At 72.6% G+C, this 224,237-nt stretch carries 212 protein-coding genes, 2 pseudogenes and 2 riboswitches (2 of these 216 cut by a window edge); of the genes and pseudogenes, 100 read left to right on the forward strand and 114 right to left on the reverse strand.

Features of this window, described 5'->3' with window-relative positions:
* Nucleotides 1–735 carry the 3' portion of an MFS transporter gene (locus tag ACGFI7_RS25605; protein WP_393409019.1) on the forward strand. Its footprint begins 567 nt before the window's first position, so only the last 735 of its 1,302 coding nucleotides appear in the window; the start codon falls outside the window, past its left edge; the stop codon is at nucleotides 733–735.
* Nucleotides 732–1,112, forward strand: coding sequence for a metalloregulator ArsR/SmtB family transcription factor (locus tag ACGFI7_RS25610; protein WP_393409022.1), 381 nt, complete (start codon nucleotides 732–734; stop codon nucleotides 1,110–1,112). Before ACGFI7_RS25605 ends, ACGFI7_RS25610 begins: the two co-directional genes overlap by 4 nt.
* 245 nt (nucleotides 1,113–1,357) lie before the next feature.
* On the opposite strand, the gene ACGFI7_RS25615 is transcribed toward ACGFI7_RS25610, so the two are convergent.
* Both ACGFI7_RS25615 and ACGFI7_RS25620 read right to left on the reverse strand, forming a co-directional pair.
* Nucleotides 1,358–2,587, reverse strand: coding sequence for a GNAT family N-acetyltransferase (locus ACGFI7_RS25615; RefSeq protein WP_393409025.1), 1,230 nt, complete (start codon nucleotides 2,585–2,587; stop codon nucleotides 1,358–1,360).
* Nucleotides 2,588–2,599: 12 nt separating this feature from the next.
* Nucleotides 2,600–2,935 (reverse strand): ArsR/SmtB family transcription factor, encoded by a 336-nt coding sequence (locus ACGFI7_RS25620; RefSeq protein WP_393409027.1) that lies wholly within the window; start codon nucleotides 2,933–2,935, stop codon nucleotides 2,600–2,602.
* A 108-nt stretch (nucleotides 2,936–3,043) separates the two neighbouring features.
* On the opposite strand from ACGFI7_RS25620, the gene ACGFI7_RS25625 reads away from it, so the two are divergent.
* Nucleotides 3,044–3,496 carry an SRPBCC family protein gene (locus tag ACGFI7_RS25625; protein ID WP_393409029.1) on the forward strand — a complete coding sequence of 151 codons (453 nt, stop codon included), beginning with the start codon at nucleotides 3,044–3,046 and terminating at the stop codon, nucleotides 3,494–3,496.
* Here the strand turns inward: ACGFI7_RS25625 and ACGFI7_RS25630 are convergent.
* Both ACGFI7_RS25630 and ACGFI7_RS25635 read right to left on the reverse strand, forming a co-directional pair.
* Nucleotides 3,456–4,022, reverse strand: coding sequence for an NADPH-dependent F420 reductase (locus tag ACGFI7_RS25630; RefSeq protein WP_393409032.1), 567 nt, complete (start codon nucleotides 4,020–4,022; stop codon nucleotides 3,456–3,458). The genes ACGFI7_RS25625 and ACGFI7_RS25630 overlap by 41 nt on opposite strands.
* Nucleotides 4,022–4,234 (reverse strand): winged helix-turn-helix transcriptional regulator, encoded by a 213-nt coding sequence (locus ACGFI7_RS25635; protein WP_393409034.1) that lies wholly within the window; start codon nucleotides 4,232–4,234, stop codon nucleotides 4,022–4,024. Before ACGFI7_RS25635 ends, ACGFI7_RS25630 begins: the two co-directional genes overlap by 1 nt.
* A gap of 208 nt (nucleotides 4,235–4,442) precedes the next feature.
* On the opposite strand from ACGFI7_RS25635, the gene ACGFI7_RS25640 reads away from it, so the two are divergent.
* Nucleotides 4,443–5,117: a phosphatase PAP2 family protein gene (locus ACGFI7_RS25640; RefSeq protein WP_393409037.1), complete on the forward strand. Its 675-nt coding sequence runs from the start codon at nucleotides 4,443–4,445 to the stop codon at nucleotides 5,115–5,117.
* 114 nt (nucleotides 5,118–5,231) lie between these two features.
* Here ACGFI7_RS25640 and ACGFI7_RS25645 read toward each other — a convergent pair whose 3' ends face one another.
* From ACGFI7_RS25645 to ACGFI7_RS25665, 5 genes are all read right to left on the reverse strand, one after another.
* On the reverse strand, nucleotides 5,232–5,636 hold the full coding sequence (locus ACGFI7_RS25645) for a helix-turn-helix domain-containing protein (RefSeq protein ID WP_393409040.1): 405 nt from the start codon (nucleotides 5,634–5,636) through the stop codon (nucleotides 5,232–5,234).
* Nucleotides 5,637–5,824: 188 nt separating this feature from the next.
* A complete protein-coding gene (locus tag ACGFI7_RS25650; protein WP_393409043.1) occupies nucleotides 5,825–6,391 on the reverse strand; it encodes a dihydrofolate reductase family protein in 567 nt (188 codons plus the stop codon).
* A 133-nt stretch (nucleotides 6,392–6,524) separates the two neighbouring features.
* The gene (locus ACGFI7_RS25655; RefSeq protein WP_393409046.1) at nucleotides 6,525–6,974 is read right to left on the reverse strand and encodes a VOC family protein; all 450 of its coding nucleotides are present in this window, start codon (nucleotides 6,972–6,974) and stop codon (nucleotides 6,525–6,527) included.
* Nucleotides 6,975–7,092: 118 nt separating this feature from the next.
* Nucleotides 7,093–7,557: a hypothetical protein gene (locus tag ACGFI7_RS25660; RefSeq protein ID WP_393409048.1), complete on the reverse strand. Its 465-nt coding sequence runs from the start codon at nucleotides 7,555–7,557 to the stop codon at nucleotides 7,093–7,095.
* Nucleotides 7,558–7,623: 66 nt separating this feature from the next.
* The gene (locus ACGFI7_RS25665; protein ID WP_393409050.1) at nucleotides 7,624–8,139 is read right to left on the reverse strand and encodes a hypothetical protein; all 516 of its coding nucleotides are present in this window, start codon (nucleotides 8,137–8,139) and stop codon (nucleotides 7,624–7,626) included.
* 251 nt (nucleotides 8,140–8,390) lie between these two features.
* On the opposite strand from ACGFI7_RS25665, the gene ACGFI7_RS25670 reads away from it, so the two are divergent.
* Nucleotides 8,391–10,301: a BTAD domain-containing putative transcriptional regulator gene (locus ACGFI7_RS25670; RefSeq protein WP_393409051.1), complete on the forward strand. Its 1,911-nt coding sequence runs from the start codon at nucleotides 8,391–8,393 to the stop codon at nucleotides 10,299–10,301.
* Here the strand turns inward: ACGFI7_RS25670 and ACGFI7_RS25675 are convergent.
* Complete coding sequence (locus tag ACGFI7_RS25675; protein WP_393409052.1) at nucleotides 10,276–10,764, reverse strand: S26 family signal peptidase; 489 nt, start codon at nucleotides 10,762–10,764, stop codon at nucleotides 10,276–10,278. The two genes, ACGFI7_RS25670 and ACGFI7_RS25675, sit on opposite strands and share 26 nt — an antisense overlap.
* Nucleotides 10,765–10,866: 102 nt before the next feature.
* On the opposite strand from ACGFI7_RS25675, the gene ACGFI7_RS25680 reads away from it, so the two are divergent.
* Complete coding sequence (locus tag ACGFI7_RS25680) at nucleotides 10,867–11,085, forward strand: hypothetical protein (protein ID WP_393409054.1); 219 nt, start codon at nucleotides 10,867–10,869, stop codon at nucleotides 11,083–11,085.
* 491 nt (nucleotides 11,086–11,576) lie between these two features.
* Here the strand turns inward: ACGFI7_RS25680 and ACGFI7_RS25685 are convergent, their stop codons facing one another.
* The 5 genes from ACGFI7_RS25685 to ACGFI7_RS25705 form a co-directional block, all read right to left on the reverse strand.
* Entirely contained in the window at nucleotides 11,577–11,822 is a 246-nt protein-coding gene (locus tag ACGFI7_RS25685) for a hypothetical protein (RefSeq protein ID WP_393409056.1), read from the reverse strand.
* A 112-nt stretch (nucleotides 11,823–11,934) separates the two neighbouring features.
* Nucleotides 11,935–12,180, reverse strand: a complete 246-nt coding sequence (locus ACGFI7_RS25690) for a hypothetical protein (protein WP_393409057.1) — start codon at nucleotides 12,178–12,180, stop codon at nucleotides 11,935–11,937.
* A gap of 930 nt (nucleotides 12,181–13,110) precedes the next feature.
* Nucleotides 13,111–13,416 carry a DUF952 domain-containing protein gene (locus ACGFI7_RS25695; protein ID WP_393409058.1) on the reverse strand — a complete coding sequence of 102 codons (306 nt, stop codon included), beginning with the start codon at nucleotides 13,414–13,416 and terminating at the stop codon, nucleotides 13,111–13,113.
* Nucleotides 13,404–13,958 carry a GNAT family N-acetyltransferase gene (locus ACGFI7_RS25700; RefSeq protein ID WP_393409059.1) on the reverse strand — a complete coding sequence of 185 codons (555 nt, stop codon included), beginning with the start codon at nucleotides 13,956–13,958 and terminating at the stop codon, nucleotides 13,404–13,406. Before ACGFI7_RS25700 ends, ACGFI7_RS25695 begins: the two co-directional genes overlap by 13 nt.
* 74 nt (nucleotides 13,959–14,032) lie before the next feature.
* Nucleotides 14,033–14,356 (reverse strand): DMT family transporter, encoded by a 324-nt coding sequence (locus ACGFI7_RS25705; protein WP_393409060.1) that lies wholly within the window; start codon nucleotides 14,354–14,356, stop codon nucleotides 14,033–14,035.
* 111 nt (nucleotides 14,357–14,467) lie between these two features.
* Between ACGFI7_RS25705 and ACGFI7_RS25710 the strand changes: the two genes are divergently transcribed.
* Nucleotides 14,468–15,421 (forward strand): radical SAM protein, encoded by a 954-nt coding sequence (locus ACGFI7_RS25710; protein ID WP_393409061.1) that lies wholly within the window; start codon nucleotides 14,468–14,470, stop codon nucleotides 15,419–15,421.
* 66 nt (nucleotides 15,422–15,487) lie between these two features.
* Here ACGFI7_RS25710 and ACGFI7_RS25715 read toward each other — a convergent pair whose 3' ends face one another.
* Both ACGFI7_RS25715 and ACGFI7_RS25720 read right to left on the reverse strand, forming a co-directional pair.
* Entirely contained in the window at nucleotides 15,488–16,675 is a 1,188-nt protein-coding gene (locus ACGFI7_RS25715) for an Ig-like domain-containing protein (RefSeq protein WP_393409063.1), read from the reverse strand.
* A gap of 170 nt (nucleotides 16,676–16,845) precedes the next feature.
* Entirely contained in the window at nucleotides 16,846–19,065 is a 2,220-nt protein-coding gene (locus ACGFI7_RS25720; RefSeq protein ID WP_393409065.1) for an ATP-dependent RecD-like DNA helicase, read from the reverse strand.
* 151 nt (nucleotides 19,066–19,216) lie between these two features.
* Nucleotides 19,217–19,274, forward strand: a riboswitch (guanidine-III (ykkC-III) riboswitch).
* A 36-nt stretch (nucleotides 19,275–19,310) separates the two neighbouring features.
* On the opposite strand from ACGFI7_RS25720, the gene ACGFI7_RS25725 reads away from it, so the two are divergent.
* The 5 genes from ACGFI7_RS25725 to ACGFI7_RS25745 all read left to right on the forward strand — a co-directional run bounded on the left by ACGFI7_RS25725 (nucleotide 19,311) and on the right by ACGFI7_RS25745 (nucleotide 23,612).
* Nucleotides 19,311–19,625, forward strand: coding sequence for a DMT family transporter (locus ACGFI7_RS25725; RefSeq protein ID WP_393409067.1), 315 nt, complete (start codon nucleotides 19,311–19,313; stop codon nucleotides 19,623–19,625).
* Nucleotides 19,626–19,722: 97 nt separating this feature from the next.
* On the forward strand, nucleotides 19,723–20,694 hold the full coding sequence (locus tag ACGFI7_RS25730; protein ID WP_393409068.1) for an alpha/beta hydrolase family esterase: 972 nt from the start codon (nucleotides 19,723–19,725) through the stop codon (nucleotides 20,692–20,694).
* Nucleotides 20,695–20,736: 42 nt separating this feature from the next.
* A complete protein-coding gene (locus ACGFI7_RS25735) occupies nucleotides 20,737–22,113 on the forward strand; it encodes a serine hydrolase domain-containing protein (protein WP_393409069.1) in 1,377 nt (458 codons plus the stop codon).
* Between the two features lie 52 nt (nucleotides 22,114–22,165).
* Entirely contained in the window at nucleotides 22,166–22,693 is a 528-nt protein-coding gene (locus tag ACGFI7_RS25740) for a hypothetical protein (RefSeq protein WP_393409071.1), read from the forward strand.
* 7 nt (nucleotides 22,694–22,700) lie between these two features.
* Nucleotides 22,701–23,612 carry an alpha/beta fold hydrolase gene (locus tag ACGFI7_RS25745; protein ID WP_393409073.1) on the forward strand — a complete coding sequence of 304 codons (912 nt, stop codon included), beginning with the start codon at nucleotides 22,701–22,703 and terminating at the stop codon, nucleotides 23,610–23,612.
* Between the two features lie 38 nt (nucleotides 23,613–23,650).
* Here ACGFI7_RS25745 and ACGFI7_RS25750 read toward each other — a convergent pair whose 3' ends face one another.
* The gene (locus tag ACGFI7_RS25750) at nucleotides 23,651–24,106 is read right to left on the reverse strand and encodes a pyridoxamine 5'-phosphate oxidase family protein (protein ID WP_393409075.1); all 456 of its coding nucleotides are present in this window, start codon (nucleotides 24,104–24,106) and stop codon (nucleotides 23,651–23,653) included.
* A 213-nt stretch (nucleotides 24,107–24,319) separates the two neighbouring features.
* Between ACGFI7_RS25750 and ACGFI7_RS25755 the strand changes: the two genes are divergently transcribed.
* From ACGFI7_RS25755 to ACGFI7_RS25765, 3 genes are all read left to right on the forward strand, one after another.
* Nucleotides 24,320–26,101, forward strand: a complete 1,782-nt coding sequence (locus ACGFI7_RS25755) for an enoyl-CoA hydratase-related protein (RefSeq protein WP_393409076.1) — start codon at nucleotides 24,320–24,322, stop codon at nucleotides 26,099–26,101.
* Between the two features lie 16 nt (nucleotides 26,102–26,117).
* Nucleotides 26,118–27,647, forward strand: coding sequence for a helix-turn-helix domain-containing protein (locus ACGFI7_RS25760; protein WP_393409077.1), 1,530 nt, complete (start codon nucleotides 26,118–26,120; stop codon nucleotides 27,645–27,647).
* 63 nt (nucleotides 27,648–27,710) lie between these two features.
* Nucleotides 27,711–28,745 (forward strand): tyrosine-type recombinase/integrase, encoded by a 1,035-nt coding sequence (locus tag ACGFI7_RS25765; protein ID WP_393409079.1) that lies wholly within the window; start codon nucleotides 27,711–27,713, stop codon nucleotides 28,743–28,745.
* 17 nt (nucleotides 28,746–28,762) lie between these two features.
* Here the strand turns inward: ACGFI7_RS25765 and ACGFI7_RS25770 are convergent, their stop codons facing one another.
* Complete coding sequence (locus tag ACGFI7_RS25770; RefSeq protein WP_393409081.1) at nucleotides 28,763–29,017, reverse strand: helix-turn-helix domain-containing protein; 255 nt, start codon at nucleotides 29,015–29,017, stop codon at nucleotides 28,763–28,765.
* Between the two features lie 44 nt (nucleotides 29,018–29,061).
* Between ACGFI7_RS25770 and map the strand changes: the two genes are divergently transcribed.
* Nucleotides 29,062–29,832, forward strand: coding sequence for a type I methionyl aminopeptidase (gene map, locus ACGFI7_RS25775; protein WP_393409082.1), 771 nt, complete (start codon nucleotides 29,062–29,064; stop codon nucleotides 29,830–29,832).
* A 42-nt stretch (nucleotides 29,833–29,874) separates the two neighbouring features.
* Here the strand turns inward: map and ACGFI7_RS25780 are convergent, their stop codons facing one another.
* Entirely contained in the window at nucleotides 29,875–30,651 is a 777-nt protein-coding gene (locus ACGFI7_RS25780) for a GyrI-like domain-containing protein (RefSeq protein ID WP_393409084.1), read from the reverse strand.
* An 81-nt stretch (nucleotides 30,652–30,732) separates the two neighbouring features.
* Here ACGFI7_RS25780 and ACGFI7_RS25785 point away from each other — a divergent pair, with 81 nt between their 5' ends.
* On the forward strand, nucleotides 30,733–31,497 hold the full coding sequence (locus ACGFI7_RS25785; RefSeq protein WP_393409086.1) for a MerR family transcriptional regulator: 765 nt from the start codon (nucleotides 30,733–30,735) through the stop codon (nucleotides 31,495–31,497).
* 442 nt (nucleotides 31,498–31,939) lie between these two features.
* Here ACGFI7_RS25785 and ACGFI7_RS25790 read toward each other — a convergent pair whose 3' ends face one another.
* On the reverse strand, nucleotides 31,940–32,302 hold the full coding sequence (locus tag ACGFI7_RS25790; protein ID WP_393409087.1) for a VOC family protein: 363 nt from the start codon (nucleotides 32,300–32,302) through the stop codon (nucleotides 31,940–31,942).
* Between the two features lie 426 nt (nucleotides 32,303–32,728).
* Here ACGFI7_RS25790 and ACGFI7_RS25795 point away from each other — a divergent pair, with 426 nt between their 5' ends.
* Both ACGFI7_RS25795 and ACGFI7_RS25800 read left to right on the forward strand, forming a co-directional pair.
* The gene (locus ACGFI7_RS25795; RefSeq protein ID WP_393409088.1) at nucleotides 32,729–33,064 is read left to right on the forward strand and encodes an ArsR/SmtB family transcription factor; all 336 of its coding nucleotides are present in this window, start codon (nucleotides 32,729–32,731) and stop codon (nucleotides 33,062–33,064) included.
* A complete protein-coding gene (locus ACGFI7_RS25800) occupies nucleotides 33,061–33,846 on the forward strand; it encodes an SRPBCC family protein (RefSeq protein ID WP_393409090.1) in 786 nt (261 codons plus the stop codon). The genes ACGFI7_RS25795 and ACGFI7_RS25800 overlap by 4 nt, the downstream gene beginning before the upstream one ends.
* On the opposite strand, the gene ACGFI7_RS25805 is transcribed toward ACGFI7_RS25800, so the two are convergent.
* Nucleotides 33,840–34,052 carry a hypothetical protein gene (locus tag ACGFI7_RS25805; RefSeq protein WP_393409092.1) on the reverse strand — a complete coding sequence of 71 codons (213 nt, stop codon included), beginning with the start codon at nucleotides 34,050–34,052 and terminating at the stop codon, nucleotides 33,840–33,842. The genes ACGFI7_RS25800 and ACGFI7_RS25805 overlap by 7 nt on opposite strands.
* A 61-nt stretch (nucleotides 34,053–34,113) precedes the next feature.
* On the opposite strand from ACGFI7_RS25805, the gene ACGFI7_RS25810 reads away from it, so the two are divergent.
* Nucleotides 34,114–34,572, forward strand: coding sequence for a MarR family winged helix-turn-helix transcriptional regulator (locus tag ACGFI7_RS25810; protein ID WP_393409561.1), 459 nt, complete (start codon nucleotides 34,114–34,116; stop codon nucleotides 34,570–34,572).
* On the opposite strand, the gene ACGFI7_RS25815 is transcribed toward ACGFI7_RS25810, so the two are convergent.
* Complete coding sequence (locus ACGFI7_RS25815) at nucleotides 34,520–35,788, reverse strand: MFS transporter (protein ID WP_393409093.1); 1,269 nt, start codon at nucleotides 35,786–35,788, stop codon at nucleotides 34,520–34,522. The two genes, ACGFI7_RS25810 and ACGFI7_RS25815, sit on opposite strands and share 53 nt — an antisense overlap.
* Before the next feature lie 126 nt (nucleotides 35,789–35,914).
* Between ACGFI7_RS25815 and ACGFI7_RS25820 the strand changes: the two genes are divergently transcribed.
* Nucleotides 35,915–36,850, forward strand: coding sequence for a LysR family transcriptional regulator (locus ACGFI7_RS25820; protein ID WP_393409094.1), 936 nt, complete (start codon nucleotides 35,915–35,917; stop codon nucleotides 36,848–36,850).
* A gap of 118 nt (nucleotides 36,851–36,968) precedes the next feature.
* Here the strand turns inward: ACGFI7_RS25820 and ACGFI7_RS25825 are convergent, their stop codons facing one another.
* The 3 genes and pseudogenes from ACGFI7_RS25825 to ACGFI7_RS25835 all read right to left on the reverse strand — a co-directional run.
* Nucleotides 36,969–38,036 carry a DUF4037 domain-containing protein gene (locus ACGFI7_RS25825; RefSeq protein ID WP_393409096.1) on the reverse strand — a complete coding sequence of 356 codons (1,068 nt, stop codon included), beginning with the start codon at nucleotides 38,034–38,036 and terminating at the stop codon, nucleotides 36,969–36,971.
* A gap of 111 nt (nucleotides 38,037–38,147) precedes the next feature.
* Nucleotides 38,148–39,611, reverse strand: a complete 1,464-nt coding sequence (locus tag ACGFI7_RS25830) for a benzaldehyde dehydrogenase (RefSeq protein ID WP_393409098.1) — start codon at nucleotides 39,609–39,611, stop codon at nucleotides 38,148–38,150.
* A gap of 232 nt (nucleotides 39,612–39,843) precedes the next feature.
* Nucleotides 39,844–40,041, reverse strand: a pseudogene (locus tag ACGFI7_RS25835) (branched-chain amino acid ABC transporter permease); the annotation flags it as partial.
* Between ACGFI7_RS25835 and ACGFI7_RS25840 the strand changes: the two are divergent.
* The 3 genes from ACGFI7_RS25840 (at nucleotide 40,040) to ACGFI7_RS25850 (ending at nucleotide 41,617) form a co-directional block, all read left to right on the forward strand.
* Nucleotides 40,040–40,219, forward strand: a complete 180-nt coding sequence (locus ACGFI7_RS25840) for a hypothetical protein (RefSeq protein ID WP_393409100.1) — start codon at nucleotides 40,040–40,042, stop codon at nucleotides 40,217–40,219. The pseudogene ACGFI7_RS25835 and the gene ACGFI7_RS25840 overlap by 2 nt on opposite strands.
* 85 nt (nucleotides 40,220–40,304) lie before the next feature.
* The gene (locus ACGFI7_RS25845) at nucleotides 40,305–40,874 is read left to right on the forward strand and encodes a PadR family transcriptional regulator (protein WP_393409102.1); all 570 of its coding nucleotides are present in this window, start codon (nucleotides 40,305–40,307) and stop codon (nucleotides 40,872–40,874) included.
* Between the two features lie 20 nt (nucleotides 40,875–40,894).
* Nucleotides 40,895–41,617: a VOC family protein gene (locus ACGFI7_RS25850; protein ID WP_393409104.1), complete on the forward strand. Its 723-nt coding sequence runs from the start codon at nucleotides 40,895–40,897 to the stop codon at nucleotides 41,615–41,617.
* Nucleotides 41,618–41,645: 28 nt separating this feature from the next.
* On the opposite strand, the gene ACGFI7_RS25855 is transcribed toward ACGFI7_RS25850, so the two are convergent.
* Nucleotides 41,646–42,419: a GNAT family N-acetyltransferase gene (locus ACGFI7_RS25855; protein ID WP_393409105.1), complete on the reverse strand. Its 774-nt coding sequence runs from the start codon at nucleotides 42,417–42,419 to the stop codon at nucleotides 41,646–41,648.
* Nucleotides 42,416–43,846, reverse strand: a complete 1,431-nt coding sequence (purB, locus tag ACGFI7_RS25860; RefSeq protein ID WP_393409106.1) for an adenylosuccinate lyase — start codon at nucleotides 43,844–43,846, stop codon at nucleotides 42,416–42,418. The genes ACGFI7_RS25855 and purB overlap by 4 nt, the downstream gene beginning before the upstream one ends.
* Nucleotides 43,847–43,986: 140 nt before the next feature.
* On the opposite strand from purB, the gene ACGFI7_RS25865 reads away from it, so the two are divergent.
* The gene (locus ACGFI7_RS25865; RefSeq protein WP_393409108.1) at nucleotides 43,987–44,982 is read left to right on the forward strand and encodes an aldo/keto reductase; all 996 of its coding nucleotides are present in this window, start codon (nucleotides 43,987–43,989) and stop codon (nucleotides 44,980–44,982) included.
* A gap of 46 nt (nucleotides 44,983–45,028) precedes the next feature.
* Entirely contained in the window at nucleotides 45,029–45,721 is a 693-nt protein-coding gene (locus ACGFI7_RS25870; RefSeq protein WP_393409109.1) for a TetR/AcrR family transcriptional regulator, read from the forward strand.
* 35 nt (nucleotides 45,722–45,756) lie between these two features.
* On the opposite strand, the gene ACGFI7_RS25875 is transcribed toward ACGFI7_RS25870, so the two are convergent.
* Entirely contained in the window at nucleotides 45,757–49,011 is a 3,255-nt protein-coding gene (locus ACGFI7_RS25875) for an efflux RND transporter permease subunit (protein WP_393409110.1), read from the reverse strand.
* Between the two features lie 108 nt (nucleotides 49,012–49,119).
* On the opposite strand from ACGFI7_RS25875, the gene ACGFI7_RS25880 reads away from it, so the two are divergent.
* Complete coding sequence (locus ACGFI7_RS25880; protein ID WP_393409111.1) at nucleotides 49,120–49,566, forward strand: MarR family winged helix-turn-helix transcriptional regulator; 447 nt, start codon at nucleotides 49,120–49,122, stop codon at nucleotides 49,564–49,566.
* A gap of 47 nt (nucleotides 49,567–49,613) precedes the next feature.
* On the opposite strand, the gene ACGFI7_RS25885 is transcribed toward ACGFI7_RS25880, so the two are convergent.
* Nucleotides 49,614–51,908 (reverse strand): HelD family protein, encoded by a 2,295-nt coding sequence (locus ACGFI7_RS25885; RefSeq protein WP_393409112.1) that lies wholly within the window; start codon nucleotides 51,906–51,908, stop codon nucleotides 49,614–49,616.
* A 128-nt stretch (nucleotides 51,909–52,036) separates the two neighbouring features.
* Between ACGFI7_RS25885 and ACGFI7_RS25890 the strand changes: the two genes are divergently transcribed.
* Together ACGFI7_RS25890 and ACGFI7_RS25895 are read left to right on the forward strand one after the other, a co-directional pair.
* A complete protein-coding gene (locus ACGFI7_RS25890) occupies nucleotides 52,037–52,798 on the forward strand; it encodes an SDR family NAD(P)-dependent oxidoreductase (protein ID WP_393409114.1) in 762 nt (253 codons plus the stop codon).
* Between the two features lie 72 nt (nucleotides 52,799–52,870).
* Complete coding sequence (locus tag ACGFI7_RS25895) at nucleotides 52,871–53,677, forward strand: alpha/beta fold hydrolase (RefSeq protein WP_393409115.1); 807 nt, start codon at nucleotides 52,871–52,873, stop codon at nucleotides 53,675–53,677.
* Here the strand turns inward: ACGFI7_RS25895 and ACGFI7_RS25900 are convergent.
* The 4 genes from ACGFI7_RS25900 to ACGFI7_RS25915 all read right to left on the reverse strand — a co-directional run bounded on the left by ACGFI7_RS25900 (nucleotide 53,617) and on the right by ACGFI7_RS25915 (nucleotide 58,627).
* Nucleotides 53,617–54,477: an FRG domain-containing protein gene (locus ACGFI7_RS25900; protein WP_393409117.1), complete on the reverse strand. Its 861-nt coding sequence runs from the start codon at nucleotides 54,475–54,477 to the stop codon at nucleotides 53,617–53,619. The genes ACGFI7_RS25895 and ACGFI7_RS25900 overlap by 61 nt on opposite strands.
* Before the next feature lie 123 nt (nucleotides 54,478–54,600).
* Nucleotides 54,601–55,836: a PP2C family protein-serine/threonine phosphatase gene (locus ACGFI7_RS25905; RefSeq protein ID WP_393409118.1), complete on the reverse strand. Its 1,236-nt coding sequence runs from the start codon at nucleotides 55,834–55,836 to the stop codon at nucleotides 54,601–54,603.
* A gap of 141 nt (nucleotides 55,837–55,977) precedes the next feature.
* A complete protein-coding gene (secD, locus tag ACGFI7_RS25910) occupies nucleotides 55,978–58,236 on the reverse strand; it encodes a protein translocase subunit SecD (protein ID WP_393409119.1) in 2,259 nt (752 codons plus the stop codon).
* Between the two features lie 43 nt (nucleotides 58,237–58,279).
* A complete protein-coding gene (locus tag ACGFI7_RS25915; RefSeq protein ID WP_393409120.1) occupies nucleotides 58,280–58,627 on the reverse strand; it encodes a hypothetical protein in 348 nt (115 codons plus the stop codon).
* Nucleotides 58,628–58,943: 316 nt separating this feature from the next.
* Between ACGFI7_RS25915 and ACGFI7_RS25920 the strand changes: the two genes are divergently transcribed.
* The 5 genes from ACGFI7_RS25920 (at nucleotide 58,944) to ACGFI7_RS25940 (ending at nucleotide 62,295) form a co-directional block, all read left to right on the forward strand.
* Nucleotides 58,944–59,303, forward strand: a complete 360-nt coding sequence (locus tag ACGFI7_RS25920) for a hypothetical protein (protein ID WP_393409122.1) — start codon at nucleotides 58,944–58,946, stop codon at nucleotides 59,301–59,303.
* A gap of 81 nt (nucleotides 59,304–59,384) precedes the next feature.
* Complete coding sequence (locus tag ACGFI7_RS25925; protein ID WP_393409124.1) at nucleotides 59,385–59,831, forward strand: TraR/DksA family transcriptional regulator; 447 nt, start codon at nucleotides 59,385–59,387, stop codon at nucleotides 59,829–59,831.
* Nucleotides 59,828–60,616 (forward strand): rod shape-determining protein, encoded by a 789-nt coding sequence (locus tag ACGFI7_RS25930; RefSeq protein WP_393409125.1) that lies wholly within the window; start codon nucleotides 59,828–59,830, stop codon nucleotides 60,614–60,616. The genes ACGFI7_RS25925 and ACGFI7_RS25930 overlap by 4 nt, the downstream gene beginning before the upstream one ends.
* 54 nt (nucleotides 60,617–60,670) lie before the next feature.
* Nucleotides 60,671–61,015 (forward strand): TraR/DksA family transcriptional regulator, encoded by a 345-nt coding sequence (locus ACGFI7_RS25935; RefSeq protein WP_393409127.1) that lies wholly within the window; start codon nucleotides 60,671–60,673, stop codon nucleotides 61,013–61,015.
* Nucleotides 61,016–61,257: 242 nt separating this feature from the next.
* Entirely contained in the window at nucleotides 61,258–62,295 is a 1,038-nt protein-coding gene (locus tag ACGFI7_RS25940; RefSeq protein WP_393409128.1) for a PP2C family protein-serine/threonine phosphatase, read from the forward strand.
* 7 nt (nucleotides 62,296–62,302) lie between these two features.
* Here the strand turns inward: ACGFI7_RS25940 and ACGFI7_RS25945 are convergent, their stop codons facing one another.
* On the reverse strand, nucleotides 62,303–63,094 hold the full coding sequence (locus ACGFI7_RS25945) for a hypothetical protein (RefSeq protein ID WP_393409130.1): 792 nt from the start codon (nucleotides 63,092–63,094) through the stop codon (nucleotides 62,303–62,305).
* Nucleotides 63,095–63,216: 122 nt separating this feature from the next.
* Between ACGFI7_RS25945 and ACGFI7_RS25950 the strand changes: the two genes are divergently transcribed.
* Nucleotides 63,217–65,343: an alpha-galactosidase gene (locus tag ACGFI7_RS25950; protein WP_393409132.1), complete on the forward strand. Its 2,127-nt coding sequence runs from the start codon at nucleotides 63,217–63,219 to the stop codon at nucleotides 65,341–65,343.
* 94 nt (nucleotides 65,344–65,437) lie between these two features.
* Here ACGFI7_RS25950 and manA read toward each other — a convergent pair whose 3' ends face one another.
* The 5 genes from manA to ACGFI7_RS25975 form a co-directional block, all read right to left on the reverse strand.
* Entirely contained in the window at nucleotides 65,438–66,607 is a 1,170-nt protein-coding gene (manA, locus tag ACGFI7_RS25955) for a mannose-6-phosphate isomerase, class I (protein WP_393409133.1), read from the reverse strand.
* 56 nt (nucleotides 66,608–66,663) lie between these two features.
* Entirely contained in the window at nucleotides 66,664–67,185 is a 522-nt protein-coding gene (locus tag ACGFI7_RS25960; protein WP_393409134.1) for a snapalysin family zinc-dependent metalloprotease, read from the reverse strand.
* Between the two features lie 92 nt (nucleotides 67,186–67,277).
* Nucleotides 67,278–69,308, reverse strand: a complete 2,031-nt coding sequence (locus ACGFI7_RS25965) for a M14 family metallopeptidase (protein WP_393409135.1) — start codon at nucleotides 69,306–69,308, stop codon at nucleotides 67,278–67,280.
* A gap of 267 nt (nucleotides 69,309–69,575) precedes the next feature.
* Nucleotides 69,576–70,583 carry a LacI family DNA-binding transcriptional regulator gene (locus ACGFI7_RS25970; RefSeq protein WP_393409136.1) on the reverse strand — a complete coding sequence of 336 codons (1,008 nt, stop codon included), beginning with the start codon at nucleotides 70,581–70,583 and terminating at the stop codon, nucleotides 69,576–69,578.
* 2 nt (nucleotides 70,584–70,585) lie between these two features.
* Nucleotides 70,586–73,018, reverse strand: coding sequence for a glycoside hydrolase family 3 N-terminal domain-containing protein (locus tag ACGFI7_RS25975; protein ID WP_393409137.1), 2,433 nt, complete (start codon nucleotides 73,016–73,018; stop codon nucleotides 70,586–70,588).
* Between the two features lie 324 nt (nucleotides 73,019–73,342).
* Between ACGFI7_RS25975 and ACGFI7_RS25980 the strand changes: the two genes are divergently transcribed.
* From ACGFI7_RS25980 to ACGFI7_RS25995, 4 genes are read left to right on the forward strand one after another with little or no spacing between them, the layout of a single operon-like run.
* Nucleotides 73,343–74,650, forward strand: coding sequence for an extracellular solute-binding protein (locus ACGFI7_RS25980; protein WP_393409139.1), 1,308 nt, complete (start codon nucleotides 73,343–73,345; stop codon nucleotides 74,648–74,650).
* Entirely contained in the window at nucleotides 74,647–75,576 is a 930-nt protein-coding gene (locus tag ACGFI7_RS25985; RefSeq protein WP_393409140.1) for a carbohydrate ABC transporter permease, read from the forward strand. Before ACGFI7_RS25980 ends, ACGFI7_RS25985 begins: the two co-directional genes overlap by 4 nt.
* Nucleotide 75,577: 1 nt before the next feature.
* Entirely contained in the window at nucleotides 75,578–76,474 is an 897-nt protein-coding gene (locus tag ACGFI7_RS25990) for a carbohydrate ABC transporter permease (protein WP_393409142.1), read from the forward strand.
* A gap of 32 nt (nucleotides 76,475–76,506) precedes the next feature.
* The gene (locus ACGFI7_RS25995) at nucleotides 76,507–77,655 is read left to right on the forward strand and encodes an NAD(P)/FAD-dependent oxidoreductase (protein WP_393409144.1); all 1,149 of its coding nucleotides are present in this window, start codon (nucleotides 76,507–76,509) and stop codon (nucleotides 77,653–77,655) included.
* Between the two features lie 13 nt (nucleotides 77,656–77,668).
* On the opposite strand, the gene ACGFI7_RS26000 is transcribed toward ACGFI7_RS25995, so the two are convergent.
* Nucleotides 77,669–78,520: a UbiA family prenyltransferase gene (locus ACGFI7_RS26000; RefSeq protein ID WP_393409146.1), complete on the reverse strand. Its 852-nt coding sequence runs from the start codon at nucleotides 78,518–78,520 to the stop codon at nucleotides 77,669–77,671.
* A 158-nt stretch (nucleotides 78,521–78,678) separates the two neighbouring features.
* Here ACGFI7_RS26000 and ACGFI7_RS26005 point away from each other — a divergent pair, with 158 nt between their 5' ends.
* The 4 genes from ACGFI7_RS26005 (at nucleotide 78,679) to ACGFI7_RS26020 (ending at nucleotide 81,653) form a co-directional block, all read left to right on the forward strand.
* Complete coding sequence (locus ACGFI7_RS26005) at nucleotides 78,679–79,731, forward strand: type III polyketide synthase (protein ID WP_393409148.1); 1,053 nt, start codon at nucleotides 78,679–78,681, stop codon at nucleotides 79,729–79,731.
* A gap of 3 nt (nucleotides 79,732–79,734) precedes the next feature.
* Nucleotides 79,735–80,262: an isoprenylcysteine carboxyl methyltransferase family protein gene (locus ACGFI7_RS26010; protein ID WP_393409150.1), complete on the forward strand. Its 528-nt coding sequence runs from the start codon at nucleotides 79,735–79,737 to the stop codon at nucleotides 80,260–80,262.
* Nucleotides 80,259–81,275, forward strand: a complete 1,017-nt coding sequence (locus ACGFI7_RS26015) for an NAD(P)/FAD-dependent oxidoreductase (RefSeq protein WP_393409151.1) — start codon at nucleotides 80,259–80,261, stop codon at nucleotides 81,273–81,275. The genes ACGFI7_RS26010 and ACGFI7_RS26015 overlap by 4 nt, the downstream gene beginning before the upstream one ends.
* A gap of 195 nt (nucleotides 81,276–81,470) precedes the next feature.
* A complete protein-coding gene (locus ACGFI7_RS26020; RefSeq protein ID WP_393409152.1) occupies nucleotides 81,471–81,653 on the forward strand; it encodes a hypothetical protein in 183 nt (60 codons plus the stop codon).
* A gap of 26 nt (nucleotides 81,654–81,679) precedes the next feature.
* Here the strand turns inward: ACGFI7_RS26020 and tnpA are convergent.
* Nucleotides 81,680–82,113 (reverse strand): annotated as a pseudogene (gene tnpA / locus ACGFI7_RS26025) (IS200/IS605 family transposase).
* A 381-nt stretch (nucleotides 82,114–82,494) separates the two neighbouring features.
* On the opposite strand from tnpA, the gene ACGFI7_RS26030 reads away from it, so the two are divergent.
* Nucleotides 82,495–83,439, forward strand: coding sequence for an RNA-guided endonuclease InsQ/TnpB family protein (locus tag ACGFI7_RS26030; RefSeq protein ID WP_393409153.1), 945 nt, complete (start codon nucleotides 82,495–82,497; stop codon nucleotides 83,437–83,439).
* Between the two features lie 81 nt (nucleotides 83,440–83,520).
* Here the strand turns inward: ACGFI7_RS26030 and ACGFI7_RS26035 are convergent, their stop codons facing one another.
* The gene (locus ACGFI7_RS26035; protein WP_393409155.1) at nucleotides 83,521–85,842 is read right to left on the reverse strand and encodes a rhamnogalacturonan lyase; all 2,322 of its coding nucleotides are present in this window, start codon (nucleotides 85,840–85,842) and stop codon (nucleotides 83,521–83,523) included.
* 118 nt (nucleotides 85,843–85,960) lie between these two features.
* Here ACGFI7_RS26035 and ACGFI7_RS26040 point away from each other — a divergent pair, with 118 nt between their 5' ends.
* Genes ACGFI7_RS26040 through ACGFI7_RS26060 form a run of 5 tightly spaced genes read left to right on the forward strand, consistent with a single transcriptional unit; the run spans nucleotide 85,961 to nucleotide 92,869 of the window.
* Nucleotides 85,961–86,647, forward strand: a complete 687-nt coding sequence (locus tag ACGFI7_RS26040; RefSeq protein ID WP_393409156.1) for an ATP-binding cassette domain-containing protein — start codon at nucleotides 85,961–85,963, stop codon at nucleotides 86,645–86,647.
* Complete coding sequence (locus ACGFI7_RS26045; RefSeq protein WP_393409158.1) at nucleotides 86,634–87,872, forward strand: hypothetical protein; 1,239 nt, start codon at nucleotides 86,634–86,636, stop codon at nucleotides 87,870–87,872. The genes ACGFI7_RS26040 and ACGFI7_RS26045 overlap by 14 nt, the downstream gene beginning before the upstream one ends.
* Nucleotides 87,869–89,566, forward strand: coding sequence for an ABC transporter permease subunit (locus ACGFI7_RS26050; RefSeq protein ID WP_393409160.1), 1,698 nt, complete (start codon nucleotides 87,869–87,871; stop codon nucleotides 89,564–89,566). Before ACGFI7_RS26045 ends, ACGFI7_RS26050 begins: the two co-directional genes overlap by 4 nt.
* Nucleotides 89,563–91,860, forward strand: a complete 2,298-nt coding sequence (locus tag ACGFI7_RS26055) for a hypothetical protein (protein ID WP_393409162.1) — start codon at nucleotides 89,563–89,565, stop codon at nucleotides 91,858–91,860. Before ACGFI7_RS26050 ends, ACGFI7_RS26055 begins: the two co-directional genes overlap by 4 nt.
* Nucleotides 91,861–91,876: 16 nt before the next feature.
* Nucleotides 91,877–92,869, forward strand: a complete 993-nt coding sequence (locus ACGFI7_RS26060; RefSeq protein ID WP_393409164.1) for a helix-turn-helix domain-containing protein — start codon at nucleotides 91,877–91,879, stop codon at nucleotides 92,867–92,869.
* Here ACGFI7_RS26060 and ACGFI7_RS26065 read toward each other — a convergent pair.
* The 6 genes from ACGFI7_RS26065 to ACGFI7_RS26090 form a co-directional block, all read right to left on the reverse strand.
* Nucleotides 92,866–93,252 (reverse strand): RrF2 family transcriptional regulator, encoded by a 387-nt coding sequence (locus ACGFI7_RS26065; protein WP_393409165.1) that lies wholly within the window; start codon nucleotides 93,250–93,252, stop codon nucleotides 92,866–92,868. The genes ACGFI7_RS26060 and ACGFI7_RS26065 overlap by 4 nt on opposite strands.
* A 73-nt stretch (nucleotides 93,253–93,325) precedes the next feature.
* A complete protein-coding gene (locus tag ACGFI7_RS26070; RefSeq protein ID WP_393409166.1) occupies nucleotides 93,326–94,255 on the reverse strand; it encodes a sulfite exporter TauE/SafE family protein in 930 nt (309 codons plus the stop codon).
* A gap of 74 nt (nucleotides 94,256–94,329) precedes the next feature.
* A complete protein-coding gene (locus tag ACGFI7_RS26075) occupies nucleotides 94,330–94,848 on the reverse strand; it encodes an NAD(P)H-dependent oxidoreductase (protein WP_393409167.1) in 519 nt (172 codons plus the stop codon).
* On the reverse strand, nucleotides 94,845–94,994 hold the full coding sequence (locus tag ACGFI7_RS26080; protein WP_393409168.1) for a hypothetical protein: 150 nt from the start codon (nucleotides 94,992–94,994) through the stop codon (nucleotides 94,845–94,847). Before ACGFI7_RS26080 ends, ACGFI7_RS26075 begins: the two co-directional genes overlap by 4 nt.
* 58 nt (nucleotides 94,995–95,052) lie before the next feature.
* Nucleotides 95,053–96,414: a lanthionine synthetase LanC family protein gene (locus ACGFI7_RS26085; RefSeq protein WP_393409169.1), complete on the reverse strand. Its 1,362-nt coding sequence runs from the start codon at nucleotides 96,412–96,414 to the stop codon at nucleotides 95,053–95,055.
* Between the two features lie 46 nt (nucleotides 96,415–96,460).
* Entirely contained in the window at nucleotides 96,461–97,114 is a 654-nt protein-coding gene (locus ACGFI7_RS26090; RefSeq protein ID WP_393409171.1) for a nitroreductase family protein, read from the reverse strand.
* A 181-nt stretch (nucleotides 97,115–97,295) separates the two neighbouring features.
* On the opposite strand from ACGFI7_RS26090, the gene ACGFI7_RS26095 reads away from it, so the two are divergent.
* The 3 genes from ACGFI7_RS26095 (at nucleotide 97,296) to ACGFI7_RS26105 (ending at nucleotide 101,765) form a co-directional block, all read left to right on the forward strand.
* Complete coding sequence (locus ACGFI7_RS26095) at nucleotides 97,296–97,859, forward strand: hypothetical protein (RefSeq protein ID WP_393409172.1); 564 nt, start codon at nucleotides 97,296–97,298, stop codon at nucleotides 97,857–97,859.
* A 620-nt stretch (nucleotides 97,860–98,479) separates the two neighbouring features.
* The gene (locus ACGFI7_RS26100; RefSeq protein ID WP_393409173.1) at nucleotides 98,480–100,582 is read left to right on the forward strand and encodes a bifunctional polysaccharide deacetylase/glycosyltransferase family 2 protein; all 2,103 of its coding nucleotides are present in this window, start codon (nucleotides 98,480–98,482) and stop codon (nucleotides 100,580–100,582) included.
* Between the two features lie 255 nt (nucleotides 100,583–100,837).
* Nucleotides 100,838–100,972: riboswitch (cyclic di-AMP (ydaO/yuaA leader) on the forward strand.
* Between the two features lie 10 nt (nucleotides 100,973–100,982).
* Nucleotides 100,983–101,765: a glycoside hydrolase family 25 protein gene (locus ACGFI7_RS26105; protein WP_393409174.1), complete on the forward strand. Its 783-nt coding sequence runs from the start codon at nucleotides 100,983–100,985 to the stop codon at nucleotides 101,763–101,765.
* Nucleotides 101,766–101,789: 24 nt separating this feature from the next.
* Here ACGFI7_RS26105 and ACGFI7_RS26110 read toward each other — a convergent pair whose 3' ends face one another.
* Complete coding sequence (locus ACGFI7_RS26110) at nucleotides 101,790–102,176, reverse strand: hypothetical protein (protein ID WP_393409175.1); 387 nt, start codon at nucleotides 102,174–102,176, stop codon at nucleotides 101,790–101,792.
* Between the two features lie 70 nt (nucleotides 102,177–102,246).
* Between ACGFI7_RS26110 and ACGFI7_RS26115 the strand changes: the two genes are divergently transcribed.
* Nucleotides 102,247–102,624: a MerR family transcriptional regulator gene (locus tag ACGFI7_RS26115; RefSeq protein WP_393409176.1), complete on the forward strand. Its 378-nt coding sequence runs from the start codon at nucleotides 102,247–102,249 to the stop codon at nucleotides 102,622–102,624.
* Between the two features lie 17 nt (nucleotides 102,625–102,641).
* Here ACGFI7_RS26115 and ACGFI7_RS26120 read toward each other — a convergent pair whose 3' ends face one another.
* From ACGFI7_RS26120 to ACGFI7_RS26130, 3 genes are all read right to left on the reverse strand, one after another.
* Complete coding sequence (locus tag ACGFI7_RS26120) at nucleotides 102,642–103,064, reverse strand: DUF4396 domain-containing protein (RefSeq protein ID WP_393409178.1); 423 nt, start codon at nucleotides 103,062–103,064, stop codon at nucleotides 102,642–102,644.
* A 78-nt stretch (nucleotides 103,065–103,142) separates the two neighbouring features.
* Nucleotides 103,143–103,508 (reverse strand): cupin domain-containing protein, encoded by a 366-nt coding sequence (locus ACGFI7_RS26125; protein WP_393409179.1) that lies wholly within the window; start codon nucleotides 103,506–103,508, stop codon nucleotides 103,143–103,145.
* 132 nt (nucleotides 103,509–103,640) lie between these two features.
* Nucleotides 103,641–106,007 carry a family 20 glycosylhydrolase gene (locus ACGFI7_RS26130; protein WP_393409180.1) on the reverse strand — a complete coding sequence of 789 codons (2,367 nt, stop codon included), beginning with the start codon at nucleotides 106,005–106,007 and terminating at the stop codon, nucleotides 103,641–103,643.
* A 169-nt stretch (nucleotides 106,008–106,176) separates the two neighbouring features.
* Between ACGFI7_RS26130 and ACGFI7_RS26135 the strand changes: the two genes are divergently transcribed.
* The 5 genes from ACGFI7_RS26135 to ACGFI7_RS26155 all read left to right on the forward strand — a co-directional run bounded on the left by ACGFI7_RS26135 (nucleotide 106,177) and on the right by ACGFI7_RS26155 (nucleotide 111,744).
* A complete protein-coding gene (locus ACGFI7_RS26135) occupies nucleotides 106,177–107,664 on the forward strand; it encodes a sulfatase-like hydrolase/transferase (RefSeq protein WP_393409181.1) in 1,488 nt (495 codons plus the stop codon).
* A gap of 43 nt (nucleotides 107,665–107,707) precedes the next feature.
* Nucleotides 107,708–108,721 carry an aliphatic sulfonate ABC transporter substrate-binding protein gene (locus ACGFI7_RS26140; RefSeq protein WP_393409182.1) on the forward strand — a complete coding sequence of 338 codons (1,014 nt, stop codon included), beginning with the start codon at nucleotides 107,708–107,710 and terminating at the stop codon, nucleotides 108,719–108,721.
* Nucleotides 108,722–108,769: 48 nt separating this feature from the next.
* Nucleotides 108,770–110,083: an ROK family protein gene (locus ACGFI7_RS26145; protein ID WP_393409183.1), complete on the forward strand. Its 1,314-nt coding sequence runs from the start codon at nucleotides 108,770–108,772 to the stop codon at nucleotides 110,081–110,083.
* 99 nt (nucleotides 110,084–110,182) lie between these two features.
* A complete protein-coding gene (locus ACGFI7_RS26150) occupies nucleotides 110,183–110,977 on the forward strand; it encodes an ABC transporter permease (protein WP_393409184.1) in 795 nt (264 codons plus the stop codon).
* The gene (locus ACGFI7_RS26155) at nucleotides 110,974–111,744 is read left to right on the forward strand and encodes an ABC transporter ATP-binding protein (RefSeq protein ID WP_393409185.1); all 771 of its coding nucleotides are present in this window, start codon (nucleotides 110,974–110,976) and stop codon (nucleotides 111,742–111,744) included. Before ACGFI7_RS26150 ends, ACGFI7_RS26155 begins: the two co-directional genes overlap by 4 nt.
* Nucleotides 111,745–111,795: 51 nt before the next feature.
* Here ACGFI7_RS26155 and ACGFI7_RS26160 read toward each other — a convergent pair whose 3' ends face one another.
* From ACGFI7_RS26160 to ACGFI7_RS26170, 3 genes are read right to left on the reverse strand one after another with little or no spacing between them, the layout of a single operon-like run.
* A complete protein-coding gene (locus tag ACGFI7_RS26160; protein WP_393409186.1) occupies nucleotides 111,796–112,389 on the reverse strand; it encodes a TetR/AcrR family transcriptional regulator in 594 nt (197 codons plus the stop codon).
* Between the two features lie 24 nt (nucleotides 112,390–112,413).
* Nucleotides 112,414–113,139 (reverse strand): ABC transporter ATP-binding protein, encoded by a 726-nt coding sequence (locus ACGFI7_RS26165; RefSeq protein ID WP_393409187.1) that lies wholly within the window; start codon nucleotides 113,137–113,139, stop codon nucleotides 112,414–112,416.
* Nucleotides 113,136–114,278, reverse strand: coding sequence for an FtsX-like permease family protein (locus ACGFI7_RS26170; protein WP_393409188.1), 1,143 nt, complete (start codon nucleotides 114,276–114,278; stop codon nucleotides 113,136–113,138). Before ACGFI7_RS26170 ends, ACGFI7_RS26165 begins: the two co-directional genes overlap by 4 nt.
* Before the next feature lie 214 nt (nucleotides 114,279–114,492).
* Here ACGFI7_RS26170 and ACGFI7_RS26175 point away from each other — a divergent pair, with 214 nt between their 5' ends.
* Nucleotides 114,493–115,281 carry a sigma 54 modulation/S30EA ribosomal C-terminal domain-containing protein gene (locus tag ACGFI7_RS26175; protein ID WP_393409190.1) on the forward strand — a complete coding sequence of 263 codons (789 nt, stop codon included), beginning with the start codon at nucleotides 114,493–114,495 and terminating at the stop codon, nucleotides 115,279–115,281.
* A gap of 195 nt (nucleotides 115,282–115,476) precedes the next feature.
* The gene (locus tag ACGFI7_RS26180; protein ID WP_393409191.1) at nucleotides 115,477–116,244 is read left to right on the forward strand and encodes an SAM-dependent methyltransferase; all 768 of its coding nucleotides are present in this window, start codon (nucleotides 115,477–115,479) and stop codon (nucleotides 116,242–116,244) included.
* Nucleotides 116,245–116,293: 49 nt separating this feature from the next.
* Here ACGFI7_RS26180 and ACGFI7_RS26185 read toward each other — a convergent pair whose 3' ends face one another.
* From ACGFI7_RS26185 to ACGFI7_RS26215, 7 genes are all read right to left on the reverse strand, one after another.
* Nucleotides 116,294–116,506 (reverse strand): hypothetical protein, encoded by a 213-nt coding sequence (locus tag ACGFI7_RS26185; protein ID WP_393409193.1) that lies wholly within the window; start codon nucleotides 116,504–116,506, stop codon nucleotides 116,294–116,296.
* 3 nt (nucleotides 116,507–116,509) lie between these two features.
* Complete coding sequence (locus ACGFI7_RS26190; RefSeq protein ID WP_393409194.1) at nucleotides 116,510–117,238, reverse strand: alpha/beta fold hydrolase; 729 nt, start codon at nucleotides 117,236–117,238, stop codon at nucleotides 116,510–116,512.
* Nucleotides 117,235–117,858, reverse strand: coding sequence for a LysE family translocator (locus ACGFI7_RS26195; protein ID WP_393409195.1), 624 nt, complete (start codon nucleotides 117,856–117,858; stop codon nucleotides 117,235–117,237). Before ACGFI7_RS26195 ends, ACGFI7_RS26190 begins: the two co-directional genes overlap by 4 nt.
* A 30-nt stretch (nucleotides 117,859–117,888) precedes the next feature.
* Nucleotides 117,889–118,860: a helix-turn-helix transcriptional regulator gene (locus ACGFI7_RS26200; RefSeq protein WP_393409196.1), complete on the reverse strand. Its 972-nt coding sequence runs from the start codon at nucleotides 118,858–118,860 to the stop codon at nucleotides 117,889–117,891.
* 73 nt (nucleotides 118,861–118,933) lie between these two features.
* Nucleotides 118,934–119,695: a TSUP family transporter gene (locus ACGFI7_RS26205; protein ID WP_393409197.1), complete on the reverse strand. Its 762-nt coding sequence runs from the start codon at nucleotides 119,693–119,695 to the stop codon at nucleotides 118,934–118,936.
* A 550-nt stretch (nucleotides 119,696–120,245) separates the two neighbouring features.
* Entirely contained in the window at nucleotides 120,246–120,863 is a 618-nt protein-coding gene (locus tag ACGFI7_RS26210; protein ID WP_393409198.1) for an ATP-dependent Clp protease proteolytic subunit, read from the reverse strand.
* Nucleotide 120,864: 1 nt separating this feature from the next.
* The gene (locus ACGFI7_RS26215) at nucleotides 120,865–121,428 is read right to left on the reverse strand and encodes a ClpP family protease (RefSeq protein WP_393409200.1); all 564 of its coding nucleotides are present in this window, start codon (nucleotides 121,426–121,428) and stop codon (nucleotides 120,865–120,867) included.
* A gap of 147 nt (nucleotides 121,429–121,575) precedes the next feature.
* Between ACGFI7_RS26215 and ACGFI7_RS26220 the strand changes: the two genes are divergently transcribed.
* Both ACGFI7_RS26220 and ACGFI7_RS26225 read left to right on the forward strand, forming a co-directional pair.
* Nucleotides 121,576–122,940 carry a sensor histidine kinase gene (locus ACGFI7_RS26220; RefSeq protein WP_393409202.1) on the forward strand — a complete coding sequence of 455 codons (1,365 nt, stop codon included), beginning with the start codon at nucleotides 121,576–121,578 and terminating at the stop codon, nucleotides 122,938–122,940.
* Nucleotides 122,937–123,575: a response regulator gene (locus ACGFI7_RS26225; protein ID WP_393409203.1), complete on the forward strand. Its 639-nt coding sequence runs from the start codon at nucleotides 122,937–122,939 to the stop codon at nucleotides 123,573–123,575. The genes ACGFI7_RS26220 and ACGFI7_RS26225 overlap by 4 nt, the downstream gene beginning before the upstream one ends.
* On the opposite strand, the gene ACGFI7_RS26230 is transcribed toward ACGFI7_RS26225, so the two are convergent.
* Nucleotides 123,545–124,423, reverse strand: a complete 879-nt coding sequence (locus tag ACGFI7_RS26230; protein ID WP_393409204.1) for a DUF2268 domain-containing protein — start codon at nucleotides 124,421–124,423, stop codon at nucleotides 123,545–123,547. The two genes, ACGFI7_RS26225 and ACGFI7_RS26230, sit on opposite strands and share 31 nt — an antisense overlap.
* A gap of 34 nt (nucleotides 124,424–124,457) precedes the next feature.
* Nucleotides 124,458–125,234: a hypothetical protein gene (locus tag ACGFI7_RS26235; protein ID WP_393409205.1), complete on the reverse strand. Its 777-nt coding sequence runs from the start codon at nucleotides 125,232–125,234 to the stop codon at nucleotides 124,458–124,460.
* Nucleotides 125,235–125,289: 55 nt separating this feature from the next.
* On the opposite strand from ACGFI7_RS26235, the gene ACGFI7_RS26240 reads away from it, so the two are divergent.
* The 8 genes from ACGFI7_RS26240 (at nucleotide 125,290) to ACGFI7_RS26275 (ending at nucleotide 132,082) form a co-directional block, all read left to right on the forward strand.
* On the forward strand, nucleotides 125,290–126,291 hold the full coding sequence (locus ACGFI7_RS26240; RefSeq protein ID WP_393409206.1) for an AAA family ATPase: 1,002 nt from the start codon (nucleotides 125,290–125,292) through the stop codon (nucleotides 126,289–126,291).
* Nucleotides 126,273–127,223 (forward strand): DUF58 domain-containing protein, encoded by a 951-nt coding sequence (locus ACGFI7_RS26245; RefSeq protein WP_393409563.1) that lies wholly within the window; start codon nucleotides 126,273–126,275, stop codon nucleotides 127,221–127,223. The genes ACGFI7_RS26240 and ACGFI7_RS26245 overlap by 19 nt, the downstream gene beginning before the upstream one ends.
* The gene (locus ACGFI7_RS26250; RefSeq protein ID WP_393409207.1) at nucleotides 127,220–128,167 is read left to right on the forward strand and encodes a VWA domain-containing protein; all 948 of its coding nucleotides are present in this window, start codon (nucleotides 127,220–127,222) and stop codon (nucleotides 128,165–128,167) included. The genes ACGFI7_RS26245 and ACGFI7_RS26250 overlap by 4 nt, the downstream gene beginning before the upstream one ends.
* 11 nt (nucleotides 128,168–128,178) lie before the next feature.
* Nucleotides 128,179–128,769 (forward strand): class I SAM-dependent methyltransferase, encoded by a 591-nt coding sequence (locus ACGFI7_RS26255; RefSeq protein WP_393409208.1) that lies wholly within the window; start codon nucleotides 128,179–128,181, stop codon nucleotides 128,767–128,769.
* Nucleotides 128,766–129,305, forward strand: coding sequence for a TrmH family RNA methyltransferase (locus ACGFI7_RS26260; protein ID WP_393409210.1), 540 nt, complete (start codon nucleotides 128,766–128,768; stop codon nucleotides 129,303–129,305). Before ACGFI7_RS26255 ends, ACGFI7_RS26260 begins: the two co-directional genes overlap by 4 nt.
* A 36-nt stretch (nucleotides 129,306–129,341) precedes the next feature.
* Nucleotides 129,342–130,142, forward strand: a complete 801-nt coding sequence (locus tag ACGFI7_RS26265) for a glycerophosphodiester phosphodiesterase family protein (protein ID WP_393409211.1) — start codon at nucleotides 129,342–129,344, stop codon at nucleotides 130,140–130,142.
* Between the two features lie 15 nt (nucleotides 130,143–130,157).
* A complete protein-coding gene (locus tag ACGFI7_RS26270) occupies nucleotides 130,158–131,597 on the forward strand; it encodes an MFS transporter (protein ID WP_393409213.1) in 1,440 nt (479 codons plus the stop codon).
* Between the two features lie 140 nt (nucleotides 131,598–131,737).
* A complete protein-coding gene (locus ACGFI7_RS26275) occupies nucleotides 131,738–132,082 on the forward strand; it encodes an RNA polymerase-binding protein RbpA (protein WP_043625492.1) in 345 nt (114 codons plus the stop codon).
* Between the two features lie 77 nt (nucleotides 132,083–132,159).
* Here the strand turns inward: ACGFI7_RS26275 and ACGFI7_RS26280 are convergent, their stop codons facing one another.
* The 4 genes from ACGFI7_RS26280 to ACGFI7_RS26295 all read right to left on the reverse strand — a co-directional run bounded on the left by ACGFI7_RS26280 (nucleotide 132,160) and on the right by ACGFI7_RS26295 (nucleotide 138,006).
* Nucleotides 132,160–132,657 carry an FxsA family protein gene (locus ACGFI7_RS26280; RefSeq protein ID WP_393409214.1) on the reverse strand — a complete coding sequence of 166 codons (498 nt, stop codon included), beginning with the start codon at nucleotides 132,655–132,657 and terminating at the stop codon, nucleotides 132,160–132,162.
* 75 nt (nucleotides 132,658–132,732) lie between these two features.
* The gene (locus ACGFI7_RS26285) at nucleotides 132,733–133,476 is read right to left on the reverse strand and encodes a polyprenol monophosphomannose synthase (protein ID WP_393409215.1); all 744 of its coding nucleotides are present in this window, start codon (nucleotides 133,474–133,476) and stop codon (nucleotides 132,733–132,735) included.
* A gap of 2 nt (nucleotides 133,477–133,478) precedes the next feature.
* A complete protein-coding gene (lnt, locus tag ACGFI7_RS26290; RefSeq protein WP_393409216.1) occupies nucleotides 133,479–135,308 on the reverse strand; it encodes an apolipoprotein N-acyltransferase in 1,830 nt (609 codons plus the stop codon).
* Nucleotides 135,309–135,756: 448 nt separating this feature from the next.
* A complete protein-coding gene (locus ACGFI7_RS26295) occupies nucleotides 135,757–138,006 on the reverse strand; it encodes a HelD family protein (RefSeq protein ID WP_393409564.1) in 2,250 nt (749 codons plus the stop codon).
* Nucleotides 138,007–138,377: 371 nt separating this feature from the next.
* Between ACGFI7_RS26295 and ACGFI7_RS26300 the strand changes: the two genes are divergently transcribed.
* Nucleotides 138,378–139,544, forward strand: coding sequence for an ROK family protein (locus ACGFI7_RS26300; RefSeq protein ID WP_393409217.1), 1,167 nt, complete (start codon nucleotides 138,378–138,380; stop codon nucleotides 139,542–139,544).
* Nucleotides 139,545–139,659: 115 nt separating this feature from the next.
* Nucleotides 139,660–141,873 carry a hypothetical protein gene (locus tag ACGFI7_RS26305; RefSeq protein WP_393409219.1) on the forward strand — a complete coding sequence of 738 codons (2,214 nt, stop codon included), beginning with the start codon at nucleotides 139,660–139,662 and terminating at the stop codon, nucleotides 141,871–141,873.
* Here ACGFI7_RS26305 and ACGFI7_RS26310 read toward each other — a convergent pair.
* The 6 genes from ACGFI7_RS26310 to ACGFI7_RS26335 all read right to left on the reverse strand — a co-directional run bounded on the left by ACGFI7_RS26310 (nucleotide 141,870) and on the right by ACGFI7_RS26335 (nucleotide 148,710).
* The gene (locus ACGFI7_RS26310) at nucleotides 141,870–142,049 is read right to left on the reverse strand and encodes a hypothetical protein (RefSeq protein ID WP_393409221.1); all 180 of its coding nucleotides are present in this window, start codon (nucleotides 142,047–142,049) and stop codon (nucleotides 141,870–141,872) included. The genes ACGFI7_RS26305 and ACGFI7_RS26310 overlap by 4 nt on opposite strands.
* A 118-nt stretch (nucleotides 142,050–142,167) precedes the next feature.
* Nucleotides 142,168–143,730 (reverse strand): glycerol-3-phosphate dehydrogenase/oxidase, encoded by a 1,563-nt coding sequence (locus tag ACGFI7_RS26315; RefSeq protein WP_393409222.1) that lies wholly within the window; start codon nucleotides 143,728–143,730, stop codon nucleotides 142,168–142,170.
* 49 nt (nucleotides 143,731–143,779) lie between these two features.
* Nucleotides 143,780–144,250, reverse strand: coding sequence for an Lrp/AsnC family transcriptional regulator (locus tag ACGFI7_RS26320; RefSeq protein ID WP_393409223.1), 471 nt, complete (start codon nucleotides 144,248–144,250; stop codon nucleotides 143,780–143,782).
* Between the two features lie 34 nt (nucleotides 144,251–144,284).
* Nucleotides 144,285–144,878 (reverse strand): ATP/GTP-binding protein, encoded by a 594-nt coding sequence (locus ACGFI7_RS26325; RefSeq protein WP_393409224.1) that lies wholly within the window; start codon nucleotides 144,876–144,878, stop codon nucleotides 144,285–144,287.
* Between the two features lie 241 nt (nucleotides 144,879–145,119).
* Nucleotides 145,120–146,010: a hypothetical protein gene (locus ACGFI7_RS26330; protein ID WP_393409226.1), complete on the reverse strand. Its 891-nt coding sequence runs from the start codon at nucleotides 146,008–146,010 to the stop codon at nucleotides 145,120–145,122.
* Between the two features lie 117 nt (nucleotides 146,011–146,127).
* Complete coding sequence (locus ACGFI7_RS26335; RefSeq protein WP_393409228.1) at nucleotides 146,128–148,710, reverse strand: CHAT domain-containing protein; 2,583 nt, start codon at nucleotides 148,708–148,710, stop codon at nucleotides 146,128–146,130.
* Nucleotides 148,711–148,856: 146 nt separating this feature from the next.
* Between ACGFI7_RS26335 and ACGFI7_RS26340 the strand changes: the two genes are divergently transcribed.
* The 3 genes from ACGFI7_RS26340 (at nucleotide 148,857) to ACGFI7_RS26350 (ending at nucleotide 151,323) form a co-directional block, all read left to right on the forward strand.
* Nucleotides 148,857–150,200: a S8/S53 family peptidase gene (locus ACGFI7_RS26340; RefSeq protein ID WP_393409229.1), complete on the forward strand. Its 1,344-nt coding sequence runs from the start codon at nucleotides 148,857–148,859 to the stop codon at nucleotides 150,198–150,200.
* Nucleotides 150,201–150,271: 71 nt separating this feature from the next.
* On the forward strand, nucleotides 150,272–150,880 hold the full coding sequence (locus ACGFI7_RS26345; RefSeq protein WP_393409231.1) for an RNA polymerase sigma factor: 609 nt from the start codon (nucleotides 150,272–150,274) through the stop codon (nucleotides 150,878–150,880).
* Between the two features lie 5 nt (nucleotides 150,881–150,885).
* A complete protein-coding gene (locus tag ACGFI7_RS26350) occupies nucleotides 150,886–151,323 on the forward strand; it encodes a hypothetical protein (RefSeq protein WP_393409233.1) in 438 nt (145 codons plus the stop codon).
* A gap of 205 nt (nucleotides 151,324–151,528) precedes the next feature.
* Here ACGFI7_RS26350 and ACGFI7_RS26355 read toward each other — a convergent pair whose 3' ends face one another.
* On the reverse strand, nucleotides 151,529–154,762 hold the full coding sequence (locus tag ACGFI7_RS26355; protein ID WP_393409234.1) for an AAA family ATPase: 3,234 nt from the start codon (nucleotides 154,760–154,762) through the stop codon (nucleotides 151,529–151,531).
* A 130-nt stretch (nucleotides 154,763–154,892) separates the two neighbouring features.
* On the opposite strand from ACGFI7_RS26355, the gene ACGFI7_RS26360 reads away from it, so the two are divergent.
* A complete protein-coding gene (locus ACGFI7_RS26360; protein WP_393409235.1) occupies nucleotides 154,893–155,894 on the forward strand; it encodes a magnesium and cobalt transport protein CorA in 1,002 nt (333 codons plus the stop codon).
* A gap of 3 nt (nucleotides 155,895–155,897) precedes the next feature.
* Here ACGFI7_RS26360 and ACGFI7_RS26365 read toward each other — a convergent pair whose 3' ends face one another.
* Together ACGFI7_RS26365 and ACGFI7_RS26370 are read right to left on the reverse strand one after the other, a co-directional pair.
* A complete protein-coding gene (locus ACGFI7_RS26365; protein ID WP_393409236.1) occupies nucleotides 155,898–158,684 on the reverse strand; it encodes a hypothetical protein in 2,787 nt (928 codons plus the stop codon).
* Between the two features lie 123 nt (nucleotides 158,685–158,807).
* Nucleotides 158,808–159,902, reverse strand: a complete 1,095-nt coding sequence (locus ACGFI7_RS26370) for a M24 family metallopeptidase (RefSeq protein ID WP_393409565.1) — start codon at nucleotides 159,900–159,902, stop codon at nucleotides 158,808–158,810.
* A gap of 127 nt (nucleotides 159,903–160,029) precedes the next feature.
* Here ACGFI7_RS26370 and ACGFI7_RS26375 point away from each other — a divergent pair, with 127 nt between their 5' ends.
* Together ACGFI7_RS26375 and ACGFI7_RS26380 are read left to right on the forward strand one after the other, a co-directional pair.
* Nucleotides 160,030–161,220, forward strand: coding sequence for a PP2C family protein-serine/threonine phosphatase (locus ACGFI7_RS26375; protein WP_393409238.1), 1,191 nt, complete (start codon nucleotides 160,030–160,032; stop codon nucleotides 161,218–161,220).
* On the forward strand, nucleotides 161,220–162,113 hold the full coding sequence (locus ACGFI7_RS26380; RefSeq protein WP_393409566.1) for a 5'-3' exonuclease H3TH domain-containing protein: 894 nt from the start codon (nucleotides 161,220–161,222) through the stop codon (nucleotides 162,111–162,113). Before ACGFI7_RS26375 ends, ACGFI7_RS26380 begins: the two co-directional genes overlap by 1 nt.
* A 3-nt stretch (nucleotides 162,114–162,116) precedes the next feature.
* Here the strand turns inward: ACGFI7_RS26380 and ACGFI7_RS26385 are convergent, their stop codons facing one another.
* Nucleotides 162,117–162,950, reverse strand: a complete 834-nt coding sequence (locus ACGFI7_RS26385) for an aminoglycoside adenylyltransferase domain-containing protein (RefSeq protein ID WP_393409239.1) — start codon at nucleotides 162,948–162,950, stop codon at nucleotides 162,117–162,119.
* Between the two features lie 87 nt (nucleotides 162,951–163,037).
* Here ACGFI7_RS26385 and ACGFI7_RS26390 point away from each other — a divergent pair, with 87 nt between their 5' ends.
* Nucleotides 163,038–164,468: an RNB domain-containing ribonuclease gene (locus ACGFI7_RS26390; RefSeq protein ID WP_393409240.1), complete on the forward strand. Its 1,431-nt coding sequence runs from the start codon at nucleotides 163,038–163,040 to the stop codon at nucleotides 164,466–164,468.
* A 45-nt stretch (nucleotides 164,469–164,513) separates the two neighbouring features.
* Here the strand turns inward: ACGFI7_RS26390 and ACGFI7_RS26395 are convergent, their stop codons facing one another.
* From ACGFI7_RS26395 to ACGFI7_RS26425, 7 genes are all read right to left on the reverse strand, one after another.
* The gene (locus tag ACGFI7_RS26395; protein ID WP_393409241.1) at nucleotides 164,514–167,249 is read right to left on the reverse strand and encodes a DEAD/DEAH box helicase; all 2,736 of its coding nucleotides are present in this window, start codon (nucleotides 167,247–167,249) and stop codon (nucleotides 164,514–164,516) included.
* Nucleotides 167,250–167,328: 79 nt separating this feature from the next.
* On the reverse strand, nucleotides 167,329–168,216 hold the full coding sequence (locus ACGFI7_RS26400) for a diacylglycerol/lipid kinase family protein (protein WP_393409242.1): 888 nt from the start codon (nucleotides 168,214–168,216) through the stop codon (nucleotides 167,329–167,331).
* 17 nt (nucleotides 168,217–168,233) lie between these two features.
* Nucleotides 168,234–169,106 carry a twin-arginine translocase subunit TatC gene (gene tatC, locus ACGFI7_RS26405; RefSeq protein ID WP_393409243.1) on the reverse strand — a complete coding sequence of 291 codons (873 nt, stop codon included), beginning with the start codon at nucleotides 169,104–169,106 and terminating at the stop codon, nucleotides 168,234–168,236.
* A gap of 29 nt (nucleotides 169,107–169,135) precedes the next feature.
* Complete coding sequence (gene tatA, locus ACGFI7_RS26410; RefSeq protein ID WP_393409244.1) at nucleotides 169,136–169,459, reverse strand: Sec-independent protein translocase subunit TatA; 324 nt, start codon at nucleotides 169,457–169,459, stop codon at nucleotides 169,136–169,138.
* 69 nt (nucleotides 169,460–169,528) lie between these two features.
* A complete protein-coding gene (locus ACGFI7_RS26415) occupies nucleotides 169,529–169,684 on the reverse strand; it encodes a hypothetical protein (protein WP_393409246.1) in 156 nt (51 codons plus the stop codon).
* On the reverse strand, nucleotides 169,681–170,646 hold the full coding sequence (locus ACGFI7_RS26420; protein ID WP_393409247.1) for a helix-turn-helix transcriptional regulator: 966 nt from the start codon (nucleotides 170,644–170,646) through the stop codon (nucleotides 169,681–169,683). Before ACGFI7_RS26420 ends, ACGFI7_RS26415 begins: the two co-directional genes overlap by 4 nt.
* The gene (locus ACGFI7_RS26425; protein WP_393409249.1) at nucleotides 170,643–171,629 is read right to left on the reverse strand and encodes a helix-turn-helix transcriptional regulator; all 987 of its coding nucleotides are present in this window, start codon (nucleotides 171,627–171,629) and stop codon (nucleotides 170,643–170,645) included. Before ACGFI7_RS26425 ends, ACGFI7_RS26420 begins: the two co-directional genes overlap by 4 nt.
* Before the next feature lie 37 nt (nucleotides 171,630–171,666).
* Here ACGFI7_RS26425 and ACGFI7_RS26430 point away from each other — a divergent pair, with 37 nt between their 5' ends.
* The gene (locus ACGFI7_RS26430; RefSeq protein WP_393409250.1) at nucleotides 171,667–172,767 is read left to right on the forward strand and encodes a DUF3866 family protein; all 1,101 of its coding nucleotides are present in this window, start codon (nucleotides 171,667–171,669) and stop codon (nucleotides 172,765–172,767) included.
* On the opposite strand, the gene ACGFI7_RS26435 is transcribed toward ACGFI7_RS26430, so the two are convergent.
* The 8 genes from ACGFI7_RS26435 to prcB form a co-directional block, all read right to left on the reverse strand.
* Entirely contained in the window at nucleotides 172,713–173,192 is a 480-nt protein-coding gene (locus ACGFI7_RS26435; protein ID WP_393409251.1) for a DUF3291 domain-containing protein, read from the reverse strand. The genes ACGFI7_RS26430 and ACGFI7_RS26435 overlap by 55 nt on opposite strands.
* Before the next feature lie 33 nt (nucleotides 173,193–173,225).
* Nucleotides 173,226–173,870, reverse strand: coding sequence for a helix-turn-helix transcriptional regulator (locus tag ACGFI7_RS26440; RefSeq protein ID WP_393409252.1), 645 nt, complete (start codon nucleotides 173,868–173,870; stop codon nucleotides 173,226–173,228).
* Nucleotides 173,871–173,959: 89 nt separating this feature from the next.
* The gene (locus ACGFI7_RS26445; RefSeq protein ID WP_393409253.1) at nucleotides 173,960–174,889 is read right to left on the reverse strand and encodes an FKBP-type peptidyl-prolyl cis-trans isomerase; all 930 of its coding nucleotides are present in this window, start codon (nucleotides 174,887–174,889) and stop codon (nucleotides 173,960–173,962) included.
* A 431-nt stretch (nucleotides 174,890–175,320) separates the two neighbouring features.
* Nucleotides 175,321–176,238, reverse strand: a complete 918-nt coding sequence (locus tag ACGFI7_RS26450) for an FKBP-type peptidyl-prolyl cis-trans isomerase (protein ID WP_393409254.1) — start codon at nucleotides 176,236–176,238, stop codon at nucleotides 175,321–175,323.
* Between the two features lie 92 nt (nucleotides 176,239–176,330).
* Nucleotides 176,331–177,689 (reverse strand): Pup--protein ligase, encoded by a 1,359-nt coding sequence (gene pafA, locus ACGFI7_RS26455; RefSeq protein WP_148031426.1) that lies wholly within the window; start codon nucleotides 177,687–177,689, stop codon nucleotides 176,331–176,333.
* Between the two features lie 62 nt (nucleotides 177,690–177,751).
* Nucleotides 177,752–178,267, reverse strand: coding sequence for a hypothetical protein (locus ACGFI7_RS26460; RefSeq protein ID WP_393409567.1), 516 nt, complete (start codon nucleotides 178,265–178,267; stop codon nucleotides 177,752–177,754).
* A gap of 98 nt (nucleotides 178,268–178,365) precedes the next feature.
* Nucleotides 178,366–179,190, reverse strand: a complete 825-nt coding sequence (prcA, locus tag ACGFI7_RS26465; protein ID WP_393409255.1) for a proteasome subunit alpha — start codon at nucleotides 179,188–179,190, stop codon at nucleotides 178,366–178,368.
* Nucleotides 179,191–179,211: 21 nt separating this feature from the next.
* On the reverse strand, nucleotides 179,212–180,057 hold the full coding sequence (prcB, locus tag ACGFI7_RS26470) for a proteasome subunit beta (protein WP_393409257.1): 846 nt from the start codon (nucleotides 180,055–180,057) through the stop codon (nucleotides 179,212–179,214).
* Nucleotides 180,058–180,227: 170 nt separating this feature from the next.
* On the opposite strand from prcB, the gene ACGFI7_RS26475 reads away from it, so the two are divergent.
* Together ACGFI7_RS26475 and ACGFI7_RS26480 are read left to right on the forward strand one after the other, a co-directional pair.
* Nucleotides 180,228–181,592 (forward strand): extracellular solute-binding protein, encoded by a 1,365-nt coding sequence (locus ACGFI7_RS26475; protein WP_393409259.1) that lies wholly within the window; start codon nucleotides 180,228–180,230, stop codon nucleotides 181,590–181,592.
* Between the two features lie 55 nt (nucleotides 181,593–181,647).
* Entirely contained in the window at nucleotides 181,648–182,703 is a 1,056-nt protein-coding gene (locus ACGFI7_RS26480) for a DNA polymerase IV (protein WP_393409260.1), read from the forward strand.
* A gap of 304 nt (nucleotides 182,704–183,007) precedes the next feature.
* Here the strand turns inward: ACGFI7_RS26480 and ACGFI7_RS26485 are convergent, their stop codons facing one another.
* Nucleotides 183,008–183,217: a ubiquitin-like protein Pup gene (locus ACGFI7_RS26485; RefSeq protein ID WP_148432818.1), complete on the reverse strand. Its 210-nt coding sequence runs from the start codon at nucleotides 183,215–183,217 to the stop codon at nucleotides 183,008–183,010.
* A gap of 152 nt (nucleotides 183,218–183,369) precedes the next feature.
* Here ACGFI7_RS26485 and ACGFI7_RS26490 point away from each other — a divergent pair, with 152 nt between their 5' ends.
* Nucleotides 183,370–183,774 (forward strand): hypothetical protein, encoded by a 405-nt coding sequence (locus ACGFI7_RS26490; RefSeq protein WP_393409262.1) that lies wholly within the window; start codon nucleotides 183,370–183,372, stop codon nucleotides 183,772–183,774.
* Between the two features lie 15 nt (nucleotides 183,775–183,789).
* On the opposite strand, the gene dop is transcribed toward ACGFI7_RS26490, so the two are convergent.
* Together dop and ACGFI7_RS26500 are read right to left on the reverse strand one after the other, a co-directional pair.
* Complete coding sequence (gene dop, locus ACGFI7_RS26495) at nucleotides 183,790–185,304, reverse strand: depupylase/deamidase Dop (protein WP_393409264.1); 1,515 nt, start codon at nucleotides 185,302–185,304, stop codon at nucleotides 183,790–183,792.
* 85 nt (nucleotides 185,305–185,389) lie between these two features.
* Entirely contained in the window at nucleotides 185,390–186,514 is a 1,125-nt protein-coding gene (locus ACGFI7_RS26500) for an acyltransferase family protein (RefSeq protein ID WP_393409266.1), read from the reverse strand.
* A gap of 1,078 nt (nucleotides 186,515–187,592) precedes the next feature.
* Here ACGFI7_RS26500 and ACGFI7_RS26505 point away from each other — a divergent pair.
* On the forward strand, nucleotides 187,593–188,315 hold the full coding sequence (locus ACGFI7_RS26505; RefSeq protein WP_393409569.1) for a serine hydrolase: 723 nt from the start codon (nucleotides 187,593–187,595) through the stop codon (nucleotides 188,313–188,315).
* Between the two features lie 152 nt (nucleotides 188,316–188,467).
* Here the strand turns inward: ACGFI7_RS26505 and arc are convergent, their stop codons facing one another.
* Together arc and ACGFI7_RS26515 are read right to left on the reverse strand one after the other, a co-directional pair.
* Nucleotides 188,468–190,231 carry a proteasome ATPase gene (gene arc / locus ACGFI7_RS26510; RefSeq protein WP_393409267.1) on the reverse strand — a complete coding sequence of 588 codons (1,764 nt, stop codon included), beginning with the start codon at nucleotides 190,229–190,231 and terminating at the stop codon, nucleotides 188,468–188,470.
* 204 nt (nucleotides 190,232–190,435) lie between these two features.
* On the reverse strand, nucleotides 190,436–191,287 hold the full coding sequence (locus tag ACGFI7_RS26515) for a tRNA (adenine-N1)-methyltransferase (RefSeq protein WP_393409268.1): 852 nt from the start codon (nucleotides 191,285–191,287) through the stop codon (nucleotides 190,436–190,438).
* A gap of 55 nt (nucleotides 191,288–191,342) precedes the next feature.
* Here ACGFI7_RS26515 and ACGFI7_RS26520 point away from each other — a divergent pair, with 55 nt between their 5' ends.
* The gene (locus ACGFI7_RS26520) at nucleotides 191,343–192,458 is read left to right on the forward strand and encodes a GNAT family N-acetyltransferase (protein ID WP_393409270.1); all 1,116 of its coding nucleotides are present in this window, start codon (nucleotides 191,343–191,345) and stop codon (nucleotides 192,456–192,458) included.
* Between the two features lie 103 nt (nucleotides 192,459–192,561).
* Entirely contained in the window at nucleotides 192,562–193,068 is a 507-nt protein-coding gene (locus ACGFI7_RS26525) for a hypothetical protein (protein ID WP_393409271.1), read from the forward strand.
* A 48-nt stretch (nucleotides 193,069–193,116) separates the two neighbouring features.
* Here ACGFI7_RS26525 and ACGFI7_RS26530 read toward each other — a convergent pair whose 3' ends face one another.
* On the reverse strand, nucleotides 193,117–194,583 hold the full coding sequence (locus ACGFI7_RS26530; protein ID WP_393409273.1) for an FHA domain-containing protein: 1,467 nt from the start codon (nucleotides 194,581–194,583) through the stop codon (nucleotides 193,117–193,119).
* Between the two features lie 294 nt (nucleotides 194,584–194,877).
* Complete coding sequence (locus ACGFI7_RS26535; RefSeq protein ID WP_393409275.1) at nucleotides 194,878–196,014, reverse strand: site-2 protease family protein; 1,137 nt, start codon at nucleotides 196,012–196,014, stop codon at nucleotides 194,878–194,880.
* A gap of 150 nt (nucleotides 196,015–196,164) precedes the next feature.
* Here ACGFI7_RS26535 and ACGFI7_RS26540 point away from each other — a divergent pair, with 150 nt between their 5' ends.
* Genes ACGFI7_RS26540 through ACGFI7_RS26550 form a run of 3 tightly spaced genes read left to right on the forward strand, consistent with a single transcriptional unit; the run spans nucleotide 196,165 to nucleotide 198,949 of the window.
* A complete protein-coding gene (locus ACGFI7_RS26540; RefSeq protein ID WP_393409276.1) occupies nucleotides 196,165–197,025 on the forward strand; it encodes a RecB family exonuclease in 861 nt (286 codons plus the stop codon).
* A gap of 59 nt (nucleotides 197,026–197,084) precedes the next feature.
* A complete protein-coding gene (locus ACGFI7_RS26545) occupies nucleotides 197,085–198,260 on the forward strand; it encodes a histidine kinase (protein ID WP_393409277.1) in 1,176 nt (391 codons plus the stop codon).
* Nucleotides 198,257–198,949 (forward strand): response regulator, encoded by a 693-nt coding sequence (locus tag ACGFI7_RS26550; RefSeq protein ID WP_393409279.1) that lies wholly within the window; start codon nucleotides 198,257–198,259, stop codon nucleotides 198,947–198,949. Before ACGFI7_RS26545 ends, ACGFI7_RS26550 begins: the two co-directional genes overlap by 4 nt.
* 19 nt (nucleotides 198,950–198,968) lie before the next feature.
* Here ACGFI7_RS26550 and ACGFI7_RS26555 read toward each other — a convergent pair whose 3' ends face one another.
* From ACGFI7_RS26555 to metH, 8 genes are all read right to left on the reverse strand, one after another.
* Complete coding sequence (locus ACGFI7_RS26555) at nucleotides 198,969–199,967, reverse strand: ABC transporter ATP-binding protein (RefSeq protein WP_393409570.1); 999 nt, start codon at nucleotides 199,965–199,967, stop codon at nucleotides 198,969–198,971.
* Between the two features lie 32 nt (nucleotides 199,968–199,999).
* On the reverse strand, nucleotides 200,000–201,025 hold the full coding sequence (locus ACGFI7_RS26560; RefSeq protein WP_393409281.1) for an ABC transporter ATP-binding protein: 1,026 nt from the start codon (nucleotides 201,023–201,025) through the stop codon (nucleotides 200,000–200,002).
* Nucleotides 201,022–202,035 (reverse strand): ABC transporter permease, encoded by a 1,014-nt coding sequence (locus tag ACGFI7_RS26565; protein WP_393409283.1) that lies wholly within the window; start codon nucleotides 202,033–202,035, stop codon nucleotides 201,022–201,024. Before ACGFI7_RS26565 ends, ACGFI7_RS26560 begins: the two co-directional genes overlap by 4 nt.
* A gap of 84 nt (nucleotides 202,036–202,119) precedes the next feature.
* The gene (locus ACGFI7_RS26570; RefSeq protein WP_393409284.1) at nucleotides 202,120–203,889 is read right to left on the reverse strand and encodes an ABC transporter substrate-binding protein; all 1,770 of its coding nucleotides are present in this window, start codon (nucleotides 203,887–203,889) and stop codon (nucleotides 202,120–202,122) included.
* A gap of 45 nt (nucleotides 203,890–203,934) precedes the next feature.
* A complete protein-coding gene (locus ACGFI7_RS26575; protein ID WP_393409285.1) occupies nucleotides 203,935–204,927 on the reverse strand; it encodes an ABC transporter permease in 993 nt (330 codons plus the stop codon).
* Between the two features lie 227 nt (nucleotides 204,928–205,154).
* The gene (locus tag ACGFI7_RS26580; RefSeq protein WP_393409286.1) at nucleotides 205,155–205,664 is read right to left on the reverse strand and encodes a cellulose synthase; all 510 of its coding nucleotides are present in this window, start codon (nucleotides 205,662–205,664) and stop codon (nucleotides 205,155–205,157) included.
* 116 nt (nucleotides 205,665–205,780) lie between these two features.
* Nucleotides 205,781–206,425: an HAD family hydrolase gene (locus ACGFI7_RS26585; RefSeq protein ID WP_393409288.1), complete on the reverse strand. Its 645-nt coding sequence runs from the start codon at nucleotides 206,423–206,425 to the stop codon at nucleotides 205,781–205,783.
* Nucleotides 206,426–206,452: 27 nt separating this feature from the next.
* Nucleotides 206,453–209,917, reverse strand: coding sequence for a methionine synthase (gene metH / locus ACGFI7_RS26590; RefSeq protein ID WP_393409290.1), 3,465 nt, complete (start codon nucleotides 209,915–209,917; stop codon nucleotides 206,453–206,455).
* Between the two features lie 286 nt (nucleotides 209,918–210,203).
* On the opposite strand from metH, the gene ACGFI7_RS26595 reads away from it, so the two are divergent.
* Entirely contained in the window at nucleotides 210,204–211,058 is an 855-nt protein-coding gene (locus tag ACGFI7_RS26595; RefSeq protein ID WP_393409291.1) for a PAC2 family protein, read from the forward strand.
* A gap of 230 nt (nucleotides 211,059–211,288) precedes the next feature.
* Nucleotides 211,289–211,810: a hypothetical protein gene (locus tag ACGFI7_RS26600; RefSeq protein WP_393409292.1), complete on the forward strand. Its 522-nt coding sequence runs from the start codon at nucleotides 211,289–211,291 to the stop codon at nucleotides 211,808–211,810.
* Between the two features lie 213 nt (nucleotides 211,811–212,023).
* On the opposite strand, the gene ACGFI7_RS26605 is transcribed toward ACGFI7_RS26600, so the two are convergent.
* Together ACGFI7_RS26605 and ACGFI7_RS26610 are read right to left on the reverse strand one after the other, a co-directional pair.
* Nucleotides 212,024–212,725, reverse strand: coding sequence for a sirohydrochlorin chelatase (locus tag ACGFI7_RS26605; protein WP_393409293.1), 702 nt, complete (start codon nucleotides 212,723–212,725; stop codon nucleotides 212,024–212,026).
* A complete protein-coding gene (locus tag ACGFI7_RS26610; RefSeq protein ID WP_393409294.1) occupies nucleotides 212,722–213,891 on the reverse strand; it encodes a uroporphyrinogen-III synthase in 1,170 nt (389 codons plus the stop codon). Before ACGFI7_RS26610 ends, ACGFI7_RS26605 begins: the two co-directional genes overlap by 4 nt.
* A 229-nt stretch (nucleotides 213,892–214,120) precedes the next feature.
* Here ACGFI7_RS26610 and def point away from each other — a divergent pair, with 229 nt between their 5' ends.
* Entirely contained in the window at nucleotides 214,121–214,606 is a 486-nt protein-coding gene (def, locus tag ACGFI7_RS26615) for a peptide deformylase (protein WP_393409296.1), read from the forward strand.
* Here def and ACGFI7_RS26620 read toward each other — a convergent pair.
* From ACGFI7_RS26620 to ACGFI7_RS26630, 3 genes are read right to left on the reverse strand one after another with little or no spacing between them, the layout of a single operon-like run.
* Nucleotides 214,542–214,832, reverse strand: coding sequence for a WhiB family transcriptional regulator (locus ACGFI7_RS26620; RefSeq protein ID WP_393409297.1), 291 nt, complete (start codon nucleotides 214,830–214,832; stop codon nucleotides 214,542–214,544). The genes def and ACGFI7_RS26620 overlap by 65 nt on opposite strands.
* Before the next feature lie 24 nt (nucleotides 214,833–214,856).
* The gene (locus ACGFI7_RS26625) at nucleotides 214,857–215,777 is read right to left on the reverse strand and encodes a glycosyltransferase (protein ID WP_393409298.1); all 921 of its coding nucleotides are present in this window, start codon (nucleotides 215,775–215,777) and stop codon (nucleotides 214,857–214,859) included.
* A complete protein-coding gene (locus ACGFI7_RS26630) occupies nucleotides 215,774–216,376 on the reverse strand; it encodes a D-glycero-alpha-D-manno-heptose-1,7-bisphosphate 7-phosphatase (protein ID WP_393409300.1) in 603 nt (200 codons plus the stop codon). Before ACGFI7_RS26630 ends, ACGFI7_RS26625 begins: the two co-directional genes overlap by 4 nt.
* Before the next feature lie 169 nt (nucleotides 216,377–216,545).
* On the opposite strand from ACGFI7_RS26630, the gene ACGFI7_RS26635 reads away from it, so the two are divergent.
* The 8 genes in view from ACGFI7_RS26635 to ACGFI7_RS26670 are tightly spaced (each overlapping or abutting the next) and all read left to right on the forward strand, a layout consistent with a single transcriptional unit that may run on beyond the window.
* Nucleotides 216,546–218,177 (forward strand): carbamoyltransferase, encoded by a 1,632-nt coding sequence (locus tag ACGFI7_RS26635; RefSeq protein ID WP_393409302.1) that lies wholly within the window; start codon nucleotides 216,546–216,548, stop codon nucleotides 218,175–218,177.
* A complete protein-coding gene (locus tag ACGFI7_RS26640; RefSeq protein ID WP_393409303.1) occupies nucleotides 218,174–219,115 on the forward strand; it encodes a glycosyltransferase family 2 protein in 942 nt (313 codons plus the stop codon). Before ACGFI7_RS26635 ends, ACGFI7_RS26640 begins: the two co-directional genes overlap by 4 nt.
* The gene (locus ACGFI7_RS26645) at nucleotides 219,112–220,146 is read left to right on the forward strand and encodes a glycosyltransferase family 9 protein (protein WP_393409305.1); all 1,035 of its coding nucleotides are present in this window, start codon (nucleotides 219,112–219,114) and stop codon (nucleotides 220,144–220,146) included. Before ACGFI7_RS26640 ends, ACGFI7_RS26645 begins: the two co-directional genes overlap by 4 nt.
* Nucleotides 220,143–221,330 (forward strand): glycosyltransferase, encoded by a 1,188-nt coding sequence (locus ACGFI7_RS26650; protein WP_393409307.1) that lies wholly within the window; start codon nucleotides 220,143–220,145, stop codon nucleotides 221,328–221,330. The genes ACGFI7_RS26645 and ACGFI7_RS26650 overlap by 4 nt, the downstream gene beginning before the upstream one ends.
* Nucleotides 221,331–221,879 (forward strand): SIS domain-containing protein, encoded by a 549-nt coding sequence (locus tag ACGFI7_RS26655; protein ID WP_393409308.1) that lies wholly within the window; start codon nucleotides 221,331–221,333, stop codon nucleotides 221,877–221,879. It abuts the gene before it with no gap.
* Nucleotides 221,876–223,255 carry a PfkB family carbohydrate kinase gene (locus ACGFI7_RS26660; protein WP_393409309.1) on the forward strand — a complete coding sequence of 460 codons (1,380 nt, stop codon included), beginning with the start codon at nucleotides 221,876–221,878 and terminating at the stop codon, nucleotides 223,253–223,255. Before ACGFI7_RS26655 ends, ACGFI7_RS26660 begins: the two co-directional genes overlap by 4 nt.
* A complete protein-coding gene (locus tag ACGFI7_RS26665; protein WP_393409310.1) occupies nucleotides 223,252–223,926 on the forward strand; it encodes an SDR family oxidoreductase in 675 nt (224 codons plus the stop codon). Before ACGFI7_RS26660 ends, ACGFI7_RS26665 begins: the two co-directional genes overlap by 4 nt.
* A protein-coding gene (locus tag ACGFI7_RS26670) for a glycosyltransferase family 9 protein (protein ID WP_393409312.1) crosses the window boundary here: on the forward strand, nucleotides 223,917–224,237 show its 5' portion. 552 nt of this gene lie beyond the right edge of the window; the window shows 321 of its 873 coding nt (coding positions 1–321); its start codon is at nucleotides 223,917–223,919; its stop codon lies beyond the right edge, outside the window. The genes ACGFI7_RS26665 and ACGFI7_RS26670 overlap by 10 nt, the downstream gene beginning before the upstream one ends.

Genomic DNA, 224,237 nt, shown 5'->3' on the forward strand with positions numbered 1-224,237 from the left:
GTCGTCCTCGCCCTGGCGTACGGCGCGGCGGCCATCCCGCTGCACGCCCTGGCCGTCCGCCGGCCCCGCACCGGGCCAAGGATCGCACCCGCGGCCCGGAGCGGGGCGGGCGAACGGGCGGCGCTGGTGCGCGCCGCCACCCGCCAGCCGGCCTTCCTGCTCCTGGCCGCCGCCTTCACCCTGCACAGCACCGGCGTCTCCACCATCTCGGTGCTGCTCATCACCTACCTGATCCACCTCGGCCACCCGCCGCTGCTGGCCGCGAGCGTGGCCGGGCTGCTCGGCGTGCTGTCAGTCACAGGCCGGCTGATCACCACCGGGCTGCAGCGCCGCCTGCCCGCCGCGCTGATCGCCGCCGCCGTCTTCGCCCTGCAGGCCGCGGCCGCCGCCGCGCTGCCGCTGATCGGCGCCGCCACCAGCGGGGCGATCGCCGCGGTGCTGCTGTTCGGGCTCGGCTTCGGCGTGAGCACCATCACCAAGCCGCACCTGCTGACCGAACGCTACGGCACCACCGCCTACGCCAGCCTGTCCGGCCGCCTGGCCCTGCCCGCCACGCTGGCCAAAGCCGTCAGCCCGGCAGCCGCCCTGGCCGTCGCGCACACGGCCGGGTACGGCTGGGTCATGGCCGGCGTCGCCCTGTCCTGCCTGATCGCCTCCGCCGCGCTGGCCGGCTACCACCGCCTATCATTTAGACGAACGTCGAACCACCTGTCAGGTCCGGAGGCTCCCGCATGACCGCCACCCTGCCCCTCATCCAGACCGGCCAGGACGCGCGGGACGGGGCGTGCTGCGCGCCGATCGCCCGCCAGCCGCTCAGCGAAGGCGACGCCGCCGAACTGGCCGCGCTGCTGAAGGCGGTGGCCGACCCGGTCCGCCTGCGCCTGCTGTCCATGATCGGCTCCCACGCCGGGGGCGAGGCGTGCGTGTGCGACCTGACCGACGCCTTCGACCTGACCGCGCCCACCATCAGCCACCACCTGAAGGTGCTGCGCACCGCCGGGCTCATCGGCAGCGAGCGGCGCGGCACCTGGGTCTACTACTGGATCATCCCCGGCCAGGTCGCCCGGCTGGGCGCCCTGTTCACCCCCATGGCCGAGCCGCTCCCCAGGTGAGCCCGCAGACGGTGGCATGACGAAGGCCCCGGCCGTCGGGAAAGACGTGCCGGGGCCTTCAACGTGTGCGTACCGGTGTGCGTGTCGCCTCTCGGCGAAAGGCGCAACGCGGCTCCAGCCGAACGGTAGTCCGCGAAGGCGAAAGGTGAGGCCCGGGGACACTGGGCACACCGGCCACGCATCATGGAACAACCGGCCGGCCTCCGATGTTCCCGCCGTTGTTCCCGCCGACGTTCCCGTACGGCTCAGATCCCGGCCACGGCGCTGCGGCGTTCGATCATCAGCACGTCCCGCCAGACGCCGTGATGACACCCGACGCGTCGCCGGACGCCGACCACCCGGAACCCGAGCGCCTGGTGCAGGGCCAGGCTGGCGGCGTTCTCGGTGAAGACGCCGGACTGGATCGTCCACACGCCGGCGTCCTCGCTGGCGGCGACGAACGCCGACAGCAGCGCCCGGCCGATACCGTGGGCCTGGCAGCCCGGGTGGACGTAGACGCTGTGCTCGACGACCCCGGCGTAGACCGGCCGGGCCGAGACCGCCGCGGCGGCCACCCAGCCGAGCACCCCTCCCGCGCCGGGATCGCAGGCCACGTAGCGCAGGTGCGGCAGCCTGGCGGCGGTGAAGTCCTCCCAGCCGGGAGCGAGGGTCTCGAAGCTGGCCTGGCCGGTGTCGAGCCCGGCCTGGTAGATGGCCAGCACCTGGCCGGCGTCCTCCTCGCGCATGGGCCGGATCTCCACGCCCGGCCCGGCGCCCGGCTTGACCGCTTGCACGATCGCCGAGTGCACGCCGTCGCCGTGGCCGGCGGTCAGCGTGACCCGCACGCCGGTGAACCCGGCCGCGGCCAGCAGCCGCCGGTATGCGGCCACCGTCAGCGCCCCGGCCGCGCAGCCGGAGCGCCGCCCGGCCGCCAGGCGTTCCCGGCCGGACGCGCCGTCCTCGGCCACCAGGTCGCTGACGCCGAACCGGCCGCCCGGCCGCAGCACCCGGAACGCCTCGGCCAGCACCGCCGCCTTGTCGCCGGACAGGGTGACGACGCAGTTGGAGATGACCACGTCCACCGACCGGTCGGGCAGCGGCACGTGCTCGATCGTGCCGTGCAGGAACTCGGCGTTGCGCACGCCTGCCTGCTCGGCGTTGCGCCGGGCCAGGGTGAGCATGTCGGTGCTGGCGTCCAGCCCGTACGCCCTGCCGTGCGGGCCCACCCGGCGGGCCGACAGCAGCACGTCGATGCCGCCGCCCGAGCCGAGGTCGAGCACCACCTCGCCCTCGCGCAGCTCGGCGACGGCCACCGGATCGCCGCAGCCCAGACTCGCCCGCACCGCCGCCTCGGGCAGCGTCCCGAGCTCGTCGTAGCGGGCCGCGCCGAAGCGGCCCCGCTCGAACGCGTCCTGCCCGCAGCCGGCGACGGTCCGGCCCGCGGCCGCCTGCCTGGCCAGGGCGGAGTAGTGGTCGACGATCTCGTCGTGCGCCATGGCGTCGCTCCTTCACTCGCAGGTGGGCGGGGCCGGGACGGGATTGCCCATGACCACGTCGGCGGCGGTCGGGAAACAGCTCACGCAGGTGTCGTTGATCCGGTACAGGCTGGCGGTGCCCTGCCGCTCGACCAGGACGAACCGCACCTCGGCCAGGATCTTCAGGTGGTGCGACACGGTGGACTGGCCCACCCCGGACGCGGCCACGATCTCGCCCACGCTCATCGGCGTGCGCCGCCGGGCCAGCAGCGACACGATCTGGATGCGGGTGGCGTCGGCCAGGGCCTTGAACCAGCTCGCGTACTCTTCCGCCTCCGCGCGCGGCAGCGGCTCCCTCGACTCGTTCATCGTCAATCGACGATAATAGATAAAAGTGGGGAGCGGAACCCCGGCCGGTAGGTTCAGGGTGGTCGCGGCCGGGCAGGCGGCGATGAACGCAGGGGAGAGGCGGGCCAGATGACCGGTCACGTGTACGCGGCCGCGCAAGTGCGCGTGCCGGCGCCGCCCGAGCAGGTGTTCGCGCTGGTGACCGACTGGCCACGGCACCGCGAGTGGATGGTGCTCACAACGGCCCGGCAAGCCGGCGACCGGATCGAGGCGTACACCGGCGTGTGGCCGCTGGGGTTCCTCGACGTGATGACGATCAGCCGGTGGGAGCCGCCCCACCTGGTCGTCATGCGGCACGTGGGCCGGCTGGTGCGCGGCGACGGGGTGATCCGGGTGCAGCCGTACGAGGGCGGCAGCCGGGTGATCTGGGCCGAGCGGCTGCGGCCCCCGCTGGGCCCGGCGGGACGGCTGCTGTGGCCGCTGGCCCGGCCGGTGGTCAACGCGCTGGCCAGGCTCTCCCTGCGCAGGCTGGCCCGGCTGCTCACCCGCCCGCAGACACCTCCGCGCGGCCGACCAGGTTGAAGACCGTGTGCGGATCACGGCCCCCGAACAGCAGCGAGATCACGATCGCGGCCATCGCCTCAAGATGATGGGCGTGCCGCAGATCGCCGACCGGCAGCGGATCGCCGCCGACATCGGCGATCAGCCGCCGCGCGACCTCCAGCGCGGCCGGGTCGTCACCGCAGTACGGCACCACCAGGCGGCGGCCGTCGAACACCGGCGGGTCCATCCGCCACACCCGCTCATGGCACAGGTTGAACGCCTTGACGACGTGCCCGCCGGTCACCCGCCCGATCTCCTCGGCCATCGACGTACCGGGCGGGGTGACCAGGGTGAACCCCTCGACCTCGACCGGGTTGGCGCAGTCGACGATCACCTTGCCGCGCAGCGCGCCGCCGATCCGGACCAGCGTGGACGCCATCCCCTGATACAGCACCGCGATCAGGGCGGCCTCCGCGAACGCGGCCACCTCCTCGAAGCCGCCGTACCGGGCCCCCAACCTCCCGGCCAGAGCCCGCGCCTTGCCCTCCGTACGACCAGTGATCATCAACTCGTGGCCCGCGGCGGCCCACCGGGCGCCGAGCGCCTCAGCTGCGTGAGCATCTTGTTGCTGATCCCGCCGATCCGGTCACGCAGGTCGCTGTAGCGCTGCGGGCCGCGCCCCAGCCCGAACACCACCACCACCGACCACGTGTCGGCGATCAGATCCAGCGTGCTGCGGGCGGGACAGTCGGCGAGGAACACATCGAAGTCACTCACCCGGCCAGTCCACCACACGACACCACACCGCCGGCAGGTTGAGACCAGACGCCGCAACCCCCAAGATCCTGTCATGGCCTCCGACGCCGACCCCTCCGGCCGGTCCCACCCAACCGCCCGCCTTACCGCCCGCCTGTGGTCAGCCGTACGCGCCGGCAGGACGGGGGAGAGGCCCGCACCACTCGCCGAGGCGGCCCTCCTGCTCTTGGTGATCCTGATCTTCGCCCGGCTGCACGCGGCCGCCGGCAAGGACGTGGCCGCCGCCACCGCCAACGCCTCCGCCCTGCAGACCGCCGAACGCGCCCTGCGCCTCGACCTCACGGCGGCGGCCAACCGATGGCTGGTCGAACATCCGGCCCTGATCCAGCCGGCCGTGCTCTACTACCGCCTGTACTACCTCGTACTCCTCGGCACCCTGATCTGGGTCTTCGTCCGCCGCCCCGGCGTCTACCTCACCGTCCGCCGCACCCTCATCGCGATGGCCCTGCTCGCGCTGCCGGTCTTCTGGGCGCTGCCAATGTCGCCACCCCGGTTCGCCCTGCCCGGCGTCGTCGACATCGTCGCCACGTACGACCTCTTCGGCGGCGACGCCACCCGCGAGCTTCAGACCGGCGCCAACCTGTACTCGGCGATGCCCAGCATGCACGTGGCCTGGTCACTGTGGTGCGGCTACGCCCTGTGGCGCGCCCTGCGCGCCTCCCCGCAACGGCCGGCACGCCTGACAGCGTGGCTGCCGTGGCTGTTCCCGCTGGGCATGATGGCCGTCGTCCTCGCCACGGGCAACCACTACGTCCTCGACATCGCCGGCAGCCTCGCCCTGCTCGCCGTCTCCGTCGCCGCCGCGGCCGCCTGGAGCCGCCTCACCGCCCGCGCCGACGCCTGACACCCCCGCGCCGAGAAGCCCTCCCCACGTGCGGTCACCGTCCTGATGCCCGCCCGCCGTCATCGCCTGAACCACCTGCGCCCACCCAGGGGACGCTGGTGGCCCGCGCACGCCTCACCCGGCCTCGTCCGGGAAACCCTCCCGCGCCGGCGCGGGAGCATCCGCGATGAGCACCCGCAACGCCCTGCGCCCGTCCCGGCACGCATGCTCGGCCTGGACGAGCGCGTCATGCGCACGCGCCAGACCATCACGCGTCTCCGGCCCGAGGACCCGGCCCGAACCACGCGCGAGCGCCGCGATCCTCGCCCGCTCCGCGCGATCCAGGCCGAGCGCCTCACCCAGCAGCCGTAACGACGTGCTGCGGGCACGCGGCAGCCCGTCCCTCTCCAGCCGCCGGACCGTCCGGACACTCAGCCCGGAACGCTCGGCCACATCCTCCTGCGTGAGCAGGGCCCGCTCCCGCCAGCGCCGCAGCAACGCGCCCGACGCCCGCCGGTCTTCCTCTGTCCCTCCTGACATCGCGTTCCCGCCCCTCGACCTGGTCCGCCCGGCCCCGCGGGCCTCCTGCGACCACTCTCCTCAACCGGCCCGCGGCACACATCCGCTGCCTGGCCGACCCTGGAGTACTCCACCCGGTGTAGGCGAGGGACGACACCAGGGACGGCACTGAGGACGGCACTGAGGACGGCACTGAGGACGGCACGCCCCTACTTCTCGAGCGCGTACCGCAGCAGCACCACGCCGTTGTCGAACCCGGCCGCCTCGATCAGCCTCAGATCCTGCCGGGCCTCGAACACCGGCACGCCCCGGCCCCGCGTCGTCGGGCAGACCAGCAGCGTGACCTCGTCCACGAGCCCGGCCTCCAGCAGGGACCGCATGAGCGTCAGACTGCCCCACAGCCAGATGTCCTTCCCGTCCTGCTCCTTGAGCTCGCGGACGGTCGCGGCCGGGTCACGCGTCACGGTCGCGGCGGGAAAATCCCCCCATGGCGCCTTCTCCAGCTTCGAGGAGGCGACGTACTTGGTGAGCTTGTTGAGCTTCTCGCCGTACTCGCCCTGCTCGGCGGCATACGGCCAGTATCCGGCGCTCTGCGCGTAGGTGTTCGCGCCGAGGACCAGCGTGTCCACCGCGTCGACGAGCCCCATCACCCTCGTCTTGAACGCGCTCTCGACATCCGCCGAGAACGGCTCTCCCGACACGTAACCGAGCCCCCCGTCCTCCTCGGCGGCGAGGTTGTCGACGGTGACCCACTGCTGAACGATGAGCTTTCGCATTCCTGTCGCGCCTTTCACATGCCTGTCGTACGGAGCCTTTCCCCGGGGACGGAACCGCGCCCGGATTCTCGACACGTCCGCGCCGACTTTTTCACCGGCCTTTCCGCAGCCGCCGCGACCGGGACGGCGAACCTCAGCCGAGCTCCTCGGCCAGGCCGACGACGATCCCCTCAGGGCCCCGGACGTAACACAGCCGGTACGTGTCCCCGTACTGCTCGACCGTGCCCACCAGCTCAGCCCCGTACGGCCGCAAGCGGGCGACCACGTCGTCGAGATCCTCCACGGTGAACATGACCCGCCGGATGCCGAGCGTGTTCGCCGGCGGATCCTCCGGCTCGGGCCTGACCGCCACCGGCGCGTGGAACATCGCCAGCTCGATCCCGCCCACACCGCCCGGGATCCGCAGCATCGCGACCTCCTGCCGGATCCCCTCCAGGCCGACCACCCGCTCCGCCTGCCGCGCCCACGGCCCCTCGATCGCCCCCCTGCCCTCCAGCTCCATCCCGAGCTCCACGAAGAACGCGATCACAACGTCGAGGTCCTCCACGACGATGAGAACATTGTCCATCCGCCGGATCGCCATGCCAGGTCTCCTTCGTCACGCGGCCCGCAGACGGCCGCTGGTGACCCTGGGACGGAGCCGGCCCCGCATTCTCGACATCAGATCCCGGAGAATCTCGGGAAACCCGGCCGGGACACGATCAGGTGGCCTCCTCCAGCCGTTCGGCCAGCCGCTCCAGACCACCCCTGATGAGCCGCCCGTACCCGTCGTCACCCAGCGCGCCGATCCCGGCCCGCGCCCGCTCCAAATGCTCACGGGCGCGGCCCGGATCACCCAGCCGGCGATAACAATCGCCCACGTTCAGATGCAACGACGGATACAGGCCCGCCACCGACAGCGGCACCCCGGCCTGAGCCACCCGCTCATCGGTGATCGCACCGGCGGCGGCGAGCGCCCGCAGATCCCACGTCAACTCCTCGCCGACGTCGTCCTGCACATCAGCCATCGAGTGAGCCAGCACGCACACATGCAGCGGGTCACCCTCCGCGCCGCCGATGTCCTCCCAAATCCGCGCGAACATCTCACGCGCCGCCTCACGCCGGCCCTGCTGGTGATGGAACTCCAGCGCCTCACCGATCCGGGCCATCGTCGGGTCGGTGGTCATCGGCAGCCCCTTCACCGTCGCGAGAAGATCACCGCAAGCCTACTCGCGCGACCCACGCGAACCGCGTCACCTTCCGGAGTACGGGAAATACCCCAGAACGAATTCCGCATTGACCTTCGACGTCGGCGGCTTCGACTCACAGTCGGAACGGACCGACACGAAATGGCTCTTCGTATGCGGGACATAGCACCGATAAAGCGCCCGCCTGCCCGGCCCCGGAGTCTTGTACAAGAACCCCTCCCGCCGCAGCAACGTATTGCCCTTCGCCCCGCTGACGCTGTTCTCACAGCCGGCGTCCGCGCTCAGGAACTGATCACGCGGAGCATGCCCCGCCAGACACCCGTAGATCGCCCTCGTCCCCGGAACCGGGCTAGTCAAAATCGGGACCCGCCCCTCCTCCCGATACTTCACGCCCGGCCGCGCACCACTCGTCACATAGTGCTTCAGCCCGTCGAAGTACCGCACCAGAGGAACCGTCCGCGGGGCCGACTGAACAGCTTCCGCCTGAGCCGCGGCAATCCCCGACCCGGAAGTGACCAGACCCGCCGCCAGCACACCGAGAACAGCGAATTTCGCCTTCATGCAGGAAATGCCTTTCCTTCGATTTCGCGTCCGAGACACAAGAACCCCCGCACAAAGCACGGGGGATATGCCGGGCAGTCACTCTAGCCCCACCCGTTTCCCATCGATCCGCGAAATCCGCCGAATGCCCTCCCACTGACCCGTGAATGTCCGCCACATGCCCGGCCGCACCACCCATGAAGCCACCGTGAACCCCATCTGAAGCACCCCCTTGCTTGCATGGCACCCTCCACACCCCGGGGGAGCCGCACATGGGGGAGCCGCACATGGGGGAGCCGCACATGGGGGAGCCGCACATGGGGGAGCCGCACCGCCTCACCGTCAACGTGCTCGGGCCACTCGAAATCTCGGTCGACGGACACCCCGTCCACCTGACCGCCAACCGGCTCAGAACACTCCTCACAGCCCTCGCCATGTCCGCGGGCACCACCGTGTCCATGGAACGACTCGCCGACACCGTCTGGTCCGACCGACTGCCCGCCAACTGCCGCCGCAGCCTCCAGAACTACGCCGCACGCCTGCGCACCACACTCGGCAGCCGATGGATCCACACCCAGCCCGGGGGAGTCCTCCTACGAGCCCACCCCGACGACGTCGACGCACTCCGCTTCGCACGCATCCTCGACCAGGCCGCGCGAACCCAGGACCCCCACCAGGAACGCCACCTGCTCGACCAGGCACTCACCCTCACAAGAGGCGAACCGTTCGAAGACGTGCCATCCCGGCGACTACGGGAAACAGAAGCCCCACGCCTGACCGAACGCCACCTCCTGGCCCTCGAACGACGCATCGACCTCGACCTCGACCTCGAACTCGCCACCGGCCCGTCCGGCCACCACGCCCTCCTCGCCGAACTGAAACGCTGGACCACCCGCTGCCCCCTGCGCGAATCACTGTGGCTACGCCTGCTCAAAGTCCTCGACCGGCAAGGCCGCCGCGCCGAGGCCCTCGAACGGTACGAGCAACTCCGCACCCACCTCGCCGACGACCTCGGCATCAACCCCGGACCCGAACTCCAACGCCTCTACGCCCACCTCCTCGTCGACCAGCCCCCCGCACCACCCACCAGACCGGCCCCCACCCCGCACCCCACCCCGCACCCCACCCGGTACCCCACGCCACCCCCCACGCCGCGCCAGCTACCCCCCGACCTCGCCGACTTCACCGGCCGCACCCGCGAACTCACCCTCACCGACACCCTCACCCACGGCCCCCAAACCGTCTGCGTCATCGAAGGAATGGCCGGAACCGGCAAAACAGCACTCACCCTGCACGCCGCCCACCGGCTCGCCCACCGCTTCCCCGACGGCCAACTCTTCGTCCACCTCCACGGCCACAGCCCCGGCCGAACCCCGCTACACCCCCACCAAGCACTCCGCCTCATGCTCACCGCACTCGGCACACCCCGCCACCACATCCCACCCCACACCGACGACCGAGCCGGACTCCTGCGCACCCTCCTCGCCGACCGCGCCACCCTCATCGTGCTGGACGACGCCACAGACGCGACACAAATCCTGCCCCTGCTCCCCGGCAACCCCCACTGCCGCGTCCTCATCACCAGCCGACGCCGCCTGACCCCACTCGACGCCACCCGCACCATCACCCTCCACGACCTGCCACCGACAGACGCCACCACCCTCTTCACCCGCGCCGCCGCACCCCACCCGCCCTCCGCCACCCCCGCACAACTCCACCGCACCGTCACCCGCTGCGCCCTGCTGCCCCTAGCCATCCGCCTCGCAGCCACCCGCCTGCGCACCCACCCCACCTGGGACATCAGCCACCTCCTGGCCCGGCTCACCCCGCCCCACCACAGACTGGACGAACTCACCGACGGCCACCGCAGCGTCGAAACCGCCCTCGACCAGTCCTACCGCCAACTCCCCGAAGACCAGCGACGCGCCTACCGGCTACTCGCCACCCTCCCCAACCGCGACATCCCGGCCACCACCGCCGCCACACTCCTCGGCACCGACCCACCCACAGCCGAAACCCTCCTCGACCAACTCGCCGACACCCACCTGCTCTCCGAACCCGCCCCAGGCCTGTGGCGCATGCACGACCTCGCCCACGACCACGCCCACCGACTCGCGGCCCGGCTCGCTACCCGCCAGAACGGCACCACCAGCCACCTCATCGCCCTGACCCCGCACCACTGATGAACCGCACACCCCCACCGGCACCCGCACGGAACACGACCACCCCCACCACACCACCCGCCGGATACGGCCCCCACACCCGCGAATCCAGCCCCACCGCCCGATTGTCACTGACCACCAGCACCGTCCCCGCCGGCACCCGATCAGACCCCACCACCCCCCGCAACTCCGCCGGAACAACCTGACCAGGCAGCCCCACCACCCGCTTCACCTGCAACCCCGCCACCGGCGAACGCACCACCCCACCCACCTCCACCACCGCCCCAGGCGGACCCAGCACCACCACATCAGCCGGCCTCAACCCGCCCACCCCACGCCGCCACACCACCACCCGATCCCCATGCCGCAACGCCGGCTCCATGCTGCGCCCCTCCACCGTGACCAGCACCACCGCACGCCGCACCCACCCCAGCACCCCAAGCACTCCCAGCACCACGCCGACCAGCGACAGCACACGGCTCACGACACCCTCCCGGCCGAGCACAGCGGACCACGATGAGGCAGATCTGACGCAACGCCTGCGTACTTTGTCGACCGTCGCAGTCGACCACGAACAGGAGCCACCATGAAGAAGATCATCGACCTTGCCACCCAAGCCGGGGACAAACTCCTCACCCGACTCGTCCCCGACGCCGGCACCGCCCAGGCAGCCGACTGCTGGACCGAACGCCGCTGCGACCGCGACCAGTTCGGCTCATACCTGTACATGCGCACCTGCTGCCGCTGGCAAACGGGCAAGGTCACCTGCGGCGCCTGGCAGTACCAGTGCTTCCAGTGCTGCTGACCCCGCCGGACTGACACCGGACTGACACGGGACGACACTGGACGACACTGGGCGACACCGGGCGGGGGAGGGCGCGAACCGCCACCCTCGCCCACCGCCGGCTGATCATGACGTCCTCCCGCTCCCGTGGCCGACACCCCCGGAGGAAGTGGCCGAGCACCGGGGGAGACCGCCTGGCAGTCTGCAAGGCCCCCGCCTCAGATCCGCCTCATCCCTTGCCCGGGCAGTGTGGTCGGGGGAGGAGACCGAACATTTCGGGCAAATCACCCAAAGGGTCAGTCAGTCAAGATCGGCACAGGCGGCATGAGCCTCCGTCTCGCACACGGCGAGGGCGGACTCCCGCTCCGACGGGGAGTCACGATCCGAGCAGGGGACAGCCGCGACGTACCGGCGGCACCGCCCAGCCTTTCCCGGGCCGACGGCGTCCTCGCGACCGTGCGCTATACCGGACAGAATCCAGCTTCTGTCCGGTATCGCATCTTTTGTCCGGGTTAGAGGCGGTTGACGAGGCGCGTGGCCGCCCGGTGGCTCATGCCGGTCTCGCCGCGTACGAGGAAGACGGCTTCCTGGATCTGGCCCAGCGCCTTCAGCTCGCGGGCCTGGTCGATGATGTCCTGCCGGGGGGACGGCCGGTTGCGCGGCGCCTTGGTGAGGCGGACGGCCAGGATGATCAGGTAGATGATCGCGACGGTGACGACGAAGGTCAGGGCGATCAAACCCCCGGTGGAGATGGACATGTGTCGATCGTACGTAAAGAGATCGCCGTGCGGGAGTAAGAGAGTGTCGGCGGCGTTCGTGGCGTCTTGCGTCAGGCCTCCGCCCGCTTCTCTGGTTGCTTGATAATGAACATTATGTCAAGTAGTTCTGGTCAGGGCCGCTCCTCCGATACTGCTTGTCGAGGTAGGCGATGAGCCGGGCCTCGCTGCGTTCGAGGCGTTCTCGCTGTTCGGGTGGCAGTGAGGCGAGGGCGTCGGCGAGGGTGGTCGCGCGGGGTACGTGGACCATGGCGCCGGAGTAGATGCGGCAGCTGGAGCACCAGGTGAGGGCGATGCACCGCTCGTACATGGTGGATTCGGGCGGATAGTAGCGGTACATGTAGGTGCGGGCGGGTGTTCCGCAGGTGGCGCAGATGTGGCGGTCGCCGTCGGGGGTCGTCCAGCCGGATGTGACCTTGTGCCAGTGCCATCGGTCGCGGGGTGCTCTTCATGTCGTCATGGGGTCATTCTGCGTCCGCCGGTGGTGAGCCGTGCCGGGTGGTGGTGCGTATCTCTAAGGGGCGGGCTTCTCCCCCGGTCAGATATGGCGTTTTCGGTGGTGCCGGATTTCGGTGGTGTGAGATGTGTTACGTGACGCTGGGTGATGCCGGTGTGGCGGTTGGTTGTTACCGGGATGTGATGTGATCTTGTTGTTGCGGGTGTTGTAGCTGGTCGTGGTGGGTGGTGAGGTGGGTGTGGGTCCTCTCCCCCGCTGGGTGCTGGTGGGGGCGTCGGGTGCGGTGCGTGGTTGACTGGGGTGTTGACTTGTCGTTGATTCCTCGTCCTCGGGTGGGTGTGGCCTTTAGGGTGGTCTTCTGCTATCGCGCCGCGAGAGGAGCAGCACGTGGGGAACGAGTCTGTGTTATGTCCGGTGTGCCAGGGGGTTCTTCCTGCTGATGGGCGCGAGGCGTATACGCCGCTTCGTGGGCGGTTGATCCTCACGAACGGTTACTGTGCGGGTGGGTGCGCCGAGCGGCGTGCCGCGCATGTGGAGCAGATGCGGCAGCGGGCGCCTCAGGGTGTTCCGCAGGGGATGCCGCAGCCTGTGGGTCAGCAGGGTCAGCAGCAGGTGGGTCAGCCGGTGGCTGGGCCTGGTGCTTCTTATGAGCCGATGGTGGGGCCCGGGGTGCGGGTCTCGCGCTGATCGTTGGTGGTGCGCTGCCGGCCTGGGTGCCGGTGGTGGTGTGTACGGCGAGTCCATGGATCTGAGGCGGGCTGGGTGGCCTGTCGTGGGTGCTGGGCTCGCCGTTTTCGTGTGTGTGGGCGGGTGTCAGGGGCGCTGGTAGGGGCGGGTGCGGGTGACGGCGGTGGTGGGGAGCGGTCCGTACAGGTGGGGGTAGCCGTTTTCGTGGCGGATGTCGAGTCCGGTGGGGTCGATGTCGAGGATGAGGAGGGGTTGGGTGATGTGGCTGTAGTAGGTGGTGTGGACGGTGTGGAGTTGGTCGAGGTCGCGGCTGCAGTGGATGAAGCCTTCTTGGTCGAGGGTGCGGCCGAGGGTGGAGATGCGGTACTCCCCTGTCGTCTGGGCGTGGGTCCAGTCGGTGGCGAGGGCGAGGTGGTGGATCATGGGGTCCATTCGTGGTCGAGCATGGCGTAGATGGTTTCTGAGGTCCATTCGCCTTTGACGTGTTCGTTGTCGATGAGGTGGGCTTCGCGGCGCATGCCGAGTTTTTCGAGGACGCGGGCGCTGGCGGTGTTGCGGGCGTCGAGGCGGCCGGTGATGCGGTGGAGGCGGAGGCCGTCGAAGCCGAGGCGGAGCATTTCGCGGGCGGCTTCGGTGGCGTAGCCGTGGCCGTGCTGGTCGGGGTGGAGTACGTACCCGATTTCGCCTTGGCGGTGGGTTTTGCTGGTCCAGATGAGCAGGCAGTTGCCGATGAGCGTGCCGGTGGTGCGGTGGGTGACGGCGAGGTCGATGGCGTCGCCTTCGTCGAGGAGTGCGGTGCGGCTGATCTTCTTGTCGAGGAAGGTGCGGACGGCGTCGCGGTCGCGGGGTTCCCAGTAGAGGTAGCGGGCGACGTCGGGGCGGGATTCGTAGGCGTGGAGGGCGTCGAGGTCGGCGGGGGTGAAGGGCCGCAGGGTGAGGCGGGGGGTGGTGATGGGGTATCGGGGTTTGAGCACGGGGGCAGTTTATGGCGGTTGGGGGCGGTGCGTGGTCATCCCGGGGCGGCTCTGGGGGTAGCTCAGTGGGCGGCTCAGTGGGCGGCGGAGAGGTTGAGGATGACGACGCCGCCGATGATGAGGAGGATGCCGCTGATTTTGAGCGGGGTGAGGGTTTCGCCCATGAAGGCGGCGCCGATGAGGGCGATGGCGGCGGTGCCGGCGCCGGCCCAGACGGCGTAGGCGGTGCCCATCTCGAGGTGGAGTTTGAGTGCTTGGGCGAGGAGGGCGAAGGAGGCGATGTAGCCGACGGCGGTGATGACGGTCCAGCCGGGGTGGGCGAAGCCGTTGCTGAGTTTGAGTGCGGAGGTGGCGGTGACCTCGCAGGCGATGGCGAGGGCGAGCAGGAGCCAGGCCATGGTGGTTCTCCCCGGAAGTGGTACGGGTGTCCGAGTTTACGGGTGGGTGGCCGGCTGGGGTGTTGGGGGTTCGGGTTGAAAAGGGTGTCGAATACGTGTTCCACTTGGGTGGTGGGTTGGGATGCGCAGCCTCTGGTGGAGGCGGCCGCTGAGCGGCCGCTGATCGAGCGGCGTGCCGTGCTGCGCGGGGATTTCTACGAGACGCAGGCCAGGGTGCTGATCGAGCGGGTGCCGCGGAGTGCGGGGGTCGCGCAGCGGTGGGCGGTGTCGCCGTATCGGGGGTGCGCGCACGCGTGTCTGGGGTGCGGGGCTCGCGGGGGTCATCGCCGGTTGGGGCTGGACGCGGGGCGTGATTTCGACACGCGGATCGTGGTGAAGCCGAACGCGGTGGCGCGGTTGCGGGCGGAGCTGGCGCGGTGGGGTGGTGAGCCGCTGGCGGTGGGGGTCAGTGGTGACTGTTATCAGCCGGCGGAGGAGACGTACCGGTTGATGCCGGGGATCGTGACGGCGCTGGCGGAGGCGGGGGTGCCGGCGACGGTCTACACCAAGAGCCCGCTGGTGTTGCGTGACGCGGCGTTGCTGGCGGGGTCCGGGGTGCGGGTGGCGGTGTCGATCGCGTTCGTGGACGAGCGGATCCGGCGGGCGGTGGAGCCGGGGGCGGTGGGCGCGCAGGCGCGGCTGGAGCTGGCGGCGTCGCTGGTGGAGGCGGGGGTGGATTGCCGGGTGCTGATGGGGCCGGTGCTGCCGTTGCTGAGTGACGGTTCCGATCAGCTGGCGGCGACGGTGCGGCGGATCGCGCAGGCGGGGGTGGGCGCGGTGGAGCCGGTGGTGTTGCGGTTGCCGCCGGCTACGCGGGCGTGGTTCGGGGCGTGGCTGGAGCGTGCGCATCCGGGGCTGGTGGCGCGTTATGAGGAGTTGTACGGGGGTGACGGGCTGCCCTCCCCCGCTTATGAGGAGCGGATTCTGGGGCAGATCGCGCAGTTGTGCCGGGTGTACGGGATGCGGTGCGGTCCGGGTGAGGCGGAGCCGCGGGAGCCGAGGTTCGGGCAGCTGGCGCTGGTGTGAGGGGCCCGGCGGTGCTTGGCGGGTGGTGCCCGCCAAGAGCACTGCCGGGCTTGCGCGCTGTGGGGGTCAGCTGTCGTTCTTGAGGGCGCTGCCCTTCTTCCATTCCTTGAAGGACATCTGCCAGAAGCCCCAGCCGTTGTTCCATTCGAGTTCGCGGTCGGTGCCGGTGATCTCGACGACGTCGCCGCGCTGGAAGTTGTCGTAGAACCATTTGGCCTGGTCGGGGCGGGCGTTGACGCAGCCGTGGCTGACGTTCTGGCGGCCTTGGGCCCAGACGTTGTTCTTGGCGTGGACGTACTCGCCGCTGTTGGAGATGCGGACGGCGTGGTTGACGATGACGTCGTAGTAGCCGGGGTCGCCCTTCTTGCGGCCGGGCGAGATCATGCGGACGGGGTTCGCGCGTTCCATGGTGAGGTGGACGCCGCTGGTGGTGGTGTATTCGCGGGTGGTGGCCTTGCCGGCGCTGATGGCCATGGTCTGGACGCGTTTGCCGTTGCGGTAGACGTACATCATGTGGCGGGCGGCGTTGACCTTGCTGACGACCTTGTCGCCGATGGTGATGTCGTAGTCGTAGTTCTTCATGCCCCACAGGTCCTTGCCGGCCTTGACGCCGTCGAGGGCGGCGTTGAAGGAGACGGTCTGGTCGGGGGCCCAGTATTTGGCGGGGCGGTAGATGGCGTAGGAGTCGTCGATCCAGCGCCAGGCGCCGTCGGCGGGCTTTTCGGCTTCGACCTGGAGGGCGCGTTCGACGGCGGCCTTGTTGGCGACGGGCTGGTTGAACCGCACCATGATCGGCATGCCGACGCCGACTTTCTCGCCCTTGATGTTGGGGGTGACGTCGATGATCTGCAGGACGCGTCCGGGTTTGCGGGTGGTGAAGGCGCTGGCGGCGGTGGCGGCGCCGGCGGTGGCCGAGACGTTGTAGTCGGTGGCGGGCTTCAGCGCGGTCTTGGAGACCCATTTGGTGCGGTCGGTGTTGAAGGTGCCTTCGATCTGGCCGTCGTCGTCCTGGACGGTGACTTCGTCGAGGGCGCCGCCTTCGGCGGTGACGACGATCCGCTTGCCGGGGTTGACCTTGGTGCTGCCCTGGGCGGGGGTGATGGTGATGGTGGGGGGTTCAGGTGTGGCGGAGGTGGTGGCTTCTGACGCGCCGGGGCCGGTGCCGCCGGGCGCGGAGCATGACGCGGTGAGGGTCGCGGCGGCGAGCAGGGCGACCCCGGTGGCGGTCTTCCTCCAAGGTGTGGTGATGGTCAACTGAACCTCTCCCCAGTTACATGCGACGCACTAAAAGACCTTAATGCTCCTGCATGTATGACGAGCATAGGTTTGGGAGAGTTCAGTCACATTTCGATCACTTCTTGCGGTCGCCGCGCAGGTCAGGGCCGGTCAGGCCGCGCCAAATCGGTGCGCAGACGGCATGGGGGTCACCCGGTGCGGGTGAGACGGCCGGTGAGGCGGCCGGTGAGACGGTGGGTGAGACCGGTGTGGCGGCGGCCGGCGCCGCGGGTGCGGACCGCCTGGGCCAGGGCGCGGCGGGAGCCGACGATGACGACGAGTTTCTTGGCGCGGGTGATGGCGGTGTAGAGGAGGTTGCGCTGCAGCATCATCCAGGCGCTGGTGGCCAGCGGGATGACCACGGCGGGGTACTCGCTGCCCTGGGATCGGTGGATGGACACGGCGTAGGCGTGCGTGAGCTCGTCGAGTTCGTCGAAGGCGTAGTCGACGCGCTCGTCCTCGTCGGTGAGGACGGTCAGGGCGTGGTCGTCGGGCCGGATGTCGGCGACGACGCCGACGGTGCCGTTGAACACTCCGGCGGCGCCCTTGTCGTAGTTGTTGCGCAGCTGGGTGACCTTGTCGCCGACGCGGAAGACGCGGCCGCCGTGGCGGCGTTCGGGCAGGCCCTCGCGGGCGGGGGTGAGCGCTTCCTGCAGGGCGGCGTTGAGCGCGCCGGCGCCGGCCGCGCCGCGGTGCATCGGGGCCAGGACCTGCACGTCGCGGCGCGGGTCGAGGCCGAAGCGGCGCGGGATGCGGCGGGCGGCCACGTCGACGGCCAGGGCGGCGATCTCCTCGGGCTCCTCGCTGGGGAACAGGAAGAAGTCGTCCAGGCCGGCCAGCTGCGGCTGCAGGCCGGAGTTGACGCGGTGGGCGTTGACGACGACGCCGGACTCGGCGGCCTGCCGGAACACCTGGGTGAGCCGTACCCGGGGCAGGTCGGCGGCGGCGAGCAGGTCCTTGAGCACCTCGCCGGCGCCGACGGACGGCAGCTGGTCGACGTCGCCGACGAACAGCAGGTGGGCGCCGGGGGCGACGGCCTTGACCAGCCGGTTGGCCAGCAGCACGTCCAGCATGGACGCCTCGTCGACGACGACGAGGTCGGCGTCGAGGGGGTTGTCGCGGTCGAAGACGGCGTCGCCGCCGGGGCGCAGCTGCAGCAGCCGGTGGACGGTGGTGGCCTCGTGGCCGGTCAGCTCGGCCAGCCGTTTGGCGGCGCGTCCGGTGGGGGCGGCGAGGATGACCTTGGCGCGTTTGGCGCGGGCCAGGGTGACGATGGAGCGGACGGTGAAGCTCTTGCCGCAGCCGGGGCCGCCGGTGAGCACCGCCACCTTGTGGGTGAGGGCCAGGCGGACGGCCTGGCGTTGCTCGCCGGCCAGGTCGGCGCCGGTGCGTTCGCGCAGCCACGTCTCGGCCTTGGCCCAGTCGACGTCGGCGAACGCCTTGAGCCGGTCGTGGCCGTGGTGCAGCAGGGTGAGCAGGGAGCCGGCGAGCGACTGCTCGGCCCGGTGGAACGGCGGCAGGTAGACGGCCGGGACCTCGTTGTCGCCGGCGGGCACCTGCTCGCGCACCACTCCCCCGTTGCCGTCCCGCTCCTCGGCGGCGAGCTCTTCCAGGCAGGAGGCGGCGAGCGGGGCGGGCACGTCGAGGATCTTGACGGCGTCGGCGATGAGGTTGGGGGCGGGCAGGTAGCAGTGGCCGTCGTCGGCGGCCTGGGACAGGGTGTAGCGCAGGCCGGCCTTGACGCGTTCGGGGCTGTCGTGCGGGATGCCGACGGCCTGGGCGATGGTGTCGGCGGTCTTGAAGCCGATCCCCCACACGTCGTCGGCGAGCCGGTACGGCTGGGTGCGGACGACCTCGACGCTGCGCTCGCCGTACTGCTTGAAGATGCGCACCGCGATGGAGGTGGAGACGCCGACGCCCTGCAGGAACACCATCACCTCTTTGATGATCTTCTGTTCTTCCCAGGCGTCGGCGATCATGCGGGTGCGTTTGGGGCCCAGGCCGGGCACCTCGGTGAGGCGGGCGGGTTCGTGCTCGATGACGTCGAGGGTGTCGGTGCCGAAGTGGTCGACGATCCGTTCGGCCATCTTGGGGCCGATGCCTTTGATGAGGCCGGAGCCGAGGTAGCGGCGGATGCCCTGGACGGTGGCGGGCAGCACGGTGGTGTAGGACCAGACCTCGAACTGGCGGCCGTAGCGGGGGTGGGTGGTCCAGCGTCCGGTCAGCCGCAGCGACTCGCCCACCTGGGCGCCGAGCAGCGGGCCGACGACGGTGAGCAGCTCGGAGCCGGAGCGGCCGGTGGCCACGCGGGCGATGGTGTAGCCGCTGTCCTCGTCCGCGTAGGTGATGCGTTCGAGGACCGCGTCCAAGCTGGCACCGAGATTCTTGGAGCTGTCGTCCCGGCTCCCCTGAGGCCTCCCCACACGCAGGAGACTAGGGCAGATCTCCGGGACCGCGACACCTCCCCCGGGCCGCCGGCCGCGGACCGGGTGGTAGCGTCGGAGGTGGCTGCCGCCGCGAAGAGGGCGGGCACGCCCCGGACGAGCGCGTCGTACCCGGCATGACAAGACGACGCGGGCCCAAGGTCGGTTCTCTTTCGGAGGTGCGTGTCGCCGTGGCGTGGATCATTCTGGTCGTCTCGGGTCTGCTGGAAGCGGTGTGGGCGGCGGCGTTGTCCGCCTCGCAAGGCCTGTCCCGGCTGCGTCCCGCTCTGCTGTTCGCCGTCTCGCTGACGGCGAGCATGGCGGGGCTGGGGTACGCGCTGCGGACGATCCCGGTCGGCACCGGGTACGCGGTGTGGGTGGGGATCGGCGCGGTCTGCACCGCCGTGTACGGGATGGTGGTGCTGGGTGAGCCGGCCACGGCCGCCCGGCTGGTGTGCCTGGCTTTGATCGTGGGCGGTGTGGTGGGGCTGAAGTTCCTCCCCTGAGGTCTCGCTCGTGGTCCTTCTGTGCGGCGCGGCGGTGGCGGGGGACACTGGAGCCAGTCGGCCCGCCGGGTGGGCGGGCCGGGCGGCGGGAGGTGTCATGGCCGGTCGGGCGCTGAGCGTGATCGTGGCGGCGCTGGTGACCGTGACGGTGGCGGCCGCCGACTGCTCGGGGCGGCCGCCCGTGCCGGCCCGGCCGTCGGCCGCGCCCACCGCGGCGCCGCCGCCGGGTGGCTGCGCCGGCGGGCCCCGGCTGGAGGAGGGGCGGCACACGATCGAGTTCGCCGGGCTGAAGCGGGTGTTCCTGCTGGCGCTGCCCGACGGTGACGGGCCGCACCCGGTGCTGCTCAACCTGCACGGGCTCGGCTCCAACGCCCGCGAGCAGGCCGCCTACAGCCGGCTGCCGCGGGTGGGCGCCGGGCGGGGCTACATCGTGGCGACCCCGCAGGTGGCGAAGGACCGGTTCGCCTGGACGCTGCCGAACGGGCTGGGCCCCGACGACACCGGGTTCCTGGGGGCGCTGCTGGATCGGCTGGAGCAGCGGCTGTGCGTGGACCGGCGGCGGGAGTTCGCGGCCGGGCTGTCGTACGGGGGCGGGATGGCGGCGGCGCTGGCGTGCGGGCTGGAGGGGCGGCTGGCCGGGGTGGCCGTCGTGGGCGGGCTCAGTCTGGTGACCCCGTGCCCGGATCCGCCGCCGGTGACGCTGGTGGCCTTCCACGGCACCGCCGACCGGGCGGTGCCGTACGGGGGCGGGCATCCGCTGCGCGACTCGACCGGTGACCTGCGCAAGCTGGCCGACATGGTGACGTTGCCGCCGGTGCCGCGGACCGCCGAGGGGTGGGCGGCCGCGCTCGGCTGCCCGCAGCCGGTCGTCAGTTCTCCCGTACGGTCGGTGCGGCTGCGTGCGTGGGACGGCTGCGAGCAGGGGGCGGCGGTGCGGCTCTACACGATCGACGGGGGCGGTCACACGTGGCCGGGCCCGATCGAGGTGCCCCGGCTGGGCGCCACGGTGCGCGGGCTGGACGCGACCGCGCTGATCCTGGACGCCTTCGACTCCGCTCAACCCCGCTGACCGGCCTTTCGGGCGGGGGCCGAGCCCGTACGCTTGAGACCCATGACACAGGTGGGACAGGTGACGGCTCGCGCGCTGCTGCGCCGGCTGGCCGTCGAGCAGAGCGGGTCGCGTATCCCGTCGATCGTGGCGGCGGTCGTCCGTGACGGGCAGGTCGTCTGGCGGGCCGGTCGCGGCGCCACGACCGGCCCGGAGGGGCCGGGGGCCGGGCGGGTGCCCGAGGGGGGCGAGCCGACGCCGGCGACGCAGTACCGGCTGGGGTCGATCACCAAGAGCATGGTCGCCGTGGTAGTCATGCGGCTGCGTGACGAGGGGCTGCTGGACCTGGCCGACCCGGTCGGCAAGCATCTGCCGGGGGCGCGCGCGGGTGAGGCGACGATCGCGCAGCTGCTGTCGCACACGGGCGGGCTGACGGCCGAGCCGCCGACCGACTGGTGGGAGCGCACGCCGGGGGTGGAGGCGGGTGAGCTGCTGGGCCGGCTCGGGCCGGGGCAGGTCAGGCATCGGCCGGGGCGGCGCTACCACTACTCCAACCTGGGTTTCGGGCTGCTGGGCGAGGTGGTGGCGCGGCTGCGCGGGGTGCCGTGGCTGGAGGCGGTGCGGGCGGAGGTGCTGGAGCCGCTCGGCATGCGTGACACCACGGCGCGGCCGAGGCCGCCGCACGCGACGGGTTACGCGGTCCATCCGTACGCCGACGTGCTGCTGACCGAGCCCGAGCACGACCATGGGGCGATGGCGCCGGCCGGGCAGCTGTGGTCGACGGCCGACGACCTGGCGCGGTGGGCGGTGTTCGTGGCCGGTGACACCGGCGGCGTGCTGGGGGCGCAGACGCTGGCGGAGATGCGTGAGCCGGCCACGGTCGACGACGGTGACGCCTGGACGGGCGGTTACGGGCTCGGGTTCCAGCTGGCCCGGCATCGGGGGCGGCGGCTGGCGGGCCACACCGGGTCGATGCCGGGGTTCCTGGCCACGGTGTGGGCCGACCCGGCGGACGCGACGGGGGTGCTGTTCCTGGCCAACACGACCTCGGGGGTGGGGCGGGGGCTGCTGTTCGACCTGCTCGACATCGTGGAGGAGCACGAGCCGCGGCTGCCGGCGGAGTGGCGGCCGGGCGTCGCGGATCCGGATCTGCTGGCGCTGACGGGGTTGTGGCATTGGGGTCCGGCGCCGTTCACGCTGCGGCTGCTGCCGGATCGGGGGCTGTCGCTGGCGCCGGTGTCCGGGGGCGGGCGGGCGTCGCGGTTCGTGCCGCAGGACGACGGCACGTGGCTGGGGCTGGACGGCTACTACGCGGGCGAGACGCTGCGGGTGGGGCCGGACCATCTGGATCTCAACACGTTCGTGTTCACCCGGGAGCCGTACGAGCCGGGGACGCCGGTTCCGGGGGGTGTCGGGGAGTGGCACACCCCGACTACTTGACGTCATACGTCAAGTACTTGCTATCGTACGTCAAGTAGTGGCGGGAGGCGGCGTGACCGGCGAACTGCGGGATGAGCACAGCGCTCTCGAACAGGACATCCTCCGGCTGGTCGGCAGCAGGCTGCTCGACCCGCTGGAGATCCTGCTCGGCGACGGCGCGCACGGTGCCCACGGTGCGCAGGGTGCCCATGGTGCTCTGCGTGAGCTGCGCGACCAGGCGCGGCATGACGCGGCCACGTGGGCGGCCGACCTGCTCGGGCCCGACCGGCGGCGCGCCGTCCACACCGGCGCGCGGCTGGTCGCGGTCCTCTACCCCGGCGACGCCGCCTTCGACCCGCCTCCCGAGTGGTGGCGTACTCCCCTGGGCCGGGCGATCGCCCGGCGCGTCGGCCATCCCGCCGCCGACCGCGTCCCGTACGCGGTCGCCGGCGCGATGCTCGGCATCACCCGTCAGGGCGTGCACGACCTGGTGCGGCGCGGCAAGCTGCGGCAGCACCCTGACGGGGGTGTCACCACCCGCTCGGTCCGCGAACGACTCGACCCCGGAGGGGCGCATGCAGACCAGCCCGAAGAGCAGTAGCGAGACGATGGTTGACGGTGACGTCCCCCTCGCGGTGCACGACCACGGCGGCGGCGGGACCCCGCTGCTGCTGCTCCACGGAGCGGGCGGCAACCTGCTCAACTGGGCGCAAGTCCTCCCCCATCTGAGCGGGGTGCGGCCGGTGACGGTCGACCTGCGGGGGCACGGCCGTTCCGGCGACGGGCCGTGGACGTGGCAGGCCGTCCTGGACGATCTCGAACGCGTCGCCGCCGCGCTCGGCCTGGGCGAGCCCGCCGTCGCCGGTCACAGCATCGGCGGCGTGATCGCCGGGATGTGGGCCGCCCGGCATCCCGCCTGCCCGGCCGCCGTGAGCCTCGACGGGCACCGCGCCGCCGAGACCCACCCCGCCAACTACGCCGGCCTCGACCCCGAGCGGGTGGAGCGCGACCTGGACACCTTGCACGAGATGTTCACCCAGCAGGTCGCCCTGATGGCCCGGCCGATGACCGCCGGCCAGGCCCAGTCCTTCCTCGACGGCCAGCGCGCCTTCGCCGCCGCCCAGGACGCCGACCCTGACGCCTGGGTGGAGTCGCTGCGGCGCAACCTGCGCCCGCACGAGGACGGCTTCCTGCTGCGGCCCGGCCCCGACGTCACCGCCGCGCTTCGTGAGCTGCCCGAGCTGGCCGACGCGCTGCCCGCCTTCCGCGGCGTCTCCGGCCCGTTCCTCATCGTGAACGCCACCCGCAACCCGCCCGTCCCGCCGCCCCTGGTCCCGCTGATGGACGCCTACCGGGCCGGGCTCCGCCGCGACCTGGCGGCCCTGGCCGCCGAACGGCCCGGAATCGAGATCCGCGAGATCGACGCCGGGCACGGCATGGTGGCCGAGCGGCCGGCCGAGGTCGCCGCCCTCATCTCCGATTTCGTCCACCGCCACACCGCGCCGGGCGGCACTGTGTAGGCGCTGTGTAGGCGCTGTGTTGGCGGGGCCGGACGAGGTCAGGCGCGTTCGGTCCGGCGCAGGCCGTGTGCGGGCGTCCACCATTCGACGACGAGCATCGTGGCCTTGTCGTCGAGGTGGGTGTGGACGACCTCGGTGATGTCGGCGTGGAAGCGGTCGCCGTCCTGGCCCTGGGCGACGGGGCCGGCGGCGACGGCGCGGCCGGAGATCTTCGCCTCGCCCGGCCATTGCGCCTCGGCGCCCTCGACGGGGTCGACGGTGGCGCTGTGCAGGGCGAAGCGGGGGTCGCGGCGGAGGTCGTCGCCCTTGCGCGCGCGGGGCATCGAGCCGAAGACGAGCTCGCCGTTCTCGAAGGCCGCCTCGATGCCGGAGATGCGCGGGGATCCGTCGGCCCGCAGGGTGGCGATGGTCTTGTGCCGGTGGGCGTCGAACAGTGCGCGCACGCGCCGCGCGAACTCGGGTGCCGCCAGTTCGATGTCGTGCCACGCTGTCATGGCCCCAGCATGGCATCACCGGCCTGGCTGCCGGGGGTGGCGTGACAGGTGAGAAAATTCGGACTCTTCCGTACGAATGACGTTGATTGTGGTTGGTTTGCTGCGATGTGTCATCGAGGCTTGCCTGATCGTGTCAGCATCTTGCCTGTACGGGCCGGACGGGACCGCCGTCACCCTCCGGCAGGCACGATCCCCGGTGAGGAAGATCCCCCAGTGCGTATCCTGCTTGTCTGCTCCTCCTTCGACGCTCTCACCCAGCGCACCTGGCTGGCGCTGCGGCGGGCGGGGCACGAGGTCAGCGTGGAACTGGCCCTGTCGGAGCAGCTGATGCTCGAGGCCGTCCAGCTGGCCAAGCCGGACCTGGTGATCTGCCCGTGCCTGGCGGAACGGACGCCGCCACCGGTGTGGCAGGGCGTGCGCACGATCGTGTTCCACCCCGGCCCGCCCGGCGACCGCGGCCCCGCCCCGCTGGACCGGGCCATCGCCGGCGGCGAACGCGAGTGGGGCGTCACCGCGCTGCAGGCCGCGCGGGAGATGGACGCCGCCCCCGTCTGGGCGTACCGCACCTTCCCCATCCCGCCGGAGCCGCCGCGCAAGTCCGCCCTGTACAACGGGCCGGTGGCCGAGGCGGCGGCCGAGCTGGCCCTGGAGGTGGCGGCCAGGGCAGCCGACCCCGCGTTCACGCCTCCCCCGCCACCCGCCGACCCCGCCAGTCCCACAGGTCCCAGCCGTCCCGCCCGTCCCGCGACCGCCGCCTCCCCGGACCCGGGACGGGCGCTGGCGTGGGAGCAGCCGACGGAGGCGGTGCTGCGGTGCGTGCGCGCGGCCGACGGCGAGCCCGGCGGCCGGGCCGAGCTGTGCGGAATGCCGGTACGGGTGTTCGACGTGTACCGCGGCCCGGCGCTGCGGGGCACGCCGGGCACCGTGGCGGGACGGCGGGAGGGCGCGGTGCTCGTGCACACCGGCGACGGCACCGTCTGGGTCGGCCAGCTGCGCGCCGAGGAGCCCGGCGCGGTCAAGCTGCCCGCGGCGCTGGTCCTCGGCGAGCGGCTCGCCGGAGCCGGCGACCAGCCCGGCTACAGCGAGGTCACCTACGACCGCGGCGACGGCGTCGGGGTGGTCGCGTTCGACTTCTACGACGGCGCCATGTCGACCGGCCAGTGCCGGCGGCTGGTGTCGGTGCTGCGGTACGCGGCCGCCCAGGACACCCGGGTGCTGGTGGTGCGCGGCGGCGAGGTGTTCTCCCGCGGCATCCACCTCAACGTGATCGAGGCGGCCCCGCACCCGGAACTGGAGGCGTGGATGAACCTCGACGCGCTCGGCCGCGCCTGCCGCGAGCTGCTCGCCTGCACAGGCCAGCTCGTGGTGACGTCGCTCGGCGGCGACGCCGGCGCGGGCGGCATGATGCTGGCGCTCGGCGGCGACCGGGTGATGATCCGCTCGGGCGTGGTGCTCCACCCCAACCACCGCGCGATGGGCCTGTCCGGCGGAGAGCTGTGGACGTACGCCCTGCCCCGCAGGGTGGGCACCGCGCAGGCCCGCAGACTGCTGCGGCGGGCGCTGCCCGTCGGCGCCCAGGAGGCGGTGGAACTGGGCCTGGCCGACCGGGTGGTGCCCGGGTCACGGCTGGAGTTCGAGCGGACGGTGCTGGAGTACGCCGAGAAGCTCGCCGCCAGCCCGGGATACGACCGGCTGCTGGCGGTCAAGAAGGAAGCCCGGGACGCCGACGAACGGCACAAGCCGCTGGACGTCTACCGGGCCGAGGAGCTCGCGGAGCTGAGCCGGGACGTGTTCGCCGACCGGCGCGGCTTCCGGGCCGCCAGAAGGGCGTTCGTGCACGGCCGCCGGCCGGCCCGCACACCCACGCGCCTCGCGGTCCACCGAGAAGTCTCCCGAGAAGTCCACCGAGAAGGACAGGCAGCGGCCCAGACAGCGGCCCAGACGGAGTCGTCCGGCGCGTCGCCCCCGTCCGATGCGAGAGCATCTCATATGTGAGATAGGTTGAGGTGTTGTGGCAGATGACTACCTTGTGCGGATCGGCCGGCTCATCCGCGATGCGCGGCAGCACCGCGGATGGACCCAGCTCCAGCTGGCGGACGCGCTGGCGACCAGCCAGAGCGCGATCAATCGGATCGAGCGCGGCAACCAGAACATCAGCCTTGAGATGATCGCCCGCATCGGCGAGGCACTCGACAGCGAGATCGTCTCCCTCGGCTACGCCGGACCCATGCACCTGCGCGTCGTGGGCGGACGCCGCCTGTCGGGCAGCATCGAGGTCAAGACCTCCAAGAACGCGTGCGTCGCACTGCTGTGCGCCACGCTCCTGAACTCCGGGCGCACCATCCTGCGCAAGGTGGCGCGGATCGAGGAGGTCTACCGCATCCTGGAAGTGCTGGCCTCCATCGGGGTCAGGGCCCGCTGGATCAACGAGGGCAACGACCTGGAGATCGTCCCGCCCGCCCGGCTGGAGCTGGAGTCGATGGACACCGACGCCGCCCGCCGCACCCGCAGCGTCATCATGTTCCTCGGCCCGCTGATGCACCGCACCGACGAGTTCCGCATCCCGTACGCGGGCGGCTGCGACCTCGGCACCCGCACCGTGCAGCCGCACATGTCGGCGCTGCAGCACTTCGGCCTGCACATCAACGCCACCGGCGGCTTCTACAACGCCCAGGTCGAGCGCGGGGTGTCACCCAAGCGCGCCATCGTCCTCACCGAACGCGGCGACACCGTGACGGAGAACGCCCTGCTGGCCGCGGCCCGCCACGACGGCGTCACGGTCATCCGCAACGCCTCCTCCAACTACATGGTGCAGGACCTGTGCTTCTTCCTGGAGGAGCTCGGCGTCCGCGTCGAAGGCGTCGGCACCACCACGCTGACCGTGCACGGCGTCCCCCAGATCGAACGCGACGTCGACTACTCCCCCTCCGAGGACCCGGTCGAGGCCATGAGCCTGCTGGCCGCCGCCGTCGTCACCTCCTCAGAACTGACCATCTGCCGGGTGCCGGTCGAGTTCCTGGAGATCGAGCTCGCCGTCCTGGAGGAGATGGGCCTCGACCACGACCGCGGCGAGGAGTACGCCGCCGCCAACGGCCGCACCCGCCTGGTCGACCTGACCGTCCGGCCCTCGAAGCTCATCTCCCCCATCGACAAGATCCACCCGATGCCGTTCCCCGGCCTCAACATCGACAACGTGCCGTTCTTCGCGGCCATCGCCGCCTCGGCCGAAGGCTCCACGCTCATCCACGACTGGGTGTACGACAACCGGGCCATCTACCTGACGGAGCTGACCCGGCTCGGCGCCTCGGTCAAACTGCTGGACCCGCACCGCGTGCTCGTCGAAGGCCCGACACGGTGGCGCTCGGCGGAGATGATGTGCCCGCCGGCGCTGCGGCCCGCCGTGGTCGTGCTGCTGGCCATGATGGCCGCCGAGGGCACCTCGGTGCTGCGCAACGTGTACGTGATCAACCGCGGGTACGAGGACCTCGCCGAGCGGCTCAACGCGCTGGGGGCGAGGATCGAGACCTTCCGCGACATCTGAAAGTGTCGGTGCGGGCCGCTACCGTTACCTTCCGCTGGATCTTGACGGAAGAGGGGGGACGCGGTGCGGCCTGCGGAGCTCGACCGGGTGTCGGTGGCGGAGGCGGCGGACCGCTACGTGGAGCTGGTGCGGGCCAGAGTCTCCACCGGGGCCCTGTCGTCGGCCACCGCCGAGGTCTACGCCCGTGACGTCGCCACCCTGGTCGAGCTGGCCGGCCCCGACCGCGTCCTCGACGACCTGACGGGGGAGGACGTCGACGCGGTCCTGCTGGCCTTCGCCCGCAAACCCGACGGCCGCCGCGCCGGCCAGGACCCGAACGAGGGCAGGCAGTCCGCCTCGTCACAGGCGCGGTTCCGGCGGTCGATCTCCGCACTGTTCAAACACGCCACCCTCGCCGGCTGGGTGCAGGTCAACCCCATGACGGCCGCCACCATCACCGCCCGCGAACGCGGCGGGCTGCGCCCCGAACGGCGAGCCCTCACCCGCGAGCAGGCCCAGGGCCTGGTCGGGGCGGCACGGCAGATCGGCGAGCAACCGGCCGGCCCCGGCCAGGAGGCCGGGCGCCGCCGCGACCAGCGCACCGAGCTGCGCGACGCGCTCATCGTGCTGCTGCTGGCCACCCTCGGCCCGCGCGTGTCGGAGCTCGTACGCGCCAACGTCGAAGACTTCTTCACCAACGACGGCGTCCGCTACTGGCGCATCTTCGGCAAGGGCGGCCGCACCCGCGACGTGCCGCTCCCGCCGGACGTGGCACGGGTCCTGCAGGCCTACCTGGAGCACGGCCGGCCCGCCACCGCCGACAAGGCGCTGCTGCTGTCGTGGCGCGGCCGACGGCTGGCCCGCGGCGACGTGCAGGCGGTGATCGACCGGGTGCAACGGCAGGTCGACCCGGAGCGGCGCCGCACCGTCACCCCCCACGGCCTGCGCCACACCACGGCCACCCACCTGCTGGCCGACGCGGTCGACATGGACGCCGTGCGCCGCGTCCTGGGCCACAGCGACCTGTCGACGCTCGGCCGCTACCGCGACGAGCTGCCGGGCGAGCTGGAGGTGGCGATGCGCGCCCACCCGCTGCTCAAACGCCCACGCACCGAATAAGACACCCTGGCGGGACCTCAGGTGGGGACGGCGGGAGTGGTGCGGACGGCGAGATGATCCAGCGAGACGCCGAGCACGTCGGCCAGGGCCGCGATGGTGAAGAACGCCGGGGTGGCGATCCGGCCCGTCTCGATCTTGCGGAGGGTCTCGGCCGACATGCCGGCCGCGGCGGCGACCTCGGCGATGCTACGGCCGGCTCTGGCCTCACGCAGGAGCAGGCCGAGGTGCTCGCCGCGCAGGCGCTCTTCGGGGGTCAGCGGGGGACGCACCATGCACACCAGTCTACCCCAATAGAAATACCGGTATAGTTATCGCCATGGTCGAGATCAAAACCACCGGCGAACTCCAAGCCATGCGCGAAGCCGGCCGCGTCGTCGCCCGCACCCTCCAAGCCCTCCACACCCACGCCACCCCCGGCACCCCCATCACCGAACTCGACGACCTCGCCACCACCACCATCCGCGAAGCCGGCGCCACCTCCTCCTTCCTCGACTACCAACCCCCCTTCGCCCCCACCCCCTACCCCGCCGTCATCTGCGTCTCCGTCAACGACGCCATCGTCCACGGCATCCCCGGCCAAGGCCGCCTGCGCGACGGCGACCTCGTCAGCATCGACTGCGGCGCCTACCTCGACGGCTGGGCCGGCGACGCCGCCATCAGCTTCACCGTCGGCACCACCCACCCCACCGACCGCCACCTCATCGACACCACCCGCCAAGCACTCACCGCCGGCATCGCCGCCGCACTCCCCGGCAACCGCCTCGGCGACATCGGCCACGCCATCCACACCACCGCCACCCACGCCGGCTACACCGACGCCGTCGCCTCAGACTTCGGCGGCCACGGCATCGGCCGCCGCATGCACGAAGACCCCCACGTCCCCAACCACGGCCGCCCCGGACGCGGCATGACCCTCCGCCCCGGCATGACCCTCGCCATCGAACCCATGCTCACCGCGGGCAACGGCCGCTACCGCACCGCCCCCGACGGATGGACCCTGCGCACCACCGACGGCAGCCGCGCCGCCCACACCGAACACACCATCGCCATCACCGACGACGGCCCCCTCATCCTCACCCAACCCTGACCACCCAACCCTGACCACCCAACCCTGACCACCCACGCCTGATCACTCCAACCGCACCAGCACATCCGTCACCAACGCCTCCGCCGCCGTCACCGCCGGATCAGACACATACACCTCACGCACCTCCGAAACAGCCAACCCCCGCTCACCACACCACGCCAGCACCGCACTCACCGTCAACGAAATCTGGTCATACGGACCCACATGACGAGCAGCCGCGAACCGCCCCCCTTCCAGCACCTCAGCCCGCACCCCCACGCCATCACGCCACCCCTCCCCCTCGACCACCCGCGCCACCGCCACCTCCATCACCTCCTCCATATCCACCGGAAACACCCCGACCAGCCGCACCGGCCCACCACCCCCAACCCCCACCAGCCGCGCCACCGCCGCCGACGTCGCCCGCCCCACCCCCTCCGGACCACCCGCAACCTCCCGCGCCACCAACACCCGCCACGCCGGCTCCGACACCACCGACACCACCGCCGACGGCAACCCCTCCACCAGCACCCGCTCCAACGACGCCAACGTCCGACGCCGCCGCGCCACCTCCGCCTCCAACCCGTCCCGAACCCCCGCCAACACCTCCCACTCCCCCGCCAGCACCCGCCCCACCAGCGACAACGGCACATCCAACGACCGCAACAACCCGATCGCCAACGCCACCCGCGCCTGCGACGCCCGATAAAACCGATAACCCGTCACCGGATCCACCCACGCCGGCACCAGCAACCCCAACGCGTCGTAATGCCGCAACTGCTTCACACTCAACCGGCCCAACCGCGCGAACCGCCCGATCGGCAACAGATCATCATCCACACCCCCAGCATGCGCCCACCCGCCCACGAAAACCCCACCGGGGTTGCACCTCACCCAACGTGAGACCCCAAGCTGGACCCCATGAGCCTCACCGTCGGACACGTGGCCCACCTGGCCGGCATCACCGTGCGCACCCTGCACCACTACGACGAGATCGGCCTGCTCACCCCCCACGAACGCACCCACACCGGATACCGCCGCTACACCGACGACGACCTCACCCGACTCCAGCAAATCCTCCTCTACCGCGAACTCGGCTTCCCCCTCGACGAGATCGCCGCCATCCTCGACGACCCCACCACCGACGAACTCACCCAGCTACGCCGCCAGCACGACCTGCTCACCCGCAAATCCGAACGCCTCAAAGAGATCATCACCGCAGTGGAACGCACGATCGAAGCCCGCACCCGCGGCATCGCCCTCACCCCAGAAGAACGCCTCGAACTCTTCGGCACCTTCACCCCCGAAGACCACGAACCCGAGGCCGAACAACGCTGGGGCGCCCACCCCGCCTACGCCCAGAGCCGCCGCCGCGTCGCCTCCTACACCAAAGCCGACTGGCTGGAACTCTCCGCCGAAGCCGACGCCATCCACCAGGACCTGGCCGCCGCCTGCAAAGCCGGCCTGCCGGCCGACAGCCAAGCCGCCATGGACCTCGCCGAACGGCACCGCGGCCACATCACCCGCTGGTTCTACACCTGCACGTACGAGATCCACCGCGGGCTCGGCGAGCTGTACGTGTCAGATCCGCGCTTCACGGCCACCTACGAGGCGATAGCCCCCGGCCTGGCCGCCTACCTGCGCCTTGCCATCGTTGCGAATGCTGATTGTCGTGAAGAGAGTTGACTGTCCGAATCCACCGGCTTTACTTTGTAGATTCATAAGGTGACAGGCGGCCTAGATCATCGGGCGTGGACTCGGCGTCGGCATCCCGCGCTCCCACCCAGCGGCCACGGCGCCCGGCTTGTGCTTGCCTGGCCCGGCGACGCCGCCGGCGCCCCCCTCACCCCACCCCCGCCCGCCTGCTGCCCGGCACCGCGTTCAGGTCGTGACGGAAGCTTCCCAGTCGATCCGGTACTCGTTCTGCCAGGCCATCTTCGAAGGCAGACGGTCCGCTCCGGGCGCGCGCCGTTGCGGGTGGTCTCCCGCTCGGTGATGAAACCGGCCTTGGCGAGCTGCTGGACCACCATGCAGAGCGAGCCGTGGGTGAAACTCCCGTACCAGGGCATGACGACGGCCACCGCGTGGCGGGAGGCCACGACGGCGGCGGGCGGCTTTCACGGAAGCGCTACTTCTGGTGGATCTGGATCTCGTGGTTGTCGGGCCCGGTGACCTTGGCGTAGGTGCCCCACGGTTCCTCGACCGGGTCGGTGACCTCGGCGCCTCGCGCGCGGAGCTCGGCCACCGTCGCGGCGAGGTCGTCGCAGGCGTAGGTGAGATACGCGCCCTCGCCCGGCTGCTTGCCGAACGTCGCCGCGTCGTGGACGGCGATCGTGGTCTGACCGTTCGGCGGCGTCACCTCGATCCACCGGACGCCGGGCATCATCTCGGCGTCCGTGGTCTTGGCGAACCCGAACGTGTTGACGAAGAAGTCGACGGTCTCCTGCTGGTCGCCGACGTACAGCATGGCCACACCGACATGACTGATCACGAAACCCTCCGCTCCTTCGGGTGACGCCCAGCACCCCGGCCGGACAGGCACCGAGCATAGGGTCCGGCACTGACGGTTCGGCGGTGAACGAGCGGGCCCCTCGCGCGAGACCACCCTCGGAAAACGCCCGGCGAAGAACGTACGCACCGAGCCGGTCAGTTCGCCGAGCCGATCCCCGTCCTGCCCACGGCCTCGTCGTTCACCCGGCCGCCGGCTCACCTGGGACGCCGCGCCCGGCCCTGACCACCCGCGACGTCACATGCCCGATGTGGACCGCGCCGGCTCGGGTAGCCGACGGGCTCGCTCCCCGTCGGTTGTGGTCCCGGCATGGCCGAGGGGGCGCGAGCCGGGTATCCGCCGCCCCGGCGGCACCGGCCGACGTTTATACCGTTGCCGGAATATAACTCATCGAGTATATTCATCGGTATGCGGTTCGACGTGCTGGCCGATCCCGCCCGGCGGCGGATCCTCGATCTGTTGCTGGAGCGGCCCCGTCTGGTCGGGGAGCTCACCGCCGAGCTCGGCCTGTCGCAGCCCGGCACCTCCAAGCACCTGCGGGTGCTGCGCGAGGCGGGCCTCGTCACCGTACGCAAGGACGCCCAGCGCCGCTGGTATGAGCTGAGCCCGCGGCCCCTGGCCGAGATCGACGCCTGGCTCGCCCCGTACCGCGCTCTGTGGACCACCGGCCTGGACCGGCTGGAGCGGCACCTGGAGGCCATGCCCGCGGAGCCGGCGCCCGTTCACCCGACGGAGGACGAATGAACGACCATCTGCTGATCCGTCCCGACGGCCGCACCGAGCTGGTGATGCGGCGCCGCCTGCCGCACCCGCCGGAGAAGGTGTGGCGGGCCGTCACCGAGCCCGAGCACGTCAAGCAGTGGTTCCCGGCCGAGCTCAGCATCGACGGCGACCGCGTCCGCTACGGGTTCGGCCCCGACGGCAGGGTGCTGGAGATCGACCCGCCCCGGCTGTTCGCCCACACCTGGGGCGACGACGAGCTGCGCTGGGAGATCCGCGCCGACGGCGACGGCAGCCTGCTGACCCTGACCCATGTCTTCGGCGACCGGTTCGGCGCGGCCAGCTTCGCCTCCGGCTGGCACACCTGCGTCGCCGCGCTCGCGGCCCTGCTCGACGGCCGCCCGCTGCCCGCCGAGGGCGACATGGCACGGCTGCACGAAGATTACGTGGCCATCCTCGGCCTGACCTCCGGTGAGCTCGCCGGTGGCGGCGTGCGGCTGGAACGGCAGCTCGTCCGCCCCGCCGCCGAGGTCTGGCGGGCTCTCGGCGGTGACGGCGCCGAGGCCGGTTCGCCGCCGCCCGAGCCGTTCACCGTCGCGGGGATGCCGGCGGGGCCGGTCTCGCGCGCCGAACCGGGCAAGATCCTCGAGTACGCGAGCGGGGACGGGACGGTCCGGTGGGAGCTGGGCGAGGGCACCGGTCACGGCGCCCGGCTCGTGCTCACCTGCCCCGGCGACGCCGCCGCCCTGTCGGCCTGCCGGGCCCGGGTCGAACGGCTCGCCGCGGACCTGCTCGCCGATCAGTAGAAGTGCATGACGACCGCCAGGCCGACGAAGTGCATGAGCGCCACCGCGACGAGCAGCGCGACGAAGATGAACTTGGCGGGGCCGTGCTCGAAGTGCTTGCCCTCCTTCAGCGGGGGGAGCTTGGCCTGGCGCTCGGCGATGCGCTCCTCCAGTGACTTGCGGTGAAACACGTGGCTCCCCAGTTTGCGCGGCAGCTTTTTGTACACTAATAGTTAGTGTACAAACCAATCTACCAGGAGCCGCCGGAGGTGGGCACGCGTGAAGCCTGTGACGGAGGCGACAGACCTCCTCGCCCTCGACCGGCAGGTGTGCTTCGCACTCAGCGTCGCCTCCCGCAGCGTGATCAGCCTCTACCGGCCGCTGCTGCAGCCTCTCGGCCTCACCCATCCGCAGTATCTCGCCATGCTCGCCCTGTGGGAGCACGAGCCCCTGTCGGTCAAGGAGCTCGGCGAGCTGCTCCAGCTCGACGCCGGCACCCTGTCGCCCCTGCTCAAACGGCTCCAGGCGCTCGGCTACATCCACCGCGAGCGCAGCAGCGCCGACGAGCGCGCCCTGGTGCTGACCCTCACCCCCGAAGGCCGCCGGCTGCGCGAGCAGGCCGAGAAGATCCCGCCGGCCATCATCGCCCGCCTCGGCATGAGCCTCGACGAGCTGCAGGACCTGCACCAGTCTCTCAGCCGCGTGATCGAGGCCGCCCGCCGCGCCCACCAGGCAGAACGGCCCTGACCCCGGTCAGGCCGCCCGCGCGCCGAGGCAGCAGCAGCGGGGTCGCCAGCAGCAGCACACCGGCCAGTCCGATGGCCGTGCGCGGGCCGAGCAGGCTGCCCAGCACGCCCCAGAGGGCCGTCAGCAGCGCGGTCGCGGTCCTGGTCGTCACCGTCCAGGCCGTCAGCGTGCGGGCGACCCGGCCGGGGGCGGTGCGTTCGAGTCGGCAGGTGGCGTAGACGGGGTTGAAGACCCCGCAGCAGAAGATCAGCCCGAGCTCGACGCCCATCACCAGCAGCAGCCCTCCGGTGCCCGGCTCCAGGAAGGCCAGCCCGACGGGCCAGATCGCGCGCAGCGTCCCGGCCACGACCAGCACCCGATGCCGCCCGTACCGCGCGACGAGCGGCCGGGCCACCCGCGCGCCGGCCAGGCCGCCGATCGCCGGTGCGGCGAAAGCGAGACCGTACTGCCACGGCGCGAACCCCAGCTGCCCGAGCATCAGCACGGCCAGCAGCGCGTCCGTGGCCATCACCAGGCCGTTGAACACGGCGGTGTTGAAGAACAGCGGGCGCAGCGTCGCGTCGGCGAGGATGAACCGCCAGCCGTCGAACAGGTCCCCGGCCCGCGGCCGGGCGGCCTCCCGGCGCTCGGGCAGGGGCTCCCTGCCGCCCATTGCGCCGACGCCCAGGGCCGAGAGCAGGTAACTGACGGCGTCGGCCAGCACCGTCACCACCGGGCCGAGGAGCCCGATGGCCGCGCCGCCCAGCGGCGGCCCGATGATCGTGGTCGTCCAGGTCGTGGACTCGAACCGGGCGTTGGCGACGAGCAGATGCCCGGCCGGCAGCAGCGTCTTCAGGTACGCGCCGGAGGCGGCGCGGAAGGTGATGTCGGCCGCCGCGACGACCACCGACACCAGCAGGAGCTGCACGAAGGAGAGCACACCGAGCGCGAACGCGGCGGGGACCGTCAGCAGCGCCGCGAACCGCACCAGGTCCGCCCCGATCAGCACCGGCCGCTTGCGGCGGACCTCCACCCGCGGGCCGAGCGGCACCGCCAAGGCCGCGCCTGCCAGGGCTCCCACCGAGGACAACGCCGCCACCTGCGCCGGACCGGCGTGCAGCACCTGGATGGCGATCAGCGGGAACGCCCCGAAGGCGAGCCAGGTGCCGAGCGCGCTGGTCCCGTACGCGGCCCACAGCCACCCGAACGGCCGCCCCAGCCGGTGCCCTCCCCCCATGCCCCACGCTCCCTCACACAACCGATCAGCGATCGGAAGCATCCAAGCGTGCGACGGAGCAGGAGATCAAACAACCGTCGGGCTACCCGGCCACAACCGGCCGTTGTACCTCTAGAGTGTGTCCGCATGGACCTCGACACCGTCAGGACCTTCGTCGCCGCCGCCGACGCGGGGCGGTTCCAGGACGCCGCCGCCGAGCTGGCGATCACCCAGCAGGCCGTCTCCAAGCGCATCGCCGCGCTGGAACGCACCCTCGGCGCGCGGCTGTTCACCCGCACCCCGCGCGGCGCCGAGCTGACCATCGACGGGCAGGCGTTCCTGCCCCACGCCCGCGAACTGCTACGGGTCGCCGAGCGCGCGGTCGCCTCCGTCCGCGCCGGCAGCCGCGCGCTGCGCGTCGACGTGATCGCCTCCCGCGGCGCGGCCTCAGGCCTGCTGCGCGGCTTCCACCGGGCGCATCCCGAGATCGACCTCGACGTGGTGATGCTGTTCGACATCGAGACGGCCGTCGCCGCCATCCGGGCGGGCACGATCGACGCGTCCTTCCGCGCCGTCACCGCGCCCGGCCGGCCCCTGCCCGAAGACATCGAGTCCGTACGGGTGCTCGACGAGCCGCTCCAGCTCCTCACCGGACCCGCCCACGCGCTGGCGTCGGCCCGGTCGGTGACCCTGGCCCAGCTCACCGGGCACCGGATCTGGATGCCCGGCATCGTCCCCGGCACCGAGTGGGCCGCCTACTACGACGACCTCGTCGCCGAGTTCGGCCTCACCATCGAGGCGACCGGCCCCAACTTCGGCTCCGACGCGCTCCTGGACACCGTCGCCGACACCCCGGCCCTGGCCACCTTCATGGGCGGGCACACCCGTCTCGTCTGGCCCGCCGGGCACGGCCTGCGCCGCATCCCGGTGACCGGCCCGACGCCCGTCTACCCGCACTCGCTCCTGTGGCGCCGCGACAACCCCCACCCGGCGCTGGCCACCCTGCGCGCCCACCTGGCCGCCGCGTCCCCCGGCCACGGCGCCGCCGGCACCTGGACCCCGTCCTGGGTCAACCCGCGGTAAGCCGGCGGGAGCGTCCGCAAGGGTGGGTGGTGCTGCCGTTGTGCCCGGGGAACTCGGCCGGCCCGGCGCGCATCCGACTCCCCAGGCACTCTCAGCCGGATCAGGCCGTACGGGACTCTCAGGCGGTCAGGCCGAGGGCGGCGGCGGTGGCGGCGCGAGCCCGGGGCGGCGACGTCAGCAGATCGGTCGAATCCGACAACTGGTCCACGCAGCCCGCCACCGGCAGGCCCCGCACCCGCGGATCCGACACCTCCCCCAGCAGCGCCGCAGCGAACCGCTCCCCGCCGATCACCTCGAACGGCCGGTCGTGGAACCCGCGCACCCCCTCGTCCAGCCGGATCGCCAGCCCCACCCGGTTCTGCAGCGCGGCCAGCCGCCGGTAGGCCGCCGACAACCCCTCCTGGCGCTGCCGCCACGACCGGGCCGCCAGCGCCATGCCCAGCGCCTCCCCCAGCTCCGCCGAGCCCGGCATCCTGGCCAGCGCGCTGCCGAGCCACTTGGCGTACGGCGGGTAGCGCCGCCGCAGCAGCAGCGCCAGCCGCATCACCTCCCGCACCAGCCGCGCCCCCTCCACCGCCGACCCGAGCTCGTCGCCCACCTCGCCGCACCGGCCGACGAACGCCTCCTCCTCGGCGATCCGCCGCCACTGGCAGGCCAGGACGTACCGCCACACGTCCTCCGGATACCAGCGCAGCAGCCGCCGCGCCGCCTCCAGCCCTCCCGTCCCCGGCCCGCCCTCGCTCGCGGGCGACGGCAGCCCGTCGTGGAACACCTCTCCCTGGGTCACCTCGGCCAGGCGCTGCCACGGCACCGCCAGCCAGTCCAGCAGCGTCACCCCGCGCCGCGGGTCGAACCCGAGCCGGCCGGACAGCCACGCCCCCAGCTCGGTCACCACCACCCCGGGCCGCCGCTCCCCCCAATAGTCGAACACCGTCGGATGGCCCCGGAACCGTTCCGGCAGCCCGGCGGCCACCCGCGCCTCCACCTCGGCCACCAGCCCCTCGGGCACGAACACCAGCACGCGCGGCCCCCAGTCGTGGTCGGCGGAACGACTGGTGTCGAACGCCAGCACCTCCGACCCGGGGCCGATCAGCGCGGCACTATGCGGAACACCGGCGACGAGCGGCGCCACGACCTCACCGTAGAAGGCGCGGGACAACTCGATACCAGGCACGAAATCGGACATCACGCCGTCCACTGTGCCTGACCTTCCGGCCAACCTCATCCGAATTAACCGCCGTACGAAAGCAGGTACGAGGGCAGGTACGAGGCAGGTACGAGGGCAGGCCGGCAGGGGTCAGAACGGGTAGCGGGGCGGCTCGCCGCGCATGGTGATCCACCGGGTCTCAGTGAAGGCCTCGATGTTGGCCGCCGCGCCGCCGAACCGCGCCCCGGTGCCGGACGCCCGCACGCCGCCGAAGGGCGCGTTGGCCTCGTCGTTCACCGTCTGGTCGTTGATGTGCACGATGCCGGTCGGGATCTGCTCGGCCACGGCCAGGCCGCGCATCACGTCCCGGGTGACGATGCCCAGCGACAGGCCGTACTCGCCGGCGGCGGCCAGCTTGACCGCCTCCTCCACCGAGGAGACGGGCGTCACCGGCGCGACCGGGCCGAAGACCTCCTCGGCGAACGCGGGCGCGGTCAGCGGCACGTCGGCCAGCACGGTCGGCCGGTAGAACAGCCGGTCGTAGGTGCCGCCCGAGGCCAGCCGCGCCCCCTGCTCCACGCTGGCGGTGACCATGCCGTGGATCTTGTCGCGCTGCCCGGCGTCGATCACCGGGCCCAGCGCCACCTCGCCCGCGGCAGGGTCGCCGACCGGCAGCGCGCCGGCCTTGGCGGCCAGGCCCTCCACGAACGCGTCGTACAGGCGGCCGGAGACCAGGTGGCGGCCGGTGGTCATGCAGATCTGCCCCTGGTGGAAGAAGGAGCCCCAGGCGGCCAGGTTCACCGCGGCGTCCACGTCGGCGTCGTCCAGCACCAGTAGCGCGGAGTTGCCGCCGAGCTCCAGGTGGGCACGCTTGAGGTGCTTGCCGGCCAGCTCGCCGATGCGCCGGCCCACGGCGGTGGAGCCGGTGAAGGAGATCACCCGCACGTGCGGGTCGGCGATCAGCGCCTCGCCCACGTCCGGGCCGCCCGGCAGCATCTGCAGCACGCCCGGCGGCAGCCCCGCCTCCTCGAACACGCGGGCCATCAGCGTGCCGCCGGTGACGGCGGTGCGCGGGTCGGGCTTGAGGATGACCGCGTTGCCCAGCGCCAGCGCCGGGGCCACGGACCGGATACCGAGGATGATCGGCACGTTGAACGGCGCGATCACCGCCACCACCCCGGCCGGCAGGCGGCGGGCCATGGACAGGCGCGGCTGCTCCGACGGCAGCACCTCGCCGATCGCCCGGCCGGGCAGCGTGGCCGCCTCGTAGCACTCCTCGGCCGCCACGTGCAGCGCGAACCCGGCCATGCCGGGCACCGCGCCGACCTCGCGGACGTTCCAGCCGCTGATCTCCTCGCCGTGCGCCTGCCACAGGTCCCCGGCCTTGCGCAGGACGGCGGCGCGGGCGGTGTGCGGCAGCGCGGCCCACTCCGCCTGCGCGGCGGCGGCGCTCGCGGCGGCCTCGGCGACGTCCTCGGGGGCGGCCCGCCCCATCCGGCCGAGCTCGCCGCCGGTGGCGGGCTCGACGACCGCGTAGTCGCCGCCGCGCCCGGACGTCCACGCGCCGTTCTTGAAGATGTTCCCCTGCCAGTCGACGGTCTCGAGCAGTGCCACGGGCCCTTCCCCTTTCTCCATGTCGTCTCGCTCTCGGATGGTGTGTCAGTGGTTCATGCCCGTATGCCCGGCCGAGATGACCGGGCGGGGCAGCGGCGGGGTCAGCCGTTCGACCAGGCGCGCCGCGGCCCGACAGCCCCGTCAGGCCCTTGCCGCTCGCCCCGCCCAGGCTGCCGACCCGCACCACCAGCAGCCGGTACACCTCCGCGATCACCCACGTGCCCACCGCGAAGTAGTCGCCGCGCAGCCGGAAGGCCGGCCACGAGGTCGGCAGCGCGAACACCACGCAGGTGAGCGCGGCCAGCGGCACCGCCAGATGGGGCTGCACACCCAGTTCCGCCAGCGCGACCAGACTGTACGCGCCGATCCCGATGTAAGTCTGCCGCCCCACCGACACCAGGCCGCCGAACCCCGCCAGCAGGTTCCACATGCCGGCCAGCGCGACCAGCACGAACAGGTTGATCAGGGTGTCGGTGACCGTGCTGAACACCAGGAACGGCAGCGCCGCCGGCACTGCCGCCGAGGCCGCCGGCACCAGCGCCGACACCTGCGAAGTCCAGTGGATCACCGTCCGCGACGAACCCCGGCCGTACTCCTTCCGAAGCTAGCCACATTTGGCTAGCGCCTCGTATCAAGGTACGCTCCTCACACCCCGACTGACCAAATTTGGCTAGCTGAGCCCGCGGGAGCGCCATGAAATCGGTACGGCTACTGGTCCTGGGCGCACTGCGCAGGCGCGGACGCGCCCACGGCTACCAGATTCGCGCCGACCTCGAGTCCTGGGGCGCCCACGAATGGTCCACCGCCACCTCAGGCTCGGTCTACCACGCACTCAAGAGCATGGCCCGCCGCGGCCTCCTCCTGACCCACGAAACCGTCCCCTCCGAAGCCGGCGGCCCACCCCGCATCGAATACGAACTGACCGGCGAAGGCGAACAGGAATACCTCACCCTCCTGAGCCAGGCACTCGCCGACCGCGAACCCAGCCTCGACGTCCTGTGCGCCGCCGTCGGCCTCATCGAGGACCTCCCCCGCGACCACGCCCTGCGCATGCTGCGCCGACGCGCCCAGGCCATGCACGAATGGCGCACCAGCATCACCGCACACCTGCCCGCCGACGCCGACCTGGACGCCTGGGGCCCGGTCGGCGAGGTCCTCGCCCTCTGGCTCACCACCGCCGACACCGGCGCCCAATGGACCCACCGGCTCATCAGCCGCCTGGAAGACGGCGCCTTCACCATGGCCGGTGAAGACCCCCCGTAACGACCGGAACGGAGACACCCATGGCCGGCGAGATCGCCATCCCGCTCCTCCCCTGCCGCGACATCGACGAGATCGCCGCGTTCTACACCATGCTCGGCTTCACCCAGATCTACCGCCAGATCCGCCCCAACCCGTACATCTCATTCCAACGCGAAGACCTCCGACTGGGCTTCTTCGGCATGCCCGAGTTCAAACCCGAGGACTCCTACGGAACCTGCCTGGTCGTCGTGCCCGACCCCGGCGAACTCTTCGAAGCCTTCGCCGCCGGCATGCGCCAGGCCCACGGCAAACTCCTCGTCTCCGGGATCCCCCGGATCACCCGCCCCCGCAAACGCAAGAACGCCGACAACCACTCCGGCTTCTCCGTCATCGACCCCGGCGGCAATTGGATCAGGATCATGGCCGCCAAACCCGCCCCCGAGGCGAAGGAAGAACCCTCCGGCAAGCTCACCAAGAGCCTGAACAGCGCCGTCGTGATGGGCGACTCCAAGGGCGACCACGTACGGGCGGCCCAGATCCTCGACGGCGCACTCGAACGCGATCAGAACTCCGCGACGACCGGCGAGCTCCTCCGCGCGCTGACCTACCGCACCGAACTCGCCCTGCGCGCCGACGATCCCGCCGCCGCCCGCGACGCCCTCACCCGCGCCCGCGCGCTCACCCTCTCCCAGACCCAGCGCGACGAACTCGCCGACTCTCTCGCTGTTCTTGAGGATTCTGAGAATGGCTTACGTGGGTTGTGACACCCCACGCCCTTTACATTGTAGATTTCTAAGTGCTCACGTACGAGGCCAGCACCGGCCGCAGCCGATACCCGAGGCGCTCGTACACGGCGATGGCCGCGGCGTTGTCGTCGTCCACCATCAGCGACGCGCGCCCGTACGACGCCACCAGCTCCCCCGTGACCCATCGGCACACCCGCTCGGCCAGCCCTCTCCCCCGGAACGCGGCCGCCGTCGCCACCCCCGCCAGCAGCCCCACCGACGGAGCCGGCCACGCGTCGGCCGCCACCGACGCCAGCACGCCGCCCACCCGCAGCCCCGCCCACCGGCGCACACCCGCGAACCCGGGCGCCGCGTACGAGTCGGGAGCGTCGGCCGCCAGCAACCCGGCCACCTCCCCCTCGGCCTCAGGAGACAGCCACCCCACATCGCAGTCCCCCACTCCGGGCCGCTCCCCCGCGGGGGCCTGGGCCTTCTCGGCGGGCAGGTTCATCCAGGAGAACTCGCCCGCCACGTGCAGCCCGTCCACTTTCGCCGTCACCCACGCCAGCAGCTCCCGGTCGCCCCACGGCCGGTAGGCGGGCCCCAGCTCGGCCAGCGCGTGCCGGACCAGCTCCACCGCGTCGGCGGCGTCCCCCCACACCGCCAGCCGGTCACGCCGCGACACCGCCGGCGCGGCGGTCACCACCGCGCCGCCCGACGCCCACGCCCGCGCCCGAGCCGGCCCCGCCGGCGACCCGAGGTCCTGGGCGTTCCAGACCATCAGGTCGTCGTCGCCGCACGCGGACCGCAGCTCGGCGAGCGAGACCAGCTCGTGGATCACAGAATCGCGCCCGGGCGGTAGGCCGCCGCCTCCGGGTGCTCGGCCGCCACGCGGCCCACCTGCTCCGCCACGGACCGCACCTGGCCCGCGGCGGCGCCGGTGAACGACACGCGGTCGGCCAGCAGCGCGTCGAGCGCCGGCCGGTCCAGCGGGAAGCGCTCGTCACCGGCCAGCCGGTCGAGCAGCTCGTTGGCGGCGCCGCTCTGCCGCATCGCCAGCGCCGCCGCCACCGCGTGCTCCTTGATCAGCTCATGGGCGCGCTCGCGCCCCATCCCGGCGCGGACCGCGGCCATCAGCATCTTGGTCGTGGCCAGGAACGGCAGGTAGCGGTCGAGCTCGGCGGAGATGACGGCCGGGAAGGCGCCGAACTCGTCGAGCACCGTCAGCATGGTCTCGACCAGGCCGTCGAAGGCGAAGAACGCGTCGGGCAGCGCCACCCGGCGCACCACCGAGCAGGACACGTCGCCCTCGTTCCACTGGTCGCCGGCCAGCTCCCCCACCATGGAGGCGTAGCCGCGCAGCACCACGGCCAGGCCGTTGACCCGCTCGCAGGACCGGGTGTTCATCTTGTGGGGCATGGCCGACGAGCCGACCTGGCCCTCCTTGAAGCCCTCGGTGACCAGCTCGTGGCCGGCCATCAGCCGGATCGTCCTGGCCAGCGACGACGGGGCGGCGGCGAGCTGCACCAGCGCGGTGACGACCTCGAAGTCGAGCGAGCGCGGGTAGACCTGGCCGACGCTGGTCAGCCGGCGCTCGAACCCGAGGTGGGCCGAGACGCGCTCCTCCAGCTCGGCCAGCTTGGCGTCGTCGCCGCCGAGCAGGTCGAGCATGTCCTGGGCGGTGCCGACGGGGCCCTTGATGCCGCGCAGCGGGTAGCGGGCGATCAGCTCGTCCAGCCGCCGGTAGGCCACCAGCAGCTCGTCGGCGGCGCCGGCGAAGCGCTTGCCGAGGGTGGTGGCCTGGGCGGCGACGTTGTGGGAGCGGCCGGCCATCACGGTCGCCTCGTGGCGGGCGGCGAGCTCGGCCAGACGGGCCAGCAGCGCCACCACGCGGTCGCGGACCAGCAGGAGGCTGTCGCGGATCTGGAGCTGCTCGACGTTCTCGGTCAGGTCGCGCGAGGTCATGCCCTTGTGCACCTGCTCGTGCCCGGCCAGCGCGTTGAACTCCTCGATGCGCGCCTTGACGTCGTGCCGGCTCACCCGCTCCCGCGCGGCGATCGACTCCAGGTCGACCTGGCCGACGACCTTCTCGTAGTCGCCGATCGCGCCCTCCGGCACCGTCACGCCCAGCTCGGCCTGGGCGCGCAGCACGGCCAGCCACAGCCGCCGCTCGGCGATCACCTTGTGCTCGGGGGACCACAGGCGGGCCAGCTCCGCGGAGGCGTATCGAGCGGCCAGGACGTCGGGGATGCGCGGCTTGGAAGTCACGTTGGACAAGTGTATGGGCAGGTGCGCGGCCTGCACCGCACAGGGTGGTATCAGTGCTACCACTCTTGGCGTGACAGCGATATCGAATCAGTGTTATCGTCGAAACTGTTAGCACTGGAACACCGGGAAAGGACCCTTCCATGAACACACGCGTCCTGGGCACCACCGGCCCTGCCGTCTCCGAGCTCGGCCTCGGCCTGATGGGCATGTCCGACCTGTACGGGCCGGCCGACGAGAAGGAGTCGGTGGCCACGATCCACGCCGCCCTGGAGGCGGGCATCACCCTGCTCGACACCGGCGACTTCTACGGCATGGGCCACAACGAGCTGCTGCTGCGCGACGCGCTGCGCGGCGCCGACCGCGACCGGGTCGTGATCAGCGTCAAGTTCGGCGCGCTGCGCGGCCCCGACGGCGCCTGGCTCGGCTACGACGCCGGCCCGGCGGCGGTCAAGACCTTCCTCGCCTACAGCCTGCGCCGGCTCGGCACCGACCACATCGACATCTACCGGCCCGCCAGGCTCGACCCCGACGTGCCGATCGAGGAGACCGTCGGCGCGCTGGCCGAGCTGGTCCAGGCCGGCTACGTCCGGCACATCGGCCTGTCCGAGGTCGGCGCCGAGACGCTGCGCAGGGCCGCCGCCGTGCACCCGATCAGCGACCTGCAGATCGAGTACTCCCTGCTGTCACGCGGCGTCGAGGCCGAGATCCTGCCCACGGCCCGCGAGCTCGGCATCGGCGTCACCGCCTACGGCGTGCTCTCGCGCGGGCTGCTCAGCGGCCACTGGACCCCCGGCCGCGACCTCACCGCCGGCGACTTCCGCGCCCACAGCCCGCGCTTCCAGGGCGGCAACCTGGAGCGCAACCTGGCGCTGGCCGAGGCGCTGCGCGGCGTCGCCGAGCGCAAGGGCGTGACCGCGGCCCAGGCCGCGATCGCCTGGGTGGCCGGCCGGGGCGACGACATCGTGCCGCTCGTCGGCGCCCGCACCCGGGCCCGGCTCGCCGAGTCGCTCGCCGCCACCGAGGTCCGCCTCACCGAGGAGGACCTCGCCGCCGTCGAGCGGGCCGTGCCGGCCGGCGCCGCCGCGGGCGACCGCTACGCCGCCCCGGCGATGGCCCACCTCGACAGCGAGCGCTGAGCCCGCGCGACCCAACCGTTAACACATCGCTGTTACCGTTGGAACCATGGCGAAGACCCACCGCGACCGCATCATCGAAGCCGCGACCGCGCTGCTCACCGAGGGCGGGCGCGACGCGGTCTCGACCCGCGCCGTGAGCGCCGCGGCCGGGGTGCAGGCCCCGGCGATCTACCGCGTCTTCGGCGACAAGCAGGGCCTGCTGGACGCCGTGGCCGCCACCGGGTTCGACGGCTACCTGCGCGACAAGAAGGACAACCCCATCACCGACGACCCGGTCGCCGACCTGCGCCGGGGCTGGGACCTGCACGTCGGCTTCGGCCTGGCGCACCCGGCCCTCTACAGCCTCGTCTACGGCGAGCCGCGCCCCGGCGACGAGTCACCGGCCGCCCGCCAGGCGGCCGAGATCCTCGCGGGCATCATCCGCCGCATCGCCGAGGCCGGCCGGCTGGCCGTGCCCGAGGAGCGCGCCGCACTCCTCGTGCACGCCGCGGGCCGGGGCATGACCCTGACCCTCATCTCACTGCCGGAGGACCAGCGCGACCCGGCCCTGTCGGAGACGGCCCGCGAGTCGGTGATCGCCGCGATCACCACCGACCCCCCGCCCGCGGCCCCGGCGCACGACGGGCCGGTCGCCGCCGCGGTGGCCCTGCGCGCCGCGCTCCCCCGTACCACCGCGCTCAACGCGCCCGAGCGCGTCCTGCTCGCCGACTGGTTGGACCGCATCGCCACCAGCGGCTGACCGTCCGCCCGCCGGGCGGACGGTCAGCCGGCCGGTCACGGCGCGGCGGTCTCCAGCACCTTCGGCTCCGGCTTCGGCTCGGCCGGCTTGCGCCGCATCCGCTCCTTGGCCCGCTCGACCATCGTGTACAGCGTCGGCACCAGCACCAGCGTCAGCAGCGTCGAGGTGATCAGGCCGCCGATGACCACGATCGCCAGCGGCTGCGAGATGAACCCGCCATGACCCGTCACGCCCAGCGCCATCGGCATCAGCGCGCAGATCGTCGCCACCGCCGTCATGAGGATCGGCCGCAACCTGCGCCGGCCGCCCTCGATGACCGCCTCCACGACGCCCATGCCCTGCGCGCGGTACTGGTTGATCAGGTCGATCAGCACGATCGCGTTGGTCACCACGATGCCGATGAGCATCAGCATGCCGATCAGCGCCGGCACGCCCATCGCCGTGTCCGTCGCCACCAGCAGCCCCACCGCGCCGGTCGCCGCGAACGGGATCGACACCAGCAGGATCAGCGGCTGCACGAAGCTCCGGAACGTCGCCACCATGATCATGAAGACGATGGCGATCGCCGCCAGCATCGCCAGCCCCAGATCGGAGAAGGCCTCCTCCTGGTCCGCCGACGCGCCGCCGATCTCGTACGCCGCGCCCGCCGACAGGCCCAGCCCGTCCAGCTCGCGCGTCAGCTCCTGAGTGACGCTGCCCAGGTCGGCGGCCGTGGCCTTGGCCGACACCGTGGCCGAGCGCTCACCGTCGATCCGGGTGATCTGCGTCGGGCCTTCCACCCGCTCGACCTCTGCCACCGACGACAGCTTCACCAGCCCGGACGCGGTCGGCAGCCGCAGGTCGCGCACCGCCTTCATGTCGTCGGGAGCGTCGCCGACCCGCAGCACCAGGTCGCTGGGACGGCCGTCGAGCGTGACCTGGCCGAGCGGGGCGCCGCGGAACGCCTGCGCCACCGTCTGCCCGATCTGCGCCTCGCTCAGGCCGCGCGCGGCGGCCTTCTCCCGGTCCACCCGCACCTCGACGCGCGGCGCGCTGGTCTCCAGGTTGGAGGTCACGTCCCGCAACCCCTCCACCCGGCCCATGACGCCGGCCACCGCGTCGGCCGCCGAGCGCAGCGCGCTCGGGTCGGGGGCGCGGACGATCACCTCGACGCTGTCGGAGGAGAACCCGGCGGCCGACGCGCCGCCCACCGTCACCTCGCCGATGCCCGAGACCTCGGCCAGCCGGTCACGCAGCTCCTGCTCCACCGCCGGGGTGTCGCTGCCGTCCTTGATGGTGATCGAGTAGGAGGCGCGGTCGGCGCCGCCGCCGGTGCCGCCCATCATCGCGTTCCCGCCGCCCACGTTCACCTGGTACGACTCGATCGCGTCGACCTGCTCCAGCACGCTCTCGACCTTGGCGGCGGCCTCGTCGGTGGTCTTCAGGTCGGTGCCCACCGGCATCCGCTGGCTCATCGAGATCGTGTCCTGGCCCGAGGAGTCCAGGAAGTTCGTCTGCAGGCTGCCCGCCAGCCCCATCGTGCCGGCGAACACCGCCACCCCGATCAGCAGGGTGACCAGCTTGAAGCGGGTGGCGAAGCGCAGCACCGGCAGGTAGGCGCGCTGCAGCGGCGAACGCAGCTCCTTGGCCTCGGCCTTCTCCCGCTGCGCCCTGGCCTCCTCCGGCGTCAGCTGCGGCGCCTTGAGGAACCAGAAGGCCAGCACCGGCACCACCGTCAGCGACACCACCAGCGAGGCCAGCAGCGCCACCGTCACCGTGATCGCGAACGGCGCGAACAGCTCGCCCACCATGCCGCCGACGATCGCGATCGGCGCGAACACCGCCACCGTGGTCAGCGTCGACGCCGTCACCGCGCCGGCGACCTCCCGCACGCCGGTCAGGATCGCCGGCCGCTTGGCCTCGCCGTAGCCGAGATGCCGCTTGATGTTCTCCAGTACCACGATCGAGTCGTCCACCACGCGGCCGATCGCGATCGTCAGCGCGCCCAGCGTCAGCATGTTGAGCGAGTAGTCGCCCAGGTAGAGCGCCAGCAGCGCGATGACCACCGACAGCGGGATCGACACCGCCGTCACCAGCGTGGACCGGAGCGACAGCAGGAACACCAGGATGACCAGCACCGCGAACACCAGGCCGAGGATGCCCTCGGTGGTGAGGTTCTCGATCGACTCCTCCACGTACGGGGCCTGGTCGAAGACCACCTCGATCGCGGTGTCGGAGCCGTCGCCGAGCGCCTGGGTCAATTCCGGCAGCTTGTCCTGCACCTCGTGGGAGATCGCCACCGCGTTGCCGTCGGGCACCATGGTGATGGCCACGCCCAGGCTGGTGTTGCCGTTGGTGCGGGTGATCGTGGCGGCCTCGGCCAGGCCGCGCTCCACGGTGGCCACGTCACCGAGCCGCACCGGCTTCGGCGCCCGCTGCTGGACGGCCTGCTGCGGGGCCTGCCCCTGCCGGGCCTGCTGCGGGTTCTGCGCCTGACCCGTCTGCGGTTGACCGGTCTGGGGCTGGCCGGTCTGCGGCTGGCCGGGCTGGGCCTGGCCCGTCTGCGGCTGGGCGGGGGCCAGGTAGAGGTTCTCGATGTCCTTCAGCGAGTCGACCCGCGTGCCGACCTGGACGGTCAGCGACGTGCCGTCCTCCACCACCGACCCGGCCGGGATGGGCGTGCCGTTGGCGCGCAGCACCTCGGGGATCTGCGCCGCCGACACCCCGGCCAGCGCCATCCGGCCGAGATCCGGCGTGATCGTCACCACCTCGTCGCGGGTGCCGGTCACCTGCGCCTCGCGCACGCCCTCGATGGCCCGCAGCTCCGGCAGCACGATGCCGCGCAGCTTCTCGGCCATCTCGCGCGGGTCGCCGCCGTCGCCCACGGCCAGCACCAGCACCGGGATGTCGTCGGTGCTGCCCGCCACCACCTGCGGCTCGACGTTGGCCGGCAGCTGGGTGCCGATCCGGTTGACCGCCTGCTGCATCCGGCTGATCGCCGCGTCGATGTCGGTGCCGTACTCGAAGGCGATCTGGATCTGCGCCAGGCCCTCCTTCGACGTGGAGGTCATCGACTCCATGCCCGCCAGCCCCTGGAAGGAGTCCTCCAGCGGCTCGGTGACCTGCTCCTCGACGATGTCGGGCGACGCGCCCGGATAGGCCGCCACCACGAAGGCGCCGGGAAAGCTCAGCGACGGCAGCAACTGCTGCTTCAGCTGCGGGATCGTGAACAGGCCGAAGGCGCTGAGCACGAGCGCCAGCAAGATCACAAGACTGCGGTTGGCCAAGCTCAACCGGGCGAATGCGGTCATGGAGGGTTTCCCTTCAAGATTTCAGCCCAACCCTAACACTTCGCCTTGGACCAATATTTAACGTAATCCAACGTTCCTGATAACCTTCTCAGGAATCGAGAGGTGCACGTGAACGACGAACGCGACGACCTGATCCACGCGATCATCCAGATCCAGCGCGACATCGGCCGGGCCCTCGCCCGGCAGTCGCCGCTGTTCGCCTCCAACCTCACGATGCGCCAGCTCAAGGTCATCATGCTGGTCGCCGCCAACGGCTCGGCCACCGGTCAGGACCTCGCCCACGACCTCGGCGTCACCCTCGGCACCGTCACCGGCCTCGTCGACCGCCTGGTCGCCCACGGCCTGGTCAGCCGGCACGAAGACCCCCAGGACCGGCGCGTGCGCCGGGTCGAGCTCACCACCGCCGGCCGCGACCTCATCGAGGAGATCACCAACGCCGGCCTCCAGGAATACCGCCGGATGATGGACCACCTCGACACCGAGACGCTCCGCTGCCTCCACCACGTCACCGTCCGCCTGCACGAGGTCGCCGCGGCGCTGCACCAGGCGTCGTAGCGGGTGGTCTCGTACGAGGAAGCCCGGCGATCACACGCCCGGCGCCTTTACATTGTAGATTTCTTAGGCGGGTCCAGGCGGGACAGCACGGGAGGCAAATCGCCCTCGCAGGCCACCGTCAGGCGGCGGGTCGCCCGCGTGATCGCCACGTACAGATCCTGCGCCCCTCGCGGCGACTGCCCCAGGATCGCGCCCGGATCCAGCACGATCACCGCGTCGAACTCCAGCCCCTTGGCCTGCGTCACGGTCAGCACCGCCACCGGCGCGTCCAGGTCCTGACCCGGTAACAGCGTGGCCGCGCGCGCCCGCAGCGCGTCCGGGACCAGCACGCCCACCCGGCCCTCGCCGATCGCCGCCAGCTCCGCGCGGGCCAGCTCCGGCAGCTCCGCCAGGCCCGCGCGCACCGCCCGCGGCGGCGCGTCGCCGTCACGCACCGAACGCGGCGGGGTCAGCGACGGGTCGATCGCCGCCAGCACGTCCGCGGCCACCTCCATGATGCCGGCCGGGGTCCGGTAATTGACCTCCAGGCGCTCCTCGCGCCAGCGGCCCTCCAGGTACGGGTCCAGCACCTCACCCCAGGAACGCGCCCCGGCCGCGGAGCCCGTCTGCGCGATGTCGCCGACCACCGTGAGCGACTTGGCCGGCACCCGGCGCATCACCAGCCGCCAGGCCATCGCCGACAGCTCCTGCGCCTCGTCCACGATCACGTGCCCGTACGCCCAGGTGCGGTCCGCCGCCGCCCGGTCGGCCGTGGTCAGCTCGGCCCCGTCGTCGGCGTGCCGCTCGGCCAGCACGTCGGCCCGCTCGAAGACTCCCTCCTCCAGGACGCCGGTGGTCTGCAGCACCTCCTGGGCGAAGAGCCGCCGCTCCCGCCCATCCTCCTCGGCCCGGCGGCCGGCCGCCCGCGCCGCCGAGTCGTCCTCGCCCAGCAGCTCGGCCGCCTCGTCGAGCAGCGGCACGTCGCCGACGGTCCATCCGGCGTCCGCGGGCCGGACCAGCGCCCGCCAGTCCAGGCCGGGCGGGGACGACGACTCCAGGGTCTCCGGCGAGGACAGCAGCTCGGAGACCAGCCGCCGCGCCGTCAGGTCCGGCCACAGCGCGTCGATCGCCTCCCGGATCTCCGGCTGCGCCCACAGCCGCTCCGCCGCCACCGCCAGGTCGACCTCGTCCAGGTCGTCCTCCAGGTGCAGCGGCCCGGCCAGGTCCTGGTCCTCCGGGGCGAGGTCCATCTCCGCCAGCCGCAGCCCCTCCTCCAGCGCGCGGGCCTCGGCCCTGGCCAGCTCCTTGAGCATCTCCGTCACGTACAGCTTGCGCGCCATGTTGTGCCGCAGCCGCACCGCGCGCGCCCGGTCCCGGTGCCGGGCACAAGTGTCGTGCGGCACCCGCAGCCGCAGCCCGTCGAGCTCCACCACCAGCTCGCCGTCCGGCACCCGCTGCCGGTCGCGCACCGCGGCGGCCACCAGCCCGGCCATCCGGAGGTCGCCCTTGACGACCGCGACCGCCGGGGGGTCGTCGGCGGTCGCCCGCACGCCGGGGAACAGCTCGCCGAGCGTCGCCATCACCACCTGCGTCTCCCCCAGCGCCGGCAGCACCTGGCCGATGTAGCGCAGGAACATCGCGTTCGGGCCCACCACCAGCACGCCGCGCCGCTCCAGCGTGTCGCGGTGGGTGTAGAGCAGGTAGGCGGCCCGGTGCAGCGCCGCCACCGTCTTGCCGGTGCCCGGACCGCCCTGCACCACCAGCGCGCCCTGCAGCGAGGCGCGGATCACCCGGTCCTGCTCGGTCTGGATGGTCGCCACCACGTCGCCCATCCGGCCGGTGCGGCCCCGGCGCAGCGCGGCCAGCAGCGCCGCCTCCCCCACCAGCGCACGGCGCTCGCCGTCGCTCATCCCCTCCAGGTCGAACACCTCGTCGTCCAGCCCTGTCACCGTGCGGCCCCGCAGGTGGAGGTGGCGGCGGCGCACCAGCGTGCCGGGGTCGGTGGCGGTGGCCACGTAGAACGGGCGCGCGGCCGGGGCCCGCCAGTCGATGAGCACCGACGTGCCCTCCTCGTCGCGCAGGCCGATCCTGCCGATGTAGACGGTGGCGCCGTCGCGGTCGTCGACGCGGCCGAAGCAGAGCCCGCGCTCCACCCCGTTGAGCTGCGCCAGCCGGCGGGCCTGCGCCGCGGCCAGCGCCTCGCGCTCGACCATGGCCTGGCGGGTGCCGCCGCCGTGGCCGTGCACGGTGCGCAGCGTGGATTCGGCCCGTTCGCGGGCCGTGTCGAGCCTGCCGTAGAGGGCGGACACGACCCGCTGTTCGGTGTCAAGGGCTTCGGCGCGAGCATCTTGACGATTAGCCATCGAGTGGTATACTCCTATCGGGAGAGTTGTGAGACTGCCGTAAGGATGAGCAGTCGAGCGTACCGTGTGCCCGCCTGCGCGGCAATCCCCCGATCGGCGCTCCGCGCCCGCGTGCTAGCTTGCCGATCATGCCTGACTACCTGCACAGCCTGTTCTCCCTCGCCGGGCGGCGCGCGCTGGTCACCGGCGGCAGCTCCGGCATCGGCTACACCATCGCGGAGGCCCTCGGCCGCGCCGGGGCCGAGGTGGTCATCGTCGGCCGCGGCAAGGCCCGGCTCGACCAGGCCGCCGAACGGCTGCGCGAGCACGGCGTCACCGCGGCCACGATCGTGGCCGACCTCGGCGACCGCGAGGGCGTGCGCCATGTGTGCGAACAGGCCGGCCGTGTCGACATCCTGGTCAACGACGCCGCCAACAACATCCGCAAGCCCATGGCGGAGCTCACCGAGGACGACTACGAGGAGACGATCGCGGTCAACCTGACCGCCCCCTACCTGCTCGGACAGCACTTCGGACCGCTCATGGCCGGCCGCGGCTGGGGACGCATCGTCAACATCGGATCGCAGCAGAGCGTGCGGGCCTTCGGCGACAGCGGCGTCTACGGCGTCGCCAAGGCCGCGCTCGCCGGACTCACCCGCTCGCAGGCCGAGGCGTGGTCCGGCCGGGGCGTGTCCGTCAACACGATCATCCCCGGGTTCGTCCTCACCCCGCTCACCGAGCCCGCCCAGGCCATCCCCGGCCGGGTCGAGCAGATGGCCGCCCGCCACATGGCCGGCCGCAACGGCGTTCCTGAGGACTTCGCCGGGGCGGCGGTGTTCCTGGCGAGCGACGCGGCCGCCTTCGTCACCGGCCACCTGCTCTACGTCGACGGAGGCTTCTCCGTGCACTGAGCCGGACGCTTTACAATGTAGATCACAAGGCGCCCGGGTTTGAAGAGGCCCGGTCAAGGTAGGGCCTCGCGCGTGAGCGTATTGCGAGTGCGTGAGCGCTGGGACGAGATCGGCGGCCGCCGGGTGCGCAGCCTGGAGACAGGGCGCGGCGGCGAGACCGTCGTGCTGCTGCCCGGCCTGGGCGCCGTCGGCTACATGAAGGACACGCTGGCCGGCTGTGCCTCGTGGGCGCGCTCGTTCCTGCTGGACGTGCCCGGCTTCGGGCACCGGCCGCCCCGGCCGTGCCCCGCCGAGGTGCCGGCCGCCGCGGACCTGGTCGGCGAGTGGCTGGAGACCGTGCCGGACGGCCCGGTGGTGCTCGCGGGCCACTCCAGCGGAGCCCAGATCGCGCTGCGGGCCGCCGCCGCGCACCCCGCGCGGGTGCGGGCGCTCGTGCTGCTCGGGCTGACGTTCCCGCCGCGCCAGCGGACACTGCGGCGGGCGGCCCTGCCGTTCCTGCGTACGGTGGTGCGCGAGTCGCCGAGCGTGCTGCCCGCCACGGTGCCGTACTTCCTGCGGGGCGGACCGGCCGCGGTGCTGCGGTGCATCCGCACGGCGCAGGCCGACACGCCGGAGTACCTGATCGGCAAGATCGCCTGCCCTGTGCTGGTGGTCAGGGGCACGCGCGACGGCATGTGCCCGCGGGCGTGGGCCGATGGCCTGGCCATCACCGCCCCGCTGGGGCGCTCGGTGACGGTGCCGGGAGCGCACACGTTCCCGTTCCAGAACGGCGGCCTGACGGCGGCGCTGATCGCCGAGGCGGCCAGGACGGCCGGCCCTCACCCGCCCATGCGGCCCTCCTCCTGGCGCCCGGAGTCGCCGGCCATCGTGCTGCCGTAGTCCTCCACCACGCCCTGACCGGCCGCCCCGGGCGTGTAGTAGCGGCGCAGCCAGGCGGCCAGCCCGTCCAGTCCGGGCAGCAGCACCCGCTCGGTGACGCCGGCCTGGTCCAGCCGGTCCCTGATCTGTGCCTTGATCTTGGCCGGCAGCAGCCAGCCCCGCCACAGCTCCGGATGCCCGGCCAGCCACTCCTGCACCTGGTAGGCCGGGGACGAGGTGACCGACAGCACCGACGACTGGTTGACCACCCGCTCGTCCAGCGACGGCGGCTCGAAGAACGCCAGGAACGGCCGGTCCCCGCCCAGTTCGTCGAACCCCGTCAGGTCGTGGGCGGCGCTGGCGAGCATCTCGGTGGTGAACACCAGCGCGCCCTCCCGGTCCAGTTCCTCGCGGAGCGGGCCGGGCAGCAGCCGGTGCGCGCGCTCGCAGTCGACGGCCAGCAGCGCCCCGTCGTCCTCCGGCCAGGACGCGGTGGCGAAGTGCAGCGCCACCAGCGGCGAGAACGTCCAGTCCAGCAGCCGGGTGGGCAGCCCGTGGTGCTGGCCGAGCGCCAGCCAGTCCCAGACGGTCTCCCCCGGCGTGGCGCGGTGGGCGTACTTGCGGAAGTTGCGCACCAGATGCCGTTCCAGCGCGGCGTAGTCGCCGCGCAGCCGCGACAGGCTGGACACGTGCGAGTAGGCGCTGCGGGCCAGCCCGCGGAAGACCAGCGTGGAATGCGCGTGGCCCGGACTGCGCGGCCGGCTGACCTCACAGATCGCGTCGTCCAGCTCCCGCCACGACGACACCTCGTGCAACCTCATCCCCGCCCCGCTGCCCCGAGGCACCCCGTTCACACCGATGACCTGGGACGATGACCGGCGCTGGGTCATGGGTTCCCTCCGTACGGCGGATCAGGACTTCTCCGCTGCCACGGCGGGGAGCGCTCAAACCGGGGCGGCGCGGCCGTGCCACTCGGTCAGCAGCACCGTGGCGTCGTCCTGGAGATGGCCGTCGTGGTGGTCCAGGACGTCCTTGATGAGCCGGCGCAGCGTCTCGGGCACGGGCAGGTCGGCACACGAATGCCGCAGGATGAAGTCCACGAACCGGACGATCCCGAACTCCTCGCCGCGGTGACGGCCCGCCTCGACGATGCCGTCGGTGTAGAGGAGCAGCCGGTCGCCCGGTTCGAGCTGCTCCTCGCAGATGTCCGCCGGCAGGTCCAGGCCGAGCCCGAGCGGCGGCGACGGCGGGCACTCCAGCATGGTGACCCACCGGCCGCCCCTGATGAGCACGGGCGGGTGGTGGCCGCGGTTCACCCACGACAGCCTGCCGGTGCGCAGGTCGAAGTCGGCCATGACGGCCGTGACGAACCGGGCCGTCTCCCCGAACTCGCGCAGCAGCAGGTTCTCGATGGACGCGCAGGCGGAGGCCAGGTCGGCGCCCTGGCGGCGCAGGTTGCGGCTGGCGGCCATGACCAGGTTGGCGGCCAGGCCGGCGGCCACGTCGTGGCCCATCGCGTCGAAGATGGCCAGGTGGACGGTCTCGTCGCCGAGCGCGTAGTCGAAGGCGTCGCCGCCGATCTCGTAGGCGGGTTCCAGCACGCCGGCGACGGTGACCTCGGCGTTGGCGAAGGTGAGCGGCGGCATCAGGTGCCAGAGCATCTCGGCGGCGACGTTCATCCGCCGGGAACGCACCAGGTGCGTGTACGAGTCGCTGAAGGAGCGCTTGCTGCTCACCAGGAGCGCCAGCAGCCCGGCCAGGCACTGCGCGTCCTCCTCCGCCAGGGCGTCCGGCCCCTCGACGAGGAGACGGAGCACGCCGAGCCGCTCGGCGCCGTTGCGCAGCGGCACCCACCAGCACTCCATGCCGTCCTGCGCGGGCTTGCGCAGGATGCGCACCTCCTGGAAGGCGCGGCCCGCGAAGGTGACGTCGATCCGCAGTTCGCCGGGCGGCTTGTCCTCCAGGTCGTCCGGCGCACCGGTGTGCCCGGCCGGCCCGTCGTGCTCGGCGAGCAGCCGCAGCGTGGTCTGCTGCAGGTCGGTCAGGTAGATCAGGCACTGCCGGATCCCGGCGTCCGGCGCGTGCCGGGCGGCCAGCCGCGGCAGTTCCTCCAGCGAGATCTGCTGGCCGTCGTGCAGCAATCCGCTCAGTGCTCTGTGGACATCCCGAGGGCTGCTCATCGCGGTTCGCCCCCCATTTCACCTTCGTGGATGCTGGCCATTATTCGTCGTCACCGCGGCCGGCCGGTCCAAGGCCACGCCAAACATCGGCAAACGCGGGACGCGCCGGCGTCCCGCGTTCGCCTGATGGCCGCTACCGCGTCACAGGACGGCGCCCGTGCCCTCCCGGGCCCGCTTGACCTTGGGCTGCGGCGGCTCCGGCGGCGGCTGCCGGTCGAACCGGCCGAGCGTGATGGCCAGCGGACCGGCCACGAACGACGACGACAGCGTGCCCACCACGATGCCGGTGACCAGGGCGATGGCGAAGTCGCGCAGCGTGTCGCCGCCGAACACCGCCAGCGCCATCAGGATGAACAGCGCGCCCAGGCCGGTGTTGATCGTCCGCGGCATCGTCTGCAGGATCGCGCCGTTCACCGCCTTGGCCAGGGGTTCCTTGCGGTGGATGGCCCACAGCTCCCGGACCCGGTCGAAGACCACCACCTTGTCGTTGACCGAGTAGCCCACGACGGTGAGCATCGCGGCCAGGAACACCCCGTCGATCGGCTTGCCCAGCCAGGCGAACAGCCCGATGACCACCGACACGTCCACCACCAGCGCGGAGACCGCGGCCGTGCCGAACGTCCAGCGGAACCGGAACGCCAGGTAGGCGAGCTGGGCGGCGATCGCCACGCCGAGCGCGATCAGCGCGTTGCGGCGCAGCTCCTCGCCGAGGCTGGGGCCGATGAACTCGTCACGGCTCTTGCTCACCTCGCCGCCGACCTCGCCCAGCGCCTGCTGGATCCGGTTGACGTCGGCGATCTCCAGGCCGCTCGCCCGTACGGAGACGTCCTCCCCGGACGCCTGCACCACCGCGGTCGGGAAGCCCGCGTCCGCCACCGCCTGCCGGGCCGTCTCGGCCGGGACCGGGCGGGACGTGGCGAACTCGACCAGCCGGCCGCCGGTGAACTCGACGCCGAAGTTGAGCCCGCGCGCGAAGAGCCCGGCAAGGGCGACCACGGTCAGCACCCCGGCCAGCGCCAGCCAGAGCTTGCGGTGGGCCATGACCTGCGGGTCGCGCTCGGTCAGCCAGGTCCTGACCCGCCCGACCGAGCCGAGGCCGGACACGCGCGGGCTCACCCGGTCGATGACCAGCGAGGTGAACACGCGGGTGATGAGCATGGCCGACACGAGCGAGGCCAGCACGCCGATGCCGAGCGTGACGCCGAAGCCCTTGACCGGCCCGGACGCCAGCCAGAACAGCAGCCCGGCGGCGATCAGGGTGGTGATGTTGGAGTCGGCGATGGCGCTCCAGGCGTTCTTGAAACCGCGATCCAGCGCCTGGCGCAGGCCCCGTTTGGGCGCGCCCGCATACTCCTCCCTGGCCCGTTCGAATACGAGCACGTTGGCGTCCACGGCCATGCCGATGGCCAGCACGAAGCCGGCCAGGCCGGGCAAGGTCAGGGTGGCCCCCATCGCCACCAGCGCCGCGTACGAGATGAGCCCGTAACAGGCCAGCGCGAGCGCGGCGAGCAGGCCGACCAAGCGGTAGATCACGACGATGAACAGCGTGGTCAGGATCAGGCCGGCCACGGCGGCCTTGGCGCTGGCCTCGATGGCGTCGGAGCCCAGGGTGGGGCCGACCGTGCGCTGCTCGACCATCTCCAGCGGCACGGGCAGCGCGCCGCCCTTGATCAGCACGGCCAGCTCGCGCGCCTCGTCGAGGGTGAAGTCGCCGGTGATGTCGGTGCCGCCGCCGGGGATGCCGGCCCGGCACGCGATGGACGGGTCGAGCTGCGGCGAGGAGATGATCTCGTTGTCGAGCACGATGGCGAGCCGCCTGCGCGGGTCGCCCGCCTGGTAGCAGGCGACGTCGCCGGTGAGCTTGCGCCAGGCGTCGGCGTCGCGGAACTGGACGCTCACCCACCAGCCGGGGCCCTGCTGGGGGTCGCTGCGCTCGGCCGCGTCCTGGACGCCGTCGCCGCTGATGGCGGACGGGCCGAGCTTGAGTCGCTGCCCGCTCTCGTCGGGCAGGATCTTGACGTCCTTGGAGTCCTTCTCGCCCTCCTCGGCCACGCCCTGGACGGCGTGGAAGGACAGCTGGGCGGTCTTGCCGATGGTGTCGGCCGCCTGCTGCGGGTCGAGCACACCGGGCAGCTCGACGATGATCCGCCGCTCGCCGGAGCGGACCAGGGTGGGGTCGACGACCCCGAGCGCGTCCGCCCGCCGGCGGAGCACGTCCAGGGCGCGGTCGGTGGACTCGGAGTCGGCCTTGACCGTGGGCGAGTCGCGGGTCTCGAACACGAGCTGGGTGCCGCCGCGCAGGTCGAGGCCGAGGCGCGGCGCCATGGTGAACGCGAGGACCAATGAGGTCGCGATGACGGCGAACGCCGCCAGAGCGCGCCAGAGCGGCGCACGTGACATGGAAGCCTCCACGGCTTTCAGGAAGAAGACTGATCAGGTGATCTCAGAGCGCCGTGGAGGACGGTGGCGCGCGGGCGGGAGTGGTCTCGTGGCAGGCGGCGGCGAAGCCGAGGCCGCCGTGCGGGCGCGTGGCGGCGGCCCGGGGCAGCGACGGGCGCGGCACGCCGGGCGGGAGCAGGGCGGTGCCGCCGGTCGTCTCGTGGGAGAACGTCAGCGCGTGCGCGGTCGACGGCGGGAGCGGCGACTTGCGCGCGCCCGGATGCTGGCCGCCCGGCTGGCCCTGCGGGTTCGCCTCGTGGGCGGTGACGGCGTGCAGGACCTGCGCGTGCCCGGCGGCGGGCAGGAACCACGCCAGCACGAGGAGCAGCGCGGCGGGCACCCTGGTGCGCACGGCTCCTCCTCGTCGTCGCTGCGGTGGGACCGCGGTGTCAGCATGGCACGGTGGCCGCTGGGTCGGCGCGGTTCGGGCGCGCTGGGCGCGCGGTGTCGACCCCCTCACCGTAGCCTGCCGGGGATCCGCCCGGAGCCCTCCTTTGACGGCCGCTTCCCCGTCCCGGCCCGGGATTTGGCCCGCCACCCCGATCAAGCCGCCTCGGCAGGTGCCTCCCCGCCCCGATCGAGCCGCCCCGCCCGGGACTTCACGCGCCACCCTGATCAGGCCGCTTCGGCCGGTGCTTCCACCAGGAAAGTGAGCTATGGTCGGCCTCATGGCGACCCGGAGCTTCACGCGTGGCTCCACCCCGTTTCTCGCGGTGGTGGGCCTGCTGCTGCTTGCCCTGGTCATGGTCGCCTCCACGCCCCGCTGGGCCGGCGTTCCCGCGGTGCAGCAGCGCTCCCAGACGGTCGGCGTGATGACGCCAGGGTCGGAGGTGTCGACGGTGTCGACGCTGCCGTCCCTGCAAGTGAGGGCCGAGCACCTGCCCCGTCTGTGGCCGGCCCGCCAGCGCGCCGAGGCCGTGCCCGCCAGGCCCGCCCTGGCCTGGCCGGAAGCGGGGTCGGCCGCCATCCGCGGCCCTCAGCAGCCCGGTCATCGCGCGGCGGGGTCGCGCAGTCCCCCGCTCGCCTAGAGATCCTCCCTCCCCGTGCCGTCGCGGCGCGGGGCCTCCCCGGTGTCCCCGCCGGATCTCTCAGGCTAGGAGCGATGCCTCATGGCTTCATTGCAGACACTCATGCAGGACTATGACCAGCACCTGGCGCGGCTCGAGGAGCTGCGCGGCCTGCTGGAGGAGCGGCTCGCCGCCGCCGGCGCCGACCTGGCGGCCGCGGTCGCCGCGGGGTCCGCGACGCTGGCCGCGCTCGCGCACCGGCAGAGCACCGCGATCGAGGCGGCGCTCGCCCGGATGGATCGCGGCCTGTACGGCACCTGCCTGCGCTGCGGCGCCTTCATCCCGTACGGGGTGCTGCTGCGCGTCCCTCACCAGCAGCTCTGTCCGGGGTGCCAGCACACCGGTGAGATCCCGGCGCCACGGACCACCCCTCAGACGACCCCCCAGACGCAGCGCACGACGCCCGCGGGAGTCGCCGCGACGGACCGGCCCGAGGCGGCCGTCCCGCCGGGGCGCGGTGAAGGGATCGAGGCGGGGAACGTGCCGTGACCGCGAACGGCCGCGTCCCCTGGCTTGACGGCAGGGCCGCGGTCGATCTCGGCACCGCCCGGGTCCGCCTCATCGGGCTGGGTCATCCGTCGATCGTCGACGAGCCCTCCGCCGTGCCCGGCGGCGCCCGGCCGGTCAGGCACGGCCTGGTCGCCGACGCCGCCGCCTGCGCGCGGCTGGTGAGCCGGATGCTGGGCGCCGCCCCGCCAGGCGGCGCGGCGGCGACCGGCCAGGTGCTCGTGGGCGTCCCGGTGAGCGCCTCGGCCGCCGAGCGGGCCACGGTCCGCGGCATCGTGCAGCGGGCGGCCGGCTGCCCGGCGTCCGTGGTGGAGGAGCCGCTGGCCGCGGCGCTCGGCAGCGGGCTCGACATCACCGACCCGCGCCCGCAGCTCCTGGTGGACGTCGGCGCGGGCATCGTCGAGGCCGTGGTCATCAGGGACGCCGCCGTCACCGACGCCGTCGCCGTGCAACTGCCCGAAAGCGAACCCGGCGGCGGGCCCCACGGTGGGCCCGGTGCGCTGCCCGGGCATGTGCGCGACCGCGTCGCCGACATGACGGCGGAGCTCCTGGGCCGCCTGCCGGCCCCGCTGCGCCCCGCCGCGCGCGAGCGCGGGCTGGTGCTCACCGGCGGCGGCGCGGCGGAGCCCGGGCTGGCCGGGCTGCTGTGCTCCCGGCTCGGGCTGACGGTGACCTGCGCGACCGAGCCGGCGCACGCGACCGTGCGCGGGCTGGCACGGCTGTGCCTGCCGCCGCTGGCGGCGCTGCTCGCCCTTCCGACGGCCTGACGCCGTCCCCCTCCCCCAGCGACAGACCATTCTTCTCTTCTTAAGGACGTATCCATGACTCAGCACGACGAGCGGGTAAGGCTCAGCGAGATCCAGGTCCAGACCATCACCGAGAACCTGCAGGGCCAGCTCATGTGGCGCGCCTCGAGGCTGGACGAGCTCCGGGCGCTGGTGGAGGGAGGCGGCGGCACGGACGACGGCTCCAAGCAGAGCGTGCTCGCCGACCTGGCCGCCACCGAGCGGACCATCGCCGAGATCCGCGGCAGCCTGGACCGGCTGGCGGACGGCAGCTACGGCTACTGCGTCGACTGCGGCACCGCCGTCCCGTTCGAGCGGTTGAAGATCAGGCCGCTGACCCGGCACTGCGTGCCGTGCCTCCAGCGTCACGAGGCCCGCTGATGCCTTGCGTGCGGGGCTGAGAAGCTCCCGCCGCGTGCCCTGGCCGCGCGCCCTTGCCCGGGCACGCGGCCAGGAAGGCTTACGATGGGGGAAACGCATGGCCATGCGATCGCCGGGCGATCGGCCGTGCTTGCCATGCCACGACACCGGTGTTTCCATGGCCGGGTAGATCACGCACGCTCGGGGAGGACTGTGCTGGGAGCGCGAGTCGAGACTGCGCGGCGGCTGGGCGAGGGTCTCCGGTGAGATCGCAGGTGGTGCTGCGCTACCTGCCGTTCGCCGTCCTGCTCGCGGTGTCGGTGACCGACCTGCTCGCCGGCCCCGACCTGGGTTTTCTCCCGCTGCTCACGCTCGGCCCGACGTTCGCCTCGGTGTACGGGAGCGTGCGCAGGACCGCGTTCGTGGGCGTGGCCGCGCTGGCGCTCTGCGTGCCGCTCGCTCAATACCAGGGCGTGCTGCTGACCCGCCAGCACAACATCACCATCGCCACGATCGCGGGCATCACCGCGGCCAGCATGATCGTCAGCGGGCTGCGGCTGCGCCGCGAGCGCGAGCTGGCCAACGTGCGGCTGGTGGCCGAGGCCGCCCAGCGGGTGCTGCTGCGGCCGGTGCCGCGCCGGGCCGCCGACCTGCGGATCGCGCTGTCGTACACGTCGGCGGCGGCGGAGGCGCAGATCGGCGGTGACCTGTACGAGGTGGTCACGACGCCCCACGGGGTGCGGCTGCTGATCGGCGACGTGCAGGGCAAAGGGCTGACCGCGGTGGAGACGGCCGCGTGGGTGCTGGGCGCCTTCCGTGAGGCCGCGTACGACATGAGCGAGCTGAGCGAGGTGGGCGAGCGGCTGGAGGCCAGCCTGAGCCGCCACCTGAGCGGGGAGACGTTCGTGACGGCGATCCTGGCCGAGGTGCACGACGAGGAGATCTCGCTGCTCAACTTCGGCCACCCGGCGCCGCTGCTGATCCGCACCGAGGGCAAGATCTTCCCGGTCGAGCCGCCGGAGGAGAGCCTGCCGCTGGGGCTGGCCTCGCTGGCGGCCGACCGGCCCAAGCCGCACCGGGTGGCGTTCGGGGTGGGCGACCAGATCCTGCTGTTCACCGACGGGGTGATCGAGGCGCGCGACCACGGCGGCGCTTTCTACCCCCTGACCGACCGCACCGAGCTGCTGCAGACCGGTGACCCGCAGGAGGCCCTCGACGCGCTGCGGGCCGACCTGATCACGCATGTCGGCGGCCCGCTGCCCGACGACGCCGCGATGCTCCTGCTGCGCCGCTACCTGTGAGAGCCGGTCAGCCCTTCGCCTCGGCCACCTGGCTCTTGGGCGGAGCGGTGATGCGCACCTTGCTGCCCCAGCCGGTGTAGCGGGTCTCGACGCTGATCTTGTCGTCGCCGACCAGGCTCTCCACCCAGTGCTCCGAGGCGAGGTGGGTGGCGACGAGCTTCTGGGGGAGGTTGTTCGCGCCCAGCGTGAGCCGGTACTCCAGGGTGGCCGGCTTCTTCGGCGCGACCAGCGTGTTGAGCCGGAACCAGGGAGAGATCTTCCACAGCTTGCTCTCGCTGATCTTGCCGGTGTAGGTGCGTCCCGACTTCTTGCCGGAGGAGATCAGCGCCTTGAGCGTGGCCGGCTCGGCGGCGTTGATCGTCTGAGCGTAGGAGCCGGTCATCCCGAAGAAGGGCGTGCGGCGGAGTCCCATCCACGTCTTGCCGCCCTTGAGCGTCCACCGGTCGCTCTTGAGGTAGACCTTCTTGCCGACGTAGATGACGCGCTCCTCGCCCAGCTGATGAGAGAGGCTGTTGAAGACGCTGCCCTGGTGGTCGGTGTAGGAGGCGCTCAGGTCGGCGGCGGCGACGCCCTTCTTGTCCAGGAGCAGCTTCCCGCTGCGGCGCAGAAACGTCGTCTTTCCTGACATGTCAATGTACGAGGTGGCGTCGGTGAACTTCAGCCCCGTGCCCTTGGCCAGCCTCTTCTGCAGGACCTTGACCGGGTCGGCGGGGGCGGACGCGTGAGCGGGGGCGGCGGTCAGGAGGGCGGCTGCCATGAGGGCGACAGGGCCCGCCAGCGCGGCGATGACACGCTTCATCGGAATCCTTCATGATCGGTAAGAGATCCCGGCATCGTCGCAGACGATCATCACGGGGACGTCTCGGATCTGTGTGAAACGATCGGCTGAGCGTTGTCCCCTCCCACCCAAGAAAGACGCGCATGGAGCCTGCCATCCACCACTTCAGGGCCGCCGGGGTCTCCGTGGTGATCGAGTGTCCCGCCGACGCCCTGCCCGCGATCCTGCACTGGGGTCCCGACCTGGGCCCGCTCGACGACCGGGCGCTGGCCGCGCTCGCCGCCTCGCTGCGCCCCCGTCTCGACATGACCTCCGACGTCCCCGTCCGCACCGGCCTGGTCCCCGAGGCGCGCACCGGCTGGACCGGCCTGCCCGGCCTGCAGGGCCACCATGCCGGGCGCGACTGGTCGCCCGCGTTCACCGACGTCACGTACGAGCTGCGGCAGGACGGCGACGTGCGGGCGCTCACCGCGCGGGCCGCCGACCCGCGGGCCCGGCTCGCGCTGTCGCTCACCGTGGAGCTGCACCCGTCGGGGCTGCTGCGCGCCCGCGCCGGGCTGCGCAACGACCATGACGTCCCGTACACGCTGGAGGCTCTTCAGCTGGCGCTGCCGGTGCCCGGCGTCGCCACCGACCTGCTGGACCTGGCCGGGCGCTGGTCCAAGGAACGCGTCCCGCAGCGGCGGCCGATCACCGTCGGCACCCATCTGCGCGAGGGCCGCCACGGCCGCACCGGCGCCGACGCCGCGACCGTGCTGTTCGCCACCACCTCTGATGTGGGCTTCGGGCGCGGTGAGGCGTGGGGCGTGCACGTGGCGCACAGCGGCAACCACCGCGCCTACGCCGAACGCGTCCACACCGGCCGCACCCACCTGGGCGGCGGCGAACTGCTGCTGCCCGGCGAGGTCACGCTCACCGAGGGCGAGGCGTACGAGGGGCCGTGGGTGTACGCCGCGTACGGGCGCGGGCTCGACGAGGCCGCGCACCGCTTCCACGCGTTCCTGCGGGCCCGGCCGTCCCACCCGCGGACCCCGCGGCCGGTGGTGCTCAACACCTGGGAGGCCGTCTACTTCGACCACGACCTGGGCCGGCTGCTGGAGCTGGCCGACCGGGCGGCCCGGGCCGGGGTGGAGCGGTTCGTGCTGGACGACGGCTGGTTCCGTGGCCGGCGCGACGACCGGGCCGGGCTCGGCGACTGGTACGTCGACCCGGAGGTGTGGCCGCGCGGGCTCAAGCCGCTGGTGGAGCGAGTGCGGGCGCACGGCATGCAGTTCGGGCTCTGGTTCGAGCCGGAGATGGTCAACCCGGACTCCGACCTCGCCCGCGCCCACCCCGAGTGGATCATGGGGGCCGGTGACCGGCTGCCGCCGACCACCCGTCACCAGCAGGTGCTCAACATCGCGCACCCGGACGCGTACGCCTACGTCAAGGAGCGGCTGCTGGCCCTGATCGGCGAGTACGACATCGACTACGTCAAATGGGACCACAACCGCGACCTGGTCGACGCGGGCTGGGCCGCCACCGGCAGGGCGGCGGTGCACGAGCAGACCCGGGCCCTCTACCGGCTGCTGGCCGAGATCCGGGCCGCGCGCCCCGGGCTGGAGATCGAGTCCTGCTCGTCCGGCGGCGCCCGGGTCGACCTGGGCATCCTGGAGCACACCGACCGGGTGTGGGCGAGCGACTGCATCGACTCGGTGGAGCGGCAGCAGATCATGCGCTGGACCGGGCAGCTGCTGCCGCCCGAGCTGATCGGCAGCCACGTCGGCGCGCCCCGGTCGCACACCACCGGCCGCGTGCACCGCCTGCGGTTCCGCGCGGTCACCGCGTTCTTCGGCCATTTCGGGCTGGAGTGGGACCTCACCGGGCTGACCGAGGCGGAGCTGGAGGACGTGGCCGGCTGGATCGCGCTGCACAAGCGGCACCGGGCGCTGCTGCACGGCGGGACGACGGTGCGCCTCGACGACGTGCCCGAGGGGTTCCAGGCGCACGGCGTGGTGGCCGCCGACCGCTCCGAGGCGATCTTCGCCGTCGCCCTGCTGGAACGGCCGGTCACCTGGCCGCCCGGCCTGCTGCGGCTGCCGGGTCTCGACCCGGACGCCTCCTACCTCGTCCGCCCGCTGACGCCGGTGCGCTCTCGGCACCGGGACGGCGAACCGGCCTGGGTGACCGGCGACCACGTGCTCACCGGGCGGACGCTGGCCGTCTCCGGGATCGGGATCCCGGCGCTGTCGCCGGACGACGCGGTGCTGGCGCACCTCACCCGGGCGTGAGCGGGCCGGTCGCTCACCTGAACGGTAGGGGTTGGCTGCTAGGCGGGTGTGAGCGGGCCGTCCTCCAGCGAGGAGGCAAGTAGGACTTCCCCGGTCAGCCGGGCAGCGCGCGGAACACGGTCCCGGCGCCCGACAGCGTGATCTCCGGGACGCTCGCGGGGACGAACGCCGACTCCCCGGGGTCCAGGGCGAGCCCGTCCGCCTCCACGTGGCCGCCGGTGCACAGCAGGATCTGCGGCACCCCGCCCGGCGCCGTGTGGACGGCGCCCTCGGCGAGGTCGTGGCGGGCCAGGGCGAACTCGGTGACCGGCGGGCGGTAATCGTGCCGTCCGCCCTCGCCGGAGGGCAGCACGCGGTGCGGAGGGGCCGGGGTGAAGTCGACGACCCGCATCAGCTCGGGCACGTCGCGGTGCTTGCCGGTCAGGCCGCAGCGCAGGACGTTGTCGGAGTTGACCATGATCTCGACGGCGACGCCGCCGAGGTAGGCGTGCGGCACCCCCGCGCCGAGGAACACCGCCTCGCCGGGCTGGAGCCGTACGTCATTGAGCAGGAGCGCGGCGGTCACCCCTGGATCCCCGGGGAAGGCCCGCGCCAGACCGGCGTGGACGCCGAGCACCCGGGCGGTGTCCGGCGGATCCCCCGCCCCCGATTCGGGGCTGTGTGACTTGAGGAGGGCGCGTTCGACGGCCTCGCGGGTGGCCTTGGCGGCGTCGCCGAGCATGTCGCTGAACACCTCGCGCAGCGCCTCCCCCGCCGGTCGGGTGCGCAGCGTCTCGACCCAGCCCCCCGCCTCGGCGACGCCCAGGCTCTCCAGCAGGCCGGCGGCCTCGCCCGGCGCGCGGAAGCCGCACAGACCGTGGAACGGCGTGAGCGCGCACACCATCTCCGGCTTGGGGAACGGGTCGCGGTAGGTGCGCGCCGGGTCGTCGACCGGCACCCCGGCGGCCTCCTCGCGGGCGAAGCCGGCCCGCGCCTGCTCCGCCGTCGGATGCACCTGCAGCGAGAGCGGCCCCGCCACGGCCAGCACCTTGAGCAGATAAGGCAGGCCGGGCCCGGACGCCCCGAGCATGCCCTCGGGGTCGCGGGCGATCAGCTCGGTGAGCGGGACGCCGCCGGCCGTGGCGGGCGCGGCCGGGTGGGCGCCCATCCACATCTCGGCCTGCGGCGCGCCCGTCGCGGGGGTGCCGAACAACTCGGGGAAGGCGGTCGGCGACCCCCACGCGTAGGACTGGATGACCGGCGTAAGCCGCATCGGTGCCGTCACGGCTTGAGCTCCTCGAAGTCGGGGCCGTCGAGACGCCACCAGTGTAGGGATGATCGTCAGCGGTCCACGTGCAGCCTGCCGAACTCCACCAGCGGTGCGCTGCCGGCGAAGTTCCGGTCCACCTCGGCCCGCTCGGCCGCGCTCGGGTACGCGTTCGTGCAGCTCGTCGGGGCGCTGGAGCCGGACATCAGGTCGGTGCAGCGGCCGGTGCGCCGGTCGGGCAGGCCGAGGATGTGGCCGATCTCGTGGGCGGCGATGCGGACCGGGTGGTAGCCCTGGTTCACGGCCTGCCGGCCCATCCAGATGCGGCCGCGGCCCAGGCTGGTGGGCAGGGCGCGGGGCCAGCCGTCGTCGGCGACGACGACGAAGTCGGCGGGCGTGCCCGCGACCAGCCGGACGTTCACCACGCTGGCGTTCCAGATCTGCGCGGCCTGGTCGACCGCGCCGCGGAACTCCGCGGCCCGGCCGGCGTCGTACCGCAGGACCCTGACCAGGGCGGTGGCCTGCGCCGGTGCGGTGGCCAGCAGGAAGGCCAGGGTGAGGACGAGAGAGAGCGCGAGACGGAGGGGTCGGGGCATCGTGTCTCCTCGGACAGTGGGGGGTGCTGTCACGGTAGGCGCGACAGCCCTGTCCGGGTATAAGGCACTTTGCCCCTATTACAGCGGTATGGTCAGCGGTCACCCCGGTAGTCGGCGGCGACGCCGATGAGCGAGATCAGACCGGAGGCGAACTCCATGGCCTCCGCGTGCCCCTCGGGGAACGGCGGCTGGAAGCCGACGCCCTCCCAGGCCCCGGTCTGCGGGTTCCACAGGTCGCTGCCGACCTCGAAGTCCCACCCGTAGACGCCGTAGTCGTACCAGAGCTCGTCGGCGGAGTTGCCCGCGGCCGAATAGAGCACGTCGGTGACCGGCCCGGTCTGCTGCGGCCAGGTGACGGTGCCCCGCTCGGCGGCGATCCCCTCCAGGATGGTGCGGGCCGAGCGCAGGAAGTACGCCTCCTCCTGGCGGCTGGGCCTGGGCAGCGTCACACGGCCGTCGAGCTTGTACGCGCCGGGCGGCCACATGAAGTAGCCGCCGTAGCTGTGCACGTTGAGCGCGAACCGGATGTTCGGGTACGTCTGAGCCAGCCAGATCACGTTGCGGCTCTCCGGCTCGGAATGCTCGGCCGGTCCGGCGAAGGTGCCGCTCTGGCAGTTGGCCGAGGCGCCGAAGTAGCCGTCGAACAGCGAGCCGACCGCGTAGTTGCGGTTCACGTCCACGCCCCAGGTGTTGCGCAGCGCCGGGTCGGCCTGCTGGGCCGGACAGTGGTTCGTCATGTTCTTGCGCTGGGCGTTGAAGTCGTAGAAGGAGTAGTTGGCGCCGTCCGGGTTCACCGTCGGGACGATGAAGATGTCCGTACGCTCCAGCAGCTTCCTGGTGGCCGGGTCGCGCGGGTAGTTGCGCAGCAGCCGCTCGGCCGCCTCGATCGTGACCAGCGGCGTCACCCACTCCCTGGCGTGCTCCTGGGCGTAGGCGAGCACCCCGGTGCGCGAGCCGTCCCGGCGCGTGCCGATGCGCAGCGCCAGCACCCGCCACGGCTGCCGCGACACGTCCGCGGGCGCGCTCAGGAAGTCGTCGAGCTGGGTGAGCGGCGCCGGGGCCATGACGCCGGCGCCCGGGTCGCCCCGGTACGTGGCCGCGGTCACCGGGCTGCCGGGCGCCGCCGTGAGCGCGGCGGCGACCTGGGCGGCGGTGCTCGACAGCGCGCCGGAGCCGTCGGTGGCCAGGCTCACCCTGATCTGCTTGCCGTCCACGACCACCTCGAGCGGCCGGTCCGCCGCTCCCGGATCGACCAGCTCGACGGCCAGGTCCTCGCCGCCTTCCGACCCGTACGCGCGCGACGTCACCACGACGGCCGCGCCGGGCGGGGCGCCGACGACGGCCTGGGCGTGCCGCCGGTAGCCGTTGGTCAGGTTGGGCAGCTCGATGACGTCGGTGAGGCGGGGGAAGCGCCGGTGCAGGTCCCTGACCCGCTCGTTGAGCTGCGTGGGCGGCATGTACTGGGTGACGAAGTCCTTCTGGTACCCCGGCCGGTTGCGGTCGGGCCGCTCCCCGTCGGGCCACTCCGCGACCTTCGCCTCCGCCTTGCCGCCGGCCGCCGAGGTGATGGTGATCCGCTGCGGCCGCTCACCGGTGGGCGCCGGGGTGCTGAACTGGTGGCCCAGGTAGGCGCCGGCGTCCACGTACGGGACCATCTGGACCTGGCCGGTGACGCCGCCCCTGCCCCGCCAGGTGACGGTGAGCGCGGCGTCGGGGCCCGCGCTGCTGGACGCCTCGACCGACAGGAAGTAGCCGTCGCGGGACTCGAACCACACCGCCCGCTCGACCACGATGCGATCCTTGACGCCGCCGCCCTTGCGCGCGGGCGCCGGGGTGCCGGTGGCCGGGGTCGCGCCCAGCGAGCGCAGCTCGGCCAGCCTGCTGGCGGTCACCACGGCGTCGACGTGGATGCTGCCGTCGGCCTGCGGCCGCACCCGGCCGGTCAGGTCGGCGCCGGAACCCACCAGCCGCTCCAACCCGGCCCGGTCGGGCACCGACAACGTCACCAGCGAGGCCGGCTCGGGATCGGTGGGCCCGGCCACGGCCGGGATCGACGGTTCGGCGGCCACGAAGGTCGTGAGCACCATCACCAGGACAACTGCGGACGCCCGCAAGGCACGCATCGGCTCCTCCGGATGGTCGCCGTATGGCCGCCATTGAAGGCCGAACCGCCGGCCCCGACAAGACCCAAGCTTCGGCGGTGCGCACAGGTCCACCGACCTGGACGCGGGCCGGCGGGTCGGCCGGTGGTGAAAGACGCCTCACAGCCCGTCCAGCGTCCCGGTGTCCTGCGGCGCCGCAGGCACTCCCGCGCGGCGCCGTTCCCATCGGATGAACCGTGAGGATGCCGGCCTGTTCAACGCCACGGCCGCGTTCGCCGCGAGAGAGGGTCAGCCGGCGGCCGGGGCGGTGGAGCCGCGGACGACGAGTTCGGTGGCGAGTTCGATGTGGTGGGAGTCGATGCGTTCGCCGGCGGCCAGGCGGAGGGCGCGGCGCAGGGCGACGCCGCCCATCTCGCGGAGCGGCTGCCGGACGGTGGTCAGGGGCGGTGAGGCCATCCGGGCGATCTGGGTGTCGTCGAAGCCGACGACGCTGAGGTCCTCGGGGACGCGCAGCCCGCGCGCCCGCGCGGCCTCCATCACGCCGAACGCGGTCTCGTCGCAGCCGGCGAAGACGGCGGTCGGCGGTTCGGGCAGGGCGAGGAAGCAGGCCCCGGCCTCGACGCCGTCGCCGTAGCGGAACCGGCGGTGCTGGATGTACTCCTGCCGCACCGGCGCTCCCTCGGCCTCCATGGCGGCGCGGTAGCCGTGCAGCCGCGCCTGGTTGCACGCCGCCGTGGCGGGGCCGCCCAGATAGGCGATGCGCCGGTGGCCGAGGGAGAGCAGGTGCTGGGTGGCGGCCAGCCCGCCGGCGAAGTTGGTCGACCCGACGCTGGTCACGCGGGTGCGCGGCAGGTTGAGCGGGTCGATCACCACCAGGGGCAGCCCGGCCTCGGCCAGGGCGGCGAGCTGGGCGGCGGTCAGCTCGCTGGTGACGGCGACCAGCGCGCGCCGGCCGGTGGCCACGAGATCCCTGGCCCACTTGCTGGTGCGCTCCGAGCCCTTGCGGATGCTGATCACGACCGAGACGCCCAGTTCGCCGCCGGCCCGCACCGCACCCTGGATGATCTCACTGGAGTACGCGTTCAGGTCGGCGTCGAACTGCAGCTCGACGGTGCTCGCCGCCTCGGGTCGCCGGGGCGGCGGGGCCACGTAGTCGTGCTGCCGCAGCGCCGACAGCACGAGGGAGCGGGTCGCCGGGGCGACGTCGCTGCGGCCGTTGAGCACCTTCGAGACGGTCGCCACCGACACGCCGGCGGCGGCCGCGATGGTGGCCAGCGTGGCGCGCTTGGCCGGCATGGCTAGACGCGCTCCGCCGCCGGGTGCACGTCCACCGGTGTGTGCAGCCGCCGATCGTGGCCGACGACCCGCAGCGGCCCGGTGAGCCGGACGGTGCCGGCGCACGGCAGGTCGCGTGCGGAGGTGCCGACGAGCACCTCGATGTCGCCGGGTTCGACGATCCGCTTCAGGTCGCGGCCGGTGAACGCGGTGCGGTCGGCGTGTACCTGGAAGCGCACGTCGGCGGCCTCGCCCGGCTCCAGGCTGACCCTGGCGAACCCGGCGAGCTGCCGCACCGGCCGGGTGACCTGGGCGAGCACGTCGTGCAGGTAGAGCTGGACGACCTCGTCGCCGGCGCGCTCGCCGGTGTTGCGGACCCGGACCGTCACGGTGAACTCCCCGTCGGTGGGCACCTCGGTGTCGCTGATGTGGAAGTCTCCGAGCTCGAAGGAGGTGTACGAGGTCCCGTACCCGAAGGGGAAGAGCGGGGTCGGGTCGAGGTTGCTGATGCCGTCGCTGTCGGCGCCGAGCGGCGGTTGCAGGTAGGTGTGCGGCTGGCCGCCGGGGGTGCGCGGGATCTGCACCGGGAGCCTGCCGCCGGGCTGGACGCGGCCGGACAGCACGCCGGCGATGGCCGCGCCGCCCTGCTCGCCGGGCATGAACGCCTGGACGAGCCCGGCCGCTCTGGGCTGGACCTCGCCGAGCGCGTACGGGCGGCCGGAGACGACGACCACCACGACCGGGGTGCCGGTGGCGGCGAGCTCGGCCACCAGGTCCTCCTGGACGCCGGGCAGGCGCAGGTCGTCGGCGTCGCAGCCCTCGCCGGACGTGCCCTGGCCGAACATGCCGGCCAGGTCGCCGACGACGGCCACGCACAGGTCGGCGGCGCGGGCGGCGTCGGCGGCGGCGGCGAACCCGGAGCGGTCCTGCTCGCGCACGTCGCAGCCGCGCTCGTAGGCGATCTCGGCGCCGGGCAGCTCGGCGCGGAGCGCGTCGAGCACGCTCGGCGCGTCGACGCCCAGCCCGAGGCCGGGGTAGCGGGGCAGCACGTGGTTGGGGAAGGCGTAGCAGCCCATGAACGTGCGCGGGTCGTCGGCGCACGGCCCGACGACGGCGATCCGGCCCGGCGCGGCGCGGTCCTCGCCGAGCAGGGGCAGCGCGCTGCCGGCGTCCAGCAGGATGACGGACCGCTCGGCCAGTTCGCGGGCCAGCTCCCGATTGGCCTGCGAGTCCAGCTCGACGGTGGCGGCACCGGCCACGGAGGATTCGGGGGTCCAGCCGGGGTCGAAGAGGCCCAGCTGCACCTTCTGGGTGAGCAGGCGGCGCGCCGCCCGGTCGATCAGCTCCTCGGGCAGCTCGCCGCGGCGCACCCGTTCGGCCAGGTGCTGGCCGAAGCCGAGCGTGTCGGGCAGCTCGACGTCGAGGCCGGCCGTGAGCGCCTGGACTCCCGCCTCCCCGGCGTCGGCGGCGACGAGGTGCATGGTGGCCAGGAACGGGATCGACCAGTAGTCGGAGACGACGGTGCCGGTGAAGCCCCAGTCGCCGCGGAGCACCTCGGTCAGCAACCACGGGTCGGTGGCGGCGGGGACACCGTCGACGTCGGAGTAGGAGTTCATCACCGAGCGGGCGCCGCCCAGCTCGATGGCCGTCTCGAACGGCGGCAGGATCATGTCCATCAGCTCGCGCCGGCCCATCGGCACCGGGCCGTGGTTGCGCGCCGCCCGCGAGGCGGAGTAGCCGGCGAAGTGCTTGAGCGTGGCGATGACGCCCGCGTCCTCCAGGCCGCGCACGTACGCCGAGCCGATCATCGAGACGAGGTACGGGTCCTCGCCCATGGTCTCCTCGACCCGGCCCCAGCGGTAGTCGCGCACCACGTCCAGCACCGGCGCCAGGCCCTGGTGCACGCCGACGGCCCGCATGTCGCCGCCGATCGCGGCGCCCATCCGGGCCACCAGGGCGGGGTCGAACGTGGCGGCCCAGGCGATCGCCGCCGGGTAGACGGTCGCGCCGTAAGTGGTGAAACCGGTCAGGCATTCCTCGTGGACGAGGGCCGGGATGCCGAGCCTGGACTGCTCGATCACCTCACGCTGCAACCGGACCACCTCGGCGGCGCCCTCCGCGGGGGTCACCGGCCGGCTGCCGTGCACCCGGGTCAGGTGCCCGATGCCGCGGCTGACCGCCTCCCGGAACGAGGAGCTGTTCGCGGCGGCGAAGGCGTCCTGCAGCGGGGCCACGTTGCCGGTGCCCCCTTCGTCGGCGTCTCCCCTGTCGGGATCGGGGGCGGGGAGGGGCTCGCCCATGGTGTTGCCCTCCCACCGGCTGCCCAGCTGGGCCACCTTCTCCTCCACCGTCATCTCCGCCAGCAGGGCGTCCACCCGCGCTGCCACCGGAAGCGCCGGATCCTGCCACGCGCGCAGGGCTTGGCCCGCCGCGGACGTCCGATCGAGAGCCGTCATTCAGGTCTCCTTAGAGGCGGCTCTTGCCGCAAAGTTTCGAAACATTTCGGATGCCTGCGGAGGTGGTCTCGTGGGAGCGCTCTCGTCTCCAGATCACCCAGCGTGGCGCCCGTGCGAGCGTATCTCACTCGTTACGCTCTTGCCGAGGGGGAGTTTTCGTGCTGGGAGAGGTTGACACCCCTGCGGCCGAAATCTAGATTGGCGTGCCACGCGGTCGTTTCGAAAATGTTTCGACACTGTGGAGCCGCGGCCCCATCCCCCCGGCGTTCGAGTACGGAGATCAGCGTGGAGTCCAGGACAACGTCTCGCCGCACCTTCCTAGCCATGTCGATGGGCCTGCCCCTGGGGGCCGCGCTCGCCGCCTGCGGCACCTCCGGCCCCGGCAGCACCGGTGGCGGCGGTGCCAGCGGTGGCGGTGGCGCGAAGGCCAGCTACTGGTTCTTGTCGACCGAGCCGCAGGAGGGGGTGCGCCGGCGCACCGCCGAACGGTTCAACCAGGCCAACCCGAACGGCCAGCTCGAGTTCACCACCTTCCAGAACGACGCGTTCAAGACGAAGATCAAGACCGCGATCGGCGCGGGCGAGGCGCCCACCATCATCTGGGGCTGGGGCGGCGGCGGCCTGCGCAGCTACGTGCAGGCGGGCCAGGTCGAGGACCTCACCTCGTGGTTCGACGAGAACGCGGCCGTCAAGGACAAGCTGTTCCCCTCGTCCTTCGGCGCCGCGACGGTCGACGGCAAGGTCTACGCGATGCCCTGCGAGACGATGCAGCCGATCGTCCTGTACTACGACAAGCGGGCCTTCGAGAAGATCGGCGCCGAGCCGCCCCAGTCGTGGGGCGACATCATGGACCTGGTGCCCAAGTTCAACGCCAAGGGCATCGCGCCGTTCTCGCTGGGCGGGCAGTCGCGCTGGACCAACATGATGTGGCTGGAGTTCCTCTTCGACCGCATGGGCGGCCCCGAGGTGTTCCAGGCCGTGTTCGACGCCGAGAAGGACGCCTGGAACAACCCCGTCGCCATCGACGCGCTGACCAAGATGCAGGACCTGATCAAGGCCGACGGCTTCATCAAGGGCTTCTCCTCGATCACCGCCGACTCCAACGCCGACCAGGCGCTGCTCTACACCGGCAAGGCCGCGATGATGCTCCACGGCGGCTGGACCTACGGCAGCATGAAGCAGGACGGTGGCGACTTCGTCTCCGGCGGTAACCTCGGCTACATGAACTTCCCGCCCATCGACGGCGGCAAGGGCGACCCCGGCAACACCGTCGGCAACCCCGGCCAGTACATGTCGATCTCCTCCAAGGCCACGGCCGAGCAGAAGGAGATCGCCAAGAAGTTCTTCTCCACCGAGCTCATCAGCGACAAGTCGGCCGAGGAGTGGGTGTCGACCGGCGCGGTCCCCGTCATCAAGGGCTCGGAGAAGTTCTTCACCAACTCCGAGGACGCCGACTTCCTCAACTTCGTCGTCGGCATCGCCAACAACGCCAAGGTGTTCCAGCAGTCGTGGGACCAGGCGCTCAGCCCGACCGCCGCCGAGGTGCTGCTCGACAACATCGCCAAGCTGTTCCAGCTGTCGATCGGGCCGCAGGAGTTCGCCACCAACATGAACGCGGTCATCGGCAAGTGAGCACGATCGTCACCGTTCCACCCGCAGGGAAACCGTCTGCCGCCACCCGCGTGCGCGGCAGCGGTGCCCTCGCGTGGCTGGCGGTCCCCGCCCTGCTCGTCTTCGTGGGCTTCGGCGTGATCCCCCTGCTCGGGGTGCTGGCGTTGAGCTTCACCACGTGGGACGGCCTCAGCCCGGAGATCTCCTTCAGCGGGCTGACGAGCTGGAGCGCGGTGCTGAGCGATCCGGGGCTGCCGCACGCCCTGTGGGTGACGTTCCTGATCATGGCCCTGTCGTGGCTGGTCCAGACGCCGGCCAGCATCCTCATCGGGGTCTTCCTGGCCGGGCAGCAGCGCTACCGCGCGCTGCTCGCGGTGCTCTACTTCATCCCGCTGCTGCTCAGCTCGGCCGCGATCGCGATCACGTACAAGGCGCTGCTCGACCCGAACTTCGGTCTCGGCGCCGGTCTCGGCCTGGAGTTCCTGACGCAGGACTGGCTCGGCGAGGGCACGCTCGCCGTCGGGGTCGTGATCTTCATCGTGTCCTGGCAGTTCATCCCGTTCCACTCGCTGCTCTACCAGGGCGGGGTGCGGCAGATCCCGCGCTCCATGTACGAGGCGGCGGAGCTCGACGGCGCGGGGCGGGTGCGGAAGTTCTTCAGCATCACCCTGCCGCAGCTGAAGTACACGATCATCACGTCCTCCACGCTCATGGTGGTCGGCTCGCTGACGCTCTTCGACCTGATCTTCGTGCTGACGGCGGGCGGGCCCGGCGACGCCACCCGCGTGCTGGCGCTCGACATGTACAAGCGGGGCTACCAGGCCAACCTCATGGGCCCGGCCAGCGCCATCGCCGTGATCCTCGTCCTCGTCGGCCTCGCCCTGGCGCTGCTCCTGCGCCGGCTCGGCGGCCGTGACGCCAGCGCCAGCCAGCTCGAGGGGGCCTGACATGGCGACGACGATGACCGACAAGCCCGAACACCTGCTGGCAGGGCCCTCCGGGCGGCGCCGCCGCAGGAGCAGGCCGCGCGAGTCGAAGAACTGGCTCGGCGGCACCATCTCGTGGATCTGGCTGGCGATCGTGATCGTCCCGATCTACTGGGTGATCGTCACCAGCTTCAAGTCGCAGAGCCACTACTACCTGTCGAACCCGATGGCCCCGCCGACCGAGCCGACGCTCGACAACTACCGGCTGGTCATCGAGTCCGACTTCCCGCTCTACTTCCTCAACAGCCTGATCGTCGCCGTCGGCTCGGTGGTCCCGGCGGTGCTGTTCTCGTTCATGGCCGCCTACGCGATCGTGCGGGCCAGCCAGAACCGCTTCCTGAAGTCGGTCAACTGGCTCTTCCTCATGGGACTGGCCATCCCGCTCCAGGCGACGGTCATCCCGATCTACCTGATCATCATCAGGCTCCACCTGTACGACAGCCTGCTGGCGCTGATCCTGCCGTCGATCGCGTTCGCGATCCCGCTGTCGGTGCTGGTGCTGGCCAACTTCATCCGGGACGTGCCGAAGGAGCTGTTCGAGTCGATGCGGCTCGACGGGGCGAGCGAGCAGACCACGCTCTGGCGCCTGGCCTTCCCGCTGACCCGGCCGGCCGTCGTGACGGTGTCGATCTACAACGCGCTGCAGATCTGGAACGGGTTCCTGCTGCCGGTGATCCTGACGCAGAGCCCCGACAAGCGCACGCTGCCGCTGGCGCTCTGGACGTTCCAGGGGCAGTACAGCGTGAACGTGCCCGCGGTGCTCGCCTCCGTGGTGCTGACCACGCTGCCGATCCTGGTCCTGTACGTGGTGGGCCGCCGCCAGCTGCTGAGCGGCCTGACGGCCGGCTTCGGCAAGTGATCTGAGTCCCGTACAGGGGCACAAGTCCTCCCATGGAGGGCGTGTGGGATCTCGTGATCGTGGGCGCCGGGCCCGCCGGTTCAGCGGCGGCGCTCGGCGCCCTGCGGCGGCGGCCCGGCATCCGGGTGCTGGTGCTGGACAAGGCGGGCTTCCCCCGCGACAAGGCATGCGGCGACGGCATCGCCGCCCACGGCCGGGACGAGCTGGCCAGGCTGGGGGTGCCGGGGCTCATCGACGACTACCGGCCGACGCCCCGCCTGACCGTGGTCTCCCCCGGCGGGACCCGGGTGTCGGCGACGGCGGCGCGGCCCAATCACGTGGTGCCGCGCCGGGTGTTCGACGCCCGCCTGGTCGAGGCCGTCCGCGCGGCGGGGGCCGAGGTGCGGCTGCACCGGGTCAGGGAGCTGACGGGCTCGGGGCCGGTGGTCGTGGTCGACGGCCGGATCCGGGCGCGGGTCGTGGTCGCCGCCGACGGGGCCAACTCGGCGGTCCGGCGGCTGATCGGGCTGCCGGTCTCGCCCGACCGGCACACGGCCATCGCGGTGCGCGGGTACGCGGACGTGCCGGACGAGGACGACGTCCAGCTCATCGCCATGCAGCGGGCCGGCTGGCCGGCGTACGCGTGGTCGTTCCCGGTCGGCGACGGCACCGCGAACGTCGGGTTCGGGATGCTGCTGCCCCGGCTGCACGCGACCGGGCTGCCGGGGCGGCGGGTGCTGCACGGCAGGCTCGCGGAGCTGCTGCCCGACCGGCCCGCCCGTGACCTGCGCGCCCACCATCTGCCGCTGTCCACCGGCCGGCCGGCGCCAGGGGCCGGGCGGGTGCTGCTGGCCGGGGACGCGGCCAGCCTGATCAACCCGCTGACCGGCGAGGGGATCTACTACGCGCTGCTGTCGGGGCGGCTGGCCGGGGAGGCGGCCGTCGCCGCGCCCGGCGACCCGCTGCCCGTCTACCGGAAGGCGCTGCGCGGGGCGCTGGGCCGGCATCTGCGGACGACAGACGTGCTGGCCAGGCTGGCGCAGTCGCCGGGGTTCATCGACGCCGCCATCGCCACCGCCGCCCACCGCAAGGAGGTGTTCGACCTGCTGGTGGAGGTGGGACTGGGGGCGGGGACGGTGCCGGCGCCGCTGGCGTACGCGGTGGCCTCACGCTGGCTGCGCGACTCCGTACGCCGGCGCTGAGGACCGGTCGCCGTCAGGACGTGAGGGAGCCGCCTTCGGCCAGCAGGAGGGCGACGTCGACGCCCGCCACGGCGATGGCCGCCAGGAAGGGCAGGCGCGGGCGCCGCCGGGCCGGCAGGATGCCGGCGGCGGCGAGCACCGCGGCCGTGGCCAGCGCCGCCCAGCCCAGCGGGCTCGTACGGGCGAGCGCGGGGAAGACCGGCCCGAAGGCGAGCAGGCAGGTGGCGGCCAGGAGCGGGAGCGGCAGGAGGGCGCGCAGGCGGGCCGGTCCGAGCCGCTGCGGCCAGCCGCGCACGCCCGTCGCCAGGTCGTCGGCCAGGTCCGGCAGCACGTTGGCCAGGTGGGCGCCCACGCCGAGCAGGGCGGCCGCGGCCGTCGCCCACCAGGCGGGCCACGGCTCCCCCGGCAGCCCCAGCGTCACGAACGCGGGCAGCACCCCGAACCCGACCGCGTACGGCGCCCACGACAGCGCGGTCGCCTTCACCCCCAGGTCGTAGGCCCACGCGGCGAGCACCCCGGCGAGATGCGCGGACCCGGCGAGCAGCCCCGAGGCGAGCGAGAGCGGCACACAGCAGACCAGCGCCACCACCGCAGCGACCCGGAGGGCCCTGGGCGTGATCGTGCCGTCGACCACGGGCTTGTCCGTGCGGCCCGCGGCCAGGTCACGGCCGGCGTCGGCCGCGTCGTTGCACCAGCCGATCGACAACTGGCCCGACAGCACCGCGAGCCCCACCAGCAGGCACCCGGCGGCGTCGTGCCCGGCCGCCGCCGCGAGCGCGGTCACCAGAGCGGTGACCGCCACGGTCGGGCCGGGATGGCAGCCGCGCGCCAGCCCCGCGATCATCCGGCGCCGGCCCTCCGTCATGGCCCGATGCTACTCGCGGCCCCGGCGACACGGGCGAATTGACCCGCCTTGACCAGCCGTTCCTCGGGGAAGACGATCCCCCGTGGCTTAGGCGATCATCCTGAGGGGAACCGTGGCATCGACGAGAGTTTTCGGCCGCCCGCCCAGGGGAGCCCTCATTGACCCATATCGCCGCAGTACGCTGCGCCTTCCCTCCGCATCGATACCCTCAGGCCGAGCTGACCGACATGGCGGCCCGGGTCTGCCTGCCGGAGAACGCCGACCGCCGCCTGCTCGACCGGCTGCACCGCAGCGCCCGCGTCGAGCACCGCAACCTGGCCCTGCCGATCGAGGAGTACGAGAAGCTCGACGGCTTCGGCGCCGCCAATGACGCCTACGTGACCACGGCGGTCGAGCTGGGGCTGGAGAGCGTCCGCGCGGCGCTGGACGGCGCCGGTCTGAGCCCGGCGGACGTCGACATGATCATGTTCACGTCGGTGACCGGCATCGCCGTGCCGTCGATCGACGCCCGGCTGGCGGGCGCGCTGGGCCTGCGGCCGGACGTCAAGCGGCTGCCGGTCTTCGGGCTGGGCTGCGTCGCGGGCGCGGCCGGGGTGGCCCGGCTGCACGACTACCTGCGCGGCTGGCCGGACCACGTGGCGGTGCTGCTGTCGGTGGAGCTGTGCTCGCTCACCGTGCAGCGCGGCGACGGCTCGCCCGCCGGGCTGGTCGCGAGCGCGCTCTTCGGCGACGGCGCCGCGGCCGTGGTCGCCTGCGGTGACGGCCGTACGACGAGCGGCCCCACGGTGGTGGCCAGCCGGAGCCATCTCTATCCGGATTCCGAGCACGTCATGGGCTGGCAGGTGAGCGCCGGCGGGCTGCGGGTGGTGCTGGACGCCGGGGTGCCCGAGGTGGTGCGCCGCTACCTGGCCGACGACGTGCACGCCTTCCTCGCCGACCACGGGGTGACGGCGGACGAGGTGTCGGCGTGGGTGTGCCATCCGGGCGGCCCGAAGGTGCTGGAGGCCGTGGCGGAGACGCTCGGCCTGCCGGCCGGCGCGCTCGACGTCACCTGGCGCTCGCTGGCGGCCAACGGCAACCTGTCGTCGGCCTCGGTGCTGCACGTGCTGGGCGAGACGCTCGCGACGCGGCGGCCCGAGCCCGGCACGTGGGGGGTGCTCATCGCGATGGGCCCCGGTTTCTGTTCGGAACTCGTCCTGCTGCGCTGGTGACCCATGGTCTGGTATCTGGTTCTCATCCTGCTGGTCGGCCTGGAGCGGCTGGCCGAACTGGTCGTCTCCAAGCGCAACGCCGCCTGGAGCCTGGCCCGCGGCGGCGTGGAGCACGGCCGCGGCCACTACCCGTGGATGGTGCTGCTGCACACCGCGCTGCTGGCCGGCGCGCCGCTGGAGGTGTGGCTGGCCGGGCGGCCGTTCCTGCCTCTGCTCGGCTGGCCGATGCTCGCCCTCGTGCTGGCCGCCCAGGGGCTGCGCTGGTGGTGCATCACCGCGCTCGGGCCGCGCTGGAACACGAAGGTGATCGTGATACCGGGGCTGCCGCTGGTGACGCGCGGCCCGTACCGGCTTTCCTGGCTGCGTCACCCGAACTACGTGGCGGTGGTCGTGGAGGGGTTCGCGCTGCCGCTGGTGCACACGGCGTGGGTGACGGCGCTGGTGTTCACCGTGCTGAACGCGGCGCTGCTGTCGGTGCGCATCCGCACCGAGAACGCGGCACTCGCCCTGGCCGGGCGGCCCGCCACGTGATCGACGTGCTGGTCGCCGGCGGCGGGCCGGCGGGCCTGGCGACGGCCGTCCACGCGGCGCTGCTCGGCATGGAGGCGGTCGTGGTCGAGCCGCGCACCGGCCCGGTCGACAAGGCGTGCGGCGAGGGCATCATGCCCGGCGGCGTGGCGGCGCTGGCCGCGATGGGGGTGACGGTGCCGGGACGCCCGCTGCGCGGCATCCACTACCTCGACGACCGGCGGACGGTCCGCGCGACGTTCGGGCCCGCGACGGGGCTGGGCGCGCGGCGGGTCGCCCTGCACGACGCGCTGGCCCGGCGGGCCGCCGAGCTCGGCGTGAAGACGGTCACCGGCCGCATCACCCATGTGGTCCAGGACCGCGACGGGGTGGAGGCCGCCGGGCTGCGGGCGCGCTGGCTGGTGGCTGCGGACGGGCTGCACTCGCCGCTCCGCCGCCACCTGGGGCTGGACGCGCCCGCGGGCGGGGTGCGCCGGTACGGGCTGCGCCGGCACTACCGGGTGGCGCCGTGGACCGACTTCGTGGAGGTGCACTGGTCGAGGGGCGGGGGCGAGGCGTACGTCACCCCGGTGGGCGACGAGCTGGTGGGCGTGGCGATCCTCAGCTCGGCGCGGCGGCCGTACGAGGAGCAGCTGGCGGGGTTCGGCGGTCTGGCGGGGCGGCTGCGCGGGCCGGCCGTGACGCCGGTGCGCGGCGCCGGGCCGTTCCGTCAGCGGGCGCGGGCGCGGCGCGCCGGGCGGGTCCTGCTGGTGGGCGACGCGGCCGGTTACGTGGACGCGCTCACCGGCGAGGGCGTGTCGCTGGCCGTGCGCTCGGCGGAGATCCTGGCGCGCTGCCTGGCGGAGGACCGGCCGCAGGACTACGAGCGCGGGTGGCGGCGGCTGTCGCGCACCCACCGGCTGCTCACGGGCGCGCTGGTGCAGGTCGCGCGGCGGCCGGGCACGGCACGGCTGGTGGTGCCCGCGGCCCGGGGCCTGCCGGGGGTGTTCACGTCGATCGTCCGCCTGCTGGCCTGAGCCGCCGGCTCCGATGGGATCCAAGCCCGCTGCAAGTTGAGCGATCTACGGTGATCCGCCATGAGACGCGTGGCGCCGCTGGGCGCGCTGCTGGTTTGCCTGAGTGGTTGTGTGATCACCCCGATGGGTCCGATAGCCGAGGAGTCGCAGGTGAGAGGCCGGACGGAAAGTGCTGTGGAGCAGGAGGGGAACACCGTGGGAGTCGAGCCAGGAGTGCTCAAGGGCCGGGTGGTCGGCACCGACGGCAAGCCCGTCCAGGGCGCCCAGATCGTGGCCGACAACCAGCTGCTCTACCGAACTGTGGGCCAGTGCTCCGGCGTTCACGCCGGGGGTGAAGGCCCACGCGGGAGTGCCCGCCAGGGCGCGAGTGTGCTCTGACCTGTCAGCGTGTCCGTGGTCCAACCTCAGACGGGTCGTTTCTGCTGCTCGATGTACTGCTTGAGCACGGTGAGCGGTGCGCCGCCGACGCTCCCGGCGAAGGAGGAGCCGGACCGGAAATGACCGCCCTGCACAATGCCTCCTGACGTGGGGTGCGTATTCCTTGCGCAGCATCCGCGCCGAGACTCCCTTGAGACTGTTGACCAGCTTGGACACAGCGATCTTGGGCGGATAGTGAACCAGCGGGCAGACGCGGCCCGTGTCCGCCGTTGAACTCGCGAAGCCCGACCTCGAAACCGGCGCAGACCTGGCGCATGAGTTCCTCGCAACGGACCAGCATCTCGTCAGTGAACACCCCGCGGCGGCACTTCATGACGAACACCAAATAAGCGTGCAGATGGTAGACAACCTGCCGGCCGGTACGGACATCAGGATTCGGCTGCCGTCGCGGTGACCTCAACCAAAGGATACGATCAGCGGGTGGAGCGGGTGGAGCAGACGCGGGCACACGTGGCGCGACTCGACCTCAGCGCAGCCCAGGCCGCCGTGATCGACGGTCAAGCCCATGCCGCTCGCGCCCTGTGGAACCTGCTGCACGAGTACTTCACCTTCCGCCAAGGCCGCTTCGCCTCGCTGAAGGAATGCGACACCGCGATACGCCAAGCCCGCCACGAGATCGACTGGCTGGCCCGGCTCCCCGCCCAAGCAGCGCAAGCGGTGCTGAAGACCTACCGCCAAGCGTGGGCGAACTTCTTCAACCCCGGCCACCCGGCCCGGCGCCCGACGTTCAAGGGCCGGTCCCATACCCGGATGGCGCAGTGCAGTCCCGCAAGCCCGCGACTTGCAGGTCCAGCGGATCAACCGGCGCTGGGGCGAGGTGAACCTCCCCAAAATAGGCCGCGTCCGGTTCCGCTGGACCAAGGACCTGCCGGGCGTCACCCGGGGCGGCCCGCAAGGACGCATCACCGGAGCCAGGCTGGTCAAGAACGCGTTCGGCTGGTCCATCGTGTTCCGCACCGAAACCCTGCTCCCCGCCCTCCGGCAGGCGCATCCGGGTCCGGCGGTGGGAATCGACCGGGGCGTCACTGTCGCTCTGGCATTGTCGGACGGCACCACACGCGAGCACCAGCCCTGGCTGAGCCGGGGCGAACGCGAGCACCTGCGCCGCCTGGAGAAGAAATCAGCCCGGCAGCGGGCCACCCGAGCGCAGGGCCGGCCGCAGGGCCGGCCGCAGGGCCGGCCGCAGGGCCGGCCGGTCTCGCATCGGCTGGCCCGCACCTACGCCCAGATCGGCAGGGTACGCGCGATAGCCAAGCGTCGCGCCCTCGACTGGCAGCATCAGACCACCACCGAACTCGCTGACACCTTCAGCCTGATCGTGGTGGAGGATTTGAAGATCCCCGGCATGGTCCGCTCGGCGAAGGGCACGATCGAAGCCCCCGGAAGAAATGTTGCGCAAAAGGCCGGGCTGAACCGGTCGATCAGCGGCGAGGCGTGGGGCCGGGGGGTCACCTTGATGGAGTACAAGAGCGCCGGCCGGGGCGGGAAGGTGGTCAAAGTGCCCGCGGCGGGCACGTCGCAGACCTGCCACCGGTGCGGGCATCGCGACCCGGCAGCACGTCAGGGCATCCGTTTCGCTTGCACCGACCCCGGCTGCGGCTGGGCCGGCCACGCCGATATCAACGCCGCGATCAATATCGAGCACGCCGCAGGGACTGCGGTGTCAGGACGTGGAGACCTCACCGTTGGGCGGTCTGCGAAGCGTCAACCCCCGCACGCCGCTTAACCACGGTGTGACGGGAGAGTCTCCGGCCTTCAGGCCGGAGAGGAGTTCAATGGATCCAGCTGGAGCTGAAGCTGTAGGCGGCTAGCGGCGGGGCGTGCGGATGCGCGGGATCGGCACCTTCGACCAGTCGATGTCCGAGGCCAGGTAGAAGCTCGGGTAGGCGGGCTGGTTGTAGGTGGTCTGCTGGCGCGCGATCTCGGCCCGGTACTGCGGGTCGTGCATCAGCGTGTAGAGCTTGCGGTCGGTGACCTCGGTGCTCACGTAGATCCGGACGGCGGTGCTGTCGGTGGTGCGCACCAGCAGTTCCTCGCGCCAGTCGCCGAACACGTCGGCGACCAGGCCGGGGTTGCCCTTGGTCCAGTTGTTGGTGAGCGTGCCCTCGGCGGTGAGCAGGGTGCCGCGCCGGTGGTCGTCGACGGTCGGCGTCTGCAGCACGGTGGTGGCGGTGCCGTTGATCATCTGGGTGGTCATGTCGGCCGCCCAGCGGATGCTCATGTTGGTGCCGGGCACGTTCCGGCCGAGGTAGTCGCCGCGGGCCGACCAGAGGCCGGCGTCGACGGCCTGGTCGGGCGGCATGGACGACCAGGCTTCCATGCCCCGGACGGCCGGGTCGACGTCGCCGGTCATGCCGCGGCCGGTGTCGACGCCGCTGTAGCCGCCGAACAGCACCTCGCCGGTGGCGGCGGCGCGCATGGCCCAGCCGTACGGCGCCCACCGGCCGCCCTCGTGCACGGTCCAGATCTCCAGGCCCTCGTGGTCGGGGTCGAGGTCGGCGACGTGCATGGCGTCGCCGTGGCCGAGCCGCACGTTCTGGCCGGGCACCGCGCTGCCGGGCGGGCCCTCGGCGAACGAGGAGTACAGCAGGTCGCCGTCGTCGTCGATGGTCGCGGCGCCGTACACGATCTCCTGCTTGCCGTCGCCGTCCACGTCGGCGGCGCTCAGGGAGTGGAAGCCCTGGGTGGTGAGTGTGGCGTACTCGGGGTCGGTGCCGTCGACGCCGTGCGGGGAGGCGTTGAACGGGTTGTCCATCGGCACGTGGCCGCTGTCGACGTACCAGACCTCCTTGAGCCGCCTGCCGTTCCAGTCGTAGGCGACCAGGGTGGAGCGGGTGTAGTAGCCGCGGGCGAAGACCGCCGACGGGCGCCGGCCGTCGAGGTAGGCGACGGCCGACAGGAACCGGTCGACGCGGTTGCCCGGCTCGACCCTGGCCATGGCGTAGTCGCCCCACAGGAGGCCGTCGTCGCCTCGTCCGGGCTTGTACGGGATCGTCTGCAGTTCCTTGCCGGTGGCGCCGTCGAGCACGGAGAGATATTCGGGACCGGTGAGGATATATCCGGCGAATTCCCGCAACCGGTTGTTGCCACTGCGGGCCGGGGCGTACACGTCGACGAAGTAGTTCGCCAGATCCGTGGCCGCCTCGCGGGACAGCGGGTAGGCGTGCCTGGGCTCGATCCCGAAGGCCTGCTCCAGCGTGGCGGGCCAGCGCCCGGCGACCACCTCGGGGTGCTCGTGCCAGCCCTGGAACAGGCCGACCAGGTGCTCGAAGTAGTCCTCGGCGCTCTTGCGGTAGTCGTCGGCGTGCGAGTATCCGGCCCTGACGTCCTTGGCGGGCATCGTGACGTGGCGCTCCGACAGCACCCGGCCGTCCCGGGCGTAGCGGGTGATCTTCGTGCCGGGGGCGGTCTTGAGCATGGTCTCCGAGCGGCCGTCGCCGTCGAAGTCGTAGACCAGGAACTGGGTGTAGTGGGCCCCGGAGCGGATGTTGACGCCCAGGTCGAGCCGCCACAGCAGGGTGCCGTCCAGCTCGTAGGTGTCGAGGTAGGTGTTGCCGGTGTAGCCGCGCTGGGAGACGTCCTTGGAGTTGGACGGGTCCCACTTGACGACGTACTCGTACTGCCCGTCCCCGTCGACGTCCCCGACGCTCAGGTCGTTGGCCGAGTAGGTGTAGGCCTCGCCGGCCGGGGTGACGCCGTCGGCGGGCTTCTTCAGCGGAAGATCGTGAAACGATTCAACCCAAGGCGTCACAGCAGGACCGCGTTTCCCCTCGCGCCCCCGTTCGATCGGGGCGACGCGGTAGGAGGACGTGGCGGTGCCGGCCCGGTCCAGATGGTTCGTGCTGCCCGTGACGGTGGCGATCGGCCGGCCGTCGCGGTAGACGCGGAAGTCGGTGCCCGTCATGCCGCGCGGGCCGTGCCCGGTGACCTCGTCGCCGAGGAGTCGCCAGCTCAGGAACACGCCTTCGCCGGTGGGGACCGCGACGAGCCCGCGGTCGAGGTGTTCGAGCTGGACGCCGCCGGGGTGGCGGTCGTGGCCCGCCTGGACGGGCGGGGCGGCGAGGGCCAGGGAGAGCAGGGCCGCGGAGGCGGCCGCCAGTAAGCGGCGTGTGCTGCTAGGGGGAAGCATGCCCGGATTGAATCGATATAACAACCGTTTGTCAAGAGGCTATTTCCGGCCCAAGACATTTGTGCTGGAATCGCCATTGGGGTTCCTCGCAGCATTTCCATCGGGTAAATGTCAATTGGTGGACGGGGTAAAGACCGGTGGCCGGGAGCCTCTCGTACGGGTGGACGGGCTGCGCTGGGAGAGCGGGGGCAGGCGGCGCGGCGTGACGCCCGACCCGCTGGCCGTGCGTTCCGGCCAGACGGCGGTGCTGGTCGCGGGTGACGCGGTCGAGGCCGACCTGGTCGCCGACTTCCTGGTCGGGCTGTCCTGGCGGCACGACGGCGTGATCGCCATCGGCGGCCAGCGCGTCACCCAGGAGACCTGGGAGCGCGAGATCGGCCTGGTGCCCGCCGGTGCCGGGCTGCTCCCCCACCTCACCGTCGAGAAGAACCTCGTGCTCACCGCCGTCGACCGGCGCGCCCGTGCCAGCGTCCGGGGCCGCGTCGCGTACATGGCCCGCCGGATGCAGATCGAGGGCTTCCTGCGCGCGCGCCCGCACGAGCTGGCGCACGACGAGCGGCTGGCCGTCGCGCTGACCCGGGTGCTGTGCCGGCACCGGCCGGTCAAGCTGGTCGTCGTCGAGGACCGCGCCGGATACGGCCCGTGCCACGCGGCCGTCAGCGCGGCGCTGAGCGCCGACCCCGACCTGGCCGTCCTGGTGATCACCGACGACCGCACGCGGGTGGCCAGCCTGGCGCCGCCCGAGCTGTTCTGGCGGGCGGCCGACCGGCAGGAGCCGGAGGGGGCGGCCGATGCTGAGTCGTAGGCGGTTCCTGACGGCGCTCCCCGCCGCCGGGCTGGCCGCCGCCGGACTGGCCGGCTGCTCGGGAGACCGGCCGCTGCGGGTGGCGGTGGTGTGGAGCGGCGACGAGTTACGCCGGTTCCTCGCCGTGACCCGCGACTACCCGCGCCCGGTGACGGTCTACTCGGCCGGCGACAACATCGCCGCCCTGCTGCGCGGCCCGTCGGTCGAGGTCTCCCCGGACGTGGCCGTCATCCCCCGGCTCGGCCTGCTGCACGACCCGGCGATCACGGGCGGGATCGAGCCGCTGGCGGACCCGCCGCCGCAGCCGGAGTTCTGGCGGGAGCTGGTGTCGGCGGACGGCCGGGTGCTCGGCGCCTGGTTCAAGATCGCGCACAAGTCGCTGGTCTGGCACCGCGCCGACGACGGCCCGCCGCCGCCGCGGACCCTCGACGCCTGGACGACCCACCCCGGCAGATTGTCGGTCGGCGCGGCCGACGGCTGGATGCTCAGCGACTGGTTCGAGAACGTGCTGCTGGCCCGGAGCCCCTCCACCTACCGCGGGCTCTTCTCGCAGGCCGAGCTCTGGGCCTCCGGCGAGGTGGCGCAGGCGCTGGAGCTGCTGGCGGCCATCTGGCAGCGGGGGCTGACGCCCGAGCGCGGCAGGCGGGCACTGACCCTGCAGTTCCACGACTCCATCCTGGACGTGTTCACCTACCGCACCGCCGACCTGGTGGCGGCCCCCGACTTCGCCTGGCCCGTCATCGCCCGCTATGGCGCGGCGGGCGTGACGGCGGCGCACGCCCGCTTCCCCGCCGTGGCGGGGGCCGCCGCGCCGCCGCTGGTCGTGGGCGGCGACGTGGCGCTGGCGCTGAACGCCGGCCGGCCGGGCGACCCGGACGCCGCCGCCTTCGTCACCTGGCTGACCGGGCCGGACCGGGCCGCGGGCCGGCCCGATCCGCTGGCGGCGTGGGCCGGCGAGGGCGGTTTCCTCGCTCCGTACCTTCCCCCGGAGCTGTCGCCGCCGCCGCTGCGGGAGCCGGCGGGCGAGGTGGCCCGGGGCCGCAACGCGCAGTACGACCTGTCCGACCGGCTGATCGGCCCGCTCGCCGGAGGCGACGGGCGCGGGCTGTGGCGCGTGCTGACGGAGCTGTTCACGGCCGCGACCGTCGCGCGGGAGCGGCCCGCCGCGGCCGCCGCCGCGGCGGCCGACCGGCTGGCGGAGACCGCGCGCAAGGGGGCGAGATGAGCAGGGAGGCGTACCTGTTCGAGGTGGCGCCGCACCACGACACCCGGATGCCGGCCGCCCCGCACGGGATCGGCCGCCGCCGGGCGGCCGGCTACCTGCTGCTGGCCGTGCTGCTGGCGGTGGGGGTGCTGCTCGCGCCGCTGGCCGCCACGGTGCTGATCAGCCTGTCCGACGGGTTCGGCCACTACCGCGTGCTCGGCGACGGCGAGGTGCTGCAGGCGCTCGGCAACTCGCTGGTGTGGCTGGGGCTGGCCGTGCTGGTGTGCGCGACCGGGTTCGGGCTGGCGTGGCTGGCCCGCGACGTGGGCCCGGCCTTCGGCGGGGTGCTCCGCGTCATCCTGGTGCTGCCCGCGGTGGTGTCGCCGCTCACCACCGGCGCGATCTTCCGGGTGCTGTTCGACACCAATCCGCAGCGCGGCGCGGTCAACGCCGTGCTGGGGGCGTTCGACGCCGGGGTGGCCTTCCTCGGGCCGGGCTGGATCTGGCTGGTGCTGGGGCTGGCGTTCGTCTGGCAGTGGTCGGGGGTGGCGTTCCTGGTCTTCCACGAGGCGCTGGCCAGGCCGCCGGCGGGTCTGCGGCGGATGGCCAGGGCGTTCTCGGTGGAGCGGCGCCGCCAGATCTGGTCGATCGTGCTGCCGGCGCTGGCCGGGGCGGCGGCGCTGGCGTACCTGCTGGCGCTGGTGGCCGCGGCCCGCGTGTTCGACCTGGTGCTGATGGGCGCGCCGGGCTCGATGCAGGCGGAGGTGGAGAGCGGCGGGCTGTTCTGGTGGCGGCACAACAGCGACCTGGGTCCCGGGCCCGCCGCCGCGCTGGCGGTGGCGCTGTCGGTGCTGGTCGGGCTGCTCGCGCTGCCCGCGCTGGCGGGGCTGCGCGGCCAGGTGGTCTGGCCGGAGCAGCCGGCGGCCCGGCCGGAGCGGCCCGCGCGCCGCCGGCTGCTCATGGCGCCGGTGGCGGTGGTCTGGCTGCTGCCGTTCGCCGTGCTGGTGCTCACCTCGCTGCGGGCGCCGGAGGCGGCGGCGGTGTCGGGGTGGTGGCATCTCGAAGGCGATCTTCGCTCGTACGGGGACGCGCTGGGCGACAGCGGGTTCACCGGCGCGCTGCTGACGACGCTGGTCCGGACCGTGGTGGTGGTCGCGCTGGTGCTGCTGGCCGCGGTGCCGGCCGCGTACGTGCTGGCCCAGGGGCACCTGATGCCCCGGCGGGCCTGGCGGCCGGTGCTGCTGGTGGCGGTGGCGCTGGCGGCGCTGCCGCCCCAGGCGTTCGCGGTGCCGCTGCAGGAGTCGGTCAGCCCGGTGGCGGGCTCCGCGCTGGCGCTGATCATCGTGCACGCGGCCCTGGTGATCCCGCTGGCCGTGCTGGTGCTGCACCGGGGGTTCGCCCGGGTGCGGGCCCCGGTGGTGGCCCGGCACCGGTGGGCGCTCGTGCACGTGGTGCGCGAGGGGTCGCCGTCGGTGGTGCTGGCCGCTGTGCTGGCGTTCGTGCTGGTGTGGAACGACACCGTGGTCGGGCTGCTGCTCAACTGGCCGGCGGGCGACCATCTGCCGCTGATCCTGCTGGAGCAGCACCGCCACTTCATGAGCGCGATCGGCACGCTGTCGGCCCAGGCGGTGATCGCGACCGCGGTGCCGGTGGCGCTGGTGATCGTCACCGGCCGGCGGCTGTACCGGGGGCTGACGGGCGGGGTGCGCGGATGACCGGGATGTCGCGCAGGGAGCGGCTGCGTTTCTGGCTCGACCGCACCTACCGGCAGGCGCGGGCGCATCTGCCCGAGCTGGGCCTGTCGGGGCTGGTGACGGCCGGCGAGCTGGTCGTGCTGCTCCAGGACGAGCTGCGCCAGCACGCCATGGACGCCCTGCTGGCGGTGCTCCCCCACCCGCTGCTCGCCCTCCCGCTCGCGCTGCTGGTGCCCGTGCTGGCGGGGCTCGGCGTGCACGCCACCCGCGGCCGTGCCCGTCCCGAGGCGCCGCCACCGCCCGTCGGCGGGCACGCGCCGCTGCCCGAGCGGGTGGAGCCGCTCATCGGGCGGGCGGACAAGGTGCGCGAGGCGGTGGAGCGGGCGCACGAGGGCGGCTTCGTGGTGGTGCAGGGCGCGACCGGTGCCGGGACGTCCGCGCTGGCCGTGCAGGCCGCCTGGGAGCTGGCGCCGGAGGAAAGCAGGCAGCGGTACGTGGACGTGCGCGGCCCCGACCGGGACCAGCCCGAACCCCCGCTGAGCGTGGCCCAGCGGGTGCTGCGCGCGCTCGGCCGGCGGCCCGGCTCGATCCTGGACCCGATGGACGCCGCGCCGCTGGTCGCCGAGGCGCTCACCCGCAAGCGCCGGGTGCTCCTGGTCGACAACGTGAGCCATTGGGGCCAGGTCTCCTGGCTGCCCCGGGTTCCCGGCTCGTACGTGCTGGTGGCGGGGGAGCTGACCGGCGAGCCGCCGCAACACGTCAAGCCCGTCCAGGTCGGGCCGCTCTCCCCGGGGGACGCGGAGACGCTGCTGGCCGCGCACATCCGCGACGGGCGGGCGGAACGGGAGCCGCAGGCGCTGCGGCCGCTCGCCGAGGCGTGCGTGTGCGGCCCGGCGGAGATCGTCAGGCTCGGCCGGTGGCTGGCGCGCAACCCCGGCGTGCCGCTGGCCGCCCTGGTCGACGACCTGAACCGGCTGCCGGTGCCCGAGAAGCTCGGCTTCGTGCTCCAGCACAGCGTGCAGGGACTGGGCCCGGCGGCCAAGCGGCTGTTCGTGCTGCTGGCCGGCCTGCCGATCGCCGAGGTCGACCACCGGGCGGCCGCCGCGCTGCTCGGCGTGCCGGCCGCGGACGACGCGATCGGCGAGCTGGCCGAGCGTGGCCTGGTGGAGAACGTGCGCATGACGCGGGTCCGGGTGACCGGCGCGTTCCGCGACAGCGGCGCGGCCGACGTCACGGCCTGGCGGCGGCTGGTCGAGCACTTCGCCGTCCAGGCCGGGACGTACGCCGCAGGGCTGCCGGACGCCCCGGGCGCAGCGGCCTGGTTCGCCGCCGAGGACCGGGTGCTGCTGCAGGTGCTGGCGCGCGAGCAACCCGTGCGCAAGACCGCACGCGCGCTCGGCCGCATCGGCGAGGCGCTGGAGACGTGGTTCGCGCTGGAGCAGCGGCACGAGGACCGGCTGCGCGCCGCCGACCTGCTCGCCAGGGCGGCCGGGGAGCTGCGCGACGAGCGCGTGCTGGCGGCGGCCGAGCTTCGCCAGGCCACGATCCTGCTCACGCTCGGCGACCCGGAGCGGGCGCGCCGGCACTTCAACCGGGCCGCCGCGGCCTCGGGCAAGGTGGAGGCGTGGCCGCCCGAGCTGCACCTGGCGCACGCGACGATCTTGCTGGCGTCCGGTGACGAGTACACCGCGGTGGAGTCGGCGCTGGTCCAGTACGGGCAGGCGCTGCCGCACGGCGATCTCACCGGCCACGCGATCCGGCTGATCCACGTGGGCGCGCTGCACATGCGCCGTGCCCAGCCGCTGGACGGCGGCCAGGCGCGGCGGCTGTACGCGGACGCGCGGGCGGTGCTGTACGAGGCTCAGGACCTGGCCGCACGGAGCGGCGACGAGCGGGCACGGGCCCACGCCGAGGAGCTGCTGGGCCTGGCCCACTGGCACCTGGACCACCCGTTCGAGGCCGAGGAGCACTGGAAGGAGTCCGAGCGCCTGTACCGGCGCTCGGCCGACGACCTCGGCCGGGCCAGGTGCCAGGTGCAGCGGGCCACGGCGCGGGTCGCCGAGGCGGCCGCGGCGCCGGAGCGGGCGGCCGAGCTGGAGCGGGAGGCCGCGGCGCTGCTGCGCGAGGCCGAGCCGCGGCTGCCGCAGGTGGGGCTCACCTCGGCGCTGGCCCGGCTGCACCTGGCCGGGGTCTGCCGCGAGGAGGCGGCCGAGCACCGGGAGGCGGGGCTGGCGGCGCTCGCGCCGTGGGACGGGATCGCCGAGCCGCGCCAGGTGGCCGAGATCCGTGAGCGCCTGGAGGCGCTGAAGACGTGAGGAGATGGGATCGGGCGTGCTGATCACGACCGACGACGTGCCGCGGGGTGAGCGGCACGACTACTGGCAGCAGGTGATGCGCGAGAGGTTCGCCGTCGAGTACCGCTTCCCGTTCGGCAGGCATGACTGGTTCGCCGCCTGCTGCGCGACGGCGCAGGTGGGGACGATGACGGCGGCGGCCATGGAGTACGCGGGCGGCGCCGCACCCAGCGCGGGCGCCTGCCACCGCACCTCCCGGATGGTGCGGCGGGCGTCGCAGGACGCGTACCAGGTCAAGCTGTTCCTCGGGGGCGAGAAGTGCGTCGTCGAGCAGGACGGCAGGCAGGCGGACCTGCTTCCCGGCGACTTCGCGCTGGTCGACCTGACCCGGCCGATGTCCACGTCGGGGGCCGGCCGCTCGGCCAACCGGATGCTGTCGGTGGTGCTGCCGCGTCCGCTGCTGCCGCTGCCGCCGGGGCGGGTGGCCGAGGTGACGGGCCGGCGGCTGCCGGGGCACGAGGGGCCGGGCGCGCTGCTCTCGGCGGTGCTCGGGCGGATGGCGGGCGAGCTGGACGCGTACCGCCCCGCCGCGGCGACGCGGATCTCGACGGCGGTGCTCGACCTGATGACCGCCGTGCTGGCGGCCCGCCTGGAGCTGACGCCGCCGCCGGAGCGGGGGCGCGGGGCGCTGCTGCGGCAGGTGTACGCGTACATCGAGCGGCGCCTGGACGACCCGGGGCTGTCGCCCCCGGCGATCGCGGCGGCGCATCACGTGTCGGTGCGCCACCTGCACAAGGTGTTCCAGGCGGAGGAGCGTTCTGTCGCGCGCTGGATCCGGCACCGGCGGCTGGACCGCTGCCGGCGCGACCTGGCCGACCCCGCCCTGGCGGACCGGCCGGTCGCGGCCATCGCGGCCCGCTGGGGGTTCCCCGATCCTGCGGCCTTCAGCCGGGCCTTCCGGCGTGTGCACGGCCTGCCGCCCGGCGAGTACCGCGCCCTGTCGCTCGCGTGCGGTTCCGCCGAGTTCTAGGAAGGCGCGGACCTGGCCATGACGTCCGCGAGGGTGACCTCGCTGAGCAGGGTGTTCTCGTGGTCGCGCAGGCAGGCCCAGATCGCGTCCAGGGGCGCGGCGGCCCGGGGGAACTGGCGGGTGGCCTGCTCGACGCCCTCGGTCACGCGGATGACGTCGGCCAGGGAGATCTCGGCGGCGGGACGGGCGAGCCAGTAGCCGCCGTCGGGCCCGCGCTGACTGTGCAGGAGCCCGGCGCGGCGGAGCTGGAGCAGGATGTTGTCGCAGAACCTGCGCGGGATCTCCTGCGATTCGGCCACCTTCTCGGCGTGCACGGGGCCCCCGGCCTCGGCGAGGGCGAGCATGGCGGCGAGGGCGTACTGGGTGCGTGCGGAAATTCTCATGGATTCCCGTGATGGTCGGAAAGGGCCCGGCTCCCCTGAGCGGGGGCCGGGCCCTTCGGGGTGGTCCTGGACGTCAGGAGGAGGCGGTGGGCTCCTCCTTACGGAGCTCTTCCTCGTACGCCTCGACCGTCTCCTCGTCCTTGTGCTTGCGGTACTCGCGCACCGAGTAGGTGATCGCGCCGGCCCAGATGATCGCGATGGCCAGGTAGGCGACGGTCTGCACGCCGCCGGAGGCGTCGATCCAGTCGCTGCGCAGCAGCGTGCGCACGTTGGTCAGGACGATGAGGCCGCCCACCGCGGACCCCAGGATGCGCGGCGGGATGTGGCGCACCAGCCAGGCGGCGATCGGGGCGGCGATGACGCCGCCGATCAGCAGCACGGCCACCCAGGAGAAGTCGATGTTCTCCGAGCCGAGGCCGACGAAGAAGCCCACGCTGGCCGCGATCGCGACCAGGAACTCGGAGGCGTCGATCGAGCCGATCACCTTGCGCGGCGCCAGCCGGCCGCTGGCCAGGATGGCGGGGGTGCCCACCGGACCCCAGCCGCCGCCACCGGTCGAGTCCACGAATCCGGCGAACAGGCCCAGCGGGGCCAGGAAGCGCTTGCGGAGCGGCTTGCCCAGGTTGCCGCGCGGCAGGCCGTAGGCGGTGAACCGGATCAGGATGTAGACGCCCAGCGTCAGCAGGATCAGCGACATGACCGGGGCGGCCACCTCGGTCGACAGGCTGGACAGGAAGGTGGCGCCGGCGAACGCGCCGACGGCGCCCGGGACGCCGATCTTGCCGACGACCTTCCAGTCGACGTTGCCGAAGCGCCAGTGGGAGATGCCCGAGGCCAGCGTGGTGCCGATCTCGGCCAGGTGGACGGTGGCCGAGGCCGCGGCCGGGTTGGTGCCGATCGCCAGGAGCAAGGTGGTTGAGGTGACGCCATAGGCCATGCCCAGGCTTCCGTCGACGAGCTGGGCCGCGAAACCGACCAGCCCGAGCAGGAGGAGTGCTCGCACGATCGACCCTTTCCGATTAATCCTACTTAACTTGTAGGGTTAATGATGAATCAGGCCGCCGACCCCGTCAAGGCCTAGATTCCTACTTTTTTAGAAGGGATATTCACCTGCGGCGCGACCCGGTCCGCCCAGGCCGCCAGGACCCCCGGCAGATCGGGGAGCTGGGACTCCAGCACGGCCAGGCCGGGCGTGGGCACCGTGGCGCCGAGCTCCACCAGCAGCGGCCGCAGGTGCACCTCGACCGCCAGCGAGTGGGCCGGGTCCCCCATGACCAGCAGCGGCAACGCCGCCGCGCCGGCCAGCGCCTGGGGCCGCAAACGGTCCAGGAACGCCTTGAGCAGGCCGGTGTAGGTGCCCTTGTAGGTGGGGCTGGCCACCACCAGGACCCTTGCCTCGGCCACCAGTTCCAGCGCGACCTCCACGTCGGCCGAGGGCACCGGCGACAACAGGTGCGGGCCGAGGCCCGCCAGGTCGATGACGTCGTGCGGCGGCAGCAGCCCGAGCCGCTCCCCCAGCGCCCCTGCGGCCTCGACGGCCACGGTGCGGGTACGGGAGTTCTCACGGGGGTTGCCGACCAGGGCGACGAGGCTCATGCGGTTCTCCAGGGGAAGAAGGGGATCAAACGGCGCAGCCGGTTCGCCGGCACGACGGCTTCCTCGACGTCGGCCTCGTCGTCCGGCAGGTCGTACCAGTAGACGTCGCCAGGGTACTCGGGCTCGCCGTGGTTGATCATTCCCATTTTCCTATCTGACATGCATGAATGCGGCATGGCTGCCTCCACTTCCTGGACGGCCGGATCAGCCGAGCTCGTGCGGCGGGACCGGGATGGCGGGGAACGGGTTGTCGGGCAGGAGGATGAGCCGGCGCTCGTGGTCGACGGCGTCAAGATGGAGCAGCGCGGCCCCGATGCCGGCCGCGCCGACCATGTAGCCGGTGTCGGCCGTCACCTCGCCCGGCCGCAGCCGCCGGTACGCCTGATACCAGCGGTAGCCCCGCGCGTCGTGGTCGGTGGCCCGGCCGATCAGGTCGTCGGCCAGCGAGCGGGCGAAGGTCAGATGCGCGCGCCGCCCGGTCGCGGCCCACAGCCCCACGAACAGCTCCAGCAGGCCCGCGGTGCCGCAGCACTGGCAGGCCACGTTCCAGTAGCCGTCGGTGCGCTGCCGGGGCGCGCCGCTGCGCACGATGCCGTTCGCGAGCCGCTCCACCCACTCCAGGTCGCCCGGGTCGCCACCCACCCGGTGCAGCTCGTAGAACATCCTGGCCACGCCCGCCGACCCGGAGCAGAAGCCGAGGTAGTGGAGCCTGCGGGCCTGCGGCACGTGGTGCGGCACGACCGCGCAGCGATCGTTCACGATGCTCAGCTCCCGGACGAACCCGGCGCCGCGCCGGGCCGCCCGCAGGAAGACCTCCTCCCCCGTCACCCCGTACAGCCGGGCGAGCAGGAAGGCGGTGCCGGCGGTGCCGGCCAGGAACCCGGGCGTGACCGCGTCCAGCGGCAGGTCGGCGCAGTTCCCGAACCGGTGGCCCGGCACGGGCAGCGCGGCGATGCGCAGCCCGGCCTCGACCGCCGCCTCCTCGTACGCGGGCGCGCCGAAGTGGGCGGCGGCACGGAGCAGGGCGAGGACGATGCCGCCGTCGCCACGCTGGGCGGGCTCCCGCGACCAGCCGACGCCGCCGTCGCCGCGCTGGGCGGGCTCCCCCGACCAGCCGACGCCGTCGTCGGCCTCGCGGCCCCGGGCGACCAGGTGGTCGGCGACGGCCGCGGCCTCCGACTCGAACAACTCGTCGCCGAGCGCCCACCCGGCCTCCATCAGCGCCACCATGGTGCCGGCCAGCCCGTGGTACAGCGTGAGGTCACGCTGCTCGCGCCAGGTGACGGCGAGCCGGCGGGCGCCGGCCCGGGCGTCGTCGAGGTAGGCCTCGTGGCCGGTGGCGGCGGCCAGCTCCAGGAAGAACAGCACGATGCCGGCCGCCCCCGAGTAGAGCGACGACGGCTCGGCGGTGACCGCGGACCTGCCGCGCGGGTCGGGGTTGGCCAGCCAGTGCCTGCCGTGCGCGTCGTCGACGGCGGCGGAGCGGATCCAGCGCCCGGCCATGATGGCGGCGCTGAGCGGCGAGTCGGCTCGGGCACTCTGGGGGCGGATCTTGTCCAGGCTCACCGGACCATTATCCCACACATTTGGTAGGAAAATAAGGGTTGAAGACTCAGGCCCAGCCGTCGACGTGGAGAACCCGGTCGAGCGGGACCCGGGAGGCGGGCTTGAAGGTGTCGCCGGTGTAGTAGGCGGTCGGGACGAGGGCGCCCTGCCGGACCTCGGCGGGGATGCCGAGCAGCTCCGCCACCTCCGCCTCGTACGCGAGATGAAGAGTGGTCCAGGCCGTGCCGAGACCGCGCGCCCGCGCCGCCAGCATGTAGCTCCACACGGCCGGGAGCAGCGACCCCCACAGCCCCGCCTGGCTCCCCGCCGGGAACCGGCCGCCGGGCAGCTCGATGCACGGGATGACCAGCACCGGCACCTCCCCCATGTGCTCGCCCAGATAGGCGGCGCTGTCGGAGACGCGCCGCTGCGTCGCCGCCCGTTCCGGGTCGTCCTGGAACAGGCGCCCGGCGGACACCCCCGACGCGTGATAGGCGTGCACGGCACGCCGGTAGTAGTCGCCGATGCGGGCGCGCAGGTCGGCGTCGGTCACGACGATCCAGTGCCAGCCCTGGCTGTTGCTGCCGCTGGGCGCCTGGAGGGCGATCTCCAGGCACTCCCGTACGAGGTCCGGGGGAACGGGACGGGTCAGATCGAGGCGCTTGCGGACGCTGCGGGTGGTGGTCAGCAGCTCGTCGGGGCTCAGCGGCGGAGTCGTCATGATCTCATCCTGTCAGGGATGGGTCCGCTGCGCCGCGCACGACCTCGTACGCCCTAGACGAACAAGTGTTCGATGGCGCACTTGACGGGGCATGATCGTGCCTGCATGATCAGCTCCGTCAACCCCCCAGTTCACCCAGAAGCAGGCCATGTCCCCCCTCTCTCCTGCCCGAGAACAACCCGTGCCGCCGGACGGCGCGGTCTTCGTCGACCACAGCGGCCGGCGGAGGAGGTGGTTCACGGTGGGCGCGGTCGTGGTCAGCACGCTCGTCCTGGCGCTGACGGCGACGCTCGTCGGCGCGGTGCTCGCGGACACGCCGCTGTCCGTCGACGGCTGGCCGGGGCGGCACGCGAGCCCGCCGACCGGCGGCACCGACGACGCCGTCCCTTCCGGCGACCCGGCCGAGCCGTCCGCCACGCCGTCCAGGACCCGGCGGGCGCCGTCCCGGTCGGCCTCCTGGCGCGACCCCGGCCGCCGCACGTCGGCCGCGCCCTCCCGGACGCGCTCCAGCCGCCCGTCGGCCCGGCCATCCTCCACGTCCGCACGGCCGTCCCGTACGTCCGAGCCGCCGGAGACCGAGCCCGCCACGCGCCATGAGACCGGGCGGGCCGTGGAGCCCGAGCCCAGCTCGGCCCGCGACACCCTGCCGCCCCGCTCCCCGGAGGCGACCGCGACCCAGGAGCCCGACCCGACCGGCCAGCCCTCCCCGACCCAGGACCCGACGGCCACGGGAGCCCCGGCGTGACCCCCTCCCGGCGCCGCCGCCGTCCCACCCCGGAGCCGGACCTACCGTCCGTCCCGGGGACGCCGTCCCAACACCTGGATCATGGGTCAACGCCCGCTCCCCCATGGCTTGCCGGCCGAGACCCTGATCACGGGTCGACGCCCGCCCCCTCACGCGCCTCCGGACACGGCCCGGCACCCGTGCCCCCGCGGCCCTCCGGCCGAGACCCCGAACACGGCCCGGCACCCGCGCTCCCACGGACCCCCGGCCCGGACGCTGAACGAGCGTCGACGCCCGCCCACCCATGGGTTGCCGGTCGCGACGCCGAACCCGGCCCAGCGCCCGCGCACCCATGGAGCTCCGGCCGCGCCCCGGATCGCGGCCCGGCACCCGTGCCCCCTCGAACCCCCGGCCGGGACCCTGAACGCGGCCCGGCAGCCGTACCGTCTGGGAACTCCGGGCGCGGGCCTGCGCCTGTGCCTCCGCGTGCCGCCGGTCGAGGCTCGGATCGGGGGCGGGCGTCCGTGCATCCGGGGGATTCCGGGCACAGCACGTCGTTCGGGCCCAGTGGTGGTGGCGCGGTGCGGGGGCCCGGCTCCCGCCGTGACGCGGATCCTCGGGGGGAGGGTGGGCGGCGGCGGGTGAGGCGGCGGGCGGTGCGGGGCGCCGAGCCGTCGGGGCACTGGCTGATGCTGCTGGCCGGGGTGGCGCTGGTGGGGTGCGCGCTGACGCTCGACGGCTTCGTGAAGAACGTCGTCGGGGAGACCGGCCCGGCGCCCGGCGGCGGTGACCCGGCGGCCTGGCTGGAGCCGCTGCGCCAGGGCGGCCCGGTGCTCAACCTGACCCGCGACAGACCGTCCAGCGCCCGCCCGCGGCCCCGGACGGTGGCGCTGACGTTCGACGACGGGCCGGATCCCGCGTGGACGCCGCGCCTGCTCGACGTGCTGAAGGAGCACGACGCGAAGGCGACGTTCTTCGCGGTCGGCTCGAAGATCGCCGCCGACCCGGAGCTGACCCGCCGGATCGTGGCCGAGGGACACGAGCTCGGCAACCACACCTACACCCATCCCGACCTGGCCGCGGTCCCCGCCTGGCGGGCCGAGCTGGAGCTGAACCTCACCCAGAAGGCGCTGGCCGGGGCCACGGGCCTGCACACCACGCTGGCCCGCCCGCCCTACTCCTCCACCCCCGCCACCATCACCGGCGAGCAGTGGGACAGCCTCAGAATGCTCGGCCGCGAGGGCTACCTGGTCGCGCTGGCCGATCTCGACACGAAGGACTGGCGCAGGCCGGGCGCCGACGGCATCGTCCGGGCCGCGCTCCCGTCGGGGGGACGCGGGGCGGTGGTGATGATGCACGACTCCGGCGGCGACCGTGCCCAGACGGTCGAGGCCGTCGACCGGCTGCTCGATCGGCTGGACCGGGCGGGCTACCGTGCCGAGACGCTGACGTCCGCGCTCGGCATGCCGTCGGCGCACCGCCCGGCCGGGCAGTCGGAGCGGATCGCCGGCGCCGCGCTCGGCCTGGCGCAGCGGGGGGCGAACGCGTTCACGGCCGCGCTGTGGTGGGTGCTGCTCGCCACCGGGGTGCTGACGCTGGCCAGGCTGCTGCTCCTGGTGGTGCTGGCCCGGGTGCACGCCCGCCGCTCCCGGGGCGTCGGCCGCGACGGGTGGCAGGACCGGCCGCCCGGGGTGAGTGTGATCGTGCCCGCGTACAACGAGGAGGCGGGCATCGCGGCGACCGTGCGCTCGCTCGTGTCGACCGCCTACCCCGGCCCGGTGGAGGTGCTGGTGGTGGACGACGGGTCCACCGACCGCACCGCCGAGGCCGCCGCCGCGCCCCGGCTGCCGGGCGTACGGGTGATCAGGCAGGCCAACGGCGGCAAGGCGGCCGCGCTGAACACCGGCATCCGGCACGCCCGCCACGAGATCCTCGTCATGGTCGACGGCGACACGGTGTTCGAGCCCGGCACGATCGGGCATCTGGTGCGCCGGCTCGCCGATCCCCGGGTGGGCGCGGTGAGCGGCAACACCAAGGTGGGCAACCGGCGCGGGCTCATCGGCCGCTGGCAGCACATCGAGTACGTGATCGGCTTCAACCTGGACCGGCGCGCGTTCGAGCTGCTCGACTGCATGCCGACGGTGCCGGGGGCGGTGGGCGCGTTCCGGCGGGCCGCGCTGGTCGCGCTCGGCGGGGTGAGCACCGACACGCTGGCCGAGGACACGGACCTGACGATGGCGCTGTGCCGGGCGGGCTGGCGGGTGGTGTACGAGGAGCGCGCGCTGGCGTGGACGGAGGCGCCCGCGAGCCTGGGTCAGCTCTGGCGGCAGCGTTACCGCTGGTGCTACGGCACGATGCAGGCGATGTGGAAGCACCGCCGCGCCGTGGTCGAGCCCGGCCCGTTCGGCCGTCGCTGCCTGGGTTATCTGGCGCTGTTCCAGGTGCTGCTGCCGCTGCTGGCGCCGGTGGTCGACCTGATGGCCGTCTACCACTCGGTGGTCGGCGACCCGCTGCCCGCGGTGGCGGTGTGGGCGGGGTTCGTGCTGGTGCAGGCGGCGGCCGGCTGGTACGCGCTGCGCCTGGACGGGGAGCGGGTGGCGGCGCTGTGGGTGCTGCCGCTGCAGCAGTTCGTGTACCGGCAGCTCATGTATCTGGTGGTGTTCCAGTCAGTGGCGACGGCTCTGCTGGGGGTGCGGCTGGGCTGGCACACGGTGCGCAGGCAGGGCATCTTCGCGGCCCGCTGACAGGCCGCGAACCCGGCGGGACCGGGCGTGATAGGGCATGGGCGGCAGATTTTACTCAGACCCGCGCATCCCCATGCCCACAGGGGATCCAGCGTGCCCAACCCCCACCAAGCCAGGCAAAATCCGATATGTCATACTTGCAATATTTTTATCCACATATATACCTTTTGGGCATTCGCGGTGACTGCCACATCGTCGCCGCTTCGATTGACCGGACCGTGCGTTCGTCCTGACGGATCCCCCTCCCGCCAGGGCGGCGCACGGCCGCCGAGTCCGCGACACGCGGAGCCGGGGACCCACTTCTCTGGGGTGAATCGGACGCCAAAGTCCGTAGGGGACTTCCAACCCCGAACCCGTCAGCTAACCCGGTAGGCGGCATGGAAGCAAGGAGTCATCCCGTATGCCCAAGCCTCGGCTTGCCGCAGCTCTGCGGTACCGTCCCAGCAACCGCCTCGCCTACGCCGCCGCCGCCGCGCTGCTGGCCGGCACCACCGCCGTCGCCAGCGTGACCGGCACCGCCATCGCGGCCACGTCCGGCCACGCCGGCTACGCCGCCTCCCCCGTCGACCCGAACCCGGCCGCCGCCCCGCAGGGGGCCGCGACGCTCACGTACGGCCAGGACGTCTCCAACTACCAGCCGAACCACGACTGGGCGACGAGCCCGGCGGAGTTCGGCATCATCAAGGCCACCGAGGGCACGAGCTTCCGCGACCGGGCCTTCGCCCGGCACTGGCAGGAGCTCGACAAGAAGGGCATCGTACGCGGCGCGTACCACTACGGGCACCCGCGCAACAACCCGATCGCCGAGGCCGAGCACTTCCTGTCGGCCGTCGACTCCCAGCCCGGCAAGCCCGGTGACCTGCTGGTGCTCGACCTGGAGACGACCGACGGCCGGTCCGTCGCCGAGGTGAACGCCTGGGCCAAGGCCTGGCTGTCGCACGTCGAGAAGAAGACGGGGGTCAAGCCGATGTTCTACAGCGGCTGGCACTTCGCCGACACCTACGGCGCGGGGCTGGCGGAGTACCCGCTCTGGGTGGCCCACTACAGCAAGCCCCAGGGCCAGGTCACCCCGCCGGCCGACTGGAAGTCCTGGACCATCCACCAGTACTCCGACTCGCCCATCGACCAGAACGTCTCCGCGCTGACGCCCGACCAGCTCCGCGCCCTGGGCCGCCCGGTCTGACCCCCGCGGGCCACCCGGCGGGGGTCAGGACCCGTGGAACCGGAGTCCCCGGTCCTCCAGCCGCCGGCGCAGGCCGTCCGGGTCGGTCACGGAGGTCTCCGGCAGCAGGTAGAACTCCTCCAGGATCGCCCGGGCGGCCTCGTCGTCGGGCACGGCCGCGTCCCAGACGACCTCGTCCCCCGTCGCGGTGACCTCGAAGGAGAAGAACGCGCAGCACGCCTTCTCCCGGGCGGCGAGGTCCCGTACCCATTCCTCCAGCCCGTCCTCGGCGCGCAGCCGGAACCGGATGCCCTCCCCGGTCCGCTCCCTGCCGGTGAGCGCCCGGCCGAACAGCCGCCCGTACTCGGCGAGCCGCTCCTCGGGGGTGTCGCGGGCGGTGGTCATGTCGCACACGATCAGTGGATCGTCCATGATGTGCTCTCCTTCCGTCTCTCCCGGAGCGTAAAGTCTGGACTTAGGTCCAGAGTCAAGGGAGAGCGGCGTGAAGATCGGCGAGGTGGCCCGCGCGGCCGGGGTCAGCGTGGACACGGTCCGCTTCTACGAGCGCCGCGGCGTGCTGCCCGAGGCCGGGCGCAGGCCGTCGGGCTACCGCGAGTTCGACGAGTCCGCGGTCGCCAGGATCCGCGCGGCCAAGGCCCTGCGGGAGCTGGGCTTCACGCTGGACGAGGTGGCCGGGGCCCTGCGCTCCCACGACGCGGGCGGCGCGACGTGCGCGAGCGAGCGGTGGCGGCTGGAGGCGGTGGTGGGCCGCCTCGACGCCAAGATCGCCGAGCTGGCCCGGGCCCGCGACCTCGCCGCCCGCAGCCTCACCGACTGCCGATCCGGCGACTGCCGCTTCCCCACCGGGCTGTCCCTGTAGTTCCCGGGCCGGCGTCGTCAGTGGTGGTACTCGTGGATCACGGCGTGACCGCCGCCGCGGCCGATGAGCCACTTGTTGACCGGCGTCGTCACCAGGAAGGCCACGAGGAACGCCACGGCCAGCGACCCCCAGAACAGTCCCGAGGTGAGTCCGGCCTCCATCGCGCCGGGGATGACCACGATGACGGCGTTGTCGACGATCTCCATCACGATGATCGACACGGTGTCGGCGGCGAGCGCCAGCTTGACGGCCCTGCCCCAGTTCACCCCGGCCCGGCGCAGCGGCAGCAGGGTCAGCAGGTAGCCGAAGAAGAACGCCAGCACGATGGCCAGCGCGATGGACGGCATGACGGCCCAGCCCAGCGCGGTGGCGATCACCAGGCCGAGCACCTCGCCGATGGCGCAGCCGGTGAGGCAGTGCAGCGTCGCCGAGACGGCCATCCCCCAGGTCGCCCCCTGGCGGGTCCCGTGGCCGCCTGGTTCCGAAGGGTGTGAGTGGTGCGCGGACACGTGCCCGCCCTACTGCTCGACCCGATCGGCCTCGTCCTTGGTCTTGTGGACGGCGCCGTCGGCGTGCTCGGGCGGACCGTACACCGTGTAGAGGACAAGCGGGTCCGGGCCGGTGGCGACGAAGTTGTGCAGGGCGCCCGCGGGAACGGCGACGAGGTCTCCCGGCTTCACCGGACGGGTCTCGCCGGCGACCCGGGCTTCTCCGGCGCCCGAGACGAACACGAGCAGCTGGTCGGTGTCCTCGTGCACCTCCTCGCCGATCTCCCCGCCCGGCGGGATCGTCATGGTGACGACCTGCGTCTTCGTTCCGGTCCACAGCACCCGGCGGAAGTCGTCGCTCTCCTCGGCCTCGGTCGCGATCGCGAAATGGTGCACGGTCGGCTCCTGTATCTCGCGGTTCAGGCTGCGTATGACTCTTGCCAGGACGAACGCTGACATAAACCTCAAAGTCGGCCCGGCGGCTCGCGCTACCCGCTCCGCGAGCCGCCGGGCCTTCCACGACGGGCCTCAGCCCCTGACGGTGACCGTCAGGTCACCGGTGACGGGCGCACCTCCCTGCGTGCGCACCGTCAGCGTGCCGGTGTACGTGCCGGGCCGGCTGAACGTCCTGGCCGAGGTCACGGTGAACGCGGCGTTGATCCGCATGCCGGGGATGCTTCCCTCCCTGGCGGTGGCCGGGGTCACCGGTTCCTCGGTGCCGTCGCTCCAGGTGACGACCGCCTCGAGGCCGGCGGCGGTGTGGCCGGGCGCGGTGAGGGTCCACGACGCGCCGGTAGGCATGCCGGCCCGGGCGTTCACCGAAGTGCCGAGGATCTCCAGCCGCCAGGGCACGTCGGCGGTCGGGAAGAAGTTCGTGCCCTGCACGGTCAGCCTGCCGCCGATCGCCGACAGGCGGTTCTTGAAGTCGGCGTAGTCCCGCTGGTCCTGAGGCGTCCATCCGACCTCGGCGGTGGCGATCAGCCGCGGGTAGGCGTAGTACTGCGCCTGCTCGACGCGGCGGATGAACTCGCCCCACACCGCCGCCTCCACGCCGAGCACGCTGCTCTCCTGGATGCCGGGGATGTACGTGCCGGGGTTCCAGTTGTAGTGACGGTCCAGGCCGCACGGCCCGCCGCACGCCCACGTGCCGCCGTCGGGCTGGCGCGAGTCCTGCTTCTGCGGCGCGTACGCGTGCGGGGCCGGGGAGAGGACGACGTCGGCGCCGCGGCCGTTCACGGCGGCGGCCACGGCGTTGCGGTCACCGTTCCAGAACTGCACCACCGCGTTGTCCCGCGGCAGCGCGGTGCCGGCGTACTCGTTCCAGCCGACGACGGTCTTGCCCAGGGCGCGCACGTCCTCGGTGAAGGCGTCGACCATCTTGACGTAGTCCTGGTGGCTGGTCACGAACGCCTCGTCGCCGCCGATGTGCAGGTAGGGGCCCGGGGTCATGGCGGCGATCTCGGTCAGCACGTGCCGGGCGAACTCGTACGTGGTCGTGCTGTGCGCGTCCAGCGAGGAGTAGCCGACCGAGCCGGTGCCATTGTGCGGGACGGTGGTCTCGCCCGGCTTGAGCTGCGGCCGCGCGCCCGGGGTGTTGAGCTGCGGGATGGAGTGCAGCGCCGAGTTGACGTGGCCGGGCAGGTCGATCTCGGGGATGACGGTCATCCCGTTCTCGCCCGCGTACCGGACGATCTCGGCGTAGTCGGCCTTGGTGTAGAAGCCGGTGATGCCGGGCTCGGTGCCCCGCTCGGTCATCGCGGTGCCGCCGCCGACCGCGGTGAGCAGGCCGTAGTCGATGCCGGACGGGTTGGCCGCCGGGTCGTCCACGGCGATGCGCCAGCCCTGGTCGTCGGTGAGGTGCAGGTGCAGCCGGTTGATCTTGAACTGGGCGGCGGCGTCGATGTAGGCCTTGACCTCGTCCACCGGGTAGAAGCTGCGGGCGACGTCGAGCATCATGCCGCGGTGCGCGAAGCGCGGGTAGTCGGTGATCTCCACGGCGGGCACCGTCCACCTGGCGTCGACGACCTCGCGCGCCTCGACCCACTGCGGGAAGAGCTGGCGGAGCGTCCGGACGCCGTTCAGCGCGCCGTTCGGGGTGGCGGCGCGGACGCGCACCTCTGCGGCGGTGACCGACAGCGTGTAGCCCTCGGCCTCGTGGCCTTCGGGTCCCTTGCCCGTACCGACCTCGATGACGATCGGCGCCGGGCCGCTGCCCTGGGCCGCGACCGTCAGCCGGTGGCCGGTGGCCTGGCGCAGCAGGCGGGCCAGCTGCTCCGCGGGCGCCTGGGCGCCGTCGCCGGTGGCCAGGATGCGGGTGTTGCGGTGCAGGGTGAACGGGGCGCCGCCGGTCTCGGTGAGCGACACCGGCTTGGGCACCAGGCCGAGCGTGGGCTCGGGGGCGGCGGGCGGCCCGTCCCAGATCTCGAACTCCGAGATCGAGTAGCCGTAGGCCGCCCAGCGCTGGCGTCCCTGCATCCGTACGTACGAGACCGGCCCGGCGGAGCGGACGTCGATCACGTCGGTGCGGGGGCAGGTGTCGCGCTGGAGGGACGCGACGTCCGTCCAGGCCTGACCATCGGCCGAGGTCTGCAGGACGAAGTCGCGGGCGCAGGCGTTCGGCCAGGTGAGGGTCACGTGGTCGACCTTCGCCGGGGCGGCGAGCTGGACCTGGACCCAGTTGTCGTCCTGGTACTTCGACGACCAGCGGGTGGCGGTGTCGCCGTCGTTGACGTGCGCGGCCACGAAATCGGCGCGGTCCAGCTCGACGCTGGAGGCGGTGGCGGTGCCGGCGAGCGCGAGGTTGACGGGCCCGGCGGCGGCCTGGGCCGGCGCGGGGGCGGTGAGTGCGGGGCTGAGGAGCGCGGCGGTCACTAAGGCCACGAGGGAGCGGCGCATGGGACTCCTTATGGAGGCGCGGTGGTCATCGCACAGTGTGTTCATCCTGTTGAATAACGTCAAGACAACGGATAAAATTAACGCCAACTTGCAGGTCATCCCTCTTGCGGTTGCCGATGACCGCCCTTTAACGTAAACCCCCAGGAAAAAATGAGCGATCGGAGTACGGGTGACCAGTCCACGCAACGTCCTGTTCCTGATGACGGACCAGCATCGGGTGGACACGCTCGGCTGCTACGGCAACCCGGAGGTCCGCACGCCCGCGCTGGACGGCCTGGCGGCGGAGGGCACGCGCTTCGACCGGTTCTACACGCCGACCGCCATCTGCACCCCGGCCCGGGCCTCGCTCTTCACCGGCCTGCACCCGTTCCGGCACGGCCTGCTCGTCAACCCCGAGCGCAACGGCGGCGGACGTGACGAGGTCGCCGCCGGTCAGCCGGTCATGGCCGAGCCGCTGCTGGCCGCCGGCTACAACATGGGCCACGTCGGCAAGTGGCACATCGGCCGCGAACGCGGCCCCGAGTTCTACGGCATGGACGGCGAGCACCTGCCGGGCGCGCTGAACCCGTTCCACCACCCCTCCTACCAGAACTGGCTGAAGGAGCACGGCCATCCCCCGTTCGCGGTGGAGCGGCCCGTCTTCGGCGCGGCCCAGAACGGCACCGGCCGCGGCCACCTGATCGCCGGCCGGCTCAAGCAGCCCGCGGCGGCCACGGTCGAGTCCTTCCTCGCCGAGCGCACGCTGGAGCTGCTGGAGCGCTACGCCGGCGACTTCCACCGCGCCGGCAGGCCGTTCGTGCTGTCCTGTCACTGGTACGGGCCGCATTTGCCCTACCTGATCCCGGACGAGTACTACGACATGTACGACCCGGCGCGGGTGCCGCTGCCGGAGTCCATGGCCGAGACCTTCGACGGCAAGCCCGAGGTGCAGCGCCGCTACTCCGAGTACTGGTCGGCCGACCACTTCGACGCCGACGCCTGGCGCGGGCTGATCGCCGCCTACTGGGGCTACGTGTCGCTGATCGACGCCCAGGTCGGACGCCTGCTGACCGCCCTGCGCGAGCTGGGCCTGTGGGACGACACGGCGGTGATCTTCACGGCCGACCACGGCGAGTTCACCGGCGCGCACCGGCTCAACGACAAGGGCCCCGCCATGTACGAGGACATCTACCGCATCCCGGGCATTGTCCGGGTGCCGGGCGCACGGGCGCGGACCGTGGACGCCTTCGCCACCCTGATCGACCTCAACCCCACGATCCTCGACCTCGCCGGGCTGCCGCCCCAGGAGCCGTGCGACGGCGAGAGCCTGCTCCCGCTGATCGACGGCGAGCCGTCCGAGGGCCGCGACTCGGTGGTCGCCGAGTTCCACGGCCACCACTTCCCCTACTCCCAGCGCATGATCCGGGACCACCGCCACAAGCTGGTGTTCAACCCCGAAGGCGTGCATGAGCTGTACGACCTGGACAGCGACCCGCACGAGCTGCGCAACGTCTACGCCGTGCCCGCCTACGCGGCGGTCCGGCGTGACATGACCGTGCGGCTCTACCGCGAACTGCTGCGTCGCGGCGATCCCGCGTACACCTGGATGAGCTATATGGCCGACATCGGCGACGGCCGGGCCCCCGACGTCGACGGCGTCGCTGACGAGGTGGCCTGATGCCGCCTCGTCCCCCACTCGTGAACCCAGAAAGGACCTCCCGATGAGGCGTCCTCGCATATTGGCCGCCGCTCTCGCGGCCATGGCCATCCTGCTGCCCGTCACCGCGTGCGGCTCCTCCTCCTCTTCCTCGGAGGAGGGCGGCGCCGAGCCCACGAAGGTGCGCTTCGGCTACATCGCCGACTTCGCCGGCGCGGCGGTGCTCGCCGCCGCCGACAAGCAAGGCCTGTGGGCCAAGCAGGGCCTGGAGCCCGAGCTGAAGGTGTTCACCAACGGCCCGCTGCAGATCCAGGCGCTCGGCTCCGGCGACATCGACTTCGGCTACATCGGCTCCGGCGCCACCTGGCTGCCCGCCAGCGGCAAGGCCAAGATCATCGCGCCGAACATGCTGGGCATGGCCGACCGCGTGATCGTCCACCCGGACTCCGGCATCTCCTCGGTCGCCGACCTCAAGGGCAAGAAGATCGGCGTGCCCGAGGGCACCTCCGGCGACATGATCCTCGAACTGGCGCTGAAGCAGGCCGGGCTGACCGGCAAGGACGTGCAGAAGGTCAACATGGACCCGAGCACGGTCGTGACCGCCTTCAGCGGCAAGCAGATCGAGGCGGCGGCCATCTGGTACCCGCTGATCGACACCATCAAGAAGAACGTGCCCGACCTGGTGGAGCTGACCAAGAGCGAGGACTACTACCCCGCGCTCAGCTTCCCCAGCTCCTTCGTGGCCCGCAACGAGCTGGTCGCCGAGGACGCCGCGACCGTCACCAAGGTGCTCAAGGTGCTGCAGGAGGGCAACGACTGGGTCGCGAACAACACGGCCGAGGCCGAGACGCTGACGGCCACGTTCCTCAAGGCGCCCGAGGAGCAGTTCAAGGGCGCCTCGGCGGTGACGAAGATCGTGCCGACGGCTGAGCTGCGGAAGCTGGCCGAGGACGGCTCGGTGGCCGGGTGGTACAAGGGCCTGGCCGACATCTTCGTCACGATGGGCAAGCTGACCGAGTCACCCGACCCCGCCACGTACTTCACCGCCGACCTGTACAAGTCGGCCGCGGCGGGCTGATTTTCCGCGAGAAGATGACAGATATCCGTCGCCCACCATCATGGTGCCATGTCGACCCCCACTGACGCGCTGCAGCGGCTGCGGCGGGTGCACGAGGACGCCGTGCTGTCCGCGCTGCGCTCGGCGGGCGCCCTGAGCCGCGCCCAGCTCACCGAGCGCACCGGCCTGTCCCGCACGACCTTGTTCGCCATCATCTCCGACCTCATGGAACGGGACGCGGTGATCGAGACCGAGGCGGTGCCGGCCGAGCCGCGCGGCCGCGGCAGACCCGCCGCGCTGGTCTCGCTCAACCCGGCCGCCGGCCTGCTCCTGGGCCTCGACCTGGGGCGGGGCCGGGTACGGCTGGCCGTGGCCAACGCCGCGCACCAGGTCGTGGTCACCGCCTCGGCCGGGCTCCGCGAGGACGCCGCCCCGGCGGAACAGGCGGAGGCGGCGGTGCGGCTGGTCCGCGAGGTCGCCGCGGAGCGCGGGATCGGCCTGGGCGCCCTGGAAGCGGTCGGGCTGGGCCTGGTCGGCGTGCTCGACGAGCACGTCCCCACCGGCCCCACCGACCCCACCGGCCCGGCCGGATCCGCCGACACACCACCCTGGCCGGCCGGATCCGCGGACGCGCTGACCGACCCCGCGGACGGGCTGTTCGCGGGGCCCGGTGGGCGGGCCGGGCTGCCGGAGGGCGTGCCCGCGCGCTACCTGCCGCTCGCCCTGCGCGTCGCCGAGGAGTTCGGCGTGCGGGTGGCGGTCGACAACAACGCCAGGCTGGCGGCCCTGGCCGAGGCCACCTGGGGTGTCGCCAGGCAGGTCCGGGACATGGTGTACGTGCGCTGGTCCGTCGGCGTGGGCGGCGGGTTCCTCGCCGGCGGCAGGCTGCTGCGCGGCGCGCACGGCGCGGGCGGCGAGCTGGGACACGTCTCGCTCGACCCCGAGGGCCCGCCCTGCCACTGCGGCGGCCGCGGCTGCCTGGAGGGCCGCATCGGTGGTCAGCGCCTGCTGGCCGCCTGCGCCGAGGAGGGCGTGCCGCTGGCGGGCCTGGACGAGCTCGTCACCGCCGCCCAGGACCGGGTGCCCGCGGTGTGCGAGGTGGTCGCCTCGGCCGCGTCCGACCTGGGCCGGGTGCTGGCCGGCACGGTCACCCAGCTCGACCCTGCCTTGGTCGTGGTGGGCGGCGAGCTGGCGGCGCTGGGCAGCCTGGTCCTCGACCCGATCCGGGAGGCGATCTCCGGGCACGCGCTGCCCCGGTCGCACCGGCAGATCGAGGTCACCCAGGCCGATCTCGGCGTGAACGCCTCGGCGATGGGCGCGATCGCGCTCCTGCTGCACGAGGAGCCGTCGATCCCGGCCCATCTCCGTCCCGCACTACGGTAATTTGTCCGAAACCTCACCATAAAGCCCAATTTTTCAGGACACTGCGGGCTGGTGCGCCATCGAAGAGGATCTCCACTGAGCCATGAAGAGACCCAGAACATGACCGCCGTGAGCGTGACCGAGTCTCCCCCCGGCCGGCGCATCCGGCGACCGGGCCGTACCCTCGTCCTGAACGTGGCCGCCGTCCTGGCGGGCCTGGGTGCGTGGACGGCGCTGTCGATGTCCGGCATCACGGGCCTGACCGGCCCCGTCGAGGTGGCCGCGCGCGGGTTCGACCTGATCGCCGACGGCACCCTGACCGGCGACATGCTGGCCAGCCTGCGCCGCGTGTTCACCGGCTTCGCGCTGGGCACCCTGCTCGCCATCCCGGTCGGCTTCCTGATGGGCTGGTACGCGACCGCGCGCGCCCTGATCGAGCCGTACGTGCAGTTCTTCCGTACGATCCCGCCCCTGGCGATCATCCCGCTGGCCATCCTGCTGATGGGCATCGGCGAGACGCCGAAGGTGTTCGTCATCTTCCTGGCGGCGTTCCTGTCGAGCGTGGTCTCGACCTTCCAGGGCGTGCTGGACGTGGACAAGACGCTCATCAACGCGGCCCGGGTGCTCGGCGCGTCGGACCGGACCATCTTCCTGAAGGTCGTGGTGCCGGCCTCGACGCCGTTCATCATCGTGGGCATGCGGATCGGCCTGGGCGCGGCCTGGGGGACGCTGGTCGCGGCCGAGCTGATCGCCGCCCAGGAGGGCCTGGGCTACCGGATGCAGCAGGCGCAGCTCTACTACGACCTGCCCACGATCTTCGTGGGACTGATCAGCATCGGCGTGCTCGGCCTGATCATGGACCGGCTGCTGCTGCTGGCCGAGCGCCGATTCACCGGATGGCAGGAACGCCGATGACCACCAAGATCTCCTTCCAGGGCGTGTCCAAGACGTTCGAGCTCAAGGGCGACCCGTTCCTCGCCCTCGACCGCGTCGACCTGGACATCGCCGACCGCGAGTTCGTCACCGTCGTCGGCCCTTCGGGGTGCGGCAAGAGCACGCTGATGGGCATGGCGGCGGGGCTGGTCGAACCCGGGACGGGCCGGATCCTGCTGGACGGCGCGCCGGTGACCGGGCCGGGCCCGGACCGCGGGGTGATCTTCCAGCAGTACGCGCTGTTCCCGTGGCTGACCGTGCGCAAGAACGTCGAGTTCGGGCTCAAGCTCCAGCCGATCTCCGCCGAGGAGCGCAGCCGCCGCGCCCAGCACGCGATCGACCTGGTGGGGCTGACGGACTTCGCCGACGCGCTGCCCAAGACGCTGTCGGGCGGGATGAAGCAGCGCTGCGCGATCGCCCGCGCCTACGCGGTCGGGCCGCAGGTGTTGCTCATGGACGAGCCGTTCGGCGCGCTGGACGCGCTCACCCGGGTGCAGTTGCAGGATCAGCTGCTGGACACGTGGAGCCGGGAGCGGCGCACGGTCATGTTCATCACGCATGACGTGGACGAGGCGGTCTACCTGGCGAACCGGGTCATCGTCATGGCGGCGCGGCCGGGCCGCATCCACCGGATCATCGACGTGGACCTGCCGTACCCGCGCACCGAGGAGGTGCGGCTGTCGCCGGAGTTCTCCAGGATCCGCAACGAGGTCTGGCACTCGGTCTACCACCAGGCCCCCGCTGCCTGAACCCGCCGTCCGGTAAGCCCGCCGCCGACGGCGGGCTTACCGCATCGGCCGTCAGCCGCCCGCTTCGGAATCGGCCGCGTGCAGGAACGGCGCCAGCAGGCCCCGGGCGGACTCCCAGGCGGTCTCCAGGTCGGTGCCGGACTCGATCAGCCGGGACCCGGCGAACACGATGGCGTTGATCATCTCCGCGGTCTCGGGCACCGTGGAGACGCCGAGGCGGCGCAGCGTCTCCACGAGCGGCTCCAGGAGCTGCTGGTGCATGGTGCGGCTCTGCTCGGCCACCGTGTCGCCGGGCGCGACCTCCGCGAGGACGGTGGCCAGCGCGTGCTCGCCCTCGGTGATGAGCTCGAAGTTGGTCCGTACGTAGGCGAGCACGCGGCCGGCGGGGGTCGCGGCGGCGTCCATCGCGGCGGCGACCCGGGCCGACCACCGGGGGAAGACGTCCTCCACCACCGCGTTGAGCAGGTCCTCCGGCGACTTGAAGTACTGGTAGAGGCTGGGCCGGGCCAGCCCGGCGCGCGCCGCCACCCGGGTCAGCGTGGGCGGCCGGCCCGTCTCGGCGAGGATCTCCCTGGCCGCGTCGAGCAGCGCCCGATGCTGGGCGGCCCGATGCTCGGCGACGGTCGACGCCCGGATGCGCGGCACGTGCCCTCCTCCACCGTGGTCGGCCTACTCTGACAGTCTCCCATCGACCATCGACAGGACGCGGTCGCAGTGGCCGAGCACATCGTGATCGTGGGTGACCATGATCGTCGCGACGGCGGACTCGTGCGTCTCGTGGGCGAGCAACGTGACGATGTCGTCGCTGCGGGCGCGGTCGAGCGCGGCGGTCGGCTCGTCCACCAGCAGCACCGCCGGGCGGGTGACGAGCGCGCGGGCGATGCCCACCCGCTGCCGTTCGCCGCCGGACAACTGGTGGGGCCGGTGTCCCGCGCGGTGGCCCATGCCGACCCGGTCGAGAAGCTCACGCGGATCGTGGCCCTCCCCCGCGCGCTTGCCCGCCACGTCGAGCGCGAAGCGGAGCTGGTCCAGCGCGGTGAGGGCCGGGATGAGGTTGCCGGACTGGAAGACGAACCCGATCCGTTCGCGGCGGTGGCGGGCCTTCTCGCGGCGGCTCGCCCGGGAGATGTCGACGCCGTCGAGCAGCACCCGGCCGCTGTCGGGCGTGGCGAGCGCGCCGGCGACGGCGAGCAGGCTCGACTTGCCGGAGCCCGAGGGTCCCACGATGGCGACGAACTCGCCGGACGCCACGTCGAGGTCGACGCCGTCGAGCGCGACGACCGTGCCGTCGCCGTCGCCGAGAGCCAGGGTGACGCCCTCCATCCGCAGGCCGCCGCGTTCCTCGGCGGCGGTCCGGCGGGAGTCCGGTCGTGGGGACGTGTGGCTGGTGGTCATCTCTGCCCTCCCAGGGCTGCGAGCGGGTCGACGCGGACGATGCGGCCCACGGCCGCCGCGGCCCCGGCCAGGCCGAGGCCGACGAGCAGCAGGGCGGCGGCGGCGAGCGGCTCCGCCTCCAGGGCGAACGGCATGGCGGTGGTGGTGAGCAGCGCGCCGCCGCCCACTCCCAGCAGGAAGCCCACGGCGGTGAACACGGTCAGGATGACGGTCGCCTGGATCATCGTGTCCCGCATGAGGTAGCCGGTCGAGGCGCCCATGGCCCGTACGACCGCGAGTTCGTGCTTGCGGTTGATCGTCCACACGGTGAAGAACGTTCCGACGACGAGCGCGGAGATGGCGTACAGGAAGACCTGGATGAGGACGAGCGTGGAGATCTCGGCGGTGTAGCCGGGGGAGGCTCCGAAGGAGTCCGCGAGCGTCATGCTCGTGGTGCCCGCCGCGGCGTCGCCGCCGGACAGGTCGATCTCGTTCCCGTCCCGGGCGCGCAGCGCGATGGCCGTGGCCTCCTCGTACGCCCCCTCACGGACCTCGTCATCCGGCCCGGCGCCCGCGTGCACCTGCTGCCAGCTGCGCAACGGCAGATACGCCACGTCGACGTGCCCGAAGGTGCGCTGGTCGCCGGTGGTGCCGACGACCTTGAGCCGGGTGCCAAGGCGGTCGATGACGACGGTGTCGCCGATGGCCACGCCGTCGTCCAGGACGGTCTGGCTGACCACGATCCCGTCGGGGTCGCCGAGTCCGGCGCCGTCGGAGACGCCGGGTGCGAGGAACGAGCCGGGGTCGACGCCGAACAGAGCCAGGTCGATCGGTGTCTGGGTGCCCGCGGTGGTGGTGACCTTGGCGTTGACCAGCACGTTGCCGAACGGGGCGGCGTCGGCGACGTCGTCGCGGCGCTTCCATGCCTCGGCCTGGTCCACCTGGACGGTGCTGCGTGAGAAGGCGGAGTCGGTCTTGGTGCCCTCCTCGAAGGCGAAGGCGGTGACGGGCAACCGCTGGAGCCCGGAGACGCCGTCGTTGACGAGGCCGGAGGACAGGCCGGACAGCAGCACGACGAGGATCGCTATGAGGGCGACGACCCCGCCCATCAGGCCGAAACGTGCGCGGGCGAAGACCAGCTCGCGCCAGGCCAGGAACATGGCACTCCTTCACAGGAAGGGATTTCACGGAACGGACGAGCGCCCTGACATGCCGACGCCACGTCGGCAAGATACCAACTACGCGTCGGGAAGGTGTAACGCCCCGGGTCCCCGTAGGGCTGAAGGTCCTTTTCGGATGGTCTTTGTCCTCTATCGGTGACCTGCCGTTACGCGATGGGGTGATACCGCAAGGAACGGCAGAAGGAGGCACGACATGAGACGCCGGAACGCGCCGGTCGCCATCGACCCCGCCGACGTTCGAGTCGAGACACGGGGCCCGGTCCGCCACGGGGCCGTCGAGCACGCCCGGCAGGCCGTCGCCGGGCTGGCCCTGCTGGCCCACGAGCCCGTGCTGTTCGCGCGGATCAAGCTGACCGCCCCCGGCGGGCCGGACGTGAAGCGCCCGTACACTGCGCAGGCCAACCTCGACGTCAACGGCCGCCTCATCCGCGCCCAGGCCGCGGGCCCGTCCATGTACCAGGCGCTCGACCTGCTGGAGGACCGGATCCGCACCCGGCTGCGGCGCACCGCCAGGCACTGGGAGGAGCTGAGGGGACGCTACTCTCCGGAACGGCGGGAGTCCTCGCTGCCGGTCCTGCCGCGCCCGCGGCGCGAGCCCGACGCCGAACGGGAGATCGTCCGGCACAAGACGCTGGGCGACTACCGGGCCACCCCGGAGGAGGCCGCCTTCGACATGGAGCAACTCGACTTCGGCTTCTACCTGTTCACCGAGGCCGGCACCGGCCAGGACAGCGTCCTGTACCGGGACGGCGACGGCTACCGGCTGGCCCAGGTGGACCCGCGCCCTGAGGCGCTCGGCGAGGTCGCGATACCGCTCCCGGTCGATCCCGGCCCGGCGCCCCGGCTCACCACCGCCGAGGCGGCGGACCGGCTGGAGGCCGGCGGGCGCGCGTTCGAGTTCTTCGCCGACGCGGAGACCGGCCGCGGCCGGCTGATCTACCACCGGTACGACGGCGGCTACGGGCTGATCACCATCGGCTGACGCCGCCGCCCGCGGACCGGCGCCGGGACCTCCGCCCCCGAGGTCCCGGCGCCCGCGTTCGCACCGGGCGCGAACTTCCACGGAACGGGAACAGTCAGGACAAGATCGAGACTTGGGATCTTCCTCGCGTTAGGCTCTGTCGCGTACAGCTACCCCCCGGAAGGCACGGCGATGACCGACGATCCGCTCAGTCGCGTGAACACCGAGATCCCGAGTCCGGCCCGGATCTACGATCTGTGGCTGGGCGGCAAGGACAACTACGAGATCGACCGCGTCGTCAGCGCGCAGATCCTCCAGGCGGTCCCCGAGCTGCCGATCCTGGCCAAGACGAACCGCGAGTTCCTCGGCCGGGCGGTGCGCTGCGTGGCCGAGGAGGGAGGCGTCCGGCAGTTCCTCGACATCGGCACCGGGATCCCCACGGCCGACAACACCCACCAGGTCGCCCAGGCCGTCTCGGCCGACTGCAAGGTCGTGTACGTGGACAACGACCCGGTGGTGCTGGCCCACGCGCGGGCGCTGCTGCGCGGCTCGGAGCAGGGCGACACCTGGTTCGTCGACAGCGACCTGCGTGAGCCCGACAAGATCCTGGAGGCGGCGGAGGAGTATCTGGACTTCTCCCAGCCGATCGGGCTGGTGCTGCTCGGCGTGGTGGACTTCCTGTCCGACGGCGACCGGCCCAAGGAGATCATCCAGCGGCTGCTGGCGCCCATGGCCTCGGGCAGTTACCTGGTCATCTCCCACGGCCTGGTCGGCAAGCAGCTGGAGGAGGGGGTGCGCAGCTGGAACGAGAGCGGCGGCGTGCCGATGACCCTGCGCACCCACGAGGAGCTGACCGGCTTCTTCGACGGGCTGGAGCTGCTGGAGCCGGGCGTGGTGGCGCTGCCGCGCTGGCGGCCGACGCCGGAGACGCTCTACGCCGACCGCGAGGCCGTCTACTACGCGGGCGTGGGCCGCAAGCCGTAGACCGGGGAGCCGGGGGAGAACGCCGCGGCGCTCTCCCCCGGCCTCGGGCCTAGCGCTTGCCGTACTTCTTGTGTACCGCCTGCTTGGTGACGCCGATCGCGTGCGCGATCTGCGCCCAGGCCAGCCCGGCCACCCGGGCCCGCCGCACCTGCACGGCCTCCACCCGTTCGAGCTCGCGCCGCAGCGCCGCGGTGGCCTGCAGCGCGCGCAGCGGGTCTTCGTCCTGGGCCTGCCGCACCAGCTCGGCCAGATCGTCCGCCATGCTCTAAAGGTAGTCCAGCAACAGCCGGGTGACCTCCTCCGGCCGTTCCAAAGCGGGCAGATGGCCGGCCCACTCCAGCTCGACCAGCTCGGCGCCCTCCAGCCGGTCGGCCAGATGACGGGCGCTCTCGCGGAAGTACGGCAGATCGTACGAACCGGTGACGATCAGTGCGGGCACCCGGATCTTGTCGAGGTCGTACTCGCCCTCGAACTGCGGCAGCTCGGGATCGGCGGCCAGCTGCATGCCGAAGGCGTGCCGTTGCATCGCCGCCACCCGCCGCCTGGTCTCCTCGCCTGCCGCCGGCCCGAGCCAGGTGCGGGCGTTCAGCTCGGCGGCGCCCTCGATGTCGCCGGCCTCCAGCAGCCGGTCCTCCTCGGCCCCGAACGTGCGGACGTCGTCGGTCTCGGGCAGGTCGGAGCCGGGGTTCATGAGGACCATCCGGGTGGCCAGGCGGGCGAGCCGCAGCGCGACGCGGCACCCGTAGGAGGAGCCGACCAGGGTGGCGCGCTCGACGCCGAGCTCGGCCAGCACGTCGGCCACGTCGCCGTCGTCGCTGTAGGGCCCGTCCGCCTCGTACGGCGTGCGCCCGAACCCCCGGTAGTCCATCCTGATGACCCGGAACCGCGCGGCGAGCGCGTCCCACTGGCCGTCCCACATGCCGGCGTCGGCGGCGCTCGACGGCAGCAGCACCACCGGCTCGCCCGACCCCGCGCTCTCGTACCAGATCGTCATCGGCCCTCCACCACCAGTCGCACGCCGAGCCCGATGAGGACGGCTCCGGACACCTGCTCCAGCCGCCGCTTGACCGAGGGCCGCCCGAGCAGGTCCTTGGCCCTGGCGACCGTCCACACCAGCACCCCGTACCAGAGCACGTCGACCAGCACCCAGACGACGGCGAGCGTCACCAGGGTGAGCGGCACGTCGGCGCCCTGCGGCACGAACTGCGGCAGGAACGACATCGCGAACACCGCCGCCTTCGGGTTCGCCGCGCAGGTGGCCAGGCCCGCCAGATAGGCGCGGCGGTGTCCGGCGACCGGCGGCGCCTCGACCGCCGGAGCCGCGCCCGCGGCCCCCTTGCGCGCCTGCCAGAGCGCCTGCGCGCCCATCACGACCAGGATGACGGCGCCGGTGATCCGCATGGCGTCGTAGGCGAGCTGCGAGGCGAGCACCAGCGCCGACAGGCCGAACGCGGCGGACAGCCCCCACAGCAGGATCCCGGTCTCGTTGCCCAGCGTGGCCGCCATGCCGGAGCCGCGCCCCGAACGCAACGTCTGCCGGAGGATGACGGCGGTGCTGACCCCCGGGACCATCGCCACCAGGACGCATGCTCCGATGAATGCCAAAAGATACATGCCGGGCATCGTTCCAGATACGGGCCCGGATCACTCATACATTTTCCGCAGCTCCGCGACCGTCTCGGCCATGAGGGCGCGCAGCTCGGGCGGGCCGAGCACCTCCACGCCCGCGCCCATGCGCAGCAGCAGCCAGCGGGCGTGGCTGATCGACTCGACGGGCAGGGTGAGCGTCCGCCAGCCCTCGGCGTCGGGCTCGGCGGCCCCGGCCAGCGCGCCCTCCACCACCTCCTGGCCCATCGTGTAGGCGAGCAGGTCGGCCATCCCGGGGGCGAGCCTGATCTCGGCGGTCGCGGTGTACATCCGCTCGCGGAACTCGGCCGCGTACGCCCGCCAGAACCCGGCCAGCTCGAAGCCCTCCGGCCGGTCGAACTGGCCTGCCTCGGTAGAGAGGGTGAGGATGCGGGCCACCCGGTAGGTCCGCGGGTTCTCGCCTGGCGGGGCGGCGACCAGGTACCACGACCCGCCCTTGAGCACGAGCCCGTACGGGTGGACCAGCCGTTCGACGACCTGCCGCCCCCACCGCCGGTAGGTCATCCGGAGCGGCCGCTGCGCCCACACCGCCTCGGCCACCTCGCTCAGGTGAGGCACGTCGTCGGCGCCGCGGTACCAGCCGGGCACGTCCAGCAGGAACCGCTCGCGCATCTTGGCGGCGTGGGAACGCGGCTCCGGCGGAAGCGCGGCCAGCACCTTCAGCTCGGCGTTGGCGGCCAGCTCGGCCATGCCCAGCTCAGCGGCCGGGCCCGGCAGCCCGGCCAGGAACAACGACGACGCCTCCCCGGCGGTCAGCCCGTTGAGCCGGGTGCGGTAGCCGTCGAGCAACTGGTAGCCCCCCGCCGGCCCACGATCGGCGTAGACCGGCACCCCGGCCGCCGACAGCGCCTCCACGTCGCGGTAGACGGTGCGCACCGACACCTCCAGCTCCTCGGCCAACTCGGGAGCGGTCATCCGCCCGCGCGTCTGCAACAGCAGAAGCAGCGAGAGCAGACGGCTGGCGCGCATACGTCCATGGTAGGCCGCCCTTACGACACCCAGCGGCCTCCAGACGTCGGCCCGCGCCCACCGGGGGGCGGGCTCAGGCGAACTGCTGCCAGGCGAGCCTGGCCACCATCGCCGCCACCACGCAGAGCAGCACCACCCGGACGAACCCCGTGCCGCGCCTGATCGCCATCCGGGCGCCGAACTGGGCCCCGGCGATGTTGCAGGCGGCCATGCCCAGGCCGAGCGCCCACAACACGTGCCCCTGCCAGCCGAACAACAGGAGGGCCCCGACGTTGGTGCCGGTGTTGACGATCTTTGCCGAGGCGGAGGCGGACACGAAGTCGAGGCCGAGCAGGGTGGTGAACGCGATGATCAGGAACGTGCCCGTACCCGGTCCCATGATGCCGTCGTAGAAGGCGATGCCGACGCCCGCCACCATCACCGCCACGACAACCCGGGCCCGGGTGCGCAGATGCGGACGGGGCACGGCGCCCATAGCGGGACGCAGCGTCACGAACGCCGCCACACCGAGCAGGATCACCATCACCACGGGCCGCAGCACCTCGGCCGAGATGGCCGCCGCGGCCGAGGCGCCCAACGCCGCACCCAACACGGCCAGCCCAGCGGCGGGCAACGCGACCGGCCGATCCACCTTGGTGGTACGCGCGTACGTGACGGCAGCGGACGAGGTGCCGAACACCGAGGAGAACTTGTTCGTCGCCATCGCCTCGACCGGCGCCACCCCGGCCATCATCAACGCGGGAAGCTGCAGCAGCCCGCCACCCCCCACCACGGCGTCCACCCACCCAGCCCCCGCAGCGGCCACCAGCAACATCAGGACCTGCTCCAGCGGCACGCCACATCTCCCCCGAACCCCCGACAAACCCCCGCAAGCGTAGCGACCCCCCACCTACACCGCAGACAGACCGAAGCAGGTGCGACCCGAACACAGCAGAGGCGCAGCGCGGGCGCCCCGAACCCGACGGAAACCTGCCCGGTGCAAACCTGGGAGGCAGACCAAGGAAAGGGCGCGCCACAGAAGCGAGCGCGACGCAACCACAAGCACCCAGCACAGAGGCAGCCCCAGGCGGAGACGCAGACGCAGACGGCGCACACCACGGACACGGCAAAACTGCGGAGCGCAGACACGGCGAAGCAGACGGCGCACCTCAAGCCGCAGGCACGCGGGACACGGGCACGCGGGACACGGGCACGCGGGCACGCGGGACACGGGCACGGTACTGAGGCGAGTGGGGCGCGACTGTGCCGGACGCCGGGCACGACGCGTCTAACTCGCCGCCGCGCGACCTCGGCGGGCGGTGTGGGTCGTTGGGCGCGAAGACGCGAAGACGCGGCGAGGGTCGTTGGGGCGGGCGCCCGGAGCCCATTAACCGGGCGCCCGCGGCTCAGCGGGCGGGCACCAGGGACCGCTTGCGTGAGGCGTAGATGTCGTCGATCAGGCGGTAGGTGCGTGCCTGTTCGGCGGTGAAGATGCGGTCGCGTTCGATGTCGCGCCTGATCTCCAGCGGGCTGCGCTCGGTGTGGCGGGCCAGGATCTCCTCCTGCTGGTCGCGCATCCGCAGGATCTCCCTGGCGTGGATCTCCAGGTCGCTCGACTGGCCGCGGCCGCCCTCGGTGGCGGGCTGGTGGAGCAGGATGCGGGCGTGCGGCAGGGCGGCCCGCTTGCCCGGTGTGCCCGCCGCCAGCAGGACCGCCGCAGCCGACGACGCCTCGCCGATGCAGACGGTGTGGATCTCCGGCCGGACGAACTGCATCGTGTCGTAGATGGCCGTCATCGCGGTGAACGAGCCGCCCGGGGAGTTGATGTAGAGGTTGATGTCCTGGTCGGGGTCGATCGACTCGAGGGTGAGCAGCTGGGCCATCACGTCGTTGGCCGCGGTGTCGTCGATGGGGGTGCCGATGAAGATGACCCGGTCTTCGAAGAGCTTGTTGTACGGGTTCATCTCCTTGATGCCGTACGAGGTGCGCTCGGTGAAGGACGGCAGCACGTAGCGCCCGCTCATGTCAGTTCATCCCTTCGGCGATGTGGTCGACGAACCCGTACTCCAGCGCCTCGCGCGCGGTGTACCACCGGTCACGGTCGGAGTCGGCCTGGATGCGCTCCAGCGGCTGACCGGTGTGGAAGGCGATGATCTCGGCCATCCGCCGCTTGGTGTAGAGCATGTTCTCGGCCTGGATCTGGATGTCGGCGGCCGAGCCGCCGATGCCGCCGAGCGGCTGGTGCATCACGACACGGGCGTTGGGCAGGGCGTAGCGCTTGCCCGGCGCACCGGCGCACAGCAGCAGCTGCCCCATGGAGGCGGCGAACCCCATCGCGACCGTCGCCACGTCGCACGGCACGAACTGCATCATGTCGTACAACGCCATGCCGGCCTGCACGGAACCGCCCGGCGAATTGATGTAAAGCGTGATGTCGCGCTTAGGATCCTCGGCCGCCAGCAAAAGCAGCTCACCGCACAGCCGATTGCATATGTCGTCGTCGACTTCCTGGCCGAGAACAAGGATGCGTTCTTTCAGGAGACGCTGGCTGAGCTGGTCAGGCCAGTGTGTGCGCGCGTTATCGGTCATGGGTGCCGCCTTTCTGCCTCGAACCACATGGCACTCGACGACGCTAACCCCGTACGCCCGCGACAACGGAATCTTTTCGCTGGGGGCGCATTTCTCTAAAAGCGCATTCCACCGAGAGCGAATAATGCTCGACATATAATCGCCGATGTGCGATGGAACCGGATCCTGGCCCGGCGGTGGACGTGCCTGATCCTCGGCGGGGCGCTGCTGATGCCCTACATGATGGCCGGGGTGCTGGTCTCGGGCTGGGTGCGGCGGGAGGCGACGGCCCTGTTGCTGCTGCCGGTGCAGCTCGGCGTGTTCGCCGCGGTGCTGCCGGTGGTGGCGCTGACCGGCCTGTTCCTGCCGGTGCGCGGGCTGGAGGTGCACGCGGCGCAGGGCCTGCTCGGCGCCGCGGTGGAGGTCGCGCCCCAGGAGGGCCGGCGCAGCTGGCAGGAACGCCGCCGCACCGCCGCCTGGTACACGCTGCACCTGGCGGTCGGCGGCGTGGCCAGCGGCTGCACGCTCGCGGTCGTGCCGTTCACGGCGGTGACGATGGCGCTGCCGTTCACCGGCGCGAGCGACGTGCTCGGCGTGCGCGTGGCGCCCGGCTGGACCGCGATCGGCTGGCCCGCCGCGGGGCTGGCGGCGCTCGTGCTGCTGGTGGCGCTGGTGGCCGGGTCGGGCGGGCTGCTGGCCAGGCTCGCCCCGGTCCTGCTCGGCCCCACCCCGGCCGAACGGCTGGCCGCGGCCGAGGAGCGGGCCCGCGACCTGGCCCGGCGCAACCGGCTGGCCCGCGAGCTGCACGACTCGGTGGGGCACGCGCTCAGCGTCGTCACGCTCCAGGCCGCCGCCGCGGGCCGGGTGCTCGACCACGACCCCGAGACGGCCAGGACGGCGCTGGCGGCGATCGAGGGCTCGGCCCGCGCCGCCCTGGAGGACCTGGACCACGTGCTCGGGGTGCTGCGCGCGGGCGAAGGCCGGGACCGCGCGCCCGGAGCCACCCTGTCCGACCTCGACACGCTGGCGCGCTCCACCGGGGCCGAGGTACGGCAGGACGTGGGCGACCTGTCGGCCGTGCCCGCCCTGGTCTCCCGGGAGGCCTACCGGATCGTCCAGGAGGCGCTGACCAACGCCGTCAAGCACGGCCACGGCCCGATCCACCTGTCGGCCCACGTCCGCGACGGCGCCCTCGACCTCCTCGTCACCAACCGGACCGGAGCCCGCAACGGCCCAGGACGCACAGGGGGGCCGGGCGGGACGCTGGAACAGGCCGGAAGCGGCCCGGGACGTACGGGCGGCAGAAAGCCGGACGAGACGCGGGAACAGGCCGAAAGCGGTCCGGGACGTACGGGCGGCAGAAGGCCGGACGAGACGCGGGAACAGGCCGAAAGCGGCCCGCGCTCCACCGGCGGCAGAGGGCTGGACGGGATGCGGGAGCGGGCCGGGCTGCTCGGCGGCGAGGTCGCGGCCGGACCCCACCAGGGCGGCTGGCGGGTCGCGGCGCGGCTGCCGCTACGGTCGGAACCATGACGATCAGGGTCGTGCTGGCCGACGACGAGGACCTCATCAGGGCGGGGCTGCGGATCATCATCGACTCGGAGCCCGGCCTGACGGTGGTCGGCGAGGCCGCCGACGGGGCCGCGGTGCTGCCGGTGGTGCGGCGCGAGCGGCCCGACGTGGTGCTCATGGACGTGCGGATGCCCGCGCTCGACGGCATCGAGGCCACCCGCCGCCTGGTCGCCCTGGAGGAGCCGCCCAAGGTCCTGGTGGTGACCACGTTCGAGAACGACGACCACGTCTACGACGCGCTGCGCGCAGGCGCCGACGGGTTCCTGCTGAAGCGGGCCAGGCCGGAGGAGCTGGTGCGGGCGGTGAAGCTGGTGGCGTCCGGCGAGTCGCTGCTGTTCCCCGCCGCCATCCGCGCCCTCGCCGCGCGCCGGCCCGCCGCGCGGGTGCCGGGCGTCGACCGGCTGACCGGGCGGGAGGGCGACGTGCTGCGGCTCATGGCCAGGGGCCTGTCCAACGGCGAGATCGCCGCCGAGCTGGTGGTGAGCCCCGAGACCGTCAAGACGCACGTGGGCAACGTGCTCACCAAGCTCGGCGCCCGCGACCGCACGCAGGCGGTCATCGCCGCCTACGAGTCGGGTTTCGTCTCCCCCGGCTGACCGCCCGGGACGATCTCCGCGACGGGCAGCCCCGACAGCTCCGCCACCGTCTTGCCCGTCTCCGCCAGCGCCCGGTCCACCAGCCGCAGCCCCACCGCGTACCCGGCCATGTTCGGGATGCCCTTGGGCTCCTGGCCGAACCGCCGGGTGGCGCTGTCGCCGAGCACGTACGCGGGCGTGTTCCACATGCCCTGCAGCCCGAAGTCCGCCATGATCCGCTCGTACGCGTGGTCGAAGTCGGCCCCGGTCACCATCGACGACCAGGGCCCCATCGCCTCGGGCCCCGACAGTTCCCGCACGAACGCCTCCGCCAACCCCTCGGAGATCACGTGCTCGCCGACGGTGACGGTCTGCGGGTTCCACTCCACGTTCGTGTACCGGACGTTGTGGTGGAACTCGTGCACCGCGCAGTGCGCGATCCGCCCGATGATCTCGTCGCCGGGCCAGGCCAGCAGGTAGAGCCAGCCGGGGGCGCCGCCCATCCCGTAGTAGCCGCCGGCGGTGCCCATCAGGTGGGTGTCGTCGGGGTTGCCGAGCACGAACATCACCTGCAGCGTCTCGGCCTGCTTCAGGTGCCCGAGGGCCGCCGAGGCGCGCCGCAGCTCGCGCTCCACCTGGCCCAGCACGTCGGCCTCGGCGAGCCGGTCGAGCGCCGCCAGGTAGCGGGGGTCGTCGGCGTCGACGCGGAACCCGCCGCCCTCGTGGTGGATGTCGACGATGTCGCCCGGCATCGGGATCGCCTCGCGTATCGGGGACAGCATCTCGCGCAGCGTGTCAGCCCTGCGCTCCCGCGGTTGTCGCAGGGTCTCGGCCATGACCGAGACCGTGTCGTGAACGATGAACTCCATGCGCCGGAGGCTAGAGCCTGACGTTACGTCAGAGTCAAAGCTGCGGGTCGCCGGAGGAGTCGTCGCCGGGCGAGCGGCCGGGCGTCTCCTCGCCGCTCTGAGACGGGGAGGGCGACGGCGAGGGGGTCGGCTCCTGCGGCTCCGGCGAGGTCGGGGTCGGCGGCGGGGTCGGCAGGAACTGCGTCGGCGGCAGCGGCTGCGGCATCGGGTCGCTGTCGGAGCGGCTCAGCAGCATCAGCAGCAGGAACGCCGTGACCAGGAGCAGCAAGAGCAGCAGCGCCGCGGCCGCGATCAGCACCCGCTTGCGCGTCTCGGTGAGCGGCCGCCGCCTGATCGGCGGGGCCAGCGCCGGGGCGCGGTCGGTCAGCCAGTACGGGACGAAGTCGGGGCCGTGCGCCTGGCCGATGAGCGTCCCGCCCACCATCACCGGCTCCAGGAACCGCTCGGCCCCCGCGTTGCCCGGCACGTACGGGACCGCCACCCACGGCGCCCGCCCGGTGTTGATCGCCAGCACCGGCGGCGCGTCGTCCAGCACCGCGCCCCGCTGCCTGCCGCCGCGCGCGAACCAGCCGAGCACGCCCGCCCGCTCCTGCTCCGGCGCCGCTTCCCTGATCGCGGTGACGAACCGGTCGCGCGCCGCCGGGTCGAACGCCGCGCCTCTCGTCAGCAGCGCCAGCGAGACCGCGCGGCCGTCGGGCCCCTGGCCCAGGTACACGAAACCGGCCGGGGCGGTGTGCAGGCGCGCCTGCACCACGTACGGCCCGAGCCGTGGTGGGTCTCCGTATTGAAGCGGACTGGCCACATCTGCCATGAAAGCACAGACGTGGCGTCGTGCAGGTTTGCGGCACCTTTGGTGGAATAGCGTCATGAGCGTCGCCGAAGAACTGCCGGGCGGAACGGACGCGGAGGTGCTGCGTCAGGCCCTCGACGAGGTCCGGCGTGTCATCGTCGGACAGGACCACATGGTCGAGAGGCTGATCGTGGCGCTGCTCGCGCGCGGTCACTGCCTGCTGGAAGGCGTCCCTGGCGTCGCCAAGACCCTCGCCGCCTCCACCCTGTCCACCGTCGTGGGCGGCACGTTCGCCCGTATCCAGTTCACGCCCGACCTGGTGCCGAGCGACATCGTCGGCACCCGCGTCTATCACCCGTCCACCGAGAAGTTCGACGTCGAGCTGGGCCCGGTGTTCGTCAACTTCCTGCTCGCCGACGAGATCAACCGGGCCCCCGCGAAGGTCCAGTCGGCGCTGCTGGAGGTCATGGCCGAGCGCCAGGTCACCCTGGCCGGCGTCACCCATCCGCTGCCCAGGCCGTTCATCGTCCTGGCCACCCAGAACCCGATCGAGTCCGAAGGCGTCTACCCGCTGCCGGAGGTCCAGCGCGACCGCTTCCTGTTCCGGGTGCGGGTCACCCATCCGAGCGCGCACGAGGAGCTGCAGATCCTCCAGCGCATGAGCGTCACCCCGCCCGCGCCGTCCCGGGTGCTGGACCCCGAACGGCTGATCGCCCTGCAGCAGACCGCCGAGGACGTCTCGGTCCACCAGCTCGTCGCCGACTATGTCGTACGGCTCGTCATGGCCACCCGGGCCCCGGCCGACTACGGCCTGCCGGACCTGGTCGACACCATCGAGGTCGGCGTCAGCCCGCGCGCCACCCTCGGCCTGGTCTCCGCCGGGCGGGCGCTCGCGGTGCTGCGCGGCCGCGACTACCTGCTGCCCGACGACGTGCGCGACGTGGCCGTGGACGTCATGTCCCACCGGCTCATGCTCACCTTCGACGCCCTCGCCGACGGCGTCGACCCCGAGGAGGTCGTCCGCCAGATCCTGCACGCCGTGCCGCCGCCCCTAGTGGTCTGGAACCAGAACCGTTGAGCACGGCCGAGCAGGCTCTGCGCCGCCTGGAACTCACCGTCACCAGGCGGCTCGACGGGCTGCTGCACGGCGCCCACCAGGGCCTGCTGCCCGGCACCGGCAGCGAGGCCGGCGACAGCCGCGTCTACGTCCCCGGCGAGGACGACGTGCGGCGCATGGACTGGAACGTCACCGCCCGCACGACCGTCCCGCACGTGCGCGACCTGGTCGCCGACCGCGAGCTGGAGACGTGGGCGCTGGCCGACCTGTCCCCCAGCATGGACTTCGGCACCGCCGACACCGACAAGCGCGACCTGGTCGTCGCCGCCGTCGGCGCCATCGGGTTCCTGTCCAGCCGGATGGCCGACCGGTTCGGCGCGCTCGTCATCCATGACGAGCACATCCACCGCATGCCCGCCCGCACCGGCAGGCCCGCCCTGTACGGTCTGCTCAACGCGCTCATGGACGCCCCGCGCGGCCAGGTCGTGGCCGACCCGCCCGACCTCGCCGAGGGCATCGACGTGCTGGCCGCGACCCGCAGGCGGCGCGGCATGCGGGTGGTCGTCTCCGACTTCCTGGAGGCCGCCCCCACCCTCGACCCCGAGGCCGAACGCCCCTGGGAGCGCCCGCTGCGCCGCCTGGCGGCCCGGCACCAGGTGCTCGCGGTCGAGGTGATCGACCCGCGCGAGCTGGAGCTGCCCGACGTGGGCCGGGTGGCGTTCGCCGACCCGGAGACCGGGAAGGTACGCGAAGTGCACCTTTCCCCGAAAATCCGCCGCGCGTACGCGGACGCCGCCGCCCTCCAGCGGCAGGGCACCCGCCTCGCGCTGCGCCGCGCCGGCGTCGCCCACCTGGTCCTGCGCACCGACCGCGACTGGGTGTTCGACATCGCGCAGTTCGTCCTGCGCCAGCGGCGCATGGGCCATCTGGCACACCGGAAGGTGACCCCTTGACGTTCCTGTCGCCCGCCTGGCTGTGGCTCTTCGTCCTGGTGGTGCTCCTCATCGCCGGGTACGTGGCCGCGCAGTTCGCGCGGCGCCGCTACACCGTGCGCTTCACCAACCTCGCCCTGCTCAACCTCGTCGCGCCCGGCGGCCCCGGCTGGCGCCGCCACGTGCCCCCCGTGCTGTTCCTCGTCATGATGTCGCTGCTGGTCATCGGCGCCGCCCGGCCCGCCGGCGAGGTGCGGGTGCCGCGCGACCGCGCCACCATCATGATCGCGCTCGACGTCTCCCTGTCCATGGACGCCCGCGACGTCGAGCCCGACCGCATCTCCGCCGCCAAGAGCGCCGCCCAGGCCTTCGTGCAGGAGCTGCCCGACCGGTTCAACGTCGGCGTGGTGGCCTTCGCCCGCTCCGCCAACGTGGTCATCTCCCCCACCACCGACCACCAGGCCGTGGTGACCGCCATCGGCAACCTGTCCACCCGGCCGGGCACCGCCATCGGCGAGGCCGTCTTCAACTCGCTCGACGCCGTCCGCTCCTTCGACCAGGACGCCACCAGCGACCCGCCGCCGTCCGCGATCGTGCTGCTGTCCGACGGCGACAACACCTCCGGCCGCTCGGTCCGCGAAGCCACCGACGCCGCCCAGCAGGCCCACGTGCCCGTCTCCACGATCGCCTACGGCACCCCCGACGGCACCGTCTCGATCGACGGCCGCCCGGTGAACGTCCCGGTCAACAAGCAGACCCTGCAGGCCCTGTCCGACGGCACCAGCGGCCGCGCCTACACCGCCGAGTCCGGCAGCGAGCTGCGCGAGGTCTACGAGCAGATCGGCACCTCGCTCGGCTACAAGCTGGTCAACCAGGAGATCACCCAGCAGTTCATCCTGGCCGCGCTCTTCGCCGGGCTGCTGGTCGCGGGCGCCGCGGTCTTGTTCGGCACCCGGATCCCGTAACGTTTCCCGGTGTGGGGCACTACTTCTCCGAACGTCCGGGGGCCGGGAGCAAGCCGCGTCAGGCCGACCTCGTCCTGCCCGACCTGCATCTGCGGCTGGAGACCGACAGCGGCGTGTTCTCCCCCGACCGGGTCGACCTCGGCACCAAGATCCTGCTGGAGACCGTGCCGCCGCCGCCCCAGCGCGGCGACCTGCTCGACCTGGGCTGCGGCTACGGCCCGATCGCGCTGACCATGGCCTCCCGCGCGCCGGAGGCGACGGTCTGGGCCGTCGACGTCAACCGGCGGGCCGTCGAGCTGACGGCGCGAAACGCCAAGGCCGCCCGCCTTGACAAAGTAAGGTCGATGCATGTGGACGAGGTCCCCGACGACGTCACGTTCCAGGCGATCTGGTCCAACCCCGCCATCCGCATCGGCAAGGCGGCCCTGCACGACATGCTCACCAGGTGGCTGACGCGGCTGGCCCCCGGCGGCGCCGCCCACCTGGTCGTCCAGAAACACCTCGGCTCCGACTCCCTGCAGCGCTGGCTCGGCGAGCAGGGCTGGCGAGCCTCCCGCGAGGCCTCCCGGGCCTCCTACCGCGTACTGAGGGTCGAAAGATGAGAAGGCAGCTGCGCCCCACCGACGTCAAGCGGCTCAACCGCACCTGGCGCAGAAACACCGCCAACCGCCTGGCGCTGATCCTGGAGTCGGTCACCGGCCCGTTCAACGTCGGCTCGATCTTCCGCACCGCCGCCGCGTTCGGCGTGGACCAGATCTGGCTGGCCGGCAACGCCACCCCGCCCACCAACCCCAAGGCGGGCAAGACCGCGCTCGGCACCGACCGGCTGGTGACCTGGCACGACCCGGTGCCCGCGACCGAGGCGGTCAAGGCGGCCAGGGACGACGGCTTCACCGTGCTGGCGGTCGAGCTGACCGCCGAGGCGGTGCCGCTGCACCGGGCGGCGCTCGACCGCGACGTGTGCCTGGTCGTCGGCAGCGAGGACCACGGCTGCTCCCCCGCGCTGCTGGACGCCGCCGACGGCGTCTGCTACATCCCTCAGGTAGGACGGGTCGGGTCGGTCAACGTGGCGGTCGCCGCCGCCATCGCGCTGGCCGAGGCCCGCCGCCAGGAGTGGCAGAATCTCCCTGATTCGTGACCTTTCCGTTCACCCTTGGAAGGCATACTTCAGACCGTGCCCAGCCGCCGATTCGCCTTTCTCGACCATCCGGGCCCGCTCGCCTTCGCCCACCGGGGCGGAGCGCTGGAGGGAGCGGAGAACACCTTCGAGGCGTTCGAGCGCGCCGTGCGGCTCGGCTACACCCATCTGGAGACCGACGCGCACGCCACCGCCGACGGCGTGCTGCTCGCCTTCCACGACCACACGCTCGACCGGGTCACCGACCGGCGGGGCCGCATCGCCGAGCTGCCGCACCGGATGGTCAAGCAGGCCCGCATCGGCGGCGCCCACGAGATCCCGGTGCTGGAGGACCTGCTGGGCACCTGGCCGGAGGTCAGGTTCAACATCGACGTGAAGGAGGCGGCGGCGATCGCGCCGCTGGCCGAGGCGATCCGGCGGACCGACTCCTACGACCGGATCTGCCTCACCTCCTTCTCCGACGAGCGGCTGGTGCTGGCCAGGGCCGCGCTCGGGCGGGAGGTGTGCTCGGCGCTCGGGCCGCGCGGCGTGGCCGCGCTCCGGGCCGCCGCCGCCACCTCCGGCTACGGCCGCCTGCTGGCCCGGCTGAAGCGCGCGGCCATCCCGTGCGCGCAGGTGCCGGTCGGCTTCCGCGGGCTGCGGGTCACCACCCGCCGCCTGGTGGAGACCGCGCACGCGATCGGCATGCACGTGCACGTGTGGACCATCAACGAGACCGCCCAGATGGAGCGCCTGCTCGACCTGGGCGTCGACGGAATCATGACCGACAACATCACCGGGCTGCGCGGCGTCCTGGAGCGGCGCGGCCAGTGGCATCCCGGCCGCATGGCCGCCTAGGAGCGACTCGACACCATGTCCGTACCCGCACCCCCCGCGGCCTCCGACCCCGCCGCCGAGTCACCCGCCGCCCGCCGGCGCGAGCAGCGTGGCTGGTACGTCTACGACTGGGCCAACTCGGCCTTCTACACCACGATCATCTCCGTCTTCCTCGGCCCGTACATCATCGAGGTGGCCAAGGCCGCCGCGTGCGCCAAGGACTTCGCGCAGGCCGGCGCCTCCTGCGCGGCCGACTTCGACCGGCTCACCGCCGAGAACCCCGGCCTGGGCTACGTCGACGTGTACGGCATGGACATCCGGCCGGCCGCGTTCTTCGGGCTGATCACGACGGTGGCGGTGCTGCTGCAGATCGTGATCCTGCCGATGGTCGGGGCGCTGGCCGACCACACCGGTCGCAAGCGCGAGATGCTCGGCGTCTACGCCTACGCCGGCGCGCTGGCCGCGATGGGGCTGTTCTTCGTCGAGGGCGACCGCTACCTCCTCGGCGGCTGGCTGTTCATCATCGCCAACCTCGGCTACGGCGCCTCCATCGTCGTGTACGACTCGTTCCTGCCGCAGATCTCCACGCCCGACGAGCGCGACCGCGTCTCCTCGCAGGGGTGGGCCATCGGCTACCTGGGCGGCGGGCTGCTGCTGGCGCTCAACCTGGCGCTCTTCCTGAGCCACGAGAGCCTCGGGCTGACCGAGGGCCAGGCGGTGCGGATCGCCATGATGTCGGCCGGGCTGTGGTGGGCGACGTTCACCATCGTGCCGCTGCTGCGCCTGCGCAACCGGCCCGCGCCCGCGCACGCGCACACCGCGGCGAAGGCCGTGGGCGGCAGTTTCCGCCAGCTCGGCCGGACGCTGAGAGAACTGCGCCGCTACCCGCTGACGCTGCTGTTCCTGGTGGCCTACCTGGTCTACAACGACGGCATCCAGACCGTCATCGGCAACAGCGCCGCCTTCGCCTCCGAGGCGCTCAAGCTCGACCGCACGGTGCAGATCACCGCGATCCTCATGGTGCAGTTCGTCGCGTTCTTCGGGGCGCTGCTGCTGGGCCGGCTGGCTGTGCGGTTCGGCACCAAGCGCACCGTGCTGGCCAGCATCGTGGTCTGGACGGTCATCGTGCTGATGGCGTTGTTCGTCGGCGAGGGCCAGGCCCTGCAGTTCTACCTCATGGCCTTCGCCATCGCGATCGTGCTCGGCGGCACGCAGGCGCTGTCGCGCTCGCTGTTCTCCCAGGTGATCCCGAAGGGCAAGGAGGCCGAGTACTTCAGCCTGCTGCAGATCAGCGACAAGGGCTCGGCGTTCATCGGGTCACTCACCGTGACGATCGCGCTCCAGCTCACCAACAGCTTCCGGATCGCGATCATGTCGATGGTGATCTTCTTCGTGCTCGGGTTCGTCCTGCTGGCGCTGGTCAACCTGCCGAAGGCGATCCGCGCGGCGGGCAATGAGGTGCCGGCGAACATCTAGCGCGTGCCCCCGGCCCGAACTCCTCGGCGGTGAAGAGATTGGATCACCCCGCGGATGGGAATCCCATCACGGTACCAAGCGTTACACACCGTGGGAGACAGACCCCCCACGCATGGGGGCCCTGTAGGAGGCATTCAAACATGGGCGAGCGCGCGCTTCGTGGCACCCGGCTCGGGGCAACCAGCTACGAGAACGACCGTAACACGGATCTGGCCCCGCGCCAGGAGGTGTCCTACACCTGCCCCAAGGGGCATCGCTTCGAGGTTCCGCTTGCCGCCGAGGCCGAGATCCCCGCGACTTGGGAGTGCCGCATGTGCGGCGCGACCGCGGTGCGGGTCGACGGCGAGCAACCGGAGTCGAAGAAGACCAAGCCGCCGCGGACTCACTGGGACATGCTCCTTGAGCGGCGGTCCATCGAAGATCTGGAAGAGGTGCTCAACGAGCGGCTGGCGGTCTTGCGGGCCCAGCGCCGCAAGAGCGCCTGACATCCCTCTCACGGTGAACCCCCGGGCCGCCGGCCCGGGGGTTCTGCTCTGCCCGGGGTCTGCTCTGGGGCGTGCCGCTAGTCGGCGTCCTCGCGGATGACCTCGCCGTGCACGACCTTCCCGCCGGGGGCGCCGCCCGGCGCGCTGTCCGCGCGCATGGGGCCGGCCTGCGGCGGATACAGATGCGCGTACGGGGAAGCCGCCGCCATCTTCTTGACCCGCCGGTCGAAGAACCACCAGCCGAGCCGCCGCATCAGCGGCCGGGTGAACGGCAGCACGCACGCCACGCCGACCACGTCGCTGAAGAACCCGGGCGTCACCAGCAGCACGCCGCCCACCAGCACCAGCGCCGCGTCGGCCAGCTCACGCTCCGGCATCACCCCGGTGCGCATCGACTCCTGCAGGTTGCGCCAGGCCCGGCGCCCCTCGCGCCGCACCAGCCACGAGCCGAGCAGCCCGGCCACCACCAGCAGGCCGACGGTCGGCCAGCCGCCGATCACCGATCCGACCTGGATCAGCAGCCATACCTCCACAAGCGGAACCACCAGGAAGGCCAGGAAAAGCAGGAGCCGCATCGTCGCCTCGTTCTGTGCACATGAAGGACACGTCCAGATAGGACAACGCGCGGAACCGCCGCCGCGTTCCGCCGTTCAGGACCGCCGGCCGCGCAACCGCGAGGGCAGCCCGACGACCCCCCACTGGAAGATCCGCCAGAACGCCTCGGCCATCACCCGGCCGCTCATCTTGCTCGTGCCGACCGTACGCTCCACGAACGTGATCGGCACCTCCGCGACCCGCAGCCCGTGACGGCAGGTGCGCAGCGTCAGGTCGACCTGGAAGCAGTAGCCCTGCGACTCCACGTCGGCCAGACTGATCTTCTCCAGCGTCGCCGCCCGGTAGGCGCGGAACCCCGCGGTCGCGTCGCGCACCGGCAGGCCCAGCATGATCCGCGTGTAGAGGTTGGCGCCGCGCGACAGGAACTCCCGCGAGGCCGGCCAGTTCTTCACCTTGCCGCCCGGCACGTAACGGGAACCGATCGCCAGATCGGCGCCGTCGGAGAGCGCCGCCAGCAGCTTGTGGAGCTCCTCCGGCTGGTGCGACCCGTCGGCGTCCATCTCCACCAGCACGTCGTAGCCCTCGCCCAGCCCCCACCGGAACCCGGCGATGTAGGCGGCGCCGAGCCCCTGCTTGGCCGGCCGGTGCAAAACGTGCACGTGGTCGTCAGCGGACGCCAGCTCGTCGGCGACCTTGCCGGTGCCGTCAGGGCTGTTGTCGTCGGCCACCAGCACGTGCGCCTCGGGCAACGCGGCCCGCAACCGCTCGGTGATCCGCGGCAGGTTTTCCCGCTCGTTGTACGTCGGGACGATGACCAGCACCCGGCCGAGCGTCTCCATCGTCAGTCGTCCCCTATCATCCGGTCGGCCCGGCGCCTGCGCCAGGCGGCGACGACGGTGGCCGCCGCTCCCAACATCATCAGTGCCCACTCGGGCGCCGCGCCGACCCTCGTGGCGATCGTCTGTTCGGTACGGACCGGCACCGTCACGACGGTGCTGTCGGCGACCAGTTCGCCGGTCTGCCACGAGACTTTACCGTCCGGCGTGACAAAGGCCGAGATCCCCGTGGTGGCCGCCGTCACGAACGCCCTGTTGTGCTCCACCGCCCGCAGCTTGGACATCGCCAGCTGCTGCGAGGGCAGGTTGGACAGCGCGTAGGAGGCGTTGTTGGTCTGCACCACCATCGGCGTCCCCCCGGCCCGCACGGTCTCGCGCACGGTGCCGTCGTAGGCCACCTCGTAGCAGTTGACCGCGCCGATGGTGACCGGGCCCAGCTTCAGGTCACCCGGCTCCGTGCCGGGGACGGACTGCCTGCCGACCAGGTTGGCGCGTTCGTACAGGGCGAGCACGATCTCCTTGAACGGGGTGTACTCGCCGAACGGCACCAGGTTCTGCTTGTCGTAATGGGCGCCGGGGCCGGTGACCGGGTCCCACACCAGGCTGCGGGTCGCGCGGCTGTCGTCGCCGATCGCCACCACCGCGCCGACCAGCGTCGGCACGCCGATGTCACGCACCGAGTCGTGGATCGTGCCGTACGCGAACGCGTCGGTGTACGGGTCGATGTCGGTCGAGTTCTCCGGCAGCACCACCAGATCGGGCGCGGGCAACTCGCCGGCGCGGACCCGCCGGGCCAGCCGCTTGGTCTCCTCCGAGTGGTTCTTCAGCACGACCGCGGGCTCGTCGCCGAAGATGTACATGCCGCGGCCGGGCACGCTGCCCTGCACGATGCCGACGTTGACGGTGCGGCCCTCGTCCTGCGGCCGGGGCACGACCAGGCCGACCACGGGCACCGCCACGGCCAGCGCGACCGGCACCGCCCGCAGCAGGCCCCGGCCCGGCCGCACGAGCACGGCGTGGGCGAGCAGGGCGCCGCACACGGCCACGGCGAACGACACCAGCGGCGCGCCGCCCAGCGCGGCGTACGGGGTGAACAGCGACTCGCCCTGGCTGAAGGCCACCCGCGCCCACGGGAACCCGCCGATCGGCACCAGCCCGCGCGCCCACTCCATCGCCACCCAGAGCGCGCCGAACCACACCGGCCACAGCCGCAGCCGGAAGACCGGCGCGACCGCGGCGGCCATGGCCGCGTAGAACAGGCTCTCGACGGCGACCAGCATGATCCACACGTCGACGCCGATCGTGCGCACCCAGGCGAGCGTGGGCGTCAGGAACACCACCGCGCCCAGATAGCCGATCCACGCCGCCCTCCTGGGCCGCGTCCCGTACAGCGAGCCGACGATCAGCGCCAGCCCGGGAGGCGCGCACAACCACCAGCCGAGCGGCGGGAACGCCAGATAGAGCAGCATCCCGCCGACGGCGGCGGCTACCACCCGGCCGGCGAGCACCCACCGCGACTCCGACCGGCCTCCCCGAGAAGGCCCCCCACGGTCCCCTGCCCCGGAAGCCCCCTTCCGCGCGCCCTCGACACCACCGGCAGGCGCGGCGTCCGCCACGCCGGTCACGGACCCGGCGGACGCGCCTCCCGCGCCACCCTCCCCGCTGAGCTCGCGCTCCCCCGCGCCGAGCGCGGCAGCGCCGTCCGCGTCGGGGGTGGTCCGGGCGTGCTCGGCGCCGTCCGGCGAGGCGGGACCGCCGTCGGGTGAGGGCATGGGCCGGCCGCTCCCGTCACCGGGAGACGCCGGGGTGGCCGGCGGGCCCGTCTTCTCCTGCACCACTGCGGGGTCTCCTCGCGATCCGCACGCCTTGCTATGCGAAAACGCTACCGCCCCGGAGGCGCTCCCCGGTCATGCCGGACGAGGCGACAGGGTGATCCCGCGTCAGACGGGACCACCCGGCGCACTGGCGAGCCCTGCGCACGGGAACGGGAAGAGGGCCCGGAAACCCTTCGGACCGGACCCGTCTCGTCGGCGGCGAGCGCGGAATTCCGTTGTCTACTGGGCTCCCGGGCCCGTCCCGGGTCCAACCCCCCGCCCGGTTGGGGTGCCCCGACTCGACGGACCGACGGCCCTGCACCTGGCTGTGTGGACGAAGTCACGCTCCGTCACGGACGCAGGATCCGGCGATGTCAGAGACGGCCAACCGGCCAAGTCCCGTGCTGGACTGCGCAGCAAACTACCGACTCAGCCTCAGATGTCAACCGTGTCCCGATCAGCAGAAACATCAAGTTTTCCCAGGTGGGCGGCCATTGCCCGGCCCGGCAGGCGCCCCCGGCTCCGCGCCGCCCCACCTCGGCAAGGCACGCAAAGCATCGGAGAGCGGGCGATCGTGGACCACCCCCAGCCGCTGCGTGGCCCGGGTGAGCGCCACGTACAGGTCGCTCGTCCCGCGCGGCGACTGCCCGACGATCAGATCGGGCTCGACCACGATCACCGAGTCGAACTCCAGCCCCTTGGCGTCGGCCACGCCGAGCACCGCCACGGACGCGTCGAGCGCCTCGGCGCCCCGGCTGCGCCCGCTGCCGGGCATGACCACCACGGCGCCCTCCACCGTCTCCCCCACCGTCTCCCCCAGCGTCTCCCCCAGCGACGACAGCAGCGCGTCGGGCGCCACCACGGCGACCTTGCCACCCTGCGCGACCTCGGCCGCGACGATCCCGGGCAGCTCGGCCAGCGGCGCGGCCCACGGGCTCGCCCCGCTCTCCCGCACCGACCGGGGCGACTCAAGCCCGGGATCTATGGTGGCGAGCACCCGCGAGGCGACCTCCATGAGCTCGACGGGCGTACGGTAGTTGACCGTCAGCCGCTCCTGCCGCCACCGCCCGGCCACGTACGGGTCGAGCACCTCCGCCCAGGACCGCGCCCCGGCCGCCGAGCCGGTCTGGGCGATGTCGCCGACGATCGTCATCGACCGGGTGGGGATGCGCCGCATGACCGCCCGCCACGCCATCGGCGAGAGCTCCTGCGCCTCGTCCACGATGACGTGCCCGTAGGCCCAGGTGCGGTCGGCGGCGGCACGCTCGGCCGTGGTGAGGTAGGGCCCCTCACCACGCTGACGCTCGGCCAGCCGCTCGGCCTCCATGACATCGGACAAACCGGTCAGCTCCAGCACCTCGCGGGCGTACGCGAGCTCCGCCTCACGCTCGTGCTCCTCCGCCTGGCGGGCCGCGGCCAGCTCCTCCTCCGCGGCCAGCGCGCTGGCCCGCAGCACCTGCTCGTCGATCTCACCGAGCAGCTCGGCGGCCTCGTCCAGCAGCGGCACGTCGGACTCGGTCCACTCCCCGGCGCGGGCGCCCTCGCGCCGCAGCAGCTCCCGCTCCCGCGCCGTCAGGATCGAGGCGGCCCGCCCGAGCCGCTCCGGCGACCCGTACAAACCGAGCAGCAGCCGCTGCGGGGTGAGATACGGCCACAGCCGGTTGAGCGCGGACCGCACGACCGGCTCGGTGCGCAGCTCCTCGCGCAGGTCGCCCAGCTCGTCCTCGTCGATCATGCCCTTGCCGAGCTGTCTGGCCGCCTGCCGGGCCAGCGCGTTGAGCAGCGACCGGACGAACACGGCGCGCGCCTGGTTGTGCGGGCGGCGGGACCGGGAGGCCTTGCCCGCGGCCGACTCCAGCATCTTGCGGTCCATGGTCAGCGTGTGGCGGCCGAGGTTTAGCTCGATCGGCTTGTTCGGCACGCGCTGGCGGTCGCGCACCGCCCTGGCGAGCACCTCGGCCATCCGCGCGTCGCCCTTGACCGCGGCCACCTCGGGCCGCTCCCTGGCGGTGGCGGTCAGGCCCGGATACAGCTCGCCGACGGTCGACAGCAGCACGTCGGTCTCGCCCAGCGACGGCAGCACCTGCTCGATGTAGCGCAGGAAGGTGAGGTTGGGGCCGAGGATGAGCACCCCGCGCCGCTCCAGCCGCTCCCGGTGCGTGTAGAGCAGGTAGGCGGCCCGGTGCAGGGCGACGACGGTCTTGCCGGTGCCGGGGCCGCCCTGGACGACGAGCGTGCCGTTCAGGTCGGACCTGATCACCTTGTCCTGCTCGGCCTGGATGGTCGCCACGATGTCGCGCATCCGGCCGGTGCGCCGCTCGCCGAGCGCGGCCAGCAGGGCGGCCTCGCCGTTCAGCGTGGCCCGGTCGTCCTCGGTGAGCGAGTCGAAGTCGAGCAGGTCGTCGTCGACGCCGACCACGGTGCGGCCGCGGGTCTGCAGGTGGCGCCGCCGGGTGAGGCCCATCGGAGCGGCCGGGGTGGCGCGGTAGAACGGCTGCGCGACCGGGGCCCGCCAGTCGATGAGCAGCCGTTCCTGCTCGTCGTCGGTGAGGCCGAGCTTGCCGATGTAGAGCCGGCCCTCCTCGACGTGGTCGAGGCGGCCGAAGGCCAGGCCGCGCTCCACCGCCCACAGGCGGGCCAGCCGCGTGGCGTACATCTCGGCGAAGGTGTCACGCTCCGACCGGTTCTGCATCGTGCCGACGGCGCCGCTGGCCAGCACCTCCTTCAACTGGTGCTGGGTGCGCTCGCGCAGCTCGTCCAGCCGCTCGTACAGGCGGGTGACGTATGCTTGCTCCCTGGCGCGTTCCGATTGACGGGTTGCCGCCAGACCATTATTGTGGTTAATGGGACACTCCGGGCCATTCTGCTTGTTGTTACGACAAACGACGACATTAGCACGCCTGTTGCAGTGCTCTCCCGCCTTTTCCCTATCCTGGTTCCGCCTGGGGCAACGGTGTCCGCGCGGGCCTTTCTCCGGTACGGTCACGGCTTCGCCGCCTCTCTTGACCGAAGCCGCCGCGCTCTTTACGGTCACCGTTAGTTAGGAAAGTTTCCTAACCCCTTGGGTGGGGGGTGACAGTGAGCCGTTCCATGCCGGGCACTCCCAGTCTGCTACGCGCCATCAACGATCGCGCGGCCTTGCGCCTGCTCATCGAGCGCGGGCCGCTGACCCGTCCGGAGTTGGGCGCGCTGACGGGATTGTCCAAGCCGACCGCGTCGCAGTTGCTGGTCCGGCTGCGCGAGGCGGGGCTGGTGGTGCTGGACGGGGTGCGGGAGGGGCTGCCGGGCCGCACGGCCGAGGTCTACCGGATCAACCCGGAGGCGGCGTACGCGGCCGCTCTGGACGTCACCTCGGCGCGGATCTCGGCGCGGGTGGCCGACCTGACCGGGACGGTGGTCGGCGAGCACGTGCTGGAGGCTCCCGGCGGGGACGTGGTCGACCGGCTGCGGGCCGCGCTCGCGGGGGCGCGGCCGCCCGCGCCGCCGCGTCATGTGGTGATCGGGGTGCAGGCGGCGGTGGATCCGACGACGGGGCGGCTGGGGTACGCGACGGCCGAGGACATGCCCGGCTGGCACATGGACGGGCTGGTGGCCGAGCTGTCGAGGGGGCTGGGCGTGCCGGTGTCGGTGGAGAACGACGTCAACCTGGTGGCCCTGGCCGAGCGGGCGCACGGGGCCGCCGCGGGGACGCCGGACTTCGTGCTGCTCTGGGCCGACGAGGGCATCGGCGCGGCGATCGTGCTGGGTGGCCGGCTGCACCGGGGCGCGACGGGCGGGGCGGGCGAGGTCGGTTACATGCCGGCGCCGGGGGCGCCCACCGCCCGCGGGAACGGCCCGTACGCCGACCATGGGTTCCAGGCGTTGTCGGGCGGCTCGGCGGTGCTGGAGGTGCTGCGGCGGCACGGCGTCGCTGGCGCGGGGCTGCGTGAGGCGGTCGGGAACGCGGTCCTGGCGGCCGAGGCGCCGGGGAGCGGGGGCGCGGCGTTGCGCGAGGTGGCGGCGCGGCTGGCGGTGGGGCTGGCGGCGATCACGTCGATCATGGATCCGGCGCTGATCGTGCTGACCGGCGCGGTGCCGCTGGCGGGCGGTGAGCGGTTGCGGGCGTTGATCGAGGAGGAGTTGCACGCGCTGACCATCGCCAGGCCCCGGGTGCGGCTCTCGCGGGTGGCGGGCAATCCGGTGCTGGTGGGGGCGCTGGATCTGGCGCTGGCCACGGTGCGCGACGAGGTGCTGGACTCGACGGGCGTGACGGCGTGACGTCCCGCGAGGGGGTGGGATCATGCCGGTTTCGCCCGGCTTGGACAGTAGCGGGAACGTGACAGAGTAGGCCTTCACCTGGCGTGAGCCCCCGTACCGTCATCATGCTGCGGTCATGGACGGGTTCCTGGACACGACCACGGGCGGTCTGACGGAGTTGCGGGTGCACGGCGTGTCCGGCACGCCGCCCGGGGACATGCTCAACCATCCGCATCCCCGGCTGGTCGCGGGCGACGGGACCACGGGGTTCTACCGGCGCTGGTGGCCCGCCGGGCGGCCGGACGCCGAGGGCGCGGACGTGCCCGGCGAACGGCATCGCGAGGCGTACGCGTGGGCCGGGCTCACCTCCGGCGGGCGGGCGATCGCGCTGTGGCTGCTGCTCCTGCCGTTCGCGCTGGCCAACCTGGCGTACTTCATGCTGCCCAGGCCGCCGGGCGGCCGGGGGGTCCGGCGGGCCGTGGAGGCGGCTCAGCGGCTGTTCGCGCTGCTGCTGACGGGCACGCTGGTGGCGGCGGTCACGCGGGCGAGCGTGGATCTGATCGGCTGGCAGTGCACGGCGGCGGGCCGGGCGTGCACGCACGAGACCGCGCCCGGCTGGGTGCGGTGGATGGGCGAGCTGTGGGGCGCCGACGACTCGCGGCGGCTGGCCGTGACCGCGCTGGTGCCGCTGGCGGTGGTGGTAGTGCTGTGGGTGGTCGGGCGGCGGACGTGGAAACGGGACGAGCGGACGGCGATGCCGCCCGACGGGTTCGACCGGTCCGGCCTGCTGCTGGCCCGGCCGCGGCTGTGGCACGGCGACGAGCCGGTGCGGCGGCTGCGGGCGGTGCACCTGGCGTTCTCGCTCGGGTGGATCGGGCTGGCCGTGGCGGCGCCCTTCACCCGTTCGGGTCCCGGTCTGGCGCTGACGGTGGCGAACGGGGGGCTGCTGGTGGCGGCGGTCCTGGTGGTGGTCGCGCCGGGGGTGGCGCGGCGGGTGGACCCTGGCGCGGACGACCCGGGCGGGGCGGTGCTGAGCCGGATCTGCGCGGCGCTGGGCGTGGCGGGGCTGGTGGTGCCGGGTGTGACGCTGGTCGCGGCGGCCGTCGGGCTGCCGGGCGGGGCCGTCTCGCGGCAGTTGCCCGGGGTGGGCGCGGGAACGGTCCAGTTCGTGCTGACGCTGGGGCTGGTGGTGTTCATGCTGGCGGGCACCGCGGCGCTGGCGCGGCGTGACCGGGGGGCGGGGCCGCGGGCGATGGGCGGGCTGGCGAGCTGGTTCGCGCTGCTCGTGGCCGCGGCGGTGGCGAACGCGCTGGGGCTGGGTGTGATGTTCTGGACGGCGGCGTTCTTCGGGGTGCCGTCCTCGCCGGGGGCGGGCGGTCCGGTGGGGCGCCGGCTGTTCCTGGACGACCCGGTGTGGTGGACGGCGGCGCTGGTGCCGGTCCTGCTCGCGGGGCTGGCCGCGGTGGCGCTGGTGCTGTGGAACGCGCGCAGGTCCGACGCCGCCCGGCTGGTCTCCCGGCTGGAGCCGCACTACGGGCGGCACAGCGGCGAGGTGGCGGGCTGCTGGGCGCTGGCGGCGCTGACGGATCGGGCGGGGCTGGTGCTGGGGCTGCTGACGGGGACCGGGCTGGCCGGGTTCGCGGTGGTGACCGTCCTCTACCAGTTCCGGATGCTGAGCCCGATGGACGGGGTGGCCGGGCTGCTCGCCACGGTCGGCAGCTGGGCGATGGCGGCGTTCCTCGTCGGGCTGGTGCTGCTGGGGCGGCGCGCGTACAGCGATCCCGGGTTGCGCCGCACGATCGGGATCCTGTGGGACGTGGCGACGTTCTGGCCGCGGGCCACGCATCCGCTCAGCCCGCCGTGCTACACCGAGCGGGTGGTGCCCGAGCTGATCGGCCGGGTGCGGCGGCTGACCGGGGCGGAGACGGATCTGGTGCTGATCTCCGGGCACAGCCAGGGCAGCGTCATCGGGGCGTCGGTGGTGCTGCAGCTCGACCCGGCGACCCGGGGGCGGGTGCGGCTGCTCACGCACGGGTCGCCGCTGCGGCGGTTGTACGCGGCGTTCTTCCCGGCGTACTTCGGGCCGGAGGCGCTGGAGGCGGTGCGGGAGGCGGTGCCCTGGTTCAACCTGTACCGGCTGAGCGACCCGATCGGCGGGCCGGTCTTCGAGCGGGTGGATCCGTTCGGGCCGCGCGAGACGCTGTCGGCGGTCGACCTGTTCTGCTGGGACCCGGCACGGCCGGATCCCGGCGATGCGCTGGCGGAGACCCGCTGGCACACCGACTACTGGTTCGACCCGCCGTACGCGGAGGCGGTCCGCCGGCTGACCGGGGCCGCCCTGCGCGGTTAGTGCAGTTCGAGCATGAAGGCGGCGGCCAGCGCAGGGGCGCACGGCCAGGCGGCGCCGCAGGAGTCGCAGGTGTGCCCGGCGCCGGCCCGGTGGGTGTCCAGCGCGCCGGCCGCCCTGGCGAAGTAGGTCTCGCTCAGCGGGTCGTGGACGGGCTTCGTACCGAGGAGAACGGCCATCTCGATCACCTTCGCTGCTGATCTGGTGCGATGGCCTTACTCTCTCCCGCCGGGGTCTCCCGGTCTGGGTCGTACGACCCGTTCGGACTGCGTCGTTGGCCACACAGGGACGGCGGGGTCAGCCGGCGAGCAGACCGGCGACGCGTTCGCGCACGTGGGGGGTGTCGAGGCCGCGGACGGTGAGGGTGGTGCGGCGGCGGACCACGTCGTCGACGGTGACCGCCCACTCGCGGTCGCGGGCGTAGACCACCTGCGCCCAGATGTCGGGGCCGCCGGAGTGGATGCGCTCGCCCAGGCTGGGATCGTCGCGGATGAGGCGGGCCAGGTCGAAGGCGATGGAGCCGTAGTGGGAGGCGAGGTGGCGGGCCACCAGCGGGTCCATGCGGGCGCCCGGGTCGCGTTCGGTCCACAGCCGCATGGCGACCGCGTCGGGGCTGGCGAGCCCCGGCAGCGGGACGGCGGGCAGGATGTCGGCCAGGTCGTCGCCGAGCGGCCGGCCGGGCAGGTGGGCGAGGGTGTCGAGGACGACCCGGCCGATGTGGCGGTAGGTGGTCCACTTGCCGCCCGCGACCGAGAGCATGCCGCCCTTGCCGCGGGTGAGCACGGTCTCGCGCTTGGCCGCGGCCACCTGGCCGGGGCCGCCGGGGAGCACGCGCAGGCCGGCGAAGGAGTAGGTGATGTCGTCGGGGCTCAGCTGGGCGTCCAGCACGGCGTGGCCGGCCTCGTCGAGGATCTGCGTGATGTCGGCCTCGGTGGGGCGGACGTCGGCCGGGTCGCCCTCGTAGGGCTCGTCGGTCGTGCCGAGCAGGAGGTGGTCCTCCCAGGGGATGGCGAAGGAGACGCGGTACTTGTCGATCGGGATCGTCAGCGCCGCCTTCCACGGCTGGTGGCGGCGCAGCACCAGGTGGGCGCCCTTGGACAGGCGGATGCTGGGCTCGGCCCCGGGGTCTTCCATGCGGCGCAGGTGGTCGACCCACGGGCCGGTGGCGTTGAGCACGAGCCGGGCCGACACGCCGAACTCGCTGCCGTCGAGCCGGTCGCGCAGCTCGGCGCCGGTGACGGTGCCGCCGGTCTTGCGCAGCCCGACGACCTCGGCGTGGTTGAGCACGGTCGCGCCGGCGTCGGCGGCGGCGCGCACGGTCATCACGGCGACCCGGCTGTCGTTCATCTGGTGGTCGCCGTAGACGGCGGCGGCGCGCAGCCCGTCGGTCTTGAGCGCGGGCACCCTGGCCTGCGCCTGCTGGGGGGTGATGACCTTGCCGACGCCGTCGCCGAACACCGACAGGGCGGAGTAGAGGAAGACGCCCGCGCCCAGCTTGGCGGCTCCGTGGGGGCCGCCGCGGTAGATCGGCACGAGGAACGTGAGGGGCTTGACCAGGTGGGGGGCGATGTCGCCGGCCAGGGCGCGGCGCTCGCGGTGGTTTTCGGCGACGAGCTTGACGTTGCCGGTCTGGAGGTAGCGCAGGCCGCCGTGGACCAGCTTGGACGAGGCGCTGGAGGTGGCGCCGGCGAAGTCGCCCGCGTCGACCATGGCGACCCGCAGCCCCGCCTGGGCGGCCATCCAGGTGACGGAGGTGCCCAGGATGCCGCCGCCGATGACGAGCAGGTCATAGGCGACGCGGCTGAGCTCCTCACGGGTCTCGGCGCGGGAGGCCATGGCGTCGGTGCTCTTGGCGATCATGTGGTGCTCCAGTGAGACGGCGGCTCTATGATCTCACGCGGGCCGGCGCTCAATCCGCGCCGGCGCTCTCGCCGGCCCGCGTCACATCGGGGGCGCGATGCTCGTACGGGGTGCTCAGCACTACCGTAGTGCGGGTGGAGACGTTGGCGGCGGCCCTGATCTGTTGCAGGAGTTCTTCCAGTGCCACGGGTGACGCGACGCGCACCTTGAGAATGTAACTTTCGTCACCCGCGACGCTGTGGCACGCCTCGATCGCGGTCAGGTGGGCCAGCCGCTCGGGTGCGTCGTCGGGGGCGGCGGGGTCGATCGGTTTGATCGAGATGAACGCGGTCAGCGGCAGCCCGATCGCGTCGTGGTCGATGATCGCGGCGTAGCCGCGCACCACGCCGCGCTTCTCCAGGCGGCGGACCCGCTGGTGCACCGCCGAGACCGAGAGCCCGGTCTCCCTGGCCAGGTCGGTGAAGCTCATCCGGCCGTCGCTGGCCAGCAGCGCGACGATCCGGCGGTCGATCTCCTCCATCGGTCAAAGGTAGCCGGTCGCGGTCATGAGATGTTCATGCCATCGTGCCGACGGGGGATGCTCCCATGCGCATCGCGTGCTCGACGAGCGTGACGAGGACGTCCCTGCCGGACTCGCGGCGGCGGGCGTCGCAGCGCACGATCGGCACTCCCGGGTCCAGGCCGAGCGCCTGGCGGACCTCGCCGATGGTGAAGGGGCGGGCGCCGTCGAAGCAGTTCAGGGCCACGACGAACGGCTGGCCGCGCTTCTCGAAGTAGTCGATGGCGGGGAAGCTGTCGGCCAGGCGCCTGGTGTCGGCGAGCACGACGGCGCCGAGCGCGCCCAGCGCCAGCTCGTCCCAGACGAAGACGAAGCGTTCCTGGCCGGGGGTGCCGAACAGGTAGAGCGTGTAGTCGCCGCCGATGGTGATGCGGCCGAAGTCCATCGCGACGGTGGTGGTGGGTTTGGCCTCCACCCCGGTCAGGTCGTCGACGCCGGCGCCGGCGTGGGTGAGCATCTCCTCGGTGCGCACGGTCCTGGTCTCCGACACCGCGCCGACCATGGTGGTCTTGCCAGCGCCGAAGCCGCCGGCGATCAAGATCTTGATCGGGATGGGCATCCGCCAGTGATCAGAACGCCCGAAGTCCATCCAGCACCGCCTGTACGTCCTTCCGCGGCTCTGCCGCGCCCGCACGCCTCGCCCCGGGAGCGCCGCGTCAACGGCGTCTGTCAAGGTGAGTCAGGGAGTTCCATCTGCCTGGCAACGAGTCACCTTAGCAATGCCACAAACCTCACTCAAGCGCCTATGGCTCCCAGAAATCAATATGTCACCTATGTCGCCTACAGCCTCTTTAGGTGGCCTACTTCTCCCAAGCGAGTAAACCTGTTTGTCAGGACTCGAAGCGCTTCACCACTTCTGGCGGGAGATGGCCCGAAATATTGTGATAACCAGCCGTAAAGCCGACTTGTCGCCACAGATAGGTGGCCGTACGCGGACTGCTCTCCCGCATCCCGCGGATCAGCTCGCCCGCGTCGCGGGCGAGACCGGCCATGGCGTCGTTCACCTCGGCCCTGGCCACCCCCAGCAGCAGCACGTTGAGCCCGCCCCAGCTGAGGTCCCTGCGGTACGAGGCGATGTCGCCGAGCAGGTGCAGGTAGCGCTGCACCTGCTCGCTGACCGAGCGCAGCTCCTCCAGGTGCTCCTTGGCCCAGGGGTCGCCGGCGTAGATGAGGTGGGACAGGTCGACGAAGCAGCTGCCGCGGCTGTCGGCGTTGCCGACGTAGTGGTCGAGCGAGACGTCGGCCGCGGTGTCGCGCCACTCCCACGCCCTGGCCATCCCCGCCAGGGTCCTGCCGAGCTGCTCGCGCCAGAGCCAGTGCAGGTCGGCGAACTCCTTGACGGTGGCCAGCTCGTCCCGCAGGTCGGCCAGGAAGCGGGTGACGGCCGCCCGGGGCGCGGCGCCGTCGGCGACCGCCAGGCAGTCGCGGATCAACCGGCCGACCTGCTCGCGGGTGGTGGCGGTGTGGTCGACGAGCCGGTCCAGGGCGCGCACCCACAGGGCGGCGCGGTTGACGACCTTGAGCCGGTCGGCGGTGGCCCACGGCGCGCCGAACGCGCTCGTCAGGGAGAGCGCCGAGTAGAGCTCCGGCCCGAATGCCGCCCCCGGGAACAACCCGCCGTACATCTGGGCGCAGCGCCGTAAATCTCTGTCACACTCGGCCGCCAGCGCGCACGTCCGGCCGAGCTCGAACGCCTCGTCCAGCTCGCCGGGCAGCCTCATGGCCGCTCGGCCGGCATGCGGATCATCGGCGATTACCCCCATATACCCGCAGATATCGCTGTGTAGCGAATTGTCACATGATCACCATCATCGGATCAAGGTACAGCAACCTGGCTGTCAGGCCCCGATCGCGATGAACGAGACGTCGTCGCCCCTCGCCCGGCGCAGCGCCTCGGCGAGGTCGAGCCCGCTGCTGAGACCGGCGTGCAGCCTGACCATAAGCGGGACGGCGCTCACGTCGTTGACCGGCAGCACGCTGGCCACGATGCCGGCGGTGCCGAGCCGGAGCAGCGCGGTGGCCAGGCCGAGCAGCTCGTCCGCGCCGACGGCGGCCATCTGGGCGGAGTCGCAGCTGGACAGGACGAGCCGGTAGGGGGCGCGGCGCAGGCGTTCGAGGTCGTAGCCGGTGAGCCGGCCGTCGTCGAGGTGGAGGGCCGAGAACATCGGGCTGTCGGCGCGGAACGTGCCGTGCGCCGCCAGGTGGGCGAGCCGGCACCCGTCGATGGCCGACAGCACCGCCTGCGCGGTCGCCGCCCCCTCGTCGAGCACGGTGAGGTCCCGGGTCTCGTACAGCTCCTCGATGGCGCGTACCTCGGCCTTGGCGTTGGGCACGTCGGGGCCGCCGACGAGCACGACGCGGCCGCCGTCGGGCGGCGTGGACGCGCGGGCGCGCAGCCAGGCGGCGGCGGAGGGCGCGACGCTGAAGGCCGTGCGCCGCAGCGACGGCAGCAGCCCCCACGGCGCGGCGTGCAGCACGCTGGGCGGCACCACCACGCACGGACCGCCGGCCAGCCGGTCGGCGACCGGGCCGAGCACGGCCTCCTCCAGCCGCCGCCCCAGCGCGGCCAGCTCGCCCGGGTCGGTCTGCGGCTCGTAGGCGAGGCGGCGCAGCCGGGAGCGGGCGAACTCCGTCTCGGCGACCGCCCGGCCGACCGGCCCGACGGCGTACCGGCGTACCCGGCCGTCGCCGCACAGCAGCACGTGCAGGACGCCGTCGATGAGCACCAGCTCGGCCAGCCGCCCGCCGGGGCCGAGGCTCTCCAGCACCCGGCGGCAGTCGAAGCCGTTCTCCTCCTGCCCGCCGGGCCCGCGCAGGCGCAGCGTCTCGGCCCGTACGCGGGCTTCCAGCGCGGCGCGCTCGCGTTCGAGACGCGCGGCGGAGGCGCCGCCCCCGGAGTGGGCGCCGGCCAGTAGTTGGTCGAGGCGGCGCAGCGCGGCGAGCCGGCCGAGCAGCTCCGGGTCGTCGGACGGCGGCATGGGCGGCACGGCGAGCGCGGTGGCCCGCCAGCGTTCGGTCCAGCCGAGCAGCTCGCGGCTGCGCCCGGCGCGGTGCAGGTGGCGCAGCGCGAGCTTGACCAGCTCGACGCCCTGGGCGGAGACGAGCGCCCGCAGCTCCGAGGAGCCGAACGTGAGCCGGTGTTCCTCGATCAGCGCCAGCCCGGCCCGGCAGGCGTGCAGCAGCCGGCGCGGCTGCCCTGCCGCCTCCGCCCGCAGCGCCTCGGCCAGCCAGCCGCCCGCCCGCGCGGTGGCGGGGCCGTGGTGTCGGGCACGCGCGGCGGCGGCCAGGTGGCGGTCGGCGACGGCGGCCCGGCCCAGCTCCAGCGCGGCGCGGCCGGCCAGCAGGTGGGCCTGCCAGGCGTCGGGCGAGCCCAGCTCGGCCAGCCGGCCGGCGAGGCGGCGGGCGTCGCCGAGCAGCCGGGGCGTGGCCCCCTCGGCGAGGCCGGCCTGCACGAGGATCAGCCGGGCGTGCTCGGCCCACCAGGCGCGCCGCTGCCCGGCGAACAGGGCACGCGCCTCGGCGGCCCGCTCGCGGGCGGTGGCCGGGTCGGCGGCCAGCAGCGCGGCCCTGGCGGCGAGGAGCAGCAGCTCGGCCCGCCGGGTGGCCTGGCCGCGCAGCCGGGCGATCAGCCGCAGCCCGGCGTCGGCCTGCTCCAGCGCCTCGCGGGCGAGCCCGGCGGCCAGCAGGACCGCGCACCGGTCGGCGACCAGGTCGGGCATCGGCGTGCCGAGCCGCCGGAACCCCTCGTCGGCCTCGTCCAGCAGGGCGAGCGCGGTGGGCAGGTCGCCGGCCACGGAGGCGGCGACGCCCCGGTTCTGGATGGCGACGACCGAGTCGTGCTCCTGCCTGGTGGTGGCGAACATGCGCTGCGCGGTGCCGAAGTCGGCGTCGGCGGCCTGCACGCCGCCCAGCGCGAGCTGCACGTGGCCGCGGAGGCTGAGCGCCCGCGCCGCCCACACGGTGTCGCCGGCCCGGAGCAGCGCGGGTGCGGCCGCCTTCAGGTCGTCGAGCGCCTCGCGGTGGCGGCCGAGGATCCAGCGGGCGCCGGCCCGCCGGAACAGCACGCGGGCGCGGGTGGTGCCGGTGGCCCGGCCGGCGGCCGAGTCGAGCGCCGACAGCCCGGAACGGGTCCGCCCGCGGTGCACGAGCGCGATGCCCAGGGTGGCGAGCACGTCGGCCTCCCGGTCGGGCGAGCCGGACCGCCGGGCCAGCCGCACCGCCTGCCGCAACTCGCCGATCGCGGCCTCGAGGTCGCCGAACTCGCGGTGCAGGATGCCGATCGCCTGCCGGGCGATCGAGGAGTCGTACGGGCCGCGCCCGCCCGCGAGGATGGCCCTGGCCGCCTGCAGCGCCTCCTTCGGGCGTGCGAACACCATGGCGAGCACGTCGTGCGGATCGCCGGGTTCGCGGGCCCCAGACACGCCTCGATCGTAGAGCCGGCCCGCGCCCGCGTCCAAGCGATGTATCAGGTGGCGGCCCGGGAGCTCATAACCCATGGGAACCTGCTCGACGGCCCGATGGGCTGAGTCTTCCCCCGACCGAGACGGCTGCCGGAAAGGAACCGACGATGACGACACCGGATCCGGGTGGCGACGCCCGCTTCTGGGCGCAGCTGGAGATGGTGAACGCCGCCCTGCCCGACGGCGTGCGCGCGGTGGCCGGGCCCGAGGGGGCCGCGCCCGGCTCCTCGGTGACGCCCGCGTACGCCGAGCTCGACGGGCACGTGCTGGTCCCCGCCCAGGATCTGGACCGCGCCGCGAACATGGTCATGGACCTGGTGCCGGGCGAGACCGACCCGCGGGTGGTGTGGCCGCCGGAACGCGACGCGGGCCGAGTGTCGGTGCGCCGCCTGAACGTGGGCGAGCGCGGCGCGCGGCTGGTCGCCGACACGCTCTCCGGGCGGCGGGTGCGCGCCACGCCGGTCCACCTGGTCACGGTGGCGGGGGTGAACCTGTGCCCCGGCGACGAGCCGGTGCCCGCCTCCGGGCCGCTGCGCCCGGCGCGCGCCGCCCGCGACGCCGGCGCCGGGGTGCGGGTGACGGTGCTCGACACCGGGCTGGTGCCCGGCTATCTCGACCACGCGTGGCTGGCCGCGGGCTCGGGCGACCCCGCCATCCCGGCCGTCGGCGGTGACGTCACCGACGAGGTGACGGGTCACGTGATCGGCCCGTACACCGGGCACGGCACGTTCATCGCCGGAGTGCTGCGCTGCACCGCCCCGGCCGCGGACGTCCAGGTGTTCCGGACGTTCCCGTACGCGGGCGCGGTGCCCGAGGACGAGCTGGGCCTGGCCATCCGCGACACGCTGGCCGCGCACGGCTGGCCCGACATCCTGTCGCTGTCGGCCGGCACCAGGACCCGCGACGCGGCGGCGCTGCTCGGCTTGGCCGACTTCATGGCGGAGCTGACGCTGCACCCGGAGACGGTGCTGGTGGCGGCGGCGGGCAACGACGGCGGCACCGACCCGTTCTGGCCCGCCGCGTACGCCGGTGAGCCGGTGAACGCCACCGGCGACCTGGTCGTGTCGGTGGGCGCGCTGCGCGAGGACGGCCAGGGCAGGGCGTGTTTCAGCAACCACGGCGACTGGGTGACGGTGTACGCGCCGGGCGAGCGGCTGGTCAACGCGTTCGCCTCCGGCCAGTACACCTACGGCTACCCGCACTGCACGACCTGCCGCCACGCCGAGCCCCCGCTCTACTCCGGCTGCACCTGTGTCGGGCCGATGAAGGCGGGCGACAGCGCCGCGTTCACCGGGCTGGCGCAGTGGAGCGGCACGTCCTTCGCCACGCCGATTGTGGCCGGGCTGATCGCGGCCCGGATGTCCGAGGCCGGCATCTCGTCGCGGCAGGCGGCGGCACAGCTCGTGGCCGGTCGGCTGTCCGTACCGGATCTCAGCGGTTACCTGCGGTGACGGGACGTTCTCCTGTCCTGGAGCGGCTCACGAAATATCATGAGCTTTCTGCCCCAGGACTGAAAAGGACCGTGGACGACACCGTGGACGACACCGCGCTGGATGAGACCTCAGCCCTCGTCAAAGCAGCCGCCGACGGCGACGCCGACGCCTGGAGGGAGCTCTACCAGCGCTTCAGCGGCCTGGTGTGGGCGGTCGCCCGCGGCTACCTGCCGGTCGCGGCCGACGCCCAGGACGTCGCGCAGACCACCTGGTTCCGCTTCGCGGAGAATCTCACCAGGATCCGCGACCCCGAACGCGCGGGCGCGTGGCTGGCCGCCACGGCCAGGAACGAGGCACTGCGCGTGATCCGCACCAGCGGCCGGGCCGTCCCGGTCAGCGACATCGCGCTGATCGGGTTCGACGTGGACGAGCGCTCGCCCGAGCTGCTGGTGCTGGAGGCCGAGGAGGAGATCGCGGAGGCCGAGCGGGCGCAGCAGGTCTGGGCGGCCTTCCAGGAGCTGTCGGAACGCTGCCGGCTCCTGCTGCGCGTCCTCGTCGCCTCGCCGAGGCCCACCTATCAGGAGGTCGCCACCGGCCTGGGCATCGCGGTGGGCAGCGTCGGCCCCATGCGGGGACGCTGCCTGAAGCGGCTCGGCGTGCTGGTGGAACGACGCGGACGAGCCGGGGGTACCGGGTGAACGACATGGATGACGACTTCGTTCTGGAGAACGAGCTGCGCGCGGTCGCGAACCTGCTCGACCCTGTGCCGCCGGAGCTGCTGGAGGACGCCATGCAGGCGTTCACCCTGCGCACTCTCGACGCCGAGCTGGCGCTGCTCGCCTTCGACTCGTGGGACGAGCGGGAGGCGACGCGGGTCCGCGGGCCCGGCGCGCCCCGGCTCCTCACGTTCCGCACGGCGGAGGTGGAGCTGGAGGTGGAGGTGTCGGGGCCGCGCCTGGTGGGGCGGCTGCTCCCGGCGGAGGAGACCGACATCCGGGTGCAGCGCCGCGACGGCGAGCAGCGGGTCCGCTCCGACGAGCTGGGACGCTTCACCGCCGACGCCCTGACCCCCGGGCCGCTCCGGCTGCGGGTGGTCCCGCACGCGGGCGGCCCGGTGGTCACCTCCTGGATCCGCGTCTGACCGCTCCGGGCCGTCGGCCCGGCGGATACGTGAATGGCCGGGTGCGCGGGGCGCGCACCCGGCCGTGCGTGGCGGACGTTCCCGGCGATGCCGCCAGGACCCTTGGTTGAACATCGCCGTTCCCGCCGCCACGCCGCTCGTGGCGGGCCGCGCCGGTCCCCTCCTCCGGCGCGGCCCGGTCATCATCCGGGAGGCTCGTACGTGATCATGGGCTTTCCCCGTAGGCGGCCAGTTTGGCGGCCAGCGCCACCCTGGAGCCGATGCCGAGCTTGGTGTAGATCTTCCCCAGGTGGTATTCGACGGTCTTGACGCTGATGAGCAGCTGGCGGGCGATCTGCCGGTTGGTCAGCCCGTCGGCCACCAGCGTCGCGGTGCAGAACTCCTGCGGTGTCAGCCCCAGCCGGGCCGTCACCGCCGGCTCCAGCCCGCACGCCTCCAGCTCCTGCGCGCACCGCGCCACCATGGGCCGGGCGCCCAGGTCCGCGAAGACCGCTCGCGCGGCCTGCAGCCGCTCCGCCGCCGCCCGTCTCCTTCCGGTACGGCGCAGCAGCCGGCCCAGGTCGAGCAGGGCACGCGCCTCCTCCATGGCCGACCTCCCGCCGCCCGCCCATTCCAGTGCGGCGATGAAGCGTTCCTCGGCCGCGGCCGGAGCGTTCCGGCCGGCCAGCACCAGACCGTCCAGCCTGGCCCGCTGGGCACGGGCCCGGGGCCCGTCGCCGGTGTCGGCCAGCCCGTCGAGCACGGCCCCGGCCTCCTCCAGCGCTCCCTCGGCGACCAGCGTCTCGATGAGCTGCGGGCGCGGGTCGGGCACGAACGCGTCGCCCGCGGCCGGTGGCACCGCCCCGGCGCCGAGCACCGCCATCGCCAGATCCGCCTGCGTCCGGCCGAGCACGCTGCGCTGCCGCCTGGCCTCGTCCCGCGCCGCCGCGACGTGCGCCAGCGCCCGCTCGTGCTCGCCCTGAGCGGCCAGCGGCGCCACGCACACCACCCGCAGGCACGGCAGCAACCACCGCTGCCCCAGCCCCGCGGCCTCGGCGACGGCCCGCTCCGCCCGCTCGACGGCGTCGTCCCAGCGCCCGTCGCGGTACTCGGCCACGGCCAGCAGGGCGACCGCGAGCAGCCGATGGCAGGGCAGCCCGGCCCTGGCCAGCTCCTCCGCGGTCCGGCCGAGCACCTCGCGGGCCCGGCCGACGGCGTCCTCGCGCAGCAGCCGCACCGCCTCGGCCAGGCTCACGGCGGGCGCCCGCGGTGACGTCTCGCCGGCCAGGGCCAGCACGTCGTACGGGCGCGCGGCGGGACTCTGGATCGGCTGGGCGAGCGCCACCCGCGCCCAGCGGGCCGCCTCCAGCTTGTCGTCGCCGAGCAGGCGCAGCCAGGCGAGCCGCTCGGCCACGTCGGCCGCGAACGCCGACTCCCGGTGCGACCACGCCTCCTCCAGCAGCCGGCCGGCGTCCTCCAGGCGGCCCTCGGCCAGGGCGAGCCTGCCGAGCACGTAACGGCGCACCGGGCGCGGGTCGGAGTTCGGCAGGGCGGCCAGCTGGGCGGCGCGCACCACGTCGCCGCTCACCAGCACATGTTCCAGGGCCGCGGTGCGCAGCTCGTCGCGCCGCCCGGCGGCGCGCGTCAGGTCGGCGGCGAGCTCCAGGTGGGCCGCGGCCTCCTCCCACAGCCCGTGCTGCGCCTCCTTGGCCGCGTACCAGGCCAGCTCCTCGGCCAGCCCCTCGTCGGGGCCCGCCGCCGCGGCGGCCCGATGGCGCAGCTCGGTGCCAGTGTCGTCGGTGATCCGGGCGGCGGCCAGGTGCAGGCGCGCCCGGGTCCCCGCGCCGAGTGCGTCGTAGGCGGCGGCCCGGCCGAGCGGATCCCGGAACCGGATCACCCGCCCCGGCCCCTCGGCCAGCACCCCGGCGGCCACGGCCTCCTCCAGCGCGTCCAGCTCGGGCGCCGCCCCGCCATCCCGCCCGACCCCGCCGAACCCGTCGAGGTCCCCATGGTGACCGAACCCACGGCGACCGGATCCCCGACTACGCGCCCCGTAAGGGCCGGGCTCGTGGTGGCCCGGCTCGTGGTGGCCGGCATCGGGATGGCCCGCGTCGGGGTGGCCCGCGTCGGGGTGGCACGTCTTCTGACCACCCGACTCCTGACGGTCCGGCTCGTGACGGCCCGTCTTCTGACGGCCCGCCCTCTGACGAGCCGGCTTCTTACGGTCCGGCTCCCGGTGGTGGTCGGCTCCAGCCCTCGCCGCTGTGCCGGTCATCGCCCGGGCCACCATGGCGGCCTCGTACAGGGTGCAGCCCTCCCCCAGCACCGCGCACGCCGCGATGAGCGCCCGGGCGGGCGGCCCGCAGGACCGCAGCCGCCGGGTGAACGTGCGGGCGTACGTGACGGGAGCGGGCAGCCGTGCGCCCGGATCCGCAAGCGTGGACGCCGGAAGGGCGGCGAGCATCGCGCGGGCGTGCAACGGGTTGCCCAGCGTGTGCGCCCTGAGCCGCGCCGCCGCCCTCTCCGACAGCCCGTCCTCCGGCATCGCCCCCGGCGACATCCCCGGCGACATCTCCGGCGACATCTCCGGCGACATCGGCCCCGTAGGGATGGCCCTCGCAGGCATGGCCTTCGGCGGCAGCGACCCCGCGGGCAGCGCCCCTGCCTGCCCTGCCCCCGGGCTCATCCCTGCCTGGCTCGTCCCCGTCCGTTCGGGCAGCGCCTCGCCGGGCGGCAGATCCGTACGCGCTGGGTCCAGCGCCCTGAGGGTTCGCTCACCTGGCTCGGCGCGTCCGGTCACCCCCCGAGGCGGCGGCTCCGCGCTCCCCTCGCCCCCCGGGAGCCGCCGCCTCGTGCCGGCCGCCTCGCTCGGATGTCCCGAGCTCCCCCGCGGCCGTCCCCCGGGCCCGGTCACGCCCTCAGGCGCCCGTACGGGCAACCTGGCCAGTTCCGCGACCGACAGCCCCTGGAGGGAGATCCGGCCCGCGACGTCGTCAGTGAGCAGCCGCCGCAGCCCGGTCGGCAGCCACGGATCGTCGACGTCGCGACAGGCCGTCAGCACCAGCACCCGTTCCCCATCCAGGCGCCGCACGGCATAGCAGAGCGCGCGCAGCGACGGCCGGTCGGCCCACTGCGCGTCGTCCACCAGCACGACCACGGGCCCGGCCGCCTGCGCGCGATCGATCGCCTCGCACACGGCCCGGCCCGCGGTCCACGGGTCGTCTGCCACCAGCCCTGGCAGCAACCGGCTGATCATGCCGTACCTGAGGTGCCGTTCGCCCGCGTCGCCGTTCACACCCATGATCCCCACCCCGGGTGCGTCGGCGAGCGCCTGGCGGATCAGGGCCGTCTTGCCGATCCCCTCCGGCCCTTCGATCACCACCCTGCGCGCCGGCCCGGCCGCCGCCAGGCGCAGCTCGGCTCGTAGCACCGCGAGCTCCGCCTCCCTCCCGACGAACATGGCCTTCTCCCTCCCTCGCCTTTCCCAGAGGCGGCACGAGCGGATTTGATACACCTTTGAATCACCAGTGGTTTCAACGGCCACCTCCGTGCGGGCGCCGCAGGTCACCGGGACCGCCGCATGGGCGAGAATGCCGGATGTGATTGTGGACAAGGCGATCTACCGCGGCGGCGTGCGCGAGACCATCGGCGGCGACATCAGCGACGCTTTCGCCCGCGCCAGGGCCAGGGGTGACTGCTTCCTGTGGATCGGCCTGCACGAGCCCACGCAGGAGGAGTTCGACCTGATCACCAGCGAGGTGAAGCTCGACCCGCTGGCGGTGGAGGACGCGATCCACGCCCATCAGCGGCCCAAGCTCGAACGGTACGACGACACCCTGTTCGTGGTGCTCAAGCCGCTGCTGTACGTCGACGAGACCTCGGATATCGAGGTCGGCGAGATCAACCTGTTCCTGGGCGACGACTTCGTGATCAGCGTCCGCCACGGCCAGGCCTCCCCGCTGGGCGGGGTGCGCCGCCGTCTGGAGGCCGACCCCGCCCTGCTGGACGCCGGCCCGGCCGGGGTGTTCTACGCCATCTGCGACGACGTCGTCGACACGTACTGGCGCATCTCCCACGAGATCGAAGCCGACCTGACCGCCCTGGAGCACCGGGTCTTCGGGGGCGAGCTGGCCGACGTGACCGCCGACATCTACTCGCTCAAGCGGGAGGTGCTGGAGTTCCGCACCGCGCAGGACCCGCTGGTGCCGGTGCTCGACGAGATCGTCAAGGGCCGCGTGGAGCTGTGCGCGGGCATGCGGGAGCAGTTCCGCGACGTGCTGGACCACCTGCTGCGCGTGGACACCCGGATCGACGAGCACAACGAGCTGCTCACCAGCGCCCTGAACGCCCACCTGGCGCTGGTGACCCGCGAGCAGAACCAGGTCGCCATGCAGCAGAACGCCGACATGCGCAAGATCTCCTCGTGGGCGGCGCTGATCGCCGTGCCGACCATGATCGCCGGCATCTACGGGATGAACTTCGACCACATGCCCGAGCTGCACTGGCAGCTGGGCTACCCGCTGGTGCTGGGCGTCATGGCCGTCGCGGTGGTCGTCGTCTTCCGGCTGCTCCGCAGGAGCGGCTGGCTCTGAGCCTCAGCCGGGAGTACGGACCTGGTCCAGGAGCCGGCGTGCCTCCTCCACGACCCTGCTGCCTCCCTTGCGGGCCGCCAGCTCGGCCAACAGGTCCGCGCCGGCCCACCCGGCGACCTCGGCCAGGACCGTCTGCCCGGCTGTCCGTGCGTACGCCGCCGTTTCGGCCGCGACCGCCAGCAGGCCGGCCAGGCCGGCGCGGGGTCGCTCGCCCGGTGCGGGCAGCAGCGCTGGTACGACCTCGGCGAGGATGGCCCAGACCGCGGTGTACGCGCCGGCGCTGGTGGCGTGCTCCAGCGACTGGGTGAGGGGGCCGAGCTTGATCGCGCCCGCGCGGAGGAGCCGCCCGGCGACCCTGCCGATCGCGGCGGCGGGCGGATCGCCCTGGGCGGTCAGGGTGATGACCGCCTCGACGGCGGGGCCGCGCTGTTCGGCCAGGTGGTGGGCGAGGCCGAGCGTGACGACCATCGCGAGGGCGTCGCCGGTGGGCCCGTCGCCGTGTGCGAGGGCCGCCACGATCTCCATGGTCCTGTCGCGACGGGTGACGCCGTTCGGGATGAAGCGGGCCATATGGGCGGCGGTGACTTCGCGGTGCGACGGCATGAGCGCCGGCCACCACTCCATGGTGTGCGGGTACGACAGGTAACGGGACGCCTCGTACGAGGTCCACAGCGCGGCGATCGGCGGCGGGACCTCCGCAGGGGCCGTGATGCGGCCGTCCACCTCGACGCGGGCGGCGCGGTACGGGTCGGCCTCGGTACGCACGAGACAGGTCACGGCGGGGTCGGGCAGGCCGCCCCGGCGCAGCCAGCCCGCCAGCGTCCGCGCCGCCGCGGACCCGAGCCGGTCGGCGCGTCCGGCGAGCGCGGGGTCGAGCTCCTGGCCGGCGGCACCCTGACGAACGCGCTCGACGGCATGGGCAGGTCGGACAAGCTGTCGCGGCAGGCGCAGCAGGGCCTGGTGGAAGTCGGATGCGAGCGGCTCGGCGTCACCCAGCAACTCCATGCGGTCCAGCAGCGTCACGGGGTCGACGTGGCCGGTGGGCTCGGTGGGGGTGGCCAGCAGCACGGGCATGTCTCCGCCCGCCCGCAGCAGCTCCATCACCTCGTTCAGCCGGCGGGCCAGGAACCGCTGGAGCGGGTGCTGGCAGGTCCACCGGGTGGCGTAGGCGATGGAGTCGTCCGTCACCCGGTTCTCGCCGGGCGCCACGACGGCCAGCGCGCACCGGGCCAGCAGGTGGTAGAGGTCCTGCTCGCCTCCCACCAGCAGGTGGGGCCGGCTGTCGGTCACCGTCCGGTGCCACGGCCGCAGGGCCTCCGCCAGGGCCTCCCGGTCCTGGTGGGCCAGGGTGACGAGGGCTGCCAGGATGCGTTCGCCCTGCTGGAGCTCCATCCGCCAGTGCAGGCCGCCCAGCTCGCCGACGAGCTCGGCGGGGGTCGTGATGGGCGGCGGCAGCGGGGCGAGGACCGTGGGGACCAGCACGGGCGGAGCCGGCTCGGGCTCCTCGTGAACCGGGATCGGGCCGATCACGGCGCCCAGCCGTTCGCGCCACGGCTCAGGAAGATGCGCGGCGGCCTCCCGTACGGCCTCCACCGCCTCGCCCATCTCCGACCCCACGATCACAGCCCGCCCCGCCGCACGGGACTCCGAGGGACCGTGGGTCGCTGCGCGGCCCTGGGCGCGGGGGCTGCCAAGGGCCGTGGTGCGGTGGGTGAGGGTGATGGTCAGGCGGGCCGCGCGGTCGCGGAGTGCCGGGGAGGGTTCGGTGAACACGGTGGCCAGGGCGTGCAGGGCGGCGGGCACGCGGGAGGGCGTGGCGCGCTCGCCGATCCACGACAGGGCCGCGGCGACCTGCTTCTTCTCCGGGCGGAAGGCCAGCGCCCGGACCGCCTCGCCGAACAGCTCGTCGTCCATGAGCCCGGCCTCGTCGGCCCGGCGCAGCTCCCCCGCCAGCAGCCCCGCCAGCGCCGGGGACGCCGACGACAGCAGGCGGACGAAGTCGAGCACCGGGATCTCCGTGACGTCCACGGCCAGACTGCTCCAGAGCGTCACGAACGGCGCGACCTCCTCGGGCCCGCCCCCGGCCATGAAGCGGCCGGCGCAGCCGTCCAGGAACAGCTCCCGTTTGACCAGCCCGTCGGCGGCCAGACCGGCCAGGCGGGCCGCCGCGGAGACGCCGTGGTTGCGGGCCTCGCTCCAGTTGAGCGCGGCGGCCACCCCGGCCGCCCGGAACAGGCGGGGCGCCACGACGTCGAGCAGCGGCGGCACGTCCTGCCCCATCCAGGTCGCGGTCGCCAGCCGCCACGCCCACCCCTCGGCGAACGCGTCGTTGTCGGGCGGCTCGACGCCCGTGGCCTCCACCAGCGCGGCGGCGAGCGTCCAGTTGGGCACCCGCTCGTCGAACCCGCGGCCCCGCACCGGCCGCAGCCCCTCCACCAGGCGCCCCGCGAGGTCGGCGCGCCATTCGTCGGTGCGGTGGGAGAGCAGGGACATCACGCGGGCGGCGTCGGTCTGCGGGTCGGGCACCTGGCGCAGGTCCCGCCGGTCGAGCCAGTCGGCGACCTGCGCCGCCCCGCTCAGGCACGCGGCCCCGGCGGCGCGCAGCCGGGCGGCCCGGTCCTGCAGCCACCAGCGGCCCTCCACGCCCTCGCGCCGCGCGCCGGCGACGTAGGAGGGCAGGTGGACCGCGACGGCCCGCCTGCCGAGGTCGTTGAGCGAGCGCAGGAACGTCACCAGCTCCTCGACGGTGCCGTCCTCGATGCGGTCGACGACCTCACGCCACGGGTTCACCTGGCACCTCCGCCTGATCACACCCGCGCAGGGGACGCCCCTGGCACACGACGCGCCGGGACGGCGACGGGCATGCCACGGACGCTAGCGATCACCCCCGACAATCCCGGCGCGGCCGCGTGATCAGACGATGACCAGCTCCCTGGTCGTGACGTTGAGCCGGTCGACGCCGGACTCGGTGCACACCACGATGTCCTCGATCCGCGCCCCGTGGGCTCCCGACAGGTAGATGCCGGGCTCGACGGAGAAGGCGAAGCCGGGCTCCAGCGGCTCGCCGTTGCCGGCGACGATGTACGGGTCCTCATGGCCTTCGACGCCGATGCCGTGGCCGGTGCGGTGGATGAAGTGGTCGCCGTAGCCGGCCTCGGCGATGATGTCGCGGGCGGCGGCGTCGACCGACTCGCACGACACGCCGGGACGCACGGCCGCGCAGGCGGCGTCCTGGGCGCGGCGCAGCACCTCGTAGTAGGCGGCGAACTCGGCCGGCGGCTCCCCGACGCAGTAGGTGCGGGTGGAGTCGGAGCAGTAGCCGCTCGGCATCTGGCCGCCGATGTCGACCACGACGGGCTCGCCGGCCTGGATCACGCGGTCGGACACGTCGTGGTGCGGGCTGGCGCCGTTGGGGCCGGAGGCGACGATGGTGAAGTCGACGGAGGTGTGGCCGGAGGCGAGGATGGCCTCGGCGATGTCGCGCGCCACCTCGCGCTCGGTGCGGCCGGCCCGCAGGAAGCCGGGCACCTGCCGGTGCACCTCGTCGATCGCCTCGCCGGCCTCGCGCAGGGCGGCCACCTCGGCGGGCGACTTGCGCATCCGCAGCTCGCGCAGCACGCTGCCGGCGAGCACCTGCTCGGTGTCCGGCAGCACGTCGCGGAAGCGCAGCGACGCCATCGCCCACATGCGGTCGGCCACGCCGACCTTGGCGACCCGTCCCAGCCGGTCGGCGGCGATCAGGTACGGGTCGTCCGTCTCGTCCCACGCCACGAACTCCAGGCCCAGCCGGGAGGCGGGCGAGGCCTGCGCGGCCGGCAGCTCCAGCCTCGGCACCATCATGTACGGGTCGGCCGCGGCGGGCACCACCAGGCAGGTCAGCCGCTCCAGCGGCTTGGCGTCGTAGCCGCTGACGTAGCGCAGGTCGGGGCCCGGAGTCAGGAGCAGGGCGTCGACGCCGGCCTTGGCGGTGGCTTCCTGCACGGCGGCCAGACGGGACACGGGATACAAGTCTGAGGACGTCACAGGCTTAATCTACTCGCCTAAAATCCGCGGAAAGCTCTCACCACGCCGCAATCCCCCGGCACCCTGCGCACGCGAATCGTCACGTACTGTGATGCCAATTGTCCTGTTCCCCATGGCTGCCCGGAGGTGCGTGAGCATGCTCGACGGCGACTCCGAGCTGCTCGCCGCCCGGCTGGCGCACGCCCAGCGGCTGGGCAACATGGGCTGGGCCGAGTGGAACCTGCGCACCGGCGGCATCGTCTGGTCCGAGCAGGTGTACGCGATCTTCGGCAGGGACCCGGCGCAGGGCCCGCTGCCGCTGGCGGACCTGGCGGCCTACGTCGAGCCCGACGACCTGGCGGCGCTGGACGAGCTGCTGTGGACGGTGACGCAGGGCGTGGAGCCGGTGCAGGCCGAGTTCCGCCTCCGGCGGGCCGCCGGCGACGTGCGCAACCTGCGGATGGTGCTGGAGCCGCTGATGGCGCCCGGTGGGCCGACCGGCGTGCACGGGGTGATCCAGGACATCACCGGCCGCCGCCGGGCCGAGCGGATCATGTCGGAGTCGCGCCGCCAGCTGCTGGAGGCGCGGGTGCAGGCGGCCGAGGAGCGGCACGTGATGCTGGCGCTGCGCGAGGCGATCCTGCCCGAGCCGGCCGGCTGCCTGGACCTGCCGCACACCAGGATCGCGGTCCGGTACGTACCGGCGGAGAAGACGGCGAGCCTGGGCGGCGACTGGTTCGAGGCGGCGGCGCTGCCTGACGGGCGGGCGCTGCTGGCCATCGGCGACGTGTCCGGTCACGGCCTGCCCGCGATCGCGCACATGGCCCAGCTCCGGCACGCCCTGGTCGGGCTCACGATGACGGGCGAGCCGCCGAACCGGCTGCTGTCCTGGCTGAACGACCTGGTGCTGCACCGGCTCGCCGACACCACGGCGACGGCGATCATCGGTCATCTGGACGCGGCGACCCGGGTGTTCACCTGGGGCCAGGCCGGCAACCTGGCGCCGGTGCTGGTCCGCGACGGGGTGGCCAGCAGGCTCTCGCCGCCCCGGGGCGTCCTGCTCGGCGCCACCAGCGAGGTGCCCTACCAGCTGGCCAGGACCCGGCTGCGGAGCGGCGACCTGGTGCTGATGTTCACCGACGGGCTGGTGGAGCGGCGCACCCGCGACATCGACGAGGGCCTGGACCTGGTGATGACGGCGGCGTGCAAGCTGCCTGGCCGTGACCTGGACGAGGGCCTGGACCGGCTGCTGGAAGACATCGGCGGACCGAACCCGGAAGACGACGCGTGTCTGCTCGCGGTGGGCATACTGGGCACGTGCTGATGCTTCTGGACACCCCCTCGCTGTATTTCCGCGCCTTCTACGGCATCCCTGAGACGATCACCGCGCCCGACGGCACCCCGGTGAACGCGGTGCGGGGGCTGATCGACATGATCGCCACGCTGGTGCGCGGCCACTCCCCCACGGAGCTGGCGGCCACCATGGACGCCGACTGGCGGCCCGCCTTCCGGGTGGCGGCGCTGCCCTCGTACAAGGCGCACCGGGTCGCCCACGGTGACGTCGAGGAGGTGCCGGAGGCGCTGGTGCCGCAGATCGCGGTGATCGAGCAGGTGCTGGACGCGCTCGGCATCCCCCGGCCGGAGTCGCCGGGTTACGAGGCCGACGACGTCATCGGCACGCTCACCCACCAGGCCGCCGGCGCGGTCGACATCGTGACCGGCGACCGCGACCTGTTCCAGCTCGTCGACGACGCCCGCCCGGTGCGGGTCCTCTACACCGCGCGCGGCGTGCGCAACCTGCAGCTGGTGGACGAGGCGTGGGTGAGCGCCAAGTACGGCATCCCTGGCCGTGGCTACGCCGACTTCGCGACGCTCCGCGGCGACCCGAGCGACGGCCTGCCTGGGGTGCCGGGCGTGGGCGAGAAGACGGCGGCGGCGCTGATCACCCGGTTCGGCTCGCTGGCGGCGATGCTGGAGGCGCTCGACGGGGGCGGCGCCGAGGGGTTCCCGGCGGGCGCACGCAACAAGCTGGCCGCCGCCCGCGACTATCTGGAGACCGCGCCGGTGGTGGTCAAGGTCGCGCACGACGCGCCGCTGCCCGACGTCGACCTGAGCCTGCCGGTCAAGCCGCGCGACCCGGAGGCGCTGGTGGCGCTGGCCGACCGTTACGGGCTCGACGGCCCGCTCAACCGGCTGCTGGACGTGCTGAGCCGCTGACCTTCAGCGTGGCCGGGCGCCTTCCGCGCTCGCGATCACCTCCTGGGCGAACTCGCCCACCCGGCGCGGCAGCCCGCGCGGGTCGTTCAGGGGCGTCGGCAGCCCGAGCCGGCGGGCCAGCGCGAGGCGGATCAGCGGATGCCAGCGGGCGTCGAAGGTCTCCAGCGCGTACCGCCCCGCGTCCTCCTTCGAGATCACCTCGCCGGTCACGATCGTGTGGTGCGGCCGGGGCAGGTCCAGCACCTTGGACAGCGCCACCCGGTGAGCCGGTTGCAGCGGCTTGCGCGGGGGCTTGGCCGACAGCGCCGCGGCGGCCCATCCGGCGAAGTGGCCGCGCAGCTGCCGCAGGTTCCAGTCGCGCAGCCGGTGCGGCTCCGGGTCGAGGCCCAGCTCGCCGGGCGCCGGCCCGCGTACGGTGACGCCCTTCTCCAGCAGGATCTTCCACACCACCGGGTTCGCCTCGAACCCTCTCCCCCGCTGGAAGGAGGGCCCGCTGTGGGACGCGATCGGGCGGATGCGCGTGACCGGCTCGCCGAGGTCGCGCGCCGCGACGAACACGCCGTTCACCGTGCCCGGGATGGACGGCCGGGCCCGGACCAGGGCCTGCCAGGCCGCCGTGACGTTGCCCGCCTTGTGCAGGAGCGCCAGCCGGCGGATGTCCCGCTCGCTGAGGTCGCCGTCGACGGTGGCGACGAAGTCGATGTCGCTGCGCCCTTCCCGCCAGGCGCCCAGCGCGATCGAGCCGACCAGGTAGAAGCCGCGGATCCGCCCCGGCAGCAGGCGGTCGGCCGCGGCCAGGTAGCGGGAGATCGCAGGCGTCGCGTCCGCTGGAAGCATGGGATCAAGATTTCCACACCTGCCGGTGGCGAATCCCGACATTCAGGGTTGAATGCCACCAGTCGCTCGGCCCGATAGATTGATCCCGTGTCGACGACCATGATCCGCGTCCCGGCCGGGGTGCCCGCCCGCCTCGAAGACGGGTTCGTCCGGATCCGGCGCGAGCTGAAACTGCCCGACGCCTTCCCCGCCAAGGTGGCCGAGGAGGCCGCCTGGGTGGCCCAGGTGCCCAGACCGGGCGGCGAGGACCTGACCGAGCTGCCGTTCGTCACCGTGGACCCGCCCGGCTCGATGGACCTGGACCAGGCGTTCCACCTGGAGCGGCTGGGCGGCGGCTACCGGGTCTGGTACGCGATCGCCGACGTGGGCGCGTTCGTCCGCCCCGGCGGCGTGATCGACGCCGAGGCGCGGGCCAGGGGCGCCACCGTCTACCTCCCCGACGGCAACGTGCCGCTGCATCCGCGGGTGCTGTCGGAGGGCGCGGCCAGCCTGCTGCCGGGCGCCGAGCGTCCCGCCGTGGTCTGGCGGATCGACCTCGACGGCGACGGCGGCACGGTCGGCGTCGACGTGCTGCGGGCGCGGGTGCGCAGCCGCGAGCGGCTCGACTACGAGTACGTGCAGGCGGCGGTCGAGACGGGCACCGCCGACGGCCCGATCGGCCTGCTGGCCGAGATCGGCAGGCTGCGCCTGGAGCTGGAGCGCGCCCGGGGCGGCGTGACGCTGCCGACGCCGGAGCAGCAGCTGGTGCCCGCCGACGACGGCTACCGGCTGGAATACCGGCTGCCGCTGCCCGCCGAGGCGTGGAACGCCCAGCTGTCGCTGCTGGCCGGGCTGGCGGCGGCGCAGCTGATGCTGGACGCGGAGATCGGGCTGCTGCGGGTGCTGCCCGCGCCCCGGCCCGCCGACCTCGACCGGGTGCGCCGGGTGGCGCGGGCCCTGGACGTGCCGTGGCCCGAAGGCGCCGGCTACGGAGCGGTGGTGCACGACCTGGACGCCAAGGCGCCCCGGCACGCGGCGTTCCTGCACGAGGCGCGGGTGCTGCTGCGCGGCGCCGGATACGCGGCCTTCGACGGGGCGCCGCCGAAGCTGGCCGAGCACGCCGCGGTCGCGGCCCCGTACGCGCACGTCACCGCCCCGCTGCGGCGGCTGGCGGACCGGTACGCGACCGAGGTGTGCCTGGCGATCGCGGCGGGCGAGCCGGTGCCGTCGGACGTGCGCCGGGCGCTGGCCGAGCTGCCCGAGCTGATGGCGGTCTCCGGCCGGCGCGCGAGTGCGGCCGAACGGGCCTGCGTCGACCTCGCCGAGGCCTACCTGCTGCGCGACCGGATCGGGCAGGAGTTCCCCGCGATGGTGGTCGACGTGGACGAGCGCGGCGGCGGGCTGGTGCAGCTCGCCGACCCGGCGGTGATCGCGCGCTGCGACGGCGAGCTGCCGCTGGGCGAGAATGTCACCGTACGGCTCGTACGCGCCGAACCGGCCACCCGCGAGGTCCGCTTCGCCCTCCCTGAGCAGCCCTGAGCCCGCGCCCCTGAGACCAACCCCGAGCCTTGGACAGGGCGCGGCTCACACCAGCGACGAGTACGCCACCACCCCGCGCCGCATCCCGTCGACGGCCTTCGTCGCGGTCTGCCTGATCGCGCTGCCCGGCGGGGCCGCGTCGCCGAGCTGGCCGAGCAGGTCCATCAGCTGCTTGATCCAGCGGACGAAGTCGCCGGCGGCCAGCTCGTTGCCGTTGACGCCCTCCATCAGCACCGCGTCGAGGCTGTGGCCCTTCGTCCACCGGAACGCCGCCCAGGCGAACCCCAGATCGGGCTCGCGGATGGTGGACAGGCCGTGGTCGGCCTCGATGCCCTCCAGCTCGCCCCACAGCCGGATCATGGCCGTCAGCGCGTCCTGCGCCCGCCCGGCGGGGATCTTCGGCCTGCGCGCGTCGTCGGACTGACGCGACTCGAACACCAGCGCCGACACGCACGCCGCCAGCTCCGCCGGGTCGAGCTCCTCCCACAGGCCGCTGCGCAGGCATTCGGCGGTCAGCAGGTCGAGCTCGGTGTAGAGGCGGCCCAGGCGGCGGCCCTCGTCGGTGACGTGCTCGCCGTCGAGGTAGCCCAGCTGCTCCAGCACCGAGCAGATGCGGTCGAAGGTGCGCGAGATGACGTGGGAGCGGCCCTCCACCCGGCGGCGCAGCCCCTGCGTCTCGCGCAGCAGCTTGTGGTAGCGCTCGGCCCAGCGGGCGTGGTCCTCGCGCTCGTCGCAGCCGTGGCAGGGATGCTGCCGGATGCGCCGGCGCAGGTCGTTGACCTCCTCGTCCTCCACCGCGTGATCGCGCACCCGGGGCGGCTTGCCCAGGTCGCGGTCGCCGATCTTGGCGAGCAGGGTGGAGACCAGGTCGGCCCGCTCCTTCGGCGAGCGGCCGTTGAAGTTCTTCGGGATGCGGATCTTCTCCAGCGGCTCGACCGGCACCGGGAAGTCGGCCGGGTCGAGCTTCTTGACCTGCTTGCCGATGGTCAGCACCAGCGGCGTGGGCCCGGTCGCCACCGACCTGCCGCGCGGGTTGCGGCCCGGGTCGAGCACGATCGCCAGCCCGGCCCGCCGGCCGCCGGGCACCCGGATCACGTCGCCGGGCTCCAGTGCCTCCAGCGAGCGCACCGCCGCCGCGCGCCGGGCCGAGCCCCGCTGGCGGGCCAGCTCGGCCTCCCGGTCGGACAGCCGCCTGCGCAGCGTCGCGTACTCGCCGAAGTCGCCCAGGTGGCAGGTCATCGCCTCCTGGTAGCCCTCCAGCGCCTCCTCCTGCTTGCGCAGCTGCTTGGCCAGCCCGACGACCGCCCGGTCGGCCTGGAACTGCGCGAACGACTCCTCCAGCAGCGCCCTGGCCCGCTCGCGCCCGAACTGGCCGACCAGGTTGACGGCCATGTTGTAGGAGGGCTGGAAGCTGGAGCGCAGGGGGTAGGTGCGGGTGCCGGCCAGGCCGGCCACCGACAGCGGGTCCATGGCGGGCTGCCACAGCACCACCGCGTGGCCCTCGACGTCGATGCCGCGCCGCCCGGCCCGCCCGGTGAGCTGGGTGTATTCGCCGGGGGTGAGGTCGGCGTGGGTCTCGCCGTTCCACTTGTCGAGCTTCTCGATGACCACGCTGCGGGCCGGCATGTTGATGCCCAGGGCCAGCGTCTCGGTCGCGAACACCGCCTTGACCAGGCCGCGGGTGAACAGCTCCTCCACGACCTCCTTGAACGCCGGCAGCATGCCCGCGTGGTGGGCCGCCAGGCCGCGCTCCAGGCAGTCGCGCCACTCGAGGTAGCCCAGCACGGCCAGGTCCTCGTCGGGCAGGTGGGCGGTGCGCTCGTCGACCAGCTGGCGGATCTCGTGGCGCTCCCGCTCGGTCGTGAGCCGGATGCCCGCGTACAGGCACTGCTGCACGGCCGCGTCGCAGCCCGCGCGGGAGAAGATGAAGGTGATGGCGGGCAGCAGCGCCTCGGCGTCGAGCTTCTCGATCACCTGCGCCCGGTCGGGCGGCCTGGCCCGGGTGGGCCGGCCGTAGCCGCGCCCGCGGCGGCCGGCCATCAGCCGTTCGGCGTCGCGCGTGACCCGCATCAGCGTCGGGTTGATGCGCGGCACGTCGTCCTCGGCCATGAACAGGTCGTAGATGCGGTTGCCGACCATCATATGCTGCCACAGCGGCACCGGGCGGTGCTCGTCGACGATCACCGTGGTGTCGCCGCGCACCTCGCCGAGCCACTCGCCGAACTCCTCGGCGTTGCTGACCGTGGCCGACAGCGCCACCAGCCGGACCGACTCCGGCAGGTGGATGATGACCTCTTCCCAGACCGCGCCGCGGAACCGGTCGGCCAGGTAGTGGACCTCGTCCATGACGGCGAAGCCCAGCCCGGCCAGCGTGGCCGAGCCGGCGTAGAGCATGTTGCGCAGCACCTCGGTCGTCATGACGACGATGGGCGCCTCGCCGTTGATGCTGTTGTCGCCGGTCAGCAGGCCGACCTTGGCGGTGCCGTACCGTTTGACCAGGTCGTTGTACTTCTGGTTGGACAACGCCTTGATCGGGGTGGTGTAGAAGCACTTGCGGCCCTGCTCCAGGGCCAGGTGGACGGCGAACTCGCCGACGACCGTCTTGCCCGACCCGGTGGGAGCCGCCACCAGCACGCCGTCGCCCGCCTCCAGCGCCCGGCAGGCGTCGATCTGGAAGTCGTCGAGCTCGAACTCGTACAGGCCCCGGAACGATCGGAGCGCGGGCGCGTCCCCCGAGTATTTCTGACGGAAGGCCGCGTAGCGCTCCGCTGGCGTTGTCATAAGCGCCAGCCTACCGAAACCGCCATTCCGGTCGGGCCCCGCGGTGATTGTCCTGTCCGAGCGCCTTTACAAAGTACGGTCAGCCGAGGACGGTCAGTGCCCCCGGCCGCACCTCGCAGGTGACCGGGCTCGGCCCGATCCGCTCCCCGTCGGCGTAGGCCACCACGCCGGGCGCCTCCAGCCGCACCTTCCTGGCCCGCCGGACGGTGACGGCCCGGTGGCCCACGTGGGTGCCGCGGTAGACGCTGGGGAACACCCGCACGAACTCGGCCTTGCCCAGCGCCTCCACCATCATCACGTCCAGCAGCCCGTCGTCGGGCAGCGCGTCCGGGCACACCCGCATCCCCGCACCGTAGGAGCAGGTGTTGCCCACGGCCACCAGCATCGCCTCCCGCTCGAACGGCTCGCCGTCGTCGAGCGTGACCCGGAACGGGATGGGCGTGAACGCGCGCAGCTCCTGCGCGGTGGCCAGCAGGTAGCGGGCCATGCCGGGCGGCCAGGTGAGCCGGTTGGCGCGCTCGTTGACCCGCGAGTCGAACCCGCAGCACACCACCCCGGCGAACAGCTCCTCACCCTCGCCGGTGCTGATCCGGGCGGCGTCGACGGCCCTCGGCCGCATCCGCAGGATGGCTCCGGCCGCGGCGATCGGGTCCTTGTGCGGAAGGCCGAGCGCGGCCGCGATGTCGTTGCCGGTGCCGGCGGGGATGATGCCGAGCGGCACGTCGGTGCCGGCCACCGCCTGCACGGCCAGATGGACGAGCCCGTCGCCGCCGAAGGCGACGAGCGCGTCCGGCCGCTCGGCGACCGCGAGGCAGGCCCGGTCGAGCGCGTCGGCGGCGTCGTCGCCGACGATCACGGACAGCTCGGCGCCCCCCGCGCGCAGCCTGCGGGCGACCGGCTCGAGCAGGCGGAGCGTCCTTCCGCCGCGTGCGGTGGGGTTGACGAGCAGGGCGAGATGGGGGGCCACGCCCCGGAACCTACCGCCTACCGCGCGGTTCCGGAATCCTCTTCGAGTGTCCGGTCGGCCGGGTCGGGCTCGATCGGCGAGGCCTCGTCGTCGGACAGGTGGTCGAACTCGCTCGCCGGCTGCCGCTTCTCGCGCAGGTACATGAACAGCTCCGCCGCCGCGAACAGCACGATCATCGGGGCGGCCAGCGCCATCATGGTGATCGGGTCGCCGCCCGGGGTGACGACCGCGCCGAAGACGAACATCAGGAAGATGACGAGCCGCCGGTGCTTGGCCACGGTGGCGTGCGGCAGCACCCCGATGAGGTTGAGGAACACCAGCAGCAGCGGCAGCTCGAACGACACCCCGAAGATCAGCAGCATGATCAGGACGTAGTCGAGATACTGGTCGATCGCGATGGTCGCGACCGTGCCCTCGAGGCTGAAGCCGAGCAGGAAGCCCAGCGCGGTGTCCATGATCAGGTAGGACAGCGCCGCGCCCACGGCGAACAGGGGCACGGCCAGCCCCAGAAACGTCATCGTGTAGCGCTTCTCGGCGCGGTAGAGCGCGGGGGTGACGAACGCCCAGATCTGGTAGAGCCAGACCGGCGACGACAGCACCAGGCCGACCATCAGCGAGATCTTCAGCGTGATGAAGAAGGACGAGAAGATGCCGTTGTAGGTGAGGCTGCACTCGCCGGTGAGCTGGTGCGACTGGGCGGTGGAGCAGTAGGGCTCCTTGAGGACCTCCCACACCGGCCCGGACACGATCCAGCCGAGGATCACGCCCACCGTGACGCCCGCCAGCGCGATCAGCAGGCGGTTGCGAAGCTCACGGAGGTGGTCCATGAGCGGCATCCGGCCCTCGGTGTCGCGCTCCGCCTTGGGCCGTGACCTTCTCAGCAGCGCCATCGATGAGTCCTGGGGACGAGGGGACGGGGTCAGGGACGCTTGTCGGCCTGGGCGGCGGCGCGCAGGCGCGCGGCCTGCTCCTCCAGCTGGCGGGCCTGCTCCTCGGCCGACAGCTCCGGCCCGGGGGCGGCGTGCAGCTGCGCCGGAGGCGCCGGCTGCGCCTGCGGCTGCGGCTGGGCCTGCACCACGGTCGGCTTGTTGTCGTCGTCGTCATCGGTCAGCTTGCTGGTCTCCGCCTTGAAGATGCGCAGGGACCGGCCGACGCCACGAGCGAGATCCGGCAGCTTCTTGGCCCCGAAGAGGAGGACCAGGGCCACCAGGATCAGGATGATCTCCGGAGCTCCCAAGTTCATGTGACGTCCTTCATGGTGAGAGCGAGGTGCGGTCTTTCCCCCCGATCGTACGCTGCCCGCGCCGCTGCCTCATCCCCCCGCATCCTCATTGCGATCGAAATGATGGCGAATGTTATTAATTGTCCTGTTCAGCTCGGTTGCGGCGGTGCTGACCCGGACCGCCGCGACCCCCACCACGGCCACGCCGGCCACGCCGAGCCCGATCGACGCCAGGATCCATGTCATGCCTGGCGAGCGTACAGCCCGAGAGCCCGCTCGGCCTCCTCACGCACCCGCTCGGCCGTCCGCGGCGGCGAGACGACGCGGCCGGTGTCGCCGAGCCGCAGGGCCAGCTTGAGTATCCAGTCGTCGTCGCGGGCGCGCAGCGCGATCCGCAGCCGCCCCTCGCCCAGCTCGGTGACCTGCTCGCACGGGTAGTACTCGGCGACCCACCGCCCGGCGGCGGTGACCTCCAGCTCCACCAGCTCGTCGGTGGGCGACGGCCTGAACACGCCCTGGGCGACGTCGATCGGCTCGGCCCCGGCGGGCGGGTCGGCGGGCTCGTCGAGCACCTCGACCCCGAGCATCCGGTCGAGCCTGAACAGCCGCATCGCCTCGGCGCGGTAGCACCAGCACTCCAGGTAGGTGCGGCCGTCGACGACCACGATGCGCATCGGGTCGACCTCGCGCGGGGTCACCTCGTCGCGGCCCGGCACGTAGTAGCGCAGCGACAGCCGCCGCTTCCTGGTCAGCCCCTCGCGCACCCGGGGCAGCGCGTCGGGGGCGGCGTCGACGTCGACGGCCACCTGGCTGCTGACGGCGGCGGCGCCCTCGCCGGCGGCCCGCTCCAGCTTGGCCACCACGCGGGGCAGCGCGTCGCCCGGCACCTCGGCCAGCTCGGGGGTGGCGGCGAGCATCCGCAGCGCCACCAGCAGCGCGCTGGCCTCGTCGATGCCGAGCCGCAGCGGCCTGGCGATGGTGTCGGCGTTGTCGATGAGGATCTCGCCGCCGTCCCAGGAGACGTCGATGAGGTCGCCGGGGGTGTGGCCGGGCAGCCCGCACATCCACACCAGCTGCAGGTCGTCGATGAGCTGCTTCTCGGTCAGCCCGAACACCTCGGCCACCTCTCCCACCTGGGCGCCCGGATGGGACATCAGGTAAGGCACGAGAGCCAGCAGCCTCGGCAGCCGGTCGGCGGATCCGCTCACGCCAGCGCCCCCTTCAGTCGGCGGATGACGGCCTCGCGCGCGTCGGGCGGCCCGGCCACCTCGACGTCGGAGCCGAGGCTGGCCATCCATCCGGCCAGCCGTTCTGGATCGGTGAAGGGCAGCTCGGCCTCGTCCCAGCCGTCACCGCCGGGGCGCACGGCCTTGGCCAGCTGCCGCAGCCCCTCGCAGGCGCCGTGGCGGACGCGTACCACCGCGACCCGCTCCTGGGCCGGCTCGTCCGGGAAGGCCACCATGGCCCGCAGGTCGACGCCCTCGGGCACCTCGACCGCGCCGGCCTTGCCGACGGTGGTGACCTGGCCGGTGATGCGGCTGAGCCGGAAGGCGCGCGGCGCCTCGCGGTCGCGGTCGTGACCCGCGAGGTACCACCGGCCGCGGCGGCTCACCACGCCCCACGGCTCGACGGTGCGGCTGCGCACGTTCTCGCTGCCCGCGCTCCGGTAGTCGAACCTGACCACCTTCCGGTCGCGCACCGCCTGCCACAGCGCGGGGAACGCCGGGTCGCGGGTGTCGACGCGCAGCTCCAGCGCCCCTCCCCCGATGCCGCCCCCGATGCCCCCGCCGATGCCGCCGCCGAGCGCGTCGTCGGTGTGGACGCCGCCCGCGCGCAGCTTCAGCAGCGCGCCCGAGGCCGCCTCGGCCAGGCTGGCGCGCTGCCACACCTGGGCGGCCAGGCCCAGGACGGCGGCCTCGTCGGGTTCGAGCGTGATCTCGGGCAGCTCGTAGGACTGCCGCTCGATGCGGTAGCCGGGCTCGTCCTCCCAGGGATCGCGCACCACGTCGATGGGGATGCCGATCTCGCGCAGCTCGTTCTTGTCGCGCTCGAACATCCGCTGGAATGCCTCGTCGCTCTCGCGGTCGTAACCGGGCACCGCCTGCCTGATCTGCTCGGCCGGCAGCGGACGGCGGGTGGCGAGCAGGCAGATCACCAGATTCAGCAACCGCTCGGTCTTACGGCGCGACATCTGCTCACTCCTCCTTCAACGACGCTACCCTGCCCCCGTGATCAGATGGCGCAAGGGCGAGGTCGTACGGATCCGGCGCGAGTGGCCGGGAGCGATGGAACTGGATGTCGCCGTCCCCGAGGAGGACGGCCCGCCCGGCTCGGAGCCTGGCGTGCCGTGCCGGGCGCTGGCCTACCCGTCTCTGGTGGGCCGCCCCGAGCCCGGCGACGAGGTGCTGCTCAACACGACGGCACTCGCGATGGGTCTCGGTACGGGAGGTTACGCCATGGTGGTGGCCGTGCCGAACCGTTTGCCGGAAGATCCGCGAGGTCCCGGGCACCTGGTGAAGGCGCGCTACACGCCGTTGCAGGCCACGGTGCTGGGCGCGGACGAGCAGGACTCGCCGCACCATGAGACGTTGCGCGAGGCGGACTCGGTCGACGGGATGCCGGTGGTGGTGGCCGACCTGCACTCGGCGCTGGCGCCGATCCTGTGCGGGCTGTACGCGGACGCCGGCCGCGAGGTGCGGGTCGCGTACGTGATGCAGGACGGCGGGGCGCTGCCCGCGTGGTTCTCTATGTCGGCGGCGGCGCTGCGGGAGCAGGGCTGGCTGGCCGGGACGGTCACGGTGGGCCAGGCGTTCGGCGGTGACGTGGAGGCGGTCACCACCCACACGGGACTGCTGGCGGCCCGCCACGTGCTGGGCGCGGACGTGGCGGTGGTCGCGCAGGGGCCGGGCAACCTGGGTTCGGGGACCCGGTGGGGGTTCTCCGGGGTGTCGGCCGGCGAGGCGGTCAACGCCGCCTCGGTGCTGCTCGGCCGGCCGGTCGCGGCACTGCGGGTGAGCGAGGGCGACCGGCGGGAGCGCCACTACGGGATCTCGCACCACTCGCTGACCGCCTACGGCCGGGTGGCGCTGGCCCGGGCCCGGGTGCCGGTGCCGATCCTGCCGGGGGCGTTCGGGGAGCGGGTGCGCGACCAGGCCGAGCTGCTGGCCGTCCGGCACGAGCTGGTGCCGGTCGAGGTGGACGGCCTGCACGAGGCGCTGCGCGGGTCGCCGGTGCGGCTGTCGACGATGGGCCGGGGGCTGGAGGAGGACCTGCCCTACTTCCTGGCCTCGGCGGCGGCGGGCAGGCTGGCGGCCTCGCTGCTGGTGTAGGAGTCCTTGAACGTGAACGCCTCGGGGCCCGGCCCTTCGGTCCTGAGGCGGTCCAGCCGTGCCATCCCCTCGGCGAGCGACGGGATGACGCCGTCGGGCACCCACCACATCACCATGTACGACTCCGCCACCCGGTGGAACCACTCCCGGCGGCGGCGCAGCACCTCCAGGTGACCGCTGCGGTAGACGTAGTTCCACAGCGTGTCGAGGTCCTCCCACACCGAGAAGTTGACCAGCAGGTGGTCGCCGTAGTCGTGCACCACGGTCGCGGTGGGGTCGGTCTCGCTCTCCTTGAGCCGCCACACGAAGCCCGGGGCCTGGTCGGCGAGCGTGTTGATCGGTTCGAGCAGCGCGACGAACTCGGCCAGCTCGGCCGAGTCGATGGGGGCGCGCAGATGGGCGATGTTGAGCTGGGCGAGATGCATGACGTTCAGCGAACCATCCCTGGACCTTCTATGTCAATCTTCATTTGTTTTAGAAAGGGCGACGCAGCACTCCCCCGGCCGCGGATCCAGCCTGGCCCGCCCCGGGTCGTCGCCCAGCCCGTCGAGCAGGCCCTGGCACAGGGCCAGGTTCATGGAGCAGACGAGCAGCGGCTGCTCGCGCGAGAGCACGTGGAACGGGCAGTTGCGCATGCGCAGGACGGCCCCTTCGGCGTACGGCTCGTAGCCGCGCTCGCGCAGCACCTCCTCCACGGGCCTGCCGCCGCCGCGCCGCCCCAGCCGCTCGCCGGCCTGACGGGCGGCGTGCTCGGCCTGCTCCTCGGCGCCGAGCGCGTCCACCACGCCGGCGAGCACGGAGGCGAGCGTGCCGTAGTCGCGCGGCGGCAGGCTCACCGACCGCTCGCCCGCGGCCCTGCGGTAGACCTTGGCGGGCCGGCCGCTGCCCGGCCCCTTCCGCTCCTGCGGGCGGAAGCCGCTCTCCAGCAGCCCCGCCTCGACGAGCTTGTCGAGGTGGTGCCCGGCGAGGGTGCGGGAGACCCCGGCGGCCTCCGCCGCCTCCTGCCTGCCCACCTCGCCGCCGCCCCCGGCCACCGCCTCGTACAGGCTGCGTCGTACGGGATCGTGCAGCAGGCCGAGGGCATCGAGGTCGTCGTCGCTCACAGCCCGGAGTCTAGGACGGTTCCCAGCCTCTTCCGGACCTGCTTCAGGGTGCGGGCGTCGCACACCAGGCGGGCGGCCGTCGGCGCAAGTCAGTAGGCGGCGAGCACGTCCACCACGAACACCAGGGTCTCCCCCGGCGGGACGGCGTCGGTCCCGGTGTCCCCGTACGCGTCCCCTGGCGGCACCACCATGGCCACCCGGCTCCCGGCGGAGACGTCGGCCAGCGCGCGGTTCCAGCCCGCGATGACGCTCCCGTCCCCGATCGTGACAGCCTCGGGGCGGCCGCGTTCCCAGGTGGAGGTGAAGACCCGGCGGTCGCTCCACGTCGCGCCCGCGTACTGCACCACCAGCAGCCGCCCGGTCCCGGCCGGCGGCCCGGCGCCCCGCGCCAGCACGGCGACCGCCATCCGCTCCGGCGGCTCCCCCTCGGGAATCTCCAGCGCGGGCACCGCCCCACCCCCGACCCGCACCCCGGCCACGGCCCCTGCCCCGGCCTCGACAACGGCCCCAGCGGGGTGCGCCCCGAGGATGTCGATGACGTAGAACAGATCCGCGGCCCCGGACGCGCTTCCGGAGGCAGGGCTTACGCCCATACTCCCTGGCCCGGTCCCGGAGGCGGGGCCGGACGCGGCGGTCTCAGACAGGGTTCCGGAGGCGGGGTGGTACGGGGTGCTGGAGCGTACGTGGCCGTCACCCGATGATCCGGCCCGCAGGGGGATGGCGGCTGTCACGCGGCTGCCCGCGCGGCGGCCCTCGAGGGCGGTGTCCAGGCCCGGAGGAAGAGCGCCGAGCGGGAAGGCGGTGGGGGTGCCGCGGTTGAAGGTCGAGGCGAGGAGGCGGTTCTCGCGGCCGTCCCACAGATGGGCGGTGTACTGGACGACGGCCACGCCGCCGGGCTCCAGGGGCGCACCCTCGCCCGTGGCCGGTTCCGTCACGTGCACGCCGGCGGGCGGCGGACCGGCCGGGAAGGTGATCGTGGGCCGCGCGCCGAAGACCCCCGCGACCCGTGGCCCGGCCACTTCCGGTTCCTCCCCGGTGCACGCGGTCATGAGTGCGACGAACGGGAACACGAGCGCGACGACCCGGCCCTTCCAGCCCGCAGGTCTTTCCGACGCGCGGCGTCCTCGTGTCCTCACCGGCCAGGCCGATGCCGGGCGACCCGTCACCGGGACCTCACCGCGCCGCAGGCCCGGCCCGATCGGCCGGGGGGACGCGGCGTGAGGGCTGGGCAACCGGGTGACCTCCCCGCGCGGGCGTGCGCCTCCCCCGGAAGCCGGGGGCTCGGCGGATCCGGGCTGATCACGCTCGCGCCGTACGCGAGCCCCGCGATGCTACCGCGCCGCCACGACGGCCGTCAGGGATGCGACCGACCAGGACGAAACAGACAGCCCCGAACGCCGACGGGCGTGCCCCCGCAAGCGAGGACACGCCCGTACGAAGGCCACACCCGTCAGTTGGCTGCCAGGATGTCGACCACGAACACCAGCGTGCTGTTGGCCGGGATGCCCTGCTGCTCCTGCGCGCCGTAGCCGAGGTCCGGCGGGATGCTCATCACCACGCGGCTGCCCACCGGCACGCCCGCGAGGCCCTGCTGCCAGCCCTTGATGACCTGGCTCAGCGCGAACGAGGCCGGCTCGCCCCGGCCCCAGCTGGAGTCGAACTCCTTGTCGGTGCCCCAGATCTTGCCGGTGTAGTGGACGGACAGCGTCTGCTCGGGCTTGACCGGGGCGCCCTCGCCCTTGATGAGCGTCTTGACGACGAGCTTCTTGGACGGCTTGTCGGAGGTCTTGGTGGTCAGCGTGGGCGCCTGCTCGCCGCCCGGGTTCTTCACCTCGACGCCCTCGAGGGTCTCGCCCGTCTCGGTGCCGGAGGCGGCCTTGGGCTGGGTGCCGATCACGTCCATGACGAACACCTTCGTCGGCTCCGCCGGCGTCGTCTGCCCGGCGGCCGGAGTGGTGAGGTCGTTGGCCATGACCGCGAGGAGCCGGCCGCCGTGCTTGAGCTTGGTGAAGCCGTCACGCAGCAGCTGCGGCAGCTGCTCGTTCACCGGGAGGGTCTCCGGCGTCTTGGTGTCGTACGTGGAGCCCTGCAGGGCGTTGTCCTTGCCGTCCCAGTTCCAGACGGTGAGGTTGACGACGATCTGGTCGCCCGACTTCACCGCGGGACCGGTGCCGGCCTCCAGGACCTTGTACGACGACTTGGTGGCGGGCGCGCCGGAAGGGAAGGTCACCGTCGGCTTGGCGCCCGCCTGACCGGTGACCTTCACCCCCGCGGACCCGTCTCCGGTGCTAGCCGTATCGGAACCGCCGCAGGCGGCGGCGAAGAAGAGCAGAGGCACGGCGGCCAGAGCGGCCAGAGCGCGGCGCATGGATTGTCCTCGGGAACAGACGGTCAGATTCGCGTCACCCTACCCGAAGCAGGGTAGGCCCGAGGTAAACCCGCGCTGTCAACCCCGGCCGCTCACATGCCCGCGATGAGCTTGTCCACCCTCTCGTCGACGCTGCGGAACGGGTCCTTGCACAGCACCGTGCGCTGGGCCTGATCGTTGAGCTTGAGGTGCACCCAGTCGACGGTGAAGTCGCGCCGCTTCTCCTGGGCCTTGCGGATGAACTCGCCGCGCAGCCGGGCCCTGGTCGTCTGCGGCGGCACCGACTTGGCCTCGAAGATCTTCAGGTCGGACGCCACCCGCTCCACCGAGCCGCGCTTCTGCAGCAGGTAGTAGAGGCCGCGCTTGCGGTGGACGTCGTGATAGGCGAGGTCGAGCTGCGCCACCCGGGGCGACGACAGCGGCAGGTCGTACTTCTTGCGGTAGCGCTCGATCAGCTGGTACTTGGTCACCCAGTCGATCTCGCGGGACACCAGGTCGAGGTCGCCGGTCTCGACCGCGCGCAGCGTGCGCTCCCACAGCTCCAGCACCCGGTGGGCGATGGCGTCGCCACCGCGCCGGTCGACGAAGTCCTGTGCCTTGGACAGGTATTCCTGCTGGATCTCCAGGCTGGACGCCTCGCGCCCGTTGGCCAGCCGCACCCGCCGGCGGCCGGTCATGTCGTGGGACACCTCCCGGATGGCCCGGATCGGGTTCTCCAGGGTCAGGTCGCGCATCACGGTGCCGGCCTCGATCATGCGCAGCACCAGGTCGGTCGCGCCGACCTTGAGCAGCATCGTGGTCTCGCTCATGTTGGAGTCGCCGACGATGACGTGCAGGCGGCGGAACCGCTCGGCGTCGGCGTGCGGCTCGTCGCGGGTGTTGATGATCGGCCGCGACCGGGTGGTCGCCGAGGAGACGCCCTCCCAGATGTGCTCGGCCCGCTGCGACACGCAGTAGACGGCGCCGCGGGGCGTCTGCAGCACCTTGCCCGCGCCGCAGATGATCTGCCGGGTGACCAGGAACGGGATGAGCACGTCGGCCAGCCGGCCGAACTCGCCGTGCCGGCCCACCAGGTAGTTCTCGTGGCAGCCGTAGGAGTTGCCGGCCGAGTCGGTGTTGTTCTTGAACAGATAGATGTCTCCCGCGATGCCCTCTTCGCGCAGCCGCTTCTCGGCGTCGACCAGAAGGCCCTCGAGGATCCGCTCACCCGCCTTGTCGTGGGTGACCAGCTCTATGACGTTGTCACACTCGGGGGTTGCGTATTCAGGATGGCTGCCCACGTCCAGGTAGAGACGTGCGCCGTTGCGGAGGAAGACGTTGCTCGATCGGCCCCAGGACACGACCCGCCGGAACAGGTAGCGCGCGACCTCGTCCGGGGACAGCCTGCGCTGGCCCCTGAACGTGCAGGTCACGCCATACTCGTTCTCCAGCCCGAAGATGCGACGATCCATCACCTCACACTATGCCCCCCGATGGGGAAGCGGGAGAGATCTCCGCCCGGTGTTTTCCGGTGTCAGGGCGTGAAGATCTCCTGAACCCGCACGATCTTCCCCTTGTGCACGGTGATGAGCGCCGGTCGCTCGCCGCCCTTGGCCCGCTTGATGAGGTCGGCGCGCGGGCAGCGCTTGCGGCCCAGACCGGTGCGGCGGTCGACGGTCAGGCCGGTCATCTTCTGGCCGCAGCCGAGCGCCGACAGGAAGACCACGTTCTTCGCGATGGGCGAGGCGTAGACCCGCACGTCACCCTCGGGCGGGCCGACGAAGGAGCCCTCGGTGACCTTGCCCTTCTTCCATCGGATGGGTTCGTACTCGGCCACGCCGCCGCCGCGCACGTAGGTGATCCAGCCGCGCAGGATGCCGTTGCGGCGCGGGTGCGGCGACCTGGTGAAGTCGTGCCGGGGGTCGGCCTGGAAGGTGGTGCCGAAGATCTTGGGCGCTTTGTAGCGCGGGGTCGCGACGGCCTCGGCCGCCACGGAGGAGGTCACGAGCATCGCCGCGGCGGCGCCGCCGGCGAGGATGACGCGGATCATGGTGTTCACGGGTCGTTGGATGGCCGATCCGGCGTCGCGGTTCGGCGACCCCCGGCGTGATCCACGTCACACCCGGGGCCGCGTACGAGAGAGAACCGCTACAGCGGGGGCGAGCCGTCGTCGAACGGGCCTTCGGGACCGGTCGGCGGCGGCTTCTCGGCCGAGTCCGCCGAGGGCGGCTCGGCCGGGGACTCGGGCGGGGACTCGGCCGGGGACTCCGCTGCGGGGGGGGTCGCCGGGCCCGACGCGGCCAGCAGGCGGTCGAGCTGGGCGCCGGCCAGCCGCTTGAACTTGCGGTGCTCGCGGTTGCGGTCGAGCACCGCGACCTCCAGCTGCTCCACCGGCGGCCGGTCCCCGCCCGGCTCGGTGAGCGCCGTCAGCGCCACCTCCAGCGCGTCGGACAGCGACATCGACTCGCGGTAGTGCTCCTTCAGCCGGCCCAGCACCGCGTCGGCCTGGCCGCCCATCGCCGCGAAGCCGTGCTCGTCGAAGACCGAGCCGTCGAACGTCAGCCGGTAGATCGCGTCGCCGTCGGGCGCGTCGCCCACCTCGGCGACCACGACCTCCACCTCCAGCGACTTGATCGACTCGGTGAAGATGCGGCCGAGGTTGGACGCGTACAGGTTGGCCAGACCGCGGCCGGTCACGTCGGAGCGGTCGTAGGAGTAGCCGTTGATGTCGGCGTAGCGGATGCCGCCGAGCCGCAGCTCCTCGAACTCGTTGTAGCGGCCGACCGCGGCGAACCCGATCCGGTCGTAGATCTCGCTGATCTTGTGGAGCGCGCGCGACGGGTTGGGCGCGACGAACAGGATGCCGTCGACGTACTGCAGCACGACCACCGAGCGGCCCCGCGCGATGCCCTTGCGCGCGTAGTCCGCCTTGTCCCGCATGATCTGCTCAGGGGACGCATATCCGAAAGGCATGGACACGGGTGAGGGTCCTTTCTAGCGCAGCGGGGCGATGGGGCCGTCGGGAGCGATCAGGCGCGCGTCGAGCATCTGCTGCACGTACTCCGACACCTGTTCATCGGTCAGCCGGCGGAAGCCGTCGGCGTCGATCACCGACACGATCGGGAAGATCTTCCGCGTCATGTCGGGCCCGCCGGTCGCCGAGTCGTCGTCGGCCGCGTCGTACAGGGCCTGGATGAGCGCCATCGTGATGTCGTCGGCCGACGCCCCGTCGCGGTAGAGCTTCTTCAGCGCGCCCCGCGCGAAGATCGAACCCGAGCCGATCGCGTCGAACCGCTCGCGCTCGTAGGGCCCGCCCGCCACGTCGTAGCTGAAGATCCGGCCCTCGTCGCGGTCGGGGTCGTAGGCGGCGAACAGCGGCACCACCACCAGCCCCTGCATCGCCATCGCCAGGTTGCCGCGGATCATCGTGGCCAGCCGGTTGGCCTTGCCCTTGACCGACATCGTGCGGCCTTCGAGCTTCTCGTAGTGCTCCAGCTCCACGCGGTAGAGGCGGGCCATCTCGATGCCGGTGGAGGCCGTGCCGGCGATGCCCATGCAGGAGTAGTCGTCGGTGCGGAACACCTTCTCCACGTCCCGCTGGGAGATGATGTTGCCGGAGGTGGCGCGCCGGTCGCCCGCCATCACCACCCCGCCGGCGAACGTCGCCGCCACGATCGTGGTCGCGTGCGGAACCTGGTCTCCGATCGGCGTAGCCAGCACCTCGTCCCTGCGGGGCAGCAACTCGGGCGCGTACGCGCTCACGAAATCGGTGAACGAGGAACTTCCGTTGTTCTGGAAAAGCTGGCTCATCAAGCCGGCGGGCAGATCCCTCTTAGCCACGCGACTCCCTCCCCAATTCGATGTTCCTGAGCCGACCCTACTGGTGTTGCGTCGCTGTCTGCACTTCCCACGATCAGCTCAGGGCGAACCGTTCATCAGATCGTTTCTTTACGCCCCGCAACGCCCGTGCGATTGTCGGTATGTCTGCACGTCCTGAACAGGAGGACGACATGCGCATCCCCCGCCTGCCCGTGCTCATCGCCGCCGCCACCCTCGCGCTCGCCTCCTGCGGCACCGGCACTCCCGCCGAGGGCGGCACCATCACCCTCACCATCGCCGCCAACGCGATCTCCGGCGGGAAGAACTCCGAGTCCGCCGACTGGATCAGGAACTGGGTCATCCCCGAGTTCGAGAAGACCCACCAGAACGTGAAGGTGCTCTTCCAGCCCAGCGGCGTCGACGACGAGCAGTACAAGACCAAGCTCGCGCTCGATCTGAAGTCCGGGGCCGGGGCCGACGTCATCGACGTGGACGGCATCTGGGTCGGCGAGTTCGCCCAGGCCGGCTACATCAAGCCGCTCACCGAGGTGGGCGGCGCCGGGGTCGACTCGTGGGAGGGCTGGTCGCAGATCCCGCAGGCCGTGCAGGGGCTCGGCATCTTCGACGGCAAGAAGTACGGCCTCCCGCAGGGCACCGACGGGCGCGTCCTGTTCTACAACAAGACCCTGTTCGCCAAGGCCGGGCTGCCGGCCGACTGGCAGCCGGAGAGCTGGCAGGACATCATCGACGCCGGCGAGAAGCTCAAGTCCGCCGGGGTGCCCACGCCCATCCAGCTCAACGCCGGCACCGCGATGGGCGAGGCCACGACCATGCAGGGCGTGCTCCCGCTGCTCACCGGCGCCGGCGCCGAGATCTACGGTCAGGGCAAGTGGACCGGCGCGTCCCAGGCCATGAAGGACGTGCTCGGCCTGTACGAGCGGATCTACGGCGGCAGCGGCCTCGGCGACCCCAAGCTGCAGCAGGAGGCCAAGGGCCGCGACAAGTCCTTCACCCAGTTCGCCGACGGCAAGATCGCCATCCTGCTCGAAGGCGACTACTTCTGGCGTTCCGTCATCGAGCCCAACGCCGGGATCGCCCCGATGAAGGACCGCGACCAGGTCGTCGGCTACACCATGATCCCCGCCAGGGAGCCCGGCGCCGGCATCCGCGGCCAGGACCACGCCAGCATGTCCGGCGGCGCCGTCCGCGTGCTCAACCCCAACTCCGAGAACCCGCGGCTGGCCTGGGAGCTCCTGGCGTTCATGCACGGGGCCGAGGCCACCAAGTCGCAGCTCGCCGGCCAGGTGCGCATCAGCTCCCGCACCGACGTCAACGACGAGGTGCTCTCCGGCGACCCGATGCTGAGGTACATCGCCGAGGAGGTGCTCCCCATCACCGCCTACCGCCCCGGCCTGGCCGTCTACCCGCAGGTGTCGGTCGCCCTGCAGGAGGCCACCGCCGACGTCGTGTCGGGCAAGAGCGCCGACGAGGCGGCCGCCGCCTACCAGGCGAAACTGGAGGGCATCGTCGGCGGCGCCGCCAACGTCAGCGGCTGAGCGCGCGTCCCGGGGCGCGCCGGACCACGCCGCGCCCCGGACGGATACTGGATCCATGAGGACCTGGGTCCTGCACGTCGACCTCGACCAGTTCATCGCGGCCGTCGAGCTGCTGCGCCACCCGGAGCTGCGCGGCCTGCCGGTGGTCGTGGGCGGCGACGGCGACCCCACGCGTTCGCGCACGGTCGCCGCCACCGCCACCTACGAGGCCCGCGCCCACGGGGTGCACTCCGGCACTCCCCTGCGGACCGCCCTGCGGCGCTGCCCCGACGCCGTCTTCCTGCCCAGCGACCCGCCCGCCTACGAAGCCGCCTCGGCCCGCGTCATGGCGGTGCTGCGCGGGTTTCCCGCCGACGTCGAGGTCTGGGGCTGGGACGAGGCCTTCCTGGGCGCCCGCACCGAGGACCCCGAGGGGCTGGCCCTGGACATCCAGCGAGCCGTACGCGAGCGCACCGAGCTGTCGTGCTCCATCGGCATCGGCGACAACAAGCACCAGGCCAAACTCGCCTCGGGCTTCGCCAAGCCCGCGGGGGTGCACCGGCTCACCGGCGACACCTGGGCCCGGCAGATGAACCACCGGCCCACCGACGCCCTGTGGGGCATCGGCGCCAAGACCGCCAGGAAGCTCGCCGAGATGGGGCTGCGCACCGTCGCCGAGCTGGCCGCCGCCGACCCCGCGGAGCTCGCGGCCCGCTTCGGCCCCACCAACGGCCCCTGGCTGCGCTATCTCGCGCTCGGCAAGGGCGAGGCGGAGATCGTCACCACCCCGTGGGTCCCCCGGGGCCACAGCCGCGAGACCACGTTCCGGCAGGATCTCACCGACCCCGGCGAGATCGCCGAGCAGGTCACCGGGCTCGCCCGGCACGTCACCGCCGACGCGGCGGAGGCCGGCCGCGTCATCGTCCGCGTCACCGTCAAGGTCCGCTTCACGCCGTTCCTCACCCGGACCCGGCAGACGACGCTCCCCTCCCCCACCACCGATCTCGGCGTCGTCGTCGGCGCCGCCCTCGACGCCCTGGCCCGCTTCGATCTTGACCGGCCCGTACGCCTCCTCGGCGTCGGGACCGACTACGAGATGCCTGACGCGGGTCGCGCCTCGCCCGCCCGGTGATCCACCTGCTCCGGTCGGTCCGGACCGCGGGATCGTCACGCGGCAGTGCGGCAGGGATCACCCGGGCGCGCCACGGCGACTGCCACGGTGGCTGGCACCGTGGCTGGCACGGTGGCTGCCCTGGCGGACGGCGGGCGGCTTCAGCGTCTCGGCGGCTGTGGGCGGATGGCGGGCGGATGCGGGCGGCCGACTTCAGCGCCACCAGGCTGTCGCCGAAGTGGCCGGGCCCGTTCGCGCGGGTGTGGCAGAGGACGCCCCGGACCCGGCTGGTCCGGTGGCGACAGCCCAAGCTCTCGTGTTGGCCCTACTCTCCACCCTTTTGGACGTACGAGCGCACGAACTCCTCTGCGTTCTCCTCGAGAACCTCGTCGATCTCATCCAGAATCGCGTCGACATCGTCCGTGAGCTTCTCCTGGCGCTCCTGGACGTCCGGCGCCGCCGACGCCTCGGTCTCCTCGACCTCGGACTCGCGCCGACCGGCCTGCTTCTGCCCGCCGGTGTCCTTCGTAGCCATGCCCTACCTCCATGTCGGGGGACTTGCCTCTCAGCTCATATCTTCCCCGAACGGCCCGACATTTCGCGCCGATCGTCCCCCGACCTTACCCACTTGACTGGATAGCACTACTATCCAATACTGAGAGCCCCGACGACACAGGAGGTTCCGCGATGTCACCCGCTTCGCTCACCATGGCCGGCATTCTGCTCATCACCGTCCCCGGAGTGGCCTACGGCGGCGTGTCGCTGCTGCAGTTCCTGATGCGGAACGTTCCCGGCTACCTGGACAACCCGGTACGGCGCGGCCTGTGGCGGGCCGGGCACGCGCACGCGGGCGTGCTGGTGCTGTTCAGCCTGGTCGCGATGGTGTACGTGGATCAGGCGGACCTGTCGGACCCGGTCAAGGGGCTGGTGCGCGCGGCGATCGTGGCCGCGCCGATCCTGATGCCGCTCGGGTTCTTCCTGTCGGTGGTGCGGCCGAGCGACACCAAGCCGAGCAAGCTGATCTACCTGACGTTCCTGGGCGGCGCCTCGCTGGCGGCGGGCACGCTGACGCTGGGCATCGGGCTGCTGTGAGCCCCCGCCACGGGGTCATTCGCCGCCGGTGAGCGCGGCGACGAGGTCGGCGGCGGTGCGGCAGCGGTCGAAGAGCTCGCCGACGTGGGCCTTGGTGCCGCGCAGGGGCTCCAGAGTGGGCACACGCTGGAGAGACTCCCTGCCCGGGATGTCGAAGATGACGGAGTCCCAGGAGGCGGCGGCCACGGACTCGCTGTATTGGCGCAGGCAGCGGCCCCGGAAGTACGCGCGGGTGTCGGCGGGAGGGTTCTCGACGGCGCGCTGGACCTCTTCCTCGCTGACCAGCCGCTGGACGCGGCCGCGGGCGACGAGCCGGTTGTAGAGGCCGCGGTCGGGCCGGATGTCGGAGTATTGCAGGTCGACGAGCTGCAGCCGGGGATGCGACCAGGACAGGCCGTCACGGCTGCGGTAGCCCTCGAGGAGCTCCAGCTTGGCGACCCAGTCGAGCTCCTTCGACAGCTGCATCGGGTCCTCGGCGAGCCGGGTGAGGACGGACTCCCAGCGGTCGAGGACGTCCTTGTTCATCTCGTCCTGCGCGGTCTCGCGCTCCTCGACGTACTTGCGGGCCTGCTCCAAGTACTCCATCTGCAGCTGGACGGCGGTGAGCTTGCGGCCGTCGCGCATCGGGATCTCGTAGCGGCAGCTGGGGTCGTGGGAGACGGCGCGCAGCGCCTGGACGGGGTTCTCGACCGTGAGGTCGCGGGTCAGGAAGCCGTCCTCGATCATGGCGAGCACGAGCGCGGTCGACCCGAGCTTCAGGTAGGTGGAGATCTCCGACATGTTGGCGTCGCCGATGATGACGTGCAGCCGCCGGTACTTCTCGGGGTCGGCGTGCGGCTCGTCGCGGGTGTTGATGATGGGCCGCTTGAGCGTGGTCTCCAGGCCCACCTCGACCTCGAAGAAGTCGGCCCGCTGGCTGATCTGGAAGCCTTCGCCGCGGGAGTCCTGGCCGATGCCCACCTTGCCCGCGCCGACGACGACCTGCCGGGAGACGAAGAACGGGGTCAGGTGGCGGACGATGTCGGCGAACGGCGTGGCGCGCCGCATGAGGTAGTTCTCGTGGCAGCCGTAGCTGGCGCCCTTGGCGTCGGTGTTGTTCTTGTAGAGCTGGATGGGCGCGTTGGTGGGGATGGCGCTGGCCCGCTGCGCGGCGTCGTACATGACGCGCTCGCCCGCCTTGTCCCAGATGACGGCGGCGCGCGGGTTGGTGCATTCCGGCGTCGAGTATTCCGGGTGGGCGTGGTCGACGTAGAGCCTGGCCCCGTTGGTGAGGATGACGTTGGCGAGGCCGAGATCCTCGTCGGTCAGCTGGCTGGGGTCGGCGACCTCTCTGGCGAGGTCGAACCCTCTGGCGTCGCGCAGCGGGTTCTCCTCTTCGAAGTCCCACCGCGCTCTGCGCGCCTTGGCCGCGGACGCGGCCAGGTACGCGTTGACCACCTGTGAGGAGGTCACCATCGCGTTGGCGCCTGGCTGACCAGGTACGGAAATGCCGTACTCGGTCTCGATGCCCATCACCCGACGCACCGTCATGCGCACCCTCTGTTCGTCCGGATCTGTCTATCCGCCGTTTATATGCCCGAGCCTATGCCCTTCACAGTGCCCCAGGGTCACAGAGTTATGGCACCGACGTCTTTTCCACCTGTACCACGGGCGCGGCCGTACGCGCCGACGACCGGCGGGGCTTGAGTATGCGCTGGATGGGACGTTCGGCACAGGCATAGACGACGTACGACACGACGACGGCCGCGACGGTGGTGACGAGAGCGGTGGCCCACGGCGGCAACGCCCCGGTGAGCGGCGGGATGAGCACGACGGCGATGACGGAGTGGAACAGGTAGAGCGGGTACGTGGTCGCGCCGAGCGCCGTGAGGGCGGGGCGGGCGCGCATGCGCAGCAGGCCGAGGGCGACGAGCGCCATGACGAGATAGATCAGCGTGACGGTGACGACCACGGCGAGGTCGGTCACGGGCATGTTCTTGAACCCGGCGAGCTCGATCCGGCCGTGCACGCGGGCCAGCGCCGCGTGCAGCGACATGCCGTACGAGGCCGCGACGTAGATCCAGGGCAGCCAGGCGCTGCCGTGCTTGTGGATGAGGTAGAGGGCCATGCCGGCTACGAAGTAGGGCGCGTACCGGGGCATGAGGATCTCGTTGAGCACCGGGTCGCCGAGGAGTTCGGCGCCGAGCGCCGCGACCAGCCAGACCCCGCAGAAGACCAGGACCCGGCCGTAGGTGACGCCGGCCACGACCAGGATGGTGATCAGCAGGTAGAACCGCAGCTCGGCCCAGAGCGACCAGTAGACGCCCGAGGCGTCGCCGACCTTGAACAGCCGCTGGAACATGGTCGCGTTGACGAGGTAGTCGCCGGTGGAGAGCTTGGGGTCGAGCGCCTTGGCGCCGGTCAGGCCGTACACGGCGACGACCGCGAGCAGGCTCAGCCAGTAGGCGGGGTAGAGCCTGACCAGGCGGGAGCGGGCGAACGAGCCGAGGCCGCGCCCCCAGATGGTCATGAGGATGACGAAGCCGCTGATGATGAAGAACAGCTCGACTCCGAGGATGCCCAGCCCGGCGACGGGGGCCAGGGCGGGGAAGAGCTCGGCGGGCCGGTCGCCCCAGACGGAGGCGTAGGCGACGAGATAGTGGAAGGCCAGCACGGCCAGCGCGGCGATGAAGCGCAGGAGGTCGAGCTCGGCCAGCCGGCCGTCCCCGAGAGCGTGTTTGGGCCGGGTACTGCGTTGCACGAGACCTTGGACGTCACACTGATCACTTCGGTTCCCTTCATTCACTTTCGTCACAGCCTGTACGTGGTCACCCCGACTATCGCGACGGTGGCGACGGTGGCAGCCGGTGCGGCGGCGGCGCGGGAACCGGGCGTCCGCGACAATACGAGCACCCGTCCCTGACCCCCGGAAGGATCGTCACCACGTGAGCCCGCACGATCGCCCGTCCACCCCCGCCGACTCGCTCAGGACGGCCGCGTCGGCCCTGGAGGCGGGCGACGCCGGCCTTCTCCGGGCCGCCGCCTCGGCGCTGGAGGCAGGCGACGCCGCCGGGCTCGCCGAGGTGCTGGGGAGCATCGCGGCCGACTGTCCAGGCACACTCTCCGTGTCCGTCCGCGCCATCACTCCCCTCTGTTCCGACCCGACACACCCCTCCGAAACCCACCGGTCGGACAGCCACCCGCCAGGAACGGCACCATTCGAAACACAACCACCCGAACCCTCGCAGTCCGGGATGCACCCGCCCGGAACCCGCTATTCGGAAGCACAGCCCTCCAGGGTGCAGCCCCTCGGGGTGCAGCCCTCCGGGGTGCAGCCCTCCGGGACACAGCCGCCCGGGACTCGATCCTCGGGGGCGCAGCCATCCAGGGCGTACCCGCCAGGAAGCCAACCGTCCGGAGCACCGGGCGGAGTGGTGTCAAACGGCGGGGCGCCGGGCGGTGTGCTGGGCGGCGGGGTGCCGAGCAGAGTGATGCCGGGCGAAGAGAGGTCCGCCGGCGGAAGGCCGGACGCCTGGGGGTCGGACGGCGCGAGGTCCGACGTCTGGGAGTCGGACGGCGGGAGGCCGGACGACGCAAGATCCAACACCTGGGCATTGCACAGCGGCAGGCCGGACAGCGCAAGAGCCGACACCTGGGCATCGCACAGCGGCAGGCCGGACAGCGCAAGATCCAACACCTGGGCATTGCACAGCGGCAGGCCGGACGACGCAAGAGCCGACACCTGGGCATCGCACGGCGGCAGGCCGGAGGCTTGGGTGCCCCGCGTCGGGGAGCCGGAGGCCGAGGGGTTGGGCGGGGGCGCTTTCGCTTCCGGTCGGGTGGCCCTGGAGGGCAGTCTGCCGGGTCGCTGGGTGAAGGCGCTGGGGTGGGGTGAGGAGGTCGAGATGCCACTGGCCAGTGTCGGCAAGTTGCTGTTGCTGGCCGAGGTGGCGAGGAGCGTCGACGGCGGCACTCTGGACCCGGACGAGCCGGTGGCGCTGCTCGACGACGACTACTGCGGCGGGTCGGGGCTGCTCCAGGGGCTGGCCGCGCGGACGTGGACGGTCGGCGACCTGGCCCTGCTCACAGCGGCGGTGAGCGACAACACGGCGACGAACGCGCTGCTGCGCCGGGTGGGCCTGGACCGGGTGAACGCGACCGGGGCGGCGCTGGGCCTGACCCGCACCCGCCTGCTGGACCGGATTCGCGAGCCGCGCGGCCCCGAGCATCCGCCGGCCTTCGCCCTGGGCACCGCCAGGGAGCTGGCGGGCCTGGCCGCGCTGGTGGCCGGCCCGGAGGGGTGGCAGGTGCTGATGCGCCGATGGATGCGCGCCAACACCGACCACGGCCTGGTCCCCGCCTTCGTGTGGCACGACCCCGAAGCCGGCCGGCTGGCCAACAAGACGGGCACCGACGACGGTGTACGGGCGGACGTCGGCCTCCTGGGCCCCCTCGCCTACGCGGTGCTCGCGTCCGGCCCGCCGGGCTCCGACGAGGGACTGGCCCGGGCCGTCCGCCGGGCGGGCGCCCTGATCATCGCCGTCTCCCGGACGCTTTCCTGACCGTACGGGCACACCGGCCGATCAGGACGAGACCGCCTGATCCCTCAGACGGAGACACACGGGCGAGGGCACCCCGACCCCGGTGCGAGGTCCGGAAGCGCAGGAGCCGCCGGCCGGCGTCGTGGACGCGGGCGGCGGCTCCTGGTCGGGTCCTACAGGTACTGGCCGGTGTTGGCGACCGTGTCGATCGAACGGCCGGCTTCGGCGCCCTGCTTGCCGGAGACGAGCGTGCGGATGTAGACGATCCGCTCGCCCTTCTTGCCGGAGATGCGGGCCCAGTCGTCGGGGTTGGTGGTGTTGGGCAGGTCCTCGTTCTCGGAGAACTCGTCCACGCAGGCCGTGAGCAGGTGCTGCACCCGCAGGCCCTTCTGGTTGCTCTCCAGGAACTGCTTGATGGCCATCTTCTTGCCCCGGTCGACGATGTTCTGGATCATCGCGCCGGAGTTGAAGTCCTTGAAGTAGAGGACTTCCTTGTCGCCGTTGGCGTACGTGACCTCGAGGAAGCGGTTTTCCTCGCTCTCGGTGTACATGCGCTCCACGACGCTCTGGATCATGCCCTGGATGGTGGCCTCTCGGGAGCCGCCGTGCTCGGCCAGATCCTCGGGGTGGAGCGGAAGGTCGGGGACCAGGTACTTGGAGAAGATGTCCTTGGCCGCCTCGGCGTCCGGCCGCTCGATCTTGATCTTGACGTCCAGGCGGCCGGGCCGCAGGATCGCCGGGTCGATCATGTCCTCGCGGTTGGAAGCGCCGATGACGATGACGTTCTCCAGGCCCTCGACGCCGTCGATCTCCGACAGCAGCTGGGGCACGATGGTGTTCTCGACGTCGGACGACACGCCGGAGCCGCGGGTGCGGAAGATCGAGTCCATCTCGTCGAAGAACACGATCACCGGGGTGCCTTCGGAGGCCTTCTCACGGGCGCGCTGGAAGACCAGGCGGATGTGCCGCTCGGTCTCGCCGACGTACTTGTTGAGCAGCTCCGGGCCCTTGATGTTGAGGAAGAAGCTCTTGCCCTCCTGGCCGGTGCGCTCCGCGACCTGCTTGGCCAGGGAGTTGGCGACGGCCTTGGCGATGAGCGTCTTGCCGCAGCCGGGCGGGCCGTAGAGCAGCACGCCCTTGGGCGGCCGGAGCTGGTGCTCGCGGAACAGGTCGGAGTGCAGGTAGGGAAGCTCGATGGCGTCCCTGATCTGCTCGATCTGCCGGGAGAGGCCGCCGATCTCGTGGTAGGAGATGTCGGGCACTTCTTCCAGGACGAGCTCTTCGACTTCGGACTTGGGAATGCGTTCGTACACGTAGCCCGACCGTGGTTCGAGCAGGAGCGAGTCGCCGGCCCTGATGGGCTGGCCGACCAGCGAGTCGGCCAGGCGGACCACGCGCTCCTCGTCGGCGTGCGAGATGACCAGGGCGCGCTTGCCCTCGTCGAGGAGCTCTTTGAGCATCACGATCTCGCCGACCTCTTCGTAGCCGAGTGCCTCGACCACGTTGAGCGCCTCGTTGAGCATGACCTCCTGGCCACGCCTGAGCGAGTCGACGTCGACGGACGGGCTGACGTTCACCCGCAGCTTGCGGCCGCCGGTGAACACCTCGATCGTGCCGTCTTCTCTGGCCTCGAGGAAGGTGCCGAACCCGGATGGCGGCTGCGCCAGCCGGTCGACTTCTTCCTTGAGGGCGACGATCTGGTCCCGGGCTTCCTTGAGGGTTGCCACCAGGCGTTCGTTCTGGCCGGTAACGGCCGCGAGGTTCGCCTGTGCCTCATGGAGACGCTCTTCGAGGACCCTGGCCTGACGGGGTGACTCGGCCAGCTTCCGCCTCAGCGCGGTGATCTCCTCTTGGAGGAAGGAGACCTGTGTTGAAAGATCAGCGACCTCCCGTTCGCGCTGCGCGGCTCGAGCCTCAGCATCATCGCGAGCTGCCACGCCCCGTCACCTCCTTCCCAGTCGAGGGCGACTACTAAGGACCTTACCTATCTCGGGCCCCTCCGTAACCTGGCCGGGCAGTGTTCGTACAGTGACAATAAGTATTCGGCGAATAATCCCCAATGGGGCGTTTAATACTCCCAGCATATGAACACGGCGATCTGTTCCCGTGTCACGCATCGGCGCAGCCTCGTGGCCAAATTGTCATAGTTCTTCGGTGGTTCCCTTCGGTCTCCGGCGGCGCGGCGGCGGGGTCACGCCGTCGGCCATGCGCCTGGCGACGACGAGGAACCCGGTGTGGCCGATCATCCGGTGATCGGGCCGCACCGCGAGTCCTTCGACATGCCAGTCGCGAACCAGGGTCTCCCACGCGTGAGGCTCGGTGAAACTCCCGTGATCGCGAATGACCTCGACCGTTTTGGACAGCTGGGTCGTGGTGGCGACGTAGCAGCAGATGACGCCGCCGGGCGTGAGCGCCTTGGCGACGGCGTCGACGCACTCCCAGGGAGCCAGCATGTCGAGGATCACCCGGTCGACGTCGGACTCGTCGATGGACGAGACGAGATCGCCGACGACGAGCCGCCAGTTGTCGTCCATCGGGCCGCCGTAGAACTTCTCCACGTTCTTGGCGGCCACGTCGGCGAACTCCTGGCGGCGCTCGTACGAGGTCACGTGCCCCTCAGGGCCGACCGCGCGCAGCAGGAAGCAGGTCAGGGCGCCGGAGCCGACACCGGCCTCGATCACCCGCGCGCCGGGGAAGATGTCGGCCATGCCGACGATCATCGAGGCGTCCTTCGGGTAGATCACGGCGGCGCCGCGCGGCATGGCGAGCGTGTAGTCCTGCAGCAGGTGGCGGAAGGCGAGGTACTGGGTGCCGCCGGAGGAGCGCACCACGGAGCCCTCGGGCTGCCCGATCAGCTCGCTGTGCGGGATGGCGCCCTTGTGGGTGTGGAAGACGCCGTCCTCCTTGAGCGTGATCGTGTGGCGTTTGTTCTTGGGGTCGGTGAGCTGCACCTGATCCCCGGCCCGGAACGGCCCATGCCTGCGGAAACCCATGGCGGCAAGGTTATAGGGCTTTCGGGCAGGTCTTGACGCGCGATATCTATGGGGGATGCTCCCGCGTGAAGTGATCGCCGTCGGTTCCCTGGTGCTGCGTCCCCCGGTGGACGCGGACGCGCCGGCGGTACGGGTGACCTGCGACGACCCGCTGACCGCCCGCTATCTGCCGCTGGTGCCGTCGCCGTACACGCTGGAGGACGCGCACGAGTACGTACGCTGGGCCAAGACGGTGTGGGAGGCCGGCGGCGCGGAGTTCGCGATCACCGAGGACGGCCGCTACGTCGGGTCGGCCGGCGTGCAGCCGGTGAGCGCGTACGGGACGACGGAGATCGGGTTCGTGGTGGCGCCGTGGGCGCGCGGCCGGGGCGTCGCCGGGGCGGTCGCCCGGGGGCTGACGGAGTGGCTGCTCGACCACGGGGTGGAGCGGGTCGAACTGGAGGCCGAGATGGGCAATCTCGCCTCGCTGAAAGTCGCCTACCGCGCCGGGTTCACCGAGGAGGGGCGGCGGCGTGACGCCAAGGCGCTGCGCGACGGCCGGCGGGCGGACCTGGTGTCGTTCGCCCGGCTCGCCCGCGACACCGGTGCGCCGGTGCGGCCCGCGCTGCCGTTCTTCGAGGGCGGTTTCGAGCGCGGTGAGCTGAGCGACGGGGTGGTCCGGCTGACCTCGCTGGCGGTGGCCGACGCCGCCGAGTTCCGCCGGATGCTCAACGACCCGAGCGTGGCCCAGTTCGGCGTGGGGCCGGGCGACTCGCCCGAGGACGACGTGCGGCGCTGCCGGGCCACGGGCTACCTGTGGCTGTCGGGGCAGCGGATCGAGCTGGCGGTGCGCGACGCGGCCGGGACGTTCGCCGGTCACCTGCAGCTCGTGAACGTCATGCCGGTTTTCGGCCAGGCCATGATCGGTTACTCCCTGCTGCCGGAGTTCCGGGGCAAGGGGCTGATGACGCGGGCGGTGCGGCTGCTGTCCGACTGGACGTTCGCGAACACCTCGCTGCACCGGCTGGTGGCGGGCACGGACGCGGCCAACACGGCCTCGCAGGCGGTGCTGGAACGTGCCGGGTTCGTGCGGGAGGGGGTCCGGCCGGAGTTCTTCCCGCAGGCGGACGGGAGCCGCACGGACGAGATCTCCTGGTTGCGGCTGCGCCCGGGAAGAGCGATTTCCTCTTGAGGTCTGGTCAAGGGCCCGGCGCGGGGTGATACTCCGGGTCACCGCCCCTGAGTGTCGCGTGATCAGGCTGCGCGAACTCTCCCCCTGACGAGGGAATGCCGCGATGCCGCTTGACTGTGCCGAAGTCGCCATGCGTGAGCTCGTCTCCACCTTCACCTGCGTGTCCTCGGCCGGGCTGATGGAGCGCCTGGCACGGACCGCCGCCGCCGTCGTGCGGGTGGGGTATGCCGGTTTCGTCCGGGTCGACCCGCTACGGGAGGATGCCTGCGCGGTCCTCGTCCACGTGCCGCCGGGCGACCCGCTGCGGGTCCGGCCCTGGCTGGCGGAGTCGGGGGTCCTGAAGGAGCTGGCGGTGGCGCCCGGGCCGGTCCTGCTGGCCTGCGACCGGTCGGTGGGGGCGCCGGGGTTCCTGGCCATGCCGGTGGCCGCGGCGACCAGCGACCACGCCTTCCTGTGGGCGGCGGGCCGCGCCTTCGACGAGCGGGACGAACACCTGCTGGGCCGCTTCGCGACGGCCGCGGGCCGAGCCCTGGAGGCCTCCACCGGGCTGGAGGCGGCGGCGCGGCTCCTGCGCGGTGTCCAGGGCTTCCCCCTCGCCGGCCCACGCTGACCCGCCGAATCCCCGCCCGGTCAGGCGTCGCCCGCCGGCGCCTGACCGTCAGCCGCGGTGGGCTTCGAAACGGAGCGTACGGGAGACGCCGACGCGGACGGTGGTGCCCGGTGCGATGGTGACCGGCTCGTTCGGCGGGATGTCGTAGAAGTTGGGGTCGCCCGGCGGCTGGATCTGGGTGCCGTTGACCGAGCCGAGGTCGACCAGGTTGACGTCCCAGCCGTCGAGCGCCACGCGCAGGTGACGGCGCGAGACCGAACCGTCGGGGCTGGTCACCTTGGCCGGGCGGGCGCTGCCGCCGGCGACCTCGGGCGCCCGCTCGGGGTCGCGGCCCAGGAGGTAGTCGGCCTCCAGCGGCAGGGCGGTGCCGTCGTCGAGGACGAGGACGCCCAGCGAGGGGCGCGGCCCCTTGTAGGGGACGAGCGCGCGCTGCACGAGGGCGATGCCGCACACCGCGCAGTAGGGCGCGCGCGGGTCGTTGAAGTGGTCGTTCTTGCAGTCGACGCCGTAGACCAGCGGCCGGTCGCCGTGCTCGGCCTGCTCCTGGACGGGCGCGGGCTGCTGCTCCTGCTGCTGCGGCGGGCCCATGGGGGGATGCGGGTCCTGCGGGGGCGGGCCCATGAGGGGCGGGCCGGGGTCGTAGTGGTCCTGCGGCGGCGGGCCCATGGGGGCGGGCTGCTGCTCGTACTCGGGCATGGTGCCGTTGCCGGACAGCGGCGGGGCGGCGTGCGCGGGCTCGTCGTAGGAGGGGAACGGCACCGGCTCGGGCCGGGCGGGCGGCTGGTCGACGACCGGCGGGCCCACCTGCGGCTGGGAGTGGGGCTGCGGCCGCGGCTGGGGGCCGGAGGGCGGCTGGAGCGACGGCTGCGACGGCTGCGCGGGCTGCTCGGGGCCCGACATCGGGTAGGGCGGAGCCTGGGCGGGCGCGGGCGGCTCCTGGCGCGGCATCAGGTCGGGCTCGAAGTGGAGCGCGGTGTTGGGCATCTCGCTGGTGAGCGGCCTGGACGGGGCAGGGCTCTGGGCGTGGCCCGGGGACCCGCCCCGGGCGGTGAGCTCGCCGACGATGCCGCCGCCGTGCACCACGCCGCTCTCGAAGACGACGGCGGGGTGCGGCCGGCCGGCGCCGGGCAGGGTGAGCTCGACGCGCTCGACGGGGCCGCCGATGAGCCGGTCGGCCCAGGTGAGCGAGTCGCTGCCGGACAGGCGCGTCTCGCCGCCGGGGCCGGTGACCTGGGCGGAGGCTGCTCCGCTGACCAGGACGGCCACGCCGTCGCCGACGCGGCCCGCGACGGCGCAGGTGCCGGGATCGCCGGTCATGGTGGCGGCGAGCACCTGGGCGGCGCGCCGGGCGAGCGCCCTGCCGTCGCCCCCGGATGCGGCCGTCTGGCGCAGCGCGTCGATCAAGCGGGTGCCGGAGGCCTCGTCGACGTCGCACACCAGCAGCAAGCCGCTCTCGTACGCGACGAGCCCGTTGCCGGGAAGCGGCCGCACCGTCCCGAAGCCCTGGTCCGTCATGAGTCCTCCCACATGACCGTGCTGCGCTCGGTCACTCAACTGTCCTTCCCGGAAGCAGGCGATGCCGTGGTGCGCGCATCGCCGTGCTGGCCACCAGCCATACGCATACCCAGACGGCGGGACCGCGTCGCGTCTCGATTCGGTGAACCGGTGGACGTGGCAAACCCGTCAACTGTGCAAGTTTGGCCAAACAGCACACTATCGGGCCAGACGTCCTGCGTTCGAATCGCCAGGCCGGCTAGATCACCGGGGACGACACTAGTCGTGGCCGGCCGCATATTCGAGTGGGACAAATCAGACGCCGCTGAAGACCCGGTTGACGTCGGCGGTGGACAGCACGCCATAGATCTCGCCACCTCGTTCGACCAGGAGGTACTCGCCGGCGGGGGCGTCGCGCATGGCGTCGATGAGGTCCTCGCCCGCCAGGTCGGCGGCCAGGACCATGGACGGCTCCAGCGCCTTGGCCATGGCGCCGGTGTTGACCCAGGGGCGGCGGTGCTCGGGGGTGGCCTGCACGGCCGACTCGTTGACGATGGCCAGCGGGCGGCCCTCGTGGTCGACCACGACCAGGGCGCCGGCGTGCTCCTCGGCGGCCCGGCGCAGCGCCTCGGCGAGCGGCGTCTCGGCCGTGACCGGGATCGCCCGGCGGGCCAGGGCGCGGGCGTTGAGCTGCGGGATGCGGGCGCGGATGCGGGCCACCCGCAGCGCCTGGGAGGCGCCCATCCAGATGAAGGAGGCCAGCACGACCGGCCAGATGAGGTCGCGGAAGTCGATCTCCCGCCCGGTGGCCGTCGCCAGGCCGAACGGGGCGGCGACGAGCAGCACGGCCAGGATCCGCCCGCCCCACGCGGCGGCGACGGTGCCGGTGCCGGGGTTGCGGGCGAGCTTCCACACGCCCGCGCGGAGCATCCGGCCGCCGTCGAGCGGCAGGCCGGGCAGCAGGTTGAAGACGCCGACGATGAGGTTGGCCACCCACAGCTGCCAGATGAGCACCTCGGGGACGCCACCGCCGGTGATCAGGAAGGTGTCGGCGAGCCAGCCGATCCCGGCCAGCCCGAGGGAGAGCACGGGCCCGGCGGCCGCGACCATGAACTCCTTGCCGGGGGTCGGCGGCTCCTTCTCGATCTCGGAGACGCCGCCGAGCAGATAGAGGGTGATGCGGCGGACGGGCAGGCCGTACCACTTGGCCAGGACGCTGTGGGCCAGCTCGTGCAGCAGCACCGACACGTACAGCAGCACCGCGAAGGCGAACGCGACGGCGTAGGCGGCGGCGGAGCTGATCTCGGGCAGCATCTGGCGGAAGGTGTCGCCGAACAGCCAGGTGATGAAGGCCGCGACGATGAACCACGTCCACGACACGTAGACCGGGATGCCGAACGGCTTTCCCATCCGAAGACCGGAGAACTCCTGTCGCGGGCTCTGCTCGCTCACCGCACTCCTTGACTTCCGCACGCCGTCAGCACGACGCCCGCTCACAACCGTCGGCCAGGGCCGCGCCTGCCTTGATGCTACGCGCAGGTTCGGGTGATCCAGGACGGGCGTGGCCTTATTGTGTCGGGGAGGTGTCCTAGAGTGCGGGTCATGACGTTGACCGAGCCGGAGATCATCGGAGCCCTCTCCCCGTCCCGGGCGGGCGACTTCATGACCTGCCCGCTGCTCTACCGCTTCCGGGTGGTCGACCGGCTGCCGGAGAAACCCTCGCAGGCCGCGGTGCGCGGCACGGTCGTGCACGCGGTGCTGGAGCGTCTCTACGACCTGCCGGCGCCGGAGCGCTCGGTGCGCGCCGCGCTGGAGCTGCTGGAGCCGCAGTGGCGGCGGCTGCTCGACGACGACCCGCAGCTGGCGGAGATGTTCACCGGTGCCGAGGAGCAGTCGGCGTGGCTGGGCCAGGCGCGCGAGATGCTGGAGCGCTACTTCACCCTGGAGGACCCGACCCGCCTGGAGCCGGCCGAGCGTGAGCTCTACGTGGAGGCGGTCCTCGACGGCGGCCTGATGCTGCGGGGCTACGTCGACCGGCTGGACGTGGCGCCGAGCGGCGAGGTCCGGGTGGTCGACTACAAGACGGGCAGCGCGCCGGGGCCGGAGTTCGAGGCCAAGGCGCTGTTCCAGATGAAGTTCTACGCGCTGGTGCTGTGGCGGCTGCGCCGCAAGGTGCCGCGGTTGCTGCAGCTGGTCTACCTGGGCGGGCGCGGCGAGGTGCTGCGGTACGCGCCGGACGAGGCCGACCTGCTGGCCACCGAGCGCAAGGTGAAGGCGCTGTGGAAGGCGATCGAGCGGGCGCTCGACACGGGCGAGTGGCGGGCGCGGCGCAGCCGGCTGTGCGACTGGTGCGATCATCAGGCGCTCTGCCCGGAGTTCGGCGGCACTCCCCCGCCGGTGCCCGACCGGCAGCCGGGCGACACGGTGCGCGGCAGCCGCCGCGCGGCCACCGACGAGCTGTAGCCGCCTTATCCTCCTGCAGGAGGAGGCTGCCCGGGTTCGCGTGTGCCTAGAGTGAGGCGGTGCGCGCAGACCGAACGACGTTCCATGACTCGGTCCTGGCGGTGCTGGTGGCGGCGCTGTCGCTGGCGCTGTTCCTGACCCAGGACGTCGACCGGCTGGAGGCGCAGGGGCTGGTCGTGGAGGGGCTGCGCGGCCCCGACGCACTGGGCGCGGCCCTGGTCCTGGTGGCCTGCGTGCCGGTGGCGGCGCGGCGGCGCTGGCCGCTGGCGGCGCTCTGCGCGAGCCTGGCGCCCGAGACGCTGCTGGCCGCCCTCGGCTACGGCTACGGGCTGAGCGGCGCGGCCACGCTGGTGATGCTCTATTCGGTGGCGTCCAACCGGGGGCTGGCGGCGGCGCTGTGCGGACTGGTGGTGTCGCTGGCGGTCTATGCGGCGGGGTCGGCGGCCGGGCCGGTCCGCACCGCCCACTGGCGCGATCAGCTGATGATGGCCGTGGTGCTGGTCGCGGTCTGGGGCACGGGCCGGAGCCTGCGGCTGCGCCGCGCCTACCAGGAGGAGCTGAAGGACCGGGCGGCGCGGCTGGAGCGGGCGCACGCGGCCGACACGCGGGCGGCGCGGGCCGAGGAGCGCTCCAGGATCGCGCGGGAGCTGCACGACGTGGTGGCCCACCACGTGTCGGTGATGACGGTCCAGGCGGCGGCCGCGCGCAAGGTGCTGGCGACGGATCCCGAGACGGCGCGGGAGGCGCTGACCGCGATCGAGCACACCGGCCGGCTGGCGATGTCGGAGATGCGCGACATCGTGGGCGTGCTCCGCACCGGTCCCGGCGTGGAACTGGGGCCGCAGCCGGGGGTGTGCGACCTGCCCGCGCTGGTGGAGCAGATGACGGAGGCGGGGCTGGCGACCCGGCTGACGGTGGAGGGCGAGGCGGTCCCGCTGCCCGCCGGGATCGACCTGGCCGCCTACCGCACGGTCCAGGAGGCGCTGACCAACAGCCTGCGTCACGCGGGGCAGGGCGCCAAGGCGGTGGTGACGGTCCGCCACCGGCGGTGCGAGCTGGACGTGCGGGTGGTGGACGACGGGCGCGGGAGCGCCACGCCGCCGGAGGAGCCGGGCCATGGTTTGGTGGGGATTCGCGAGCGGGTGGCGCTCTATGGTGGAATTCTGACCATCGGCCCGAGATCGGGGGGCGGGTTCGAGGTACGGGCGAGATTCCCGCTGAAGGACGGATCATGACGATCAGGGTGCTGCTGGTGGACGACCAGCCGCTGCTCCGCACCGGTTTCCGCCTGATCCTGGAGGCGGAGCCCGACATCACGGTCGTGGGGCAGGCCGGCGACGGCAAGGCCGCTCAGGAGCAGACCCGGGCGCTGCTGCCCGACGTGGTGCTCATGGACATCCGCATGCCGGGGGTCGACGGCATCGAGGCGACCCGCCGGATCGTGCGCGACGCGCCCCGCGCGGTCCCGGCGGCGCACGTGCCGAAGGTGCTGGTGCTGACGACGTTCGACCTCGACGAGTACATCGTGGAGGCGCTGCGGTCGGGGGCGTCGGGGTTCCTGCTGAAGGACGTGCCGCCCGACGAGCTGGTGCAGGCGATCCGGGTGGTGGCGGCGGGCGACGCGATCGTGGCGCCGAGTGTGACGCGCAGGCTGCTCGACCGGTTCGCGACCCGGCTGCCGTCGGCCCACGAGCAGGTCACGCCCGCGCAGCTGGACCGGCTGACCGAGCGGGAGCTGGAGGTGCTGCGGCTGATCGCCAAGGGCATGTCCAACGCGGAGATCGCGGCCAAGCTGGTGGTCAGCGAGACGACGGTCAAGACCCACGTCGGCAACGTGCTGACCAAACTGGGGCTGCGTGACCGCGTCCAGGCGGTGGTGCTGGCCTACGAGACCGGGCTGATCACGCCGGGCGCCCTGTCGTAGCGGGCGCCCGGGCTCACGATCAGGCCTTGGCGTCGTCGGCGGCGCCGTCACCCGCGGCCGCGGCGACGGTGGCGTTCTCCGGGAAGTGGCAGGCCACGCGGTGGCCGCCGGCCAGCTCCTCCAGCGGCGGCTCGACCGTCTTGCAGATCTCCTGCGCCTTCCAGCAGCGGGTGTGGAAGCGGCAGGCGGGCGGCGGGTTGAGCGGGCTGGGCACGTCGCCGGTGAGGCGGATGCGCTCGCGCTCCTTGCGCGCCTTCGGGTCGGGCACCGGCACCGCCGAGAGCAGCGCGTTGGTGTACGGGTGCATCGGCGCGCTGTAGAGGCTCTTGCGGTCGGCGATCTCGACGATCTTGCCGAGGTACATGACCGCGACCCGGTCGCTGATGTGCCGCACCACCGACAGGTCGTGGGCGATGACCACGTAGGTGAGGTCGAGCTCGTTCTGCAGGTCCTCCAGCAGGTTGACGACCTGGGCCTGGATGGACACGTCGAGGGCGGAGACGGGCTCGTCGGCGATGATGAGCTTGGGCTTGAGCGCGAGCGTGCGGGCGATGCCGATGCGCTGGCGCTGGCCGCCGGAGAACTCGTGCGGGTAGCGGTTGTAGTGCTCGGGGTTGAGCCCGACCAGCTCCAGGATGTCCTGGACGGCCTTCTTGACGCCGTTCTCGGTCTTGACGCCCTGGATGCGGAACGGGGCGCCGACGATGGCGCCGACCGTGTGCCGGGGGTTGAGCGACGAGTAGGGATCCTGGAAGATCATCTGCATGTCGCGGCGCAGCGGCCGGAGCTTGCCCTGGCTCAGGTGGGTGATGTCGCGGCCCTCGAACACCACCTTGCCCGCCGTGGGCTCCAGGAGCCGGGTGACCAGCCGCCCGGTGGTGGACTTGCCGCAGCCGGACTCCCCGACCAGGCCGAGGGTCTCGCCCTGGAACACGTCGAAACTGATCCCGTCGACCGCCTTCACGGCGCCGACCTGCCTTTTGAACAGGCCCGCGGTGACGGGGAAGTGCTTCTCCATGTTGTGCACGGAGAGAAGCGGCTCGTTCTCGCTCACTGGGTCTCCAGGACTGGCTTGATCTCGTTCTCCCACAGCTCCCGCCGTTCGGTCCTGGGCATGTGACAGCGCACCAGGTGGCCGCGCTCGGTCGGGGCCAGGTCCGGGACCTCGGTGGAGGCGCGTCCCTCGGTGCGGTCGGCGTACGGGCAGCGGGGGTTGAAGGCGCAGCCCGGCGGCACGTTGATCAGGGACGGCGGAGAGCCCTTGATCGGCAGCAGCCGGTCGGTCGGCTCGCGGTCGAGCCGGGGCATCGAGCCGAGCAGCCCCCAGGTGTAGGGGTGCTCGGGGCGGTAGAAGATGTCGTCGGCCTTGCCGTACTCGACGCACTTGCCCGCGTACATGACGAGGATGTCGTCGGACAGCTCGGCCACGACGCCGAGGTCGTGGGTGATGATGATGAGCGCGGAGTTGAACTCGCGCTGCAGGTCACGCATCAGGTCGAGGATCTGCGCCTGCACCGTCACGTCGAGCGCGGTGGTCGGCTCGTCGGCGATGAGCAGCTCGGGGTCGCAGGACAGCGCCATGGCGATCATCGCGCGCTGGCGCATGCCGCCGGAGAACTCGTGCGGGTAGCTGTCGACGCGCCGGGCCGGCTCCGGGATGCCGACGCGGCCGAGCAGGTCGATGGCGTGCTTGCGGGCGACCTGCTTGGTGACGTCGTTGTGGATCCGGTAGGCCTCGATGATCTGGTGGCCGACGGTGTAGTACGGGTGCATCGACGACAGCGGATCCTGGAAGATCATCGCCATCCGCTTGCCCCGCAGGGCGCGTACCTGCTCGGCGGGCATGGAGACCAGCTCCTCGCCGTCGAGCCAGATCTCGCCGGAGATCCGCGCCCGGCCACCCTTGTGCAGGCCGAGGATGCCGAGGCTGGTCACGCTCTTGCCGGAGCCGGACTCGCCCACGATGCCGAGCGTGCGGCCGCGTTCGAGTGAGAAGGTCAGGCCGTCGACGGAGCGGACGATGCCGTCGTCGGTCGGGAAGTGGATCTTCAGGTCCTTGACGTCAAGGAAGCTCACGACAACCTCACCCTCGGGTCGACCCAGGCGTAGAGCAGGTCGACGACCAGGCTCGCGACGACCACGAAGGCCGCTGCGAACAGGACGACTCCCATGACCTGCGGCAGGTCCTGGTTTCTGATGGCCAGGATGGCGAACTGACCGAGGCCGGGCAGAGTATAGGTGGTCTCGGTGAGTACGGCGCCGCCGATCAGCAGGCCGAAGTCGATGCCGAAGAGGGTCAGGATGGGCGTGAGCGCCGCCCGCAGGCCGTGTTTGACCACCACGTCCCGCTCGTGCAGGCCCTTGGCCCTGGCGGTGCGGATGTAGTCCTCCCCCATGGTCTCCAGCATGCCCGCCCGGGTGAGCCGCGCATAGGTGGCGGCGAACAGGAACGCCAGGGTGATCCATGGCAGCAGGAGGTTGTAGGCCCATTGCGCCGGATTCACGGTGAAGTCGGTCCACGCGCCTCCGGGTGGTGTCCAGCCGAGGCCGTAGGAGAAGACGACCAGCGACACCATGCCGGTGAAGAAGATGGGCAGCGACACGCCGGCCAAGGCGGTGCCCATGGACAGGCGGTCGAAGAAGCTGCCGCGCCGCAGCGCGGACAGGACGCCGACGGAGACGCCGGCGACCACCCACAGGAACGCGGCGCCGATGGCGAGGGAGAACGTCACCGGCATCCGGTCGAGCAGGTCCGGCCAGACGGGCTGGCCGCTGATGAAGGAGTAGCCGAGGCAGGGCGCCGGGCACTGCTCCACACCCGCGCCGTAGTCGTACTCGGCGCCGAGGAAGATGCCCTTGACGAACCGGCCGTACTGCACGATCACCGGATCGTTGAAGCCCAGCCGCTCGGCGACCAGGGCCACCGTCTCCTCTGTGGCCGCACGGCCGACGTAGCGCGCGGCGAGCGACTCCGGGGTGGACCCGGCCCACTGCGGCACGACGAAGAAGATGCCGAACGTGACCATGCTGATGATGATGAGCATGGCGAGCGCGCCGATGAGTCGTCTGATGATGTAAGTGAGCACCGCTGGCGGCCGGATGGCCTGCCCGTCGCCGGGCAGGCCATCCCTGCCTTCACCTGCCTTCGCTAGATCCCCGAACCTCGCCTGCTATTCGACGCCGAGCAGAATGTAGTCGTACATGCTCTGGCCTTCGTTGTAGGCGATGTTCGTCACACCCTGGCCGCGCAGGAGCAGGGCCTTGGCCCAGACCACCGGCAGGATGGAGGCGTCCTCCATGACGGCCTTGTCGACGTCGACCCACAGCTTGCCGCGGGCCGTCGCGTCGAGCTCACCCGAGGCCTGGTCGATCAGGCTGTCGACCTTGTCGCTCTTGACGCTCAGGTTGTAGTTGCCGGCGGGGCGGATCGTGCGGCTGTCGACGATGGCCTGCATGAAGCCGTAGCCGTCGGGCCAGTCGGAGCCCCAGCCGTGACCGGCCAGGCCGATCTTGTTCTTCTTCTGGTACTCGATGTTGCCGGCGTAGTCGGAGAAGTAGCTGGAGGCCGGGAAGCCCTTCAGCGTGAGCTTGATGTTGACCTTGGCCAGGGCCTGCTGCATCGCCTCGGCCAGCGCCTTCTCACGCGGGCGGTCGGCACGGTAGGCCATGGTGGTCTCGAAGCCGTTCGGCTGGCCACAGGCGGTCAGCGCCTGCTTGGCCTTCTCCACGTCGCCCTTGTTCTCGGGGGTCTGGTAGAGGTCGAACTTCTCCTGGCCGACGATGGGCGGCGGCATGACGTTGGTGGCGATGTCGCCACCGGCGACCGGGCCTCCGTAGGCGGTCTGGTTGGCGACGCGGTCGGCGGCCCACTGGACGGCCTTGCGGCACTCGACGTTGTCCAGCGGCGGAGCCTCCGGGATCACCGAGATGAACCAGAGCCTGGGGATGACCGGGTTGTCGGTGCGGGCCTTCAGCGCCGGGTCCGGGAGCACCTTGCCGAGCGCGGCCGGCTGCAGACCGGTGCCCGGGATGTCGAGGTGGATGTCACCGGAGATGAGCTGGTTGTCGAGGTCGTCGGCGTTGACGTTGAGCTGGACCTCGATGCGGTCGGGCAGCGCGGGACGGTTCGGGTCCGTCGCCGCGTCCCACTGGTCGTTGCGGACCAGGGTGAAGCGCTTGCCGATCTCGTTGGTCTCGAACTTGTACGGACCGGACGAGACGACCTTCTCCTTGTACTTCGCGCCGGTGTCCTTGTCCTTCGGAACCGGGGCCGTCATCGGCATCTGGACCACGTAGTCCATCGACGCGAACGGGTTCTTCAGGTGGAAGATGACGGTCTGGTCGTCAGGGGCCTCGACCGCGGAGCTGTAGTCCACGTCCGGGGTCTTGTAGACGCCCTTGAAGTCCTTCGGCCAGTCGAGCAGCTCGTTGAGGTACGACGGGCCGTGCGGGAAGGTCTCCTTGTCGAAGGTGCGCGCGACCGCGTAGGCGACGTCCTTCGCGGTGATCGGCGAGCCGTCCTCGTACTTGAGACCAGCCTTGATCTTGTAGGTCCAGGTCTTGCCGTCGGCGCTCGGCTCGCCGAGGGACTCGGCGAGGTCCGGGATGACGGTGTTGCCGTCAGGACCGGGGCCGGGCTTGTACATCGTCAGCGTCCGCCAGTAGAACCGGCCGAAGTTGAACGAGTAGCCGTAGTAGGTGTCACCCGGGTCGAGGCTGTCCCAGTCGCCGGAGTGCGCGGCCTTGAGGGTGCCGCCCTTCTTTGTGGAAGGGTTGTAGACCTGGGTCAGGGCGGCGTCTGCCACGGGTTGCGCGGCGCCGCCTGAGGCCGACTGGGCCGGCTGCTGCTGCTGCGTACCGCCCCCTCCGCCTCCGCAGGCGGAGAGCACCAGGGCGAGCGCCGCTGTCGCGGCCGCTGCCAGTGCGGATTTCCTTCTCATTGATACCCCTTGTCGGTGGAGATGGGGATGGAGCGTTGGCGAAGGTCAGTGCGCACGCGGGTCGAAGGCATCCCTCAGCCCGTCGCCGAACAGGTTGAACGCCAGAACAGTGATGAAAATCGCCAAACCCGGGAAGATCACGAAGTGCGGCAGGGTGTAGAACCGCACCGCTTCGGAGAGCATGCCGCCCCACGTGGGGGTGGGTGGGTTGATGCCGACGCCGAGGAACGACAGCGCGGCCTCGAAGAGGATGTTGGCCGGGATGAGCAGGGTCGCGTAGACCAGGATCGGCGCCATCAGGTTGGGCAGGATCTCCCGGAACAGGATGTAGCCGTTGCGGGCGCCGAGGCTCCTGGCCGCGTCGACGAACTCGCGCTCGCGCAGCGACAGCGTCTGGCCGCGGACGATGCGCCCGATGCTGGGCCAGCTGAAGAAGCCGATGATGAAGATCAGCATCGCGATGCGCAGCCCGTTGCCCTCCAGGCCGAAGCCCTCGTTGGGCATCACGCCGACCAGCGCGATCGCGAAGACGAGCAGCGGGAAGGCGAGGAACACGTCCATGATCCGGCCGATGACCTGGTCGACCCAGCCGCCGAAGTAGCCGGCGACGACGCCCATGACCGTGCCGATCAGCACGGACACGATGGTGGCCAGGAAGCCGATGAGCAGCGAGATGCCGGCCCCGGCGACCACGCGGCTGAAGATGTCGCGGCCGTTGACCGGCTCGACGCCGAGCAGGTGCTCGGCGCCCATGCCGCCGAAGTCGCCCTTGGGCAGGAGGGTGTTGGGGTCGATCGCGTCCTGGTGGAACTCCAGCGGGTCGTGGCCGAGCACGCTGATGATCGGCGTGGCGAAGATCGCCACCAGGATCAGGAAGATCACGACGATGCCGCCGGTGAGCGCGACCTTGTCGCGCCGCAGCCGCATCCAGGCGATCCGGGTGAGAGACCGGCCCTGGACGGCCCTGCCCGCTCCGGCGAGCGTGGCCTCGGGCGGCACCTGCGCCGAGGCACCGGAAACGTCGAGCGGTGCGGTCATGCCGGATAGCCCCCTGATTTTTCAGACGACATTGTCTGGAGTTTCGTCTTAAGACCGCTTCGTCGCGACCTTCAGGAGGCAGAATCTATGGCCTGAGCTGCGCTGACTAGCCCCTCAGGCCGCTATGTGGCTCAACTGTGATTCATGCGAAACGCATTCGTATCGATCTTGGTGCGATTGTGCACGACCAGTCCAGGTTGCGTCTCAGATCCGTGACATATCCGGATCTAGCTGATGCCGCGACGCCGGAGCAGGTCCTCGATGTCCGAGAAGTCGTCATCGCCCTTGGCCGGCTTCTTGCTCTCGACGGCGGGCTTGGCGGCCGCCTGCGGGCGGCCCGAGGGCTTCCCTGAAGCGGCCCCCGCGGCGGTCCCCGCGGCCGGGGCGGCGGTCTTGGCGGTGCCCTCAGCGGCCCCGCCGCCGGCCTTGCGGAGCTTCCTGCCGCGCAGCACACCGGAGACCACGAACAGCACCACCGACAGCCCGGCCACGGCCACGCCCGCCCACACCACCGGATTGAACACCAGGTTCGCCACGAACCCGACGACGGTGGAGCCGATCGTCCACAGCGCCCGCAGCGCGTCGGTCAGGTAGGCGGCCAGCGGCAGCAGCGCCCAGGCGAGCACCCGCAGCCCCGAGGCCGCGCCCCGGCGCCGGAACGCCAGGAAGCTCAGCACCAGCCCCGCGGCGGTCAGGCCGATGCAGAGCGGAAACCACGCGATCTGTTCGAAACCCATTCGGGCCACCCCTCGGTATGCGCCATTTCTCTCCATCCTGGCACGCGATCCGGGGCCCGCCCCTCCTCCGCGAGAACCAACGGTCCCTTAGGGGTCGACCCTGACGATCTTCAGCGTCAGGAAGGCAGCAGGGCGCGCAGCCGGGCGGGGTCGACCTCCGCGAGCGAGGGAACCACCAGACGGCCCGGCGCCGGGTCCACCGGCAGCAGGCTGGGCACCGCCACCACCGCGCACCCGGCGGCCGTCGCCGCCGCCACCCCGTTGGGAGAGTCCTCCAGCACGACGCAGCGCACCGGCTCCACCCCCAGCCGGTCGGCCGCCGTCAGGTAGGGCTCCGGGTCGGGCTTGGTGCGGGCGACGTCGTCGGCGGTGACGACGGTGTCGAAGCGGTCGCGCCCGACGATCTTGAGCACCGCGTCGGCGATCTCCTGCAGCGACGAGGTCACCAGCGCCACCGGCACCCCCTCGTCGCGCAGCGCGTCGAGCAGCTCGGAGGCGCCCGGCATCAGATCGACCCCGCGCGCCAGGCGGGCCACCATGCCGGTCGCCATCCACTCGCGCACGGTCCAGGCCGGCACCGGCGCCCCCGACACGCCCAGCATGTAGTCGACGGTGCGCTCCATGGAGCCGCCGACGAGATGGACCTGGTGCTCGGGGGTCCAGTCGGCCCCGAGCCTGCCCATCACGTCGGTCTCGACCTCCAGCCACACCCGCTCGGTGTCGACCAGGAGACCGTCCATGTCGAAGAAGACCGCTTCCACCCCGTACCCCCTGAAATCCGCCGGCCGTCAGACGTTGAAGTACTTGGCCTCGGGATGGTGGGCGACCAGGGCGGAGGTGGCCTGCTCCGGATGGAGCTGGAACTCCTCCGACAGGGTGACGCCGATCCGCTCCGGGTCGAGCAGCTGGAACAGCTGCACCTGGTCCTCGAGGTTGGGACAGGCGGGATAGCCGAACGAGTAGCGGCAGCCCTGGATGTTGACCTTGAGCATGTCGTCGAGCGACTCGTCGCCGCCGATGCCCCACTCGGAGCGGACCCGGGCGTGCCAGTATTCGGCCAGCGCCTCGGTGAGCTGCACCGACAGACCGTGGAGCTCCAGGTAGTCGCGGTAGGCGTCCTTGGCGAACAGCTCGGCCGTGGCCTCGGCGATCTTGCCGCCCATGGTGACGACCTGGAGGCCCACCACGTCGGTCTCCCCCGAGTCCTTGCTCCGGAAGAAGTCGGACAGGCACAGGTGGCGGTCGCGCCGCTGGCGCGGGAAGGTGAAGCGGGTGCGCTCGCCGCCCGACTCGTCGAGGATGATCAGCGCGTCGCCGTCACTGACGCACGGGAAGTAGCCGTAGACGACGGCCGCCTCCAGCAGGCCCTCGGTCTGCAGCCGCTCCAGCCACATGCGCAGCCGCGGCCGGCCCTCGGCCTCGACCAGCTCCTCGTAGCCGGGGCCGTCGCCGCCCCTGGTCGGCTTGAGCCCCCACTGGCCGAGGAAGAGCGCCCGCTCGTCGAGGAAGGCCGCGTAGTCGGCCAGCGGGACGCCCTTGACGATGCGGTCGCCGTGGAACGGCGGCCGCGGCACCGGGTTGTCGGCGGCCACGTCGGAGCGGGACGGCAGCGCCTCCACGGGAGTGCGGTCGAGCTTCGCGCCGGTCTTGACCCGGCGCTGGCGCAGCGGCGGCAGCTGGGCGCCGGCCACGCCGCGCTTGACGGCCATGATCGCGTCCATCAGGCGCAGGCCCTCGAACGCGTCGCGGGCGTAGCGGACCTCGCCCTGGAACAGCTCGGCGAGGTCCTGCTCGACGTAGGCGCGGGTGAGCGCGGCGCCGCCGAGCAGCACGGGGTAGCGCTCGGCCAGGCCCCGGGAGTTGAGCTCCTCGAGGTTCTCCTTCATGACCACGGTCGACTTGACCAGCAGGCCGGACATGCCGATGACGTCGGCCTTCTGCTCGTCGGCGGCCTCCAGGATGGCCGAGACCGGCTGCTTGATGCCGAGGTTGACGACCTCGTAGCCGTTGTTGGACAGGATGATGTCGACGAGGTTCTTGCCGATGTCGTGCACGTCGCCCTTGACGGTGGCCAGCACGATGCGGCCCTTCGTCTCGCCCTCGACCCGCTCCATGTGCGGCTCCAGATGGGCGACCGCGGCCTTCATCACCTCGGCCGACTGCAGCACGAACGGCAGCTGCATCTGGCCGGACCCGAACAGCTCGCCGACCGTCTTCATGCCGTCGAGCAACACGTCGTTGATGATCTCCAGAGCCGGTCGCTGGGACAGCGCCTCGTCGAGGTCGGCCTCCAGGCCCTTGCGCTCGCCGTCGACGATGCGCCGCTTGAGCCGCTCCCAGAGCGGCAGCGCGGCCAGCTCCTCGGCCTTGCCGGCGCGCATCGCGGCGGCGTCGACCCCCTCGAACAGGTCCATGAACCGCTGCAGCGGGTCGTAGCCCTCGCGCCGCCGGTCGTAGACCATGTCGAGGGCGACCTGGCGCTGCTCGTCGGGGATGCGGGCCATGGGCAGGATCTTGGAGGCGTGCACGATGGCGGAGTCGAGCCCGGCGTTGACGCACTCGTTCAGGAACACCGAGTTGAGCACCATGCGGGCGGCCGGGTTGAGGCCGAAGCTGATGTTGGAGACGCCGAGCGTGGTCTGCACGCCGGGGTAGCGGCGCTTGAGCTCGCGGATGGCCTCGATGGTCTCCAGGCCGTCGCGCCTGGTCTCCTCCTGGCCGGTGGCGATGGGGAAGGTCAGGCAGTCGACGATGATGTCGTCGACCCGCATGCCCCAGTTGGCCGTCAGGTCGTCGATGAGGCGGGTGGCCACGCGCACCTTGTGGTCGGCGGTGCGGGCCTGGCCCTCCTCGTCGATGGTGAGCGCCACCACGGCGGCGCCGTGCTCGCGCACCAGCCGCATGATCTTCTGGAAGCGGGAGTCGGGGCCGTCGCCGTCCTCGTAGTTGACCGAGTTGACGGCGGCGCGGCCGCCGAGCATCTCCAGCCCGGCGCGGAGCACCTCGGGCTCGGTCGAGTCGAGCATGATCGGCAGGGTGGAGGCGGTGGCCAGCCGGAACGCCAGCTCCTTCATGTCGGCCACGCCGTCGCGGCCGACGTAGTCGACGCACAGGTCGAGCATGTGGGCGCCGCCGCGGGCCTGGTCGCGGGCCATCTCCACGCAGTCGTCCCAGCGGCCGGCCAGCATCGCCTCGCGGAACGCCTTGGAGCCGTTGGTGTTGCACCGCTCGCCGATGGCCAGGAAGGACGTGTCCTGACGGAACGGCACCGTCTGGTAGAGCGAGGAGGCGCCGGGCTCGGGGTGCGGGCGGCGGGGGGTGACCGCGCGGCCCCGCACCCGCTCGACCACCTGGCGCAGGTGCTCGGGGGTGGTGCCGCAGCAGCCGCCGACGATGGACAGGCCGTAGTCGCGGGTGAAGGCGTCGTGGGCGGCGGTCAGCTCCTCGGCGCTCAGCGGGTAGTAGGCGCCGTCGGAGGTGAGCACCGGCAGGCCGGCGTTGGGCATGCAGGACAGCCGCAGCCGCGAGTGGCGGGCGAGGTAGCGCAGGTGCTCGCTCATCTCGGCGGGGCCGGTGGCGCAGTTGAGGCCGATCACGTCGACGCCCAGCGGCTCGATCGCGGTGAGCGCGGCGCCGATCTCGGAGCCGAGCAGCATGGCGCCGTTGGTCTCGATCGTCACCTGGGCGATGATCGGCACGTCGCGCCCGGCCGACTCGACGGCCCGCTTGGCGCCGAGCACGGCGGCCTTGACCTGGAGCAGGTCCTGGGAGGTCTCGACGATGAGCGCGTCGGCGCCGCCGGCGATCAGACCGGCCGCGTTGTCGCGGTAGGCGTCGCGCAGGCTGGCGAACGGCAGGTGGCCGAGCGTGGGGAGCTTGGTGCCCGGGCCCATCGAGCCGAGCACGAAGCGGGGGTGGTCGGGTGTGGACCAGTGGTCGGCGCGCTGCCTGGCGATCCGGGCCCCGGCCTCGGAGTATTCGTAGACCCTGTCGCCGATGTCGTACTCGCCCAGAGCGGCCAGGTTGGCGCCGAAGGTGTTGGTCTCCACGCAGTCGACGCCCACCGCGAAGTAGGCGTCGTGGACGCCCTCGACGATGTCGGGCCGGGTGACGTTGAGCACCTCGTTGCAGCCCTCGTGGCCTTCGAAGTCGTCGAGGGTCGGGTCTTGCGCCTGGAGCATCGTGCCCATCGCGCCGTCGGCGACGATCACACGCTGGGACAGCACTTCTCGAAATGAATGGCCGATGCTCATGGACCACAGCCTATCGGCTGCCCGGAACCGCGATCCGCGCCCCCATCGGGGTTCCCCCGCACCTGCGGCTTCACCTCAGGGGACGCGCCGGGCGAAGCGGGATGTCCCGGGCTCGCCCGGGATGCCGGGCTCAGCCAGGAGCGTACGCCGCCCCGCCAGGGACCGGGCCCGACCTGCTCTTCCTCGACAGGCTGTACGACCGGAGCCACTGATCGCGCTTACCACGTGACATGAGTGCCTCCTCACCGCATAGGCTTAGCGCGATGGTGCAGACAGGAGGCGACACGTGATCGAGCTCGAAGGGCTCCCCGAGCTCGTCGACCCGGTGCTCATTGCCGCGTTCGAGGGGTGGAACGACGCGGGCGAGGCCTCGAGCGGTGTGATCGCCCATCTCGAGTCCGCGTGGAAGGCCGAGCCGCTGGCCGAGCTGGACCCTGACGACTACTACGACTTCCAGGTCACCCGCCCGGTCGTGGAGATGGGCGACGGGCTCACCCGGTCGATCATCTGGCCGACGACGCGGCTGCTGCGGGCCCGGCCGCCGGGCCTGGAGCGCGACGTGGTGCTGCTGCGCGGCATCGAGCCCAACATGCGCTGGCGGTCGTTCTGCGCCGACATCATCGACGTCTGCCGCGAGCTCGGCGTCGAGCAGGCCGTCATGCTGGGCGCGCTGCTCAACGACTCGCCGCACACCCGGCCGGTGCCGATACTCGGCTCGGCGACCGACGAGGGCCTGGCGCGCTCCATCAACCTGGAGCTGAGCCGCTACGAGGGCCCGACGGGCATCGTCGGCGTGCTGCAGCACGCGTTCGGCCGCGCGGGCCTGAGCGCCGTCACGCTGTGGGCGTCGGTGCCCCACTACGTGGCCCAGCCGCCCAACCCGAAGGCCACGCTGGCGCTGCTGCGCCGGCTGGAGGACGTGCTGGAGATCCCGATGCCGCTGGGCGACCTCGACGAGGAGGCCCGCGCGTGGGAACACGGCGTCGACGAGCTGGCCTCGCAGGACAGCGAGGTGGCCGAGTACGTCAAGGAGCTCGAGGAGCGCAAGGACGCCGCGGAGCTGCCCGAGGCGAGCGGCGACGCGATCGCGGCCGAGTTCGAGCGCTACCTGAGACGTCGCGACCGCGACACCGATTCCTGACGCCCGGGCAACCCTCAACCATCCCCGCCGCCACCCATCGCCGTGGCCACGGTGGGCCTGGCTGCCCGCTTCCTCCGCCGGCCCGGCCCGCCCGCGAGATGTCCGTGGTCACGGTGTCGGCGGCAGAACATTCAAACGCCGTACTTTTCGCGGTCGCGGGTTCATAATCGGGTCGTCCGCTGACCCTCCACGTGAGGCTGATCATGGCGATTCCGTCCGGTAGTCACCCTTTGACCAGCCAGGACACCAGGCGTCTGGTCCTGCAGATGGCCGCGCCCCTGCGCGAGGACGGCCCGGGCGGGAAGGTGGACCACTTCCTGGCCCTGCTGCAGGACCGTCTCCCGCTCTGGCTGGGCGTCCTGCGTGACCTGGAGCACCGTGCGGGGCGCGGGCAGGTGCGCGACAACCTGTTCGTGGTGGCGCGGGCCGGCATCGACTACTACGCGGACGTGCAGTCGGCCGCGATGCCCGCCTTCACCTCCCCCGCCGTCACCGTGCGGTTCCGGCACGCGCTCAAGGCGAACGGGCTCGGCCCGGTGGCCGAGCTCACCCCGCTCGCCTCCTACCTTCGCGAGGAGCGGCTGCTCGGCCGGGTGTCGGCGGAGGTGGACCCGGCGGCGAGCGCCCGGCTGCTGCTGGCCGGCTGCTTCCACCACGCCTGCATCGAGCTGTTCGTGGGCGCCGGCGACGAGCCGTCCCGCGACGCGGCCGCCACCGAGATCATCCGCGAGCTGCGCCTGGAGCCCCGCTGACGAAGACCGCGTACGAACCGGTCAGGAGCGCTGGCGACCCGGCGGCGCCGCGCCGGGGCGTCAGACCGTCGGCGCGGCCGCCACGCCGACGCCGCGGGGCGTCGGCGCGACCCAGCCGTGCCACGCCAGGGCGCCAGCGCGTAGGCGCGACCCAGCCATGCCACGCCAGGGCGCCGGCGCGTCGGCGCGACCCAGCCATGCCGCGCCAGGGTGTCAGACCGCGGCCGGGGTGCGGGCGGTGCGGCGCAGGGCCTCGTCGTAGCGGTGCCAGGTCAGGGCGGCGACGTCCGGGTCCGCGCCGAGCGGCGCGCTGACCAGGTCGGCGCCCGCGTCGGCCAGCCGGGAGTGGAAGAACCCGGGCGCCAGCAGATAGGAGGCGAGCGCCACCCGGGCCGCCGGGCCGGACCGCAGCCGTTCCATCGTCTCGGCCAGCCCCGGCTCCCCCGCCGAGACGAAGGCGGCGGTGACCGGGCGGGACAGGCGAAGGGCGAGCCGGTGGGCGGCGGCCCGGACGTCGGCCAGCGCGGCGGGGTCGGACGATCCGGCCGCGCCGAGCACGACCGCGTCGGTGGCGCGCAGCCCCGCCCTGCTCAGCCGGCGGGCGAGCGCGGCGGTGAGCAGCCGGTGCGGGCCGAGCGGCCCGGCGGTCACGGCGTCGGGGCGGTGGTCGGCGAGCACGGCGGGCAGGTCGATGTGCACGTGGTAGCCGCCGGCGAGCAGCAGCGGGACGACGACCACCGGCCCTCGGACGGCCGGGAGCACGTCGCGCAGCAGCGGGGCGCAGATCTCCAGGTAGCCGAGCTCGACCCGGTGGCCGGGCCGGGCCGCGCGGACGGCCCTGGCGAGCGCGGACATGGTCTGCCGGCCCTCCTCGCTGCGGGTGCCGTGGGCGGCGAGGACGAGCGTCGGGGTCACAGTTCGCCCTCGTACCGGCAGGCCAGCCGGTAGCCGCGCTTGACCACGGTCTCGACGATCCCGGCGGGGCCGAGGGCGCGGCGCAGCCGGGTGATGGCCATCTCGACGGCGTGCTCGGCCGAGTCCCTGGCGGTGCTGCCGGGCAGGACGGTGCGCAGGTCGGCGCGGGAGACGACGTGGCCGGGCTTGTCGGCCAGGCGCTTGAGCACGGCCATCGGGGCGGGGGGCAGGGGCCGCAGGTCGCCGTCGACGACCACGGCGTGGCCGCGGATCTCCAGGCGGTGCCCGCCCGCCTCCAGCCGGGACACGGACTCGGCGGGCAGGTGGCGGGCCAGCACGCGGGCGAGCGCGCCCAGTCTGGCCCGGTCGGGCTGGAGCGTGCGCACGCCGCGGTCGGTGAGCGGGCCCGCGGTGACAGGGCCGACGCAGGCGGCCACGACGGGCCCGCCGAACGCCGCCAGCAGCGCGTCCTCGACGCCCGCCGCCCGGGCGGCGTTGAGCATGGCGTGCACGGCGGGCGCGCTGGTGAAGGCGACGGCGTCGACCGAGCCCGCGATGGTCTGGGTGATCAGGCGGCGCAGCGGCGACGGGTCGCGGTACGGCAGCCACCGGTAGACCGGGATCTCGATGACCTCGGCCCCGGCGCCGCGCAGGGCGGCGATGAAGTCGTCGAGCGGCTCGCCGTGCTGCTGCACGGCGATGCGGCGGCCGCGCAGGTCCTGGGCGAGCAGGTAGTCCTTGACCTCGGCGCAGGACTCGGTGGCCGGGGTCCAGTGGTCGTTGAGCCCGGCGGCGCGGACCGCTCCCCTGGCCTTGGGCCCCCGGGTGAGCAGGCGCGCCCCGGCGAGATGGTCGCCCAGCTCGGCGGACAGGCCCCAGCCCTCGGCGGCGGCCATCCAGCCGCGGAACCCGACGCCGGTGGTGACGACCACGTCGTCGACCGGCCGTTCCAGGCTCCGCCGGGTCGCGGCGAGCAGGTCGGCGTCCTCCGCGAGCGGGACCAGCCTGATCGCGGGTGCGCTCAGCACGCGGGCGCCGCGGCGTTCGAGCAGCGCGCCGAACTCCTCGCGCCGCCGGGTGGCCGTGACGCCGATCGTGAACCCCGCCAGCGCGTCCGGCGCGGTTTCCGGTGAAGCGGTTACGTCCTCGATGGATGGCGCGCTCATGCGAAAACCTCGTCGTGGGTAGGGACGCCCGGCCGGGCCCCGAGCACCCGGCCGGACATCACAGGCACGTGAACCGGAAGTGAGATCACCCCCTCATCGTGGATTCGGGGGGTTTCCTCGCTGGGTCTCTTCTGTTACCGCTGTGCTACAAGCGGCAGCCAGGGGGGTTGGCGGGCGGCGCGGGCGGGAAATCCGTCGGTGTGCGACGCGACCATTCGGGGAGTTGCGGGTGACGGTGCTGCCGATCAGGGCGTTCGACGATCCGGTGCTCCGCTCGGTGGCGGAGCCGGTGACAGACTTCGACAAGGAGCTTCGCAGGCTGGTCAAGTCCATGACGGCGACGCTGCGCGCGGGCGCCGGGCGGGCGGGGCTGGCCGCGCCCCAGGTGGGGGTGCCGCTGCGGGTGCTCGTCTACGCGTACGAGGGAGCGTCCGGCCATCTGGTCAATCCGCGGCTGGAGCTGTCGGAGCGGCGGATCACGGCGGACGAGGCGTGCCTGTCGGCGCCGGGCGTGTGGTGGCCGCTGGAGCGCGCGTTCATGGTCACGGCGCGCGGCCGTGACATGTTCGGCAAGCCCGTCACGGTGCGGGCGCTGAACGTGCTGGCGAGAGTGCTGCAGCACGAGGCCGACCACTTGGACGGGGTGCTGTTCAGCGACCACCTGTCAGCGGACGAGCGGGGACGCTTTCTGGCTGCGGCGCTGTCCTCGGGATGAGCGCGCGCCGCTGATCGGGGTCGGTGCCGCCCCAGACGCCGTGCGTCTGGCCGCTGCTGACCGCGTAGTCGAGGCATGGCTCCCGTACGGGACATGTCTGGCAAATGGCTTTGGCGCGTTCCACCTGTGACTGGCCCGGGCCCTGGAGCGAGATCGGGAAGAAAAGCTCAGGGTCCAGGTCGGAGCAGGCGGCCCTGCGTGACCAGTCGAGCATCATCATGCTCATCGCGCCTACCCAGCGCTTTCCGGGTCATACCTCGTCGAGCAGGTGGTCCCAATCGAGCAGGAACCTGTCGAGCCCGTAGCGCGCCAGCGCGGCCGCCCGCGCGGCCTTCCCGGCCTGGGCGGCCCGTTCCGGATCCGCCGCGAACTCCTTGAGCGCCCCGGCCAGCACGTCCACCCGGGTGGAGATGACGCCCGCCTCCGGCGGCACCGCCTCGACGGCCTCGGTGGCGGCCACCGCGACCACCGGCATGCCCAGCGTCATCGCCTCGATGAGGGCGAGCCCGAGCGACGTCCACCGGTACGGGTGCAGGTAGACCCGCCGCCTGGCCAGTTCGGCGTGCATCCGGGCCTGCGGCAGGTCCTCGTACGTCCCGTACGGCAGCCCGTCGACCTTCATGCCGAACAGGTCGAGCGGCACCTCGGCGGCGAAGCGCGGCAGCAGGTCGGTGCCGGCCACCCGGGTGCGCCTGACGGGCTCGTTGACCACCACGCCGGCTCTGGGCAGCTCGCCGGTGTAGAGGTGGCCGGGGTCCACGACGCCGTGCTCGACGACCCGGGTGGGCGCCCGGCCGTTGTCCCAGAACAGCTCGTTGAAGTGGGTGACGTGCACGAGCGTGAGGTCGGAGCGGTCGGCCAGCGGGTGGCGGGTGCGCGGCACGTCGCCTGCGGGGGTGTTGTGCTCGACGTAGACGCCGGGCAGGTCGCGGCCGAGCCACTCGCGGGCCAGGTCGAGCTCGTGCGGGCGCTGGTAGACGACCACGTCGATCGGCTCGTCGCGGAGCCGGTCCCAGGGCACCTCGCGGGCGCTGTCCGGCCACGGGTAGGTGTCGGCCCGCCCCCGGCCGTCGGGACCACGGCCGGGGACGAGCGGCAGGACGTACTCGTGGCGGCCCTGCACGAACGAGGTCGTCCACGAACCGTGGACGTGCCAGATGAGGATCCTCACCAACGACTCCAGCCGAGGTTGCGCGACCAGGCGGAGCCGCCCACGGCGACCGGGGCCGGGGCTGCGTCCGCCTCGCGCAGCAGCCGGTCGGCCACGTCGAGGAGGTCGTCGGCGAGCTCGGGGGCGTGCTCGATCTCCTCGTGCAGTGTCTCGGGGGTCGGCACCAGGATGCCGCGCGCTCCCGCGGCCCTGGCCGCCTCCATGTCGCGGCCGATGTCGCCGACCATGACGCACTCGCGGGGGCTGACGTCCAGCACCGCGGCGGCCCTGATGAGCAGGCCGGGCGCGGGTTTGCGGCAGGTGCAGCCGTCGGTGTCGTCGTGCACGCAGATCGCCCACGCGTCGAACGGGCCGAGCAGTTCCTCGACGCGGGCGTTCACCTGTTCCATCTCGTCGGCGGTGATCAGCCCCTTGGCCACGCCCGACTGGTTGGTCACCACCGCCACCGGCAGGTCGGCCCTCCGCAGCATGCTCAGCGCCTCCAGCGCCCCGGGCATGGGCCGGACGAGCGTGGGGTCGCCGTTGTACGGGACATCCCTGATGAGGGTTCCGTCCCTGTCGAAGAGCACGGCCCCGGGACGTCGTTGTTCGAACACCATCCACCTCCGTCGCGTGGCCTCCAGCTACCCGGGCCCCTACCCCGCAAACAACTACTTAGCGTGACCAACCGGCGGTGAGACGGGGTATTTGCCCTCATCAGTGAGGCAGGTGTGTTTGAGCACCGCTCCTCTCGGTAGCGGTTCTCCCATCTTCGCAGGAAGGGATCCGATGAGATTTCTCGGCATCAACGCGATCTTCCATGACCCCGCGGCAGCTCTGGTCGTGGACGGGAAGGTGGTCGCCGCGGCGGAGGAGGAGCGGTTCAGCCGGCGCAAGCACGGCAAGCGCCCGCTGCCGTTCTCCGCCTGGGAACTGCCGGAGCAGGCGGCCGCCTGGTGCCTGAGGGAGGCCGGCATCGGCCCCGAGGACATCGACGCGGTGGCCTACTCCTACGATCCCGCCCTGGTCGAGCAGCGGCCGGACGGCGACTGGGAGGACCTGCGCACGCGTTACGCGGTCCGCGCCCCGCTGTTCCTGTCCACGGCGCTGCCGGGGCTGGACCCGGCCCAGGTGCGGTTCGTGCCGCACCACGTGGCGCACGCCGCCTCGGCGGGACTGGCCTCGCCCTGGCGCGACTGCGCGGTGCTGGTGTGCGACGGCCGTGGCGAGGACGTCTCCCACCTGGCCGGTCGCTACACCGGCGGCGAGCTGGAGGTGCTGGCCGCCCAGCGGCTGCCGCACTCACTCGGGCTGATGTACGAGGACGTGACCGAGCATCTGGGCTTCCTGCGTTCCAGCGACGAGTACAAGGTGATGGCGCTCGCCTCCTACGGCCGGCCGCGGTTCCTGGAGGAGCTGCGCGAGCTGGTCTACGCGACGGGCGACGGCGGCTTCCACGTGACGCCGATCGAGTGGGGCGGGTACGCCAAGCGGCTGCGCAGCGGCGAGCCGTGGACGGACGACCACGCCGACCTGGCGGCCAGCGTGCAGACCCGGTTGGAGGAGGTCCTGCTGGACCTGGCCCGCTGGCTGCACGAGCGGACCGGCGAGCGGCGCCTCGCCCTGGCCGGCGGGGTGGCGCTGAACTGCGTGGCCAACACCCGGCTGCTCGCCGAAGGGCCGTTCGACGAGGTGTGGGTGCAGCCGGCCGCCGGAGACTCCGGCACGGCGCTGGGCGGAGCGCTCCACCTGGCGCAGGCGTACGGGGAGCCGGCCGCGCCGATGGACACCGCCGCGCTCGGGCGCGGCTTCACCGACGAGGAGCTGGGCGCGTGGCTGGACGTGGCGCGCGTCCCGTACACGCGGCCGGCCGACCTGGCGGCGGCGGTGGCGGCCGAGCTGGCCGCCGACCGGATCGTCGCCTGGTTCCAGGGACGGTCGGAGTACGGGCCGCGGGCCCTCGGGCACCGCTCGCTGCTGGCCCATCCCGGGCACGCGATCAACACCGAGCGGCTCAACGACGTCAAGGGACGCGAGCAGTTCCGGCCGATCGCGCCCATGGTGCTGGAGGACCGGGCGGACGCCATCTTCGGCCGGGGTCCGGTGCCGTCGCCGTACATGCTGTTCGTGCACGACGTCCGGCCCGGCTGGCGTGAGCGCCTGCCCGCCGTGGTGCACGTCGACGGGACGGCCAGGATCCAGACCGTCTCCCCCGCCGCCGAGCCGCTGATGGCCCGGGTGCTGTCCGAGTTCGAGGCGCGCACGGGTCTGCCCGTCGTGGTCAACACCAGCCTCAACACCGCCGGGCGCCCGATGGTGGACGACCCGCGCGACGCGCTGGAGTGCTTCGGGTCCGCCCCGGTCGAGGTGCTGGCCCTGGGGCCGTATCTGATCCGGCGGCGGGAGGTGTTCGGACAGTGATCACGGTGGTGATCCCCACGATCGGGCGGCCGACCCTGCGGGCCACGCTGGCCGCGCTGGCGGGCGTGCCGGTGGTGGTGGCCGACGACCGGCCGGGCCCGGCGGACCCGCTGGAGGTGCCCGCCGGGGTACGGGTCGTGCGCTCGGGCGGCCGGGGGCCGGCGGCGGCGCGCAACGCCGGGTGGCGGGCCGCGGACACGCCCTGGGTGGCGTTCCTGGACGACGACGTGGTGCCCTCGCCCGGCTGGGTGGACGCGGTCTGGAAGGACCTGGTCGACCTGCCTGAGGACGTGGCCGGCAGTCAGGGGCGGATCGTGGTGCCGCTGCCGGCGGGCCGCCGGCCCACCGACGGCGAGCGGCACACCGCCGGGCTGGCCGGCGCCGACTGGCCGACGGCCGACATGGCCTTCAGGCGCGCGGCGCTGGAGCGGGCCGGCGGCTTCGACGAGCGCTTCCCGCGCGCCTACCGGGAGGACTCCGACCTGGCCCTGCGCCTGCTGGGGGCGGGCTACCGGCTGGTCAAGGGGGCGCGGGTGACGGTGCACCCGGTGCGCGACGACGGCTTCTGGGCGAGCGTACGGTTTCAGCGCGGCAACGCCGACGACGCCCGGATGCGGCGCCTGCACGGGCCGGGATGGCGGGCGGCGATCGGCGGCGCCCGGGGCCGGCTGCGCCGCCACGCGGCCACGACGGCCTGCGCCGCCGCCGCTCTCACCCTGGGCGCGGCCCGTGCGCTGACCTCCGGCCGGGGGCTCGGGGCCGCGGCCGTGACGGCCGCGGCGGGGTGGGCGCTGATGACCGGGGAGTTCGCCTGGGCCCGGATCCGGCCGGGGCCGCGCACCCTCCCGGAGGTGGCGCGGATGGCCGCCACCAGCGTGCTGATCCCCCCGGCGGCCTGCTGGCACCGGCTCAGAGGGGAATGGGAGGTGCGGCGATGAGCGGTCCACGGGTGCTCGTGGCGCGGCTGGACGACGCCGGGGACGTGCTCCTGGCCGGTCCCGCCGTGCGCGCCGTGCGCGCGCGGGCGGCCGAGGTCGTCTTCCTCGCCGGTCCGGCCGGCCGTGCCGCCGCCATGCTGCTGCCCGGGGTGGACCGGGTGGTGGAGTGGCGGTCCCCGTGGATCATGAGCGAGCCGCCGCCGGTGGACCGCGCCGAGGTGGAGGCGCTCGTCGAGCAGGCGCGCGGCTGCGACGAGGCGCTGATCCTGACCTCGTTCCACCAGTCGGCGCTGCCGCTGGCCCTGCTGCTGAGGCTGGCGGGGGTGCGGCGGATCGCCGCCGTCAGCGACGACTACCCGGGCTCGCTGCTGGACGTCCGCCATCGGGTCGACGAGAGCGTCGACGTGCCGGAGGCGGAGCGGATGCTGGCCCTGGCCCGCGCCGCCGGGTTCGAGCTGCCGCCCGGCGACGACGGCAAACTCGCAGTTCGGCGGCCACTCCCGGATATCACCCCAGAAATAGGGCAATTGCTCAGCGTCGGCGGCGTGGCCGGCAAAGGCGCGTATGTCGTGGTGCACCCGGGGGCCTCCGCCCCCGCCCGGACCTGGCCTGCGGAGAAGCACCGCCAGACCGTGCGGGAGCTGGTCCACGATGGGCACCGGGTCGTGGTCACCGGCAAGGAACGCGATCTCACCGCCTTCGTCGCCGGCGACGACGCCGTGGACCTCGGTGGCAGGACCTCGTTCGCCGACCTGGCCGCCGTGCTGGAGCACGCCGGGGTGCTCGTGTCCGGCAACACCGGCCCGGCACACCTGGCGGCGGCCGTCGGCACACCGGTGGTCAGCCTGTTCGCCCCCGTCGTTCCCGCCGAGCGGTGGGCCCCGTACGGGGTGCCCGCGGTTCTGCTCGGTGACCAGGACGCGCCCTGCCGTGCGAGCAGGGCGCGCACCTGCCCGGTTCCCGGGCATCCGTGCCTGTCGCAGATAGCCAGTGAGCAGGTGGTCAAGGCAGTGAGGGAGCTGACGCAGTGAAGATCGATCTCATCTCGGAGCACGCCGACCCGCTCGCCGCGATCGGCGGCGTCGACTCCGGCGGTCAGAACGTGTACGTGGCCTCGCTGGCCACGGCGCTGGCCGCGCGCGGCCACTCGGTGGTCGTGCACACCCGTCGCTCCCGACCGGACCAGCCCCGCTCGGTGCGGGTCTCCCCCGGCGTCACCGTCGAGTACGTGCCCGCGGGGCCCGCGGCGCCGGTGCCGAAGGACGAGCTTCCCCCGTACATGCCGGAGTTCACCGACCGGCTGGCCGGCCGCTGGGCGCTGCGCGCCCCCGACGTGGTGCACGCGCACTTCTGGATGAGCGGGCAGGCGGCGCTGCAGGCGGCCGACGGCGTGCCCGTGGTGCAGACGTTCCACGCGCTCGGCACGGTGAAGCGGCGCTGGCAGGGTCACGCCGACACCAGTCCCGCGCACCGCGTGGCGACCGAGCGCGCCATCGGCCGGCGCGCCGACGCGGTCCTGGCGACCTGCGGCGACGAGGTCGAGGAACTGATCGCGATGGGCGTGCCCGAGTCCCGGATCTCCGTCGTGCCGTGCGGCGTCGACCTCGACAAGTTCTGTCCCGACGGGCCCGTGGCGCCGCGCACGGACGGGCCGATGGTGCTGAGCATCGGCCGGCTGGTGCCGCGCAAGGGCGTCGACACGGTGATCGCCGCGCTGCGCCGGATCCCCGGCGCCGAGCTGGTCGTCGCCGGCGGGCGGACCGACGACGAGGAGGCGGTGCGGCTGCGTGAGCTGGCGCAGGGTTACGGGCTTCAGGACCGCGTGCACGTGATCGGCAGCGTGTCACGCGAGCACGTCCCGGCGCTCATGCGCGCCGCCGACGTGCTGGTCACCGTGCCGTGGTACGAGCCGTTCGGGCTGGTGCCCGTGGAGGCGATGGCGTGCGGCACGCCGGTCGTGGCCTCGGCGGTCGGCGGCCACCTGGACACGGTGGCCGGCTGCGGGCTGCTGGTGCCGCCGCGCAGACCGAGGGCGCTCGCCAGGGCGCTGCGCCAGGTGCTCGACGACCCGGGCAGACGGCGGGAGATCGGCGCGGCCGGCGCCCGCCGGGCCCGTGAGCGGTACGGCTGGCCGCGCGTCGCCGAGCAGACCGAGGCCGTGTACACGCAGGTGATCGACGGACAGCCGAGCCGTCTCGCCGCGCTGGGGGGATGAATGGACACGCATCTGGAGAAGCTCCGCACGGCCCTGACCAGGGTCGACGATCACGCCACCACGATCCGCACCTGGGGCGGCAAGCTCGGGGGCGTGCTCGCCGCCGGCGGCAGGCTGCTGGCCTGCGGCAACGGCGGGTCGGCTGCCGAGGCCCAGCACCTGACGGCCGAGCTGGTCGGCAGGTTCCGGGCCGACCGGCCGGCGTACGCGGCGATCCCGCTGCACGCCGACACCTCCTCGCTCACCGCGATCGCCAACGACTTCGGCGCCGACGAGGTCTATGCCCGCCAGGTCCGGGCCCACGGCCGGCCGGGTGACGTGCTGATCTGCCTGTCGACCAGCGGCGCCAGCGCCAACGTGCTGGCCGCGGCGCGGGCCGCCCAGGAGTGCGGGATCGTGTCGTGGGCTCTCACCGGGCCCGCCCCGAACGCGCTCGCCGACCTGTGCGACGACGCCATCGCCGTGCCCGCCGACGAGACGTCCACGGTGCAGGAGGTCCACCTGGCCCTGGTCCACATGCTGTGCGACGCGGTGGAGGAGGCCCTGTGAGCCAGGACGCCCCCGCCCCGGGTCCGCTGGTCGTCGTCGGCGACACGCTGCTGGACGTGGACGTCGAGGGCGAGGCCGAGCGGCTCTGCCCGGACGCGCCGGTGCCGGTGGTCGACGTGGCCGCCGAGCACGCCCGGCCCGGCGGCGCGGGGCTGGCGGCGCTGCTCGCCGCCCGGGACGGCGCCGACGTGGTGCTGATCACCGCGATCGGCGACGACCCGGCGGGGCGCCGCCTGTGCGGGCTGCTGTCGGCGGAGCTGGAGCTGGTGCGGCTGCCGCTGCGGGGCGAGACCGTACGCAAGACACGCGTCAGGGCGTCGGGCCAGACGCTCCTGCGTCTGGACACCGGCGACGGGTCCGCCGCCCCGCCCGCCGGGGCGGACCGGCAGGACGCGGAGAGCTGGGCGCGGGCCGCCGAGGCGGTCGCGGCGGCGGGGGCGGTGCTGGTGGCCGACTACGGCCGCGGGGTCGCCGCGGTGGCGCGGGAGCTGCTGCGCGGCTGCGCGGCGCCCGTGGTGTGGGATCCGCACCCCAGAGGGGGCAGGCCGCCGGAGGGATGCGCGCTCATCACGCCGAGCGAGGCCGAGGCCAGGAGACTGTGCCCCGGCGCGTTCCCCGGCGCCGACGGAGCGGCCCGCGCCATCCGGGAGGAGTTCGGGGCCGGGGCCGTCGCCGTCACCCAGGGCTCCGGGGGCGCGTCGCTGGCGCTGCCCGGCGGCGCCCTGCTCAAGATCCCCGCACCGGTCCTGGCGAGCGGCCAGGACGTGTGCGGCGCGGGCGACCGGCTGGCCGGCGCCGCGGCGCTGGCCCTGCTGGCCGGGGCCGGGGTGACGGAGGCGGTCACCGCCGGGGTCGGCGCGGCCTCGCGGTTCGTCGCCGACGGAGGCGCCGGCGCCGTCCGCGTCCAGGAGCAGGAGCTGGGCGACCGGCCGCGCACCGCGGCCGAGGTGGCCGAGCTGACCAGGGCGTCCGGCGGGCGGCTGATCGCCACCGGCGGCTGCTTCGACCTGCTGCACGCCGGGCACGTCAGCCTGCTGCGGCGGGCCCGCGCTCTCGGCGACGCGCTCGTCGTGTGCGTGAACTCCGACGAGTCCGTGCGCGGGCTCAAGGGGCCGTCCCGCCCGATCGTGAACGTGACCGACCGGGTCGAGGTCCTGCGCGAGCTGAGCTGCGTGGACGCGGTGCTGGTCTTCGACGAGCCCACCCCGGTCCGCGCGATCGAGCTGCTCCGCCCCGACGTGTGGGTGAAGGGCGGCGACTACGAGGGCGGCACGCTGCCCGAATCCGAGGTCCTGGCCGGCATCGGTGCCGAGACAGTGGTGCTGGACCTGCTGCCGGGACGTTCGACAACCAATCTGATCAAGGAGATCCGATGAACGTACTGATCACGGGGGGCTCCTCCGGCCTGGGCCTGGCCACGGCCGAGGCGGTCGAGAAGGAAGGCTGGCGGCCGCTGGTCGTCGACGTGCGCGAGCCGGACCAGCGGTTCGCGCACGTCACCGCCGATCTGGCCGACCGGGGGCAGGCCGAGCGCGCGGTCGCCGAGCTGGCCGAGCGGGCCGGCGGCCTGGACGCGATCGTCACCGCGGCCGGCATCGACCGGTGCGGGCGGCTGGAGGACGTGCCCGCCGACGACTGGGAGCAGGTGATCAAGGTCAACCTGCTGGGCACCGCCTCCGTGGTGCGGGCCGCGCTCCCGTACCTGAAAAGGTCCCGCGGCCGGATCGTCACCTGCGCGTCCACGCTCGGGCTGCGCCCGCTCAGCGACGCCTCGGCCTACAGCGCGTCGAAGTTCGGCGTGGTGGGGCTGACCCGGGCGCTGGCGGTCGAGCTGCGCGGCGAGGTGGGGGTCACCCTGCTGGTGCCGGGCGGCATGCGGACCGGCTTCTTCGACGGCCGGCCCGAGCAGTACAAGCCGGGCCCGGAGGCGGGGCTGAACGATCCCGCGGACGTCGCCCAGGCCGTGGTGTTCGCGCTCGGCCGGCCGGTCGGCTGCGAGATCAGGGAACTCGTCGTCTGCCCCGACACGGAGACATCATGGCCCTAGAACTCCTGGCGCTGCGCGGACTCGGGCTGGGCGACCTGCTCACCGCCGTCCCCGCGCTGCGCGCGCTGCGCCAGGCCCATCCGGAGCACCGGATCACGCTCGCCACCCCGGCCTATCTCGGCCCGCTGCTGCCGCTCACCTGCGCGGTGGACGACCAGATCGACGTGTCCGGGCCGGGTCCGGTGCCGTTCGGGCGTCCGGACATCGCGGTCAACCTGCACGGCCGGGGCCCGCAGAGCGTCGAGGCGCTGCGCCGTACCGAGCCCGGCCGGTTGATCAGCTACGAGGACGGCCCGCCCTGGCAGGACGGC

Source organism: Nonomuraea sp. NPDC048826 (assembly GCF_043198225.1).
In the GTDB taxonomy this organism is placed as follows: Bacteria; Actinomycetota; Actinomycetes; order Streptosporangiales; family Streptosporangiaceae; genus Nonomuraea.

Coding starts and splice junctions, on each gene's coding strand:
- ACGFI7_RS26200 (WP_393409196.1), bottom strand. CDS start 118,860: ATGCGCGCCAGCCGTCTGCTCTCGCTGCTTCTGCTGTTGCAGACGCGC.
- ACGFI7_RS25750 (WP_393409075.1), bottom strand. CDS start 24,106: ATGACAGCGTGGCACGACATCGAACTGGCGGCACCCGAGTTCGCGCGG.
- ACGFI7_RS26075 (WP_393409167.1), bottom strand. CDS start 94,848: ATGAGCCTCGTCGCCCTGGTCGGCAACCCCCGTGAGAACTCCCGTACC.
- ACGFI7_RS26175 (WP_393409190.1), top strand. CDS start 114,493: ATGAGACGCCGGAACGCGCCGGTCGCCATCGACCCCGCCGACGTTCGA.
- ACGFI7_RS26065 (WP_393409165.1), bottom strand. CDS start 93,252: ATGAGAATTTCCGCACGCACCCAGTACGCCCTCGCCGCCATGCTCGCC.
- ACGFI7_RS26080 (WP_393409168.1), bottom strand. CDS start 94,994: ATGGGAATGATCAACCACGGCGAGCCCGAGTACCCTGGCGACGTCTAC.
- ACGFI7_RS25630 (WP_393409032.1), bottom strand. CDS start 4,022: ATGATCACTGGTCGTACGGAGGGCAAGGCGCGGGCTCTGGCCGGGAGG.
- ACGFI7_RS26555 (WP_393409570.1), bottom strand. CDS start 199,967: ATGGAGAAGCACTTCCCCGTCACCGCGGGCCTGTTCAAAAGGCAGGTC.
- ACGFI7_RS26000 (WP_393409146.1), bottom strand. CDS start 78,520: ATGACGGAGGGCCGGCGCCGGATGATCGCGGGGCTGGCGCGCGGCTGC.
- ACGFI7_RS25770 (WP_393409081.1), bottom strand. CDS start 29,017: ATGGTGCGTCCCCCGCTGACCCCCGAAGAGCGCCTGCGCGGCGAGCAC.
- ACGFI7_RS25815 (WP_393409093.1), bottom strand. CDS start 35,788: ATGGGGGGAGGGCACCGGCTGGGGCGGCCGTTCGGGTGGCTGTGGGCC.
- ACGFI7_RS25645 (WP_393409040.1), bottom strand. CDS start 5,636: ATGTCAGGAGGGACAGAGGAAGACCGGCGGGCGTCGGGCGCGTTGCTG.
- ACGFI7_RS26215 (WP_393409200.1), bottom strand. CDS start 121,428: ATGACCGATAACGCGCGCACACACTGGCCTGACCAGCTCAGCCAGCGT.
- ACGFI7_RS25690 (WP_393409057.1), bottom strand. CDS start 12,180: ATGTACCGCTACTATCCGCCCGAATCCACCATGTACGAGCGGTGCATC.
- ACGFI7_RS26375 (WP_393409238.1), top strand. CDS start 160,030: ATGGCTGCCCGGAGGTGCGTGAGCATGCTCGACGGCGACTCCGAGCTG.
- ACGFI7_RS25960 (WP_393409134.1), bottom strand. CDS start 67,185: ATGCCCCGACCCCTCCGTCTCGCGCTCTCTCTCGTCCTCACCCTGGCC.
- ACGFI7_RS25920 (WP_393409122.1), top strand. CDS start 58,944: ATGGCGACCCGGAGCTTCACGCGTGGCTCCACCCCGTTTCTCGCGGTG.
- ACGFI7_RS26665 (WP_393409310.1), top strand. CDS start 223,252: ATGAACGTACTGATCACGGGGGGCTCCTCCGGCCTGGGCCTGGCCACG.
- ACGFI7_RS25950 (WP_393409132.1), top strand. CDS start 63,217: ATGGAGCCTGCCATCCACCACTTCAGGGCCGCCGGGGTCTCCGTGGTG.
- ACGFI7_RS26090 (WP_393409171.1), bottom strand. CDS start 97,114: ATGACGACTCCGCCGCTGAGCCCCGACGAGCTGCTGACCACCACCCGC.
- ACGFI7_RS26140 (WP_393409182.1), top strand. CDS start 107,708: ATGAGGCGTCCTCGCATATTGGCCGCCGCTCTCGCGGCCATGGCCATC.
- secD (WP_393409119.1), bottom strand. CDS start 58,236: ATGTCACGTGCGCCGCTCTGGCGCGCTCTGGCGGCGTTCGCCGTCATC.
- ACGFI7_RS26425 (WP_393409249.1), bottom strand. CDS start 171,629: ATGTCGCGCCGTAAGACCGAGCGGTTGCTGAATCTGGTGATCTGCCTG.
- ACGFI7_RS26195 (WP_393409195.1), bottom strand. CDS start 117,858: ATGTATCTTTTGGCATTCATCGGAGCATGCGTCCTGGTGGCGATGGTC.
- ACGFI7_RS26305 (WP_393409219.1), top strand. CDS start 139,660: ATGGACGGGTTCCTGGACACGACCACGGGCGGTCTGACGGAGTTGCGG.
- ACGFI7_RS26630 (WP_393409300.1), bottom strand. CDS start 216,376: ATGGTGTTCGAACAACGACGTCCCGGGGCCGTGCTCTTCGACAGGGAC.
- ACGFI7_RS26450 (WP_393409254.1), bottom strand. CDS start 176,238: ATGCGCCGCGCTCTGGCCGCTCTGGCCGCCGTGCCTCTGCTCTTCTTC.
- ACGFI7_RS26340 (WP_393409229.1), top strand. CDS start 148,857: ATGACGACACCGGATCCGGGTGGCGACGCCCGCTTCTGGGCGCAGCTG.
- ACGFI7_RS26190 (WP_393409194.1), bottom strand. CDS start 117,238: ATGACGATCTGGTACGAGAGCGCGGGGTCGGGCGAGCCGGTGGTGCTG.
- ACGFI7_RS26320 (WP_393409223.1), bottom strand. CDS start 144,250: ATGGAGGAGATCGACCGCCGGATCGTCGCGCTGCTGGCCAGCGACGGC.
- ACGFI7_RS25845 (WP_393409102.1), top strand. CDS start 40,305: ATGAAATCGGTACGGCTACTGGTCCTGGGCGCACTGCGCAGGCGCGGA.
- tatA (WP_393409244.1), bottom strand. CDS start 169,459: ATGAACTTGGGAGCTCCGGAGATCATCCTGATCCTGGTGGCCCTGGTC.
- ACGFI7_RS25685 (WP_393409056.1), bottom strand. CDS start 11,822: ATGTCCATCTCCACCGGGGGTTTGATCGCCCTGACCTTCGTCGTCACC.
- ACGFI7_RS26225 (WP_393409203.1), top strand. CDS start 122,937: ATGACGATCAGGGTCGTGCTGGCCGACGACGAGGACCTCATCAGGGCG.
- ACGFI7_RS25785 (WP_393409086.1), top strand. CDS start 30,733: ATGAGCCTCACCGTCGGACACGTGGCCCACCTGGCCGGCATCACCGTG.
- ACGFI7_RS25840 (WP_393409100.1), top strand. CDS start 40,040: ATGCCGGCCAGCGCGACCAGCACGAACAGGTTGATCAGGGTGTCGGTG.
- ACGFI7_RS26395 (WP_393409241.1), bottom strand. CDS start 167,249: ATGACAACGCCAGCGGAGCGCTACGCGGCCTTCCGTCAGAAATACTCG.
- ACGFI7_RS26515 (WP_393409268.1), bottom strand. CDS start 191,287: ATGGGTTTCCGCAGGCATGGGCCGTTCCGGGCCGGGGATCAGGTGCAG.
- ACGFI7_RS26120 (WP_393409178.1), bottom strand. CDS start 103,064: ATGGCCGTCTCGGCGACGCTGCACTGCCTCACCGGCTGCGCCATCGGC.
- ACGFI7_RS25655 (WP_393409046.1), bottom strand. CDS start 6,974: ATGGCGATCCGGCGGATGGACAATGTTCTCATCGTCGTGGAGGACCTC.
- ACGFI7_RS26380 (WP_393409566.1), top strand. CDS start 161,220: ATGCTTCTGGACACCCCCTCGCTGTATTTCCGCGCCTTCTACGGCATC.
- ACGFI7_RS26050 (WP_393409160.1), top strand. CDS start 87,869: ATGAGCAGGGAGGCGTACCTGTTCGAGGTGGCGCCGCACCACGACACC.
- ACGFI7_RS26280 (WP_393409214.1), bottom strand. CDS start 132,657: ATGCGGCTCCTGCTTTTCCTGGCCTTCCTGGTGGTTCCGCTTGTGGAG.
- ACGFI7_RS25905 (WP_393409118.1), bottom strand. CDS start 55,836: ATGAGCAGCCCTCGGGATGTCCACAGAGCACTGAGCGGATTGCTGCAC.
- ACGFI7_RS25865 (WP_393409108.1), top strand. CDS start 43,987: ATGAACACACGCGTCCTGGGCACCACCGGCCCTGCCGTCTCCGAGCTC.
- ACGFI7_RS26435 (WP_393409251.1), bottom strand. CDS start 173,192: ATGCATCTCGCCCAGCTCAACATCGCCCATCTGCGCGCCCCCATCGAC.
- ACGFI7_RS26285 (WP_393409215.1), bottom strand. CDS start 133,476: ATGGAGACGCTCGGCCGGGTGCTGGTCATCGTCCCGACGTACAACGAG.
- map (WP_393409082.1), top strand. CDS start 29,062: ATGGTCGAGATCAAAACCACCGGCGAACTCCAAGCCATGCGCGAAGCC.
- ACGFI7_RS26155 (WP_393409185.1), top strand. CDS start 110,974: ATGACCACCAAGATCTCCTTCCAGGGCGTGTCCAAGACGTTCGAGCTC.
- ACGFI7_RS26570 (WP_393409284.1), bottom strand. CDS start 203,889: ATGAGAAGGAAATCCGCACTGGCAGCGGCCGCGACAGCGGCGCTCGCC.
- ACGFI7_RS25660 (WP_393409048.1), bottom strand. CDS start 7,557: ATGACCACCGACCCGACGATGGCCCGGATCGGTGAGGCGCTGGAGTTC.
- ACGFI7_RS26230 (WP_393409204.1), bottom strand. CDS start 124,423: ATGGAGTTCATCGTTCACGACACGGTCTCGGTCATGGCCGAGACCCTG.
- prcA (WP_393409255.1), bottom strand. CDS start 179,190: ATGCCTTTCGGATATGCGTCCCCTGAGCAGATCATGCGGGACAAGGCG.
- ACGFI7_RS25935 (WP_393409127.1), top strand. CDS start 60,671: ATGACTCAGCACGACGAGCGGGTAAGGCTCAGCGAGATCCAGGTCCAG.
- ACGFI7_RS26520 (WP_393409270.1), top strand. CDS start 191,343: ATGCTCCCGCGTGAAGTGATCGCCGTCGGTTCCCTGGTGCTGCGTCCC.
- metH (WP_393409290.1), bottom strand. CDS start 209,917: ATGAGCATCGGCCATTCATTTCGAGAAGTGCTGTCCCAGCGTGTGATC.
- ACGFI7_RS26165 (WP_393409187.1), bottom strand. CDS start 113,139: ATGACCACCAGCCACACGTCCCCACGACCGGACTCCCGCCGGACCGCC.
- ACGFI7_RS26525 (WP_393409271.1), top strand. CDS start 192,562: ATGCCGCTTGACTGTGCCGAAGTCGCCATGCGTGAGCTCGTCTCCACC.
- ACGFI7_RS26610 (WP_393409294.1), bottom strand. CDS start 213,891: ATGAGCGCGCCATCCATCGAGGACGTAACCGCTTCACCGGAAACCGCG.
- dop (WP_393409264.1), bottom strand. CDS start 185,304: ATGACGGTGCGTCGGGTGATGGGCATCGAGACCGAGTACGGCATTTCC.
- ACGFI7_RS25980 (WP_393409139.1), top strand. CDS start 73,343: ATGTCGATGGGCCTGCCCCTGGGGGCCGCGCTCGCCGCCTGCGGCACC.
- ACGFI7_RS26240 (WP_393409206.1), top strand. CDS start 125,290: ATGAGCGTCGCCGAAGAACTGCCGGGCGGAACGGACGCGGAGGTGCTG.
- ACGFI7_RS25730 (WP_393409068.1), top strand. CDS start 19,723: ATGGCCGGTCGGGCGCTGAGCGTGATCGTGGCGGCGCTGGTGACCGTG.
- ACGFI7_RS26035 (WP_393409155.1), bottom strand. CDS start 85,842: ATGCTTCCCCCTAGCAGCACACGCCGCTTACTGGCGGCCGCCTCCGCG.
- ACGFI7_RS25975 (WP_393409137.1), bottom strand. CDS start 73,018: ATGACGGCTCTCGATCGGACGTCCGCGGCGGGCCAAGCCCTGCGCGCG.
- ACGFI7_RS26530 (WP_393409273.1), bottom strand. CDS start 194,583: ATGACGGACCAGGGCTTCGGGACGGTGCGGCCGCTTCCCGGCAACGGG.
- ACGFI7_RS26655 (WP_393409308.1), top strand. CDS start 221,331: ATGGACACGCATCTGGAGAAGCTCCGCACGGCCCTGACCAGGGTCGAC.
- ACGFI7_RS26145 (WP_393409183.1), top strand. CDS start 108,770: ATGTCGACCCCCACTGACGCGCTGCAGCGGCTGCGGCGGGTGCACGAG.
- ACGFI7_RS26310 (WP_393409221.1), bottom strand. CDS start 142,049: ATGGCCGTTCTCCTCGGTACGAAGCCCGTCCACGACCCGCTGAGCGAG.
- ACGFI7_RS26645 (WP_393409305.1), top strand. CDS start 219,112: ATGAGCGGTCCACGGGTGCTCGTGGCGCGGCTGGACGACGCCGGGGAC.
- ACGFI7_RS25735 (WP_393409069.1), top strand. CDS start 20,737: ATGACACAGGTGGGACAGGTGACGGCTCGCGCGCTGCTGCGCCGGCTG.
- ACGFI7_RS25995 (WP_393409144.1), top strand. CDS start 76,507: ATGGAGGGCGTGTGGGATCTCGTGATCGTGGGCGCCGGGCCCGCCGGT.
- ACGFI7_RS25850 (WP_393409104.1), top strand. CDS start 40,895: ATGGCCGGCGAGATCGCCATCCCGCTCCTCCCCTGCCGCGACATCGAC.
- ACGFI7_RS26315 (WP_393409222.1), bottom strand. CDS start 143,730: ATGATCGCCAAGAGCACCGACGCCATGGCCTCCCGCGCCGAGACCCGT.
- ACGFI7_RS26105 (WP_393409174.1), top strand. CDS start 100,983: ATGCCCAAGCCTCGGCTTGCCGCAGCTCTGCGGTACCGTCCCAGCAAC.
- ACGFI7_RS26540 (WP_393409276.1), top strand. CDS start 196,165: ATGACGTTGACCGAGCCGGAGATCATCGGAGCCCTCTCCCCGTCCCGG.
- ACGFI7_RS25665 (WP_393409050.1), bottom strand. CDS start 8,139: ATGAAGGCGAAATTCGCTGTTCTCGGTGTGCTGGCGGCGGGTCTGGTC.
- ACGFI7_RS26275 (WP_043625492.1), top strand. CDS start 131,738: ATGGGCGAGCGCGCGCTTCGTGGCACCCGGCTCGGGGCAACCAGCTAC.
- ACGFI7_RS25650 (WP_393409043.1), bottom strand. CDS start 6,391: ATGCGAAAGCTCATCGTTCAGCAGTGGGTCACCGTCGACAACCTCGCC.
- ACGFI7_RS26170 (WP_393409188.1), bottom strand. CDS start 114,278: ATGTTCCTGGCCTGGCGCGAGCTGGTCTTCGCCCGCGCACGTTTCGGC.
- ACGFI7_RS26210 (WP_393409198.1), bottom strand. CDS start 120,863: ATGAGCGGGCGCTACGTGCTGCCGTCCTTCACCGAGCGCACCTCGTAC.
- ACGFI7_RS26330 (WP_393409226.1), bottom strand. CDS start 146,010: ATGAGGCTGCCCGGCGAGCTGGACGAGGCGTTCGAGCTCGGCCGGACG.
- ACGFI7_RS25900 (WP_393409117.1), bottom strand. CDS start 54,477: ATGAGGTTGCACGAGGTGTCGTCGTGGCGGGAGCTGGACGACGCGATC.
- ACGFI7_RS26260 (WP_393409210.1), top strand. CDS start 128,766: ATGAGAAGGCAGCTGCGCCCCACCGACGTCAAGCGGCTCAACCGCACC.
- ACGFI7_RS26325 (WP_393409224.1), bottom strand. CDS start 144,878: ATGGACTTCGGGCGTTCTGATCACTGGCGGATGCCCATCCCGATCAAG.
- ACGFI7_RS25695 (WP_393409058.1), bottom strand. CDS start 13,416: ATGGACCCCATGATCCACCACCTCGCCCTCGCCACCGACTGGACCCAC.
- ACGFI7_RS25745 (WP_393409073.1), top strand. CDS start 22,701: ATGGTTGACGGTGACGTCCCCCTCGCGGTGCACGACCACGGCGGCGGC.
- ACGFI7_RS25925 (WP_393409124.1), top strand. CDS start 59,385: ATGGCTTCATTGCAGACACTCATGCAGGACTATGACCAGCACCTGGCG.
- ACGFI7_RS26485 (WP_148432818.1), bottom strand. CDS start 183,217: ATGGCTACGAAGGACACCGGCGGGCAGAAGCAGGCCGGTCGGCGCGAG.
- ACGFI7_RS25705 (WP_393409060.1), bottom strand. CDS start 14,356: ATGGCCTGGCTCCTGCTCGCCCTCGCCATCGCCTGCGAGGTCACCGCC.
- ACGFI7_RS26270 (WP_393409213.1), top strand. CDS start 130,158: ATGTCCGTACCCGCACCCCCCGCGGCCTCCGACCCCGCCGCCGAGTCA.
- ACGFI7_RS25990 (WP_393409142.1), top strand. CDS start 75,578: ATGGCGACGACGATGACCGACAAGCCCGAACACCTGCTGGCAGGGCCC.
- ACGFI7_RS26620 (WP_393409297.1), bottom strand. CDS start 214,832: ATGAGCATGATGATGCTCGACTGGTCACGCAGGGCCGCCTGCTCCGAC.
- ACGFI7_RS25800 (WP_393409090.1), top strand. CDS start 33,061: ATGAACGACCATCTGCTGATCCGTCCCGACGGCCGCACCGAGCTGGTG.
- ACGFI7_RS25625 (WP_393409029.1), top strand. CDS start 3,044: ATGACCGGTCACGTGTACGCGGCCGCGCAAGTGCGCGTGCCGGCGCCG.
- ACGFI7_RS26635 (WP_393409302.1), top strand. CDS start 216,546: ATGAGATTTCTCGGCATCAACGCGATCTTCCATGACCCCGCGGCAGCT.
- ACGFI7_RS26300 (WP_393409217.1), top strand. CDS start 138,378: ATGCCGGGCACTCCCAGTCTGCTACGCGCCATCAACGATCGCGCGGCC.
- ACGFI7_RS26415 (WP_393409246.1), bottom strand. CDS start 169,684: ATGACATGGATCCTGGCGTCGATCGGGCTCGGCGTGGCCGGCGTGGCC.
- ACGFI7_RS25890 (WP_393409114.1), top strand. CDS start 52,037: ATGCCTGACTACCTGCACAGCCTGTTCTCCCTCGCCGGGCGGCGCGCG.
- ACGFI7_RS25965 (WP_393409135.1), bottom strand. CDS start 69,308: ATGCGTGCCTTGCGGGCGTCCGCAGTTGTCCTGGTGATGGTGCTCACG.
- ACGFI7_RS26235 (WP_393409205.1), bottom strand. CDS start 125,234: ATGGCAGATGTGGCCAGTCCGCTTCAATACGGAGACCCACCACGGCTC.
- ACGFI7_RS26360 (WP_393409235.1), top strand. CDS start 154,893: ATGCCGGATGTGATTGTGGACAAGGCGATCTACCGCGGCGGCGTGCGC.
- ACGFI7_RS25820 (WP_393409094.1), top strand. CDS start 35,915: ATGGACCTCGACACCGTCAGGACCTTCGTCGCCGCCGCCGACGCGGGG.
- ACGFI7_RS26460 (WP_393409567.1), bottom strand. CDS start 178,267: ATGATCCGCGTCATCCTCGCCGGCGGCGCCGCCGCGGCGATGCTCGTG.
- ACGFI7_RS25970 (WP_393409136.1), bottom strand. CDS start 70,583: ATGCCGGCCAAGCGCGCCACGCTGGCCACCATCGCGGCCGCCGCCGGC.
- ACGFI7_RS25610 (WP_393409022.1), top strand. CDS start 732: ATGACCGCCACCCTGCCCCTCATCCAGACCGGCCAGGACGCGCGGGAC.
- ACGFI7_RS25945 (WP_393409130.1), bottom strand. CDS start 63,094: ATGAAGCGTGTCATCGCCGCGCTGGCGGGCCCTGTCGCCCTCATGGCA.
- ACGFI7_RS26480 (WP_393409260.1), top strand. CDS start 181,648: ATGAGGACCTGGGTCCTGCACGTCGACCTCGACCAGTTCATCGCGGCC.
- ACGFI7_RS26055 (WP_393409162.1), top strand. CDS start 89,563: ATGACCGGGATGTCGCGCAGGGAGCGGCTGCGTTTCTGGCTCGACCGC.
- ACGFI7_RS25875 (WP_393409110.1), bottom strand. CDS start 49,011: ATGACCGCATTCGCCCGGTTGAGCTTGGCCAACCGCAGTCTTGTGATC.
- ACGFI7_RS25670 (WP_393409051.1), top strand. CDS start 8,391: ATGGGGGAGCCGCACATGGGGGAGCCGCACATGGGGGAGCCGCACATG.
- pafA (WP_148031426.1), bottom strand. CDS start 177,689: ATGGATCGTCGCATCTTCGGGCTGGAGAACGAGTATGGCGTGACCTGC.
- ACGFI7_RS26355 (WP_393409234.1), bottom strand. CDS start 154,762: ATGTTCGTCGGGAGGGAGGCGGAGCTCGCGGTGCTACGAGCCGAGCTG.
- ACGFI7_RS26350 (WP_393409233.1), top strand. CDS start 150,886: ATGGATGACGACTTCGTTCTGGAGAACGAGCTGCGCGCGGTCGCGAAC.
- ACGFI7_RS25620 (WP_393409027.1), bottom strand. CDS start 2,935: ATGAACGAGTCGAGGGAGCCGCTGCCGCGCGCGGAGGCGGAAGAGTAC.
- tatC (WP_393409243.1), bottom strand. CDS start 169,106: ATGGCGCTGCTGAGAAGGTCACGGCCCAAGGCGGAGCGCGACACCGAG.
- ACGFI7_RS26385 (WP_393409239.1), bottom strand. CDS start 162,950: ATGCTTCCAGCGGACGCGACGCCTGCGATCTCCCGCTACCTGGCCGCG.
- ACGFI7_RS26475 (WP_393409259.1), top strand. CDS start 180,228: ATGCGCATCCCCCGCCTGCCCGTGCTCATCGCCGCCGCCACCCTCGCG.
- ACGFI7_RS26110 (WP_393409175.1), bottom strand. CDS start 102,176: ATGGACGATCCACTGATCGTGTGCGACATGACCACCGCCCGCGACACC.
- ACGFI7_RS26580 (WP_393409286.1), bottom strand. CDS start 205,664: ATGGGTTTCGAACAGATCGCGTGGTTTCCGCTCTGCATCGGCCTGACC.
- ACGFI7_RS26130 (WP_393409180.1), bottom strand. CDS start 106,007: ATGCGCCGCTCCCTCGTGGCCTTAGTGACCGCCGCGCTCCTCAGCCCC.
- ACGFI7_RS25680 (WP_393409054.1), top strand. CDS start 10,867: ATGAAGAAGATCATCGACCTTGCCACCCAAGCCGGGGACAAACTCCTC.
- ACGFI7_RS25615 (WP_393409025.1), bottom strand. CDS start 2,587: ATGGCGCACGACGAGATCGTCGACCACTACTCCGCCCTGGCCAGGCAG.
- ACGFI7_RS25825 (WP_393409096.1), bottom strand. CDS start 38,036: ATGTCCGATTTCGTGCCTGGTATCGAGTTGTCCCGCGCCTTCTACGGT.
- ACGFI7_RS26490 (WP_393409262.1), top strand. CDS start 183,370: ATGTCACCCGCTTCGCTCACCATGGCCGGCATTCTGCTCATCACCGTC.
- ACGFI7_RS25795 (WP_393409088.1), top strand. CDS start 32,729: ATGCGGTTCGACGTGCTGGCCGATCCCGCCCGGCGGCGGATCCTCGAT.
- ACGFI7_RS26550 (WP_393409279.1), top strand. CDS start 198,257: ATGACGATCAGGGTGCTGCTGGTGGACGACCAGCCGCTGCTCCGCACC.
- ACGFI7_RS26185 (WP_393409193.1), bottom strand. CDS start 116,506: ATGGCGGACGATCTGGCCGAGCTGGTGCGGCAGGCCCAGGACGAAGAC.
- ACGFI7_RS26150 (WP_393409184.1), top strand. CDS start 110,183: ATGACCGCCGTGAGCGTGACCGAGTCTCCCCCCGGCCGGCGCATCCGG.
- ACGFI7_RS26575 (WP_393409285.1), bottom strand. CDS start 204,927: ATGACCGCACCGCTCGACGTTTCCGGTGCCTCGGCGCAGGTGCCGCCC.
- ACGFI7_RS25885 (WP_393409112.1), bottom strand. CDS start 51,908: ATGGCTAATCGTCAAGATGCTCGCGCCGAAGCCCTTGACACCGAACAG.
- ACGFI7_RS25870 (WP_393409109.1), top strand. CDS start 45,029: ATGGCGAAGACCCACCGCGACCGCATCATCGAAGCCGCGACCGCGCTG.
- ACGFI7_RS26010 (WP_393409150.1), top strand. CDS start 79,735: ATGGTCTGGTATCTGGTTCTCATCCTGCTGGTCGGCCTGGAGCGGCTG.
- ACGFI7_RS26045 (WP_393409158.1), top strand. CDS start 86,634: ATGCTGAGTCGTAGGCGGTTCCTGACGGCGCTCCCCGCCGCCGGGCTG.